The organism is Alcaligenes ammonioxydans (assembly GCF_019343455.1).
GTDB lineage: Bacteria > Pseudomonadota > Gammaproteobacteria > Burkholderiales > Burkholderiaceae_B > Alcaligenes > Alcaligenes ammonioxydans.
On the sequence record NZ_CP049362.1, the window covers coordinates 685259 to 915416 of the forward strand.

Sequence of the window (230158 nt, forward strand, 5' to 3'; positions counted from 1 at the left end):
CAGCATATCGAAGCTGGGGCTGACCGAAGTGACCAAGTCCACGGTGCCCTGGTTGCTGACCGGTTTGGCCTTCCTGCTGATGATTACCTTCATTCCGGAAATTACGCTTTGGCTGCCCCGCATGATGGGATGGCTGTAGGAGTCCTGATTGCTATCCGCGGTCAGGGCGGGGTGAGCCCATAATGGGGCAGCACGGCGTTATGTCGTCTGTGTAAAACGTGAATCACCCTGAAGGCCGGGCGACAAGCCCGGCCTTTTTTGTGGGCGGGCAGATTGTTTTTGTGCAGCGGCTGCTTTGGTGTGTGTTGAAACAGCCTGATGTCAGAATCGATCGTCGGCTGCTGCTGGCGTCTTGCGCTTATTGCATGACTGGGCTCTGTTGAATGGGTTTCCCCCGGCATGTAGGCAAGTGAAACGTACTGATAAGTATTATTTGCCTATTGGCGCGGCCAGTCTATTAGTATCATAGGTTGTTCGGGCCGCCATGCTGGCGGTATTTATTCATACGGAGACCTTATGTCCATTTCAGTCGGTGAGCGCGTTCCAGACGCGACCCTTAGCGAGTACATTGAAACCGCCACGGAAAGCTGCCCTATGGGCCCCAATAACTTTCAGGTGGCTGATCTGGTTAAAGGCAAGAAAATTGCCGTGTTTGCCGTTCCAGGCGCGTTCACTCCCACCTGCTCCGAGCAGCACCTGCCTGGCTTTATCGCCAAGGCAGAGGCGTTCAAGGCGGCTGGCGTTGATGAGATCTGGTGCGTGGCGGTAAACGATCCTTTCGTGATGGGCGCCTGGGGCAAGTCCCTGAACGTCAATGGCAAAGTTCGTTTGCTGGCCGATGGCAGCGCGGTCTGGACCAAGAAACTGGGTCTGGAATTTGACCTGACCGCCAAAGGTCTGGGCGTTCGTTCCAAGCGTTTTTCTGCTTTGCTGGACGACGGCGTTGTCACGCAGCTGAACATTGACAACGACGGTGGCCTGCACACAACGGATGCAGACACCCTGCTCAAACAGGTACAGTCTTAAGTATCTGATCCCGCGCCAGTCCGGCGTGGCGTGGGAGAGAAGGCTTACAAAGCGCTGGCTGCAAGCTGGCGCTTTTTTTTTACCGTGCTTCTGTCGCGATATCGGTGCCGACACCTGAACGATCGCGATGGCCTGGGCGGTTCTGCAGTTTTTTTAGGATGTGTGGATGCTGACATCGGTGGGTGCGTTCTCGTCCCTGTATTTTGCGACCCTGATGCTCTTGCTCAGCTCGGGCCTGTTCAATACCTTCATGGGGGTGCGCCTGACGGCCATCTCGGTGTCAGAGGTGTGGATCGGCGGCCTGATTGCCGTGTATTACCTGGGTCTGGTTTTTGGCGCCCGTATGGGACATCGCCTCATCATGGGGGTAGGCCATATTCGGGCCTATGCGGCCAGCGCGGCTATTGTCACCATTTGTGTGCTGCTTCAGATTCTGATCGACTCCATGTACGTCTGGTTGTTGCTGCGCTTTTTGGCGGGCGCGGCCATGGTGGTGCAGTTTATGGGGATTGAAAGCTGGCTGAATGAGCAAAGTGACAACAGCCAGCGCGGTACGATTTTTGCCATCTACATGGTGTTTTCCAGCCTGGGTACGGTGTTGGGACAGTTGTCCCTGACGCTGTTTCCCCATTTGAATTACGAGCCCTTGGTATTTGTGGCCATTTGTTCGGCCTTCAGTCTGGTGCCCGTGGCCATTACCCGCCGCAGTCACCCGCCTTTGCAGGTACCAGCGCCGATCAATGCACGCTATTACGTTGATCGAGTGCCCCTGTCCATGATGGTGTTGCTGGTTGCCGGTATGCTGACGGGTGCTTTTTATGGTCTGGCACCGGTGTACGCTGTGCGCGTGCATTTAAGTAGTGAGCAGGCTGCCTTGTTTGTGGCGGTGTCGGTGGCCGCGGGCGTTCTGGCGCAATGGCCGGTAGGTTGGCTGGCGGATCGCATGAGCCGCGTCAAGCTGATTCGCATCAATGCCATTTGTTTGCTGGCCCTGGCCATTCCATTATGGGGCTGGTTCGAGGTGCCGTTTTGGTTTTTGCTGATCTTCTCGGCCATGTTCGGGGTGCTGCAATTCACCCTGTATCCCTTGGGGGCGGCGTTTGCCAATGACAACGTCGATCCGGAGCGGCGCGTAGGTCTTAGTGCCATTCTTTATATGGTGTATGGGCTGGGGGCCTGTGTGGGGCCGCTGCTGGCCGGTGGCCTGATGACCTATATCGGCAGCAATCTGTATTACATCTTTGTGGCGGTCTGTGGCTTGTCGCTGGTCTTGCTGGTTCGTCCGCAAAAGGTACTGGGTGATCACTTGAGCCAGGATGCTCCCACCACTTTTGTGCCCATGCCCGACAGTTTGCAAAGCTCGGCAGCCGCCGTGGCGCTGGACCCACGCGTGGATATCAGCTCTGACGTGTCGCACGACCCGGTGTTCGAGGATCTGCCGCCCGTTCAAGAGCGGGTGCCCGCAACGATGGAAAGCACGGCCATGGAGCGCAAGGAGGGGGATGAATCTGCAGGGGCGACACATACAGAGAAAGACAAGGGGGTTGATCCCGTCGTGGGCAGCGCCGCAGACTTGGATGGCTCTGGGAAGCAGATCGATACGGGAAGCCCGGGACACGCCGAAGACGCAGAGAGCAAGCGTACATCGTCAGATCCGGGTTCCTGAGCCCTCGCCAGAATCGGACATGGTGTTGTAGCCTTTTCAAGCATGATTCATTCATGAAAAAACCCAGGCCACGCCTGGGTTTTTGTAGGCCTGCCTGAATCTTAAATCTGGAATTCAGGCCCGTTAAATTCGGCCTCAACCTCAATCTTGCCGCTTAGAATGTCCTGCTGCAGCGCTGAAATACGCTGGCGCACGACATCCGGGGTATCGGGAGCCATGATCAGCCGTACCGCATCAGGCTGTTGCAAGCCCACCTTAAAGATCTTGCCTGACTCGAACTTGTTTTCGCTCAGGTCCTTGCATGCTTGAAAAACGCCAATGCCTACATCCGCCCAGGCCGAACCTATAAACACATCGGGTTCGCGAGCCACCCAGTCAATCACATTGCCGATTTGCTTGATGCCCAGTTCACGGCAGGCCTGCGTTGTGCCGCTACGTCCTTTGTTCAGCATGGTGTAGATGATGTCTGCTCCGGCTTTGGCCTGAGCCTGGGTGACGCGGGCGGCCAGCTCAATATCATCCTGATTGCCGGAGAAATTTGTCAGCAGCTTCACCTCCGGATTGGCGTGCTTGACGCCAGCCGCATAGGACGCACGGGCGCGTAAGCCCGGTGGCACCCGTATCCCGGACTGGTGTGCCACCACGCCGGTTTTCGTCATCAGGGCTGCATAGGCACCGGCCAGCCAGGCGGACTCTTCCTGACGAACGTCGTAACTGCTCAGATTGCTGGCGGTAACCGCTCCTTGGGTGATCACCAGGCGGATATCAGGGAACTCCTTGGCGACAGCCAGTGCGGCGTCGGTATTCTGACCTCCGTGAGCGATCAGCAAGTCAGGTTTGTAGTGAGTGGCCAGTTCACGCAAGGCGGCTATCTGCGCCTGGGTTTCATTGGCAACCTGGTCTTTGTAATGGCCGCTAAGAGCGAGCTGATCCATGGCTTTTTTAAAGCCTTGGTAGCCCGCCTGCATGAAGCCGTTGTCATCGATGTGGCCGCAGAACAGGGCAGCGACCACCGGTTTGCTGGCAGCCAGAACGCGGCGGCTGAGCCAAGGCGTGGCCAATGTGCCCGCTGCAGCGCAGGTGGCCAGTAGTAATTGGCGGCGTGTTAATCCGGTCATGATGATGTCTCCTGGGTAGTCTCCGACGTGAGCGTCGGTAGAATTTGTTTTTTCTAATCTACAGGAGATGAAAAGCAGTCGTGCCCCGTCGCTTTAAATGTCAATCATATGGCTTTTCTTATAGTGCGGTTTGCCGGGCCCCGATGGGCTTGGCCCGGCAGGGGGCTGTTTAACGGGGAATCAGCGCGACGATGGCTCCTATGGCCAAGACAACACCCACGATATTGAGCGCACTAAGCTTTTCTTTGAAGAAACCGGCTCCAATGAGGGCTCCCAGCGCAATCACGCCGATGTTCATGGCAGAAAACACCAGAGTCGGGTTTTCGGGAAAGAGCTGATGGGCCCGAATATAAAAGAAAATATTCCCAAAATTCAGTGAACCCAGTACCAGTCCGGCCAGCAGGCTACCTTTGTGCCATTGGCAGCGCTTGATCAACAGCCAGCACAACATCAGCACACCCGCCAGGGAAAAGGACACAACCAGGCTGCTGGAGAAGGCAGCGCCCGCTTTGGAGAGCTGCTTGAACAGAATGTCGATCACGCCATACCCTAACCATACCGCCAGCAGCATCAGGGCAGGGTGCCCGGATCCCGGCTCCTGACTGCTGGATGAGCGGGGGCGTATCAGCAAACACAGCAGGGCAGTCAGGGCCAGGGCAATACCCAGCAGTTTCTGGCCGCCCATGTGTTCGCCAAACAGAAGAAAAGCAGCCAACAAGGGTAGAAACAGCGACAGTCGCTGGGCGGCGTCACTGAGTACGATGCCAGCCTGTCGGACGGCGGCCGCCATGAACAGAAAGACACTGGGCAGCAGGACGCCCAGCGCAATCAGAATCCACCACGGGGTAGCAGGATTGAGCAGGCTGCTCGGATGGGGTTGCAACAGTACCAGGCTTAAGGTGACTGCTACGCCGTAGTTGACCATGATGGCCTGAGCCACATCGATCTGCCGCTGGCGAGCGATCTTCAGCAAAATGGAAACGGCAACACTACACAGAATACTGGCGAACAGGGTCAGCATGTCAGAGAGCCTCGAGCATGGCGCGTGGTCGGGTCTGTTCCAGGGACAGAGGTGGTTCGGACAAGGTGGTTTTGGCAGCTTCCAGTTGCAGTCGGGCAAACAGGTCCTGATCGGCCACAAACTGCGGATTGCCAGTCGTCAACAATTGCTCGCCGTAGAAAATCGAGTTGGCTCCGGCCATAAAGCACAGTGCCTGGGTGCTGTCGTCCATGGTTTCGCGGCCGGCAGACAGGCGTACGGCGCTGGTGGGCATCAGGATGCGGGCAATGGCGATGGTGCGCACAAACTCGAAAGGGTCCAGGTCCTCGACCTGATCCAGAGGCGTTCCGGGCACTTTAACCAGTTGATTGATCGGCACGGACTCGGGGTAGGGGCGCATATTGGCCAGTTGAGCAAGCAGACCGGCACGCTCGCGCCGGCTCTCGCCCATGCCAATGATTCCGCCGCAACAACTGTTCAATCCGGCTGCGCGGACACGTTCCAAGGTGTCCAGCCGGTCTTGGTAGGTGCGTGTGCTGATGATCTGTCCGTAGAATTCCGGCGAGGTGTCCAGATTGTGGTTGTAGTAGTCCAGTCCGGCCTCTTTAAGGCGTTCGGCCTGGCCTTCTTTGAGCATGCCCAGGGTGACACAGGTTTCCAGTCCCATTGCTTTGACAGCGCTGACCATATCAATGACTTGATCCAGCTGTTTTTCGGTGGGGGAGCGCCAGGCAGCGCCCATGCAAAAGCGTTGCGCTCCTTGTGCCTGGGCCGCACGCGCGGCTTCCAGCACCTTCTCCAGAGGCATCAGGGGTTCGGGTTCCAGCTCGGTCTGGTACTTGGACGACTGTGGACAATAGGAACAGTCCTCGGGACAGGCGCCTGTCTTGATGGACAGAAGGCTGGAGAGCTGGATCTGATTGGCAGGGTGGTGTTGTCTATGGACAGTCTGTGCCTGGAATACAAGGTCCATAAAAGGCAACTCGTACAGCTCCATGATGCGACGGATCGTCCAGAGGGCGGGGGTATTTACAGACATGGCAGGCTACCTTATTCAGTGACGCGGCTATGCTAGGTTCTGCCTCACTGAAAGACGACTTTGCCGCCCTGTCGATAGCACGCCATTGTCGGGCTGACTGGCTTGTTTTCATGTTAATTGAATGAAAATTCGCTTAATTTCTTCTAATTTTCATCATTTATGTTGATGCAAATTGTTTCCATCCAAATATTTGCAAAATGTTTCAATGGCTGATTGACAGGCTGATTGCCCAGGGTTCGAGGTTTTTATCCGCGCTAAACTAAGGGGCAAATTTGTCAAAGGATCAACATGCATGTGTTCGAGCGCCGCATCACCGTGGAGTGGGGTGACTGCGATGAGGCCGGGATTGTTTTTTATCCCAATTATTTTTATTGGTTTGACAGCACGTATCAGGCCTGGCTGCGGCAAGTGGGGTTGAGTCAGCGTATTTTGCAAAGTGAGTACGACGCGGTGACACCACTGGTGGATGTGGGCGCCAATTTCCGTGCGCCGGTGACTTATGACCAGGAAATTCGTATTGGGGTGCGGGTCGTCCAATGGCAGGAGGGACGTTTCAAGATGGAATACCAGGTCTTCAATATGGACGGGGTACAGGTTGCCAGCGGTCATGAGTGGCGCGCGTGGGCGAAGGTTCTGCCCGGGGGAAAACTCAAAGCGGCGGCCATTGCCCCCGGTTTTCGTCAGCGTCTAGAGGGAGGTGGTGCTGTTTAACTGGGCCTGATTCGACGCAGGCAGGCGTTGTTGCACATCATGCAAGGCCGGCTTGCCATCGAGCGGGATGTAGACAAAAGCCAATTGCTTGAACAGGCGCGCTTGCCAGCGTGCTTGTTGCAGGCTGATATCGAGTACCAGCAGGCTGGGTTCATCTGGCCATTTACCATTGGGGTCCAGGTTGACTGCAGGCCACCAGCGCAAGTCCAGTTTCTGCAAACTACGCAGCAAACTTTCCTGGACTGCGTCGTTAAAAGCACGGCTGCAAATTTGTGCGCCTGGATTGCAGGCGGTCAAAATCGCCGCCCCACGGCTGGTTTCCTGTTGCAGTAACTGATTTAAGGTTCTGTTGAACTGGCCGATACGCACATCTATATCGCCCTGCGGGCTATGTACACGGTAGATCGCCTTCTCGAATGCGTGAGACAGGGCGGCGGGCAGGTCTTTCTGTGTAGACATAAGCTATCTTGCGTCGTTCTGTTCTCTGGACCCACAAAACAGGCAGTGGGATGCATGGTTTCTGTGCTAAAGCCCACCCCCGGCAAAAGGCGCCCATTTTTAATGGGAGGCAGCCGGCAGAGAAAAAATCTGCCGGGTGCGGGGAGCTTGTTTCAGACCATGCATCCATTATTTACACAGTTTCAGCCTTCAAGCAAGGGATGCGACCCGTGGGTCCTGGATGCGATTCCAGATGGCATACAGGCTGGGCAAGAATAAAAGGGTCAGGATGGTGCCGATGGCTGTGCCGCCGATCAGCGTCAATGCCATGGATCCCCAGAACACGGAAAACGATAGCGGGATAAACGCCAGCACGGCGGCCAGCGCCGTCAAGATAACCGGGCGGGCGCGCTGGACGGTAGCTTCAATCACCGCATCATAGGGGGAGGCCCCTTCGGCGCGATTGGTCTTGATCTGCTCGATCAGGATGAGCGTGTTACGCATCAGGATGCCGGCCAGACCAATCAGCCCCAAAATGGCGGTGAAGCCAAAGGGCTGCTGAAAGATCAGCAGGGCCGGCACGCTGCCAATCAGTCCCAAGGGGGCAGTCAGAAATACCATGATCATGTTCGAGAGCGAACGCACCTGGATCACGATGACCAGGAGCATCAGCGCAATCATGACCGGAAAGACCGGCAACAGAGCGTCGTTGGATTTCTTGGCCTCGGCGGTAATCCCGCTCATCTCGATCAGATAGCCCGGTGGCAGAGAGGCTTGCAGGGGAGCAAATGCCTCCATGACTCGGTTGGCCACTTCTGCCGGCTGAACGTGTGGAGCAATGTCACCGCGCACGGTCATGGTGGGTAAACGATTGCGGCGAGCCAACTTGGGCTCCTCCTGGATCATCTCCAATTTCCCAATCTGTTCCAGTGGCAGGTTCTTGCCTTGGTCGTTGGTGACGGTCAGGCCAGACAGTCGGGTGGGGTCATGCCGGTTGATCGCCGAGCTGCGGGCGATGACCAGGACATTGCGCAGGTCCTCACGGTATTCCGCCACTGTCGTACCATCGAGTTGCAGCTGAATTTGCTCGGCCAGACGCTGGCGGTTCAAGCCCAGGGCTTGCAGGCGTTGCGGGTCTATATCCAGCTTCAACACGGGCACGCGTGCGCCCCAGTCCACGTTGACCTGACGCATGTCCGGGTCGGCTCGCATGATGGCCATGGCCTGTTCCGAAATGTCGCGCAACCTGTCCAGTTCGGGGCCCCGAACCAGAAACTCGACCGGATACTTGGTGGAGGGGCCAAATACCAGTTGGGTGGCGCGAACCCGTGCCTCGGGAGTCAGACCATCGGCCACCACCTGACGAAAGCGCTGCAGCAAGGCATCGCGGTCGTGATGATCCGCCGTCAGGACGACCAGACGGGCAAACGAAGGGTCCGGCAGTTCCGGGTTGTAGGACAGAAAAAAGCGTGGCGCACCCTGTCCGGCATAGCTGGTGACCAGTCGTGTTTCAGGCTGCTCGCGCAGCCAGCTTTCCACTTTGCGGGTGACGGCCTGAGTGGACTGGATGCTGCTGCCTTCGGGCAACTGCACCTCCACCAGCAGTTCAGGCCGATCGGACGTGGGGAAAAACTGCTGTTTGACGAAACCCATGCCCACCACCGCCAGTATGAAGGCCCCCACCACAATACCGGCCACCAGAAACTTATGGTGTACGGACCAGGCGATCATGCGCCGCAGGCGCATATAGTTGGGCGTGTCGTAAATGGCTTGATGGCCCCCTGGGCGGGCCGCAATGGCGGGCAAGAGCTTCACGCCCATATAAGGCGTGAACGCCACGGCGACCACCCAGGAAGTCAACAGGGCGGCTGCCAGAATCCAGAAGATGTTGCCTGCATACTCTCCGGCAGAGGAGCGGGCAAACCCGACGGGCAGAAAGCCAATAATGGTCACCAGCGTGCCAGAGAGCATCGGGGCTGCCGTATGATTCCAGGCGTAGGCGGCGGCCTTCAGGCGGTCCATGCCTTCTTCCATCTTCACGATCATGATCTCGATGGCAATAATGGCATCGTCCACCAGCAGGCCCAGCGAGATAATCAGCGCGCCCAGTGTGACTCGGTCAAAGACCTTGCCTGTCATCATCATGATGACAAACACCATGGCCAGTGTCAGGGGGACGGCAGCGGCCACGACGATCCCCACCCGCCAGCCCATGCTGATCAGGCACACCAGCAGCACCACACTGAGCGCGGCGAAGAACTTGAACATGAACTCGCCCACCGCCGAGGCAATATTCACCGATTGGTTGGTCACGGTCTCCAGCGAGAATCCCAAAGGCAGGGCGGCAGCAATCTCTTCGCGCGCTTTCTCCAGATCTTTGCCCAGGTACAGGCCGTTATAGCCTTCTTGCATGACCACATCCAGCAGCATGGCAAACTGCGCATTATGATGAATCTCGAAGCTGGGCGGGTCCTCGTAGCCCCGGCTGATGGTGGCAATATCGCCCAGACGCAGCGCGTGACCCTGAACATAAATATAGGTGTCGCTGATCGCCTGAACATTATCCAGTCCCGCACTGAGGCGCAGATGAATCCGTGGCCCGTCGGTACTGATGGCGCCACTGGGGGTCATGGCGCTGCGCTGCGACAGGGCCTGCAGGATCTGTTGGGGATTGAGTTGCAAATTGTGCAGCTTGGTCTCGTCCAGATCGATGAAAATACGTTCGCTTTGCTCCCCCAGGATGTTGACCTTCTTGACGCCGGGCACTTGCAGCAACTGGCTGCGTACCTTCTCCGCTTCCCGGGTCAGCAGGCGGGGCGGCAAACCAGGGGCCTGCAGCGCGAACAGGCTGAACGACACATCCGAATACTCGTCATTGACGAAAGGGCCCTGTACGCCCTGGGGCAGACTGGGCGCCTGATCCTGGAGCTTTTTACGTAACTGGTAGAACTCGCTCTGGACATCGGCCGGGGGCATGGTGTCCTTCAAGGTCACCACCATCAGGGCAGTGCCGGGACGGGTGACAGTCTCCACTTTGTCAAACCAGCGCAGCTCCTGCATGCGTTTTTCCAGGGGCTCGGCCACCAGATCCTGCATTTCCTGGGCCGTGGCACCGGGCCACAGGGTGGTAACGGTAAGAACTTTGACGGTAAACGCCGGGTCTTCTGCCCGACCCAGCTTGACGAAGGAGTAGATGCCGGACGCCGCCAGGGCGATGATCAGAAATAGAGTGATGGCCCGTTCGCGCACGGCCAGCGCGGAAAGATTGAAGCGGCCTGTCATGGCTTGGCCTCGCGTGTTTCAGGACGCACTTCCTGGCCTTCGTGCAAGAGATTGGCGCCCAGCGCCACGATAGGGGTGCCCGCATCGGGCCCATCGGAAAGGTAGGCGTGTTCCTGGGCCAGCTTGGCGATAGTCACTGCCTGCCAATGCACGGTGTTCTGAGCGTCGATGACCCACACGCCCGGGCCTTTGCCTGGATCGTAAAGCGCGGTGAGGGGAACCTGGTTCAAGGCATCCGCCTCCGGGGGTGTCAGGTGCACGATGGCGCTGGAACCCAGGCGGGCGCTGATGTTTTCATCGTCAAAGGAGAAGCGGGCCTGATAGCTGCGCGTGGCCGGGTCCGAGGACTGGGCCAGTTCGCGCAATCGGGCGGGCAGGCTTTGCTGGGAGTCGGTCAGCTCGATCGTGGCGCGGGTGCCCAGCGGAATATCCCATTGTTCAGGCAGGCTGACGATCACCTCTCGCGGGCCGTCCAGAGCCAGACGCAGCACGGCCTGACCGGGACTGACAACCTGGCCAACGTCACCCATCTGCGCAGTGATAATGCCATCCGCATCTGCCTTTAGGGCGCTGTACTGATCGGCATTCCGTGCGATTTCGGCCTGTGCCTGGGCGGACTTGAGATTGGCCTGAGCGCTGCGCAACGCCTGTCTGCTTTGTTCGTGGGCCTGACGAGAGACGCCCCCCTGGTCGACCAGCAAAGACAGGCGCTTGTAATCCGATTCGGCCTGTTCGGCCTGAGCCTGGGCAGCTTGTACGGCGGCCAGACGGGCGCGGTGATCCAACTGCAGGTCCTTGGGGTCCAGCGTCATGAGGAGCTGCCCCTTTTTCACATGTTCACCGTTTTGGACATGGCGTGTGTCAATTTTGCCGCCCACCCGGAAGGCCAGTGGGCTTTCGATTCGTGCGCTGACCAGTCCCAGAAAGCGCCGTTGCTGATCCGCCTTGGCTTGAACCATGCTTTGAATCACCAAGGGCGCCTGGGTGCGCGGGTCAGCCTCCTGGGTCTGCTGGCTGCACCCCATGAGAACCAGGGCGGTGGACAAACTCAATACAGGACTAAGAGAGCGAAAGAGAGCCATGCAGGACTCCGGGTAAGTAAATAGTTGGTTGAACTGTAACTCGGGAGGTAGGTCAGGGCATCAGGCTGCGCAAAATCAGGGGAGTTACCACCAGCAAACCCTGACGCGTTTTTTCGGCCGGATGTATCTCCAGCAGCACGGGATGCAGACAGGCTGTGAGTGCAAACAAAATGCCCTGAACCACTTCGTCCAGCGGGGTACGCCGCTCGAAGTCTCCGCTTTCCCGGCCTGCGCGTACCAGTGCCGTGATTTGTGCCAGCAGATCCTGCCTGTGCTGATCGACAGTGGGCCAGTTGTTTTGCAGGGCCTCGATCACGACTTCCTGCATGCGCCCTTCTTGCAGGAACAGCTCCAGGCTTAGCTGGCAGGCGGTTTCGATAAAGTGGCGCAGCCGCTCGATGGGAGGGAGGTCACTGTCGACAATCTGCTGCAGCTGCTGATGCATGCCATGCAGCACCGAGTGGCAAATGGCCTGGCCGATAGCCTGCTTGGAGTCGAAGAAGCGATACAGGTAAGCGCTGGAGACGCCGATTGATTTGGCCAGACTCGCGACCGAGGTTTTGCGATAACCATAGAGCCGGAAATGCCTGTTGGCCTGCTCGATGATCTGTTCGCGGCGATGGTGTTCGGTCGGGCCACGCTGGCCCAGGGTGCTGACAGGCATGACTCTTGAATATTGAAGTAACGATAATGCAATACATTAACTTCCCCGGAGAGCGGGAGCAAGACAATTGCTGATTTGAATAGGGAGCAATGCAAGAGCACTAGCAAGCCACAGGCCTGCGCAGGCAGCTCGCTTGCAACTGGCGTGAGCCCTGGGCCACGCCTCATTTCCTGGAAAGGGGGCTGGGACTATCAGGGGGGGGGGCATGGTACCGGTAGGAGAGCCCGATGGACGGGGTGGCCTTGGAGGAGCGGAGCGCGACCATGGTTTGACTCGGGGCGCTGGGTTGCGGCGTGCCTGGAAAGGCAGGCCTTTATAAAAGCCTGCCATGGGTTTTGCAGCAGTAAAGAAAAAAGCCTGACAGATCGAAATCTATCAGGCTTTTTGGAATTTTTGGCGGAGCGGACGGGGCTCGAACCCGCGACCCCCGGCGTGACAGGCCGGTATTCTAACCAACTGAACTACCGCTCCGCAGCGGTGCCAAGCAAAAGCTTTGGCGTCCCCTAGGGGATTCGAACCCCTGTACCCACCGTGAAAGGGTGGTGTCCTAGGCCTCTAGACGAAGGGGACAGGACTTACAACTAAACCGTCGTTTTGGTGGAGGTAAGCGGGATCGAACCGCTGACCTCTTGCATGCCATGCAAGCGCTCTCCCAGCTGAGCTATACCCCCAATTTTTCTTTACTTCATTTTTTGACTGTGCCAAAAAACTAAAGTATCGAAATAAGTGTCAGGCTTGACGAGGCTTGCCACTTCAAACTGCTAGAACCAGTCCGGGACTGATTCATAAAATCTTTTGGCGGAGCGGACGGGGCTCGAACCCGCGACCCCCGGCGTGACAGGCCGGTATTCTAACCAACTGAACTACCGCTCCGCAGCGGTGCCAAGCAAAAGCTTTGGCGTCCCCTAGGGGATTCGAACCCCTGTACCCACCGTGAAAGGGTGGTGTCCTAGGCCTCTAGACGAAGGGGACAGGACTTACAGCTAATCTTCGTTTTTTGGTGGAGGTAAGCGGGATCGAACCGCTGACCTCTTGCATGCCATGCAAGCGCTCTCCCAGCTGAGCTATACCCCCATTTCGGTGTTCTTTTTTGTTGACCACCAACGAAGAATTGAGATTATGAAGATGTTTTTGTCTTTGTGCAAGTCTTTTGAGAGAAAAAAGAAAAATAAAGCAAAAAAACTTCAAGACAGGGGGCTAAGGCAAGACGAACGCGGGTAGGAAGGGGCGAGATGGACACAAGAGGCAGGCACGGGAAACCGGGGCGAGTGCGACTTGCTCCCATCCGTATCTTTTTATTTCAAGCGGTGTTTTGTATCTTCTTTGTGTCATAACATTTCATATATGAGTCAATAGACGTAAATCGTTTCTCGACTTCACGTCGTTTTTTTGTCCCTTGCGCGGGGGGGGAATCCCCTCTTAGGCGCATAAATGAAGGCTCTATAAGAAATTTGCGCTGCTCGGTAATCTAATGATGTTATGCTTCGATGAGTAACATTTCACCTGCAATCATTACGTTTTGTAGGCCGATCTCTGAGCCTGCATTTTCTATTTAATGGCGCTATGTCAGCAAAGCAGTGCATATCATCACCTCTGCCTGTTCCAGTGGATGCACAAAGACGAATCAGTTTGCGTGCTTTGCTGATTTGGGTGCTGCTGGTTTGGCTGTTATTGATTTCCGCGACGGTTACGGTCATTTACAAGCAGAATCAGGCAGATATCCGCTTGCAGGCCAGCAGTGGCCTTTTGCGACAACTGTCGGATATCAGTTATTCCGTGGCGCTGGCCGCGCCATCCAGCTCCACCCCGGCCCGTTTGCGTCAGCTCGACCAGCAGTTTCAGTCTGTCGTGCAGTTGCTTCGCGAGGGAGGCATGGTCGATGGTGTGGTTCTCGTGCCGCTGGACAAACCCTTGCTGGGACTGGTCTCGCAGTTGAGCAATGAGTGGCAGCGGCGGCTGATGCGCCTGGATTTTCCGGTCAGCTCGGAGCAGGTGCTTTTACCCGCTGCCAGTCTGAATGCCGAAGATTCCCTGTTCCGGCATAACACGCAGCAATTGCTGGACGCTTTTGACGTTCTGCGTGAACGTACTCGCTCCCAGCACCGCTGGACGGTGTTTTTCATGCTGGCGCTCGATGCGTTGGCGCTGTTTCTCTCTTACTTTATGTTGCGCGCCTGGGTGGCCACGCCCTTGAGGCAACTGCTCGCCCAGGGAAAGGCCTTTACCCAGGGGCATTACCGCACAAAAAGCATCAGTTCCGGTACGGATGAAACGCGCTATTTGTCGCAGATTCTGAATGACTGCGGGTTGCAGATTCAACAGCGGGATGCCCAGCTCTCCATTCAGCAGCGCAATTTATCGCAGCTCAACGCCATATGCCGCAGCGTAAGTCACAACCCTTTATTGGGTATTTACGTGAGCCGCGACGGCCGCTTTGATTTTGTTAATAAAAAGTTGGCGGAAACATTGGGATATAGTCGCGCGCAATTGCGTCAGGAGTTCACGGTGGATCAGATTTTCCTGTCTCCACGATTTCCGTCCCTGACTCATACGGTGCCCGATTCGCGTTCAGGCGGCAGCAGTTTGCGTTATGAAACACGGGCATTGCGCCATGATGGCAAATCCATTGATGTAGAGATCTGTGCCATCCCCATTCGGCTGAATGGCCGTACGGCCATGGTGGCGGTGGTGCAGGACATCACCACGCGGGTGCGTAATGAGGTGACGGGCCGCTTGGCGGCGGTAGTCTATGAGAACACCTGCGAAGCCATTGTGGTTACCGACCGCTTTGGCCACGTGGTCGATGCCAATCCGGCCTTTAGCCGCATCACGGGCTATGAGCTCGATGAAGTTCGCGGACGCAGCTTGTCGCTCCTGAATTCCGGTCGTCAAGATCGCGAGTTCTATCGCAAGATGTGGCGCGAGATTTCAGAAACGGGGCGTTGGCAGGGGGACATCTGGAACCGTCGCAAGAACGGGGAGGATTTTGCCGAGCGTCTGACGATCAGTACTGCGTGGAACCCCGACGGCACGGTGTATCGTCACATCGGCCTGTTTACGGACATCACCAGCCATAAAAAGCGTGAGGCCCAGATGTGGCGGCAGGCGCATTACGATCATTTGACAGGCTTGCCCAACCGGCAGATGTTCCAGGATCGTTTGCAACAGGCTCGCGAGCAATCCCGCCGTACTGGTTTGCCCTTCGCCCTGATCTTTATGGACCTGGACTTCTTCAAGGATGTGAACGATTCCCTGGGGCATGAGAAAGGAGACGTGCTCTTGCAGGAAGTGGCCCAACGCCTGCAACGCTGTGTGCGGGTGACAGATACGGTAGCGCGAATTGGTGGCGACGAGTTCACTGTCATTTTGTCCGATATCAGTGATGCATCGATTGTGGAACGTACCTGTCGCTGTTTGCTGGACACGATTGAGGAGCCTTTCCAGCTGGGCAAGAACTCAGTGTCTGTCTCTGCCAGCGTGGGTATCACCTTGTTCCCCGAGGATGGGGACGATGCCGGTCAGCTTTTGAAAAATGCGGACATGGCCATGTATGCGGCCAAAGCGTGTGGTCGCAACCAATACTGCCGTTTTTTACCTGCCATGAGCGAAGCGGTGGAGGCTCGCCTTCGTTTCTCCCAGGATCTGCAAAAGGCCTTGAGCGAAAAGCAGTTTCAGCTCTATTACCAGCCTATTGTGGATATGCGTACGGGACAGGTCACCCGCGCTGAAGCCTTGATTCGTTGGGAGCATCCTCAGCTCGGTCTGGTGCCGCCTTCGGAGTTCATTCCTTTTTCCGAAGACTCCGGGCTGATTGTCTTGATCGGAGAATGGGTATTCGAGACGGCTGCCCAGGCGGCGGTCAGGCTGCGCCACGAGTTGGACCCCAGTTTCCGGGTCAGCCTGAACGTGTCACCCGCGCAGTTCAAGCTCAATGGTTCTTGTGCGCGGGAATGGGTGGAGTATCTGCAAACCCAGGGCATTCCGGGCGATGCGCTGGTGGTGGAAATTACGGAGCGTCTGTTGCTCGATGATCAGGGGCAGGCCTTGCAGCAGCTGCGCTCCTTGCGTGAATATGGCATGAGTGTGGCGCTGGATGATTTCGGCACAGGCTATTCCTCTCTGTCCCATTTGAAGCGCTTTTCCATCAATGTGCTCAAGATTGATCAGTGTTATATCCGTAATTTGGCGCTGAGCAGCGAGGATCTGGTCCTGACCCAGGCCATGATCGTCATGGCGCAAAAACTGGGTTTGCGCGTCGTGGCAGAAGGAGTGACCAGCCACGAGCAGCTGGACTTGCTCAACCACGCCGGCTGCGATTACATGCAGGGCTATTTGTGCTCGACGCCGATCCCGGCAGACGAGTTTGTGGATTGGTGCAAGACCTGGAATCGGGACCATGCAGGGGGATTTGCCGCGGGTCTGTATCCCGTGGGTCCCCAGGCGTTGCAGTAAGAAGGTCTGTTCAGGCGACGCGGTCGCTGGACATGTCGGCGTGCCGCACCCCCGGTGCTCAGGATGAGCGGCGAGCGCGCCAGGCAAACATAATCAGCAAGAGGCTGGCCCAGATCAGAAAGGGCAGGTTGCCGTATTTTACGTAGGGTGTCAGGCCAGTGGTGCCCTGTACTTCCACATCCAGTACGCCCGGTGTCAAGGGCGGCAGCACGGCGCGAATCCGTCCATACGGATCAATGGCAGCCGTCATGCCGGTGTTGGTCGCGCGCAGCATGGGACGTCCTGTTTCCAAGGCTCGCATGCGCGAGATCTGCAAATGCTGGCTCAAGGCCCAGGAGTTCCCGAACCAGCCCAGATTGCTGATATTTAGCAGCACGCTCGCCCCCTGCTGACCAGGGCGGCCCTGGACGGCCTGGATGATCTCTTCACCAAAAACGTCTTCATAGCAGATATTGGCCGCGACACGACCTTCTGGCAGCTGGAAAGGAGCTTGTGGCAGGGCGCCCCGGTGAAAGTCACCCAAGGGGATATTCATCATGTCCACGAACCACCGAAAGCCGGCGGGGATGAATTCGCCAAAGGGCACGAGATGGTGTTTGTCGTAGTAGGCAGCAGTGCTGTTGATGATGTCCTGAGGCTGGGTTTGGGGGGTGATCAGCAAGGCACTGTTGGTATAGCTGAGTTTGCCATCGACCGTACCGCGATCCATGGGTACGCCCAGCACCAGATTGGCTTGATGACGTTGGGCCAGTTCTGTCCAGCGCAACCAGAAGCTGGTTTCCAGACGGTTCTGCAAAACCGGGATGACGGTCTCGGGCAGGACAATCAGACGCGGCGCGTCCTCGGGGGATTTGGCGTCCAGATTGGCCAAGTCGTAATAGCGTTCTATGCCCTCGCCCATCGCGGGGCCAAACTTGGCGCTCTGGTCGACATTGCCTTGCACCAGCCGGGCGATGAACGGATCACCCTGAGGTTTAACCCAGGCGATATGCGGCAAACTGATGCCGATCAGGCCGAAAACCATGGCGATGCCAATACCAATGGCACTAGAAGGGCTCTGGTTTTTGTCTTTGGAGGCGGCAAACTGGGCGATGACCGCGGCACTGAAGGCGGACAGCCAGGCCAGACCATAGACGCCGACAAGTGGAGCCCAGCCGGTAAACATGCCTTCCGCATGGGCGTAGCCGATGTTCAGCCAGGGGAAGCCGGTCAGTAGCGTGCCCCGCAGCCATTCGCTCAGCGCCCAGCAGCTTGCAAACCCCGCGGACAATAGCAGTCGTGGTAGCCAGGCATCACTATTGTGTTTGGGACGCAGCTTTTGCCACACGGCCGCAGCCAGGGCGGGGAAAAGGGCCAGTGCAGCTGCCAGCAGCAAGACCCCCAGGGCCGCCAGCCAGGATGGCATCCCGCCATACTGGTGCATGCTGATGTAGAGCCAATACACGCCGACGGCAAAGTTGCCCAGACCAAACCAATAGCTGCGTCCGAAAGCTTGTCGTAACGACTGCGCTGCCATGATCTGCGAACAGGCTATGGCTAGCAGGGTGATCTGATAAAACGGCAGAATCCAGGAGGGCAGCGGGCCTATCGAAAAGGACAGGGCATGCAAGCCCCCCAGAGCCAGCATTAACGCGACGCGCAGCGCCTGGGGGACAGGTTTGGAATCAGGATTGTTCAAGATGGGGCTCGGCGGGTGTGGCTCGCTGAACGTGCAGCCAAAGGGCTCGTTTCGCATCGGCACGCACGACGGTGATGCTGATGCCGTCAAGCTGGGCGACATCGCCCCGGCGAGGGATGTGCCCCAGTTCGGATGCCAGCCAGCCACCCACGGTATCAAAGTCGTCGTTGGGCAGATTGGTATGGAACGCTTCGTTGAAATCGGGGATTTCGGTCAGGGCCATGACCCGCCAACTGTCAGGGCCTGCCTGGAAAATGGTCTGTTCGGCGTCTTCATCGTATTCGTCCTCGATGTCGCCGACAATTTGTTCCAGCACGTCTTCCATCGTGACCAGCCCGGCGGTGCCGCCATGTTCGTCAATGACGACGGCCAGGTGATTGCGGCTGCCACGGAACTCATGCAGCAGCACATTCAGGCGTTTGGTTTCAGGAATGAACACGGCAGGGCGGATCAGCGGCCGCAGATCCAGTGTGGGGTTGGCAATGGACAGCAGCAAGTCTTTAGCCAGCAATATACCGATGATGTTGTCGCGTTCCGTCTCATAGATGGGGAAGCGGCTGTGGCCCGTTTCAATAATGATGGGCAGCATCTCGGTCAAGGGCTTGGCGATGTCCAGCATATCGATCTTGGAGCGCGGCACCATGATATCGGCCACCGTCTTGTTGGCCATATCCAGCGTTCCAGCGATCATGGAGAGCGATTCGTCGTCGATGACTTTGCGAGCGTGGGCCGCAACCAGGACAGACTTAAGGTCTTCTCGGTCTTCGGGCTCGTGACGCCGATTGAAAAAAGCACTTAAGCGAGAGATAGGATTGTTTGAGCTGGCCTTGGAAGGGCGGGGCTCAGGGTCGGTAGCAGAGTCTGACATTGTCCGAAGGACGAGTTAAGGAAAAATTAAGCATAACCGAAAAACGATGACAAGGTATGGACCTGTCATCATTCGCAAGGCGTGAAGCACGGCGCGTATTGATGCGGTTTTGTCATCGGCGGCCACACGAAGCCGGCACAGCGCGCGCTAGCGTTCCTGATAGGGATCAGGAATACGAAAGCTGGCCAGCACGGCTGTTTCCAGTGCTTCCATGTCCTGGGCCTCGTCTTCTTCGAGGTGGTCATAACCCAGCGAATGCAGGCAGCCGTGCACAACCAGATGAGCAGCATGATGCAAAAAGGGTTTGTCTTGTTCCTGGGCTTCACGTTCCAGAACGGGCAGACACAACACAATGTCGCCATGGACCACGCCGTCTTCGTCCTGACCATATTCAAAGGTCAGCACATTGGTCGCGTAGTCGCGATCTCGGTAGCTCAGGTTCAGGCTTTGGCCTTCCTGGGCTCCCACAATGCGCAAGGTGGCAGACAGACCCGTAAAGCGATCCTCGGGGTGGATGCGTTCGACCGCCATCTCAAGGGTGCGCTGCATCCAGCGGCGGATACGGGAGCGGCTCAGTTCGGGACATTCAACAGCGTACTGGACGCTCAAGGACAGATCAGGCATCACCGGCTCGTTCGTATGCGTCCACAATTCGCGCAACCAGGGGGTGGCGCACCACATCACGGCTGCTAAAGCGCGAGCAGGAAATACCTTGCACGTTTTCCAGCACCGTGACGGCATGGGTCAAACCACTGCGCTGGCCTTTGGGCAAGTCCACCTGGGTGGGGTCACCAGTAATAACGGCCTTGCTGCCAAAACCGATACGGGTCAGGAACATTTTCATCTGTTCCGGCGTGGTGTTCTGGGCTTCGTCCAGAATCACAAAAGCATGGTTCAGCGTGCGGCCGCGCATGTAGGCCAGCGGTGCGATCTCGATGGTCTGCTTCTCAAACAGGCGCTGCACTTTTTCCACGCCCATCAAGTCGTACAGGGCGTCGTACAGGGGGCGCAGATACGGGTCCACCTTTTGGGCCAGATCGCCGGGCAAAAACCCCAGCCGCTCACCGGCTTCCACTGCCGGCCGGGTCAGAATCAGACGATGGACGGATTCGCGCTCCAGTGCATCAATGGCGCAGGCCACGGCCAGCCAGGTTTTGCCGGTACCGGCCGGGCCGATGCCAAAGTTGATGTCGTGGTTCAGAATGTTGCGCAGGTACTCGCGCTGACCAGGGGTACGTGGCCGCAGGTCGCGTTTGGCCGTGCGCAGGGAAATGTCGTCCTGACCCACAGGAGGCAGCTCGGGCAAAGCCTCTGGCGCAGGTTCCTTTTCGTGGCTGCGGCTGGCGCCCAGCTCGACCAGACCCAGTTGGATATCGTCGATATTGAGCGCCCGATGCACTGCGCGCGAATGAAACCAATCAATGGCCTTGGCGGCCTGTTCCGCACGCGCGCCTTCAATCGAAACATGGCTGCCACGCCGACGCAGCGTGACGTCGTAGGCAATAGCAATCTGCTTGATGTTCTCGTCCAAGGGGCCACACAGATTGGCCAGATGGGTGTTGTCCCCATCCAGACGCACAGCAGTGGGCAGGCGGCGGCGTTGACTAGTCATAGATCAGGCTCCTGCAACCCGGTCATGGGTCACGATTTCTCCGCGCAATGTGTTGGTCAGTACCTGGGTGACATGCACATCCACGATTTGTCCGATCAGGCGAGGATCACCCGGGAAGTTGATGATGCGGTTGTTTTCGGTACGGCCTTTCAGTTCCGAATCGTCTTTGCGTGAGGTGCCTTCGACCAGAATGCGCTGCACGCTGCCGACCATGGCCTGGCTGATGGCCTGGGCCTGTTCGTTCACCAGTGCTTGCAGGCGGTGCAAACGGTCCAGTTTTTCTTCTTTGCTGGTGTTGTCTTCCAGGTCGGCGGCAGGCGTGCCAGGGCGACGGGAGTAGACAAACGAGAAGGACTGGTCGAAATTCACATCGCGAATCAGTTTCAGGGTTTTCTGGAAATCCTCTTCTGTCTCGCCGGGAAAGCCGACGATGAAGTCCGAGGAAAGGACGATATCCGGTCGGGCTTCGCGCAAGCGGCGCACGATGGATTTGAACTCCAGCGCAGTGTAGCCGCGTTTCATGGCAGCCAGAATACGGTCGCTACCTGCTTGCACCGGCAGGTGCAGGAAGGGCACGAGCTTGGGCAGATTGCCATGGGCTGCGATCAGGCGCGAGGTCATTTCCTTGGGGTGAGAGGTGGTGTAGCGAATGCGCTCGATACCGGGAATCTCGTGTACGTATTCCAGCAGCATGGCGAAGTCGGCAATTTCGCCCGCCACGTCGGTAGGGCCACGGTAGGCGTTCACGTTCTGGCCCAGCAGCGTCACTTCACGCACACCCTGGTCGGCCAGGTCAGCCACTTCCATCAGCACGTCGTCAAAGGGACGGGAGACTTCGGGGCCGCGGGTGTAGGGCACCACACAGAAGCTGCAGTACTTGCTGCAGCCTTCCATGATGGACACAAAGGCCGAATAGCCTTCCACGCGTGCGGGGGGCAGGGCGTCGAATTTTTCGATTTCCGGAAAGCTGATGTCCACCTGCGAGCGGCCGCTGTTGCGCCGCTTGACGATCAGCTCGGGCAGGCGGTGGAGTGTCTGGGGGCCAAACACCACATCCACGTAAGGCGCGCGACGAATAATCGTGTCACCTTCCTGGCTGGCCACACAGCCACCCACGCCAATGACCAGATCGGGATTCAGCGCCTTCAAGTGCTGGACCCGGCCCAGGTCCGAGAACACCTTTTCCTGCGCCTTCTCGCGTACCGAACAGGTATTGAACAGGATGATGTCGGCTTCTTCGGGATTGGTGGTCAACTCCACGGGGCGATCCTGATTCAGGATATCAGCCATTTTTTCGGAGTCGTACTCGTTCATCTGGCAGCCAAAGGTGCGAATGAAGAGTTTGCGGGCAGGTTTGGCGGCAGCGTCCGCCGTGTCGGGGCTAGGGTGTGTGGTGTCAGTCATAAGAGAAGCCGTGACGGGTGTATATCCCGCGGGCCATTGAGAATGAAGAATCGAGCATTATAACGCCCCGTCTTACAGGGGGCACAAACAAGGGACTGTTCTTGTTCAACTTGTTGCGGGCAGGCCGCCCCTCAGAGGTGCGTTTATGGGAAGCCGCCACAGGGGTGAACTGGCCGTATCTGACGCGTTCAACTCGGCCCTCTTGCAAAGGGTTTTCTATGAATATATGATTCATATGTGTTTCATATAGAGGTTGGGTGATGGGTATTGTCAATATTGATGATGAGTTACACGATCAGTTGCGCAAGGCGAGCACCGTTTCGTGTCGCTCCATTAACGCGCAGGCTGCCTTCTGGATACGTATGGGTTTGCTGTGCGAATTGAATCCCACTTTGAGCTTTAACGACATCGTTGCCCGAGAGATGAGGGCGGTCGGTTTGGGTGAGCCTGCGGTGCCCCTGGAACAAACGGAGCCCGCATGATCAAGACGGCAGGCGAAATTGCCTTGATGGCCGAGTCGGGTCGTTTGCTGGCGCAAGTGTTCACGCGTCTGGATCAGTTGGATCTGATTGGCATGAACACCATGCAGGTCAATGATCTGGTCGAGAGCTACATCGTCCAGGACCTGCAAGCCCGGCCCGCCAGCAAAGGGCAGTACGGTTATGCCTATGTTCTGAACTCATCGCCCAATCAAGTCGTGTGTCACGGTATGCCGTCCACGGCGGATGTGTTGAAAGAGGGAGATATCGTGAACTTCGATATCACCCTGGAGAAGAATGGCTTTATCGCGGATTCCAGCAAAACCTACACGGTGGGGCAGGTTACGTCTGCTGCGCAAAAACTGGTCGATGCCTGCTATATGGCGATGTGGAAAGGCATACAAGCCGTGCGTCCGGGCGCGACTTTGGGTGATGTGGGATTTGCCATCTCGCAATACGCACGCACGAACGGCTACTCCGTTGTGCGCGATTACTGTGGGCACGGCATCGGGCGAGAAATGCATGAAGCCCCCGAGGTCCTGCACTGGGGTACGCCGCGCACAGGCTTGCGATTGAAGGAGGGCATGGTGTTCACCATTGAACCTATGCTCAATCAAGGCGGTCATGCGGTGCAAACCGGGAAAGATGGCTGGACCGTACGTACCTGTGATGGCTTGCTGTCGGCACAGTTTGAGCACACGGTGGCTGTGACAGAAAGTGGTGTGCGTGTATTGACGCTGCGGCCGGATGAAACCATCCCGCATTAATTAAGTAGACTGCGCTTATTTCGTTCCCTCGACTGTCGGCTTGTAGTGTCTTACCCGATCCTTGCAGCGTGTGCGCTGAGAATGGCGGCGACAAGCTCTATCAGCCTTATGGAAATGAGATTCGCTCTAGACAGCGCTGGAGCCGCTACAGCAGTAAGGTTCTGCCATATTGCCATCGCAGTATTGCTCGCTGTATAGCTGTCGTGCCGAGGTCTCTCTTTAGATCAATATAGGGTGGCAGGCCTTTGTTTTCTTGGGGGACCCGAGCCGGTCAGCTTGGCGGGCCATTCGCCCGTGCGGTGCACGGGTCCCCTTGTCAGTGCTCTGCTGCGGGCGGGTCGTGAACTCGGAGCGCAGTTTGTCCGCCGGACAAACCGCAAACGTGCTCCTCAAACAGCACGACCCTTGCATCCCGCATCAGAGCACTGCCTGTGGCGAACGGCCTGACTCGCCCCGCCGACCGGCTCGGGTCCCCCAAGAAAACAAAAAGAGGCTTGTTGCTGCCACCCTATTGCTTGCAATCTAGCAGCCTTAGAAACAAAAAAGCCCGACATTGTTTTAATGTCGGGCTTTTCTTTAACAGCGACTAAAGAAGCAACTTAGCCTTCTACAACCTCGCCGCCTTCGTCTTTCTTGATCGGCTTGACCAGATCCTCACGTTTCACGCCCAGCCACATGGAAATAGCGGCAGCCACGAACACGGAGGAGTAGATACCAAACCAGATGCCGATGGTTAGCGCCAGCGAGAAGTTGTGCAGTGTGGGGCCACCGAAGAAGAAAATCGACAGCACCATCATCTGGGTAGAACCGTGGGTGATGATGGTACGCGAGATGTTCTGGGTAATGGACAGGTCGATAATCTCGGCTACCGACATCTTGCGCTGCTTGCGGAAGTTTTCACGGATACGGTCCATCACCACAACGGATTCGTTCACGGAGTAACCCAGCACCGCCAGCACACCGGCCAGTACCGACAGCGAGAATTCCCATTGAAAGAAAGCGAAAAAGCCGAGGATGATGACCACGTCGTGCAAGTTGGCAATGGCACATGCCAGTGCCAGCTTCCATTCAAAGCGGAAACCCAGATAGAGCAAAATACCGGCGACCACAAAGGCCAGTGCCATCAAGCCGTTATGCAGCAACTCCTGTCCCACCTGTGGCCCGACGAACTCCACACGACGCAGTTCTACGTCCGGGTGTTGCTGCTTCAGTGCCTGGATGACCTGTTCGCTTTGCTGGGTGGAATCCTGCCCATCCAGGATGGGCAGGCGGATCATGATGTCCTGGGAGGTGCCGAAGTTCTGTACCTGGAAATCGGTGTAGCCCAGAGACTGGACCGAGCGGCGCACATCTTCGACCTGTACGGTTTGTTGATAATGCACTTCCATGACTGTCCCACCGGTAAATTCGATGGACAGGTGAAAGCCGCGCACGATAATAAAAACAACCGCTGCGATAAACGTCAGAAAACTGATCAGGTTCAGCACCAGTGCATGGCGCATGAACGGGATAGTGCGGTGAATACGAAAAAATTCCATGATGCTTTATGCCTGTAGTTGGGCCTGGCCGGCTTGCGCCGGCCCTGGCGCTTTACTTCTTGTCCTGTGGCTTCCAGACCTGGCCGATCGAAATCCCTTGCAGGCGACGACGGTTGCCATACCAGAGATTGACCAGGGCACGAACCCCAACCACCGAAGAGAACATGGAGGTCAGAATACCGATCACGTGTACAACCGCAAAACCGCGGATGGGGCCGGAACCGAAGGCCAGCAAAGCGACACCCACAATCAGGCTGGTCAGGTTGGAGTCGAAGATCGTGGCCCAGGCACGATCAAAACCCAGGTGAATGGCCTGTTGCGGGGAAGCACCATTGCGCAGTTCTTCGCGGATACGCTCGTTGATCAGGACGTTGGCGTCAATGGCCATGCCCAGCGTCAAGGCAATGGCGGCAATACCCGGCAAGGTCAGGGTCGCCTGCAGCATGGACAGCACGGCCAGCAGCAAGAGCACGTTGAAGGTCAGGCCAATGGTCGAGAACAGGCCGATCAGGTGGTAATACAGCATGATGAAGATGGCAATCGCAATAAAGCCGTACAGCGTGGCGTTAAAGCCCTGGCGAATATTGTCGGCACCCAGGCTGGGGCCAATAGTGCGCTCTTCGATGATGCTCATGGGCGCGGCCAGTGAACCGGCACGCAGCAGCAGGGAAATGTCAGCGGCTTCCTGGGCATTCATGCTGCCGCTGATCTGAACCTGACCGTTGGGGATTTCGCTGCGGATAACCGGGGCAGTGACCACTTCACCCACGCCATTCTCAAACAGCACAATGGCCATGCGTTTGTTGATGTTGTTGCGGGTAATATCGCGAAAGATCCGTGAACCCTTGTTGTCCAGCGTCAGGTTGACAGTGGGCTGTTGGGTCTGCGAGTCGCGGCCGGGCTGGGCATCCTGTAGGTTTTCGCCTGTCAGGATTACCTGGCGACGCAGCAGCAAGGGGGCGCCACCGCGCTCGGTATAACGCTCCAGCCCAAAAGGCACGGTGCCCGAGTTCAAGGCAGCAACGGCAGCGGGGGAGTCTTCCACCATGCGCAATTCCAGCGTGGCAGTACGGCCCAGGATTTCCTTGGCCTTGGCCACATCCTGCACGCCGGGCAACTGGACGACGATGCGGTCGGAACCTTGTTGCTGGATAACTGGTTCAGCCACGCCCAGCTCGTTGATCCGGTTGTGCAAGGTGGTGATGTTTTGTGTGAGCGCGTTTGTCTGGACTTGAATGGTGGCGGTCTCGGTCAGCCGCGCCGTCAGCCCGCTGTCGCCCGCAGGGGTAAAGGCCAGGTCGGGGATGGCACGACGAAGCTCAGACTGGGCGCGGTCGCGTTCGTCAGCCGAAGCAAAGCTCAGGCGCAGGGACTGGCCTTCACGCTCAATAGTGCCAACCGGTACCTTGGCTTCACGCAGCACACTGCGGGCGTCCGCGACCATGGAGTCGTAGCGGGCTGTCAGGGCACCTTGCATATCGACCTGCAGCAGAAAGTGTACGCCGCCACGCAGGTCCAGCCCCAGATGCATGGGGTGTGCGCCCAGCGCGGTCAGCCAGGCGGGCGAGGCAGACACCAGGTTCAGGGCGACGGTGTAGTCGGGAGCAGACGCGGCAGAGTCCTTGTTCAGCTCGCGCTCGATCAGGTCCTTGGCCTTGAGCTGGACGTCAGTAGACGCAAAACGGAAACGCGCTGTGGCGCTGGGTCCGTTTTGTTCAAAATACGAGCCCGTCGTAGGGATATTGTTCTGCTTGAGCAGCGCTTCAACATGCGTGATCAGGCTGGTTTCAAGCCGGACCGTGGATTTGGCGCTGGAAACCTGCACAGCAGGAGACTCACCAAACAGATTGGGCAAGGTATAGATCAGGCCGATCGCCAGCGCGACCAATACGATGGCATATTTCCAGAGGGGATAACGATTCATGGGATATCTACGACGGGTGCAGAAATGGCAACCCCGGACCGAGGTCCGGGGTCGGAGGCATTACAGCGACTTGATGGTGCCTTTGGGCAGAACAGTCGTAACGGCCACGCGTTGGACCAGAACTTCGACGGGTTTGTCGGTCAGGTTGGCCACTTCAACGGTCAGGTAGTTGTCGTGAACTTTGCTGACTTTGCCCAGCAGACCGCCGGAGGTGATGACTTCGTCGCCTTTGGCCAGGTTGGACACCAGGTTGCGGTGCTCTTTCTGGCGTTTCATCTGAGGACGAATCATCAGGAAGTACAGCACAACAAACATCAAGATGATGGGCAGCATGCCCATCAGGGCGTTTTCGCCGCCGGCAGCTGCCTGGGCGGGGATGAGAGTCAGAATGTCAACAGCGGACATGTGGGGCTCCTGAGGATTTTTTTGTGTGGGTTGTCAAAAACTAACGGTGTATTGTAGCGGCACTTTATTGCCGGATCACAAACAGCCTGTTATTCGATGCCGCGTGCCCGGTCCTGGTGAAATTGCTCCCGCCAGGCTGCAAAACGCTTTTGCTCGATGGCATCGCGCATCTCTTGCATGATCTGCAAATAGAAATGCAGGTTGTGCAAGGTATTCAAGCGTGAGCCGGTAATCTCATTGGAACGCTGCAGGTGATGCAGGTAGCCACGCGAAAAATGCTGGCAGGTATGGCAGCTGCAACTGGGGTCCAGCGGGCGGGTATCGTCCCGATAGCGGGCGTTGCGGATCTTGATATCGCCGTAACGCGTGAACAGCCAGCCATTGCGCGCATTGCGGGTAGGCATCACGCAGTCGAACATGTCCACGCCCTGGCTGACGCCTTCGACCAGATCCTCAGGCGTGCCCACACCCATCAGATAGCGCGGCGCATGGGCGGGCAGTTTGGGGGTGGTGTGCGCCAGAATGCGCATCATGTCTTCTTTGGGTTCGCCGACCGACAGACCACCAATGGCGTAGCCCTCAAAGCCGATTTCCGTCAGGCCCGCCAATGATTCGTCGCGCAGGTCTTCATACATGCCGCCCTGCACAATCCCAAATAAGGCATTGGGATTGCTCAGACGCTTGAATTCCTCGCGTGAGCGACGGGCCCAGCGCAGGGACATACGCATGGATTTGGCCGCCTCGGTGTGAGTGGCCGGGCGATCGTCAATCAGATAGGGCGTGCATTCGTCAAACACCATGGAAATGTCGGAGTTCAAGGAATACTGGATCTGCATGGACACTTCAGGCGTTAAAAAAAGGCGTTCGCCGGTGATGGGGGAGGCAAATTTCACCCCTTCCTCGGTAATTTTGCGCATGCCTTTCAGACTGAATACCTGAAAACCGCCCGAGTCGGTCAGGATGGGCTTGTCCCACTGCATGAAGTTATGCAGGCCCTTGTATTTGTCCATCACTTCCGTACCGGGACGCAACCACAAATGAAAGGTATTGCCCAAGATGATCTGGGAGCCGATGTCCTTTAATTCGTGCGGCATCATGGCCTTGACGCTGCCATAAGTGCCTACCGGCATGAAAATGGGGGTTTGCACCACACCGTGGTTCAGGGTGATCTGGCCACGGCGAGCGGCGCCGTCGGTGCTTAAAAGGTCAAACTTCAGTCCACTCATGGGGTAGGGGGCTCAATGAACATAGCATCGCCATAACTGAAAAAGCGATACCGGGATTGGACGGCGTGCTGGTAGGCACGTTGTATGGGTTCGATCCCCGCCAGGGCTGACACCAGCATCAGCAGGGTGGACTGGGGCAAATGAAAATTGGTGATCAGTGCATCAACCCATTGATATTGGAAGCCGGGAGTGATGAACAGGCGTGTATCGCCTTCAATACTGCCATCGGCGCAGCGCTGGTTCATGCCGGGCTCTTTGCTGGCGGCCGATTCCAGTGAGCGCACGCTGGTGGTGCCCACGGCGATGATGCGGCCACCCGCAGCCCGGGTTGCCTCAATCTTGGCCAGGGTGGCGGCGGGTACGTGGTAGCGCTCGGCGTGCATGACGTGTTCGCTGATATTGTCGACACGCACCGGCTGGAAGGTGCCGGCCCCTACATGCAAGGTGACAAAGGCCTGGTCCACGCCTTGCGCACGCAAGGTGGCCAGCATGTCGTCGGTAAAGTGCAGGCCTGCCGTAGGAGCGGCCACGGCACCGGGGTGTCGGGCATAAACGGTCTGATAGCGTGATTCGTCCTGCTCATCGGCCGCATGGGTGATGTAGGGGGGCAGGGGCGTGGCCCCGTACTGCTCCAGCATGTCCAGCACGGGCTCATGAAAGCGCAGGGCAAACAGGGCATCCTCGCGGCCTGTGCAGTCGGCCAGCACCTTGCCATCGGCCAGTTCCAGCAAGGTGCCTGGCTTGGGCGACTTGCTGGCGCGGATATGCGCCAGGGCGGTGTCAGGGCCGGTCACGCGCTCGATCAGCACTTCGACTTTGCCGCCGCTGCTTTTCTGACCATGCAGGCGCGCCTTGATGACTCGCGTGTCATTAAAGACCAGCAGATCGCCTTTGCGCAGCAGGCCAGGCAGGTCGGTGAACTGGCGGTCATGCAATTGGCCGGCCCCGTCCAGATGCAGCAGACGGCTGCCTTGGCGCTGGGCCGGAGGGCTTTGAGCGATCAGCTCGGGGGGGAGCTCGTAGTCGAACTGGGCGATGGTTAAAGAGGGATCGATGCTCATGGTTTGTCGTAAAGGGCCACGGACTGCAAGGTCGGGCCTGATGGGGTAACCGACTATTTTAACGCTTTGCCGTCAGATTGCTGAATCGGCCATATCCGCAGTGTTTTTCTTTCGGTATGCTTGGGTTTTTCCTGAATTGATCTGTTGGAGACGAGGGCATGGGTGTTTTGAAGACAAAGCCTGTTTTGAGTCGTTGCAAGCATATGGCTCTGGTAGCCTTGCTGATGGTGCAAGGCGCCTCACTGGCTCTGGCCCAGGCCCTACCTCCCGAGTTGGCGTCGGTCTGGAGTGCCAGCCGCCTTCCCCAATCGTCTTTGTCGATTGTGGTGGACGAGGCAGATGGCCCGCGTCTGATTGGCGTCAATCCCCAGGAGCCCCGCAACCCCGCTTCGGTCATGAAGCTGGTCAGCACCTGGGCTGGCTTGTCCGCCTTGGGGCCGGAATATACCTGGCGCACCACCTTGATGGCCCAGGACGGCCTGCAGGTTGATGAGCAGGGCACCTTGAAAGGACCCTTGTATATCAAGGCGGGAGGCGATCCGTTTCTGACCGTGCCGCAGTTATGGGACATGTTGCGTGAACTCCGTTTGCGTGGGGTGAAGAATCTGACCGAAGTGATTGTGGATCGTTCCATTTTTGGCAATGTGACGATCAATCCGGGGGATTTTGATAACGCGGGTGATCGACCCTATAACGCCAGCCCGGATGCCATGATGGTCGGGCTGGGAGCCTCCCGGCTGGTATTTCAACCTGATGCGCAGGCGCGCAAATGGGTGGCGATTATTGATCCGCCGCTGCCGGGTGTGCGCGTGCAGGGTGAAGTGGAGTGGTCGACCGCAACGTGCCCGGGCTCACCGGTGATCGGCACCCAGATTCAACCCGAAGCCGGGGGCATGGTGGTACGCGTCAGCGGTAAGGCGGCCGCCTCTTGTGGCGAATTCAGCGTGTATCGTCTGGTGCACTCTCAAACTGAGTTTTTCGACAAACTGTTTCGCAGTCTGTGGCGCGATCTGGGCGGCACCCTGGCGCGTGATATCAAGCCTGGCCGGGTGCCGGGTCGTGCCCAGGCCATTACCTGGCATGATTCGCAGTCCCTGTCTGACCTGATCCGTCTGGTGAACAAGCAAAGCAATAATGTGATGGCCCGCACCATCTTGCTGACCGTGGGCGCGGAGATGAGCGGTCCCGGGGCCACCGTGGCCAGCGGCGAGCGGGCAGTCATGAACATATTGGGACGCCAGGGCGTCAACACCAGCGGCTGGGTTGTGGACAATGGCTCGGGCCTGTCGCGCAACGGACGGGTGACCGCCGGCGGCATGGCTGATATGTTGAAAGTTGCCTGGCGCTCGAACTGGATGCCTGAATATATTTCCTCTTTCGCCATCTCCGGTGTGGATGGCACGGTACGTTCACGCTTGCGGGACGACGAGGTGCAGGGGCGCGCCCACCTGAAAACAGGCACCTTGCGCGACAGCCGTGCGCTGGCCGGTTACGTGCTGGGAGCCAGCGGAAAGCGGTATATTGTTGTCATGATGGTCAATGACGAACGTTCTGCCTCTGCCCGGCCCTTTTTTGACGCAGTGGTGAAGTGGTTGGCAGTGCGTTAATGATCACGATAGTGCGGGCTGCTGTGCAGCGGCCCTGTTTGTAGTTTGTTCCTAATTTGATGAAGCAATCATGCCCATACACGAAATACGTCACCCTTTGATCCGCCATAAACTGGGCCTGATGCGCAAGGCAGATCTGAGCACGAAAAATTTCCGCGAAATGTCCCAGGAAATCGCCTCCTTGCTGACCTACGAGGCTTGTAAGGATTTGCCCCTGGAGCCCACCACGATTGAAGGCTGGTGTGGGGATGTGGAAGTGGAAAAGCTGGCAGGCAAGAAAGTGACGGTGGTTCCCATCTTGCGTGCCGGTATTGGCATGCTGGACGGGGTGTTGAACCTGATTCCGGGTGCCAAGGTCAGCGTGATCGGCATCGCCCGAAATGAAGAGACCCTGGAGGCCCAGGCCTATCTGGAACGTCTGGTCGGGGAGCTGGATCAGCGCCTGGCCCTGATTATCGACCCCATGCTGGCAACCGGAGGTTCCATGGTTGCCACCATCGATCTGCTGAAGAAAGCAGGCTGCAAGAACATTCGCGCCCTGGTGCTGGTGGCAGCGCCTGAAGGCATTGCCACTCTTGAAAAACACCACCCTGACGTACATATCTATACCGCGTCCATTGACAAGCACCTGGACGAGCATGGTTATATTGTGCCGGGCCTGGGGGATGCGGGGGACCGTATTTTCGGCACCCGTCAAAAAGTGCAGGACGGCGAGGTGTAGGCCGGGAACTTGTCGCGCTTTTTTACAATCCCTTGCTCGTCCCCTAGAGGGGATAGGCATAATAAAGAGTCAAACCTACGTTTCACTGAATTCAGGATGTGCATGAAACTGAAAGCTTGGATGGCTGCTCCGCTGTTGGTGATATCGGGCCTGGGTTCGGCTCAGGCCGGTCTGTGCGACGTCCCTTTCATGCGTGATGGCGGCCAGGTTCAATTGACGGGTTCGGGTTTTCTGGCCATGGGCGCAGACCTTGCTTTTTCCGACGTGAAAAAGCAGGGGGGCGACCAGTGTCAGGCGCGCGTACAGGGCAAGGCTAGTGTGGCCCTGGCTGGCTTACCGGCCAGCAAGCCCAATATTGACTATGTCATGACAGTGCGTGATGGTCGTACCCGCTTTCAGCGTGACGATGGCCGAGGTGGCTTGGAAGCGGTCCACGGTTCATTTGACTTGCGTTTGCTGGGGCTGTTTTCCTACGAGCACGGCGGCTTGCAGGAAGGCCAGACCTTCCCCCGCCAGGACTTCCAGATCAATCTGGACAAACGAGCCCAGTCCAATGTGCTGCGTGTCCATACTGGTGCCAAAACGGTGGGCGCCCAGCAGACGGTGCAGACGGCCTTGGGCAATTACGAATGCTGGCCGATTCGCTACCAGCGAGAGATCGAGCCTACCCAAGCCAGTTTCAGCGGCATCAGCCTGCCTATTCCGGGTATTAATTCTCAGGTTACCGATTGGTACTGCCCGGAAGTGCAAATGGTGATGAAGCAGGAAAGCATTCAGAATGGTGTACCGTCTACGGTAGACGTGACCCACTTGAAGTAAGCTTGCGACGCGTCCGTTGCAGGTTTACGGAGTATCTTTATCCTGAATAGAGCGGGTTAAAGAATTTTGTGCGGCGCTGTGATGGCGTCATTCACTTGGCGATACGTATTTGTCGCGTGTCCCTTTCAACTGCAAGGAGTTATTTATGGCTACCAAGAAAAGTCTGGAAAACAGCGGAGACAAATTCATCGAGGAAGTGAAAGCGAGCTTGGATGAAGCTGAGCAACTGATGCGTGAAGCAGCCGAAGCGACGGGCGATAAAGCTGGAGAGCTCCGTGAGCGAGCTTTGCGTTCATTGCGTGTGACCCGCGATTCGCTGCATGATGCCCAGGAAGCGGTGGTTGAGCATAGTGTTCGTGCGGCCAAGGCCACCGATAACTATGTGCATGACAAACCCTGGCAAGCCATCGGCGTGGCCGGTATTGTGGGCCTGATGTTCGGCATGCTGATCAGCCGTCGTTAATCTGTCTGTGCTCTGCGCTGCTGACTGGTTTCAGCAGCAGAAAAAGTAGCCCTGCCGATCCGAACCTTCCGGTTCGGATCGGCAGCCTCTTCGCAATCAGGCTCCTGACATTGCGTGCAATGGCAGGATGTCGCAGAGCAGGAATAAAACATGGCGCTAAGGCAAACTATCAGTCAGCTTGGTTCTACCTTGATAGGGGCCGTCAGTACTCGATTGGAGCTGTTCGCTCTGGAAGCTGGCCAGCAAAAGGCGAGCCTGATCACGCTGTTTAGCATGGTGTTCGGCGCGCTGCTCTTCTCAACGCTGGCAGTGCTGGTGTTCAGCTTGCTGCTGGCTTTGTATTTCTGGCCGACAGAATATCGCTACTGGGCTCTGGGCGTGTTGGTCGTGCTGTATGCGGGTTTGGGAGTGGGTCTGTTCATGGCGGTACGCCGTCGTTTGACCTCCGGTCCGATTCCTTTTTCGGCCACTTTGTCCGAGTTGCGTCGCGATGTTGCATTTATTGAGCGCTTGCGGGATACCGAAGGAGACGGTAAATGAGCATCAAACAAGAGAGCATGTCTGCCCAGGAGCGGGCTGTGCGTATTGAATTGTTGCGAGTGCGCGCCTCCCTGGAGCGCCAGACTTTATCGTCCCAGGTCCATTCGCTGGGGCAGGACTTAAGCCCTGGCAATTTGTGGAACAGTGTCAAACCTTCTGGTCTGAGCATGGGCGGCGTGGTTAGTAATGCGTTGTCTTTGTCGCGTCGTTATCCGTTTTTGCTCTCCGGTGCATCGGCATTGCTGAGCAGTTTGGGTGGGCGCTGGATGCGGATTGGCGCTCTGGCCCTGGGAGCGTGGAAGTTGTACGACTCGTCCAAATCCGCGCGTGAAAAAGCCCGCAATGTTCTGGTTCCCGTGCGACGCAGTCCCCGCGTGGACGAGTAAGTGGCGCGTATTTTGAAAAACCGGCTCCGGCCGGTTTTTTTTGCGTCTGATCCTGGCTTTGCATTCTGCCCGACTGGTTTTTGAGGGCAGCAGGGCTTATGCTCCCGATAATCAATAATTCCAATTGAACTAGACCCACCCCAGGAGACATCGCCCGTCATGCAGGTGCCATTACTGAATGCGTTAAGAACTTTTACGGTATCGGCGCAAAGGCTGAACTTTACCAAGGCAGCCGAGGATTTGCTGGTCTCCCCCTCAGCGGTCAGCCATCAGATCAAAGTGCTGGAGGAGTATCTGGGCTGCAAACTGTTTTTGCGCAAAAACCGTTCCCTGGAGCTGACGGATCAAGGGCAGTTTCTGTTTGATCGTTTGCAGCGGCCTTTTTACGAGATCAATCAGGCCTTGCGCGAATTGCGTATGCCACACGGCAAAAGCCGCATCAATCTGTCCTTGCGCCCCTTTGTGTCCAGCATGTGGTTTACCAGGCAGCTGTGTGACTTCTGGTTGAAGCACCCGGATATTGAAATTAATTTACTGCATAGCTTGCAGGCGCCGGATTTCTTCAGAGACAACATCAATTTTGCGATTGTCTGGGGCAAGCAGGGGGACTGGCCGCACTTACAGACTTTGCGCATCATCCCCGGTAATTTGACGCCCGTGTGTGCGCCATCGTATTTGCAGGCGCATGGCCAGATTAGGTCTTCGGCAGATCTCAACCAGCATGTGCTGATTCACGAAGAGAATCAACTCTGTTGGGAGCAGTGGTTACGCAAGGCGGCTGGTCAGGAACTGACGGCTAAAAAGAGCTTTCATATCGATGACACGAATGTACGCCTGAATGCGGTTCTGAACGGTCAAGGGGTGATGCTGGGTTGTCCGGCTCTGTTGCAGCCACTGATCGAGAAAAAGGAACTGGTTCAGCTGTTCGATGTTTGTCTGGATGAATACGCGTATTTCCTGGCTTATCCCAAAGAGGCGAATCATAGTCGGCAGGAGCAGGAGTTTGTGGATTGGGTGGCGTCCATTGCAATCCGCTAGGCGGTAGGGTCGGAGCGTTTCCCCGGCTGGCGTTCAGTGATGGGACTTTCTCAGTTTTACTGGGGTTGCCACTGCCACTGCCACTGCCACTGCCACTGCCACTGCCACTGCCACTGCCACTGCCACTGCCACTATCCCTTTGTCCCTAGTCTCTAAGGTAATGCTTGAGGCTTGGGAGGCCGTTCTTGCAACGCATCGGGCTTGTGAGCCCTTTATTGCGCGCTATTTTGCTCACCTCAGGCATGGAGCGGACTTGTCAGCGGCCGTTCCGCAGACCTTGAATCGGGGTTGAGGCCGGACTGGTCGTTCTCAATCCGCAACGATTGCAGCCTTCCGTTTCTCCTTCCTTCGTTTCAACAACAAAAAAAACTCATCGTTCCGTCAAATTTACTCAATTTTCAAGCGCCACTCCCTGTCGCATCATGGGCCTGACCAAATAAAAGCCATTCATGGTGCTCATGCAAACCAGAGGAGATATCGAGATGAATCATGCTGTGCGCTCGCCGATTGCGATTGAAGAATTTGACCGCAGCTATTTTCAGCAGGAAACCGACGAGGTTTTTGCCTTGCCTCCCGAGTGTTTTACCTCGGAAGCGTTTTTTCAGTTTGAACTGAATGCTGTGTGGAAGAAGCAGTGGTTCTGTGTGGGCCGTGCAACCGACATCCCCAATGCCGGTGACTTCTTCACCTTTGATGTAGGCAATGATGCCTTGTTCGCCATTCGCACGCGTGAAGGCGGTATCAATGTCCTGTCCAACGTCTGTCGCCACCGCAATATGCTGTTGCTGGAAGGGGCGGGGAATGTACGTCGCATCAGTTGCCCCCTGCATGCCTGGGTGTACAACATGGAAGGTGAACTGGTTTCGGCTCCCGGCCTGACGGATACTGACGCCAGTTTCGACCCCAAGAGTGTCTGTCTGCCCAAGATCCGCACCGACGTCTGGGAAGGCTTCATCTTCATCAACTATGACGCCACCGCGCCCGCTTTGCATACCCGTCTGGGTAATCTGGGCAAGCAGTTGGCCAACTACCGCATGGCCGAACTGAAGTCCTCGGAACCCTTGAAGATGGAGAGCTTCGACTGGAACTGGAAGATCTTCAATGACGAGTGCTATCACTGCAGCTTTTTGCACGCCTCGTCCTGGGGGGGCATGTATGAAACCAATCCGGACCGGGTGGATGAAACCGCTGTCTTTAATGATGTGCCCAATGGCATTGTGTCCTACAACCTCATCTCCACACATAGAGATGCTGCACCCACCCATACCGGCTCCATTTTGCAGCCGCCCATGGATGGCTTGACCGACCAGGAACGTACCCAGCTTTCCTACGTGACGGTGGCCCCCAACCTGTTGCTGGTGGCCATGCCCGACAAGGTCAAGTATTTCATGTGGTTGCCCAAAAGTGCCCAGCAGTCCACCTATGGTGTGTCCTGGATGTACCCGCAAGCCACGCTGGAGCGTGAGGACCACAAAGAGAAGTTCGATCAGGAACACGACGATCTGTACCCCGTCATGATCGAGGATCTGTTTGCCTGGCGTCGTTCGCATCAAGGCATGCAGTCCAACTTTGCGTCCCGTGGCCGTTTGACCAACGAAGAGCTGGTCATCAAGCGTTTGCAGAACTGGCTGATCGATCTGTACCGCGCCGAAGAGCGTCGTGCGGACGAACAAAGCCGGGTGTTGCCGATCAGAGCGATCGCCTAAGGGAGCAGGAGCCGCATCATGCAGCAAACTTTGCAAACACGCGTGCTGAAGAAAACCAGGCTCTCGGACCGTGTCGTCGGTCTGACCCTGGGTTTGCAAAACGGGGCCGAGTTTCCCGCCTGGGAGCCGGGGGCCCATATTGAGTTGGAGCTGGCGGTCTCGCAGAGCGAGCCGCTATACCGTCAGTATTCCCTGTGTGGCCAGCAGGCCAACACCCGTGAATGGCAGATTGCCGTTCTGAAAGAGGACGCGGGGCGAGGGGGCTCGGCCTACATCCATGAAGTGTTGCAAGAAGGGGATGCGCTGGCTGTCAGTCTGCCGAAAAACCACTTCCCCTTTGCTGCCAACAAGAAGTGCTTTTTTATTGCCGGTGGCATAGGCATCACGCCTATTGTGCCCATGGTTCAGTCGGCTGCAGCCGCTGGCCTGGACTGGCATCTGTTGTATCTGGCCAGAAACGCAGCAGATTTTATTTTTCTGCAAGAACTGCAGCAGGTGGACGGCCAGCGCATCACCACGCATGCCTCCAATCAGGACGGCCTGTTTGATCTGCAAGGAGCATTGAAAGCGCTGGATGCACAAACCGTCGTCTATTCCTGCGGTCCGCAGCCGTTGCTGACGGCCTTGGAAAACTATCAACAGGAACAGGCCGACAGTGGCTGGCAACTGGTGCTGGAGCGTTTCTCGGTAGAGACCGATCCAGCCATGCTGCAGGGCAAGAGCTTTACCGTGACGTTGCAAAAATCGGGCAAACGCATTGCGGTAGCCGGGGATGAAACGATTCTGGCGGCCTTGAAACGGGAAGGCATACGGGTCAAGTGCTCATGCCAGAACGGAACTTGCGGGACTTGTGAAACTGGGGTGATTTCCGGTCTGCCGGAGCATCGTGATTTTGTGCTGTCTGAGCAGGAACGCCAGCTCAATGAAACCATGATGATTTGTGTTTCGCGTGCCGTGTCGGCTGAATTGGTATTGGATCTATAACAATAAACAGGAGAAACACCATGAAGAAAGTGGTGGTTACAGGCGGTTCGGGCCGTGTGGGCTCGTACGTCGTACAGCAATTGATGCAGACCATGGATGTGGTCGTGGCGGACTTAAAGCCCAGCCAGCATCAGGTGTCCTTTGTGCAAACCGATGTGATGGATCTGGACGCGGTTCGTGCCGCGACCAAGGATGCGGACGCGGTTATTCACTTGGCCGCTATCGATTTTGACTGGAAAGCGCCCGAGGAGCAGTACATCAATGTGAATGTACGAGGCACTTGGCATGTACTACAAGCTTGTCGGGAAAATGGCGTAAAAAAAGTGGTGCTGTGTTCCAGCATTTCCGCCTGCGGCCTGTCGGAAATGCGGGCGGACTGGAAGCCCCAGTATCTGCCCGTGGATGAAGCTCACGACAACAAACCTTATCAGGCTTACAGCGTCAGCAAAATCATGATGGAGCAGATGGCCAAGAGTTTCAGCGAGGCCACGGATATGGAGATTATCTGCCTGCGTCCGCTGGCCGTGGTGTTGCCCGAAACCATTCACGAATATATCCAGTTTGTGGACAGCCCCGACCGTAACTGGCTGTTTTATTACATCTGGGCAGCGGACTTGGCACGCGCCTTTGAGGCGGCCGTGAATCTGCAAGGTCTGCGCTACGGCGTGTTTTTCATCAGCGCAGACGATAGTTCCCACCCCCTGGCAACGACAGACTGGTATCAGCAGATTATTGGTCCTGTGCCTGAAATCAAGAACCCGCGCTGGTATCAGAACAATCCTCGTGCTTCTATTTTCAGCAGCCAGGCCGCCAAGGAAATTCTGGGATGGCAGCCAAGTACGGATTTCCAGCACCTGCGTGAGCAATACGCGGTGGAAAAAGACCTGGCCTGAGGGGCCCAGGTACCCATGATGAATAATTTGAACACGGAGACTTGAGCATGACGGGTATTAAAACCGGTACGCTGGATTGGACAGGCGACAACCCTTTTATTTATTTAAAGACCGACCCTGAGCAGGATTGGTCGTCCTTGTCCCTGTATTTTCGCATTGCCAGCTCGGCTTATGGCAGCGGCCAGGCCATTCTGGTTCTGGACAAGCCCTACGAGGACGGACAGGACAATGACGCGCGTTTGCTGATCACGGACAACCAGCCCTTGGCCCACTATCTGGTGCAGGATTTTGTGCGCCATTTCGGCCTGTTTCGCAAGGCGGTGGCGCTGGACAGGTTGCAGGTGTTTGATGACGGCGTTTTTCAGACGGTGAACCGTTTCCCGGAACTGGTCAGCGAGTCTGTGACCTCCGCCCGTGCTGGTCTGACGGTGGAGTTGCAATGGCATCAAATGACGCAACCAGCTATTTGCGTGGATCTGCCGCAAAGCCAGACCCAAACCCAGAAGCACGAAATGATGTGTGTGTTTCACCCGGCGCAGCAAGCCAAGGTGCTGATCAATGGCACGGCCTTGCCGGGCAACACCATCGAGCGTGACTTTAACGGCTCGCGTGCGCAGTCCGCCAGTCTGGCGAACAGCGAGACCTGGGTGCGTGTGGCATAAGGAGACGAGATGGCTCAGCATGTAGAGACACAGGCTCTGGCCGTGATGCCAGCCTGGACGGGGGTGCGGTCCCTGCAATCCATTTTGCCTTCGCAAGACCGCCTGGTCTTGCATGCCGGGCCACCGTTTCGGGATGCGCAGGAACTGCCTGCTGCGATACGAAACTCGGTCCTGATTGGCATACTGTACGAGGGGTGGGCCACGAGCAAGCAAGAGGCGCAAGCCTTGCTGGAGGCGGGCGGCGTGCAACTGGCCCCCGCTCAGGATTATGGGGTGGTCGTGCCGCTGGCCGGCGTTGCGACACCGTCCATGTGCCTGATCGAGGTCAGCGACAGCAATCGGCCCGAGAACAAAAAATACTCGGTGTTCAATGAGGGCATGCAGTGGTGCACCCGACTGGGTATTTTTGCTGATGAGATGGTGCCGCATCTGCGTTGGCTGCATCAGGATTTGGGTGCACGGCTGGCCGCGCAGTTCCAGGGGCCGGTAGAACTGGCACCCATCGTTCAGGCGTCCTTGCTAAATGGTGATGATGGCCATGCGCGGACCCTGCATGCTTCCCGGCAACTGGCCGACATTATTGTCTCCTGGGGCATCAATGATGAGGCCAGTCAGACTTTCCTGCATGGCGCGATGGCCTGGGCATTGAATTACTGGATGGCGGCCAGCGCGCTGATCCTGGCATATCAGACACCTGCCGATGGCGCTAACGCCATTGTTAAAGTGGGGGGCAATGGTTTGCGTTTTGGTTTGCAGCTGGCCGGCTCCACGAGCTGGTTGGTGACGGATGCTCCTGTCATTGCGGGCAATAAAGAGCCCGGCCATGAGCAGGCGAACGCACTGGGTGCCTTGGGTGACAGTGCCGTGGTGGATTTTGTGGGGCTGGGTGGTCAGTGTCTGGATCTGGCCAGTCTCAGTGCCAGAAATCTGCAGGCATTCCTGCCCTCGGATTATCTGACGCGTCAAAGTTTGTTCTTGAAGACTTGCTTGCCTTTTCTGGCCGGACGCCCCGGCATTACCGATTTTGCGCAAGTGATTGCCAGCAATACCGGACCGTTGGTGCTGCTGGGCATGATTGACGGTGCTGGCGAGCGTGGTCGTGTTGGCGGCGGGGTGGCGACGGTGGATGCCTCTTTATTGCAGGCTCTCAAGGAGTGGCACAATGAAACGACAGTGGTTTAAGCTGCCTTTGCATCAATTGCTGCATGCTCTGCATTCGGGTCAGGCCAGTCTGCCCGAGATCGTGGCCTCGTTCTATGAGCGTATCGCCCTACGTGATGACAAGATCGGCGCCTGGCAGTATTTGATTGATCAAGAAGACTATCTGGCCGAATACGAAAGTCGCAGCGATTTTTATAAGGCCTCGCCCTTGATGGGCCTGCCCTTTGCGGTCAAGGACGTGATTGACACGGCGGGCATTCCCACCAGCATGGGATCGGCCATTCACCAGGATCGGATTCCAGACATGGATGCTTCCTGTGTTACCGCAATCAAAGCGGCAGGCGGCATCTTGATGGGCAAGACGGTCACGACCGAGTTTGCTTACTTTCAGGCAGGCAAGACAAACAACCCGCATGATGCCGAGCGCACACCCGGTGGTTCGTCCAGCGGCTCTGCTGCCGCTGTCGCTGATTTCATGGTGCCGGTCGCCTTTGGCACACAGACGGCGGCCTCGGTCATACGACCCGCCTCTTATTGCGGTTGCACAGGCTATGTAGGCACCCGCAATGAGTTTTCCTTACGCAATATTCAGCCCTTGGCGCAGTCGCTGGATTCGCTGGGGATACTCAGCAATGATGTGCTGGATACGCTTTTGCTGCGTAATCTGCTATTGCACAAACCGTTGAATCTGGCGGCGCCAGGCACCCAGAGCAGCAGTGTGTTCGCGATGTTTACCGGCCAGGCACTGGGCGAGGTTCAAGACAAGATGCTGGAGACCCTCCAGGCCTGCCAGCAGGATCTGATCGGGCAGGGGCATCAGTGTGTGGATTTTCCCTTGCAGGACAGCATTGTTGAGCTGACGTCATTGCACGCCCAGATCATGGCTTATGAGGTGGCGCGCAATCTGGTGTATGAACAACAGCACCATGACAGCTTGAGTGCCCATGTGCAGTCCTTGATTCGTACGGGACTGGCTTTTCCCTACAAGGACTACATCGCGGCCTTGCGGCGGGCGGATACACTCAAACAGCGGCTGCTGGACTGGTTCGAACAGGCAGGGGCGGATTTCATCCTGGCACCTGCGGCAGCAGGGATAGCGCCTTGTAAAACCGATGGCACCGGGGCGCCATTCATGAGCCGGGCCTGGCAACTGTTGGGCTTGCCCGTGGTCTCCCTGCCTTTGGGTTATGCCCAGAAAATGCCGATGGGCTTGCAGTTGATCGGCAAGCCGCATCAGGATGATGATTTGCTGCTGCAGGCGCTGCAGTTTCAGCAACATTTTCTAAGTACGGATTCGGTTCTGGCCGTGTAATTTCCTGTTTTCTTTTTTCTTTTGAACGCTCTGTTTTTACAGAGCGTTTTTTTTGACGCTGCGCTTTTACAGTTTAGGCAGTAAGTATTTTTCCAATAAGCACTTCAAACCGTAGAGTGCTCCGCCGATAATCGCCGCAATGGCCAGAAAGTCGGCGCTGAACACACTTTGTTCCTTATCGGCCAGTTCCATATAGATGTGTTCGTTAGCGGGTCGCGCGTAGGTCATGGGAATGGAAGGCCTGGGCAAGTCCGCCTGCAGGACCAGATAGTTGCCATTCGGGCCTGCCTGCAACAGAAGCGTGTCGACCGGGGTGGGGGCCAAACCATTGCTGTTCCCCAGTTCGCACAGTGTCCGGGCTCCTTGCGCCCAGTTGTCCTGGCTGTCCGGACAGTAGGCCTGAATGCTGTAGCCGTTGCTGAACTGCACCGTCAGCCACCCTTGGACGTGCGAGGCGGGGTCGCTGCTTACAGTTACGTTGGTCAGGCTGACAGTGGTCATGGTGCAAATTCCTTGGCAGTGCAAACGCGCTTTTCAGTCTGCTTAGGGCAAGGACTCAGTCTATATTTGATGCGCGCTTCAACAGGCTATTCTATAGAAGCTGGCATGGGAATATGGCTTTAGGTATAGATAGAATCACCTTGAGAAGACTGGCTTTTAATGTAAATCAAATTGTTTCGTAAAAAAAACAGCCCTGCAAAGCAGGGCTGTTGATAGCGGAAAGCTGGCAGAAAGAGGGAAAGCCTAGCTGGCGCTTGCCTTGCCCATGTTGATAGCCGGTTTGGCATCATGGGCCGGTTCGGTGTGATAGCGACGTAGCGGCTTGTTGGCCGTTTCGGGCATCAGAACCGTAACCCAGAAAAAGCACAATACCGCGACGATCGTGACGTAAAAAGCCGGAGCCAGGTAGCTGCCAGTCTGGGTGGTCAGCCAGATGGCCAGGTAGGGCGCCGTACCGCCAAAAATGGCGAAGGTGATGTTGTAGCACATGCTGGAGGCGGTATAGCGCATGTCGGTGGGGAACATCTCCGAGAGCAAGGTCACGGCCACGACACTGGCGGCCACCTGCCCGATACCAATGATCAGCATGCCGAAAATGGCCGCTTCCAGGGACGCTCCTTTGCTGACGATCATGTAGGCCGGTATGGTGAACAGTGCATGCCAGACAGCGGCAAACTGCATCATGCGACGGCGGCCCACCCGGTCCGAGATCACGCCGGCAATGGGGGTCAGGGCGGTGACAAACAGCAGGGCCACCATGTTCGCGGTCAGGGACTGGACCGAGGACAAGCCAATGACCGTGCGCAAAAAGGTGTTCATGTAGGTGGAGAAGATATAGAAAGACAGGGCGTACAGCACAATGAAGCCGCCCAGCTTCACAATATTGGAACCCTCTGCCTTGAATACCTGGGAGGCGCTGTAGCTGAGCTGCCCTTTCTTCTCTGCACGCATCTGTTGAAACTCGGGCGATTCGGCCAGATGATCGCGGATGAAGAAGGCCACAATACCCATGGGGATGGCCAGCAGGAAGATGATCCTCCAGCCCCAGTCACCCATGGCGTCGGTACCCACAATCGCAGCCAGACCGGCACTGATACCGGCAGCCAGTGCAAATGCAAAGTACGTGGCGCCAGACATGGCCCAGGCGTAGGAATTACGCTTGTTCATGGGGCTGTGCTCAACCGTGTAGATGGTGGCGCCTGTGTATTCGCCACCGGCCGACAGCCCCTGGATACAGCGGATGATAATCAGCAAAACCGGTGCCCAGATACCAATACTGTCATAAGTTGGAATCATGCCAATGGCCGCGGTCGAGCCGGACATCAGCAAGACGGTCAGGGCCAGGATTTTCTTGCGGCCAATCCGGTCGCCCAGTCTGCCGAAATAGATGCCGCCTAGAGGCCGCACAATAAAGGACACCAGGAATACCGCAAAGGTGGCCAGCAAGCCGGCCATCTTGTCTTCCGAAGGGAAGAAGTTCTGTGCAATGTAAACGGCCATATAGCCGAACAAGGCAAAGTCAAACCATTCAACGATCGTGCCGGCCGCTGAACCCATCATTACTTTTTTAATGTGACCGGTCTCGGTATGTTCCGATTCGGCCACCGTGTTTGCCCTTTGCATACTTATGTCTCCTCAAGTATTGGGACTATCTGTTTTTTGAAATCAAACCCTGTGGGGGTAGCTGGTTTTTTATTATTTACTGGCGTGTGTGGCTGTCTTTTATTCGTATTGGTATTGGTTGGATGCTCGATCAGAGCACCGGCTGCAACAGGATGAGTTCCTCCTTTTTGTAGGGCTGGGCATCCGGTCCTGGCCTGCTTGCAAAGCGCCATCCAGTGCGTGCTAGATAAGCTAATCCTCTGCCAATCGCTTGTCCATTCACTATTCACGCACTATTATTGACCGCGATGTTATCAATCTAAAATATGAGCAAAATCATGATTCCCGCACGCCTGGATTTGCATCATCTGCGGGCCTTTAAAACGGTGGCCGAACAGTTGCATTTCAAAAAGGCGGCCGAGCTGCTGCATATCACGCAGCCAGGGCTGACGCGCATCATCAAAAAGCTGGAAGATGATTTGCAGGTGGATCTGTTTGAGCGCAGCACCCGCCAGGTCCGGCTCACGGCGGCTGGTTTTTTGCTGCTGCAGGAAATTGAACAGGTGTTCGTGCATCTGGAGCGCGGCATCGAGTTGGCTCAGAAAGCCAAGTTTGGCGATATTGGGCATCTGATCATTGCCTACAATGACTATGCGGTGCAGGACGTGCTGCCCAGAACGCTGGAACATTTCAAGCAGCAATATTCAAACATCACAACCGATTTGTTATATATGCCCACGCAGCAGCAAATTCAGGGCTTGCAGCAAGGCAGTCTGGACCTGGGTTTTGGCTTTGCCTTCTCGGATGATCCCGAAGAGCTGGGCGTGCAGTGGAAGCCTGTGTGTCATGATGACCCGATTGTGCTGTTGCAAAGCGATCATCCCTTGGCCCGGGAAAAGTCCATCCCCTTGGTCGAGCTGGCCCATGAGCGGTTTGTGGTGGGCAGCAAGACACACTGGCAGGTCTGGCGCCGCTACTTTTATTCATTGTGCCGACATGCCGGTTTTCACCCCAACTCTGTGCAGGAAGCCAGCACTATTACCGGCATCATGAGCATGGTGGCGGCCAATATTGGCATCGCCATTTTGTCGCAATCCTTGCGCAAATATGTACACCGTGATCTGGTGGCGATTGATCTGGATTTGTCCGGGCAGCATCCGCAATCCTTTATCAACATCATGTGGCAGGAAAGCAATGCCAATCCTTGCGTGCCTTTATTCATCCAGACCATTACCTCAGAGCTGATGACGGCGCGAGCCTGAGGCTTGAGTATTTCTCATGGACCCTTGATGAGCGGTCATGATGCAGGGCGGGCTGTTTTGCTACAGTGCAGTTTTTAAACCCGTCCCCTGCTATGAGTACTTCCACAATACAGTTTGGCCTGGATCACGTCATGCTACGTGTGCTGGACCTGGACCGATCGCTGGCTTTTTATCGCGATGTTCTGGGCATGCAGGTAGTGCGTCACACGGATTATGAATCCGGCCGTTTCACCAATGTCTTTCTCAGCTTTGACCCGAGCACGCAGTCCAGCCTGGAACTGACCTGGAACTGGGATCAAGACGAACCTTATGAAAAAGGCGGGGCGTTCGGTCATCTGGCCCTGATGGTCAGGGACGTGCGTCAGGCAGTGGATTATCTGCAGGAGCAGGGGGTCAGAATTAAAACCCCACCCAAGCAGATGAGTCATGGCAAACGTACGATTGCTTTCGTATTTGATCCCGACGACTACCTGATTGAGCTGGTGGAGCCGCTGGCTTAGGCCTGACCGGCGCATTGGGAAGGCCAGGCGGCCGGCCTGCTTGGTGTGCCGGCTTAATGCACCCAATAAAACAAAGACCATGCACCGTTGCGGTGATGGTCTTTGTTGCGTTTGATGTGTACGGGCTAAACGCGCGCTCTGCCTTACAGCCCTAGCGAGCCCCACATGTCATCCACTTTCTTTTTGGTGGACTCATCCATTTTGATCGGCGTGCCCCATTCGCGCTGGGTTTCTCCCGGCCACTTGTTGGTGGCATCCATGCCCATCTTGCCACCCAGTCCCGAGACGGGCGAAGCAAAGTCCAGGTAGTCGATAGGGGTGTTCTCGACCAGCACAGTATCGCGCACCGGGTCCATGCGGGTGGTCATGGCCCAGATCACTTCCTTCCAGTCGCGGGTGTTGACGTCCTCGTCCACGACCACGATGAACTTGGTGTACATGAACTGGCGCAGAATGCTCCAGACCCCGAACATCACGCGTTTGGCGTGGCCCGCGTACTGCTTGCGTATGGACACCACAGCCAGGCGGTAGCTGCAGCCTTCGGGTGGCAGATAGAAGTCCACGATTTCGGGCAGTTGCTTGCGCAGCAACGGTACAAAGACTTCGTTCAGCGCGACACCCAGAACAGCAGGCTCATCAGGTGGTTTGCCGGTATAGGTGCTGTGATAGATCGGGTTGCGACGCATGGTAATGCGCTCGACCGTAAAGACCGGGAACCAGTCCTGCTCATTGTAGTAACCAGTGTGGTCGCCATAAGGGCCTTCCAGCGCCATTTCGTAGTGGCTGTCGGCAGGCGGTTTCATGCCGTCAGGCACGTCGGGTGTCAGGGCCTCCGGGTGATTGCTGGGCAGGATATGGCCTTCCAGCACAATTTCGGCCCAGGCAGGCACGGACAAGTCGCTGCCCAGTGCCTTGGCAACTTCGGTGCGTGAGCCGCGCAACAGCCCGGCAAACTGATATTCGGACAGGCTGTCCGGGACAGGTGTGACCGCCCCCAGAATGGTGGCTGGGTCTGTCCCCAGAGCAACCGCAATCGGGAAGGGTTTGCCGGGATTTGTCAGGGCGTGGTCGCGAAAGTCCAGTGCTCCGCCGCGATGGGACAGCCAGCGCATGATCAGCTTGTTGCGACCAATCAGTTGCTGGCGGTAAATGCCCAGATTCTGGCGCTTGGCATGTGGGCCTTTGGTAATGACCAGACCCCAGGTCAACAAGGGAGCGACGTCACCAGGCCAGCACAGTTGCAAGGGAATCTGGTTCAGGTCCACATCCTTGCCTTCCAGTACGACTTCCTGGCAGGCAGGAGAGCGTACGTGCTTGGGGCTCATGTCCCACAAGGCGGATTTGAGCATGGACACTTTGGACAGTGCATCGCGCATGCCGGTGGGGGCTTGCGGCTCTTTCAGATTGGCCAGTAGTTCGCCTGTGTCGCGTAATGCCGACACCTCTTGCGCGCCCATCCCCCAGGCAACGCGTTGCGGCGTACCGAACAAATTGGCCAGGACCGGCATGGCGGCCTTGACGCCTTGATGCTGGGCATTCTCAAACAAGAGTGCCGGTCCACCGGCACGCAGTACCCGGTCACTGATTTCAGTCATTTCCAGCGAGGTGGAAACGGGCTGCGTAATCCGCTTCAGATCGCCCCTGGCTTCCAGTTGGGCAATAAAGTCTCTCAAGTCACGGTATTTCACAGAAGAACGGGGCTCCGCTTGCAGATATTTTGGTTAAGACCTTGAACAGGTTCTAAGGTTAACATCGGGCAGTTAGCAATACTAAGGATGAACCCATGGGCTTCCAAGATATGGACTATGTACTTAGTCGCTCAGCCCGTACCCTGACGTATCGCATCGGCGAGTTTGTACATGTGTGTGCCATGTATCTGGGCATAGCCGTACTGGTGACGATTGCAGCCTGTGTGGTTGTACCTTCCATGCGTGCTCAGTTTAACCAGCTTTATACCGGTCTCGTGCAAACCCTGCGCCCCGAGGCGGTGAAATACGATGCGTACAGTCTGGCGGTCTGGCCGGCAGACACGAGTCAGCCGGCCCTGTCTGAAGATGACCAGGATTTGACCCAGACGGAACAGCAGCAGGCGGTTTCTGCCTATCAGGGCTTTATGAAAAATCTGCGTGCCTCGGTGACGGGGCAGCCCATCGCAGGCGTGACAGCCGCCCAGCAGCAGGCCTTGCGCAGCTACCTGGCGCGCAAGTACAAGATCGCCTATTCGGTATCCGGGGCCCTGATCCACACGGCTTTTATTGTGGGCAAGGAAAAGAACCTGGACCCGCAACTGATTCTGGCCGTCATCGCCATTGAGTCACGTTACAACCCCTATGCAGAAAGTCATGTGGGGGCCCAAGGGCTAATGCAGGTCATGACTAAAGTCCATAAAGAGAAGTTTGATATCTATATGGAGGGCACGCTGGCGGTATTGAGCCCTGAGGCCAATATCCGGGTGGGCGGTCAGATTTTGTCCGACTGTATCCGTCGCCGTGGTTCCATTGAAGGGGGACTAGCCTGTTATGTGGGGGCCACCGGCCCCAGCGATGGTGGTTACGGGGCCAAAGTGCTGGCAGAGCGTCGCCGTATTGCCCTGGCCTCCGGTATCCCGGTCCGGACACGCTAGGCGGTCCGGATGGGAGGTAACGAGTGTCTGGGCGTCTGAGGGCCGGGCCCAGAGCGGGGCTTAGCGGCCCAGGAACTGGCTCAGACGACTGATTGCCTCTTGCAGACGGTCCATGCCGGTGGCATAGGACAGGCGCAAGGTATAGGGCGCGTGAGCGGTGCCAAAGTCTCGGCCCGGTACCGCTGCCACACCGGCCTCGTGCAGCAATTGCTGCGAGAACGCATCGCTGTCCTGGCTGTATTCACGGATATCCGTATAGATATAGAAAGCGCCATCCGGGCGGACAGGCACGCGCAGACCCAGACGCTCCAGCTCGGGCAGCAGGTAGTCCCGCCGTTGCTTGAAAGCCAGACGGCGTTCTTCGTAGATCGCCATGGTTTCCGGCTCAAAGCAGGCCAGGGCGGCATGCTGGGCCAGTGAGGGGGCGCAGATTGCCAGGCTGGCGGCCATGCGCTCGCAGGCTTCGGTCATCCAGGAGGGCAGGATCAGCCAGCCCAGACGCCAGCCCGTCATGTGGAAGTACTTGGAAAAGCTGTTAATAACAATAATGTCCTGATCCAAGGTCAAGGCGCTGAGGGGCGCCTGTTCGTAAAACAGACCCAGATAAATCTCGTCCATGATGATAAAGCCATCACGGGCGCGCACTTCCTTGATCAGCTCTTGCAGGGCTGGGCGGGAAATTGTGGCACCTGTCGGATTGTTGGGCGAGGCAATCAGCACGCCGCGCGTGTTGGGACCCCAATGATCGCGAATGTGCTGGGCGCTCAGTTGAAAGCGTCCTTCTGCCGAGGCGGGGATCAGACGGGCTGTGCCGCCCGCTGCCATGATGAAGTTCTGGTTGGCCGGGTAGGAGGGGTCGGGCATCAGCACTTCATCGCCGGGATTGATCAGGGCCAGGGTCGCCAGTGACAGGGCGCCCGAAGCCCCTGCCGTGACCACGATGCGAGACGGGTCGACACGGGCCTGGAACTGCTGTTCGTAATACAGGGCGATGCGCTCGCGCAAGGCGCTCAAGCCCGCTGGGGCGGTGTACTGGCCCAGGCCTTGATTGCTGGCCTGATGCAGCGCATCGACCACGGCTTGCGGGGCGGTAAAGTCCGGTTCACCTATGCCCAGGCTGATAATGTCGCGGCCCGTGGCCTTTAAGGCATTGGCCTGTTTGAAGAGTTCAACAGCATGAAAAGGAAGAACGTGTTCGGTACGACTGGCGAGGCGGGACATACGGCAAATCTCGGGTAAAAAGTGTATTGTAGGACCTTGCTCAAAAGGGCGTCAGGTGGCTGTGGCAGGTGCGCATGCTCAAGAAGGGTGCAAGCCGGCGGGCCAGTTGGCCTCAAGTGTAGGTTTGTTGCAGGAAAAGTCTATGGTTTCTTCGTCCAGGCGTGCATTTTTGATGGGTCGTCGTCCTCCCCAGACGGCCTGGCAGTCATTTTGTTCGCGTCTGAAAGCCCGGGTTCAGGGCGAGTGGTCCTTGCTCAGTGCGGAGCCGGATCATGAACAGGCGCGCCTGGAGCCGGCTTCCAGCGCGGACGTGCATATGGTGTTGACGCTGGCCGCCGAGTATGGGGTCACGGTGTGTCTGGAGGGTGTGCCGCAGGCTAGCGAGACGGATGGTCCGGTGATTGTTCTGGCTCCGGGTCGACAAATGGCACGCTGCGACCGTCTGGAACCCAACTCCAATCGCTGGTTTGTTCAGCCGGGTTGTTTGCTCGGAGAGATGGAGGCCAAAGGCTTTCAGGGGCTTGCCACTGCGCCTGCCGGCATGACGGTGGCCGCCTGGCTGGCTGACCGTCGTCAGCATGATTGGCCCAGTGGTCGTACGGCGTTGTCGGGTGTTCTGCATTGCTCGGTCATTCTGGCGGACAACACACAAGCGGCGCTGGGCCCCTTCGGACAGGACAACCGTAACCCTCTGGACAGCCTGCGTATGCAGCAGTTGATCCCCGCTTTGTTTCGCTTGATGGGCGAGCCCGACACGCAGGCCCTGCGTCAGGAGCATTGGCCCTGCCGTTACCGCCTGGATGCGCTCGAACCACGTGACGGCGATGGCATCAATCTGGCGCATCTGATGTTGGGCCACGGTGGTGATCTGGCCTGGGTGGAGTGGCTGGTGCTGGATGAGACCGTGCTTAGTGGCTCGGACCCGCAAGACTGGTCCTGGCCCAATCAGGAGCAGCCGTGGCAGGCCCAGGATGTGGATAGCCGCATCAAGGCCCTGTTTGATCCCACCGACCGCTTTTCTTATCCTGGCCAGATGCTGTGAGTTTGTCCTGGCCCGTGCTTGACCCCTGATGTAACTCAAGGGCTAGAATGGTTCCTGCCTGGGCCGCAAAGGCTCGGCAAGGCGACCGGGATGGAGGCTGTCAGCAGGGCAGATGAGGGCAGACGGTTTGAACAGGCTGCAGGTCTGTTTGAATGGACGCTGTTAGACAATGGCCGCTTTCAGGCGATCCCGGTCCGTTTTAAATGGATTTTTGAGTGGGTAACAGCATGGACGCCAATTTTCGGAAAGCAGCTCTGGAATATCATGAACAGGGCAGGCCCGGAAAGCTTTCGGTCACGCCGACCAAGCAATTATCGAACCAGCGGGATCTGGCGCTGGCGTATTCGCCCGGGGTGGCAGCCGCTTGTGAAGAAATCGTCAAGGACCCACAAAACGCCTTTCGCTATACCGGGCGGGGCAATCTGGTCGGCGTCATCTCCAACGGTACCGCCGTGCTGGGTTTAGGAAATATCGGCGCCCTGGCCTCCAAGCCCGTCATGGAAGGCAAGGCCGTGCTGTTCAAGAGCTTTGCCGGTCTGGATGTGTTTGACATCGAGATCAATGAAACCGATCCCGACAAGCTGGTCGACATCATCGCGGGTCTGGAGCCGACCTTTGGCGGCATCAACCTGGAAGACATCAAGGCGCCCGAGTGCTTTGAAGTCGAGCGCAAGCTGCGCCAGCGCATGAGCATTCCTGTTTTTCATGACGATCAGCATGGCACGGCCATTTGCGTCACCGCTGCCTTTCTGAACGGCTTGAGCGTGGTTGAAAAAGACATCAAGCAAGTCAAGGTGGTGACGTCCGGTGCGGGTGCGGCGGCCCTGGCCTGCCTGGACCTGATGATTGATATGGGGCTGCCACTGGAAAATATCTGGGTTACGGATATTGATGGCGTGCTCTACGAAGGTCGCTCCGGCAATCCTGTGCCCGAACTGGCCCGTTTTGCCAAGCAGACCGATGCCCGTACCCTCAGTGAGGTGATCGAGGGGGCCGATGTATTCCTGGGGCTGTCCGCCGGTGGCGTACTCAAGCCCCAGATGCTGGAGAAGATGGCGGCCCGACCGTTGATTCTGGCTCTGGCCAACCCCAATCCCGAGATCCTGCCGGAAGACGCCCACGCCGTGCGTGATGATGTGGTCATGGCAACCGGCCGGTCGGACTATCCGAATCAGGTCAACAATGTATTGTGCTTCCCCTACATCTTCCGTGGGGCGCTGGACGTGGGGGCCACCACCATTACGCGGGGCATGGAAAAAGCCGCTGTGCAGGCCATTTGCCAGTTGGCACGCGAAGAGCAGGATGAGGGCGTTGCGGCTGCCTATGGGCTGGAAGAGGTCTCTTTCGGTCCGTCCTTCTTCATTCCTCGTCCCTTTGATTCGCGTCTGATTGTGCGTATTGCTCCGGCCGTGGCCAAAGCGGCGATGGAAGAGGGCGTGGCGACCCGTCCCATAGCGGACTTGAACAACTACATTTATCAGCTACGCCAGTTTGTTTATAAATCCGGCTCCTTCATGAAGCCAATTTATTCACTGGCTCGGGGGCTGGTGCAAGATGGTGCCAAATCCCGTGTGGTCTTTAGTGAAGGCGAGGACGAACGCGTCCTGCGCGCCGTACAGATTATTGTGGATGAGGGGTTGGCCAGTCCCATCTTGGTGGGCCGTCCCGCTGTCTTGCAACAGCGCATTGAACGTTATGGTCTGCGTCTGCGTCTGGGCATTGACGTGGAGGTGACCAACCCCGAACAGGACGATCGCTTCCACCGTTACTGGACCAGTTACTGGGAAATCATGTCGCGTCGCGGTATCAGCAAAGAGATGGCTCGCGTGGAAATGCGGCGTCGCCCGACCCTGATCGGGGCCATGATGCTGCATCTGGGCGATGCCGATGGCATGATCTGTGGCACAGTGGGACGTTACGAAAATCACCTGGAACTGGTGGACCAGGTCATTGGCAAAGCACCGGGTGTCAAAACCTATGCTGCCATGAATATTTTATTGCTCAGTGAGCGCAGTGTGGCCCTGACCGATACGCACATTAACCACGATCCCGATTCGGACCAGGTGGCCGAGATCACCCTGGCGGCAGCGCGTAAAATGCGCCAGTTCAATATCGAACCCAAGGTGGCTCTGCTGTCCAGTTCCAATTTCGGGACCAATAATTCGCCCGCAGCGGTCACCATGCGCGGTGCGCTGGAGCGCGTGCGCCAGCTCGACCCCAGCCTGGAAGTGGATGGTGAAATGCACGGCGACTGCGCTCTGGATGAAAAGGCCCGTCATCAGATCCTGCCGACCTCGGCCCTGAGCGGCGAGGCCAATCTGCTGGTCTGCCCGAACGTGGAAGCGGGCAATATTGCCTACAACCTGCTCAAGACGGCTGCGGGTGGTAACGTGGCAATTGGCCCTTTCCTGCTGGGAGCCCGGGCACCGGTTCATATCATGACCTCGACCTCGTCAGTGCGCCGTATCGTCAATATGACGGCCGTCACGGTGGTGGATGCCAACGTCGCTACTGAAGGCTGATACGGATCATGATTCAGCGCTCACCCGCCCCGCTGGCCTTGATCCTGAACGGGGGCGGGGCGCGCGGCGCGTATCAGGCCGGGGTGCTGGCCGGCCTGCTGGAGCTGCTGGACCCGGAGCGCAACCCCCAGTTCAGCAATCCTTTCGATATTATTTGCGGCTCGTCGGCCGGTTCCATCAATGCGGCCGGTCTGGCCTGCCGCGCAGATAAACCGCACGAAGCTGTCGACCATATACAACAGCTGTGGGGGTCCTTGCGCACCAATGACATCTTTCATGCCGACCCCTTGCAGTTGCTGGCCACCAGTGCGCATTGGGTAGCCACGCTAGCCCTGGGCTGGCTGGCCCCCCGTCTACGCGATCATGTGCCGCACTCCATGCTGGACAACTCACCCTTGCGCGAGTTGCTGGAACAGAGCCTGGACTTTGAGCGCCTGCAACGCAATCTGGCCCAGCAGCATGTGGGGGCGCTGGCCATTACCGCTGCCGCCTACACCACTGGCGAGCACCTGACTTTTTACCAGTCGGACGAGCGCATTCGCCCCTGGACACGCAATCTGCGTCGCGCCATTCCCGGCGTCATCGGAGTGGACCATCTGATGGCTTCCAGCGCCATTCCCTTCATGTTTCCGGCGCAGTCCCTGCAAGTGGGCAAGCAAACCCAATGGTGTGGTGATGGCACTATGCGTCAGTTGGCCCCCATCAGTCCGGCCATACATCTGGGCGCCCATAAAGTCTTGATTGTGGGGACGGGATATGCGGACAACACGTACCACGAGCAAGAATGTGCAGACCCGCCATACCCCTCTTTGGCGCAGATCAGTGGCTATGCCTTGTCCAACATATTCCTCGATAGTGTGTCAACGGATATTGAACGTATGGAGCGGATCAATACATTGCTTGCCTATATGCCTGCAAATGTATTACAAAGCCAATCGCTGCGTCCTGTCAGCACGTTTGCCATCACCCCCAGCCGCTCGCTGGATGAAATTGCCACCCGGCATATTCATCAGATGCCAACTGCTGCACGTACCCTATTTCGAGTACTTGGTGTATCTTCAAAGTCCGGTCCGACCACAGGCGGTGCATTAATTTCATATTTGTTATTCGAGTCCGGCTACACCCAAGAGCTGATCGAGTTAGGAAAGACCGATACCATGAGTCGTCGTGAAGAAGTATTAGCGTTTTTTAAGGAAGCGTCCTGATGAGCCAATCCCTGACTTTGCAAGAGGCTTTGCAACAAGGCGGCGTGCTCGACGCAACGGGCCTGACGGCTGCTGATTTTCTGAAGCAGGCACAGGACCAGGGGCTCACTGCCCTGGAAGTAAGTTGCGATCGTGCGCGCAATCGCTCCGCTGTGCTGCGAGCAGTCGCCAAAGCTGTTGATTACCCTGAATTTTTTGGTGGCAATCTGGATGCGCTCTACGATTGCCTGTGCGACACCGTACTGGATCAAAAGGCTGGTTTGGCCTTGTGGCTGGACAACCTGCACAGTGGCGATCCCGCATTGGAAAAAGACGCCCAGGCTATCTTGGGCGTGTGTGAGGATGTGCATGCCTGGGCCTCGAACAACGAGCGCCGTTTTGTCTGTGTTGTTTTACATGCCGGCAAGCATCCTGATCCGGAACCAGGCGAGACCCCTGCCTCCTACTCCAGCCAGGACGAGGAATAAGCCTTATTCCCAGCCTTGCAAGGCGCTGATCGCTGCCGTCAGCGCCAAGGCAGCGGTCTCGGTTCGCAGTACGCGGTGCCCGAAGCGAATGGCCTGCGCCTGGGCAGCCAGCGCCACTTTTTGTTCTTCGGGCGACCAGCCGCCTTCGGGGCCAATCAAAATGGTGACGGCCTGGTCCTGCGGCTTTATGGCTTGTGCCAGTTGCTGAGGCGCATCAGGGTCACAAAACAGATGCAGACCCGTTCGGGCATCCCGAAAGTAGTTGGACAAGCTCAGCGGCGCCGCCAGTTCCATCAGACGATTGCGGCCACACTGCTCGCTGGCTGACTCGATGACCCGCTGCCAGTGGACCATGCGTTTGGCCTGCCGTTCCGCGCTCAGTTGCAGCACGCTGCGTTGCGCGCGAATCGGCACCAGGCAGCTCACTCCCATTTCCACCGCTTTTTCGATAATCCAGTCCATTTTGTCGCTGGAGGCAATGCCTTGCAGGACGGTAATGCGGCCAGCCAGTTCGCGTACGGGTGTTTCGGCCGCCCCCAGGTTGGCAAACCCTTTTTTGCCCTCGATGCGCAAGGTAGCGGGAAATTGGGTGCCCAGTCCGTCAAACAGGACGATGTCCTGCCCATCTTTTAAACGCAGTACCCGGATGGCGTGATGCGCCAGGGCGTCGGGCAGGGCGATCTCGGTGTGGGCCGTCAGGGCAAAGGGATGATAAAAACGGGGAGCTGCCATATCAGGACACCATCAAGGGTAAAAAAACCGCACAAGCATACCGTACCTGGGCTGGGGGAAGAAAGCGCAAGGCCGCAGCGCAAGTGAGGGCGATTTAGCGCCAGCAATGCTAAAATAGCGCGTTTTATAAACTAATCAGGGCCGTGAGCCGTCCGCTAGCCGGAATTGTCGCGCCGCCGCCCCAATGAGCTTCTAATGGATATTGCGTCAGCCTCTGATAAAACCCTAGCCAATGCCATCCGTGCCTTGGCTATGGATGCCGTGCAACAAGCTAATTCGGGCCACCCCGGTGCGCCTATGGGCATGGCCGATATCGCCCAGGTTCTCTGGTCCCGGCACCTGAAACACAACCCCGCCGACCCCGCCTGGTTTGATCGTGATCGTTTTGTGTTGTCAAACGGCCACGGTTCCATGCTGATCTACGCTTTGTTGCACCTCAGCGGTTACGACCTGTCTCTGGACGAGTTGCGCAACTTCCGCCAGATGCATTCGCGTACCCCCGGCCACCCAGAAGTGGGTATTACGGCTGGCGTGGAAACCACGACCGGCCCCTTGGGCCAGGGTCTGGGCAATGCGGTTGGCTTTGCGCTGGCCGAAGCCTTGTTGGCCCGCGAGTTCAACCGTGACGGCCACGAGGTGGTAGATCACCTGACTTGGGTTTTTGCAGGCGACGGCTGTTTGATGGAAGGGATCTCGCACGAGGCCTGCTCCTTGGCCGGCACCTGGAAGCTGTCCAAGCTGGTCGTGCTGTACGACGACAACGGCATCTCTATTGATGGCAAGGTCGAGAACTGGTTCGGTGACGATACGCCCGCCCGCTTTGAAAGCTATGGCTGGAACGTCATCCGTGCTGTTGACGGTCATGACGCCGCCTCGATTCACAACGCGATTGAACAGGCCCGCCGCAACGCCAAAGAAGGCACCGGCCCCACGTTGATTTGCTGCCGCACCGTGATCGGCAAGGGCGCGCCTAACGCGGCCGGCTCCGAGAAGGTCCACGGCGCTCCGCTGGGTGCTGAGGAAATCGCCGCCACCCGTGCTGCGCTTGGCTGGAACCACGGTCCGTTTGAAATCCCTCAGGAAGTCTACCAGGGCTGGGATTGCCGCGAAAAAGGGGGCGTCCAGCAAGCGGAATGGCAAGCGCGTTTTGACGCCTACAGCCAGGCCTATCCTGAACTGGCCGCGGAACTGGCCCGTCGTCTGAAAGGCGAACTGCCTGCCGATTACAGCGCTAAAGTACAGGCCTTTATTGAGGAAACCGCTCAGAAAGCTGAAACCATTGCCTCGCGCAAGGCCTCGCAACTGGCAATTAGCGCGCTGGTCAATGTGCTGCCAGAAATGTTGGGCGGCTCGGCTGATCTGACCGGCTCCAACTTTACCGACTGGAAGGGCGCCGAGGCAGTGCGCGCTCACGCCGACGGTGTACATTTTGGTCGTCACATCAACTACGGTGTGCGGGAATTCGGTATGGCTGCCATCATGAATGGCGTGGCCCTGCATGGGGGCTACCTGCCGTTTGGTGGTACCTTCCTGACTTTCTCGGATTACTCGCGCAACGCCATTCGCATGGCAGCGCTGATGAAGCAGCGCGTGGTGCATGTCTTTACCCACGACTCCATCGGTCTGGGCGAGGATGGTCCGACGCACCAGTCCATTGAACACGCCAATAGTCTGCGACTGATCCCCAACCTGCATGTCTGGCGTCCTTGCGACACCACGGAAACGGCCGTAGCCTGGGCCTGCTCGATCGAGCGTCCCGCCAGCATCGGCATGAATGTGCAGGACGGCGGCCCCAGTGCCTTGCTGTTGTCGCGCCAGAATCTGCCATTCGTGGAGCGCGATGCACAAACCATCCAGAACATCCGCCGTGGTGGCTATGTGCTGCGCGATGCGCCAGATGCGCGCGCCATCATCATGGCAACCGGTTCGGAAGTCGGTCTGGCCTTGCAGGCGCAGGAGCAGTTGGCTCAGCAAGGAATTGCGACCCGCGTGGTATCCATGCCATGTACCAACCTGTTTGATGCCCAGGACAAGCAATGGCGCGATCAGGTTCTGACCCCGGGCATCCCGCGTGTGGCGGTGGAAGCGGGTACGACGGGTCTGTGGTTCAAGTACGTGGGTCTGGAAGGCGCGGTGGTGGGGATTGATACCTACGGCGAATCGGCTCCGGCTGGCGTCCTGTTCAAGCATTTTGGTCTGACAGCAGAGAAAGTCGCTGCGGCCGTTCAAGAAATTTTGTAATTGGAGTCTGACATGACGATTCGCGTCGCAATCAATGGTTATGGTCGTATCGGCCGCATGATCTTGCGTGCCCACTACGAGTACGGCAAAAAACACGATATCGAGATCGTGGCCATCAACGCCTCGGGCGGTGCCGAGATCAATGAACACCTGACTCGCTATGACTCCGTGCATGGCCGCTTTAACGCCGATGTGTCGCTCGACGGCGACTATCTGGTGGTCAATGGTGATCGCATCCGCCTGCTGAGCCAGCGCGATGCCCTGACCTTGCCTTGGGCCGAGCTGGGTGTGGACGTGGTACTGGAATGTACCGGTGCTTTCACCAGCAAAGAAAAGGCCAGCGAGCACATCCAGGCCGGCGCCAAGAAAGTCATTATTTCCGCCCCCGGCGGCAAGGATGTGGACGCCACGATTGTCTATGGCGTGAACCACGACATTTTGAAGAGCACTGACACGGTGATCTCCAACGCCTCGTGTACGACCAACTGTCTGGCTCCTCTGGTTGCCCCCCTGCACAAGGAACTGGGCGTGGTCAGCGGTCTGATGACTACCATCCACGCTTATACCAACGACCAGGTCCTGACGGACGTGCGTCACAAGGACATGCGCCGTGCCCGTTCGGCCACCAGCAGCATGATCCCCACCAAGACCGGCGCAGCCGCTGCCGTAGGTTTGGTGTTGCCAGAACTGAATGGCAAGCTGGACGGTTACGCTGTGCGCGTTCCAACCATCAACGTGTCCATGGTTGACCTGACTTTTGTGGCTAGCCGCAACACGACGGTTGAAGAAGTGAACGGCATTTTGAAGGCCGCTTCCGAAGGCGCCATGAAAGGCATCCTGGACTACTGCACCGAGCCCTTGGTGTCCATCGACTTTAACCACACCACCGCTTCCAGCACGGTTGACTCCCTGCTGACCAAAGTGACCGGTGGCAATATGGTGAAAGTGGCTGCCTGGTACGACAACGAGTGGGCTTTCTCCATTCGCATGCTCGACAGCACCATCGCACTGATGTCGGCCAAATAAGATCTGAATAGCAGGGGCGGGATTTCCCGCCCCTGTCACGTTAATTCCCAGAACAAAAAATCATGTCTACAAGCATCAAGACCTTGTCTGCGCTGGCCGAAACGGACGCGCTGCGAGGCAAGCGGGTATTTATCCGCTCTGATCTGAATGTCCCTTTGCAAGACGGGCGTATTACCGAAGACACGCGAGTCCGTGCTTCGGTGCCTGCCATTCGCATGGCGCTGGATGCCGGCGCTGCGGTGATGGTCACTTCGCACCTGGGGCGGCCCAAAGAAGGCGAGTGCCAGCCCGTGGATTCTCTGGAACCCGTGGTGCAACGTCTGTCCGAATTGCTGGGCATGCCGGTTGAGCTGCGGCGCAATTGGCTGGATGGCGTGCAGGTGTCGCCCGGTCAGCTTGTTTTGTTGGAGAACTGCCGCTGCAACGTCGGTGAAAAGAAGAATGATCCTGAGTTGGCCCGCAAAATGGCCGCTTTGTGTGACGTTTACGTAAACGATGCCTTCGGTACGGCTCACCGTGCCGAGGCCACCACGGAAGGGATCGCCCGTTTTGCGCCGGTGGCTTGCGCTGGCCCCTTGCTGGAAGCCGAGTTGAACGCTCTGGGGCGTGCCTTGAACCAGCCTGCGCGGCCCTTGGTAGCCATTGTGGGGGGGGCCAAGGTCTCCACCAAACTGTCCATCCTGCGCGCTTTGGCTGAAAAAGTTGATCAGCTGGTGGTCGGTGGCGGCATTGCCAACACCTTTATGATGGCTAGCGGCTTGTCCGTGGGCAAGTCACTGGTCGAAGAAAGCCAGTTGGAAGAAGCTCGCGAGGTGATCCGCATCATGAAAGAGCGCGGTGCCGACGTGCCTATCCCCGTTGATGTGGTGTGCGCCAAGTCTTTTGCGGCTGATGCTACCGCTGAAATCAAGGCTGCTGACCAGGTTCAGGATGATGACATGATTCTGGATGTGGGCCCTGAAACGGCGCGCCAGATCGCTGACATCATCGCCAAGGCCGGTACGGTTGTCTGGAATGGCCCTCTGGGCGTGTTCGAGTTCCCGGCCTTTGCACAAGGTACGGCAAGCTTGTCGCGCGCGATTGCCGATTCCAAGGCTTTCTCGATTGCAGGGGGGGGCGACACCCTGGCGGCGATTGCCCAATTCAATATTGGTGAAGAGGTGGATTACATCTCCACCGGCGGCGGTGCATTCCTGGAGTTCCTGGAAGGCAAACGTCTGCCCGCTGTGGCTGCCCTGGAAGACAAGGCTTAAGTTTTGCCGCCTATCGCGTGACCCGTCCTCAGACTGGTTCATGCCTCAGAAAGCCAGCCAACGAAAGTTGGCTGGCTTTTGCTTTTGTGTAAAGACCGGACGCGATGGGGTTACGCCCCCTCTTTAATCAGTTGTCCATAGCCCTGCATGGCATCGGGCCATTCCAGCTTGAAGCCGCTATCGAGCAGGCGCTGGTTGCGCAGGCGTTTGCCGCCTTCTGCAGACGGGCGTCGTTCCGGGTGTGGCACACCCAGCAGATCGGCCAGCCCGTCATATAGCTCGGTAATCCGGTAGGGCCGACTGTCGGTGCCGATATAGCACGGGAAGGGCGCAGGAGCGCGTAGCAGATGCCAGCAGGCCGCTGCGGCATCCTCGATATGCAGGCGGTTGGCCCAATGCTCCGGGTCATCCGGTACGGTGGCCCGTCCTTCGCGCAGCCGATCCAGTAGTTGGGTGCGTCCGGGGCCGTACAGACCGCTGGGGCGGATGACCACAGCCTGGGCGGGGATGCGGTGATGAAGCCTTTGCTCGGCTTCCAGCAAGATTTTTCCATTGAACTGGGTGGGCTCCGTGGGGGAGTTTTCGTCCACCCAGTCTGTCGAGGGGCCATATACCGCCGTCGAGGAGACAAAGACAAAACGTTTCAGGGCTTTCAGGTCCAGCTCGTTGAGTAGATTTTCCAGACCTTGTAGAAAAACGCGCTCATAGGCAGCCTGGTTTCGCTGGTCAGGGGAGACCGCGTAAAGGACGTGAGTGATGGGGCGGTGTTTCAGTCGTAATGACGCAGGTTCGCTCAAATCGGCCTGTACCCACTCTATGCCGCTGTGATCGTCCAGGGGGGGTGACGGCGCAGGCCGATAACCGGCCATTCATGACGACGGGCCAGCATTCCGGTGCGTGTGCCCAGATCGCCAGCGCCCGCCAGGAGCAAAGTACAGTTTTGAGAATCCACAGCAGCAGGTCCTTGAGTAGAATGATCTCGAGCAAAGCTCGATTGGCTGAGACAACAATAGCATTGGAGGCGGTCATGGAGTGTCGCAATTGGATTGACGGACAGCAACTTGGCGCGGAGGGCGGTGGTTTGCTACCGGTGATCGACCCCTCCACAGGCGAAACCTTTGCCCGACTGGCGCAATCATCCGCGGTGGATATTGATTGGGCCGTGCAGGCCGCCAGGCGTGCCAGTAAGGGGACGTGGCGCCGCCTGAGCGCAGCGCAGCGCAGTCAGTTATTGCTGCGTTGTGCCCGAACCCTGTCCGATGCTCGCGAGGAGTTGGCGCGGCTGGAGTCGCGGGATACGGGCAAGCCTTTGCGCCAGGCCCAGTCCGATGCTGACGCCATTGTCCGCTATTTCGAGTTTTATGCGGGTGCGGTGGACAAGCTGCACGGTCAAACCATTCCCCTGGGTTGGGAAATGACGGCCTTTACGTTGCGCGAGCCCTTGGGCGTCACAGCGCATATCATTCCCTGGAATTACCCCCTGCAGATCTTTGGACGCAGTGTGGCGGCCTCCCTGGCCGCAGGTAATACCTGCGTGGTGAAGCCGGCTGAAGATGCCAGTCTTTCTTTGCTGCGCGTGGCGGAGTTGTTGCACGAGGCGGGCTTGCCTGCCGGGGCGCTGAATATTTGTACGGGCCTGGGCAGTGAGGCCGGACAGGCCCTGGCCGCGCATCCTGATATCAACCATATTTCCTTTACGGGCTCTCCTGCCACGGGCCGTCAGGTGGCCTTGCAGGCCGCGCAGAATTTTGTGCCTGTCACGCTGGAGCTGGGCGGCAAATCGCCGCAGATCGTATTTTCAGATGCGGATCTGGACGCGGCCCTGCCGGTTATTGTCAATGCGATTGTGCAGAACGCAGGCCAAACCTGCTCGGCAGGCAGCCGTGTATTGATTCAGCGTGCGATTTATAGTGACTTTACGGAACGTCTGGCTGAAAGCTTCAAGGCCTTGTTGACGGGGGCAGCGAGCGACAATCTGGATTGCGGCCCTCTGATCAGCGCGCAGCAGCAAGCTCGGGTGCGTTCTTATCTGGAGAATCTGGATGAGGATGGCATTGTGGTGCTGGCGAAAGGCAAGCTGGACTCCAAGGCCCCGACGGGTGGTTTCTATCAAGTGCCTGTCTTGCTCGATCACGTGCCTGTCCAACATCGTCTGGCCCAGGAGGAGATTTTCGGACCAGTCCTGATTGCCCAACCTTTCGGTACGGAGCAGGAGGCCATCACCCTGGCCAATGGCACGCCTTACAGCCTGGTGGCGGGGGTCTGGACACGCGATGGTGCGCGTCAGATCCGCATGGCCAGACAACTACGGGCCGGCCAGGTCTTTGTGAACAATTATGGCGCTGCAGGCGGGGTAGAACTGCCGTTTGGCGGTACCGGACAGTCTGGTATTGGCCGAGAGAAGGGGTTTGAAGCGCTGTACGCCCTGACCAGCCTGAAAACGGTTGCGCTACGTCATGCCCCTGCTTGATGCCAGAGAATGTAGGGGTTAGCGCGGCTGTGGTGTTGGGGGTTTTCTGGCAGCATGGCATTTGAACGCTAAAACAGCATTTCTTTAGGGCGGCATCGAGCCGCCCTTTTTATGGAAATAAAAATAACAGAAGGAGACAAACATGCGATTGCAAGACAAGGTGGCCATCGTGACCGGTGGCGCATCGGGCTTTGGCCTGGGTATCGCACAGCGCTTTGCACGTGAAGGTGCGCGCGTGCTGATTGCCGACTTGAATGTGGAGCAGGGGCGGGCGGCAGCGGCCCAGATTCAGGCGACGGGCGGGCAAGCCATTTTTGCCGCTTGCGATGTGTCACAAGGGGACGAGGTTCAGGCCTTGCTCGATATTGCGCTGCGCGAGTGCGGCGGGCTGCATATCGTGGTGAACAATGCGGGCACCACGCATCGCAACAAGCCTTTGCTGGAAGTGAGCGAAAGTGAGTTCGATCTGGTGTATGCCGTCAATGTGAAAAGCATTTACTGGACAGCGAAACATTTTGTGCCCTATCTGCGGGCTCAGGGTTCAGGTTCCTTCATTAATATCGCTTCGACGGCGGCCTTGCGTCCGCGCCCCGGACTGGTCTGGTACAACGGCACCAAAGGCGCGGTGGTTACCATCAGCAAAGGCATGGCGGCCGAGTTGGGGCCAGACAATATCCGCGTGAATTGTGTCAATCCGGTGATTGGGGACACCGCCTTGCTGGAACAGTTCATGGGCATGCCCGATACGCCGGAAAATCGCAGCCGTTTTCTGGCGGGAATTCCACTGGGGCGTTTTTGCACACCCAAGGATGTGGCGGCGGCGGCTCTGTATCTCGCCTCCGACGAGGCTGAGTTCATTACCGGCACCTGCATCGAGGTAGACGGCGGCCGTTGTATTTAAGCCCCACTGTGATTCGTTACAATCGTGCTGTTGGCAGGCCCGTTCAGGGCCTGTAGTTTATTTCGCTTCCAAGGAAAAGCATGACATTCAATCGACAGTCTCCCCGCGAGCATCCGGATCAGTTGCGTATCGGCTTGGTGTCGGTGTCGGACCGCGCCTCCAGCGGACAGTACCAGGATGAAGGCATTCCCGCGCTGCGTCGCTGGCTTGACCGCGCCTTGACGGTAGCGCCGGCCTATCTGGAGCGACTGATTCCCGATGAGCGAGCCCTGATTACCGCTACCTTGGTCGAGCTGGTGGAAGCCGGTTGCGATCTGGTTTTGACTACGGGTGGCACCGGCCCGGCTCGTCGCGACGTGACCCCGGAGGCGACTCTGGATGCAGGAACACGCGAAATGCCCGGATTCGGTGAACAGATGCGCCAAATCAGTTTAAAATTCGTACCAACAGCGATTTTGTCGCGGCAAGTTGCGGTGATCCGAGAAATTCAGGACCACGCTGCTCTGATTATCAATCTGCCTGGGCAGCCCAAAGCCATTCAGGAAACACTGGAAGGATTACGGGATTCAGAAACCGGTCACGTATTGGTTCCCGGTATTTTTGCAGCCGTCCCGTATTGCATCGACCTGATTGGCGGACCTTACGCACAAACGCATGAGCAGGTGGTGCAAGCGTTCCGCCCCAAGTCGGCGCGTCGGAGCGCCCGTTAACAGGCTCAACCAACAATGGGCTGGACACAGACTGTGTCCAGTCAAGTTTTTCACTTATTTTAGTCTTCAGGAGGTCTTCTCATGGCCCTAGTTTCCATGCGCCAGCTGCTCGATCATGCGGCCGAGCACGGTTATGGTATTCCAGCGTTCAACGTCAATAACCTGGAGCAGGTCCAGGCCATTATGGAAGCCGCCTCGGAGACGGATAGCCCCGTCATCATGCAAGCCTCGGCGGGCGCCCGCAAATATGCCGGCGAGGCTTTTTTGCGTCACCTGATCGAAGCGGCTGTCGAGTCCTACCCCCACATCCCCGTGGTGATGCACCAGGACCACGGTCAGTCGCCCGAAATCTGCAAGGGCGCCATTGAACTGGGTTTCTCCAGCGTGATGATGGACGGCTCCTTGCTGCCTGACGGCAAAACCATTGCCGACTTTGAATACAACGTGGAAGTGACCCGCAAAGTGGTCGATATGGCTCACAAGCTGGGCGTGACCGTAGAAGGCGAACTGGGCTGCCTGGGCTCTCTGGAAACCATGCAAGGTGACAAGGAAGACGGTCACGGTGCAGATGGTGTCCTGACCCTGGATCAGTTGCTGACGGACCCCGAGCAGGCGGCTGAGTTTGTGAGCCGCACGCAACTGGACGCGCTGGCGATTGCCATTGGTACCAGCCACGGCGCTTACAAGTTCACCCGCAAGCCTACCGGCGATATTCTGTCCATCGAGCGTGTGAAAGAAATCCACCGTCGTCTGCCCAACACCCACCTGGTGATGCATGGCAGCTCCAGTGTGCCTCAGGAACTGCTGGCTGAAATCCGCCAGTTCGGCGGCAACATGAAAGAGACGTACGGCGTGCCCGTTGAGGAAATTCAGGAAGCCATCAAGTACGGCGTGCGCAAGGTCAATATAGACACCGATATCCGTCTGGCGATGACGGCTGCCATCCGTCGCTTCCTGTTTGAAAACCCAGAAAAATTCGACCCGCGCGAATATCTGAAACCTGCTCGTGAAGCGGCCAAAAAAGTGTGTGTGGCCCGTTACCAGCAGTTCGGCGCCGCGGGTCAGGCATCCAAGATCAAGGCCATTCCTTTGCAGGAAATTGCCCGCCAGTACAGCACCGGCGAGCTGTCTCAGATCGTTCAGTAATTATGTCAGGCGAAGCCGGCGTGGGCAGCACGACTGCCTGCCCCGTTCTTCGCGTCTTTGCCCGGTGCCGCAGGCGCCGGGATTGTCGTCCCGCCTGCATCCATAGTCAGCGGGATGTTTTCGTTTTAAGGATGAAATCGTGCAAGAGCCCTTACATCAATCCAGCCTGAGCTCCCTGCCCTTGCTGGCGCGTGGCAAAGTTCGGGACATGTATGCGGTGGGTGAGGACAAGTTGTTGATTGTGGCCAGTGATCGCATTTCGGCATTCGATGTGATTCTGGACGACCCCATTCCTGGCAAGGGCGCTGTCTTGACGCAGATGACCGAGTTCTGGCTGAACAAGCTGGCACACATCATCCCCAACCATACGACTGGCGTTAACCCGGTCGATGTCGTGGCGCCTGAAGAGCGCGCGCAGGTCGAAGGTCGCTCCATGGTGGTCAAGCGCCTCAAACCCATCATGGTGGAAGCCGTGGCCCGTGGTTATCTGATCGGTTCGGGCTGGAAGGATTACCAGGCAACCGGCGCTGTGTGCGGCATTACCTTGCCTGCTGGCCTGAAGCAGGCCGCCAAGCTGCCTCATGTGCTGTTCACCCCGGCCGCCAAAGCAGAAATGGGCTCGCACGACGAGAACGTGGATTTCGCTCACGTGGTCAAGGAAGTCGGACAGGAGTTGGCCGAGCAAATCCGCGATGTGACCCTGCGTTTGTACACGGAAGCCGCCGATTACGCGGCCAGCCGTGGCATCTTGATTGCCGATACCAAGTTCGAGTTTGGCCTGGACGAGCAGGGCCAGCTGCATTTGATGGACGAAGTGCTGACCCCCGATTCCTCGCGATTCTGGCCTGCTGACAGCTATGCCGAAGGCATCAGCCCCCCATCCTACGACAAGCAATTCGTGCGTGACTGGCTGGAAACCCAGGTTTGGGACAAGACGCCACCCGCTCCTCGTTTGCCTGCTGAAGTAGCCCAGCGTACCGCTGAGAAATACCGCGAAGCACTGGAGCGCCTGACAGCGTGAACGGTGTGCAGCCCGGACAGGTGCTCGCCGTCAGCGAGCCGCCTCATCGTCATCAGCAGGGTGGTGAACGACGACAGCTCGTTGGACGACGCTGCGATGAGGAGCCGGGCTCTGGGGACGGGCCAGGGGCACCGTACAGCCTGCCCCGTCTGAAAACCCATCATTGGATGGGCCCTGCTGTTTTTCCATTTACCAAGGCGCCTGGCAGCATGGCGCCTTCTTCCTTTTAGGGCGTATCTCTGATGAGCGTACAAACTCCTGTAGCCCCTGTGGTGGGCATTGTGATGGGCTCCTCCAGCGACTGGGAGGTCATGAGCCAGGCCGTCGCCATTCTGGACGAATTTGGCGTGTCTCATGAATGCCGCGTGGTCTCGGCCCACCGCATGCCCATCGATATGGTGGATTACGGTGCCCAGGCGCCCGCCCGTGGCCTGAAAGCCATTATTGCGGGTGCTGGTGGCGCGGCCCACTTGCCTGGCATGTTGGCTGCCCTGACACACCTGCCTGTCTTTGGGGTTCCCGTGCCGTCGCGTTACTTGCGCGGCGAGGATTCCCTCTTGTCGATTGTGCAAATGCCCAAAGGCGTGCCGGTTGCCACCTTCGCGATTGGCGAGGCGGGTGCCGCCAATGCCGCCTTGCATGTGATTGCCAATCTGGCCGTCAACGATGCGGTGCTGACTGAAAAACTGATTGCGTACCGTGCCCGCCAGACCGAGGCCGCCCGCGCTATGCGTGTCCCTCCTGTTACTGCCTGATTTTATTTTGTGATGATGACCCCCATGAATGATGCTGCCCTTCTGGTTCCTGGCTCCTGGCTGGGCATGATTGGAGGCGGCCAACTAGGCCGCATGTTCTGCCATAGCGCCCAAAGCCTCGGTTACAAGGTGGCCGTGCTCGACCCGGACACCCATAGCCCGGCCGGTGCGGTCGCGGATCTGCATATTTGCGCAGCCTACGATGATGCGCAAGCATTGGTTCAACTGGGGGAGCTGTGTCAGGCCGTCAGTACCGAATTTGAAAACGTGCCTGCACAGTCCCTGCTGACCCTGGCTCAACATACACGGGTCACGCCTTCGGGTGATGCCGTGGGCATTGTGCAGGATCGCATTCGTGAAAAGGCCTTTATTTCGCAGGCCGGTGTGCCGGTGGCCCCCTATGCCGCCATTGAAAGCCTGGATGATTTGCACGTCGCTGACAGCGCCTTGTTCCCCGGCATTCTGAAGACGGCGCGCTTTGGTTACGACGGCAAGGGGCAGGCACGGGTGGCAGACCGCGATCAGGCCTTGGCCGCCTTCCAGGAATTTGGCTCTCAGGCCTGTGTGCTGGAGGCCCTGCAGCCCCTGAAGTCTGAGATTTCGGTGGTGCTCGCCCGTGGTCTGGACGATCAGGTCAAAACCTTTCCGTGTGCCCGCAATGAGCATCGCGATGGCATTTTGGCCGTGTCCACGATCAGCGCCCAGTTCCAGGACGATGCTCTGTCCGAACAGGCTCGTCAGGCGGCCGCCGCGATTGCCCGCACGCTCAATTACGTGGGCGTGTTGTGCGTGGAGTTCTTTATTCTGGAAGATGGCCGCTTGCTGGCCAATGAAGTGGCCCCTCGTCCGCACAATAGCGGCCACTACACCATGAATGCCTGCGTCACCAGCCAGTTTGAACAGCAGGCCAGGGTGATGGCGGCTCTGCCCCTGGGTGACACGAGCGCCTTGTGTCCGTCCATGATGCTCAATATCCTGGGCGATATCTGGTTTGATGAACACGGTCAGATGCGTGAGCCGGATTGGGCCGCCTTGCTGGCGGTGCCGGGTGTGTCCTTGCACTTGTACGGCAAAGCTGAGGCGCGTGTTGGCCGCAAGATGGGGCACGTCAATATTGTGGGGGCATCGGATGAGCAAGTGCGCGAGCGCACTGCCCGTGCCGCTGCCGCGTTGCGCATTGCATTTGATCATGACTGATACCACCACCCCTGGCCCTTCCGAGCAGCAGATAGAGCAAGCCGCCCATGTACTGGCACAAGGGGGGCTGGTGGCCTTTCCGACCGAGACGGTGTATGGCTTGGGCGCGGACGCGGAGAACCCGGCCGCCGTGCAATTGATCTACAAGGCCAAGGGCCGTCCTGCCAATCATCCTCTGATTGTGCATGTGGCCCCTGGCGCCGATCTGCGTTATTGGGTGAAAGATATCCCCGCGGTTGCGCAACAATTGATCGACGCCTTCTGGCCCGGTCCTTTGACGCTGATCTTGCCGCGTAATCCGGCTATTCCGGATACAGTCAGTGGCGGTCAAAGCAGCATTGGTATTCGTTGTCCTTCCCATCCGGTGGCTCAGGCTCTGCTCAAGCGCATGGCGGAACTCAAGCCCAGCGGTCAGGCCGGTGTGGCGGCGCCTTCGGCCAACAAGTTTGGACAGGTATCGCCCACAGCGGCCAGCCATGTACGCGATGAGTTCGTGGATATGGGGCCAGATCAGTTGCTGATTGTGGAAGCGGGCCCTTCAGAAGTGGGGATTGAATCCACCATCGTGGATGTGTCGCGAACCCACCAAGGCGTAGGTGCCGTGCTGTTGCGTCCAGGTCATATTACCGCCGCCATGATTGCCGAGGTCATTGGCTACGAACCGGCCAGCCCCGATCAACAGGCTCCACAGGTGTCGGGCAGCTTGAAAGCGCATTATGCGCCGCGTACCCCTTTGTCTTTATTTGATGAAGACAGTGTGCCTGCGGTGCAGGCTGCTTTGGCTCAAGGGGGCAAGCAGGCCATTGTGGCTTTTGCCGCTATGCCTCCTTTTTTGGCTGATGTACATGACTGGTATGTCTGCAGTTCGGATGCCCAGGCTTATGCCCAGGACCTCTATGCCATGCTGCGTCGCCTGGACCAAGGCCAGTACCAGCATATCTGGGTGCAGCGTTGCCCGGATACGCCAGACTGGCAGGCAGTCAATGACCGCCTGGGTCGAGCAGCCGCGGCCTTTGAGTAAATCAGCCGCGGATGACTGCAGAGGGTTGTGAGTTCCTCAGGAACTGGGAGAGTCTGCTGTTGAGCGGGCTGTTTGCTGCAAAAACTCCGCAATCGCCTGGTTGACCTGCGTTTCCTTGTCCCGGTAGGGCAGGTGGCCACATTGCTCCAGCTCCAGCAGCTCGGTGTGAGGCACCAACTGCTTGATGCGCCGGATTTGCTCCAGCGTGCCATATTCATCATCGACCCCCTGAATCGCCAGGACCGGACACGGAATCCGGCTGACCTCCTGTTCAATGTTCCAGTCGCGGAACTCGGGCTCCGTCCAGGTTGCGTTCCAGCCCCAGAAGGCAGATTCCACGTCATCGTGATAGCGTGCCAGACGTTCACGCAAAAATCCTTGTTCATAGGCTTCACGGGCCACCAAAATGCCACGCAAGGAAATATCTTCCACAAACAGGTGGGGGGCCATCACGACGATACCTTGCAGTTTCTCGCCAAAACCACTGGCTGCCAACAGGGCAATTGAGCCTCCGTCACTGTGACCCACCAGTACAATCGGCCGTTTCTGGCCGTCCTCGCCCAGGTGCTGGAGCAGTTGAGGCAGGACATCTAGGGCCTGCTCATGCAGGTAGTCGGGGGTTTTGGGGCGGTTGTCGGGGCGCGGAGTGCTGCGGCCATAGCCATAGCGTGAGTACATCAGGCCACTACAGCCAGTATGCTCACACAACTGCGCTGGCCAGTTCTTCCACATGGCAATGGAGCCCAGCCCTTCATGCAGGAATACCAGTAGCGGGGCAGTTTCCCGTTCTGGGTAAATGCGTTGATATTCCAGTTCAATGGCTTGTGTGCCTTGAGTCAGACTCGCAAATTGCAAAGATGAATCCAGTGTTGTCATAGCCGTGTGATCTTCAGATGCCCTGAACCGACCGGGCGCAAAGGTAATCGGAAAACCCTCTTTATGCCATAGATTGAGGTCGGGCGTACAGGCAGGCCAATGCGGGTCCTTGATGTGGACATTTTGCCGCTGTTTATGGCTGCTTCGGCTGCGATGCTGCAAATTCTGGCAGAGATGGTAGAGTGGCGATCTCGATCTTTTTTTTGTTGCGCCACAACATGAAATTTGCTGAATTTGAAGTGGGCATGCTGATTAAGCATCCACTCGTACCGGTAACGCGCGAAGAGATGCTGGATTTTGCCCGCAAGTACGATCCGCAGTCTTTTCACATTGATGAAAATCAGGCTGAACAAGGCCATTGGGGCGGCCTGATTGCCAGCGGCTGGCTGACCTGTGCTAAAGCCATGCGTATGGCAGTGGATACGAGCCTGCATGACTCTGAATCCTTTGGGTCGCCCGGGGTGGAGCGTCTGCGTTGGGTCTTGCCCGTGCGGGCGGGAGACTCCATTCGTCTGGAAGCCACGGTTGCATCCAAACGGGTGTCCAGCAGCCGTTCGGATCTGGGCATCATCCGCTGGAACTGGAATGTATTTAACCAGCGCGATGAACTGGTGCTGGAGCTGGATGCGACCAGCATGTTTGAACTGAAGCCTTCACAAGAATAATAAATAGCGTCACGGCGGTGACGCGACTCTCTCGCGAGACAAATCTTCACACCTTGTTAGGGATGGACAGCCCCTTGTTGGGGATGCTTTTTGCAGCTGGGCCCCTTGTTCGTCCGTGCAGCGGCGGTTTGTAATGGGGTATGAAATCGCCCGCGCCCAACCTCCCAAAGAGGCAGGGGCAAGCCGTCTTGCCCCTGTTGGCTTCGGTTTAAAAGAAAGCCTGAATTCCGGTTTGTGCGCGACCCAGTATCAGGGCGTGCACGTCGTGCGTGCCTTCGTAGGTATTGACGACCTCCAGATTGACCAGATGGCGGGCGATGCCGAACTCGTCGGAGATGCCGTTGCCGCCCAGCATGTCGCGTGCCAGACGAGCGATGTCCAGCGCCTTGCCGCAGGAGTTGCGCTTCATGATGGAGGTGATCTCGACTGCTGCCGTGCCTTCGTCTTTCATTCGACCCAGACGCAGGCAGCCTTGCAGTGCGAGAGTGATCTCGGTTTGCATATCGGCCAGCTTTTTCTGTATCAGTTGATTGGCAGCCAGTGGACGGCCAAACTGCTTGCGGTCCAAGGTGTACTGACGAGCGGTATGCCAGCAGGATTCGGCGGCGCCCAGAGCGCCCCAGGCAATTCCGTAGCGCGCCGAGTTCAGGCAGGTGAAGGGACCGCGCAAGCCTGAAACATGAGGCAGCATCTGGCTGTCGGAGATTTCCACATCGGCCATGACAATCTCGCCGGTCAGTGAAGCGCGTAAACCTACCTTGCCGTGAATGGCGGGCGTGGACAGGCCTTTCATGCCTTTTTCCAGAATGAAGCCGCGGATCTTGCCGTCGTCTTCACCGCCCACGACTTTGGCCCAGACCACCAGCACATCGGCAATCGGGGAGTTGGTAATCCAGGTTTTGCTGCCGCTCAGGCGATAGCCGCCGTCCACTTTGAGGGCGCGACTTTCCATGGCTCCAGGGTCCGAGCCATGATTGGGCTCGGTCAGCCCAAAGCAACCGATCCATTCACCGCTGGCCAGTCTGGGCAGATATTTCTGTTTCTGCTCCTCGCTGCCAAATTCAAAAATCGGCACCATGACCAAGGAGGACTGCACGCTCATCATGGATCGGTAGCCCGAGTCCACCCGCTCTACTTCGCGGGCAATCAGGCCATAGCTGACATAGTTCAGCCCCGCGCCACCATAGGTATCCGGAATGGTGGCGCCCAGCAGGCCCAGCGACCCCATCTCGGCAAAGATGGCCGGGTCAGTCTGCTCGTGGCGGAAGGCCTCCAACACGCGCGGCAGCAGTTTCTCCTGTGCGTAAGCATGGGCCGCATCGCGCACCATACGTTCTTCATCGCTCAACTGCTGGTTCAGCAGCAGGGGGTCGTCCCAATGGAAAGAGGGGTTGGCAGACATAGAGGTACTCCGGGAAAAGCAAATTGGGTCAATCAGGTGGTGCCAGAAAGGCCGCCATCGGTCTGAGAAACAAAAAGAGCGGTTTGAACATCGCTGACCGCAGCCACGAGGAGTCGTGGTGTGCACATTGTTGTGCTCTCAGAAGGCAAGGGGCCGACGATATTCCTGTAAAGTCTCAGCATAGTGTGCATAAAGCGCACAAGGCAATTGATAAAATTGCACAATGTCGTGTGCTGGCGTAACGATGTCGCCGCAGGATAGGTAGCCAGTCAGGAAAAGAGGGGGAGCAAATGAGACAAGGTGTGCCCAGCTTGGGTGCCTTACAGGCCTTTGAGGCCACTGCACGCCTGGGAACCTTTTCCCGTGCCGCGGAAGAACTGTCCTTGACGCATAGCGCTGTGTATCGGCAGGTGAGCGGCCTGGAGCAGCGTCTGGGTGTCACCTTGTTGACGCGGGTGCGGCGGCGTTTGGTCTTGACGGCGGCAGGGCGCGATTATGCGGCGCGCATTCGCCATCATCTGGAGCAGATCGGTAAAGACACATTCAGTCTGATTGCGCGGGCCGGTGTAGGCCGCAACATTCATCTGGCTGTGCTGCCGACCTTGTCCACCGTCTGGCTGATGCCGCGTCTGGCCCGTTTCGCCCAGTGCTACCCCGATATCACGGTCAGCCTGTCGGTTCGTACCACACCGTTTCAGTTCGGGGACCACCCCTTTGATGCTGCTATCTATCATGGGCGGCAGCTCTGGCCGCAAACCGAAGGCATCAAACTGTTTGATGAAGGCGAGCTCGTGCCGGTCTGCTCACCTCATCTTGCAGTCGACGGGAGCTGGCAAAAGTTGGTCCACCTGCATATGTCGACGCGTCCGGGTAGCTGGTTACACTGGTATCGGTCTGCGGGTCTGGAGCCTGATCTGCGTGTCAGTTCGGGACCGCGCTACGAGCTGTTCAGCCTGCTTCTGGCTGCCGTGCAGGCTGGGATGGGGATGGCGCTGATGCCACGCTTTCTGATCCAGACCGCGCTGGAGCAGGGCGAATTGCTCATGCCATTCCCCCATGCCATGCCCGTGAGCGAGGCATATTTTTTTAGTTATCCGACCGCCAATCAACCCAGTGAAGCGGTGCTGTTGCTGGAGCAATGGTTGCTGGATCAGGAAAAGGAGAATCCATGAGCGTGTATTGGAAGCCGGCACTGCTGTCGGCGCTTGTAGCTTTGTCGCTGGCCTTGCCCGCGCAGGCCAGTCAAACCGCGAGTCAGCATGCGAATCCGGAAGCCGCCAGCAATGTCATGCAACGTGACAGGCTAGTCACTCAGAAAAGCATGGTGGTGACGGCGCATCCTTTGGCAAGCCGGGCTGGTTTACGTATGCTGGATCAGGGAGGCAGTGCGGTGGATGCGGCTATTGCCGCTCAACTGGTCTTGGGGTTGGTGGAACCCCAGTCGTCCGGTATTGGTGGAGGTGGCTTTGTTGTGCTATTTCAGCCAGAGTCGGGTTTGACGAGTTACGACGGGCGCGAAACCGTGCCTGCCGCCAGCCCTCCGGACCGTTTTGAGCTGGACGGTCAAACCCTGTCTTTCAAGCAGGCAGTCAATAGCGGACGTTCCGTAGGGGTGCCGGGTTTGTTGCGCGCCCTGGAGCTGATGCACAAGGACGGTGGCGTCCTGCCCTGGGCCTCCCTGTTTGAACCGGCCATTGAGCTGGCCGAAGATGGCTTTGAGGTCAGCCCCCGCTTGCACACCTTGATTGCCGACAACCCCGAGCTGGCCGACAAGGCGGCTGCGCGTGCCTATTTTCTGGACGGACAGGGAAGACCATGGCCGGTTGGCCACCGTCTTCGGAACAAGGAGTATGCACAGGTGCTGCGCTTGTTGGCCAGCCAGGGCGCCCAGGCTTTCTATCAAGGGGAACTTGCCCAGGATATGGTGGCTGCTGTTGCCGCCGACCCGATTGCGGGCGACTTGACGGTGTCCGATTTGACGCAATACCGGGCGCTGCGACGTGAGCCCCTCTGTATGGACTGGCAGCAGGTGGCGCTCTGTGGCATGGCACCGCCCAGTTCAGGGGCGATCAGTGTGATGCAGATGCTGGGTATCTTGCAGCACACGCCTATTGCTGACGTGAAGCCGCAATCTGTGGAAGCGATTCATTATTTCTCTGAAGCAGGGCGTCTGGCCTTTGCAGATCGGGATGCCTGGGTTGCTGATCCGGCATTTGTGTCTGTGCCACAGCAGGCTTTGCTGGCACCGGCGTATTTGAAATCCCGTGCCGCCTTGATTCAGCCAGGTCGATCCATGGGTCATGCCCAGCCGGGCAAGCCTTTGGCTGACGCACAAGCCGCCACTGACAACACGCCCGAGTTGCCCTCCACCACGCATCTGTCGGTGGCGGACGCCAAGGGGCAGGTGGTTTCCATGACCACCTCGGTGGAGTCGGCCTTTGGCAGCAAGATCATGGTTCGTGGCTTCTTGCTGAATAATCAGCTGACAGACTTTGCCTTGAACCCCAAAGACGAGATGGGCCGTTTGTCTGTTAATCGGGTTGAACCGGGCAAGCGCCCGCGCAGTTCGATGGCTCCGATGATGGTGATGCAGGATGGGCGTCCTGTGATCGCGCTGGGTTCTCCCGGCGGCAGCGCCATTATTCCCTATGTAGCCCAGGCCCTGACGGGCATGCTGATGTGGAACTTGGATGCTCAAGAAGCCGTCAGCCTGCCGCACTATGGCAGCCGCAATTGGGCGACAGAGCTGGAGGCCGGCACCGCGGTGACGGAACAGGCGCAGGCATTAAGGGCGATGGGGCACGAGGTACGCGAGCAGCCTTTTCCCAGCGGTACGCATGTCATACGCTGGACCCAGGAAGGGCTGGAAGCGGGGGTAGACCCTCGGCGGGAAGGATTGGCGTTAGGGCAGTAGACCGGCGTGGCGGTGCTTGGTCCGAGGTCAATCTGCGAGGAGCCGGGCGAGGCATGGCTCATGATGCATTTGGGGCTGCCGTCCGTCTTGGCGACAGGCCGGTGGTGTTCTGGCACAGAGACTGGCACAGCGAACGGTCTGTCGTTAGCAACGGTCCACAGGACTCATTGACAGAAAGCGAGCAATGTTCTGGCTTTGCCTTCTGAAGCCAATCAGCTGGTCATTAAAAAAGCCCTCAATGCGGTGGATAGAGATCCACGCATTGAGGGCTTTTTATAAGGTTTCTGGCAGGCTTGATCGTGCGGTTTAGCGGAACACGACGGTGCGCTGATCGTTCAACAAAATCCGGTGCTCCACATGGGCGCGTACGGCACGGGCCAGAACCAGAGACTCCACATCGCTACCGATCTGGGTCAGTTCGGCTGGGCTGACAGCGTGGGTTACATGTTCCACGTCCTGCTCAATGATCGGGCCTTCATCCAGATCTGCAGTCACGTAGTGGGCAGTGGCGCCAATAATTTTCACACCACGGGCATGGGCCTGGTGATAAGGACGTGCGCCCTTGAAGCTGGGCAGGAAGCTGTGGTGAATATTGATCGCGCGGCCTGACAGGGACTGACACAGATTGGTGGACAGAATCTGCATATAGCGGGCCAGTACGACCAGATCAATTTTCAGATCACGAGCCAGATCGATGATCTGCTGCTCTTGTTGTGGGCGGGTTTCCGGTGTCACCGGCAGGTGATGGAAAGGAATGCCGTACGAGGAAGCCAGACCGGCGTGGTCCGTGTGGTTGGAGGCCACAGCCGCGATTTCCACAGGCAACTGGCCGCTGTGGGCGCGAAACAGCAGATCGTTCAGGCAGTGGCCCTGGCGGCTGACCAGAATCAGCAGGCGGGCTTTGCGCTGGGCGTCGTAAATATTGGCGTCCATGCTGAATCTTTCAGCAATGGGGGCAAAGCTGGCTTGCAGGGCGCTGACGTCCTGTGTTTCAGGCAGGGAAAACTGGATGCGCAGGAAAAAGCGGTTGGTGGCGGCATCGCCAAACTGCTGTGCTTCAAGAATGTTGCCGTTTTGCTCAAGCAGCCAGCCCGATACGCTGTGGACAATGCCGGTGCGATCCGGGCAGGATAGGGTCAAGATGTAATCGTTCATCGACAGTATTGTAAAGATTTCAGAAAAGTTTTTAAGCTGCCTGGGCCAGAACGTGCTGGCCGTGTTGTGCAATCGCTAAACACGCGGTCAGGCCGGGTGATTCGATGCCGAACAAATTCAGCAAACCCGGGATGCCGTGGGTGGCAGGTCCCGAAAAAACGAAGTCGGCGGCCGCGTGGCCTGCAGGCACAATTTTAGGCCGAATACCGCTGTAGGCGGGGTTCAGGCTGTTATCGGGCAAAGCGGGCCAGTATTCGCGCACGGCGGCATAAAAGGATTGACCGCGTTGCGGGTCCAGGTCGTAGTTTTCATCCTGCACCCACTCCGTGTCAGGGCCAAAGCGGGCCTGACCAGCCAGATCCAGGGTCAGATGCACACCCAGTCCGGCTTTATTGGGCATGGGGTAGATCAGGTGCTTGAAGGGGGAGCGGCCCGCCAATGAAAAATAGCTGCCCTTGCACAGATAGGCCTGGGGAATATGGCTGGGGTCCAGCCCCTCGATATGTCGTGCTGCCATTACCGCGCCTAGTCCGGCCGCATTGATCAGGTGTGTGGTGGTCAGGCTGAAGGGCTCAGCCCCGCCCACGTGAACCTCAAAACCTTGGCCGGGCAGGACCTGCGCACGGATAAAGGGGGTATTGAACACCAATTGTGCGCCGTGGTTCTCTGCATCGCCTTGCAGTGACAGCATGAGGGCATGGGTGTCTACAATGCCGGTCGAGGGCGATAAGAGGGCGGCGCTGCAGCTCAGGGCAGGCTCCAGCGCCTTGGCCTGGGCGGCATCCAGCCACTGCAAGTCGTTTACGCCACAGGCGCTTGCCTGGGCCTGCAGTTTGCGCAAGTCGGCTTCCTGTTCAGCGCTGCCCGCCACAATCAGCTTGCCACAGCGTTGGTGATCGATATGGTGATCCCGGCAATAGTCATACAGCATGTCTTTGCCTTCGACACACAGCCGGGCCTTCAGGCTGCCCGGGGTGTAGTAAATGCCCGCGTGTATGACTTCCGAATTACGCGAACTGACGCCGTTGCCGATACTGGCGGTTTGCTCGATCAGCAAAACCTCCATGCCTTGCCGGGCCATTTGCCGGGCGCAGGCCAAACCCACGACACCCGCTCCCAGCACTATGCAGTCGACATCGTTTGGCATGATTAATACCTTATTGGCGTAGTAGAGCAAAAGGCGTAGTGTACTCCCGCCCTGAAGCGGCGGGCAGGCGCGTTTTGCAACAGCCCATCACGCCAGGGACGGGGTCAGATCAAAGTCGCCCGCATGGTAGATCAGGGGCTGGTGAGCGCTGCGCTCGCAGTGGGTAACTTCACCGATAAAGATCAGGTGGTCGCCGGCCTCATGGACGGCATAGGGCTTGCATTCGAACCAAGCGCTGCAACGATCGTCGTCCAGCATGGGCAAACCTCGCGGTGAGCGTTTGAGCGGGTGATCCCGAAAGCGCTCAGCGTGCTCTCCCCAGGCAAATCGCTTGGCCAGCGCTAGCTGACTGGCCCCCAAAACGTGAATCACGTAACCGTCACCCTGCACAAAATGCGGCAGGGATTGAGAACGTTTGGCCAATGACCACAAGACCAGAGGCGGGTTCAGAGAGACGGAGTTGAAAGAACTGACGGTCAGGCCAACGGCCTGGCCTGGAACGTCTTTGTTGGCGCCGGTCACGACCGTCACGCCTGTGGCGAAACGGCCGAGTGCCGAACGAAAGAAATCACTATCGAAAGTAGAAGAAAAAACAGTCATTGCATCGAGTCTGACGGGAGGGCACCCCCAAAGGGTACATTACGGAGCCAGTCGGCTCACCTGCCAATCAGATGGGTCCTTGCGGTCGAACACCAGCCTGTCGTGCAGGCGCGAGGCGCGGCCCTGCCAGAATTCGACGTGGTCTGGAGTCAGTCGGAAGCCACCCCAGTGTTCAGGGCGGGCGGGATGTTCACCTAAGCTTTCAGTGTACTGCTTGGCACGTGCATCCAGCTCGGCACGACTGATGGGCTGGCTTTGTGGCGAGGCCCAGGCGCCAATGCGCGAGCCCAGAGGGCGGCTGTGGTAATACTCGTCCGATTCGGCCGCGCTGATACGACTGATACGGCCTTCAAAGCGCACTTGACGCTGCATGGAGGGCCAGAAAAAGGACAGGCTGGCCCATGGGTTGTGGTCCAGCTCCGTACCTTTGCGAGACGTGTAGTTCGTGAAAAACACCAGCCCTTGTTCGTCGTAAGCTTTAAGCAGGACCACACGCGCCGATGGGCGGCCGTCGGCACCTACGGTGGCCAGGGTCATCGCATTGGGTTCAACTTCCTTCAGTTCAATGGCCTGATCCAGCCAGCGTTGGAATTGCTGGCGAGGATCGGCACATAGTTCATCTTCGCTCAGGGAAAAGCGTTCGTACTCGTTACGCAGATCGGCAAGGGACATGGGGCGCTCTTAGGCTTGTTGAGGATTAAGCAGTGCAGTGTGACTCTGTAGCAATTGAACCACCGATTGCAGGCGTTTATCCAGAATTTTAGAGCGTTGCAGCGCCGAGGCGGTTTCCATGACGTATTCAATGCAAGGGCCATTGGTGCCCTGGGCCGAATACACCACTTGTCGCAGTTGCTCGTCGGGCATGCGGGGAACGTAGGCATCGGTCTTGCGATTCATGGTAAAGACCAGTGCACGAATATCGCCCTGGCTGGTGCGGCAGCGCAACCAGCGGGGAATGTATGCCCCGCTGGGCATCTCGCGCAGCCACAGGGCATCGAATACCTTGGGCACGCTTTCAGCAGGAATACGAAACGCCATGCCCCGGCACGATCCGCCCACATCCAGGCCAAACACCAAACCGGGTTGTTCAGGAGTGCCGCGGTTGATCCGTGACCACAGGCACAGCGCCCGGTGATAGCCGCGCAGCAGGGCCTGGCGTTGTTCGGCGAACTCAAAATCGGGACGCCAGATCAGGGAACCGTAGCCATAGACCCATAGGTCCTGCTTTTCACACCACTGCACCTCTTCCAGGGATTGACGCAAAGAGGCGTTGCGCTCTTCGTCGGTCAGGACACGGAAGCTGCACGGTGTGGGTACGGCGGAAGGCGAGGCGGAAATAGAATCGATGTTCACGGCAAAAAAGGGGGAAAGCCAAAATCACAGATGCTTGAAACCTATGACGATTGTAGAACAAGCACAGTCCACTGTAGCGGGCTTTCTCGCTGATAACTAAGGAAAAATACTAATTTGCTTATATGAGTGTTGCTATTTGGCAGGGACCCGTCAAGCCGCCAGGGCATAAGGCCTGTTTCACGGGCTGTGCAGGCGAAATTAGACGTAGAATTATCCATTAGCCTTGGTGCAGACCTTGCTGTTGATGGCCTGGTCGAGCAAGGCAAGAGGGATATGGGGCGCCGCAGGCGCCCCTGCCTTGTGGTGGAGACATGCTGGCCTGCAGGCTGGCGTTCTGCACGGGTTTGGTCGCAACGGCCAGTGATGGACAGAGGGCATGACAGAGCAGCACAACATGGATGCCGAACGCCGTTTCGGCGGTTTGGATCGTTTGTATGGAGCCGGCGCGCGCGAGCGTCTGGCTGCCGCCCATGTGATGGTGGCCGGCATCGGCGGCGTGGGAACATGGGCCGTGGAGGCGTTGGCCCGTTCTGCGGTGGGCCGGATTACCCTGATCGACCTGGACAATATTGCCGAGTCCAATATCAACCGCCAGTTGCCTGCATTGGACAGCACCTTGGGGATGGCCAAGATTGACGCCATGGCCCAGCGCATCAGGCAGATCAACCCGCACTGTGTTGTGCAGTTGATTGAAGATTTCGTGACCGAGGACAATGCGGCCAGCCTGATGGAGCAGCGTCCTGACGTGTTTCTTGATTGTACGGACCAAGCCAGTGCCAAGATCGCGCTGATCTTGCAGGCCCGTCGTCTCAAGGTGCCCTTGCTCAGTTGTGGCGGTGCCGGGGGCAAGACCGATCCCTTGAGCTTGCGCCGGGGAGATTTATCGGTGGCGCGCCATGACGCCCTACTTGGCAAGCTGCGTCAGATTCTGCGCAAACAGCATGGCTTTGCCCGAGGCAGTGATGCACAGGGACGGGCCTTGAAGCGCGTGCCTCGCATGGGAGTGGATTGCCTGTGGTTCGAGCAGGAAACCCGCCTGCCGCAAAACTGGACTCAGGCTGAGGATGGGGCGTTGCAAGGGTTGGCCTGTGCGGGCTATGGCTCCGGGGTGACCATCACGGCCAGCATGGGCATGCTTGCGGCCGATTACGCCTTAAGCCGGATCTTGAACCAGTAAGGCATCCTGCCAGCCGCGCAGGGCGTTCGAGACCCGGATCGCACGGGCATTGAGCAAGGCGTCCAGGGAAATCTCGGTTTCACGTGCCAGACCGCTGTTAAGCAGGGCCTGCCGTTGTACACCGGGCAAGAGCCAGCCGTGGGCTGGAGGGGTCCACCATAGGCCCTGCTCATCCTGAATATAGATGTTGCTGCGGCTGCCCTCGCATACCCGATTTTGCGTGTCCAGAAAAATGACATCAAAAAGCTGGGGGTTTTGTTCCAGCAGGGCACTCGCTTCCTGATACCAGGGCCGATGCGTGGTCTTGTGCGAGAGCAGCGGGTCCAGTGCGGGTAGTGGGGTGGGGGACAGGCACAACTGCAAGGGCCCCTCCAGTGCAGGCAGGGGTTGGGCCTGGGCATGGGCGCTGGCCTGCGCACTCCAGAGTATGCGCAAGCGCAAGGGAGTATGGGCGGGGGCCTGGCCCAGAGCCTGGTGCATGGCTTGCAGCCAGGTTTGCGCATCCCAGTCGTAGCCCAGCTCTGCACAACTTCGCGCGACACGTTCCAGGTGCAGTTCCAGCAAGGGAATCTGGCCGTCAGCGTCTACTCGCAATGTTTCTATCAGCTCAGGTTTGCTTTGGCTCATGATGCTGCCTTTAAGTCAGTGTTACAGGGGCTTGCAGGACCCGTGCTTTCCACAGGCACTCCAGCCACTCCTGGTCCGGGTCTGAGTCCAGTACGATCCCTCCGCCCACCCCAAAGACGCCCTGGCCGTGCATGTCCAGCTCCAGGCTGCGGATGCTGACATTCAGGGACAGGTCGCCTGCGGGGCTGAGGTAGCCCACTGACCCACAGTAAATGCCACGGCGCTGTGGTTCCAGCTTGCGTATGCATTGCATGGCGGCCAGCTTGGGGGCGCCCGTAATAGAGCCGCAAGGGAACAGGGCTCGCAGCAAGGTTTCCAGGCGGCAGTCCGGGTCTACTTCAGCCTGAATGCTGGAGGTCATGGTCCAGACCGAGGCGTATTGCTCAACATCGAACAAGCTGGTGGTTTGTACGCTGCCGGTGCGGGCGACTTGTCCCAGATCGTTGCGCAGCAGATCGACAATCATCAGGTTTTCAGCCCGGTCCTTAATGCTGTGCTGCAGCTCCTGGGCGTTTTGCTGGTCTTGAACCGGGTCCGTATCGCGGGGGCGCGTGCCTTTCATGGGCCGGGTACGCACGATATTGCCTCGTTTTTCCAGAAACAGTTCGGGCGAGAGCGACAAAATATGGCGATCCCCGATCTCCAGGTAGGCGGCATAGGCGACAGGGTGACGAGTGGCCAGAGCTGTATACAGATCGCGTGGGACCATCTCCGACTGGATACGCAGGGGCATGGTGTAGTTGATCTGGTAGAAATCCCCGGCTTGCAGGCCTTGCTGGACCTGGGCGAGCGCATCCCGATAGTTCTGCTGGCTGAGCTGCAACTGGACGCTCAGTTCAGGCACGACCTGGCTGTCCCACAAATCGACTTCCTGGGCGCCTTGGAATACCAGGGCATTGAGCGGCGCATGTTGGGTTTGTTCACGGGCGGGCAGACGCGGCTCGAACAGTTCGGCCAGCTCATAATCCAGGGCCAGAGCCACCCAGTGTCCCGCTTGCCGGGCATGTTCTATTTGTTCAAAAGCACGACCTAGCTCTTCAGGGCTACGGGCCTGGATATGGCCCACATAGCCCTGCATTTCCAGCGCATAGCCTTTTAGTCTGTCTTCAAATCGGCCATACATGCGCCGTGTTCCTTTAAAAATTGAGCCAGAGCCATGCCGGTATGCGAGGCACGGTTGGCCTGGACCTGATCGGGGGTGCCTTGCACCACCAGTCTGCCGCCGCCTGAACCCCCCTCGGGTCCCAGATCCACGATCCAATCGGCTTCGGCAATCAAATCCAGATTATGTTCAATCACCAGCACCGTATGGCCTGCATCGACCAGACGGTGCAAGACCACAATCAGCTTTTCCACATCGGCCATGGACAGGCCCACGCTGGGCTCGTCCAGTACATACAGCGTGTGCGGGGCCTTGTAGGCGCGTCCTGTACGCGTGATGCCTTCGTCCAGGCGGGCCTTGACCAGTTCGCTGACCAGCTTGACGCGCTGCGCCTCGCCGCCCGACAGAGTGGGGGAGGGCTGACCCAGAGTCAGATAGCCCAGCCCCACGCTTTGCATCAGTTGCAGGGGGCGCAATATTTTAGGATGGGCAGCAAAGTATTCAACCGCCTCGTCCACATCCATTTGCAACAGCTGGCCGGCGGAAACGTCGCGCCAGGTCACCGCCAGTGTTTCCGGATTGAAGCGCTGGCCGTGACAGGCGTCACAAGGCACCTTCACGTCCGGCAGGAAGCTCATTTCCAAGGTGCGCATGCCCTGGCCTTCGCACAAGGGGCAGCGACCATCGCCGGTGTTAAAGGAGAAGCGTGAAGCGCTCCAGCCGCGCAGGCGGGCATCGTTGGTATTGGCAAACAGTTTGCGTACTTCATCCCAGAAGCCGATGTATGTGGCCGGGCAGGAGCGGGGTGTTTTGCCAATCGGGGTCTGGTCCACTTCCAGCACGCGGTCCAGGCTTTCCCAGCCGCTGATGCTGGAGCAACCCTGCCACACAGGCTTTTCTTTGCTGCCGACAACGCGCTGCAAATTATCCAGCAGCACATCGCGGGCAAAGGTGGATTTACCGGAACCCGAGACACCGGTGACCAGACTGAGCTTGCCCAGCGGAATACCGGCCTGGACCTTGTTCAGGTTATGCAGGCTGGCATCGTGCACCGTCAGCATGGGCGCATCGGCCTGAACGGGACGGCGCGCCTGCATGGGGTGTTTAAGCGGCTCGCGCAAATAGCGGCCAGTCAGCGAATTGGGGTTGGCCTCGATTTCTGCCAGCGTACCCTGGGCGATGACTTCACCGCCACGTTTACCGGCACCGGGGCCCATATCAATAATGTGCTGGGCACGGCGTATGGTGTCCTCATCGTGCTCGACAACCACCAAAGTATTCCCATTGCCTTCCAGACGCGCCATGGCGTTCAGCAGAATCTGGTTGTCGCGCGGGTGCAGACCAATGGTGGGTTCGTCCAGCACATAGCACACGCCTTGCAGGTTCGAGCCCAACTGGGCGGCCAGACGGATACGTTGGGCCTCGCCACCCGACAAGGTGGGGGCGGCACGATCCAGTGCCAGATAACCCAGGCCCACTTCATGCATGAAGTCCAGACGGCTGCGGATCTCGTTCAGGATATCGCGGGCAATGTCCGCTTCACGACCACTCAGGTTCAGGTTGCCGAAAAAGGTTTGTGCCTCATCCACAGGCAGGCCGGCCAGCTTGGCAATAGACTGGTCGCGCCATTTGAACGCCAAGGAAACGGGGTTCAGACGCTGACCGTGGCAGCTCGGGCATTCCACAGCCTCGCCTTCATAACCGTTGTTCCAGCTGTTTTCCTCGCCGGTTTGATCCTGATCGAAGCCGGTCAGTTTCAGGCCGGTACCGAAACAGTCCTTGCACCAGCCGTGCTTGGAGTTGTAGGAGAACATCCGGGGGTCCGGCTCGGGAAAGCTGGTACCGCAGCAGGGGCAGGCCCGTTTGACGGAGAAGTGCTGCTGACGGGCGTTGGACAGTGGCTTGCCCTGGCGGCGCTCGTCCAGCGACAGGCTGCCCGAAGGCGTCAAAGGGGCCAGCACGCTAAAGGAGCCGTGGCCCAGTTCTAGCGCATCGCGGATAGCCTGACGCAGTTGTAGCTCGTGGCGCGGATCAATAATCAGATCAGCCACCGGCAGTTCCAGCGTGTGCTCGCTGTAGCGATCCAGGCGTGGCCAGGGGGTCACGGGGATGAATTCGCCGTCGACGCGCAAATGAGTATAGCCCTTGCCCTGAGCCCATTTGGCCAGGTCGGTGTAATAGCCTTTGCGGGCGGTCACCAGCGGGGCCAGTAAACCAATATGCTCGCCCTTGTGGTCGCGCAACAGTTGGGCGGCGATCTGCTCGGCCGTTTGTGGTGCGACCGGGACTTGGCAGTCCGGGCAGTATTGGGTGGCCAGTTTCACATACAGCAAGCGCAGAAAGTGGTGGATTTCCGTCATGGTGGCCACCGTGGACTTGCGTCCGCCGCGGCTGGTGCGCTGTTCAATGGCGACCGTAGGCGGAATGCCATAAATCGCATCGACATCAGGCTGGCCAGCTGGCTGAACAATGGCGCGTGCGTAAGCGTTCAGGGATTCCAGATAACGACGCTGACCTTCATTAAACAAAATGTCGAAGGCCAGGGTGGATTTGCCGGAACCGGACACCCCTGTCACCACCGTGAAGGTGTTGTGCGGGATGTGAACCGAGATGTTTTTCAGATTGTGCTCACGGGCATTCAGAATGGCGATCTGGCCATCGTTGCTGCCGCCTGAGCGGGCCTTGTAATCTACCTCGGGTTCCTGAAACAGGGCAGCGCCTGTGCCCAGAATAGCGTGTTCGTACTCTTTGAGGGCCTGGCCAGTGTGCGATTGGGCCAGCGCCATGATGTCGGCCGGTGTTCCTGCTCCCAATAACTGGCCGCCGTGTTCGCCCCCCTCAGGGCCCAGATCAATAATCCAGTCGGCAGCGCGGATCAGGTCCAGATTGTGCTCGATGATCAACAGACTGTGACCGGCGGCCAGCAGTTTGCGGAAGGCGCGCATCAGGCGGGCAATGTCGTCAAAGTGCAGGCCGGTTGTGGGTTCGTCGAACAGGAACAGATTGCCCTTTTTGGCGACCTTTACCTGGCTCAGGCGGGTGCGTGAGGCCTGGGCCAGATAGGCGGCCAGCTTTAGACGCTGTGCTTCACCGCCCGAGAGCGTGGGCACGGGCTGACCCAGTTTCAGGTAGTCCAGACCGACATCGGCCAAGGGAGCCAGGCCCGTTTGCACGTCGCGCAGGCCTTCGAAGAATTCCATGGCCTGATGCACGGTCATGTCCAGTACCTCGTCAATCGAGGCACTGCGTCCGAAGTGTTCAATACGCACTTCCAGCACTTCGGGGCGGAAGCGCTTGCCATCGCAATCCGGGCAGCGCAGGTACACATCGGACAGGAACTGCATTTCGATATGTTCAAAACCGGTGCCACCGCAAGTCGGGCAGCGGCCATCACCACTATTGAAGCTGAAGGTACCCGGCGTGTAGCTGCGTTCTTTGGACAGTGGAGCCTGGGCGAACAGCTTGCGGATCGGGTCAAAAGCGCCCACATAGCTGGCCGGGTTGGAGCGTGCCGTCTTGCCGATAGGTGTCTGGTCCACCATCACCACTTCGGCAATCTGCTCGGCGCCCAGCAGGGCGCCGTAAGAACCAGGGGCTTCTGTCGGTTTGCCTTGTTGTTTCAGGATGGCCGGGTAGAGCACGTCCTGGATCAGTGTGGATTTGCCTGAACCGGAAACGCCGGTCACGCAGACCAGACGGCCCAGCGGAATGGACACGGAGATATGGCGCAGATTGTGCGCACTGACATCTTCCAGCAGCAGGCGCGGGGTATTGTCGGCCACCGGCATGGGGCGGGGCGATTCGATGCTCAGCTCGCCACTCAGGTAGCGGCCTGTCAGCGTTTCCGCGCCGCGCAAGGCTTGGGGCGAACCATCAAACAGAATCTGGCCACCGCGCTCGCCCGGGCCGGGGCCCATATCCAGAATACGGTCGGCAGCCACCATCACTTGTGGGTCGTGCTCGACCACAACCAGCGTGTTGCCATTGCCGCGCAGACGGTGCATCACTTCAATAATGCGGTGCATGTCGCGCGGGTGCAGACCAATCGACGGCTCGTCCAGCACGAACAAGGTGTTCACCAGCGAGGTGCCCAGCGCCGTGGTCAGGTTGATACGCTGTACCTCACCGCCAGACAGGGTGCGGCTTTGGCGGTCCAGGGATAGATAGGACAGGCCCACATCGCACAGATAATCCAGACGGGACAGGGTTTCTTTCAAGAGCAGGTCGATGGCCGCATCGCGTGCGTCGCCAAAGTGCAGGCCACCGAAAAACGTGCGCACGTGCTCGATAGGCAGGCGCATCAGGTCCGGGACGCTCAGGCCGGGCATGGCATCCAGTTGTTCGCGCAGCCAGTTGGAATGCACGGGCATGAAACGTGGGTAGCGGGAATCGGCGGGGGCGGCCTGATCGCCCACACGCCACAAGCTGGCTTCGGGTTTCAGACGAGAGCCGGCGCAGGCCGGACAGGTGGTGTAACTGCGGTATTTGGACAGCAACACACGCACATGCATTTTGTAGGCGCGTGATTCCAGCCAGTCAAAGAAACGTTGGGCGCCGTACCACTGGGTTTTCCAGGCTTGATTGCCACCCTTCCAGTCCGGGGTGCCATTAATCACCCAGTCGCGTTCTTCCTGGCTCAAGTCCTTCCAGGGCACGGACAGGCGCACGCCAGCAGCCGGTGCATAGCGCTCCATTTCCACTTGGCATTCTTTGTAGCTGGCCGTCTGCCACGGGCGGATCGCGCCTTCCAGCAGGCTTTTGCTGGGGTCGGGAACCACTAATCCGTAATCAATACCCATCACCCGCCCAAAACCGCGGCAGGTGTCACACGCGCCCAAGGGCGAATTGAACGAGAAGGTACTGGCAACCGGGGTACTGTATTCAATATCGCATTGGGCACAATGCAGGCCCTGGCTGAAACGCCAGGCGGTCTCGGGACCCTCTGCGCTGGCGGAGGCATAAACAGTCAGTTTGCCCTGACCATGGCGCAAGGCGGCCTCGATCGCTTCCATGAAACGCTCAGGTTCGACTGTGCTGGCACGGAAGCGGTCCTGAATGACATACAGAAGCTTCTGTTCAGTCGATGTGGCTCTGGCACTCTTGCCTTTCTTGGGGCCATCACCGCTGGCGGTGACCGTATGGGTTTCCTCGTGATGCAGGCGGGTGTAACCCTGCTGATGCAGCAAGGTTTCGATTTCTTCTTGCGTGAAGTTGGCGGGAACCTTGACCGCAAAGGTCAAAACCAGACGAGGGTCGTCATGGTCGGCTGCCAGTTTGCGAATTTGCTTGGCGATGCTGTCGGCATTGTCGCGGCGTACCGGCTGAGCACACTGGCGGCAATACAGCTCGCCCAGGCGGGCATACAAGAGCTTGATGTAATCGTTCAGCTCCGTCATGGTGCCCACCGTGCTGCGTGAATTGCGCACCGGGTTCACCTGATCGATGGCAATGGCGGGCAAAATGCCCTCGATGCGATCGACCTGGGGCTTGTCCATGCGATCCAGAAACTGGCGCGCATAGGGGGAAAATGTTTCCACGTAGCGCCGTTGGCCCTCGGCATACAGGGTGTCGAAAGCCAAAGAACTTTTGCCCGACCCCGATACGCCCGTAATAACCAGTAACTCGCCCGTTTTTATACGTACATTCAGATTTTTCAGAGTGTTCTGGCGGGCGCCAAAAATGCGGATTTCTGAGCTCATGGCAGGGTCGGCTTTCTGGAGATGGCAGGGTAAGGAAGCGGCAGGGGAAAGGCCTGGCAAACAGGCCTCATGCGCCAGTTGGAGCGGTACATGTCAGCAGGGTGTTGCCGGGGATGCACACTCTAGCCTTTGTATCTTAACGCGGATTACGGTAGAATTTCTGGTTAGCTATTGCGCTTTTGTCGGGATCATCCGGCAGGGCTTACATTAAGATCGGAGATCACCATGGCGGAAATCAAACGCACTCGCCGCAACACGCTGGAGCGTCGTTGCCTGGGTAAAGCATTCAAACGTCTGTTTGTGCGCGCACCCAAGGGCGTTTTCAAAATGCTGGAAAAAGTCAAGCGCGTCTAAGTGCCTGACGTAGGCAGTGTGCAGACGAAAACCTGGTTTTCCTTCCTGCATTCACCGCCAGCAGCAAAAAAACCACAGGCGTGCCTGTGGTTTTTTTGTGCGTGACCGGTTTTGCTTCCGGCCAGGGCAGGGCGGTGTGAATACTGCACGGCACCGTGTCCCGCTTGGCTTATGATGGTGTCATTGTGATGCAAAAATAAAACCTTGCCTGCAACCCTAATCAATACAGGTAATGGCATCTTTTGGGGACATCCGCTCATGGAATGGCGTCATTTATTCACCGTCCTGACACCGAGTTATAACCGCGCCCATACGCTGGAGCGGGTATATCGTTCCTTATGTGAACAAACTTGCCAGGATTTTGAGTGGGTGGTGGTTGATGACGGCTCCACTGACGGCACCCGGGAGCTGGTGCAAGGCTGGCAGCAGCAGGCCCCTTTTCCGATTCGCTATGCCTGGCAGGAAAACCGTCACAAGAAAGCCGCTTTCAATCACGGGGTGGCCCTGGCACAAGGCGAGCTGGTCGTGGCGCTGGACAGCGATGACACCTTGCTGGTCAATGCGCTCTACGATATGGCTCAGATCTGGGCTGACATTCCCCTGCAGGAGCGGGCAGGTTATGCCGGCATTACCGGCCTGTGCGTGCGTCCTGACGGTAAGGTCGTGGGCGATATGTTTCCCAAAGATGTATTCGATGCCAGCGCCTTGGATATAAGCTTTCGCTACCACGTGCGGGGCGAGAAGTTCGGCTGCTTGAGTACCGCCGTGCTGCGCAGGTTTCCCTTTCCCGATCAAATTGATGGCTTTGTGCCTGAAAGTCTGGTGTGGCGGGCGATTGCCCGTGCGGGCTACAAAAATCGCTTTGTGAATACCGTGTTCCGCGTCTATCACGACAGTCCCGACTCTTTGTCGGTACAAGGCAAGACCAGCCAGCAGCACGCACTGGGTTTGTGGCTGCTGGCGCAGGATACGGTGGTGAAATGCTTGCCCTGGTTTCGCTACGAACCCAAGGCGTTTTTGATGGCCGCTGCGCGTTACACCCGCTTTGGGCTACACCTGCGGGCCAGTGGTCGTACGCCACCAGCAGGCTATGGGCTTGAAGGGCTGGCGTCCTATCTGCTGGTGGCCCTGATGTGGCCGGTGGGGGCCGCGCTCTATCTGCGTGACAAGCGACGGACCTGAGCGCAATTAGTGCAGGGTGTGACCATGCACGCCCGGCTCGGTGCTGTCATCATCGTCGTCCTCGTCATCGGTGTCGTCTTCGGGGGCAAAGGCTTCCTCGCCCAGCGCAAAGGGCAAGAGCTCTTCCAGTGTTTCGGTCCAGGCCACTTCTTCGCCCTCTTCGTCCACTTTGATAAAGCGCACCGGCTCAGCATCGCTCAACTGAATGGCCCACAGATAGCGGCAGGCGTAGACGGCTTTGTCTTGTGGGTCCAGCCCACCGCGGTTGCCCACGATACGGGCCTGTTCGCCGCCTATTTGCACGACCGTGAATTCGTTTTCGTCTTCGTCTTTGTCCAGCGGCATGGCAAAGATGACCCATTCAAAACCGGTTTCTTCTGCGCCCACGATCTCGGCCAGCACAGCCCGGCCCAGATAGGCGCTTAGCGCATCGGCCGTGCGACCCAGGGTTTCGATCTCTTCCGTGGTAAATACAAGTTCGGGGGCGTCAGATGTGGGCATGGCGTTTTTGGATTGTCAGCAAAAGTGAGTATATTACCCGAGACAAGCCTGCACTCAGGCCCGGTGTTTGGTTCTGGGTCCGACAGAAGCCTGCCTTTTGGGCGCCAAACGCCTACAATCCCAGTTTTCCGAACACGACCTGTTTTTCCTTTTTAGGTTTATATGGCTCAATACGTTTATTCGATGAACCGCGTGGGCAAGATTGTGCCGCCCAAGCGGCAGATTCTGCGCAATATCTCCTTGTCTTTCTTTCCAGGTGCCAAGATTGGTGTGCTGGGCCTGAACGGCTCGGGTAAATCCACCTTGCTCAAGATCATGGCCGGCGTAGATACCGAGATCGAGGGCGAAGCCGTCCCCATGGCAGGGATCAAAATCGGTTATCTGCCACAAGAACCTCAGCTGAATCCAGAGCACACGGTTCGTGAGGCTGTGCAGGCCGGTCTGGGCCAGGTTTTCGAGGCACGCCAGCGTCTGGAACAGGTCTACGCCGAATACGCCGAGCCCGATGCGGACTTTGACGCTCTGGCCGCCGAGCAGGCCGAGCTGGAATCCATTATTGCGGCCGCCGCGACCAGCGGTGCGGACGATATCGAAACCCAGATGGAAATTGCGGCCGATGCGCTGCGTCTGCCACCTTGGGATGCCTCCATTGCAAACCTGTCCGGTGGTGAAAAGCGTCGCGTGGCCCTGTGTCAGTTGCTGCTGTCCAAGCCCGACATGTTGCTGCTGGACGAGCCAACCAACCACCTGGACGCGGAAAGCGTGGACTGGCTGGAAGTGTTCCTGCGCCAGTTCCCCGGCACCGTTGTGGCGGTAACCCACGATCGTTACTTCCTGGATAACGCCGCCGAGTGGATTCTGGAGCTGGACCGTGGTCACGGCATCCCCTGGAAGGGCAACTACAGCTCCTGGCTGGAGCAGAAGGACGATCGTCTGAAGCAGGAAGAGGCTTCGGAAAGTGCTCGTCAGCGCACCATCAAGAAAGAGCTGGAGTGGGTACGTCAGAACCCCAAGGGGCGTCAGGCCAAAGCCAAGGCGCGTCTGGCCCGCTTCGAGGAACTGTCCTCGCACGAATACCAGAAGCGCAACGAAACCCAGGAAATCTTTATTCCGGTGGCCGAGCGTCTGGGTAATGAAGTGATTGAATTTGAAAACGTCAGCAAGGGCTATGGAGATCGTCTGCTGATTGACAACCTGAGCTTCAAGGTGCCAGCCGGTGCCATCGTCGGGATTATTGGCCCTAACGGTGCCGGTAAATCCACCTTGTTCCGCATGCTGGCTGGTAAAGAGCAGCCGGATTCGGGTACGGTCAAGCTGGGTCAGACGGTCAAGCTGGCGTATGTCGACCAGTCGCGTGATGCGCTGGAAAATGACAAAACTGTTTTCGATGCGATTGCTGACGGGGCAGATCTGCTGACCGTGGGTCGCTTTGAAATGCCATCGCGTGCGTATCTGGGGCGCTTTAACTTCAAGGGTGCGGATCAGAACAAAATTGTGGGCAATCTGTCGGGCGGGGAGCGTGGTCGTTTGCACCTGGCCAAGACGCTGATTGCGGGTGGCAACGTGTTGCTGCTGGACGAACCCTCCAATGACTTGGATGTGGAGACCTTGCGTGCGCTGGAGGATGCTCTGCTGGAGTTTGCCGGCTCGGTCATGGTGATCAGCCACGATCGCTGGTTCCTGGACCGCATCGCTACCCATATCCTGGCGTTCGAGGGCGATTCGCAGGTTGTATTCTTTGACGGCAACTATCAGGAATACGAGGCAGACAAGAAAAAACGCCTGGGCGAGGACGCTGCCAAGCCCCGTCGTATCCGCTACAAATCCCTGAAATAAGGAAGGTGCCATGCCTGTGCTCAATGCCCATCAGTCCGTCGTCTTGATTGTTGATATGCAAACGGGTCTGTTGCCCGCCATTGCAGACCACCAAGCCTTGGTCGAACGTGCCGGGAAGGTGGCACAGGCGGCTCGCCTTTTAGGGGTGCCGGTTCTGGCAACCGAGCATTGGGCTGAGAAAATCGGCCCGACCGACGCCTCCCTGCTACCGCATATTGATAAAGTGCTGCATAAAACGCACTTTGATGCCACGCGTGAGGCCGATTTCCTGCCTGCCTTGCCGGTAGGCCGCCCACGAGTGTTGTTACTGGGTACAGAGTCTCACGTGTGTGTGTTACAAACTGGCCTGGGTTTGAGTGAGCGCGGGTATGAACCCGTGTTGGTCGGCGATTGTGTGGGCTCGCGTCATCCCGAGTCCCGGCAGGCAGCCTGGGATCGCTGGGCGATGCATGGATTGGAGCGCGTTAGCGCCGAAATGGCCCTGTTTGAATGGCTGGAAACACCGGCCAACCCGGCTTTCAAATCAGTTCTGGCCCTGATCAAAAAAATGGATTCCTAGCGAAATTACATCTGTTGCGTTGCCTAACAATAGGATCTGGACTAATTTGCTCCGCAGGGTGAAGATAGACTTTAATGCCGTGTCGAGCACGGATACTTCACGGAGGTTAACGGATGAATATGACGACTATCACTAAAGTGGGTTTGGCCACGGTTCTGGCCGTCGTGATGGCGGGCTGCTCTTCCTGGGATGGGATGAGCAAACGTCAAAAAGGCGCCGTAACGGGCGCGGGTCTGGGCGGTGTGGCCGGTGCGGTCATTACAAATGGTGGTGTGCTGGGCACCGTGGGTGGGGCTGCGATTGGCGGCGTCATCGGCGATCAGATCGGCAAGAACCGCTAAACTCAAATTTGCCGGACGAGCTGAAACGCTCGCCAGCGTCAAAAGCCTCAAGGTACTGGGAATCCATCCCGACCTTGAGGCTTTTTTTATGGGGTACGCAGCAAAAGCTCGAGGCTTTATCGGTAGCCGTCCTCATCCATCATGGATCTATACCACTGGTGAAAATGTTTCATCCCGTCCTCGAGCGGAGACTGGTAGGGGCCCACTTCGCAGACTCCTCGTTCCATCAGGGCGCGACGTCCGGCATCCATGCGCTCCGCAATCTCGTCATCTTCCACGGCTGTTTCCATGTACGCCGCGCGCTGTGCATGCACAAAGTCCCGTTCAAAAGCCACGATCTCTTCGGGATAGTAAAACTCCACCACGTTCAAGGTCTCCTGTGGGCCCTTTGGGTACAGGGTGGACAGTACCAGTACATGGGGATAGATCTCGATCATGTGGGTGGGGAAATAAGTGACCCAGACAGCACCGAAATCTGGCGCTTCGCCTTGGCGGTAGGCCAGCAGACTGTCGTGCCATTGGCGGTAGGTGGGCGAACCGGGATGGGCCAGGGCCTGGTGTATGCCCACACGCTGCAAGCTGTACCAGTCACTGAACTCCCATTCCAGATCGTCACAGGTGACGAACTGGCCCAGGCCGGGATGGAACGGGGCGACGTGATAGTCCTCCAGATAGACCTCGATAAAGGTCTTCCAGTTGTAGTTGCACTGGTGAATTTCGACATGATCGAGCACGTAGTCCTGAAAGTCGAATTCTGGCCGGCTGAACAAGGCCGCCATATCCCGGGCCGGATCCCGTGACCCTTCAAACAAGAGGCCGTGGCAGTCGCGTAAAGGATAGCGTTCCAGGTTCAGACAAGGTTTGTCCTTGAATCGGGGCGCGGCCAGTAAATCACCCTGGGCACTGTAGGTCCAGTTGTGCAGGGGGCAGACAATATGGCCGCCTGTACTGCTCAGGGAGCCGTGGCTGGCCTGATTGGGCTGGCCGGGCATGCCACCCAGCATCAGGGCCTGGCGATGCCTGCAGACGTTCGAGAGCAGTTCTACGCCGTGTTGGCTGCGTATCAGGGTACGGGCAGCATTTTCCTGAATCAGGGTGCGCCAGTCGCCGGGTTCGGGAACGAGCTTTTCATGGCCGACATACAAGGCGGACTGTTGAAAAATGCGCTCTTGTTCACGTTCAAACAAAGCGTGGTCGAAATAGGCGCTAACAGGAAGCTGGGGGTGAGCGGGCACAAGACGTTTCATCTGACCGAGATCGGTCATGATTCCCTCCGCATAGGTCAATAAGCCAGGCCTGGATGGGCGTTTGATGGCCTTAACCACCATCTCTGGCGCGAAGAAAAATCGGAACTGGCCGATTACCAAGGCGAAATTGTACCTTATCTATTAGCCACCTAGCCGCAAGATGGACGGCGTTTGGCGGGTTTTACGCGCGTTGCCGTGCGAAGCAGACAGCCAAGAAAATGGCCATCCCAGGGGATGGCCATTTCAAGCAGCAAGATGGTGTGTGCCGGGTGCGCTTTATTTGTTTTCCATGGCACTGGCATCGATCTGCGGCATTTCGATTTTGACTTCCAGCACTTCCAGCGAGTCCTGGCGATCAAGGTTCACCTTGATGTCATCGGGATTAATCTTCACGTAACGTGAAATGACTTCCACCAGCTCTTTTTGCAAGCGGGGCAAGTAGTCAGGTGCAACCCCACCTTGACCGCGTTCGTTGATGAGGATTAGTTGCAGACGGTCTTTGGCGACCGTTGCCGACGTTTTCTTGTGACCGAGCAGGAAGGACAGGAAAGACATATTACTTTCCTCCGAACAGGCGCTTGAACAGACCTGGCTTTTCGTAATCCACAAAACGCAACGGTTTCTCTTCACCCAGGTAACGATCTACGATGTCCTGATAGGCTTGGGACACATCACTTTCCTTGATATGGATAACAGGTACTCCTTGGTTGGACGCTTGCAGTACGGTTTCCGATTCCGGGGTCACGCCAATCAGTTTGATACGCAAGATATCTTCGACGTCTTGCAGGGACAGCATTTCACCATCCGAGACACGTTTGGGGCTGTAGCGGGTCAACAGCAAGTATTCTTTGATCGGTTCTTTGCCTTGCTCACCACGTCGCGATTTGGCCGCCAAAATCCCCAGAATGCGATCCGAGTCGCGCACCGAGGATACTTCCGGGTTGGTCACTACCAGGGCATCGTCCGCAAAATAGGAGGCCATCAGTGCGCCGGTTTCGATACCGGCAGGCGAGTCGCAGACAATGTATTCAAAACCCATGCCCTTGAGCTCTTCGAGCACCTTTTCCACGCCTTCGCGGGTCAGTGCATCTTTGTCGCGTGTCTGGGAAGCGGGCAGGATGAACAGATTTTCCAGCTGCTTGTCACGGATCAAGGCCTGGTTCAATGTGGCTTCGCCCTGGATCACATTGACGAAGTCGTACACCACGCGTCGTTCGCAACCCATGATCAGATCCAGGTTGCGCAAGCCGACGTCAAAGTCGATGACCACGGTCTTGTGACCGCGCATCGCAAGACCAGATGCAAAACTGGCACTGGTGGTGGTTTTACCCACGCCGCCCTTGCCGGAGGTCACTACAACTATACGCGCCATGACAATCGGATTCCTTTGTTTTTCAAGTCACATAATCGTAAAGCATAACGGGCCTGATGTTGACATCCGTTGTGCCGCTTAGCCTACTGCTTAGAAACAAAACATATCAATTGCTTTGTTCGGTGTCAGCTTACACGTTTGTTTTCACGCTTGCTTGCCTGCCCGTATCTATTTGTCGGGGTTCAGCTCAGCCAGGCAAAAAGCAGCTTGCCCGGTACGGTCACAACCTGACCGGGTAGGGGCGGGTGGGAACAATTCCACCAGGCAGCGCTGCGTGTGTATTGCTCTTTATAAAAAGCGCCGGCAAAAGCCGGCGCCTGTTACTGCTAGGAGCTCAGGGGATCAAACCTGAGCGTGTCTTCTTCCAGTGTCACCATGACCGGCTTGTTGCGCAGTTGCGCGTCCAGCCGGGTCTCGATGATGCGGTACACACCGGCAATCGCAATCAGCTCCGGGTCCAGTTCGGTCGTGAAGATGCGTGCCTTGCTGTCACCCCGGGCGCCTGCCATGGCTTTACCACGCAGTGGACCATACACATGAATATTGCCATCGGCCACGACTTCGGCCCCCTGGCTAACCGCACCAATGACGATCAGGTCTGTGTGACGGGCGTAAATCCGTTGACCGGAACGTAACTGGCGGTGGATGGTCAGGGCTGCCGGGGCAATAGCCGGCGGTGGCGGGGCGGCCGCTGCAGGAGCTTCCTGCGTCGTTGTTTGCGAGAGCACCGGAACTTCCTTGTCCGGGGCCGCCTGTGTTTGTGGGCGCGCCGGAGGATTGGACAGTTCCACCTGGGGCAGACCGCTGTCGATGGCGTTGTCTGCGTGATCGGCATGCGCAATGACGCCTACCGGGTGCAGCTTGTGCTGGCGCAGCGCCTCGATCAGGGCTGACCAGTCCACAGGCGCATCGATGCCGCTGGCATCAATCACCACCGGTTCGTCCTCGAAAAAGGAGCCGGCATCTTTCATGCGTTGCGCCAAGGCGGCTAGCTGCTCGGCCGTGTCGGCCGAACGCAACACCACCCGTACGGCATACAAGGTGGCACTTTTGAAATCCAGGGCCTGAGGCCCTTTGGCATACGTCTGATCGTTCACGTCAATAGCCTTAGACCCAGGTGTCTTTCAGAGTCGTGGTGCGGTTAAGAACGGGTTTTTCGGCCGTGGAGTCGACACGATCCGCCACAAAATAGCCCAGGCGTTCAAACTGCCAGCGGGCGTCGGGCGTTGCCCGGGTACCTGGCTCCAGCCAGCCCTGAATCACGCGCAGCGAGTTGGGGTTGATGTGCTCCAGAAAGTCCTGGTCGGCCGCATCGGGCTGAGGATGGGCAAAGAGGCGGTCATAGAGACGAATCTCGGCGGCCACCGCATGTTCGGCACTGATCCAGGTGATATTGCCCTTGACCTTGACCGAGTCTGCGCCAGGGGTGCCACTTTTGGTGTCAGGCAGGTATTCCGCCAGCACCTGGGTGACATTGCCTTGCTCGTCCTTGACGCAGCCGGTACAGCGCACGACGTAGCCGTATTTCAGACGCACGGTATTGCCGGGGAACAGGCGGAAGTACTTTTTGGGCGGCTCTTCCTTGAAGTCCTCGCGCTCGATGTACAGGCGACCCGAAAAGGGGAACTCGCGCTGTCCGGCTTGCGGATTGTGCGGATTGCGCGGTGCATGGCACAGCTCGGTTTGCCCTTCCGGGTAGTTCGTAATGATCAGTTCGATCGGGTCCAGGATCGCCACGCTGCGATCGGCCACCGGGTCCAGATCATCGCGCAGTGCTTGCTCGAGCAGACTGTAATCCACATGCTGGGCGGCTTTGGATACGCCCAGGCGGTCCGTAAACAGACGGATGGCTCCGGGACTGTAGCCGCGGCGACGCAAGCCGGCCAAGGTAGGCATGCGGGGGTCGTCCCAGCCTGAAACATGGTTTTCCTGAACCAACTGACGCAGTTTGCGCTTGCTGGTGACCACATAGGACAGGTTCAGCCGCGAGAACTCGTACTGCTTGGGCAGGGGTTCGGACAACTGGCCCAGCTCGACCAGCCGCTCCAGAATCCAGTTGTAGAACGGACGCTGGTCTTCAAATTCCAGAGTGCACAAACTGTGCGTGATTCGCTCGAGCGCATCTTCCACGGGGTGAGCCCAGCTGTACATCGGGTAAATGCACCACTTGTTGCCCGTGCGATGGTGTTCGGCGTGGCGGATGCGGTACATGACCGGGTCACGCATATTGATATTGGGCGAGCCCATGTCAATCTTGGCACGCAAGGCCATGCTGCCATCGGGATGCTTGCCCTCGCGCATCTCGCGCAAGAGCCGGATGGATTCCTCGGCGGGGCGGTCGCGCCAGCGCGAGTTCACTCCCTTTTCGGTCAAGGTGCCCCGGTTGGCACGCATTTCCTCGGCGCTTTGCTCGTCCACGTAGGCATAGCCGGCGTTGACCAGTGCCTCGGCGAATTGGTACATGTAATCAAAGTAGTCGCTGGCAAAGTACAGGTTCTCTTCGTTTTTGAAGGTCCAGTCAAAGCCCAGCCATTTGACCATGTCGATAATGGCGTCCACGTACTCCTGTTCTTCTTTTTCGGGGTTGGTGTCGTCAAAACGCAGGTGGCAGGCCCCCTGGTAGTCGCTGGCCAGTCCGAAGTTCAAACAGATGCTTTTGGCATGCCCAATGTGCAAATAGCCGTTGGGTTCGGGGGGGAAGCGCGTACGAATGCGCGCGGCATCGACAGCGGCCCCTTCCTGGGTGCTGGCCGGGCCCGGCTGGCCGGCCCAGGATTTTTGTGCGTAACGGCCAGCGCTCAGATCCTGGTCGATGATCGTGCGCAGAAAATTGGAGACGGGAGCGGGAGTGGTGTCAGAGGTCATACACGTTTGAAATAAAGAAGCCGACGGACTAATCGGCCATTTTGCCACGTTCTTGTTTTAGAGGGGTATTTGCCCTGAGAATTGCGGCAATAACTTAGGGTAGTATGGTGGCGTTTGCAGGCCAATTCACCCTACACTAGCGCTCATTATGACGCACTCCGCCCTTTCCTTGTCCCACGCCCAGTTCTTCCTCAGCCTGGGATTCATGCTGCTGTTTCTGGCCCTGGAGCTGGGATTGGCCTGGGTGCTGCTGTATTTCAAGCTTAGAACCTTTGGCAGTAAGGCAAGCGCCTGGATGGGAGCCTACCGGTTCTGGGTGCGTCTGTTTGCACTGGCGTTTATTTTAAGCTTTGCCGCCTCCATGCCCGTGCTGATTCAGTTCGGCAGTGTCTGGCCGGGGCTGATGGAACAGGTAGGCGATGTGATTGGCCCGATGCTGGCCGCTTCCATGCTGTCCCTGTTTATCTTCAAATCCTGCTTTCTGGGCGTGATGCTGTTTGCGCAGCGCATGCTCTCCAATCTGGTTCACACGCTGGTTGTGCTGATGGTGGCGTTGGGCGTCACAGTGACGGCGTTCTGGCTGCTGGCGATCGTGGCGTGGATGCAGGTGCCCACGGGGGTGGACGTGATCGACGGTCATTACGTGGTGATGGATTGGCTTGATGTGCTCAGCACGCCTGCCTTGCCCTGGTACGCCGGTCTCTTGCTGGCAGGCAGCTTGCTGACGGTTGCCTTTTTCATGCTGGGTGTGACTTGTGCCCAGACCATGCAAAAGCCGGTCACTGACCAGGAACGTCTGGCATTTCGCAGCGCCCTGTTTTTAGGCGTGGCGGCCTGGCTTGGGCTGTTGTGTTCTGTGGTGGGCAATGGATTCATGACGGCTCAGTATCAGCCTGCCAAAGCGGCGGCGGCGGCCGCATATTGGGAAAGTGGTTCGCAGCCGGACCTGATTTTGATCGCGGCGCCTTCAGCCATGCAGGACAGCGTACTGGGCGTACTGCGCTGGACTCATGCCGGCGGGCGCTGGCTGGGACGCAATGACAGCGGTATTTTGATGGGGCTGGATCAGTTTTCCGAGGCCATGCCGCCGGTCACCTTGACATTCTGGTCCTTTCGTTTGGCTGTGCTGGCAGGAGCCCTGATGCTGGGGGTATTGCTGTGGGTCTTGCTGCGTACTCGGCGCTATGAGCTGGACCCGCACTCGCTGTCTTATCGAGAGCGTCAGGTGATGGTGGTCTCGTCGGTACTGGGCTGGGTCATGTTGCTCGCCGGCGCTGCTTACCTTTTGCTCGGTTTCCTTCCCTATCTGGTGGGCACGGATATTCAGGCGGTGCAGGTGCAGAGCAGTGAAAATGTTCTGACGGTAGCCCTGGGCTTACTGGCGTATGGCGCGGTCTACATCCTGTGCATGATTGGGTTTTTCCAGAAGTTGCGACATGCCGTTCGGTTTGGCGTGGTGCCGATTGCACGTCATCGGGGGCGGGCATGATTGATTCCTTTGCAAATGCGCTGGGGCTAGGGGCGCATGACCCTGCGTTCTGGATGCCGCTGGCGTTTTTAGCCCTGTTCTTTTTGATCATCGTAGCCGGTACGGTTCTGGATGGGTTCGATATCGGGGTGGGGTGCCTGTCCTTGCTGGCACCGGACTCCTTGCGTCCCCGCATGCTGTCTTTGCTCAGCCCTTGGCGCGATGCGAACGAGTTTTGGTTGTTTCTGGGTCTGGGCCTGTTTGTCTGTGCCTTCCCCAAAGCCTGGGGAGCGGTAATGGGCGGATTGTATGGACCGCTGTGTGCTCTGGGCGTGGGCGTATTTGCCCGCTCCGTGTCTTTCGAGTTCCGGCTGCGCGCCCCGGTAGAGCGCCAGTCTCGTTGGCAAATGGGGTTTGCGCTGGGCTCTTGGCTGACAGCTTTTTCCCATGGCGTCCTGCTGGCCCAGGTTGTAGTGGGCTTTCAAAGCGATGCGGGCTACATCTGGTTCTCCGTCTTTATGGGGTTTTGCGCCATTGCCGCCTACTGCCTGTTGGGGGCGAGCTGGCTGATCATGCGCGAGGCCGGTGAGCTACGCGCGCGTGCCGTGAACTGGGGGCGCCGTTCCGTGCGCTGGTTCGCCGCGGGCGCCGTCGGAGTGTCCGTGGTGCTGGCCTTTGTGAATGCCGGCGTGCTGCTCAAATGGAGCGATGGCCCATACTGGGGCCTGGTGCTGTTCTTGTGGGCGCTGATTCTGAGCTGCTTTGTGTCGATTGAAATGAGCTTGCAGCGCATGATTAACAGCAGCTATCGCACCACTGCCTTGCCTTTCTTGCTGACCTTGTTCGTGATGGTCTGCGTCATGGCGGGCCTGGCGTTCAGCTTTTTTCCTTATCTGATCCTGGACGAGATGACCATTTGGGATGCTGCTGCTGGAGTTCCGGCACTGGGTCTGATCCTGTCGGCCATTGTGATTGCCCTGCCCATTGTGTTGATATTCAACGTGTGGGTGTACTGGCGCATGTTTGGTTTGTCCCGCCCGCCTTTGCCGCCCAGCTTTAAAGGCTGACCTTTTTTATGATTGCCCATTCTGTACTGTCGATGCGCAAGCGTTTGCAGGGATTCAAGTGGTTGTCCGACATGCCTGCCATGCTGGCCTGGGCGGTTCTGGCCGGTATTCTGGGAGCCTTGGCCACTTTGGCCTTCCATCAGGGTATGCGCTTCGTTCAGCAAGTGGTTGCCGGACAGCATGGCGGCATCGTGGCCGTGACCGAAAGTTTGAGCTGGTACATGCGCCTGCTCTTTCCCACGGTGGGTGGCCTTTGTGCAGGCGTGTTGCTGTGGCTGGCCGGACGGCTGCCCTCGGGCAGTAATTCGGACTATATGGAAGCAGTAGCCATTGGCGATGGTCGCTTGTCGATCCGGCAGGGTTTGCTGCGCTCCCTGTCCTCCCTGATGACGGTCGCGTCGGGCGGCTCGATTGGTCGGGAAGGGGCTATGGTGCATTTGGCGTCCTTGTCCGCGTCAGCCATTGGTCGTTTCACCCTGTTCAGCGAGGCTCGCCTGCGCTTGCTGGTGGCCTGTGGCGCGGCGGCCGGTGTGGCCGCTGCGTACGGTGCGCCGATTGCCGGGGCGGTATTTGTGGCCGAGATTGTGCTGGGTACCATGACCATGAGCAGTTTTGGTCCGTTACTGATGGCAGCCGTCAGTGCCCACCTGACCATGCGCATGCTCGGTGGTTATCATGCTCCGTATGAAATGGTGAATGTGCAGGCAGTGGCAGGCTGGGACATCCTGCCGTTTCTGCTGCTGGGCGTATTGATCGGTCTGGCAGCCCCGGCCTTCCTGAAGCTGCTGAATCTGTTTCGCACGCTCTTCAAACGGACTGGGCTGGGCTTGCCGCTACGCCTGGCCCTGGGCGGTCTGTTGCTGGGGTTCTTGCTAATAGCCATACCGCGCGTGGCTGGCAACGGTTTCAGCGTTGTCTCCTCCATGCTGCACACCGACTGGGCCTGGTATAGCGTTTTGCTTATCCTGGTGTTCAAGGTGCTGGCGACGGGGCTGACCGTCGGCTCGGGGGCGGTGGGCGGGGTCTTTACACCCGCCATCTTTGTAGGGGCCGCCTTTGGCACTTTGTTCGGGCAGGTGATCTTGCTGGTATTGCCCGGTCTGGACTTGCCTTTGTACCTCTTCACCCTGGTGGGAATGGGTGCATTTCTGGGCGCAGCAACCAGTGCCCCGTTCATGGCCATTCTGATGCTGTTTGAAATGACGCTGAGCTATCAGTTGGTGCTGCCCTTGATTGTGGCTTGTGTCATGGCCTATTTTGTGTCGCGCGGCGTGGCTGAGGTGGCCATGTATGAAGTGACGCTGGTGCGCGAACGAGATGCCCTGCTGCGGCACAAACTGCGTCATACGACCCTGGCTGAGCTGGTGCGTCCGGCCGATACCGTGGTCAGCACCACGACCCAGATGCGTGATGCCTTGCAGATGTTTCTCGATTACCCGGTGCGTTATTTGTACGTGGTCAACGAGGAGCAGGTTTATCAAGGGGTGATTGCACAGCCTGACCTGACCCGGATGTTGCTGGACGACAACGCTGCGCAGGATCGCGTGGTCGGTGATATTTTGCGTATGGATTTCGTCAAGACGCTGTACCCGAATATGAGTCTGGACGAGGCTCAGGAGCACTTTGTGAACTTTGCCGGAGAGCGCTTGCCTGTATTGAATGGTGACGGCTCGGGACGGCTGATTGGTGTAGTCTATAAATCTGCTGTGCTGGAAAAGTACTCTGCCATCAAACGCTCGCTGGATGCGAGCGGCGAAGTGATGTTGGATGCCCGGCGCTAAACTCTTTTTGTGACATTCATCATGCGTATAAAAGCTTGCCAGCGAGGTTTGGCAGGCGGGCTGGTTGTTGGTCTTGCCATGCTGTTCGCTGTTCCATTGGCCACGGCGCAAGCTCGTGTCGGGCTGGAAAATCTGTCCGCAACCCGTGTGTACGGGGTGGACGATGCGCCGGCGATTCAGGCTCGGGAGCTTCCGCCCGTGGAGCCGTTTTTTGATGCCTCCCTATGGCATCGTCAGGGCGACCAGGATCTGCTCAGTCCTGCCTCGTCCATGGATTTTTCTTTTGCCGACTTCAGCCTGAGCGGCTCCCAGACCGCCAGTCTGGCCCGGTCCATTCAATATAGCCAGCAGTCCTCGCCCATCTGGAGCGCACGCTGGCTAAGCAGTGCGCCGGATCAGGTCTGGCAGTTTGGCGAGCGCAATTGGCGTTATGTGAATGGAGAGGGCCTGCAGCTGACGCTGGGCAATGATACGGTGACGGCTCCGGACTGGGCGCGACCCGTGGAGCTGGGTGGTGTCAATATCAGCCAGCAGTTCGAGCAGGGCCCCGCGGGGCCCTGGCGCTACGCGCTGGCGGTCGGTGCGCTGGATATGAGCGGCAAGCAGGATAATGGCGATCTTGTGTACGGGTCTTCGGCCAGCAGTCTCATGGTCAGTACTGATCTGACCAGCCGAACCAGTCTTGACACCCAAATGGAAAGCGCGCGAGATTTCGGCCTGACAGGTTTGGGGGCGACCTATCGCTCGCCGGATTTTGGGGTGTGGCAGGCTAGTGTCGCCAAGGCCTCCCATTCGGTAGGGCAGGGCTGGCGCTATCAAGCGGCCTATGGTTTGGACGTGCTGGGTGATTTGCACCTGCAATGGCAGGGTGAGCGCTACCAGGATAACTTTCTGGATTTGAGTCGTTATCAAGGCATGAAGGTGGCGGCGGCCAGTAGTCGGCAAATGCTGGGCCTGTCCGTGCCCTTGCGCGGCTGGGGCGAGGTCAAGACCCAGTACGAGGTACAGCAGGTCGTAGCCGGTGGGGAGAATCGCTACCTTGGGGTCACGCAGCAGTTCTGGTACAGTCCCCACCTTAGGGTGGGTTTGCAGGCCCGCCGTCATCTGGAAAGTCGTCAGTCGAACATCGCGCTGCGTTTTTCTATTCCGATTTTTTAAGCAGGCGGCATGGCCCAGTCAGCACTTGAGGTTCTTCAGGAAGTTTTTGGTTATGACAGTTTTCGTGGTTCTCAGCACGAGATTATCGAGACCCTGATCCAGGGCGGTGATGCCCTGGTCCTGATGCCTACCGGTGGCGGCAAGTCCTTGTGCTATCAGATCCCCGCCTTGGTGCGCCCCGGCACTGGCGTGGTTGTCTCTCCACTGATTGCGCTGATGCAGGATCAGGTGGATGCGCTCACTGAACTCGGTGTGAATGCCGCCTATCTGAATTCCACCCAGGATTGGCAGACTGCCCGTGAGGTCGAGCGCGAGTTCCTGACCGGGCAGCTGGATCTATTGTATGTGGCGCCAGAGCGCCTGCTCACCGATCGTTGTTTGGACTTGCTGGCTCGGGGCCAGATTTCCCTGTTTGCCATTGATGAGGCCCACTGCGTGTCCCAGTGGGGGCACGACTTTCGCCCCGAGTACCTGGGACTGGATTTGCTGGCCCAGCGTTGGCCTGGCGTGCCGCGCGTTGCCTTGACCGCGACGGCTACCCAGTTGACACGGGTGGAGATTGCCCAGCGCCTGAAGCTGGAACAGGCACGGCATTTTGTCGCCAGTTTTGATCGCCCCAATATCTGTTATCGCATCATTGAAAAAAACGAGGTGCGCAAACAGCTTTTAAGCTTTATCCAGGAAGAGCACGCAGGAGACGCAGGCATTGTGTACTGTCTGTCGCGCTCACGGGTGGAAGATACGGCGGAATTTCTGTGTAAAAACGGTATCCATGCCTTGCCCTATCATGCCGGGCTGGATGCGCAGCAACGGGCTATCAACCAGGCTCGCTTTCTGCGTGAGGAAGGGGTCGTCATGGTGGCGACCATTGCATTCGGGATGGGTGTCAATAAACCCGATGTGCGCTTCGTGGCCCATATTGATCTGCCCAAATCGGTGGAAGGGTATTACCAGGAAACCGGGCGGGCAGGGCGCGATGGGGAAGCGGCAACCGCCTGGCTGGCGTATGGCCTGCAAGACGTGGTGCAACTGCATCGCATGATCAACCAGTCACAGGGCGATGCAGCCCACCGCCGCCAGCAAGGGCAGGCGCTCGATGCCATGCTCGGTCTGTGCGAAACCATTTCCTGCCGCCGCCAGCGCTTACTGGCTTATTTTGATCAGCACATCGAGCCTTGCGGCAATTGCGACACATGCCTGGAAGCGCCGCAGGCCTGGGACGGCACCGTGGCGGCTCAGAAAATGTTGTCCACGATCTACAGGCTGTGGCGCGAGCGAGGTCAGCGTTTCGGCGCAGGGCATTTGATCGATATTTTGCTGGGCAAGCTGACCGATCGGGTCAAGGAGCACGAGCATGACAAGCTGACGGTCTTCGGGGTGGGCAAAGACCTGACCGATCAGGCCTGGCGAGGCGTGTTGCGTCAGCTGCTGGCCCACAGTCTGGTCACGGTTGATCCGGAAGGTTATGGCACTTTGCTGCTGACCGAAGCCAGCCGCGAGGTGCTCAAGGGGGAACGCACCCTGATGCTGCGGCGCGAAACCGTAACACGGGGACCGGCGGCGCATCGAGTCAAGGGCCAGGCACCTGCCGGTCCGGCGCTGGACCCGGATCAACAAAGGCGTTTCGAGGCTTTGCGTACCTGGCGGGCTGCCATCGCGCGCGAGCATGGGGTGCCGGCTTACGTTATTTTCCACGATGCGACCTTGCGAGAGGTGGCGATCCGCTGCCCAGGCTCAGAAGCTGATCTGGAGCCGATTACAGGCATCGGGGTGCGCAAAAGAGAGGCCTATGGCGAGGCCTTGCTGCGCTGCGTCCAAGAGTTCCAAACGCAGTAAAATTTGTTAATCGCGCAAAGTTTGGTTGCATGTTCCTGCCCCAAAATCTGCCGTGCGATGATAAAACCACTATTCGCTCAATCCGCTATATGTAGTAGAATGGCGGCAATATCACACTATATATGGTGTGCATCACATGACGCTGGCGGCTGCAAAAGCCGCGTCTTGCGTCACTCACCATCGATTTCCGAGACTGAAATGCAATCAACCGAACAGTTAATGGTCACCAAGCGAGATGGCCGTACCGAACCTATTAACCTCGACAAGATTCACCGGGTGGTTGATTGGGCCGCTGAAGGTTTGAACAATGTGTCAGTCTCTCAAGTGGAACTGCGTTCCCATATCCAGTTCTACAATGGTATTCGCACCAGCGATATCCACGAAACCATCATCAAGTCGGCTGCGGATCTGATTTCTGAAGAAACACCCGACTATCAGTACCTGGCTGCGCGCCTGGCGATCTTTCACCTGCGCAAGATCGCTTTTGGCCAGTTCGAGCCACCAAGCCTGTTTGATCACGTCACCCTTCAAACCAAGGAAGGTCGCTACGATCCGCATCTGCTGCAAGATTACACGCGTGCCGAATTCGACGAGCTGGACGCTCATCTGGATCACTGGCGTGACATGAATTTCTCGTACGGTGCCGTCAAGCAACTGGAAGGCAAGTACCTGATCCAGAACCGCGTGACCAAGCGCATCTACGAAAGCCCCCAGTTTCTTTACATGCTGGTGGCCATGTGCCTGTTTGCCCGCTATCCCGCTGAAACCCGCCTGAGCTATATCAAGCGTTTTTACGATGCGGTATCGCAGTTCAAAATTTCCCTGCCCACGCCCATTATGGCGGGGGTGCGCACCCCCACCCGTCAGTTCAGCTCCTGCGTGCTGATCGAGTGTGATGACAGTCTGGACAGCATCAATGCCACGACCAGCGCCATTGTGCGCTACGTTTCCCAGCGTGCCGGCATTGGTATCAACGGCGGCCGCATTCGTGCCGTAGGCAGTGAGATTCGGGGGGGCGAAGCCCAGCACACGGGCTGCCTGCCTTTCTTCAAAATGTTCCAGGCTGCCGTGAAGTCCTGCTCGCAGGGCGGCGTGCGTGGTGGCGCGGCAACCTTGTTCTACCCCATGTGGCACCTGGAAGTGGAAACCCTGCTGGTTCTGAAGAACAACCGGGGTGTGGAAGAAAATCGCATCCGCCATCTGGATTACGGCGTGCAGATCAACCGTCTGCTGTATCAGCGCCTGATCAAGGGCAGCCACATTACGCTGTTCTCGCCTCATGATGTTCCCGGGCTGTATGACGCCTTTTTTGCCGATCAGGACGAGTTCGAGCGTCTGTACGAAAAGTACGAGCAGGACCCCGCCATCCGTAAGCGCAGTTTACCGGCCATCGAGTTGTTCTCTCTGCTGATGCAAGAGCGGGCCAGCACCGGCCGCATCTACATTCAGAACGTAGACCACTGCAATACCCACAGCCCGTTCCAGGCAGATCGCGCACCGGTGCGCCAGTCCAACCTGTGCATGGAAATCGCGCTGCCGACCAAGCCCTTGAACGATCTGAACGATCCCGAGGGTGAGATCGCACTGTGTACCCTGTCTGCGTTTAACCTGGGCGCCCTGGAGTCGCTGGACGAGCTCGATGGTCTGTCCGAGCTGATCGTGCGCGCGCTCGATGCGCTGCTGGACTACCAGGATTACCCGGTCAAGGCAGCCCTCAATGCGACCAACAAGCGCCGCTCCCTGGGAGTTGGCGTGATCAACTACGCCTACTACCTGGCCAAGAACGGGACCCGCTATTCTGATCCCGCCGCGCTGGGTCTGACCCATCGCACTTTCGAAGCCATCCAGTACTACCTGTTGAAGGCTTCGGTACAGTTGTCGCGTGAGTATGGTCCTTGCGCGGCCTTTGATGAAACGACGTACGCCGCCGGTTTGCTGCCAACCGATACCTACAAGAAAGATGTGGATGGTATCTGCAACGAGCCGCTGCACTTGGATTGGGAGGCCTTGCGTGCGGACATCGTCAAGCATGGCCTGCGCAACTCGACCCTGACCGCCTTGATGCCGTCGGAAACTTCCAGCCAGATCGCCAATGCCACCAACGGTATTGAGCCTCCACGTGGTCTGGTCTCGGTCAAGCAGTCCAAGGACGGGATCTTGCGCCAGGTCGTGCCCGAGTTTGAAAAATATAAGGATCAGTATGAGTTGCTGTGGCAAATGCCCGGTAACGAGGACTACCTTAAGTTAGTTGGCGTGATGCAGAAGTTTGTCGACCAGTCGATCTCTGCGAACACCAACTATGACCCACAGCGGTTCGAGGGTGGCCGTGTGCCGATGAAGCAACTGCTCAAGGACTTGCTGCTGGCCTACAAATATGGTGTGAAGACCTTGTACTACCACAACACGCGCGACGGTGCCGATGATTCGCATGGCGAAGTCGAGGACGACGGTTGCGCAGGTGGTGCGTGCAAGATCTAAGCAAGGGTAAAGAGCATCATGACTACCTATAGTACTTTTTCGAAAACGGATAACGATCAGCTCAAGGAACCCATGTTCTTTGGACAGCCGGTGAACGTGGCTCGCTACGACCAGCAAAAGTATCCGATTTTTGAAAAGCTGATTGAAAAACAGCTGTCCTTCTTCTGGCGTCCAGAGGAAGTGGACATCACTCAGGACCGGATCGACTACCAGAACCTGCCCGACCACGAAAAGCACATTTTCATCAGCAATCTGAAGTACCAGACCTTGCTGGACTCCATCCAGGGCCGCAGCCCCAACGTGGCGTTTCTGCCGCTGGTCTCGATTCCTGAGCTGGAAACCTGGATTGAAACCTGGGCTTTTTCCGAGACCATCCACTCGCGCTCGTACACGCACATCATTCGCAATATTGCCAATGACCCGTCTGTTATTTTTGATGACATCGTGCGCAACGAGAACATTCAGCTGCGTGCCGCCGATATTTCCTCGTACTACGACGATTTGATCAGCGACACCATGCTGTACGCCCAGTTGGGTGAGGGTGAACACCAGATCAACAGTCAAACCCGCAAGCTGAGCGTTTACGAGCTGAAGAAGAAGCTGTATCTGTGCATGATGAGCGTCAATATTCTTGAGGCCATCCGTTTTTACGTCAGCTTTGCCTGCTCATTTGCTTTTGCCGAGCGCAAGCTGATGGAAGGCAATGCCAAGATCATTCGTCTGATTGCGCGTGATGAAGCGCTGCACCTGACAGGTACACAGCACATCATCAATATCATGCGTTCGGGCAGTGATGATCCTGAGTTTGCGCAGATCGCCCGTGAGCTGGAGCCAGTTTGCTTTGCCATGTTCAAGGATGCGGCCGAGCAAGAGAAGCAGTGGGCGGACTATCTGTTTCGCGACGGCTCCATGATTGGCCTGAACAAGGATATTTTGGGGCAGTACGTGGAGTACATCACCAATATCCGCATGGGTGCAGTGGGCCTGAAGCCTGCGTTTGAGTCCGTCAAGCACAACCCCATTCCATGGATCAACACCTGGCTGTCCTCGGACACCGTGCAGGTGGCACCTCAAGAGGTGGAATTGAGCTCGTACCTGGTCGGCCAGATCGATTCGGCCGTGTCGGCTGGCGATTTCGACGGTATCGAGTTATGAGTCAAGTCCGGACAACTGATCATGACTTTCAGTTGCGGGACGGCGAAACTTTGTTGGAAGGTTTGGAACGAACCGGCCATCAGGTTGAGTACCAATGCAGGAGCGGCTATTGCGGCTCCTGCCGTATTCCTCTTGTGTATGGAAAGGTTGCTTATAAAGAGCAGCCCTTGGCGTATGTCGGCCCAGGCGAGGTTCTGCCGTGTTGTTGCACGGTACTTGAACCGATCATGGTCGACTGTCAGCGCATTGCCCGGGTTGAGGAGGAACCAGAAGATCAGTTCGGTTTTACCGGGCTGAATCCCTGATTCCACTGTCTCCCTTTAGCTGGCCAAGCGCTTTTCTTCCAGCTTTTCCCAACGCTCAAATAACTGCTCCAGGTCAGTGTTGAGCTGATCCAGTTGCTGGTTGATCTCGTCGGCTCGGGCAGAGCCATCTTTATACAGATCCGGTGCGCTCAGTTGCTCCGCTAGTTCGGCTTGCTGGCTTTCTATAGCCGCAATCTTCTCGGGCAAAGCTTCCAGTTCCTTTTCTTCCCATGGGGCCAGACGGCCAGGCTTGTTAGCCTTGTTGTTGCGCTCAGCAGCAGGCTTTTCTGCAGCGGCGGGAGTTGACGCGCTGGCTGCGGGTGTTTCGGCTTTGGCTTGCGGACGTTGTGCCAGCCACTCGTCGTAACCACCCACATACTCGCCCCAATGGCCGTCGCCTTCGGCCGCAATCACCTGGGTGACCACGTTGTCCAGAAAGGTACGGTCGTGGCTGACCAGCAGCACGGTGCCCGTGTAATCCTGAATCAGGTCTTCCAGCAGCTCCAGGGTTTCGATGTCCAGATCGTTGGTCGGTTCGTCCAGTACTAATACATTAGTAGGCTGGGCAAACATGCGGGCCAAAGCCAGGCGGGCGCGCTCGCCACCGGACAGGCTGCGCACGGGGGAGTGCGCGCGGGCAGCCGGGAACAGGAAATCTTCCAGATAGCTCATGATGTGCTTGCGCTGATTGCCGATTTCCACCCATTCACTGCCTGGGCTGATGGTATCGGCTAGCGTGGCATTTTCGTCCAGGTTGCTGCGCATCTGATCGAAATAGCCGATATTGAGCTTGGTGCCGTGGCGCACGGTGCCCGAATTGGGCTCTTGCAGCCCCAGCATGATGCGTAGCAAGGTGGTTTTTCCCGCGCCATTGTGGCCGATCAGGCCTATGCGGTCACCGCGCATCAGTACGGTCGAGAAGTTCTTGATCAGGATGCGGTCATCGTAGCCGTGTGTGACGTCCTGCAACTCGGCAACCAGCTTGCCCGAGCGCTGGCCTTCAGATATGGCGAACTTGACGTCTCCCGAGCGCTCACGTCGCTCGGCCCGGTCGCGACGCAGTTGTTCCAGGCGTCGTACCCGGCCTTCGTCGCGGGTGCGGCGTGCTTGCACACCTTTGCGTATCCAGACTTCTTCCTGAGCCAGAAATTTGTCGAATTTGGCATTTTGTTGCTTTTCTGCTTCCAGGTACTCGGCCTTGCGTTCCTGCCATTGGCTGAAGTTACCGGGAAAGCTAAACAGCTTGCCACGATCCAGTTCGACAATACGTGTCGCCACCACGTCCAGAAAACGACGATCGTGGGTAATGATGACGGCGCTGCCGCGAAAGTCCAGCAGCAGTTGTTCCAGCCAAAGAATGCCGTCAAAGTCCAGATGGTTGGTGGGTTCGTCCAGCAAGAGCAGATCGGGTTCATTGACCAAAGCATTGGCCAGGGCCACGCGTTTGCGCTGCCCGCCCGACAGGCTGCCGGCGAGCGCATCCGGGTTCAAGCCCAGCTTGTCGATCAGGGCGTTGACACGCGCCGGGCGTTGCCAGTCCTCGGTTTCGGTGAAATCTCCGCACAGTAAATCGTAAATGCTGAGAGTGGGGTCCAGCTCGGGCTCTTGCTCGACTGTTGCCACTTTCAAACCGCCCAGGCGTTTGACTTGCCCATCATCGGGAGCCTGACGTTGGTCCAGAATTTTCAACAGCGATGATTTGCCAGCACCATTGCGTCCGATCAGGCCGATACGTTCGTTGCTTTGAATGACCAGATCGGCGTGGTCCAGCAAAGCATGGTGGCCGAATGCCAGCTGGGCATCGGTCAGGGAAATCAGATTGGTGGACATAAGACTCCAGATAAAACAGCGCGTCCTGCGAATTTCTCTATTGTCGCAGGTTACAATGCATCTGTGAGGCAGGCTGGGCAGTCGCGGTGCGCAAGCATCGAGGAAGGTCCGGACTCCATAGAGCAGGGTAGCGGCTAACAGCCGTCCGGCAAGTGTGGCGCCACGCCAGATGAGCCGAGGAACAGGGCCACAGAGACGAGACCACAGCAAGGGCTTGCGCAAGCAGGCACAGATACGGCGACTTCCGTGTTTTCTTGCACTCCGGTGCAAAGTGCTGTGGGGTGAAACGCGGTAACCTCTACCCGGAGCAATACCAAATAGGCATACGCAGGCTTTTAGCCCGAGAGGCGGCTCGTCTCAGTATGCGGGTAGGTAGCTAGAACCGGCCAGCAATGGTCGGTCCAGAGGAATGATTGCCGGCCAGTGGAATCCCGCTGGCATACAGAATCCGGCCTATAGGCCTGTCTCACACTTCTTACGGCCTGCGCTGCCAATTGCTCCGATTTCGCACATTTGAAAGCAATTGTTAAGGACGATGAATCCTTGGCAAGAGTCGCTCGTGCGCGTTTTTATAACAATTCACTTTTAATGCGCCCTGCAATTTCTTGATTTCACTCAGTATTTTTTTTTAGCCACTTCTTGGGTAGTGCGCTAAGTGCTTGTTGTGATTGAAAAAATTGCAACCACTGCCTTGACCGCAAAGGCTTTCCCCCGTAGAGTGGGGAAAAGTAGGAAATAGTGTAAAAAAGTGGGGGAAAAAGTGTTTCAAGGCAGCAGCGCACTCACACTGGATGCAAAGGGGCGGATGTCTATTCCGACCCGGCACCGTGACGCGCTTTTGCAGCAGGTACAAGGCCGCCTGACCCTCACTCGCCATCCCGACGGCTGTTTGCTGGTGTATCCGCGCAGTGTGTGGGAAGAAAAGCGCGAACAGATTGCCCGCTTTCCCATGAGTGCCCGTTTCTTGCAACGCCTGCTGCTGGGCAGTGCTCAGGACGTTGATCTGGACTCCGCTGGTCGGATATTGATCGCTCCCGAACTGCGCGCGGCAGTTGGTCTGGAGCGCGACGCCATGTTGCTGGGTATGGCCACCCATTTTGAGTTGTGGAATGCGCAGGAACTGGAACGCCGACAGGCCCAGGATCTGGCAGAGAACTCCACAGACGTATTCGACACTTTTTCTTTCTGAGTAAGTCATGACGCTGGTACATCGATCCGTGCTGCTGGAGCCTACGGTGGCGGCCCTCGTGGATCCGTCCTTTGAGGCTCGGCGCTGGGCGCAAAACCCCACACTGCACGGGCAGGTCGATGGTGTGTACGTAGATTGCACGTTTGGTCGGGGTGGGCACAGCCGCTTGTTGCTGTCGCACCTAAGTCCTCAGGGGCGCCTGATTGTGATCGACAAGGACCCGCAGGCCATTGCCGTGGCCCAGGAGCTGGCCGCACAAGATAGCCGCGTGACAGTGGTGCATAGTGGTTTTGGTGATCTGGCCCAGGCTCTGGATGAACTGGATGCAGGTCCATTGCAGGGCGTCATGATGGATCTGGGCATTTCATCGCCTCAGATCGATGACGCGCAACGAGGTTTTTCTTTCATGCGTGAAGGTCCTTTGGACATGCGCATGGATACCAGCGGCGGTTTGACCGCTGAACAGTGGCTGGCCGACGTCAGCGTGGAAGATTTAAAGGAGGTCATTGCAGAATATGGCGAAGAACGGTTTGCTTTCCAGATTGCAAAGGCGATTGTTGATCGCCGCCAATCCCGCCCGCTACATACAACGCGTGATCTCGCCGAGCTCGTCGCCGGTGTCGTCCGCACGCGCGAAAAGGGTCAACATCCGGCAACCAGGACCTTCCAGGCTATACGGATTTACCTCAATCGTGAGCTCGAAGAGCTCGCGCACGCGCTTCCGTCAATTCTGAGTCGATTGGCGACGGGTGGCAGGCTTGCGGTGATTGCATTTCATTCGCTGGAGGACCGTATGGTCAAACAGTTCATGAGCGCGGCTGCGCGCCCTGCGCAGGAACAGTCACGTCTACCCATTCTTGAAAAAGACTTGCCCCAACCGTTGGTGCAGTCGCTGGGCAGAATCCTGCCCACGGATGAGGAGTCCAGCGACAATCCCCGAGCCCGCTCGGCGGTACTACGCGTGGTGCAACGCACCGCTACCCCCATTCCCCAGGACTGGATGCGCAGCGCCAGTGATCGTCTGCTGCAACAGGCCGCCTACCGCCGTCAGCCTGCTGGCAAGCGAGGCCGCCGATGATGCGCCTGGTCATCACCCTTTCTTTGGTGTTGATGCTGTCGGCCATCTCCCTGGTGACGGCGCGCTATCAGGCGCGCGAGCTGTTCGTGCAAACCGATCGTTTGGTCACCAAGGCCCGTGAGCTCGATACGGATTGGCGTCGCTTGCAATTGGAGCGTGCCGAACTGGCGCGTAACGCCAGGGTGGATGACATCGGCCGCAACGAGCTGGGTCTGGTGCTTAGCTCCCCGGAGCGTACGCTTTACTTGCAAGGCGGTGAGTTGAGTTCGAATCAGGCGCAGCCCGGGGGGCGCCCATGAGACGATTCGGCTATCACGACAATCCCGTCCTGAGCGTGCAGATTCCGTTCTGGCGCTCACGTTTGGTGCTGGTTCTTTTATTTCTGGGCTTTGGGGCATTGATCGTCAAAGCCCTGTACTTACAGGGCCTGTCCACCGAATTTTTGCAGCAGCAGGGTGAGCGCCGTTATGAGCGCACCCAGGTGCTGCCGCCCATGCGTGGCAAGGTTTTTGACCGTAGCGGGTCTGTTGTGCTGGCCTCCAGTGTGCCGGTCAAGGCTATTTGGGCCATTCCCGATGATGCCCGCAATGCCAAGCCCGAGCAGATCGGTCAACTGGCCAAGCTGTTGGGTATGGGCCAGTCCGATATCGAGCGCCGTTTGTCTGTTGAGGACCGCAATTTCGTCTATATCAAGCGGCAAGTGGACGTGGACGTTGCCGCCCAGATTGCGGAACTGAAAATACCGGGCATCCACCAGCAGGAAGAAATGCGGCGCTTCTATCCCGAAGGGGATGTGATGGCGCACATTGTGGGCTTTACCAATATTGAGGACCAAGGCATTGAAGGTATTGAGCTGGCCTTCAACTCCGCCTTGTCGGGCACACCGGGTTCGCGCCGTGTGATTCGGGATCGTCTGGGTCGTGTCGTCGAAGACGTTCGCGCCATCATTCCGCCTACTCACGGCCAGGACCTGCATTTGTCGATTGATGCCGGCCTGCAGTTTGATGCCTACACCGCACTGAAAAAAGGGATGGAGGACGTCAAGGCCAATGCCGCGGCTGCCGTGGTCATGGACGTCAAAACCGGGGAAATTCTGGCCCTGGTGAATCTGCCTACCTACAACCCCAACGACAGGGATGACCGCAAGGGTCCGGCCCTGCGTAACCGTGCCCTGACTGACACCTTTGAGCCCGGCTCGATCATGAAGCCGTTCACCGTCGCCTTGGCGCTGGACATCAACCGCATCACGACCTCCACCCAGTTCAATACAGGCAATGGCCAGTATCGGTATCAGGGCAGCGTGATCAGCGACGTCAGCCGCAATAACGGCATGCTGGATGCGGCCGGCATTTTGCGTCGTTCCAGCAATATTGGCATGACCATGATTTCCGAGCGGCTGACCTCGCAGGAAATGTGGAACAAGTTTACCGAGCTGGGCTTTGGCCGTTCTCCTCAGGCCGATTTTCCGGGCATTGCCAGTGGGCGGCTGCGTCCCTGGGAGCGCTGGCGTCCGATTGAACGCGCCACCATGTCGTATGGCTATGGCCTGTCTGTTTCCCTGCTGCAGATTGCCCACGCCTACACGGCGTTTGCGCGTAATGGCGACATGGTCTCCATGACTTTGCTCAAGCGTGAAGGCAAACCGGCCAGTGTTCAGGTCTACACTCCCAAAGTCGCTGCGGAAGTGCGTGCCATGCTGGAGGCCGCGGCCGGCCCGGCAGGCGCCCGTCTGGCTCAGGTTCAGGGGTATCGCGTAGCCGGCAAGAGCGGTACAGCGCGCAAGATTGTGGACGGACGCTACAGCAAGTCCTTGTATCGCGGCTCTTTTGTCGGTTTTGCGCCTGTCTCCGATCCTCGTATTGTCGTGGCCGTCACCATTGACGAGCCCCATAGTTCCAACTACTACGGCGGGCGTATTGCCGCGCCTGTTTTTTCAGAAATTGTGGCCCGGAGCTTGCGACGCCTAGGTGTCCAGCCTGATGCGCCCATAGATTCGCTGGTGGCTGTTGGCCCCGGTACGGAGAATGTACGATGAACGCCGCAGCAATATTGGAGTGGCTGGCGCAGCATGTCGCGCCCACGGCCAATCTGTGTTTGGATTCCCGCCAGATCAAGGCGGGTGACGCGTTTTTTGCTTGCCGTGGCTACCATGGGGATGGTCGTGAATATGAAGTTCAGGCTGTGCAGCAGGGGGCCGTCGCCATTGTGCGCGAGCAGGGCGATCAGGCTGTCGATCCTGGCGTGCCTGTGTTGCAGGTCCCCAACCTGAGCGCCTTGCTCGGTGAAGTGGCCCACCAATGGTGGGGACGTCCTTCCGAGGCCATGACTGTGGTGGCTGTGACCGGCACCAATGGCAAAACATCGACCGTGCAGTGGGTGGCTTCCGCCCTGAATCACTCTCAAGTGCCTTGCGGCACCATTGGTACGTTGGGCGTGACCTTGCCCGATGGCTCCAATCTGGGGGGTGTCCTGACTACTCCGGATGTATTGACCGTGCACCGTAGCCTGGCCGCTATTCGTGCCCAAGGCGGCAATGCCGTTGCGCTGGAAGCTTCGTCCATCGGTCTGGAGCAGGGTCGTCTGGATGGTGTCCGTATTGATATTGCCGGGTTTACCAACCTGACCCACGATCATCTGGACTATCACCACAGCATGGAAGCCTACAAGCAGGCCAAATTGCGTCTGTTCAGCTGGCCCGGTTTGCGCAGCGCTGTGGTAAATGCTGATGATGCAATGGGCCGTGAGTTGATGCAGGCCGGTCTGGCTGCGCGTGTGATTTCTTACTCCATGAGCCAGCCCGATGTGGATTTGCTGGCACAGGACGTGCATACCGGTGCTGATGGCCAGGTATTCAATCTGGTCACTGCTCATGGCACCGCCCAGATTCTCACCCATCTGCTCGGTGAGCATAACGTGGCCAACCTCTTGCTGGTGGCCGGTGTGCTGCAGGAAGTGGGCTGGCCTGTGTCCAAGATCGCTCGTATCATGGACAAGCTGGAGTCGGTTCCCGGCCGCTTGCAGATCGTGACACCCAAGAGCACGGCGGGTCGTTCGCCCTTGCCGTTGGTTGTGGTGGACTATGCCCACACGGCCGATGCCTTGGAGCGCGCCCTGCAAGCCCTGCGCGACGTCGCCCGTGTGCGCGGCGGCAAGCTGATTTGTGTCTTTGGTTGTGGCGGTAATCGCGACACCACTAAGCGTCCCATCATGGGCGAGGTGGCGGCCCGTCTGGCCGACAGCGTGCTGGTGACCACAGACAACCCCCGTTTTGAAGACCCCGCCGAGATCATTCGCCAGATTGTGGCCGGCATGCCAGAGGCGCCAGCGGTACAAATGGATCGCGCCCGTGCCATTCTGTCCTCCATCTGGGCGGCCAGCCCGGAAGATATCGTATTGCTGGCCGGCAAAGGCCATGAAACCTATCAGGAAGTACAAGGCGAGCGCTCGGTGTTTGATGACACCGACTGGGCGAAAGCCGCCTTGCTGTGGTTGCGTGGCGTACGCTTGAGCACGGATTCGCGCAGCCTGAGCAAAGGCGAGGTGTTTCTGGCCCTGAGTGGTGAGCAGTTTGATGGTCACCGCTATCTGGAAAAAGCCAAGGAGCAGGGTGCCGTTGCGGCGATTGTGGCGCAGCGTGATCCTGGTGTGGACCTGCCGCAAATTGTGCTGGGCGATACCCGTCGTGCCTTGATGATTCTGGCCACCGAGTGGCGTTCGCGTTTTGACATTCCCATGATCGGCGTGACCGGCAGCAATGGCAAGACAACGACCAAGGAAATGATTGCTGCGATTTTGCGTGCCTGGCTGGGCGAGTCGGAAAGCCTGGCCACCCGCGGCAACCTGAATAATGATCTGGGCGTTCCCCTGTCCATCCTGCGCCTGAGTGCCGAGCATAAAGCCGCGGTACTTGAAATGGGCATGAACCACCCCGGTGAGATCGCCGTGCTGGCCGCGATGGTACGGCCCACGATCGCTCTGATTAATAATGCCCAGCGCGAACACCAGGAGTTCATGCACAGCGTGGAAGCGGTGGCGCGTGAAAATGGCGCTGTCATTGATGCGCTGCCTCAGGATGGTGCCTTGGTCATTCCGGATGACGATGCGTTTAGCGCCATGTGGGCTGAACGGGCAGGGGCGCGCGCTGTATTGCGTTTTGGTCTCAGCGGCCAGGAAACCGTTTTTGCGGCGGACATGTTCGTCGAACCTGCTCAAACCCGCTTTGTGCTGCACGTGGCCGGCCAGTCTACGGCCCTGACCCTGCACAGCCCTGGTATTCATAATCTGCGTAATGCCTTGGCCGCAGCGGCATGTGCACATGCCGCCGGTGCTCCCTTGACTGCGATTATGCAAGGCTTGGAGAGCTTCCGTCCTGTAACGGGCCGCATGCAGCCCAAGCAACTGTCCTCCGGTTATCAACTGATTGACGATACCTACAACGCCAACCCGGATTCGGTACGTGCCGCCATTGATGTGCTGGCCCAACTGAAAGGACGCAAGGTGCTGGTGCTGGGCAATATGGCCGAGATCGGTGACAACAGCTCCGAACTGCATGCCGAAGTGGGTGCCTATGCCAAAGAGCGGGGCATGGATGAGTTGCTGACCCTGGGAGGCGATGCGAGTCATGCCGCCCAAGCCTTTGGCGCGCGTGCGCATCAGTTCGAAACTCTGGAAGACATGGTGTCTTACCTGCTGGCCCTGGAGCCGTCCCATGTGCTGATCAAGGGGTCGCGCAGCGCCCGCATGGAGCGCGTGGTGGCTGCGCTGGAGAGCCACTTCTCCCGTAACGAGGGGGCTACCCATGCTTCTTGAACTGGCACGCTGGCTCTCGGACGATCATATTCGCGCCTTCGCGGTGTTTGAGTACATCACCCTGCGTGCTATTTTGGCCAGCGCAACCGCCCTGGCCATTGGCTTGTTGGCGGGTCCCTGGGTTATTCGCAAGCTGACTGAGCTGAAAATTGGTCAGGCTGTGCGTGCCTATGGCCCCGAGTCGCATTTGCAAAAGAACGGCACCCCCACCATGGGCGGTGTGCTCATTCTCATCTCCATCGGTATCAGCACCCTGTTGTGGGCAGACTGGACCAATCGTTTTGTATGGGTCGTTTTGCTGGTGACCTTTGGTTTTGGCTGGATTGGCTGGGCAGACGACTACAAGAAAGTGGTGAATCGTGACCCCGAGGGCATGTCCTCTCGGCAAAAGTTTTTCTGGCAAGCCTTGATCGGCATGATCGCGGCTGTGTACCTGAGCTTTGCCGTGTCCGTGCCTGCCAACACCGAATTGTGGCCTTTGTTCAAAGAATGGGTCTTGAGCGGTTTCACGATGTCCCTGCCGGCTCAGGCTGACCTGATCGTGCCCTTTTTCAAGTCTGTGAGTTACCCGCTGGGTGTGCTCGGTTTTGTGGTCTTGACCTGGGCGGTGATTGTGGGCTCGAGCAACGCTGTCAATCTGACCGATGGTCTGGATGGGCTGGCCATCATGCCCACCGTGCTGGTGGGTTCCGCCCTGGGTATTTTTGCCTACGTTGTCGGTCGGGTGGACTACTCCAAATATCTGTTGTTTCCCTATATACCCGGCGCGGGCGAACTGCTGGTGATCTGCGCGGCCATCGCTGGTGCGGGTCTGGCTTTTCTGTGGTTCAACGCCTATCCCGCGCAAGTGTTCATGGGTGACGTAGGGGCACTGGCCCTGGGCGGGGCGCTGGGCACGATTGCCGTGATCGTACGCCAGGAAATTGTGCTGTTCATTATGGGTGGCGTGTTTGTGGTCGAAACCTTGTCGGTCATGCTGCAGGTGACCTGGTTCAAATACACCAAGAAGCGCTACGGGCAGGGAAGGCGAATATTCCGGATGGCACCGCTGCATCATCACTTTGAAGTCAGCGGTTGGAAAGAAACCCAGGTGGTGGTCCGCTTCTGGATCATCACCATGATGCTGGTCATGATTGGTCTGTCTACATTGAAATTGCGATGAATGCCCTGAGTTTTCCTTCGATCCGCAAAGACGGTCTCATGCTTATCCTCGGGTTAGGCGAGACCGGCTTTGCTGCGGCTCGCTGGTGCTTGGCCCAGGGAGCCGGTGTCCGTTTGGCGGATACGCGTGAAACGGTGCAGGGTCTGGACATGCTCCAGGCGCTGAGCCGCGAGCCGCTGGATGTGCGTCTGGGCACGCAGGCCTTGCAAACCGAAAGCCTGAAGGATGTACACACGCTGGTGCTCAGTCCCGGTCTGTCGCCGCTGGAGCCCACCCTGGCCGCCTTTTTGGCTCAGGCTCGGGAGCGTGGCATCGAGATCATCGGCGAGATCGAGCTGTTTGCTCGGGCCTTGAAGGACCTGGCCGATCAAGGGCAGGAAAGCCGCGTGCTCGCCGTGACCGGCACCAACGGTAAAACCACCGTTACAGCCATGACACGCCACTTGCTGGAGCAAGCCGGTATCTCTGCGCGGGCCGTGGGCAATATCAGCCCTGCTGCCTTGACTGCCTTGTGCGATGCTCTGGAAAGTCAGGCTTTGCCCCAAGTGTGGGTGCTTGAGTTGTCCAGCTTCCAGCTCGATAGCACGTTCAGTCTGCGGGCCGATGCGGCGGTCGTGTTGAATATTTCCCAGGATCACCTGGATTGGCATGGCGGCATGGACGCCTACGTTCAGTCCAAACAGCGTTTGTATGGCATGTGCGATGTGGCTCTGGTCAACCGTGACGATCCTGTCGTCATGGCGATGATTCCCGATGCCAGTCAGGAATCCGTGCGCAGCTTTGGGCTGGACAAGCCCGTGTTGCTGGGTGATCTGGGCTTGCAGACCGATGGTGGCATGCAATGGCTGGTGGCCAACGAGCCTACCGATTTTGAGCTGCCCGCCACCGGCCTGAAAAAACGTCACGCAGCCGCGGCAGGAACTGTTCGTGGCAAAGGGGGCCTGAAGCGGCTGATGCCGGTTGAGGCCTTGCAGATCAAGGGTCGTCATAACGCCTTGAATGCACAAGCCGCCCTTTTGCTGGCCCGCTGCCTGGGGCTGGGTTGGGCCGAGCTGCTCAATGGCCTGCGCACCTATCAAGGCGAACCTCATCGCGTGGAGCTGGTACGTGTGCTCGATGGCGTTCAGTATCTGGACGACAGCAAAGGCACGAATGTGGGCGCTACTGTTGCTGCCCTGCGTGGCTTTGATCAGCGTGTCTGGCTGATTGCGGGAGGTTTGGGCAAGGGGCAGGACTTTGAACCTTTGGCGATGGCCGCCAAGCATAGCGTGGCAGAGGTGTTCTTGATCGGCCAGGATGCCAGATTGATCGCTGCTGTTTTGCAGGCCCACGATATTCCTCATCGTTTTTGCGAGGGCTTGGAAGCGGCCGTGCAGGCTGCCGCCGGGCAAGCGCGTTCGGGTGATGTGGTGTTGCTGTCGCCTGCCTGCGCCAGCATGGATATGTTCAAGAGCTATCACCATCGTGGTCTGTGCTTTGTGGCGGCAGTCACTGAAATGGCTCTGGATAGAGGAGAGCTGGCATGAGTCTGTTTGCTGAGCTGACCTCGGGTGTCAATGCCGTTCGCCCTGGACGTACGGCATTACCCGTGTTTGATCGCCCCTTGTTGGCGGCCACTCTGATGCTGACCCTGTTCGGGCTGCTGATGGTGTACTCGGCCTCGATCGCTCTGGCAGACGGACCACGTTATGAAAGCTACGGCCGCTACTATTTTGTCATTCGCCACGCTCTGTTCATTGTGGTTGGGGTGGTGCTGGCCATGTTCACGGCCACCGTACCCATGCGGGTCTGGCAGAAGCTGGCCGTCCCCCTGTTTGCATTTTCCATTTTTCTTTTGCTGGTGGTTCTGATTCCCGGCATTGGTCGTGAGGTGAACGGGGCCCGCCGTTGGTTGCCCCTGGGCATCATCAACTTCCAGCCCTCGGAACTGATGAAGGTAGCCATGGTGCTGTACGCCGCCGATTACACGGTGCGCAAGCAGCAGCATTTGCAAACCTTTGTGCGGGGCTTTTTGCCTATGGCTGTGGCCTTGGGCCTGGTGGGGGTTCTGTTGCTGATGGAGCCCGATCTGGGCGCCTTCATGGTGATTGTGGCCATTGCCGTGGGCATTTTGTTTATCGGCGGAATCAATGGCAAGTTGTTCTCGGCGTTGCTGGGCATACTGGTCAGCAGTTTTCTTTTGCTGATCTGGCTCTCTCCCTGGCGTCGGGAGCGGCTTTTCGTTTATCTGGACCCCTGGAATCCTGATAACGCCTATGGCAGTGCTTATCAGCTGTCGCATTCGCTCATTGCGCTGGGTCGTGGCGAATGGTTTGGGGTGGGCCTGGGTTCCAGCGTGGAAAAGCTGCATTACCTGCCTGAAGCGCATACCGACTTTATCGTTGCCGTGATAGGCGAGGAACTGGGTTTTGTGGGTGTTTCCGCCCTGATCCTGACCTTTGGCTTTCTGGTCTGGCGCAGCTTCAATATCGGCCGCCAGGCCAGTGCAATGGATCGTCTTTTTAGCGGCATCGTTGCCCAAGGCGTGGCTTTGTGGTTTGGCGTGCAGGCTTTCATCAACATTGGCGTGGTGCTGGGTCTGTTGCCGACCAAAGGGCTGACCTTGCCTTTGGTCAGTTATGGCGGCTCGGGGATTGTGATGAATCTGATGGCCTTTGCCTTGTTGCTGCGGGTGGATTTTGAGAACCGGCAAATGATGCGAGGTAAGCGCACATGAGCACGCCAACCATTCTGATCATGGCAGGCGGCACGGGCGGGCATATCATGCCTGGTCTGGCCGTGGCACAGGCCATGCAGCAGCGCGGCTGGAACGTGCTGTGGCTGGGGCATCCAGAGCGTATGGAAGGTAGCCTGGTTCCTCAGCATGGGATTAAAATGCTGCCTCTGCGATTTTCCGGATTACGAGGCAAAGGCGTGAAAGCGTTGCTCTCCTTACCCTTTACCTTGCTCAGTGCCTGCTGGCAGGCGCATCGCTGTCTGCAGCAAGCCAAACCGGATGTCGTGCTGGGCATGGGCGGCTATGTCGCCTTTCCGGGGGGGCTGATGTCCTTTGTGTCGCGTCGCCCGCTGGTGGTGCATGAGCAAAATGCGGTGGCGGGAACGGCTAACCGCTATCTGGCCAAAATGGCGACCCGCGTGCTGACCGGTTTTCCCGGCGCCTTGCCCGGTGCGGTGACAGTCGGCAACCCGGTGCGGGACGCCTTCGTGGGTCAAGGCCCTGCCGCTGAACGCTATGCCAAACGTAGCGGTCCCTTGCGCCTGTTGGTGGTGGGTGGCAGCCTGGGGGCCGCCGCGCTGAACCAGGTGGTACCCGAGGCCTTGGCCTTGATCCCGCCCGAGCAGCGCCCGCAGATCACGCATCAGTCCGGCCAGCAGCATCTGGACAGCTTGCAACAACGCTATGCACAGCATCAGGTGCAGGCCGAGTGCACTGCCTTTATTGGTGACATGGCGCAGGCCATGAAAGAGGCTGATGTGCTGATTTGCCGAGCTGGCGCCATGACGGTGGCCGAAGTTGCCGCCATTGGGGTGGCCGCCCTGTTTGTGCCGCTACCTCATGCCATTGACGACCACCAGACAGCCAACGCCCGTTATCTGAGCGACTGTTCGGGCGCGTGGCTCAAGAAACAATCGGAGTTGACGGCCCAGTGGCTTGCACAGTGGTTGCAAGGGCTGGATCGTGAAGAGTTAAGTCGTGTGGCCAGCCACGCGCAAGAACATGCACAGTTGAATGCCACGCAGCAAATTGCCGAAGCATGTCAGCAGGCGGCAAGGAGGGTGAGATGAAGCACCGCATTCAACGTATTCATTTTGTAGGGATTGGCGGTTCGGGCATGAGCGGCATTGCCGAGGTCATGCTGAACCTGGGCTTTGCCATCAGTGGGTCCGATATTCAGGAAACGGCGGTCACTCGTCGCCTGGAGCAGCTTGGCGCCCGTATTGTTATCGGCCACAAGGCGGAAAACGTCGCCGGCATGGGCGCGATCGTCACATCGACCGCGATTGCCGGCGATAACCCCGAAGTGCTGGCTGCTCGTGCTGCGCGCATTCCTGTGGTGCCTCGCGCCCTGATGCTGGCTGAACTGATGCGCCTGAAGCGCGGCATTGCGGTGGCCGGTACTCACGGCAAGACCACCACCACCAGTCTGGTGGCCAGTTTGCTGGGGGCCGCCGATCTGGACCCGACTTTTGTGATTGGCGGGCGCCTGAATTCAGCCGGTGCCAACGCCCGACTCGGGCAGGGCGATTACATCGTGGTGGAAGCCGACGAATCCGACGCTTCGTTCCTGAACCTGTTGCCGGTGATGGCCATCATCACCAATATCGACGTGGACCATATGGATACCTATGGTCATGATGTGGCCCGACTGAAAAGCGCCTTTATCGATTTCACACACCGTCTGCCGTTCTACGGTAGTGCCATCGTCTGTAACGACGATGCCAATGTGCGCGAAATCATTCCTTTTGTATCGCGCCCTGTCACCACGTATGGCATTGATACGGAGGCTCAGGTACGTGCAGTCAACATTGAAAGCCGTGGTACCACCATGTGTTTTGATGTGCAGCGCAAGGGGGCGAGCGGCGACCTTCCCTTGTTGTCCGTGTGCCTGAACCTGCCCGGAAAACACAATGTACTCAATGCCTTGGCGGCTATCGCCGTGGCCACGGAACTGGGCGTGAGCGACGAGGTCATTGCTCGCGGTCTGAAAGAGTTTACCGGTGTGGGCCGTCGTTTCTCCCTGGTGGGCGACTTCCCGGTTCCCCAGTCGCAAGGCGGCGGCACGTTTACCGTTGTTGACGATTATGGTCACCATCCTGTCGAAATGGCTGCTACCTTGGCGGCCGCACGGGGTGCTTGGCCAGATCGCCGGATCGTGTTGGCGTTCCAGCCGCACCGCTATACGCGTACCCGTGATTGCTTTGAAGATTTCGTGCAGGTGCTCAGCCAGGCCGATGCGGTTCTTCTCGGAGAGGTGTATCCCGCTGGCGAGGCCCCCCTTGTGGCCGCCGATGGCCGAGCCTTGAGTCGCGCAGTGCGTGTGCTCGGCAAGGTCGAACCCATTTTCGTGGCCGAAATCAGCGATATGGCACAAGCCGTACTGGACTTTGTCCGTGACGGCGATGTGGTGTTGGTAATGGGTGCAGGGTCCATCAGCCGGATTCCTGCTCAACTGGGAGAAATGGCATGACTGCGGATTTTGGTCGGGTCGGCGTGTTGTACGGCGGCAAGTCCGCCGAACGGGAAGTGTCCTTGATGTCCGGTCAAGGTGTGCATGAAGCCCTGCGTAGCATGGGTGTGGACGCGCATTTGTTCGATATGGGCGAGAAAGGATTGACCGAACTGGCGCAGGCTGGCTTTGATCGTGTGTTTATCGCTTTGCATGGTCGTTACGGCGAAGATGGCACGTTGCAGGGAGCCTTGGAATGGTTGGGCATCCCTTACACCGGCAGCGGTGTGATGGCCTCCAGCCTGGCCATGGACAAGATCATGACCAAGCATGTGTGGCAGCACCTGGGTCTGCCAACCCCCGGCTTTGCGCAGCTGGATCATGTCAGCCAGGTTGCTGGGGCAGTGGAGCGTCTGGGCGTACCGCTGATCATGAAGCCGCCCCACGAAGGTTCTACGGTCGGTGTCGTGCGTGTGGACCGTGCCGATCAGGCGGTCGCCGCCTTTGAAACCGCCATGCATTACGACACGGTTGTGCTGGCTGAGCAATTCATTCGTGGTCGCGAGCTGACGGTGCCCATTATCGGCCAGGGTGAGCAGGCACGCGCCTTGCCCGTCATCGATATTGTGGCGCCCCAGGGTAACTACGACTTCGAGCACAAGTACTACTCGGACGAAACCCAATACTTCTGCCCGGCGGATTTGTCGCCTGAATTGACGGCCCACATCCAGGATTTGTCGGTCCGCGCCTTTAATGCGCTGGGCTGTGAAGGCTGGGGCCGTGCCGACTTTATGCTGGACGAGCAAAATCGTCCCTGGTTGCTGGAGATGAACACCTCTCCTGGCATGACCAGCCACTCGCTGGTGCCGATGGCAGCCAAAGCGGAGGGCATCAGCTATGCCCAGTTGTGCGTGAACATTTTGGCAACAGCCCGCTGCAAAGTGCAGGCTATTGCCCGCAGCCTATAGAACGGGGAGCCTGATTCATGTTTTCCGATGCACGTCTGACCAACCTGATCGCCAATACGCTGGCTCTGCTAGCAGTATCGGCATTGGTGATCGGTGTTGTGATTTGGGCTGTGCGTCGTCCGTACTTCAATATCGAGCGCATTCAGATCGAGTCCACGCAAGGCGAGCCGCTGGCCTACGTCACGGCAGAAGGGGTGAAAGCCACTATCGCCGGTCGCCTGCAAGGCAACTTCTTCACCGTCGATCTGGACCAATCCCGCGCCTTGATTGAAACGGCCCCCTGGGTACGACGCGCGCAGATCCGGCGCGTCTGGCCCAACAGCCTGTCAGTACGGATTGAAGAGCAGCAGCCGCTGGCCTATTGGAACGAAGACGAAATGATCAACACCTGGGGTGAATCGTTTTCTGCCAACAAGGCGGTAGTGCCCGATGAAATGGATTTGCCCCAGTTAAGCGGCCCTCCGAACTCGGAGCGTCTGGTGGTGCAACGGTATGCCGAGCTGGCTCGCTGGTTCGGACCTCTGGACGTGCAGGTCAGTGAAGTGACCCTGAGCCCGCGCTATGCCTGGGATGTGGTGTTGTCCAACGGAATGCAGCTGAGCCTGGGCCGCGACCCGGCAGCGGATATTGCAGACCCCCACGGTCGTAAAGGGGCTTTGCCCTTTGCGGTTCGTGTTGAACGATTTGTGCAGGCATGGCCTGCCTTGATGCAGCGGCTTGGCGACCGTGCTTTGCAAAGTGCCGACTTACGTTACCCGAATGGCTTTGCGATAACGCTGGCTCCGGTTTCATCTACCCCTGTGAAGTAAAGAACATATGACTCGTGACATCAAAGACCTGATCGTTGCATTGGATATCGGCACCAGCAAAGTGGTTGCGGTGGTAGCCGAAGTGCTGCCGGAAGGCCGGTTTGAAGTGCTTGGTCTGGGCCAGCATGAATCCCAGGGCATGCGCAAAGGGGTAGTCGTCAATATCGAGACGACGGTCAATTCCATTCAGCGTGCGCTGGAAGAGGCCGAGCTGATGGCTGACTGCAAGATCCGCGAAGTCTATACCGGAATTGCGGGCAGCCACATCACCAGCTTCAACTCCAGTGGCATGGTGGCGGTAAAGGATAAGGAAGTGACCGCCACGGATGTGGCGCGTGTGATCGAAACGGCCAAGGCCGTGAATATCCCTACCGATCAGCAGGTGCTGCATGTGCTGACGCAGGAATTCATCGTGGACTCGCAAGAGGACATCCGCGAGCCTATCGGCATGAGCGGGCTGCGTCTGGAAGTGCGGGTACACATTGTGACTGGTGCCGTCAGTGCCGCCCAGAACATTGTCAAGTGCGTGCGCCGTTGCGGCCTGGAAGTGCAGGATCTGATCTTGCAGCCTTTGGCCTCCAGCCTGTCCTGCCTGACGGCCGATGAGAAAGAGCTGGGCGTAGTGCTGGTGGATATTGGCGGCGGTACGACCGATATTGCCATTTACACCGGCGGTGCCATCCGTCACACCGATGTGATCCCGATTGCCGGCGACCAGATCACCAGCGATATCGCAGCCATGCTGCGCACGCCGACGCCAGATGCGGAAGAAATCAAGTTGCGCTTTGGGGTTGCCAAGCAATCGCTGGCTCATCCCGAGGAAATGATCGAAGTGCCCGGTTTGGGTGATCGTCCCAACCGTCAGGTCAAGCGCCAGGCTTTAGGTGCCGTGATTGAGCCACGCGTCGAGGAGTTGTTCACGTTTGTGCAACAAAGCCTGCGCGAGTCGGGCTACGAAGATCTGCTGTCGTCGGGCGTGGTGCTGACTGGTGGCACGGCCATGTTGCCGGGCATTGTGGAACTGGCCGAGGACGTATTCCTGAAACCGGTGCGTATTGCGGTGCCCAGCTACGAAGGCAGCCTGGCGGATGTGATGCGCAACCCGCGCTTTTCGACGGTGATGGGCCTGTTGACGGAAGCTCGCCTGCAAAGTGCGCGTGGTCGCAAGGTGGCACAGCAAAAAGGCAGTGTCAAAGGTCTGGTGGCCCGCATGAAAGAATGGTTTATGAATTAAGGGCGTTGCAAGACGCTCAGGTCGGGCCGCCTGAAAGGGCGGTCCGGGAGGCAGTTCAAACCGGGTGCGAACCCCCTGGTTGGCAGATGTTTTGAGCTGATTCCAAATTTTGGTTGTATCGGGGAAGTACGTAGAAACTTGACTAATTAGTGTTTGAGTGGGAGTCAATCATGATGAACTTTGAAATGTTAGATACCAGCAGCAGCGGCACGGTCATCAAGGTCGTGGGCGTGGGCGGCGCAGGCGGCAACGCAGTGACGCATATGATCAAGTCGGGCGTGCAGGGCGTGGATTTCATTTGCGCCAATACCGACTCGCAAGCGCTGGCCAGCAGCGATGCTCCTATCCAGATCCGTCTGGGACGCAGTGGCCTGGGTGCTGGCGCCAAGCCCGATCAGGGCCGTGCGGCTGCTGAAACCGCTCGTGAAGAAATCCGTGCCGCCCTGAACGGTGCCAACATGGTGTTTATTACGGCCGGTATGGGTGGTGGTACCGGTACCGGTGCCAGCCCCGTTGTGGCTGAAGTGGCCAAGGAGCTGGGCATTTTGACCGTGGGCGTGGTCACCAAGCCTTTCTCTTTTGAAGGCAACCGCCGTCTGCGCATGGCCGAAGAAGGAATCGAGGAGCTGAGCAAGCACGTTCACTCCCTGATCGTGGTACTGAATGAAAACCTGTACGACTTGATGGACGAGGATGCGACTCAGGCCGATTGCTTCAAGGCGGCGGACGACGTGCTGCACAATGCCTGCGCCGGTATTGCCGAGATCATCAATGTTGAAGGGAATGTGAACGTTGACTTTGAAGACGTGAAAACCATCATGGGTGAGCAAGGTCAAGCCATGATGGGTACGGCGGTGGCCTCCGGCTCGAACCGTGCCCGCGAAGCGGCTGAACGTGCAATTGCCTGCCCATTGCTGGAAGGGGTGGACCTGCACGGTGCTCGCGGCATGCTGGTGAACATCACTTCCTCGTCCTCGCTGAAGATGCGCGAAACCCGCGAAATCATGGACACCATCCGTGGTTACGCCGCAGAAGATGCAACCGTCATCTTCGGTACGGCTTACGATGAGTCCATGGGTGACAGCCTGCGCGTGACGGTCGTGGCTACGGGTCTGGGTCGCAAGCAAGCACGTCCACAGTTGGTACAAAACAACGAGGAAGTGTTACGTACTGGTACGGACAATATGCCCGTGATTGGTGCTGATTACGCCAATGCGGATGTGCCTGCGGTTATCCGCAATCCACGCAGCCAGGCCTCGGCTCAGGTGCGTGCTCTGGAGACGGCCGGTATGGATCATTTCGATATTCCGGCGTTCTTGCGCAAGCAGGCTGATTAAAAATCAAGTTCGGCGATTACCCGAGTCGTCAATTTGATTTCTCCCACGACTCCCCCTGAGCGTTCGCGTTCAGGGGGCGTAAGTGTTTCGTAGTGTCGCTATGTTTGACGCTTGACAATTGCGTATGTTTTTAGAAAGCGTATAGTGGATAACCCGTATTACGGTTACAATAGTCTTTGCGAACAACACTTTACAAATACAAGAATAGCCATGCTCCGTCAGCGCACCATCAAAAATGTCATCAGTACCAAAGGGGTCGGCCTGCACTCCGGTCGTCGTGTCGAGCTGACATTACGCCCCGCCGCGCCTGACACCGGTATTGTGTTTCACCGTATTGATCTGCCGGAGATTGTGGATCTGCCTGCGCAGGCCGACAAGGTCGGTGGCACGCGCATGGCCTCGGTGCTCATCAAGGACAATGTTCGTGTCTCAACGGTTGAGCACCTGATGTCTGCCATTGCGGGTTTGGGTATTGATAATCTGCATGTGGACCTGACTGCTGAAGAAGTGCCCATCATGGATGGCAGCGCAGGCACGTTCGTGTATTTGTTGCGCTCGGCCGGCTTGCAAGAGCAGGAAGCGCCCAAGAAATTTTTGCGTGTCCTCAAGCCCGTTGAAGTCTCTGAAGGCGAGGGAAAGGACATTAAATGGGCCCGTCTGGAGCCCTATGAAGGCTTTGCCCTTCAGTTTTCGATTGATTTTCATCACCCGGCAATTGATGCAACGGCCAATTTTGCCGAGGTGGATTTTGCGCATGACTCGTATGTGAAGACGATCTCACGTGCGCGCACCTTTGGCTTTGCCAGCGAGGTCGAGGCGTTGCGTGCGGCCGGTCTGGCCCGTGGTGGCAGTCTGGACAATGCCATCGTCATGGACGAATACCGCGTCCTGAATAGCGACGGTCTGCGTTACGAGGATGAGTTCGTCAAGCACAAGATTCTGGATGCGATTGGCGACTTGTACCTGATTGGCCACCCCTTGATTGCCCGTTATGTAGCGTGCAAATCCGGCCACGGCCTGAACAACCAGTTGGCGCGTGCCCTGCTCGCCGCCCAGGACAGTTGGGAATTGGTCACGTTCGAGTCTGCGGCTAGCGCGCCTCATGCGTTTTCCAGCGAGTGGAAATTCGCTTGATACGGGTGTAAGGGCGCTATCCGCGCGCCCGGTTTAACTGCGATGATGACGCAACAGGCGTTCGATGGCTTGGGCCAGAGGACCTTGCGGTAATGAGTCATGCAGCTTTTCAAATGATTCCAGGGCCCGCTCGTCCAGGACTTGTACCTGGCGTGCGGGCTTTTCTGTCACAGCTGCAAACAAATGGGCTTGCACGTGAACCAGCGTCTCGCTAATGTTCCAGCCAGCGGCATTCATCTGTCGGGTGACGGTGGGCAAAAGCTGACGCAGCTTGGCCGCATGCGCTGCGCTGGGAACTGCCAGCGTCAATTGCTGTCTGTCTATACGTGCAACTTTACAGGCCTTGCCCAAAGCAGGGGGCAGGGCTTTGCTTACATGGGTCTGGGCTGCCATCAGCTGCCGGGCCATTTCCAGTACCTGGGAACCTTGCTGGTCCTTGGCCAGCCAACCCAAAGCGTGGCTTTGCCCGCTACTGCGTTTTGGCGCGGATGAGGAAAAAGGGGGCTTCCAGGTCATGTTCGAGGTTATACAAGAGTGGATCAACATAAAGACTATACGTCCTTAGATGTTAAAGCCAAAGGGGTGCGCCGCACGGTGATCGCCGTGGTGGCCTTGGTATCGCTGGGCGTTTCTGCTGCGGCGGGCGCTCTGGTGCAGTCGCACTGGAGTGAGCGCAACGGCGTTTCGCTGGATACGGAGATGGCCCAGAGCCAGGCCGCCGCGATGCAGGACAACGTCACCCGCCTGGCTGAAAAAGTGGGCGGTTTGCAGGCCAAGCTGATCGAAATGGACGGTGTCAGCAAGCGCGTTGCCAAGGCGGCGGGCATCGAGTACACCGATCCGGAGCTGGCCGGTTCCATGCCGGTTCAGGATCTGGCCGTGATGGACAGCATGGATGGCGCCGACCTGGTGTGGAACGCCGATCGTCTGGGCGAGCAACTGGACAATCTGGCCAAACAGATGTCCGAGCAGCAAGACTGGTTTCAGATGCTAGACAGCGTGCTGACCGAGCGCACCGGCAACGAGGCCCGCCTGCCCAATTATCGCCCGGTGGATTACGATGAGGTCGCGTCTTCCTTTGGCTGGCGGCGTCACCCGATTTCGGGTCGCCATGCTTTGCACGAAGGCCTGGATTTTCCTGCTCCCAAGGGTACGCCCATCTATGCCGCCTCCGGCGGCGTGGTGTCCGAGGCGCGTTACATGACAGGGTATGGCAAGCTGGTGGAAATCAACCATGGCAATGGCATGAGCACGCGATATGCCCATGCTTCCTCGATCGTTGTTAAATTAGGCGACGTAGTGGAAAAAGGGCAGTTGATTGCCCGAGTCGGCTCCACCGGGCAGTCCACAGGTTCGCACCTGCATTTTGAAGTGCGCATGGCCGGACACGCCCTGGACCCCAAGCTTTTTCTGCCGGCGCGTGAGTACGTAGAGCAGCAGATCGCGCAATTGGATTCGGACAAGTAGTTCCGTCTTGCAGCATGTGCGTTAAACTGATCGTTTGCTTGCGCATCCCTTTTAACCAGAGATAGGCTCGAGGCACAGATTCAAGCCCTTGCGGCCTCGCCTACATTGACGACACAAGAATGGTTTCATTGCTGAAAAAGCTTATTGGCAGTCGTAACGACCGACTGCTCAAACAGTACCGTAAGCAGGTCGCCCAGATTAATGCTCTTGAGCCTGCCATGCAGGGACTCAGTGACGAGGCCTTGGCAGCCAAGACGCAGGAGCTGCGCCAGCGTGTTCAGGATGGCGCCTCGCTTAACTCGCTCCTGCCCGAGGCCTTTGCCGTGGTGCGCGAAGCGGGTGTCCGTGTGTTTGGCATGCGTCACTTTGACGTGCAGATGCTCGGCGCCATTGCCTTGCACAATGGCAAGATTGCAGAAATGCGTACGGGCGAAGGCAAGACGCTGACCGCTACCTTGGCCGTGTATTTGAATGCGCTCTCGGGTAAGGGCGTGCATGTGGTGACGGTGAACGATTACCTGGCTCGACGGGATGCCGCCTGGATGGGCCGTCTGTACAACTTCCTGGGTATGAGCGTGGGTGTGGTGGTTCCTCAGCAAGACAACGCTGAGAAGATTGCCGCCTATCAGGCTGACATCACCTACGGTACCAATAACGAATTCGGTTTTGACTACCTGCGCGACAATATGGAATACCGCGCCGAGGATCGCCGCCAGCGCGGCCTGTCCTACGCGATTGTCGACGAAGTTGACTCCATCCTGATCGATGAAGCCCGTACACCGCTGATCATCTCCGGCCAGGCCGAAGACAATACCGAGCTGTACGTGCGCATGAACGTGGTTCCGCCCATGCTGACCCGCATGACGCAAGAGCCTCGTCCACACGAGCCCGAGCCTGAAGGCGACTTCTGGGTCGACGAGAAAGGTCAGCAGGTTCATATTTCCGAAGCCGGTCACGAACGTGCCGAGCAGATTCTGACGGAAATCGGTCTGTTGCCCGAAGGCGAGTCGTTGTACGAGCCACGCCATATTTCCCTGATGCACCACCTGATGGTCGCCTTGCGCGCCCACAACCTGTTCTTCCGCGATCAGCAATACGTGGTTCAGGATGGTGAAGTGGTGATTGTGGATGAATTTACCGGTCGTTTGATGGCGGGTCGCCGCTGGTCCGATGGCTTGCATCAGGCGGTGGAAGCAAAAGAAGGCGTACGCATTCAGAACGAGAATCAGACGCTGGCCTCGATTACTTTCCAGAACTACTTCCGCATGTACGACAAGCTGGCCGGCATGACCGGTACGGCCGATACGGAAGCCTACGAGTTCCAGGAAATCTACAGCCTTGAAACCGTCATCATCCCGCCTAACCGTCCTTTGGCGCGTAAAGATCAGAACGATCAGGTTTTCAAAACCGATGACGAGAAGTTCAATGCCATTCTGAAAGATATTCAGGACTGTCACGAACGCGGTCAGCCTGTACTGGTGGGAACCACCAGCATCGAGAACTCCGAGCTGATTTCCACGCGCCTGAACGCTGCCGGCGTCAAGCACGAGGTTCTGAACGCCAAGCAACATGCTCGCGAGGCCGATATCGTGGCTGAGGCTGGCAAGCCGGGTCACGTCACGATCGCCACCAATATGGCCGGTCGTGGTACCGACATTGTGCTGGGTGGCAGCATCGAGCGTGCCATTTCCGCCGTGCGTGAAGATCAGTCGCTGAGTGCCGAGCAGAAAGAGGCTCGCATTCAGGCTATCCGTGCCGAATGGGAGCCGCTGAACCAGCAGGTTAAACAGGCTGGCGGTTTGCGCATTATTGGCACCGAGCGCCACGAGTCCCGACGTATCGACAATCAGTTGCGTGGTCGTGCCGGTCGTCAGGGCGACCCAGGTTCGTCGCGTTTTTACCTGTCGCTGGAAGATTCCTTGATGCGTATCTTCGCTGGCGATCGCGTCCGCGCCATCATGGAGCGCCTGCGTCTGCCAGAAGGCGAGCCTATCGAAGCCCGCATGGTGACGCGCTCCATCGAGTCGGCCCAGCGCAAGGTCGAGGCGCGTAACTTCGATATTCGTAAACAGCTGCTGCAGTACGATGACGTGGCCAACGATCAGCGCAAGGTGATCTACGCCCAGCGTAATGAGGTGCTGGAGTCGGGCGATATTACGGAAACGATCAGCAGTTTGCGTGAAGCGGCCGTCAGCCGCCTGTTCCGTGAGTACGTGCCGCAAGACACGATGGAAGAGCAATGGGATATTCCGGGCCTGACCACCGCCTTGCAAAGCACTTTCCAGATTGATCTGCCTCTGGCCGAAATGCTGGAGAAAGAATCCAACCTGACAGACGACGATTTGCACGATCGTGTTATCGAGGAATCCCAACGTCTGTTGCAGGCCAAGATCGATCAGGTTGGTCAGCCCAACTGGGGTAATTTCGAGCGTGCAGTACTGTTGCAATCGATCGATACACAGTGGCGCGGGCACCTGCAGGCACTGGATCATCTGCGTCAGGGCATTCATCTGCGTGGCTATGCCCAAAAAGATCCTAAACAGGAATACAAGCGCGAAGCCTTCGAGCTGTTTTCCGATATGTTGGACCGGGTGCGTGACGAAGTGGTCAAGGTGCTGATGACGGTACGTATCCAGACGCCGGAGCAGGTTGAGGAAGCCGCTGCTGAAGTTCCCGCCAACTCCAATGTCCGTTTCCATCATTCTGACTACGATGCTGCCCTGAGCGGTGAAGATCCCGGTCTGGATGAAGTGGCCAAAGGCGAAGTGCCACGTGTGGGCCGTAACGATCCTTGCCCATGCGGCAGTGGCAAGAAATACAAGCAGTGTCATGGCCGATTGAACTGATCCCGGTTCAGATCGTCCTGCACGCTGGCAGCAACCCCATGAATCTTCGGTTCATGGGGTTTTTTTTCGGGTAAAGGCAGCGATCCGGGCGGCGACGTTGCGTTTGAATGTCTCTTGGCCCTCAGGGAAGTTTTACCGTTAAGCTACAGCCTGCAGCCGACTAAAGACGGCTGTCACTTCTCGTTTTCTCCGTGTGTTTTCTATGACAACAACTCCCTTATTGCATCGTGTCGCCCTGGTCGGGGCGGGTGAGGTGGCGCATTTTTATGGCGCAGCCCTGACGTCGGCTGGCGTACAGGTTCCGTTTATCTTGGTGCGCCGCGAAAGTGCAGTTGCCCGTGAGCTGGCCGAGCAATTGGGTGCGCAGCTGTGCCGGCAGGCAGATGCGCGCTGGCGGGATTTGGACGGGGTGTTGTCAGCCGTTACAGGGACGCAGGCTGGCGCCGTTGCCCGCGCGGTCATGCCCTGCTTGACGACCGGTGCCTTGTATATGGATTTGTGTACTGCTGAACCTGAGGACATGGAAGGCATGGCTGTCCTGGCGCAGCAGTACGGTGTTGAGTTGGCTGATCTGGCGATTATGGGCTCAGTGCCCGCTACAGGCGCTCAGACGGCGTTGCTGGCCGCCGGGCAGGGGGCTGGCAGGGCTGCGGCTTTCTGGCGGGCTCAGGGCGCTCCTGTGCGTGTTTTGCCGGGACAGGCCGGAGATGCGATGCGCCTTAAGTTACTGCGTAGCCTCATGACCAAGGGCTTGGAAGCCTTGGGGATTGAAAGTCTGATGCTGGCCGAACGCATGGGTTTGCGGGCCGAGCTGTACGAAGTGCTGGAGGATTTGAACCAGCGTGGCTTGCAGGACTTTATGGAGTCTTGCTTGCGCAGCCACCTGGTGCATGGTGTGCGCCGTCGTGATGAGGTTCTGCAAGTACGTCGTCAATTGGAACTGGCTGGCATTGCGCCACGGGTGACCAATGGCGTATTGGATTTCTTTGAGCACACAGCGCAGACAGCGTCTTTGCAAAGAGATCAGGCCGTAGGGACGGAGGAGAGTCTGGAGGTGTTTCTGGAAGAGGCTCGTTGCTCGTCTCCCCGGTCGTCGTTGCTTGGAAAACCTGTTTAGCGCTCCTGTCGGATGCGTCGCCTCTGGGTTTGAGACACTTTATGGGATTGGTCATCAAGGCTTGCACCGGAAGGGTAGAGAGCTTGTATCTAAGGAAATGAAGTCAACATACTGGAAGCTGACACGCCGACGCCCCGATAATCGGGCATACCAGTGTTTGGATGTTCAGATTTCCCTGGACCAAACGATTAAAAGACGTGATTGATTTCCTTTGATGCCGATATAAAGAAACCGGCCAGAAGCCGGTTTCTTTAATCGTGCCTGCTGGCGATTTATAGCAAGAATACCGTTGCCAATCCCAGGAACAGCAGGAAACCCAGCGAGTCCGTTGCGAAGGTTAGCAGTACCGAGGAACCCACGGCGGGATCATTGCCGAAGCGATCACGCAGAATCGGGATCATCACGCCCAGTGCTGCGCCGATCAGCATATTGCCGATCATGGCGGCCATCATCACCGCGGCAATCGCAATCGAGCCGGAGATAAACCAGGCAAAAAAGGCCGTTACCGCACTGCCACAGACGCCGACCAGAAAGGTCACCAGCAACTCACGCTTGATCAGCGGCAGGACGTTGGAACCGGTGACACGGCCCGTCGCAATGGCACGAATAATCATCGTCATGGTCTGGTTGCCGGAGTTGCCGCCAATCCCGGCCACAATCGACATCAGGAAAGCCAGGATCACGATGTGGCTGACGGTGTCCTCAAAGCGCGACGCAATGAAAGAGGCAGTGGCCGCCGTACAGAGATTGATCAGCAGCCAGGGGGCCCGGTTGCGGATGGCGGTACGGATGGGCGAGAAAATGTCATCCTCTTGCAGACCCGCACGCGACAAGGCTTGCTCTTCGGAGTCTTCTTGCAGCACGTCCACCACTTCGTCAATGGTGACTCGGCCTATCAGTCGGCCCATATCGTCGACGACCGGGGCCGAGACCAGGTCATAGCGCTCGAAAGCCCCGGCCGCATCCGAGTCCGAGTCCAGGGGATTGAGAGTCAGATAATCGGTGGACATGACCGAGGACACCAGCGTCTCGGGTTCACTGACCAGCATGCGGGTCAGGGACAGGGTGCCCTGCAATTTATCGGCACGGTCCACCACAAAAATCTGGTCAGTGTGGTCTGGCAGTTCCTGTAGACGGCGCAGGTAGCGCAGGACCACCTCCAGGGTGACATCCTCACGCACACGCACCATGTCAAAGTCCATGATGGCGCCCACCGTGTCCTCGGGGTAGCCCATGGCTTCAATCAGTTGCGCACGCTCTTCATCCGTCAGGCCGCGTTGCACGGCAGCCACCACATCGGGCGGCAGGTCGGGCACCAGATCAGCAATCTCGTCGGCATCCATATTGCCGGCGGCAGCGATCAGGTCTGCGGTATCCATGGAGCGAATCAGCGATTCGCGTGCCCAATCCGCCACTTCCAGCAGCACGTCCGCATCGTGTTCGGCGTCCACCAACTGCCAGATGGCCTGTCGTTCCAGCTCGGGCAAGGACTCCAGGATAAAGGCGATGTCGGCCGGGTGCAGATCATTGAGGATGGCCTTGATCTCGCTTTCATGCTGGCGATGGATCAGACCCTCAAGCAGGTTGGAGCGGTCGTCGTCCTCGAACTGACGCTGGGCCAGTGATTCGACGACCTCCTGGCGCTTCAGGATGTTCTTTAGGCGATAAAGCGCCTGTTGCGCATCCTCGGGCTCCAGGCGGCGCGGTTTGGGGGTGTCGCTGGGCGAAGTGGGGGGTACCAGGTTTTCCTGCATAGGCCTGCCTGTCACGAATACTTAGAGAGGGGGCAGCGGACGGCTGCGGCGCTCGTCATCGGTGGCCACGTAGGTCAGTGTGGCTTCCGTTACTTTGACCGTTTCCAGTTGCAGGCGTTTGCGCTCCGCGTACACTTCCACCGAAACCGTAATGGAAGTGCGGCCGGTTTTGATGATTTCCGTGTAAAAGCTGAGCAAATCACCCACAAACACGGGTTGCTTGAAGGTAAACGCATTCACCGAGATGGTGGCAACCCGGCCTTGAGCGCGTCGTGTTGCAGGAATCGCGCCGGCAATGTCCACTTGGGACATGATCCAGCCACCGAATACGTCACCGTGAATATTGGCGTCCGTAGGCATGGGCATGACGCGCAAGGTGGGGGCTCCGTCCGGAAGCGAAGAAAGGTTGCTTGATGTAGTCACAAAGACTCCCGTAGTGGAAGAAAGGGTGGGGCACTGATGCCCGTCGCGCGGGGTGGCTGCCCTCAGCAATAGAGCCTGCCATTGTAACGGCAAGCTTTAGGCCCGCTATGAAACATTTGTTAAAGCGTCAACGGTGTTGGGCCAGCCAGTCCAGAGCCAGTTTTACCCAGTAACTGGCGCCGACCGGAATCAGGGCATCGTTAAAGTCGTAGCTGCCGTTGTGCAGCATGCACGGGCCCATGCCGTGACCTGGGCTGCGGTGTTCGCCCTCGCCATTGCCCAGCCAGACATAGCAGCCTGGGACTTCCTGCAGCATGAAGGAGAAGTCTTCGGCCCCCATGGAGGGACGAATGTCCTGGCGCAGCTTGTCGGGGCCGACCAGTTCCCGGATGACTTGCGCGCAAAAGGCCGCTTGTTCGGGATCATTGATGGTGGGTGGGTAGCGGCGGTCAAAGTCAAACTCGGCCTTGCAACCCTGAGCGGCGCAGAGTTGTTCACACAGTTCGCGCATGCGGGTCTCGACCAGATCCAGCGCTTCGTTGGAAAAGGTGCGTACGGTGCCGCGCATGACAGCGTCGTTGGGGATGACGTTGTCGGCAGAGCCAGCATGAATCTGGGTAATGCTCAGCACCACGGGCTCGAGTGGGTCCACATTGCGGCTGACGATGGTTTGCAGGCTTTGCGCCAGTTGCACGGCCGCCATGATGGGGTCCACGCCCAGGTGGGGCATCCCACCGTGGGCCCCTTTGCCTTCAATACGAATTTCAAAGGTATTGCTCGAGGCCATCATGCCGCCTGGCAAAACCCCGAAGCTGCCTGCTGGCATGCCGGGCCAGTTATGCAGGCCAAAGACGGCCTGCATGGGGAACAGCTTGAACAAGCCGTCCCTGATCATTTCCCGTGCGCCGCCAAAGCCTTCCTCTGCCGGCTGGAAAATAAGGTAGATGGTGCCCGCGAAATCGCGGTGCTCAGCCAGATAACGAGCTGCGCCCAGCAGCATGGCGGTATGCCCATCGTGCCCACAGGCGTGCATCTTGCCATCGTGGCGGCTTTTGTGTTCAAACTCGTTCAGTTCCTGCATGGGCAAGGCGTCCATATCGGCACGCAGTCCCACGGACGGGCCCTGGCCGCCTGTGCCTTCCAGAATTCCCACTACGCCTGTGACGCCCAGGCCCCGATGCACCGGAATGCCCCATTTCTCCAGCCAGGATGCGACCTGATCGGCCGTCCGGGTTTCCTCGAAAGCCAGCTCGGGATGGGCGTGCAGATCACGCCGTATGGCTGCAATTTCATGGGACCAGGTGGAAATGGGTTCAAACAGCTTCATGATGCGGGCTTGTCCTTGGGCTTGAACAATAAAGTAGAGTAGAGTTAACCATAAATAAACACGTATTAGGTGACAAGCCCTTGGATACTCAGCAAAAACCTTGGCTCGAGCATTATCCGGCCTCCGTGCCCCACGACATTCAGCTGGGGGCCGGGCAGACCCTGATCGATTGTCTGGATGCTGCGATTAAAAAGCATAAGGACAGGACGGCGCTGACCTTTATGGGGCACGATATTTCCTACGACGAACTGGACCGCCGGGCCGATGCCTTTGCCGCCTGGTTGCAGGCACAAGGTCTGGAGCGCGGCAGCCGCATCATGTTGATGCTGCCCAATGGTTTGCCTTTTCTGATTTGTTTGCTGGGAAGCCTGCGGGCAGGCATGGTGGGCGTGAACACCAACCCCCAATACACCGAACGCGAGCTGGAGTTCCAACTGGCCGACAGTCAGGCTCAGATCATCGTGATCCTGGAAACCTTTGCGCATGTGCTCGAACAGGTTCCGGCCAAACTCAGACCGGCCCATGTTGTGCTCAGTACCGTGGGCGATCTGATGGGGTTCAAAGGCAGTGTGGTGAATTTTGCCGTGCGCTATCTGAAACGCATGGTGCCCCCTTATTCCTTGCCGGGGGCGCAGCGCCTGCAGGCCGTGCTTGAGCAGGGCGGGCAAGCGAGCCTGCACCGGCAAGCAGCCAAGCCTGACGATCTGGCGCTGTTGCAATACACGGGGGGCACCACCGGGCGCCCCAAAGGCGCCATGCTCAGTCAACGCAATCTGATGGCTAACGTTTTACAGGTCGAGGCGGTCGGCTTTCCCGCGTTGGGCGATTTTAAAGGTCCTGCTTACACCATGATGGTGGCCCTGCCGCTCTATCATATTTTTGCGCTGACGGTATGCGGGCTGTTTGCCGTGTATGCGGGTATGCACATGGTGCTGGTGATGAATCCGCGTGATCTCAATTCCGTGTTCAAAGCCTGGAAGCGCAATCCACCTGAAGTTGTTCCCGCAGTGAACACCCTGTTTAACGCCCTGGCCAATCATGAGAAGTTTCGCAGCCTTCCTTTTGATCAGCTCAAGCTGTGCCTGGCCGGAGGGGCTGCGCTGCAAAAGACGGTGGCCGAGCGCTGGCTGGCGGTGACAGGCTGCCCTTTGATCGAAGGTTATGGTTTGTCGGAAACCTCGCCGGTGGTGGCGGTGAACTCCACGGATTCGCGTGACTTCAGCGGAACCATCGGTTTCCCGGTGCCTTCTACCGATGTATTACTGCTCGATGAACAGGGCCAGCCTGTGGCGATGGGCGAGCAGGGGGAGGTGGCCGTCAAAGGGCCGCAAGTGATGTCCGCCTACTGGAATCAGCCCGAAGAAACAGCGAATGTCTTTACGCCCAATGGATTTCTGAAAACCGGAGATATTGGCGTGATGGACCAGCAAGGGCGCATTCGCCTGGTGGACCGCAAGAAAGACATGATTCTGGTGTCAGGTTTCAATGTCTACCCCAATGAGATTGAGGAAGTGGTCGCCGCTCATCCGGATGTGCTGGAAGTGGCCGCCGTGGGGGTGCCCAGTGAGCACAGTGGCGAGAGCATCAAGCTTTTCGTGGTAAAGCGCAATCCTTCCCTGACAGAAGCGGATATCAAACAGTGGTGCAAAGAACGGCTGACGGCCTACAAGCGTCCCCGGATTATCGAGTTCCGGAACGAATTGCCCAAGAGCAATGTGGGCAAGATCTTGCGACGGGTTCTGAGAGATGAAGAGATCAAGCCCAACACGCAAGCCTGACAGGGCAGGTTCGTGATGGGTGTCCGCCGTGCAGCGTGGGGACAGCCTACCCCTAGAGGAAAAACAGCGGTCCATTTCAAATGGGGCCGCTGTTTTTTAATGTGATCCGTCCCGCTCACGAGGGGGCACGGTGCCTGCGCAGCTTAAGGGGCAGGTTTGACGGGACGCTGCGTCAGCGAAGGGCTCACCACGGCCAGCAACTCATCGGCTATATGGGCGTTACCCGCGTAGACATGACCACTGACGGGCCAGGGCTCTTCCTGATACAAATCCTGGCATACGCCCTTGGCTTCGCGTACCAGCAGTGTGCCAGCGGCAACATCCCAGGGCGCCAGGCCCATCTCCCAGTAGCCGTCGTACCGGCCGCAGGCAACCCAGGCTAGATCCAGGGCGGCTGCCCCCATGCGGCGTACCCCACGGCTGCCCGTGATGGCGGCGTTCAGGCCGGGCATGTATTGGTCGGAAAAAGAGAAGTCGCGAAAGGGGAAGCCGGTGGCCAGGACCGAGTCGGCCAGCTTTTGCGAGGATGACGTCTGAATGCGGCTGCCGTTCAGCCAGGCACCCACCCCGTACATGGCAGTAAACAGTTCTTCGCGGTTGGGGTCGTAGACCACGGCAATGACCGGAGTGTCCTGCGCCAGAATGCCGTTATCCATGGGCGTGCCGGCAGGTGCAATCAGGGCGACCGATACGGCATAGTGGGGAATACCATGCAGAAAGTTGGTCGTGCCGTCGAGCGGGTCGATATACCAGGTGGGGCGTCCCGTATTCACCCCGCCGCTTTCCTCGGCCACGATATCAATGTCCGGGGTGCGCTCCATCAGTACACTGATGCAGGCCTGTTCCGCTTCGTGATCCGCTTGCGACACCAGGTCGTTGTGCATTTTGCTGCTGATCACCAAAGCGCTACGGTCCGACGCATAGGCTTGTAAAATGGCGGCGGCGGCATGGGCTGCGGTAACGGCAGCGTCCAGGCAGGCGCTGAGCGGTAAACGTGACAATGGCATGGCAATCCGGTTCTAAAAAAGAAAAGTCAGAAGCAAAGACTTTTTATTGTACGTGTTTGTTGGTGTCAGTTTGATTAAGGCCAGTTTAAGGGGTTCGAGCGTGTATGAGTGTTGTGAAGGGCGGGGAAATTAATGGCGGCCTCTGCGTTTGAGCCCTTGGTGCCCGCCGTCCTTGCGTTCAACGAGCAGGGCGTACCCGTCAGCGCGGTCTATCAGGACACGTATCATCCGGCCGATGGCCCGCTGGGGCAGGCGCGGCGGGTGTTTCTGCAAGGTAATGGCCTGCCTGAACGGTGGCGGGGGCGAGCCCAGTTTACGATTTGTGAAACCGGCTTTGGACTGGGGGCCAGCTTTCTGGCCACCTGGCAGGCGTGGCGGCAGGACCCGCAGCGAAGCCACAGACTGCACTTTGTATCGGTAGAGGCGCATCCTTTTCACCGCTCTGATTTGGCTCTTTTATACGAGCGCTTGCCCCAGGAGCTGCAGGCGCTGGCTCAGGAGCTCTTGGCTGCCTGGCCCATTTTGGTGCCGGGGATACACCGTCTGGAGCTGGATCAGGGACAAGTCACCCTGACCTTGGCGTTCGGGCAGGCGCACACCATGATGCGTGAGCTGCAGTGCCATGCGGATGCGTTTTATCTGGATGGCTTCGCGCCTCGCGGCAATCCGTCCATGTGGTCACGTGCGGTTCTCGGACAACTGGTCCGTCTGGCGGCGCCGGGAGCCACGGCGGCCTCCTGGTGCTGTGCCGGGCAGGTACGCCGGGACTTGGCCTCAGTTGGTTTCGAGGTGGAGAAGGTGCCGGGAGCGGGTGGGAAATGGTGCACGATACGCGCCCGTCTGCGTTCACATCTGGGGCGCCGCCGTCCCGTGCCAAGTGCGCAGGGGCGAGTGCTTGTGGTGGGGGCCGGTTTGGCGGGGGCCGCCTGCGCCTGGGAAATGGCCCGCAAAGGGGTGCCCGTTCTGGTGTGTGACCCCGTGTTGAGCAAGGGGCTGGATGCCAGTCACCATGGCCACCGTCTGGCCGCGATCTCGCCGGTCTTTGCGCTGGATGACGCGCCGTTGGCCCGGTTGAGCCGCAATGCCGTGCTGCGTGTCTGGCAGGGCTGGAAAACACTGCCGCAGGCTGCCCGGCCCCGTCGGGTCGGCACGCTGGTATTTGGGCAGGCGGGCAACGGCGATGCCGAGATTCAGCAAGCCTTGGCCCGTTTGGCTTTGGACCCGGACTGGGTGCATTGGCAGGATCGTGAGCAGGCTTCCGCACTGGCTGGCGTGCCCTTGCAGCGTGGCGGCCTGTATTTTCCGCAGGGTATGGTGCTTGACCCCGGGGCACTGGTCGCTCATTTGCTCGATCACCCCTTGATTGAGTGCTTGCCAGAGCGGGTCTTTTTGCGTGCCGGACACGAACCCGGTGTCTGGCAAGTATGCAATCAGCACGGGGACTGCCTGGAAAGCAGCAATCGGGTGGTGGTGGCGGCAGCGGCGCAAAGCCTGAGCGTGTTGCCAGCCGAACTGTTGACCGAGTGCCTCATGCCCAGGCTCATGGCCATGCAGCGTCTGGCCGGACAGGTCAGCTATCTGCCTCCTGGGCAGTCCTTGACCCGTGGGGAGGTGACTTTAAGCGGCCAGGGCTATATCCTGCCGGTTGATTCCTACGGCCAGGTTATCGGCAGCACGTACGAGCGTTCTGGTGACGCTGCTCAGATCAGTCGCCTGGGGCATGCGCAAAATATAGAAAAAGTGTCTGCCATGTTGGCCAATCCCGCGGTTGGGGGGGATTTGCCCGAGCAGGGTTGGGCTGGCTGGCGCTGTGCATTAAGTGATCATTTGCCTGTGATGGGTTTTGTGCCGGGGCAGCCCGGTTTGTTTATGGCTGCGGCTTACGGCTCGCGTGGTTTGAGCTGGAGCCTGCTGGCAGCCAGTTTGTTTGCCGCCTATTGTCTGGAGGAACCCGTTCCTTTGGAGCGGCGTTTGGAGCAAGCCCTCCTACCTCGCTAAGGTCAGTCTTTCGATTTATTTCGACGAATTTTGAAGCAACATTTTCCTTTGTAGCGCAAATACGTCAAAATAGTGACCTTGTTAAGTAATCTTGAGCGTGACCCTGCGATCAGCATCGTGCCGTTCGCTCCACTCTGACGACGTGACACAATTGTTTAATCATCTGAGTTTGTTGACGACGAAACCGGCCCTGGCCGATTTCGCTTTTGTCGAAACCGATTTTGCGCTGCGTATCGAAGCTCATGCGCCGGGTGTTTTTCGTTTCCGCTGTATGCCACTGGCCCGGCTGGATAACGAAAAGCTCAGTGCTCGTGCCAAAGCTTTGGGCGACATGCTGCTGGCCCGCCACGAGGCGGTCAGCGAGTTTCAACTGGAAGCTGCCGATTCGGGGTGGCGGATTGAGCAAGGCGAAGTGGCCTTGCATATTCAGTCCAACCCCTGGCGCTTTGAGGTCCGGCGGGGCGAGCAACTGCTGTTGAGCAGTGCGGCGCAACCGCTGACCTTTGTCCAAGAGCCCAGCCCATGCTGGCAACTGGATCTGGCCCTGGCCGAGGAAGACGCCCTGTATGGTCTGGGCGAAACCCTCGGTGAGCTGGACCGGCGCGAGGAAACGGTTGACTCCGATCGTCCGGAAGATCGCAGCCTGCCTTTGCTCTGGAGCACTCAGGGCTGGGGGCTGTACATCAATACGTTCGAGCGGGTTGAACACGATCTGGGGCAGCACGATTTGGATGCGTATCGTGCTCGTGTCCATGCCGCCGACCTGGATTTTTTCCTGTTTTTGGGCGATCCCAGCGAAATCATCAATCAGTATTCGGCCCTGACGGGACGAGCCGGCCAGCCGGGTGTCACACCGATGGGGTTGTGGCTGGATGGCGCCCAGGCTCGGGACGTGACCTCCTTGCGTGAGCTGGCCAGTCAGTGTCGCGAACAGGGCATTGCCCTGGATGTGGCTGTCCTGCCGCCACCGGAGCCCTACGATTTTCAACAGGACAAGCCTACATTGGAATGGGACGCGGCACGCATGGCCGATCCCCGTGAGTCCTTCTCGGCCTTGCAAAACGACCAGTTGCAACTGGCTGCCTGGACGCGCCCTTGTGTGCTGGCCGGCACCAGCTTGTTTGAAGAGTGGGAAGACCGCGGCTGGTTGCTCATCAATGATGATGACGGTTGCGCCCATGTGTTCCCCGGTGACGAGCTGAGCGGTGGCCGAGACTACGGCTTGCTGGACCTGACTCACAAGGACGTGTTCCGCATGTGGGCCGAGCGTCAGCGTCAGATGGTCGATGATGGCCTGGGGGCGGTGTTGTGCAATGCCCGCTTTGAGATTCCTGATGCCATCACCAGCCGTGGTGGCGAGTCCGGCGCTTTGTTGCGTGCGATTTACCCTGTGCTGGCCCGTCAGGCTTTGTTTGACGCGGTTGCCGGTCACAAGACGCCGCAAGAAGGAGTCGTAGCCAGCCGCGACCTGAGTCCGTCCTCCCAACGCTTTGCCTGGCAGTTGGGGCCTCAGGTCGATAACACCTGGGCCGGGTTGACCCAGTCGTTGAAGTCGGCTCTGGCCACCGGTAATAGTGGCGTGCCCATCCAGATTCATGGCTGGGGCAATGCGGCAGCGCCCACCGATGCCATGACGCCTGAGCTGTACCTGCGGTGGTTGGCGATGTCGGTCTTTTCAGCCAATTTCAGCCTGCAAGGGGTCCCTGCGCTGCGTCCAGATGCATTTGACCAGGAAACGCAGGCGCTGGTTGCGCATTGGCTGGAGTGGCGTTTCCGTCTAGTGCCTTATGTGCTGGGCATTATTGAGGACGCCGTGCGTACCGGTCTGCCGGTGCAACGTTCCATGGCTCAAAGTTTCCCCGCCGATGCTCAGGCCCGCTTGTGGGATACCCAGTATTTGTTGGGGCCGGCCTTGCTGGTGGCACCTGTTTTGCAGCCTGGTCAGGATATTGAGGTCTATTTGCCTGCAGGCGATGCCTGGTGGGATCTGAGCACGGGTTGGCGTTACGAAGGTGGCACGACCCTGAAAATGACGGTGGGTCTGGATCGCTTGCCGGTCTTTGGCCGCGAAGGCCATATGTTGTGTCTGGGGCCGGTGGTCAAGCACACCTCCGAGTTCAACTCGGCGCGTTTGCTCGACGAGGTCTGGATGTTTGGCATGCCCGAGCACAGCCCGGTTGTGATGCGCAACAAGATTCGCGTCATGCAGATGCAGGGGTCCAGCTATATCAAGGGGCTGGAAGGGTTGAAGATCCTGCCGTCTGAGGGCTTGGAAGTCAAACGCCGTGGCGCCGAGGTTCGTATTTCTCGCGCCCGTTAAGCGCTAGACGAATCTGAATCGTCTTGGAATGCCTCCCGGCATTGAGGTCTGACCTCAGTATCGGGAGGCATTTTTTATGGCTGAGTGGTAGCTCATGTTCAGATTTTGTTTCTGCGGCAGGCAAAAGTGGGGTGGGAAAGGGCCTCGCGGCCTTCATTTTCAGGTCGTTTTAAAAAAAATCACCTTTTTGCGCATTATTTTGCATTTAGTGCTTGACGAGAGTTCGGGATCAGGACATAATTTCATCTTTCAGTAGGGGGTCGTTAGCTCAGTCGGTAGAGCAGCGGACTTTTAATCCGTTGGTCGCGCGTTCGAGTCGCGCACGACCCACCACTACACTGAAACGTAGAAACAAGGCCGCGCTTAGCGGCCTTTTTCTTTGGGCGCTTGCCTTGCACAGCCAAGGTCACATCCGCGCGCATTGGCCGGTCGGAAATCTTGCTATACAGTGCAGCCCTCAGTATGGTTTCAATATTTCCATGGGTTATATCTATCTGGTCATCGCCAAATTTGCTTTATGGTAAATTTCGCTTACAGCTCAGGCTTTTATAACTCGACTGACTAACTAGGCTGAGTTCATTTTGATTCGTCTTGAACACATCTCAAAAACCTATTCCCTGGCAGGCAAGACCGTTCACGCCTTGAACGACGTTTCCTTGCAGATTCACCAAGGAGAGGTCTTCGGTATTATTGGTCGCTCGGGTGCCGGGAAAAGTACGCTGATCCGCATGTTGAATCTGCTTGAGCAACCCAGCTCGGGCCAGGTCTGGGTGCAGGACCAGGACATCACGCGTTTTTCGGGCGCACAGTTGCGCGCCTTCCGGCAAGGCGTGGGGATGGTATTCCAGCATTTCAATCTGCTTCATTCCCGTACCGTTCTCGATAATGTTTGTTTTCCCTTGCGTTTGGCCGGGGTGGGGCGTGCCCAACGCCAACAGCGCGCTCTGGAAGTCCTGGAGCTGGTGGGCTTGAAGGACCACGCCAACAAATACCCGCGTCAGTTATCGGGCGGGCAGCAGCAACGTGTCGGTATTGCGCGTGCCCTGGCCAATCGTCCACAGCTTTTGTTGTGTGACGAGGCCACCTCGGCACTGGACCCGGAAACCACCCAGTCCATCCTGCGTTTGCTGCGCCAGATCAACCAAGAGCTGGGACTGACGATCGTTCTTATTACTCATGGCATGGATGTGATTCGTTCGGTTTGCGACCGGGTGGCCGTGATTGATGCTGGCAAGATTGTGGAATGTGGCGAAGTGCTGGATGTGTTCCTGCACCCGCATCATCCCACCACCCAGTCCTTGCTCAGTGAAAGTGGAGTGAATATCGACGACTGGCTTGCCTTGGCAGAAGGTGTACCTGGCAGTGTCATGCGCCTGAGTGTGCGTGGGGTGGCCACTACCGAGCCATTAATCAGCCGTATTACCAGCCAGTTGGGCCTGAATGTCAGTATCTTGCAAGGCGCCATTGGCCGTATCAAAACCGAGCCTTATGGGCAGTTGGTCGTGGCGGTGCAAGGGGATGCTCAGGCCAAAGCAGGGCTGGATGCCTTGCTGGATGAATTGAATGTGCAGTTTGAGGTATTGCGACCATGAACTTTAGCAATTTGGATTGGGCGCTGATTGGTGAAGCCACCATCGATACCTTGTTGATGACGGGTATCTCGCTGGGCTTTACCGCCATTATTGGTTTGCCCCTTGGCGTGCTGTTGTTTCTGACCAGTCGCAAGCAGATGCTGGACAACGCCTGGGTGTACCAGACTTTGTCGCTGATTGTGAACATTTTGCGGTCGGTGCCGTTTCTGATTCTCTTGATCGTCATTATCCCTTTGACCCGCATTCTGGCCGGTACGTCTTTAGGGGTGCAGGGGGCGATCCCGCCGCTGGTCTTAAGTGCTGCGCCGTTTTTTGCCCGTCTGGTGGAAAACGTCCTGCGTGAGCTGGACCCCGGCGTCAATGAAGCCTGTCGCGCCATGGGAGCCAATTCCCGTCAGACGGTTCTGCTGGCCTTGCTGCCGGAGGCGACCACGGGGATTGTGGCGGCCTTGATCGTGACTGCCATTGCCCTGGTGGGCTATTCAGCCATGTCTGGTGTGATTGGGGGCGGCGGTCTGGGTGACCTGGCGCTGCGCTTTGGTTATCAACGTTATCAAACGGATGTCATGGTGGTTACCGTGGCTATCCTGGTGGTGCTGGTGCAACTCCTGCAAGTGTTTGGAGACGCCATGGTGGCTCGTTTGAGCCGAAAATAAGTCCCGGCAGTGGTGGTTATCGTCCTGCCTTTCTGAAACTGGAGTCGCTCATGTCTTTGAAGAAATTTGTTCCCGTTCTGGCCTTGTCCGTGTCGGCTCTGCTGGCCAGCGTGGCCCAAGCTGCCGAGACCCTGTCGGTCGCTGCTACCCCTGTACCGCACGCCGAACTGCTGGAGTTTGTAAAGCCTGCTTTGGCCAAAGAAGGCGTGAACCTGGATATCAAGGTGTTCACCGATTATGTGCAGCCCAACCAGCAAGTGGCTGACGGTCATATCGATGCCAACTTCTTCCAGCACAAACCTTACCTGGATACCTTCAATAAAGAGCACAAAACCGATCTGGTGTCGGTGGCCCTTGTTCACGTTGAACCCTTTGGTGCTTATTCCTCCAAGATCAAGAGTCTGGACGAGTTGAAAGAAGGCGCGCTGGTGGCGATCCCCAATGATCCTTCCAATGGTGCGCGTGCCTTGCTGCTCTTGCAAAAGGCGGGTGTGCTGACGCTGAAAGATCCTAGCAATATCTTGGCGACCTCGCGTGATGTGGATCAGAACCCTAAAAAACTGAAGTTCAAGGAGCTGGAAGCCGCGACGCTGCCTCGCGTGCTGGCTGACGTGGATATTGCCCTGATCAATACCAATTACGCCCTGGAAGCCGGCCTCAATCCCACCAAGGATGCCCTGGTGATTGAAGGCGCTGATTCGCCGTACGCCAACCTGATCGCCGTGGCTGCCAAGTCCAAGGACGATCCACGGGTGGCCAAGCTGATCCAGGCATTGCACAGCGAGGACGTGAAAAAGTTCATCGCCGACAAATATAAAGGTTCGATTGTTCCTGCGTTCTAAGCCGGGTTTGGGCAGGACTGTCTGGACAAAAAACCTCGGGATTTCCCGAGGTTTTTCTTTTTTTAAAACACATAAAGCCAAAGAAGCAGTCCGCTTCGGGTAGCATAGATCAACGCTGGGGCAGGTCATGAGCCTGTGCCAGACTTGGGTAAACATCGAACTGGCTGATTGTGGGTCAGTCCCTACAGAGGAGTAACGGATGTTCAATAAGAAAATGAAAACCCTGATGGCCGGCTTGGCCTTGGCGTTGGCTTTGCCCGCGGGGCAGGCCCTGGCGCAACAAGGCAAAGAGCTGGTGGTCGCAACCGATACGGCGTTTGTGCCTTTTGAGTTCAAGCAAAACGGTAAGTACACCGGCTTTGACATCGACTTGTGGGATGCCATCGCGAAAAAAGCCAATCTGAATTACCGGTTTCAGCCCATGGACTTCAACGGCATTATCCCAGGTTTGCAAACCCGTAATCTGGATGCGGCGCTGGCAGGGATAACCATCCGGGACGATCGCAAGCAAGTCATTGATTTCTCCGATCCTTACTACGAGAGCGGTCTGGCCATTTTGGTGAACACGGATAACTCCGCCATCAAGTCCGCCTCCGATCTGGAAGGCAAGACGGTTGCGGTGAAGATTGGGACTGCCACCGTAGACTTCATGCAGCGTTCGGTGCCAACTGCCAAGCTCAAGCTGTTCCCCAATATCGATAATGCCTTCCTGGAACTGGCCACAGGTCGGGTGGATGCCGTGGTGCATGACACACCAAACGTGCAGTATTACGCTCAGACCGGCGGCAAGGATCGTGTGAAAGTTACCGGCGCGGTGAAAAGTGGCGACTTCTACGGTATTGCGTTTCCCAAAGACAGCGAACTGGTTCCTGTTGTAAACCAGGCATTGAAAGATATTCGGGCCGACGGCACTTACGACAAAATCTACCAGAAATGGTTTGGCAAGCAGCCTGATTAAACAGGCCTAGAGCCAAACGCATGCCAGGCGGTGATCGCGTGTCGTAACGGGATCACCGCTTTATTTTTTGACGCTCTGTTGTGGGCGTTTATTCAAAGACAAAGGTAGCACGGTGACTTTTGAATGGGACGCTATCTGGGGGGCCTTACCCAGCCTTCTGGAAGGAACAAAGATGACGCTGCTCATCACCCTGTCGGGTTTGGTGGGCGGCGCCATATTGGGTTTTTTGACCGGCGTGATTACCACCTATGTGCGGGTGCCGGTCACCTGGCGCCGGGCCGCCTGGTTTGTGCTGGGGCTGCTTGTGCTCGGCTTTTTGCTCAAGGGTCTGTCCTGGCTGATGGATAACGGGTTGAGTTTTGTGCCCGCCTGGGTCTGGACCTCGCTGCAAGTGGTACTTGCCGTGTCGCTATTGGGCTTTTTCAGGCGTTATCTGCTGTTGACGCTCTCTATCCTGTGTCAGCTGTATGTGCTGATTATTCGAGGCACCCCGATTGTCGTACAGGTGATGTTCATCTATTTTGCCCTGCCCATGCTGGCCAATATTCGTATTGATGGCCTGACGGCAGCGATCTTTACCCTGATGATCAATTCGGGAGCTTATATTGCCGAGATTGTGCGTGGGGCCTTGCAGTCCGTGCCCAAGGGGCTGAAAGAGGCCGGTGAGGCAATGGGGCTGCCGTTTCACAAAATTTTGCGCCATATCATCGGGCCGGTGGCATTTCGCCGCATGATTCCGGCCATGGGCAACCAATGCATTATCAGCTTGAAGGACTCCTCGCTGTTTATTGTGATTGGGGTGGCCGAGCTGACTCGTCAAGGCCAGGAGATTATTGCCAACAACTTTCGTTCGGTGGAAATTTGGGGAGCGGTTGCCGTGATCTATCTGATCCTGACTGGCTTGATTGCCCTGACCTTGAAGTTGATTGAACACCGCATGAGGATCGTATGAGTATTGTCGAGTTCAAGGAAGTAACCAAGCGCTTTGGAGACAATATCGTGCTCGACAATATCAGTCTGCAGATTGATAAAGGCGAGGTGGTTGTCGTGGTCGGCCCCTCCGGGTCGGGGAAGTCGACTTTTTTACGCTGCATCAACAAGCTGGAAGATATCCAGGCCGGTGATATTGTCGTCAATGGTTTGAGTGTCAACGGGACGGCGGCCCAGGTGCGCGAACTGCGCCGGGAAGCGGGCATGGTGTTTCAGCAGTTCAATCTGTTCCCGCAGATGAGCGCTCTGGAGAACGTCATGTTCGGCCCGGTTCATACGCGAGGAACGAGTCGAGCCCAGGCACGTCAGGAAGCCCTGGATCTGTTGGCCAAAGTGGGGCTGGCTGAGCGGGTCAATCATTATCCCAACGAGTTGTCCGGTGGCCAGCAGCAGCGGGTGGCCATCGCCCGCGCCCTGGCCATCAAGCCCAAACTCATGCTGTTTGATGAGCCGACGTCCGCGCTGGACCCGGAGTTGCGCCAGGAAGTGCTCAAAGTCATGCAATTGCTGGCTGAGGAAGGCATGACCATGGTGGTGGTGACTCATGAGATGGATTTTGCACGTCGTGTCGGCAGCCGCCTGATCTTTATTGATCAGGGACGGGTGGCCCATGACGGCCCCCCGGCCGAGCTGCTCAGCCATCCTCCCAGCCAGCGTTTGAAGGACTTCCTGCAACACGTGGCCTAAAGCCCCGCGCAGGATGGCCGCAAAAAAGCCCTTCGGCATATTGGCAGTTGAGCCAGATGCCCGAAGGGCTTTTTGGTGACGGTGCAGCCTGCACGCGTCAAGCTGAGCCTATGCTCAGCGAGAAGGCGTCACGTAGATCGTACGCGTGGCAACCACGCGGTTCGCACCGTCGGGTTTGATGCGGATGGTGACCTGGCGGGGCGTAAAGCCCGCGGGCAGCTCTGCAGTACCGTTGATGTAGGCATAGCGGCCCACGCTGACCGTCTGGCTGGGCAGGTCCACATTGCCGGAGCGGCCATTGCTGTACCGGCCGGCGGCGACAAACTCCATGGTGCCCTTGAATTCGGTCTCTTTGCCCTTGTCCTGCATCAGCAGTACAAAATGATTCAACTGGCCGTCCTGGACGGTGAACTCGGCAGCGCGAATGCCGGGTGAGGTGCCCCGTGGGTCGGGCGGCATGGCATCGGCAAACAAGGCAATGTCTTTTTCCAGCTTGGCGACCATAGCCTGCAGCTCGCTGGTCTGTTTATCCAGCCTGTCCTCTTTCTGGCTGACGTCCTCCAGTTCACGACTGGTCTGGTTCAACTGAGCTTGCAGACGCTGCTTTTCAGCATTGGCGCTGTTCAGATCATAGTGCAGCTGTTCCGACTGCTCCACGGTCAGACGTGTGGGGCCATAACTTTGTTGCAAGAACAGCAGGCCGCCGGCGCCCAGGGCGATACCGGTCAGCAGCAGGACAAACCAGCGTGGGATGCGGCGTTTTCGACGGCTGGAGCCGTAGGCGGTGGGCTTGAATACGGTGCGTTTGGAGGAACCAAGCATGAGAACAGACGTTCCTGTCAGACAAGGGACTCAAGACAGCTCAAGTCCTGATTACAAAACCCATTAGCATAGACGTCATTGGGGCGAGGAAGGCGCGGATAGCTGGCTTTGTTGCCCTTTGTTGTGCTTGGAAACGTCTGCCAGCTAGCCGGGAAATCTCAGTTTACTGTGAGGGTGCCCGCGATTCCAAGTATTGGTTTAACTGTGCAAGGCGCTCGGGGGTGCCAATATCCATCCAGAAGCCTGCATGCAGAGTACCCAATACCTGTTTTCGTGCGATGGCCGCATGCAACAGCGGAGCTGCTTTGGCTGGCTGGCCTTTGGGCAACTGCGCAAAGAGCTCGGGCTTGTAGACCCCGATGCCGCTGAGTGTGGCACTCTGGGCGTTTGCGCAGGTTTTGGCGCATAGGTGCGCTTGACCATCCAGCATGCCAAAGTCCCCATCGGGATGGTGGGGCGGGTTCGGGGCCAGAACCAGCCAGGCCAGTTCCGGGCCTGTGTGCAGGCGCTCGGCCATGGCAAAAGCCTGCGCAAGGTTCCAGTCTGACCAGATATCCCCATTCATCAGCAAGAAAGGCTGACCCTGGAAAAAATCAAGCGCCTTGGCAATACCGCCGGCTGTCTCCAGAGCCGATGGCTCCGGGGAGTAGCTCAGGTGCAGTCCCCATTGGCTGCCATCGCCCAGGGTGGATTCAATCTGCTCACCCAGCCAGGCGTGGTTGATGATGACCTCACGAAAACCGGCTTTGGCCAGAGCCCGCAAATGCCAGACGATCAAGGGCTGGCCACCTGCCGGAATCAGGGGTTTGGGGCAGGTATCGGTCAAGGGCCGCATGCGCTCACCGCGACCGGCTGCCAGAATCATGGCACGCATTAGACGGTCATGCCCAAAACAGTCTGGCGTCCTTCCAGACGGTTGAGCAGGCGCAGCAGGCCGTTGAAGCTTTCGTAGCGGCTGGCAACCTGATGAACGTAGCCCAGCAGGCGTGGCATGTGGTCCAGATAGTGATGTTTCCCGTCACGCAGGGACAGGCGGGCGAATACGCCCAAAATACGTAGATTGCGTTGCAGGCTCATCCACTCGTATTGCTGGTGGAACACGGCAAAGTCAGCAGGGACGTCCAGGCCCGCTTCCATGGCCGCCTGCCAGTAGCGAATTGCCCAGTCCAACTGCTGTTCCTCGGTCCAGGTGACGCGTGCGTCCATGACCAACGAAGCAATGTCATAGGTGATGGGGCCAGCCAGCGCATCCTGGTAATCGATGACGCCCGGCTCAGTCTGGCCGGGTAGGGGCATCATCAGATTAGGGCTGTGAAAATCCCGGTGTACGAGTACAGTAGCGCTTTGTACATTGGCCTGAACCAGCTCTGCAAAGGTTTTGCGCAGCATGTTATGGTCTTTTTCGCTCAGTTCGAACTGGCGATGCTTTTGTACGTACCATTCGGGAAAGACTTGCAGCTCCTCGAGCAGGCGCTGTTCGTTGTAGGGCGGCAGGCCGGTGGTGTCGGCTTGTTGCAGTTTCACCAGGGTCAACAGCGTACTGCGGTACAGTTTGTCCAGCTCGCTTTGGGGCATGGGGGTTTTCAGCGCGGTCTGGAAGTTGTCCTGGCCCAGATCACTGAGCAACAAAAAGCCTTGTTCGGTATCGGCGGCCAGGATGTCAGGGACATGGATGCCCGTCGGGGCCAGCAATTGGGTGACCTGTACAAAGGGCTTGCAGTCTTCGGTTGCAGGGGGCGCGTCCATCAGAATCAGGCTGCGGTTCTGGGCTTGCAAACGAAAGTAGCGGCGAAAGCTGGCGTCGCTGGAGGCCGCTTGCAGGCTGTCCAGATCCAGCCCGAATTGGGTTTTCAGGGTGTTGAGCCAGGTGATCGCTTGCTGCAAACGAGGATCGGCAGCGGCAGAAATAGAAGCAGACATAAATAAAAGGAAGCAGAAGAACGTAACGGATTAGTGTTTAGCAGTGCCGCTAAACGGCAGGCTTAACTATAATACCGGGTCGCCAGGGTTTTTCACCTGGTACGAGCAAATGCAGGACACAACTGGAGGCGCGGTCTTAGTGCGAGTTGCGACGTTGTATACCGTCTTGATGATGACAGGCATGGGGCTTGCCCAGGCCGAGTCATCCGTGCGTCCGTCTTTAAAGACGTCCCCCAGCTTGCAGGTGCGCAATCTTCAGGAAGAAGACATGGCCGTCTATCTGATAGGCGACCAGATGAAAACCCTGGAGGACGGCACCTTGCGTCTGGAAGGCGGCGCGCAGGTGCGTCGTATTGATTCTGTCGTCAAAGGCGACCGCATCGACTACCAGGAAAAAACCGGCCAGGTGCAGGTGCGTGGCAATGGCCTGATCATGCGTGACGGTGCCCTGGTGCGCAGTCCTGAGTTTGATTACAACCTGGATGCAGACACCGGGCGCATGTCCTCTCCGGAGTTCTGGCTGGGGGCAAGCGGCGGCAGTGGAACGGCGACCCAGGCGGACATTCTCAACTCCAACCATATGCGTCTGGCCGATGTGAATTACTCCGGCTGCCCGTGTCCCGACCCTGCCTGGTACATCCGCTCCCCCAAGGTGGATCTGTATTCCAAAGAAAACGAAGGGGTGGCGCGCAATGGTGTGCTCTACTTTAAAGGCGTGCCGCTCCTGTATTCGCCCTACCTGACCTTTCCGCTGCGCAAGGAGCGTAAATCGGGTTTTCTGCTGCCCACTTATGGCATGACGACGCGGGGCGGTCTGGACCTGACGGTACCGTATTACCTGAATCTGGCCCCCAATTACGATGCCACCCTGGCCCCTCGTTTGATGAGCAAGCGTGGCGCCATGTTGGGCAGCGAGTTCCGGTATCTGGGTGACAGTTTCTCGGGGGAGCTGACCGGCAATTATTTGCCTGATGACAAGGAGCTGGGCTACAAGCGCTGGCTGTTCATGGGACAGTATCGCCAGAATCTGCCTGCCAGTTTCTACCTGAATGCCGACATCCGCCGCGTCTCGGATGATGATTATTTCCGCGACTTCAGCAGCTTTGGCCTGAACGACTCCACGATCCAGGATCTGGCCAGCACGGTCACCCTGGGTTGGGCAGGTTCCAAATATTTTCGCGCTCACGTTAGTGGGACCCGCTATCAAACCCTGCAGGACGCCACCAGCAACTACCGTCAGCCGCAATACGACAAGTTGCCGGAATGGTATCTGGGCGCCTCTCGCTATAACTGGGGCGGCTTTGATGTGGTCAGCGATAACTACGCGACTCGTTTCCGCTTGCCGTTCTACAGTGGCAATCTGAGCGAATTTGACGATATGCGCAGTACCCGTCTGGCGCCAGATGGTACGCGTTTATCGTCCTATACGACGGTCGCTTACCCTATCATCCGCCCGGGTTGGTACATCACGCCCAAAGCTGGCTTGCACATGAGCCAATACCAGACCGACTGGTATGTGGGTGATCCTAGCCCTTACATGGCCAAGTACGCTGGGCGTTCCCGCACGCAGAGCCGTGTGTTGCCCATCCTGTCCCTGGACTCGGGCATGACCTTCGAGCGCAATACCACCTTGTTTGGCAACGACTCCATTCAGACCCTGGAGCCGCGTGTGTACTACCTGTACGTGCCCTATCGCGATCAGTCCACGCTGCCCGTGTACGACACCAGTCTGGCCAGCTTCAACTTTGCCCAGGCATTTAGCGAAAATATCTTCTCGGGTGGCTGGGACCGGATTTCCAATGCCAATCAGGTGACGGTCGGTTTGACCTCCCGCTGGCTGGATGCCGATACCGGGTATGAGCGTCTGGTCTTGCAAGCGGCACAGCGCCTGTATTTTGACAAGCAAACGGTCACCCTGAGTGACGAAAAGGCGCGTACCAGTACGCGTTCGGACTATCTGGTGGGGGCCAGCGCGGCCTTGACCAACACGTTTTCGGTCAACTTTGATGCCCAGTTCAATCCGGATGAGAGTCGTCGCAACCGCCTGACGTCCGGCATTCGCTGGCGGCCCAAGCGTCTTGCCACGCTGGGGGTGAACTACCGCTACGAACGTGATCCGCGTCAGGTTGTCGATCCGACCTTTACGCCGCTTGAAGAAGATCAGCGTGGCAAAGAATATGTTTCCATGACAGGCCAATGGCCCCTGAGCAACAGACTGTATGCAGTAGGACGTTACGACTATTCCATTCAGGAAAGTCGTGGTACACAAACTGTGTTGGGCCTGGAGTACAAAGGCGACTGCTGCTGGGCGGCGCGCGTGGTTCTGCAACGCTATGCGGTTTCGGCCAGGGAAACCAATAAAGCCATGTTCTTCCAGCTGGAGTTGTCCGGTCTGGGTGGCATTGGCAACGACCCCATCAAATTGCTGCGTGATCGCGTGATCGGCTATGAACCCATCTCGGACCCCGTACAGGAAAAAATGATTCATGAGAGGTATGAATAATATGCGTTTCAGCTTGAAAAACCGCACCCTGTCATTGGCCCTGATGGCCGTCATGGGTCTGGGTACGACCCAAATGGCACAGGCGCAGTCCAAGCCCGCCGCATCCAACAAGACGTCCACGGCCGCGCCCCAGTTTGTGGATGGCATCGCTGCCGTCGTCAATGACGAGGTGATTACCCTGCGTCAAGTGGACCAGGAGGCAGCGCAGGTGCTGGCGCAGTTAAAACAGCAGAAAATTCCTGCCCCGGATCAGGAGATATTGCGCAAACAGGTTCTCCAGCGTCTTATCAATGAACGCCTGGAGCAGCAGGAAGCGCGTGCCATGGGGATTTCTGTCGGCCCCCAGCAGGTGGAAGAGGGCGTGCGTATGATTGCCTCGCGCAACAATATGACGGAAGCCCAGTTGCGTGCCGAAATCGAAAAAAATGGTATTAGCTGGGAGCAGTACCGCGCCAATCTGAAACAGGAAATTTTGCTGGATCAATTGCGCATGCGCGCTGTGGACAGCAGCATCAATATTACGGATGCCGATATTGACATTTATCTGCGCTCTCAAGGCGGCGCCGGTTTAGGCAATCTGGGGCAGTCTGCGGCACAAAGTCAGGATGCGCCGGTGAGCCTGGCACAAATCCTGGTGCGGGTGCCTGAAAGTGCCAATTCCAGCGAAGAAGCCCGTTTGCGTACCAAGGCCGAGGGCTTGTTGGCTCAGGCCCGTTCAGGGGCGGATTTTGCCGGTCTGGCTGCTTCCAGTTCGGATGGGCAGGAGGCGCTGAGTGGCGGCGTCATGGGCACCCGTCCCTTGTCGGACTGGCCGGACCTGTTCGCGCAGGCGGTGCAGGATCTGGCCCCTGGGCAGGTGTCCAATCTGATTCGCAGTGGACAAGGCTTTCATATTCTGAAGGTGCTTGAACGTGGCGGCAGTGCTCCCGCCAATACCTCACCCGTACCGGGTGCGGCGGCGGTTCAATCTGGCCCCATGATGGTGACTCAGACTCATGCTCGTCATATTCTGGTCAAACTCTCCAAGGTCATGACCTCGGAGCAGGCTCGTCAGCGTATTGAGCAACTGCAAGAACGTCTGCGTAATGGCGAATCTTTCCAGGATCTGGCCAAGCGCTACTCGGAAGACAGCAGCGCACCACAAGGTGGCGATCTGGGCTGGCTCTCGCCAGGGGAAACCGTGCCTCCGTTTGAGCAGGCCATGAACAAGCTGCAGCCCGGCAATGATACGGCAGTCGTGGAATCCCAGTTTGGCTGGCACCTGATCCAGGTTATTGAGCGTCGCACGCGCAATATGGAAGATGAGTACAAACGCATGCAAGCCCGTCAGGCACTGTTCCAGCAGCGTGCCGAGCCTGCGTTTGAGGATTGGCTGAACAGCCTGCGCGGCCGTGCCTATATTGATAACCGTCTGGACCCCGAGTCCAGCACCCGCCGTCGCTAAGGACAAGTATGGCCCAGCATCAGGCGCGCAAGCGCTTTGGACAGAATTTTCTGGAAGATGAGGCCGTCATCGACCAGATCATCCGTGCGATTGGCCCTCGGCCCGTCGATAATATGGTGGAAATCGGTCCGGGCCTCTCCGCCCTGACCCGGCCTCTGACGCAAGCGCTGGAGCGCCTGCGGGTGGTCGAGATTGACCGTGATCTGGCCGCGCGGCTGCGCAATCACTACTCGCCCAGCAAGCTGGAGATCATCGAGGCCGACGCGCTCAGTGTGGATTTTGGTGCATTAGGGCCGAATCTGCGCATTGTCGGCAATTTGCCCTATAACATTTCCAGCCCATTGCTGTTTCATTTGCTGGAATACGCGGATGCAGTGGTGGATCAGCATTTCATGCTGCAACGCGAAGTGATCGACCGCATGGTTGCCCAGCCCGGCTCGTCGGATTACAGCCGTCTGTCGGTAATGCTGCAGTCGCGCTACCGCATGGTCAAACTGTTTGAAGTGCCTCCCGAGGCCTTCAATCCACCGCCACGCGTGGTATCTGCCGTGGTGCGTATGGTGCCGTTGCCTGCGGATCGGCTTCAGGCGCGCGATGCGGGTGTATTCAGTCGGGTTGTGGCTAGGGCCTTTGCGCAAAAGCGCAAGATGTTGCGGGGTGGCCTGGGAGACTGGACGCCGCATATCGATTGGGATGGCCTGGGTATCGCACCCACCAGCCGCCCTGCTGATTTGTCTTTGGCGGACTATATAGCCTTGGCAGATCATCTGATGGATAAAGGCGTCGTGCAAGTTGCCTGATAATAAAAAAGCCCCGCGAGGGGCTTTTTTATTTGTCCCCGCCTAGCCGAAGAACCAATAACAAACGGCGATGGCGGCCAGCACGCCAGCCAGATCAGCCAGCAAGGCGCAGGAGACCGCATGGCGAGCGCGTTGGATGCCCACCGCTCCAAAATACACGGCCAATACATAAAAGGTTGTTTCCGTGCTGCCTTGTACCGTAGCCCCCAGGAGTGCGGGGAAGCTGTCTACCCCATGATGCTGCATGGTTTCGATCAGCAGGGCGCGGGCTGCCCCAGCCGAGAAAGGTTTGACCAGAGCCGTCGGCAAGGCATCGATGAAACGAGTGTCCAGACCGGTCAGGTTGACCAGCCAGCGGATCATGTCCAGGACGATATCCAGCGCGCCTGAGCTTCTGAGCACGCCGACGGCACACAGCATCGCAACCAGATAGGGCAGCAAGTCCCTGGCAACGGCAAAGCCTTCTTTGGCGCCCTCCACGAAGGTTTCATACAAGGGGATGTTGCGACGCCACCCTATCAGTAGGAACAGCCAGATAATGGACAGCAAGGTCAGGTTGCCCAGCAGGGAAGACAGCGACTGAATGGCGGCCGCGCTCAGGGTGGCCAGCAAGGCCATGAACGAACCCAGAATAAGCGCAAACACCCCGAACCACAGCATCAGCACCGGATCAAACAGACGCAGGCGCTGTACCAACGCGACGCTGAGCAGTCCTGCCAGCGAGGAGGCGGTGGTGGCCAACAGAATGGGCAGAAACACCATGGTCGGGTCAGGCGCGCCCTGTTGAGCCCGATACATGAAGATGCTGATGGGGATCAGTGTCAGCGACGAGGCATTGAGCACCAGAAAAAGGATCTGGGCATTGGTGGCCGTGTCAGGATGCGGGTTCAGTGTTTGCAGCGACTTCATGGCACGCAGACCGATGGGAGTCGCCGCATTGTCCAGACCCAGACCGTTGGCGGCGAAGTTCAGGGTGATCAGACCCAGGGCCGGGTGACCGGCGGGCACGCCAGGCATGAGGCGGCTAAACAGCGGGCCCAGCCAGCGTGCCAGCGTATCGATCAGCCCGGCTTTCTCGGCGATCTTCAAAAACCCCAGCCACAGGGTCAGCGTGCCAAAAAGCAGCAGCATGAGTTGGACGGACAGGGCAGCCATATCGAACAGGCTACGCACCATCTGCGCAAAAATTTCGCTATTTCCCCCTACCAGCCATTGGTAAAAACCGCTGACAGCGGCAATCAGGAAGAAAAACAGCCAAAGAGTATTGAGCATAGTGTTGGCAGTAAGCAGGGCAGGGAAAAGCCAGACTAGATTGTCGCAGAATCCAGCCCGGTTTTATCGGCTACGGTATGTAAGGGTATTGGCACAAGCAGTCGCAAAACACGCATGGGAGTCAGAGCGCTGCCTGTTGGATGAGGTTTGCCTAAGGCACACAGCCCAAGGGCGCTCTTGATTCACAGGGAAAGAAGCGGTAGGTAACGGCTTATTGGTAAAACGGAGAGTGGACGACAGCAAGACGGCTCGGAAAGAGTGGCAAGCAGCAGGGGGGCGGGAACGTGGCGTGGAAGGCGGGACCGGCAAGGGGCGGTGTGAAAGAGACGTGGAAAGACAGTGCGTCAGAAAGAGAGAGGAGGTACAAAGGATCGGGAGGAAAGGAAGGGGTGCAGCAGCCCGCGGGCAAGGCGTGTCATCACTGAGACGTTTTGACGGCCAGACAATCAAAAACCGGCCTCTCAAGGCCGGTTCCGTTGGCTTTAATCCACGCGCCCTTTGGCCTGGATCAGTTCAATTTTATAGCCGTCCGGATCTTCCACAAAAGCAATCACGGTCGTGCCGTGCTTCATGGGGCCGGCTTCGCGTACCACCTTGCCACCACGGGCCTTGATGTCCTCACAGGCTTTGTAGGCATCGGGCACTTCCAGTGCAATGTGGCCGTAGCCATTGCCCAGATCATAAGAAGGGGTGTCCCAGTTGTGGGTCAGTTCCAGCACAGCGGCTTCGGATTCGTCCTGATAGCCCACAAAAGCCAGTGTAAAGCGGCCGTCCGGGTAGTCGGACTGGCGCAGCAGCTTCATGCCCAAGACCTCGGTGTAAAAGGCCAGAGAACGGTCCAGATTGCCGACACGCAGCATGGTGTGCAGGATACGCATAAGGTAGAGCTCCTAGAGTTCAACCTGCCTTAAAGCAGGGGCAGGGTGCCTGGATCATACTGTCGTAGCTGATTGCGCGCATGGACAAAATCAGGATAGAGCGTTTCGACTAAGGCCCAGAAACGCGGACCGTGATTCATCTCTTGCAGATGCGCGACCTCGTGAGCGACGACGTAATCAATGATGGATGGGTGAAAGTGTATCAGGCGCCAGTTCAGCATAATCGTTCCGTCGCTATTGCAGGACCCCCAGCGTTTGGCGGGGGCGGCCAGACGTAATTTGCTGGCGCGCAGGCCTGACAGGTCCAGGTAGTGTTGCAGCCGCTGCTCAAACCACTGTTTGGCCTGTTTCTGCAGCCAGGCCTGAGTCAGCTCTTGAACGCGCAACGGCTCCGCATCGACTGGCAGGGGAAGCAATAGGCGCTGGCCCTGCCGGATCTGGCCCAGTATGCCCTCGAAATGAATCTGTTGAACCTGCGGGTCCAGGCCAAGACGGATCGGTGTTCCCATAAAAGGCAGGGTATCGCCATCGACCCACTGCAGGCTTTGCAACGCCAATTGTTCGCGACGCTGTTGGTACTCGCGCAGCTTGCGCAGTATCCAGGCGCTTTTGCTATGCAGAATTTGTTCGGCCTGGCTGAGTTTGACCCAGGAGGGCAGAGCGACGGTCAAGCCACTGTCATTGATAGTCAGGCCTAAAGTGCGGCGACGCGAGCGCTTGAGCTGATAACCGATAAGTTGACCCTCAAGCTGCACCTGCTGCCACTGTACGCCTTCGGGCAGGGTCTCGGGCCGAACCGTTAAATCAGCTTGGGGTGACACAGCAGAACCGGCAGGCGGCCGGGCGGGCCGCTGCGCCGGGTGGGGGAAGGCCGTGTCAGGAAACAGGGCCAGTTGTGGGGGGACCGTCATAGCGTTCCGGATTCAAGACGCGCATTTCGGTTTCAATCCAAGTTTGTACGCGTTGGTTGACTTCTTCAGGGGTCAAGCCCGTGGGATCAATGGGCGGCCCAAAGGAGATAGTAACCAAGCCCGGCGTCTTGATAAAGGCATTGCGACGCCAGCATTCGCCCGCGTTGTGCGCCACAGGGATGACCGGTGTGCCCGTACGGCTGGCCAGCAAGGCGCCGCCCATTTTGTAGCGGCCTGTCGTGCCTGGTGCGGTGCGGGTGCCTTCGGGAAACAGCAAGGGCCAGCGGCCTTCGTCAATGCGTTGTTGGCCAATCTTGATGACTTGTTCAAAGGCATCGCGGCCTTTGGCACGGTCAATCGGGATCATGCGCAGCAAAGCCAGCCCCCAGCCAAAGAAGGGCACTTTGTGCAGCTCGCGCTTGTAGACAAAGCACACCTGGCGCGGCATGTACGAGGGAAAGAACAGTGTTTCCCAGGCCGACTGGTGCTTGGACAGGATGATGGCCTTGCCATCAGGCAGGTTTTCCCAGCCTTTGGTCTGCCAGCGTATCCCCAGGATCGTGCGCGCACCCCAGATAGCCAGGCGTGGCCAGCCGGTCGTAAAGCGATAGCGTATATCTAGCGGCAAAGGGGCGATGAGCAGGCAGGCAAATGCGTAGGGAATGACGGTGATCAACAAGAACAGTTGATAAAGTGAAGCGCGGATAATGCCCATATCAGTTTCCGTGGAGCCATTTGTCGACAACAGCGGCCAGGTCGGCCTCGACGCGCGTGCCTTCGGGCAAGCCGCCTTTCTCTAAAGTACGCATGCCTTTGCCAGTCTGGACCAGCCAGGGTGCACAACCGGCCTGGCTGGCCGCTTGCAGATCGCGCAAGGAATCGCCTACCGAGGGTACGGTTTGCAGGTTTATTTCATAGCGCTGTGCAATGTCGCGAAACATGCCGGGGGCAGGCTTGCGGCAGGCGCAGCCATCATCGGGACCGTGCGGACAAATAAAGATGGCGTCGATCAAACCGCCCAGCAAGGCCAGCTCCCGACGCATCTTGGCGTGGATGGCGTTTAGCGTGGTCATGGAAAACAGACCACGCGCCAGACCGGACTGGTTGGTGGCAATCACCACCTTCCAGCCGTTTTCGGTCAGGCGGGCCAAGGCCTCCAGACTGCCTGGAATGGCCTCCCACTCTTGCGGGCTTTTGATAAAGGCATCGCTGTCATGGTTGATGACACCGTCCCGATCAATGATGGCAAGTTTCACTAGTTGGCCAGCCTGGAAAGATCCGCAACCTGGTTCATCAGTGCATGCAGCTTGGCAAGCAGGGCCAGACGGTTGGCGCGGATGGCTGGGTCTTCGGCCATGACCATGACGTCCTGGAAGAAGTTGTCCACGGCACCACGAGCCTGGGCCAGGGTGGCCAGGGAGGCGTCAAATTCACCCGCTTCAAACTGGGCCTGGGCCACAGGCTGCAATTCCTGAATCTTGGCAGCCAGCTCGCGCTCGGCTGGTTCGACCAGCAGCTTGTCGTCCAGCGTTGCCAGTTCGCCTTCGGCTTTCTTGAGCAGATTGCTGACGCGCTTGTTGGCAGCTGCCAGGCTCTCGGCTTCAGGGCGCTGGGCAAAGGAGGCGCAAGCCTGTATACGGGCGTGCACCTGCTCCAGCGGTGGACGCAGCGCCAGCACGGCATCCACCACGCTGCGCTCGTAATCGTTGCTGAGCTGGTTACGGTAGCGTTCATAAATGAAGGCTTGGACCGCATCGACCGTGTCAGCAGCCAGCACGCCATCCTTGAAGAAGGAGGCAGTGGTGTTCAGCAGGGTATCCAGATTCAGGCGGTTGGCCTTCAATTGGGCACCGGCCTGCAATTGCTCGTAGGCGCTGATCAGGCCCAGGGCCGCACGGCGCAGGGCGTAAGGATCGCGCTCGCCGGTTGGAGCCAGACCAATGCCCCAGATACCGACCAGAACTTCGGCACGCTCAGCCAGGAACAGAATGGCTTGAGTCAGGCTGGCTTCTGTGACGGGCTGGTCCAGACGGTGACGGTATTGCTCGCGAATCGCCAGCACGATGTCCTCGGGCTCGCCATCGCCTTGGGCGTAGTAAGCCCCCATCACGCCTTGCAGCTCGGGGAATTCGCCCACCATATTGGAGTTCAGGTCTGCCTTGGCCAGAAGGGCGGCACGACGGGCGTGCTCTTCATTGGCACCCAGTTGCTTGGCGATGTAGCCAGCCACGGATTGCAGACGCTCGATACGGTCCAGCTGCGAACCCAGTTTGTTGTGGTACACGCTGCCAGCCAGTGTAGGAACACGTTCGGCCAGCGTCTGTTTGCGATCGGTTTCAAAGAAGAACTGGGCGTCCGCCAGACGGGGGCGAACCACGCGCTCGTTACCTTCGATGATGTTGCTGGGATCGTCCACCTTCATATTGCTGACGATCAGAAAGCGGTTGGTCAGTTTTTGTGTGGCAGGGTCAAACAGCGGGAAATACTTTTGATTCAGACGCATGGTCAGAATCAGACATTCGGACGGCACTTGCAGGAACTGCTCGTCAAACTGACCCACGTACACCGTAGGGTATTCGACCAGAGCCGTCACTTCGTTCAACAGGGCTTCCACCTCGGGGTCATTGCCCAGTGTGGCGTTCAGGCGCTTGGCTTCGGCTTCCAGTTCTGTGCGAATTTGCTCGCGACGCGTTTCGAAGGAAGGAACCACCCAGCCTTGCTCCTGAACTTGGGCGACCCAGCTATCGGCATCACGGATGTCGAAGGGGGCGTCACACAGGAAGCGGTGGCCGTGTGTCTGGCGACCGGCTTGCAGGCCCAGCGCGCTGACGGGAACAATCTCTGAACCCCACAGGGCGACCAGACCGTGGGCAGGGCGCACAAAGCGGACGCTGCTGACACCATCGGCCAACTGGTAACGCATCACTTTAGGGATGGGCAGGTGGGTGATGGACCATTCCAGGGCTTCCTGCAGGCCATCCTTCAGAACGGCGCCGGTGGCAATGCCGCTGGCGTACAGGTAGTCCTGCTTGCCATCGGACTCGCGCAGCAGATCGCTGGCCTTCAGATGTTCCAGACCTTTGGCGGCCAGACGCTTGGCCAGGGCCGGGGCGATTTCCCCATTGGCATCCAGGCCGATATGGGCGGGCATCAGTTTTTCGGTATAAGGCTGGTCTTCAGCCTGCTGGTAGGCGGCGCTGAACCAGGCAGCCAGACGGCGTGGCGTAGCGTAAGCACGCACTTCGCAGTTTGGGGCCAGCAGGGCCTGTTCGCTCAATACTTTTTGCAGACCGTCACTAAAGGCCTGTCCCAGCTGTTGCAGCGCCTTGGGGGGCAGTTCTTCAGTAAAGAGTTCAATCAGCAAAGGCTGTGTCGTGGAGGCGTTCATTACTTGGCCTCCGGGGATGTGTTGCTCAGCATGGGGAAACCTAGGCGTTCGCGGGAGTCGTAGTAAGCCTGTGCGACAGCGCGGGACAGATTGCGGATACGGCCAATATAGGCAGCGCGCTCAGTCACACTGATGGCGCCGCGGGCATCCAGCATATTGAAGGTGTGGGCAGCTTTCAGCGTTTGTTCGTAGGCAGGCAGGGCCAGCGGCACATCGATGATGCGCTTGGCTTCGGCTTCGTAGTCGTTAAAGTGCGCAAACAGAACGTCGGTGCTGGCGTGCTCGAAGTTGTAGGTGGACTGCTCCACTTCGTTCTGGTGGAACACGTCGCGGTAGTAAATACGCTGGCCGTTGTGACCTTCGGTCCAGACCAGATCGTAGACGCTTTCCACGCCTTGCAAGTACATGGCCAGACGTTCCAGACCGTAGGTGATTTCGCCCGTGGTTGGCGTGCAATCCAGGCCGCCTACTTGCTGGAAGTAGGTGAACTGGGTGACTTCCATGCCGTTGAGCCAGACCTCCCAGCCCAGACCCCAGGCGCCCAGCGTGGGGTTCTCCCAGTCATCTTCCACAAAGCGGATGTCGTGCGCCTTGGGGTTGATGCCCAGGGCCTCCAGCGAGCCGATGTACAAGTCCAGAATGTTTTCAGGCGCAGGCTTGAGCACGACCTGAAACTGGTAATAGTGTTGCAGGCGGTTGGGGTTGTCGCCGTAGCGCCCGTCCTTGGGACGGCGTGAAGGCTGCACATAGGCCGCGCGCCAGGGCTCGGGGCCAATAGCCCGCAAAAAGGTTGCCGTATGGGAGGTTCCTGCACCGACTTCCATGTCGTAGGGCTGAAGCAGAGCGCATCCGTGCTTGTCCCAGTATTGCTGGAGCGTAAGTATGATTTGCTGAAAGGTGAGCATGAGCAATGGCCAGTAAAGCGAGAATCTGCAAAATTTTTCTATTTTAGCGTGAACTGCGCCCTTACAGCAGAAAAGCGCCTGCAATGCCTGGTTTTGGCCGTCCGGACTACGGGCAAGCGCTGTTTGTACCGGGCGGTCAGCTGGCATTTGGACGTATCATATGCGTTTGTCCAAATACTGCTTATTTGCTGGCCTGATTCCCGAGCGGGAGCCCGGGCCGCAATTTACAGGAGGCTAGGTCCATGAGTGAGCTTGTCACGCTAGAGCGTAAAGGCAAGGTATTGTTGATTACCTTGAACCGTCCCGAGGCACGTAATGCCATTAACCTGGAAACGGCCCAGGCGCTGGCCCAGGCGCTTGACGCGTTCGACGCCGACTCCACTATTGCCGTGGGCGTGCTGACGGGCGCAAACAACACATTTTGTGCTGGTATGGATCTGAAGGCCTTTGCCAAAACGGGTCAGCGTCCCTATGTGGGTGACCGTGGCTTTGCGGGTATTTGCGAACGTCCACCCGCCAAGCCCCTGATTGCCGCGGTGGAAGGCTACTGTCTGGCGGGCGGCTTTGAGATTGCCCTGTCCTGTGACCTGATTGTGGCTGCCAACAATGCCAACTTTGGTCTGCCTGAAGTCAAGCGTGGCATTGTGCCCGGTTCCGGCGGCATGGTGCGTTTGCCCAGTCGCATTCCGTACCACATGGCCATGGAGATGGTGCTGACTGGCGGCATGTACCCGGCTGCCCGTATGGCCGAACTGGGCCTGGTCAGCCGTCTGGCCGAGCCCACCCAAGCCACTGAGCAGGCGTTGGAGCTGGCCGCCCAGATTGCTGCCAATGGTCCGTTGGCCGTGCAAACCGCCAAAAGCATTATTTCCCAGTCGCGCGACTGGCGTCAGGCGGATCTGTTTGATCTGCAGCGCCCTCGCATCGCCGGCATCTTCACCTCTGCAGACGCCAAAGAAGGCGCGACGGCTTTTGCCGAGAAGCGCGAGCCTGTCTGGCAGGGCAAGTAGTTTCCCCTTGTTCATCCCGTTTTTGATATTGACGCCACCATGACCACCATTAAAGAAGACGATCTGATTCAGTCCATCGCCGACGCGGTGCAGTTCATCAGTTACTACCATCCCACTGATTATCTGGAGCATCTGGCCCGCGCCTACGAGCGTGAGCAGAACCCGGCGGCCAAAGATGCCATCGCCCAGATCCTGACCAACTCGCGCATGTGCGCCGAGGGCCACCGCCCCATCTGTCAGGACACCGGGGTGGTGAACGTATTCCTGAAAGTGGGGATGGGTGTGCGTTTCGATACCCAGCGCTCCTTGCAGGAGCTCTGTGACGAGGGGGTGCGTCGCGGTTATCTGAATCCGGATAACCCGCTGCGGGCCTCCATCCTGAACGACCCTCTTTTCACGCGCAAGAACACGCGCGACAACACCCCCTGTATCGTGAATGTCGAGCTGGTCGCCGGCGATCAGGTTCATATTCAGGTTGCAGCCAAGGGCGGTGGCTCGGAGAACAAGAGCAAGTTTGTGATGCTCAACCCCAGCGACTCCCTGGTGGATTGGGTTCTCAGGACCGTTCCTACGATGGGTGCGGGCTGGTGTCCTCCCGGCATGCTGGGTATTGGTGTGGGCGGCACGGCCGAAAAAGCCATGCTGATGGCCAAAGAGGCCCTGATGGAAGACATCGATATGTACGAGCTGCTGCAACGCGGCCCGCAAAGCAAGCTGGAAGAGCTGCGTATCGAGCTCTACGAGAAGGTCAATGCCCTGGGCATCGGCGCTCAGGGTCTGGGTGGTTTGACTACTGTGCTGGATGTGAAGATCAACACCTTCCCGACCCATGCCGCTTCCAAGCCTGTAGCCATGATCCCCAACTGTGCCGCGACGCGCCACGTCCATTTTTCGCTGGACGGTAACGGCCCCGCCGAGTTGGTTCCTCCTCCTTTGTCAGCCTGGCCTGACATTCACTGGGCACCGGATTACAACAAGTCCCGCCAGGTGAACCTGGACGAACTGACGCCAGAAGAGGTGGCTTCCTGGAAACCTGGTCAGACCCTGCTGCTGTCGGGCAAGATGTTGACGGGCCGTGATGCGGCTCACAAACGCATCCAGGACATGCTGGAAAAGGGTGAGTCCCTGCCTGTGGACTTCACCAACCGCGTGATTTACTACGTGGGCCCGGTTGACCCCGTGCGTGACGAAGCCGTTGGTCCAGCAGGCCCAACCACCGCTACTCGCATGGACAAGTTCACCGAGATGATGCTGTCTAAAACCGGCCTGATCTCCATGATCGGCAAGGCCGAACGCGGCCCGGCCGCCATTGAGGCCATCCGTGCTCACAAATCGGCCTACCTGATGGCCGTGGGTGGTTCCGCGTACCTGGTTTCCAAGGCCATTCGCAATGCGAAAGTGGTGGCTTTTGAAGATCTGGGCATGGAAGCCATTTACGAGTTCGAGGTTCAGGATATGCCCGTGACCGTCGCGGTGGATTCGCAAGGTGTGTCCGTGCACAACACCGGCCCCGCCGAATGGCGCAAACGTATTGCAGAGATCTCTTTGGTCGCTGTGTAAGACGTAAAGCGGGAAGCTTGGGCTTCCCGGCGTTGTTGATAAAAAACCCGCATGAGTGTTTCTGGCCTGCTTGTAAAAGCAGCGTCAGTACAGCATTCAATGCGGGTTTTCTTTGGCCTGGACACTGGCTCCTTTTAGCATCACCCGTTCAGGACCTGAGCAACAAGCCTCGCAGCCGCAAATCCAAGGCTGCCAGCCCTTTTGCCAAGCGGGCATCGTCATCCTCGTTCTGGGCTACCCAGAATGCGGTTTCGGCCAGACTGCGGTAAATCAGACAAGCCAGGGCATGGGGGGCTGCCCGTTCAATTCGGCCTTGATCCATCAGCGCCTGGTTCCTGGCTCGGCGGGCAACTGGTGCATGCGTATTGTGTGCAGGCCAATCCGGGGCTGAGCAGTGTGGGATCGGGTGTTGTGTTTCTGCTGCTCTGGGCACAGGTATTGCGTCGCCAAAACTGGATTCGGGAAGGTGGCAGGCTGTCTCTTTGGGTTTCACCAAGCGCAAGCGCGGGTTATTGCGGATTGGTATCTGGCATGCGTACTGCGACGATGATTGTCAGAACTCATTGAAATATTCTGTACATCGTTATGGTGTACGGTATAGGGATGCTTTCTGGCTGACCACCGAGGGGGCCCACACAAGCGGCCCATAGAGGTGGTCTTAATCAAGGGCCTTGTATGACGCAACTTCAGCGCTCCACCACTATTCCGCAGCTCAACCCCATGATTTGGAACACGCTTGAGCTTGTGCGTTTACGCCAGACTCCCTGGCACAAGAAACAAGCCGTGTTTGAACAATTACAGTCGCTGGGATTAGTTCAGGCCATTCCACAAACGACGCAGACTCCTTCTCCTTTTCCCGCGCCTTTGATTGCCATGTTGACCGAAGAAGGACGGCAATTGCTGGAGGCTCGCTCTCATCATCAAGAGGCATTGATCAAGCTGCTGGACGCTTGACCGTCGCTATAACGGGCCTGACGGTCAGCTGCCTGGCAGCCTGACCGGTGCAAGGTTTTCTTTTTTTGCCGAGTCGCAGGCTTGGTGACGCCGTCGCTGAAAACGGTATAATACTGTTTTTATATACAGCAATGGTGCCATGGAGCTTGCGCGCAAACTTGAGATTCTGGCTGACGCGGCCAAGTATGATGCCTCGTGCGCCAGCAGTGCGGCCCCCAAACGGGATTCCCGTGGGCGCACGGGTCTGGGCGCCAGTACCGGTGCCGGTATCTGCCACAGCTTTACGCCGGACGGACGCTGCGTTTCGCTGCTCAAGATACTGCTGACCAATTTTTGCCAGTATGACTGCCTGTATTGTGTGAACCGGCGCTCCAGCAACGTGCCACGAGCGCGTTTTCGGCCTGCAGAAGTGGTGGATCTGACGCTGGATTTTTATCGGCGCAACTATATAGATGGGCTTTTCCTGAGCTCGGGCATCATCCGCAGCTCGGACTACACCATGGAGAGTCTGGTCGAAGTGGCGCGTTCCTTGCGCGAGGATCATCATTTTCGTGGCTATATCCACCTTAAAACCATTCCGGATGCCGACCCGCAGTTGATCACGCTGGCAGGCCAGTACGCGGACCGGCTCAGCGTCAATATTGAGCTTCCCACGGATGCCGGCCTGAATCGCCTGGCTCCGGAAAAAAGCGGTCACACGATCAAGCGGGCCATGGGGGTGATTCGTCTGGCCCAGGAGCAGGCCCAGCAAGAGAAACGGCCCAAGGTGCCGGCGGGGCAAAGTACGCAGATGATCGTGGGGGCCGATGCGGCCGATGACCGCAATATTTTGCAAACCGCCCAGACGCTGTACGGGGCTTACAAGCTCAAACGGGTGTATTACTCCGCTTTTAGTCCTATTCCGGATAGTTCCTCGGCGCTGCCGGCGCAGCCGCCCCCGCTCTTGCGCGAGCACCGTCTGTATCAAGCCGATTTTTTGTTGCGCAGCTACGGGTTTCGGGCCGAGGAACTGTTTCAGAATACAGGCGACCTGCCTTTGGATATTGATCCCAAGCTGTCTTGGGCCTTGTCGAACCGGGATATTTTTCCGGTGGATCTGAACCGGGCCCCTGAACGACTGATTGCCCGTGTGCCGGGCATTGGTATTCGCAATGCCAAGCGTCTGGTGGAACTGCGTCAGATGCGGGCTATTCGATACCAGGACCTGATCCGTTTGCGTTGCTCTATCCGTACATTGCAGCCTTTTGTTGTGGTGCAGGATTATCGTCCCGGGCTAGCCGAGGCGGCCTCCGACACCTTACGTCGCATGCTGTCGAGCAATCCGCAGCAACTGAGCCTGCTATGAGGCCCGCTTGCCAGCTCTCCGTATGGCCTACACCCGGCAAGGGCAGGCCCGGATGGTAACCCTGCAGGTAGACGGGGGGTACGCTGGCTGGCGGGAACAGGCTTTACGTGCTCTGGCCGCCAGCTGGGCACCGGAACAACTTTGCTGGGCAGACTCCTTCGCGGAACCGGGGCCCAGGGCGGGGCAAATCGGGCTGGAATATGAGCTCTCCCAGTCGCTGCCCCCCGCAACTGAGGTGTTGCAAGAGCCCCAGGGGCATGAACCCGCCAACCGGCCGTCGGTCCGTATTTCAAAAGGACTGGCTGCTTTGCTGCAAGATGCGGCGTTGTGCCGTACTGCACAGCGATGGGCCTTGCTCTATCGTGTCTTGTGGCGCTGGCACCACGGTGATCGCAGTGTGGAGTCCGTGGCCGACGAGGATGGGGCGCGTTTGTATGAGATGGCCAAGGCCGTTCGCAAGGAAAAGCACGACATGATGGCGTATGTGCGGTTTCGCCATTGTGGAACGGGCCAGTTGCCTGAGTACTGGGCTTGGTTTGAGCCCGAGCACGATGTTCTGGAGTGGATCGCTGATTATTTTTCCAGACGGATGGGGGGAACCTCTTGGTGTATTGCGACGCCTCGGCGTGTGGCGCTGTGGGATGGTCATACGCTGCAGCTACGGGATGCGCCGGACGATCTGAAAGCCCGACAGGCTGGTCCGGGGCAGGACCAGGTAGAAGCCTTGTGGCTTCGTTATTACCAAAGCATTTTTAATCCCGCGCGCTTGAATGAAACGGCTTTGCAGCAGAGCATGCCGGTTCGATTCTGGAAGGGCTTGCCTGAAGCGAGCCTGATTCCGGCCATGGTCAGTGAGGCCCGTCGTGGAGCCCGACGAGTCGGCCAGTTCAGTGCGGTAAGTCAGATGCCAGGCAAGGTGATTGCGGTCCAGGCCGACCATGCACAGCCCGAACGCAGTGCGCCGTCGGTCCTGGAGGCCTGTCGTCGCTGCGGCCTTTGGGAGCACGCGACACACGGGGTGCCGGGGGAGGGCCCGGCAAGGGCCCGCATGATGCTGCTGGGGGAGCAGCCTGGCGACTACGAGGATTTGGCGGGGCGCGTTTTTGTAGGGCCTGCCGGGCAGATTCTGGATCAGGCATTGCAGCGTGCCGGTATTGAGCGCAACGCGCTGTATCTGAGCAATGCCGTCAAGCATTTCAAGTGGAAAGCGAGGGGTAAGCAGCGTTTACATGTCAGCCCCTCCCAGGCCGAAGTGCAGGCATGCGGGTATTGGCTGCAAGAGGAACTGGCGCGCCTTGAACCGGCTGTCATTGTTACGCTGGGAGCCACCGCCTTGTCTGCTTTGCTGGGGCCTGAGCGACGGCTTGCCGAATATCTGGCCAAACCTTTTCTCTGGGGGCAGACTTGGGTCATTGCGACCTGGCACCCCTCCTATGCGCTGCGTGTGGGCAATGCGGCCCGTCGTGAAGAGATTGTCAGCAGCATTGCCCAGGTGCTGCAAATGGGGTGGCAGCGGGCTGCAGAGCCGGCTGCGGACAGGGCTGAAAGCAGCCTTAGCCCAGCCGTGTGATGGCCTGGTCGCGCACCTGGGCAAGCAAGTCCTTCACGCTGCCTTGCGCCAGTTCAAGCTCAGGTGCCAGATCAGCCAGCGGAACCAGCACAAAGGCACGTTCGTGCATGCGCGGGTGTGGCACGGTCAGCCGTTCGGTGTCGATTTGTTCTTGACCGTAAAGCAACACGTCCAGATCCAGAGTGCGGGGCGCATTGCGGTACAGGCGAGTGCGACCGTGCTCTTGCTCGATGGCTTGCAGTCTGTCCAGCAAATCCTCGGGAGCCAGCGTACAGGTGAATCGGGTGACGGTGTTGACGTAGTCCGGGCCACTGGAATCCACCGGTGCGGTGCTGTAGAAGTGCGCCAGTGTCAGATCCTGGATGCCGGGAGTAGCGGCCAGCTCTGCCGCCGCGGTTTCCAGTGTCTGACGTGCCTGACCCAGGTTCGCACCCAAGGCCACATAAACCGTTGTTCCGGCTGTGCTCATGCTGCATTTCCGCTGCTGGTACTGCTGCGCTTGGCATTGGAGCGGCGTCGGCGCGTGCGACGTTGTCCGCTGCGAGAGCCCGTGGCGGTCGCTGTAGCGGGTTTGCGCACGGCAATCATGGTGCTGCGCTCCTCGTCGCCTGCATCGGCCAGATCCATCCACCACTGTGCCTGCACGCTATCGACTTCTTTGGCTTCAGCACGAAGTTGTAAAAAGTCCACAGCGGCGCGAAAACGGGGCTGTTCGGTCATGCGCCAGATTGCACGGTTGGCGATGCGTTCAAAACGCGGCTGCATGAACCAGATTTCCCGCATATCCGATTGGAAGCGCTTTTGGATCGGCATGATGCGGCTTTGCTTTTCCAGAACCAGGTCGGCTGCCTCCAGCAGGGCTTGTTGAGGATGCATGTCCTGGCTGCTGCGTCGGTCCCACTCCTGCTTGACCAGTTTCCAGAGCAGGCAGGCATAAATAAAGCTGGGGCTGACGGATTTGCCGGCGCGCACACGGGTGTCGGTACGGGCCAGGGCCATATCCAGAAATTCCGCGCCGCCGGGCAGGCGCTGAACCGGCTCCACCATAGGCAATAGTTTGCTGTGCAGGCCCAGCGCTTGCAGGCGCTGTATGCAGTCCATGGCGTGACCGCAGTTCAGCAGTTTCAGCGTCTCGTCGGCCAGACGGGACTCGGGCACGTTCTCGATCAGACGTGACAAGGAACGGATCGGCGCGTCGGTGGCTGGTTCGATGGTGGCATCGAGCTTGGAGGCAAAGCGCACGGCGCGCAACATGCGCACCGGATCTTCGCGATAGCGGGTTTGCGCATCACCAATAATGCGCACCTGACGGTTTTTCAGATCGGCTACCCCGTTGTGGTAGTCGATGACGGTCTCGGTCAGCGGGTCGTAATAGAGCGCGTTCAGCGTAAAGTCACGGCGTGCGGCATCGTCTTCGATGGTGCCGTATTCATTGTCGCGCAGGATACGGCCATGCTCGTCCGTTTGTTTGCCGCTGTCATCGGCCCGGAATGTAGAGGTCTCGATGACTTCCTGACCAAAGACCACGTGGACCAGACGGAAGCGGCGCCCAATAATGCGTGCGCGACGAAACAGAGGACGGATCTGTTCGGGCGTGGCATTGGTGGCCACATCAAAGTCCTTGGGCTCCAGGCCCACCAGCAGATCGCGCACGGCGCCACCAACGACATAGGCTTGATAGCCTTCGTGGTTCAGGACCTCGCACACTTTGATGGCATGACGCGAGACCAGACGCCGGTCTATGCCATGTTCTTCACGTGTGTAGCGGCGCGGCCCTTTGGGACGCGCGCTTTTGGCTGGTTTGAGCAGCCGATCGACAAATGTTTTTATTGTTCGCTTTAGCATGCGTCTGATTTTACGATTTGCTGTCCATCATGTCAGCGAACAAATCGATGACTTCCCAATTACGTTCGGTCGCTACGGCGCGCAGTTTGTCGCTGGGGTTGGTGGCAACGGGGTCCGTCACCACTTCCATCAGGGGCAGATCGTTGGGCGAGTCGCTGTAGAACCAGCTGCGCTCGAAGTCGGACAGGGATTTGTCCATGGTCTGCAACCATTGTTGCACGCGGGTAATCTTGCCAGCCTGAAAGCTGGGCACACCACTGATCTTGCCCGTGTAGCGACCTTCCTTCATTTCGGGGGTGGTGGCTATCAGGTGGTCCACGCCCAGCGCGGCGGCAATGGGGCGGGTCACAAATTCGTTGGTGGCAGTCACAATCGCCACCAGATGGCCCTGATCCTGGTGTTTGGCCAGCAACTCGCGGGCAGCCGGGCTGATCGAGGGCAGGATCACGGCTCGCATGAACTCGTCCTGCCAGGTCAGCAGTTCTTCCTGGCTGGCGTTGGTGAGCAGGCCCAACATGAATTCGGCCGATTCTTCGGCCGTCAACAATCCCTGGTTATAGCGTTCCATCAGTTCTTCATTCAGACGGATGGCTTGGACAGGATCGCCGACGCGGCCGGTACGGGCCAGAAAGTCTGCCCACTGGTAATCGCTATCTAAAGGAAGCAGGGTGTGGTCCAGATCAAACAGGGCAATAAAAGAAGAAGCAGTCATGACTCAACTAGAAGATTGGGTCTGGCTGTTGGCCAGAAGTTCTTTGAGCAGGGGTAAAGTGATGGGGCGTTTCTTTACCAGTGAATAGTTGTCCAGCGCATCAATCAATGCGCTCAGGCGGTTCATATCGCGATCGTAGTGAGTCAGTATCCAGCTGAGCACTTCTGCTTGCAGTTGCAGCCCGCGGGCCGCAGCCCGCTGTTGCATGGCTTCGGCCCGGTGGGCGTCCGACAGGTATTCCAGCCTGAACACCAGGTCCCACCCCAAGCGTGTGCGCAAGTCCTCGCGCACGGACATGGTTTTGGGAGCCCGGTCGCCGGAGACCAGCAGTGTGAAGGCGTCTGGCCGGGTGGCCGACTCGCGCCAGCGATTGTACAGTGCAAATACGGCAGCCTGTCCGTGCTCGTCAAAACGTTCGATATCGTCGATGGCTAAAAGGCTGGGAGGGGCTTTGTCATCGGTAGCGATGTCAAAGATGGGCTGGAAATGAGTATCTGCACTAAAATAGCGGCTGTCGTCTCGACTGGCCATCGCCCGCAGCAGATGTGTTCGACCTGCACCGGGCGGTCCCCACAGGTAAACCGCGCGTCCTGGACTACACTGACGCAGAGCCTGCAACGCAGCCTGATTCGCTCCGGCAACAAAGTTGTCCAAAGAGGCAGGCGGTGCTGGAGATATATCCAGAATCAGTTGCTCGGTCATGTGTCGTACAATTTCGTCCAACTCGCAATTTTCACATATCCCACGGCTTTTCCCATGAAAAACACTACTTCTGTTTCCTTGACCTACCGCGATGCAGGCGTGGATATCGACGCGGGCGATGCCCTGGTCGACCGTATTAAACCACTGGCTGCCAAAACCATGCGTGCAGGCGTCATGGCTGGAATCGGAGGCTTTGGCGCTTTGTTTGAAGTGCCTACCCACCTTAAAGAGCCCGTTCTGGTGTCCGGCACCGACGGTGTTGGTACCAAACTACGCCTGGCATTTGACTGGCAGCGCCACGACACTGTGGGTATAGACCTGGTGGCCATGAGTGTCAACGACATTCTAGTCCAGGGCGCAGAACCCTTGTACTTTCTGGATTATTTTGCCTGCGGCAAGTTGTCGGTGGATACGGCAGCCCAGGTGGTCGGTGGTATTGCCAAGGGGTGTGAACTGTCCGCTTGCGCCCTGATCGGTGGCGAAACAGCCGAGATGCCCGGCATGTACCCCGAAGGTGAGTATGACCTGGCTGGTTTTGCAGTGGGTGCGGTGGAAAAATCCCGCATTATTGATGGCAAGTCCATTGTGCCAGGGGATGTGGTCCTGGGTCTGGCCTCCAGCGGCGCCCACTCCAACGGCTACTCGCTGATCCGCAAGATTCTCAAGCATGCCAATGCCAAGCCGACTGACGAGCTTGATGGCCGTCCGTTGGCGGATGTGGTCATGGAGCCCACCCGCATCTATGTGAAATCCGTCCTGGCTGCCCTGGCTGCCCACGGTGCGGACATCAAGGGTCTGGCCCATATCACGGGTGGCGGATTGCTGGAGAACGTGCCCCGTATCCTGCAAAAGAACCTCACCGCCCGTCTGAATCGTGATTCCTGGACCATGCCAGCCTTGTTCCAGTGGCTGCAAGCCAATGGCAACGTAGCGGACGAAGAAATGTACCGCGTGTTCAACTGCGGTATTGGCATGATCATGATTGTTCCTGCCGACAAGGCTGAGGCCATCAGTGCAACCCTGTCCGAGCATGGGGAAACCGTTTACACGCTGGGCGAGATCGTGGAACGTCAGGAAGGGCAGGCGCAGACTGAAGTGGTGTAAACCACGGAGATCGCGTTAACCCATGAAGCGGAAAAAGGCAGCGACAGGCTGCCTTTTTTTTGCCCTGTTCCCGTCCCTGACGCTGCCCCTGATTCAGTTTGCAGTCCCCAGGCTCGGATTTTTCGACCTTGCTTCCCAGCCTCGACGCTCTCCCTTGATCCAAGCTCAGGTGCCAAGCCAACGTCGCCATGCTGCCCCCTCGCGTTGAGGTAGAGCTTTGGGTCTGCAATCTTGGCCCATCGTCTTGCCTCAAGGCCTGGAACCGACGTCTTACGCGAATCGCCGGGGCTTCATCTCTATCTTGTCGCTTGCTCTTGTGTGCCGGACTTATGGCTTCTGCGCACAGCGCTGGCCTGCCAGATCCTCATGCAGGCCAGTAGTGGCGCGCTGCCGCTACGACGTGTTCGGCTGCCTGCGGGTCCTGGCAGTTGAATTGCAAACGGCCAGGCTCGGAGCGCAGCCAGGTTAATTGGCGTTTTGCCAGTTGTCGGGTAGCGGCAATGGCCTGCTCAACAGCCTGTTCCAGGCTCACCTCACCGTCCAGATAAGCCCAGAGTTGCCTATAACCTACACACCGGATGGAGGTCAGACCCGGGTGCAGATCAGAGCGCTGATGCAATTTTTCGACCTCCTGCAGCAGACCCTGCTCGATCATGTCCCGGTAACGGGTGGCGATGCGACGGTGCAGCCAGGCCCGGTCTTGGGGCTCCAGACTCAGGGTGATGTAGTGGTGGCTCTTTTCTTGCGGCTGGGCTTTCTCTTGTAACCAGTCGCTCATGGTTTTGCCGCTGATATGAAAAATTTCCAGAGCACGCTGAATGCGCTGGCTGTCGCGTGGGGCCAGCCGGGCGGCGGTGTCCGGGTCGATACGGCGCAGTTCTTCATGCATCGCGGGCCAGCCGATTTCCTGGGCTCGCTCATCCAGTTGTCGCCGGATGACAGGATCTGCCTGCGGCAGGTCATTCAGCCCTTCACGCAGGGCTTTGTAATACAGCATGGTGCCGCCGCACAGCACGGGGTAACGTCCGCGCGCCTGGATGCCTTGAATCAGGCGGCTTGCGTCGCTGGCAAACTCGGCAGCCGAGTAGCTCTCTGCCGGATCGCGAATATCCAGCAGGTGGTGGGGGATAGCGGCTTGTTCCTGAGCACTGGGCTTGGCCGTGCCAATGTCCATGCCACGATAAATCGTCGCTGAATCCATCACGATCACTTCAATCGGCCAGTATTGGGCCAAGGTGTGCGTGGTGGCGCTTTTGCCGCTGGCGGTGGGCCCTGCCAGGCAAAGAATGGGTAAATCGTTCATTGTCCACGCATAAAAAGTTTGTCCAGCTCACTCAGCGTCCATTGGAACCAGGTGGGGCGGCCATGATTGCACAGGTCGGCCCGGTCGGTTTGCTCCATTTTGCGCAGCAGGGCGTTCATCTCCGGGATGCTCAGGCGGCGGTTGGCGCGCACGGCACCGTGGCAGGCCATGGTGGAGAGCAGCTCGTTACGTTGTTCGTCCAGGTGGCGTGAGGAGCCCACCTGAGCCAGGTCGCGCAGAACAGCCCGGGCCAGGGATTCAATATCGCCTTGTGCCAGCAGTGCAGGAACGGCGCGCACAGCGATTGTGGCAGGGCCAGCCGGATTCATGCTCAAGCCCAGCTCGCTCAGGGTGTCGTGATGCTCGTCCAGCAAAGCAAGGTCCGTTTCCGAACAACTGAACACCACCGGTACCAGCAAATCCTGGCGGGGCAGATCGCGGCCATCGAGCGCCTGCTTCAACTGTTCATACACCACCCGCTCATGGGCGGCATGCATATCCACCAGAATCATGCCCTGACGGGTTTCGGACAGAATGTAGACACCGTGCAACTGGCCTAGTGCCATGCCCAGGGGAAACTCGTCGATAGCCGTGTCGGTATCGCTTTGATAGTGGGTGGCGGGAGGGTTGTCGTGCGTTGGCTCAATGGGGCGGTACAGGGATTTCCAGTCCGCATTGCCGCCCCCCGCGGGTTCGCGCAGACTAAAACTGGATTGCCAGCCTTGACGGGCCGGATGGCTGTAAGGCAGGGACGGTTCGTGGCTACTGTACTCGCCTGATGAGCCCAGGCCCGCAGCGCCCGCCGGTGGGGCAGAAGCCATGTCGGGCAAGGAGGTTGCGCTTTGTGGCAGGGGCATGGCGGCCACCGGTGTATCGCCGGCCATGCTGCCCTGAGCCAGAGCTTGTCCGACCGCCTGCAAGACAAAGCGGTACACGGCGCCACTGTCGCGAAAGCGAACCTCGTGCTTGGCCGGGTGCACGTTCACATCCAGCGTAGAGGGGGCAATGTCCAGAAAGAGCGCATAGGCAGGTTGGCGATCCCCGTGCAGCACATCGGCATACGCGCTGCGTATGGCGTGCGATACCGTGCGATCGCGTACAAAGCGGCCATTGACGAACAGGAACTGCTTGTCTGCGTTGGGGCGAGCATGGGCCGGGTGGATCACCAGCCCGCGCAAGCCAATCAAACCTTGTTCTTGAGCCACGGGCAGGCTTTGTTCGATGAACTCCTTGCCCAGAATATCCAGCAGACGCTGTTCCAGGGTGCCACTGCGCCAGTGACGCTGCGGCTTGTCATTGTGGAACAATCGAAAAGCGATCTGTGGTTGAGCCAGAGCGATGCGCTCCAAGGCGGTCACACAGTGACCGTATTCGGTTCCTTCGGTGCGCAGAAATTTGCGGCGTGCGGGAATATCGTCAAAAAGCTGGCGTACATCCACATGCGTGCCAATCTGCCCCGAGGCTGGTTGCGGTTCACTCAGGCCCAGCGAATACTCCCAGGCGTGCGGATCTTCCTGGGTGCGCGAATTGATGGTCAGGCGGGCCACCGAGGCAATGGATGGCAGGGCCTCGCCCCGAAAGCCCATCGAGGCAACGGATTCCAGCTCGTCCAGCGAGCGGATTTTGCTGGTGGCGTGCTGCAGCAGCGCCAGGGGCAGTTCGTCCTGGGGAATGCCGTGGCCGTCGTCGCTGACACAGATGCGGCGTATGCCTCCGCCGTCCAGGCGAATCTCGATGGCACTGGCTCCGGCGTCAATGGCGTTTTCCAGTAGTTCTTTCAGGACCGATGCCGGGCGCTCAATAACCTCACCGGCTGCAATTTGGCTTACAAGCAGGTCCGGGAGTGGGATAATACGGCGTCGTGATGACATAGGGCGGCTGGCCTTGTGTGTATTCAGGGTTGAACGGTACAGGTTCAACGGGTTTCAACAGGTAGCGGCTTATTTTACCCGCTTGCTCTAGCGGGCCGGTCTGAGCCGTATCGGACCGGCTAAATTATTATTTTGGTGTGGAACTATGCCCGATTTACTCAGCATGATCCTTCATATTGACCAGTACCTGGGTGTGTGGGTCGAGCAGTATGGAGCATGGATTTATCTTGTTCTGTTCTTGATTATATTTGGCGAAACCGGGCTTGTGGTTTTGCCCTTTTTGCCAGGCGACTCCCTGCTGTTTATTGCGGGGGCCTTCGGGGCCTCGGGCATGCTGGACCCGGTGTTGCTCGGTGGGCTACTGATTGTGGCGGCAGTGCTGGGCAATACCGTCAATTACCATGTGGGACGTTATATAGGTCCGAAAGTCTTTACCCAGGAATCGCGCTTTCTGGATCGCCGCGCGCTGGTCAAGACCCATGCATTCTATGAAAAGCACGGGGGCAAGACCATTGTCATTTCTCGCTTCCTGCCCCTGTTTCGCACCTTTGCCCCCTTTGTGGCGGGGGTGGGCCATATGAACGCCTTGCGCTTTCAGGCGTACAACGTGACCGGGGCGGTGCTGTGGATTTGCAGCTTGATCACCCTGGGCTATTTTTTTGGAAATGTGCCCTTCATCAAGGCGCACTTGAACACTATTGTGTTGATCGGCATTGCGGCTGCGGCCGTGCCGGTTGTGCTCGGTGCCGTATGGAAACTGTTCAAACGCAAGAGCAAGGGGGACGCCGCGCTCTAGGCTGGCCGGCCATCGGGCGAGTGTACAAAAAGGACGCTAAGGCGTCCTTTTTTATTTTGCCTGCTTGGGGTCTGTCACCGCTTCGCTGAACCGTCCCAGCCCGACGGTGGTCAAGCGATTGTCGCGTCGCAGCAGCCACAGCGCCTCGATACCCAGGCTTTGTGCCAGTGCCATGCCATCGTTGCCGCTGACCAGCAAGGCAGTGGCCCAGGCGTCAGCCCGCATACAGTCTGGCGCCAGAACGGTGACAGAAGCGATATCGTTGCGAACGGGTGCGCGCCGCCGACCATCCATGGTGTGTGCGACTCGAACTTCACCGAGTTGTAGAAAGTGCCGGTAATCGCCCGAGGTGGCGATGGACAGATTATCCAATTCAACCACGCTGTGCGTGGCGCGTCGTCCGTCCTGGGGGTACTCGACCGCTACCGCCCAAGGTTGGCCTTGAGCCTGGCTGTTCAGAGCGCGAAGTTCGCCGTCCAGGGCCAGCAAGGCGTGATCAAGTCCATATTGACGCAGCACCAGGGCCATACGGTCTACGGCATAGCCTTTGGCGATCCCGCAAAGATCCAGCTGTATCGGCGCGTGCTTGATGGCGCGGCCGGCGGCCACATCCAGCTCCAGTGTCTCATGAGCCGGGGCAGAAGCAGCTTGGGCAGCACGACGGATGGCAGCAGCATCGGGGCTCTGTCGGGCCGGGCCAAAGCCCCAGGCCTGCACCAGATCCCCGACTCCAGGGTCAAAAGCACCCTGGCTGCGACGATTGACCTCCAGGGCGCAGGCCAAAACCTCAAGAATTTCTGGCGGTAAATCCAGCCAGGTGCCAGCAGGAGTGCGATTGAGCCGGTTCAGCGCGCTGTCGGGTAGCCACGGGGACATCTGCCGGTCCACCTGCTGGACAGCGTCTGCCAACGCCTTCTGCAGGCCTGCAGCCTGTGCCGCATCGTCTGTATCCACCAAGGCAGACCATCGCGTGCCCATGGTGGGGCCGTTCAGCGTCAGACGTTGAACGTCAGAAGAGGTCTTCGGCATAGCGCCCGTTCTCCTTGAGCCAGGCCAGGCTTTTGCCCATGTCCATCAGAATCGTGTCCAGCTCCTGTTTGACGGCCTGAGCCATGGGGCGGCTGCCACAAACACGCACAAGCGCGCCTTTTTCCAGAAGGGTACGGATCTGTTGAGCGTCACGCTGCACGGCGTTCTGGACATAACCGCCCCCATCGGGCATTCGGGAAAAAGTGGTGTGTAGTTCGCGCAGATGGCCCTGGGTCTGCCAGTCCTTGAGCTCCTTGCCAAAATAGAAATCCCGCTTGCAGTCCCGGGTACCGTAATACAGGTACATGGGACGATGGCGTGTGTTGTCTCGAATAAAGCCAGCCAGTGGGGCGACGCCGGTCCCTGCGCCGATCAGCACCACCGGGCGTCGGGAGCCGGTAAGCGTGAAGCCGGGGTTGGGTCGGATGAAGGCTTGAGTCGTGTCCCCGATGTGCAGGCTATGCAAATAGGGAGAGCAGACTCCGCCGCTGGTGTGTCGCACACAGATTTCCACGAATCCATCCTGTTTGCCTGAGGCCAGAGAGTAGTAGCGTGGGACTGACTGCTCACCGGGAGGAAGAATGCCCAGCAGGTCTCCGGCCGCGAAGCGTGCCAAGGGCTGGTCGGGCAGCGCAAAGCGCAGGATGACGGCAGGCTGGCCCGCTGCACCGGGAAAGTCCTGGCGTGACAGCAGGGTCAGGCTTGCCATGCGCGGCAGTCGGGGTTGATAGGCCAGCGGCACAGGTTGACCCAGTACGTCGGACAGTGCGCGCCCCCAGCGGGCAAATTCCTGGGGGGACTGCTGATGGATACGCTCCAGCGCCATCAAGGGTTGCCACCCCCGTTCCCGTAAGCTGTGTTCGAGCGCGTTGGCAAATCCGCAGAAATCAGGAAACTGGCGATCCCCAAACCCTAGAACGGCGACTTGAGCGTCGGTGGGTGGCTGGCTGGCGATCCGCTTGAGTGCTTTTTGTGCGTGGGCAGGAGGCTGGCCTTCACCGTACGTGGCGGCGAGGATATACACATGGCGTGCCGCGGGCGGCACCCGCCAGTTCTCCAGCGATGTGGTATGAACCTGACGGCCCATGGCTTTGAGGGCATCGTGCAACGCTTGCGCAAAGCCCCAGGTACTGCCGCCTTCACTCGCGACAAAAATCAGGCTGTCGGCCTGGGTCAGAGGGCTATTGCCTTTAAGTCTGGGGCGGCTGCGGCGCGCTTGCCACCACATCAGAAGGCCTGTGTACCAGAACAGGGGGATGCTCGCTGCCGACAGGCACAGAAAAACAGCCCACAGCCAGGCTCCCTCTCCGGTATGCAAAAGCAGGGCCCAGTCGTAGAGGCGCTGTGCCTGGGTGGATGCTTCCCACGCCAAGGTCTGGCCCCTGTACTGGTCCGCCCAGCCCTGCCCTTGAGCGGTGACCACACGCCAGGTGTCCTGTGGATCATCGGGCGTGGGCAGATTGAGCCGTTCCAGATCCTGCGCGCGCAAGCTCCGAAGCAGTTCGATCTGGTCCGGGGGAAGGGGTGGCTGTCCGGTGGCTTGTGAGCTCACCTCGGGCTCCGTGTCCGGACTCAGGGTAATGAGCTCGAACGTGCTGGCGCTCATGTAAAGAGCGGTGGCTGAGGACAGGGCCAGGATCAGCACAATGACCCTGCCGCTCAGGACATGCAGGCGTTGGGGCAGGGTTCCGCGAACGGGGCCGGCAAGACCCCGCCATCCTCCCATGCGACGCAGCAGCAGTAGGAGTCCGGACACGGACAAGACCAACATGGCCAGCGCCACCATGGCGGCGGTAATGCGCCCCGGATCGTCCATCAAGAAAGTACGATGCAGGTTCTTGACCCAGCGTGGCAGCAGGGAAGCCTGGTAGTCCCCCAGAATCTTGCCATCTGCCGGGTCCACACGTACGGCCTGGGCTTGTCCGTCCTCAAACGCATAGACAACGAAGATCCCCGAGGGCAGATGACGGATTTCTTCTGCGCCAGGGACGGTGCCCTTGATGCGCTCAACCAGTGTGGCAAGCGGCAGGTCGGACTCGGTTGGAGCCGCCTGTACGGCGTTACGCAAGGGGTCAAGTGCCAACATCGTGCCCGTGATACCCAGAACCAGCGCGAGGGTGCCCGCTACCAGCCCCAGCCATCGATGGACGAATCGCCAGATCATGTGGATTCCTTACTGCAACTGATAGGTCAGGGATTGAATATATTGTTTACCTGCCTGGGGCGAACCGGCATTGGCGGCAGTCAGGGGAACACGGATTTCCGAAGGGCTGTCCCGCATGTCTTCGGCGGCAGCATCGACACGCAGCTCGTACCCGGCATCAATCAGGGCATCCTCCAGTTCTGCGGTCACCTCCAGCGTGCGCCCGGCACCGACGCTGGCGCCTGTTACGCCTTGCAGACGTTGCCCATCGCCGGCTGACAGGCGATTCCAGTCCGACAGATGTTTGTAGTATTTGGCTTTGCCGCCGGCGACCCACAGCGTGCGCACGTAGGCGCCTTGGGCATCGGTCAGGTAGACCGCCAGGTAGGCCCCGTCACCGCCATAGTTTTTCAGAGTGGTGGAAAGTGCCACAGTACGGCCCTGCGCTAAAGTGGGCAGGGCCACGCTACAGGCTGCAGCCAGGGTGGTGAGAAGAAAGCGTTTGGACATATTGGTCCTCCAGGGTGAGCAAAGTGAAACGACTTCAGGATGGGAGTAAGAGCGGCGGCACTCAGGCACACGCGTTAGTGGCTTCTTTCGCGGTCACGTTCGCGCTCCGGTTTGTCATGGCCATCGCGCACTTTCATTTTCACGACGCGCAGCGTTTGCGGATCAAGCTTGGCTTTAAATGAGCGACCCTGGGCATCCCGCCCGCGGATTTCATAGCAGCCGTCGTCTATTTTCAGGCGTTGCACCTCCCAGCCCAGACTGGCGGCATGTTCCAGCGCAGCATCCCGGCTCTGCCATTGCTGTACGGGGACATCACAGTCGTCGTCAGCATGGGCTGGAGCGACCATCAGGGACAGACAGAGGTACACAATAAGCAGGCAGGGGCGGTGTTTCATGATCTTTTCCTTGTCGTTTGGAGCAAAGGCAGGAACGCTTGGCGGACGGGGCAGGGCAGGCGGGTCAGCGTGCTGAGCCAGGCTGCCACTTGTGGCAGAGGCGGCCGTTCAGGCAGGCGGCTCGGACGGGGCGGGCCCCGCCGCTGGATTTGTGGCTCCGGTCTGAGATGAGGCGCACGGGCAGGGAAGGCGATAAAGCGCCAGACCGGGCAGGCTGAACATAGCCTGGTTGGGACGGCGCCAAAAAGTAGAAGGAGACTGGATTTGCCTCATCGACTATCTCTTGGAAAGGTGTGTCGCTTAAGGTGTGCTCACGTAAAAGCGCTGTAAACAGGAATAAGGATAGTGTAGCGGGTAAGGGGGGCGGTGAAACGGCGTTAAGCCGGCAGCCATTGCCAAAGATCAAAAAAAGCGCAGCAGAAAACTGGTGCGCTTTTTTGGGCAGGGGCTGTCGGGTTTAGCTCCGGCTGGCCAGTGCGGGGAATTCGGCAAAATACCCCCGGATGCCGGTCAGAATGGCCTGGGCAATTTTGTCCTGATGGGAAGCGCTTCGTAACAGGCGTTCTTCTTCAGGATTACTGATAAACGCAGTCTCGATCAGGATGGATGGGATGTCCGGTGCCTTGAGCACCGCAAAACCCGCCCGCTCAACATTGCGTTTATGCAGACGATTGATCTTGCCGATCTCACTTAGCAATCGTGAACCCACTTTGACGGAGTCGTTAATCTGGGCTGCCGTGGACAAGTCCAGCAGAATCTGGGCGACCTGACGGTTGTGGGAGCCCAGATTCAGTCCACCGATCAAGTCGGCATCGTTTTCTTTCTTGGCCAGCCAGCGGGCGGCCGAACTGGTCGCGCCGTTCTGGGACAGGGCGTAAATGGACGAGCCACGGGCACTGGGTTTGATCCAGGCGTCAGCATGAATACTGATGAACAGGTCTGCCTTGACCCGCCGCGCTTTCTGTACTCGCACCTGCAGCGGCACGAAGAAATCCGAGTCGCGGGTCAGGTACGTGCGCATATTTGGCTGGGCATCGATCAAGCGTTTCAGCCGTCGAGCGATGTTCAGCACGACATCTTTTTCCCGTGTTCCACCGGGGCCGATCGCACCTGGGTCCTCGCCGCCATGGCCAGGGTCCAGCGCAATCAGCAAGGGGCGATTGGGCGTGCCGGGCGTGGCCGCGGGAGCGGGAGAGCGGGGAGGCGTGCTGACCGGTGGCGGCGTCGGGCGGGCCACCGGAGGCAGTGTTTGCCCCTGTACCGTTGGCACGGGTGCGTCGGGCGAGTTTTGTGCCAGGCTTTCCAGGACGGAGGCCAGCGGATCGTTGTCGTCCTGGATTTGCAGGGCCAGCAGGGGGTCTTGCGCGACGCGCGGATATAAGTCCAGAACCAGACGGTACTTGTATTCGCCAACGGGCTTGAGCGTGAAAATCTGCGGAGCGACGGCTTGTTTCAGATCCAGCACCAGACGCACCACGTCGGGGCGGTTCTGGCCCACGCGCACTGAGCGGATGTAGGGATCATTGGGGCGGACCTTGGACACCAGCTCTTCAATGGTGCGGTTCATGGTCAAGCCCTGGATATCGACCACCATGCGGTGGGGATTTTCCAGTGTGAAGTGCTCGGCCTTGAGCTCGCTATCCATTTCCAGGGTAACGCGAGTGTATTCGTCGGCCGGCCAGGTGCGGACCGCCACAATGGTGCTGGCATTGGCCAGTCGCGGGATGACAGGAAGCAGGAACAGGGTCGTGGCCGTGGCGACGAATCGGCGACGGGCCTTGCCGGCTGGGGCTACTTCTGCAGGCTGGGGGCGAGTGTCGTAATCCATAGCGTTCCTTTGGCGCTGTGTGCATCCAGGGTGGCCAAACGACCGTCACCACAATAATCCAGGTGTAAATCCAGATCGGGCTCGGGCAATAAATCCCCTGCTTTTTCGGGCCATTCGATCAGCACAACAGCATTGTCTTGCAAAATATCGCGAAAACCTGCATCGACCCATTCTCGTGGATCGCTAAATCTATAAAAATCAAGATGATAGAAGTATAAGCTAGAAACTTTATAACTTTCAAGCAAAGCATAGCTGGGACTTTTGATACGGCCGGTAACGCCGCAGGCACGCAACAAGGCGCGCACAAAGTGGGTTTTACCGGCGCCCAGGTCGCCATGTAGATGGATTCGGCCGCCTGGCGGCACACCGGCTACCTGACCGCTGAGCAGCGGCGCAAGGCCCTGGGCCAGGGCGGTCGTGGCGTCCTCGTCAGGCAGGGATACAGTCAAGGAGTGCGGATTCATAGGCACAGATCAGGGAGCAAGGGATAACCACAGTGGAATGGTCAAGCCCGCTAGTATAGTGCCGATCGACATGCTCAGCGCGACCAGGCGGCTGTCGGCGCCCATGCGGGCAGCCAGCACATGAGCCGAGGAAGCGGTGGGCAGGGCGGCAAACACCAGTAGCATTTGACGCTCCAGGGCGCTCATGTCCAGGGCCCAGGCAATCAGCAGTGCGGCGGCCGGCAAGGCAAGCAGTTTGACGGTGCTGATCCAGCCGATCAGGGCACTGGCCTGACGTGAACCCTGCAGCGACAAGGTCGCACCCACGCACAGCAAACCGATACCCAGGGCGCACGCTCCCAGCCGGCCCAATGCGAGCTGCACAGGCGCGGGCACGGACAGGCCGGCCAGGTTCCAGGCCAGGGCTGCCAGGGTGGACAAAATAAGCGGGTTTTTAAGCAGCTCAATGGCGATGCGTCCTTGTTGACCGCGAGCCAGCACCGTGACTGCCACCATATTGGCCATCGGAACAGAAAAACCGACCAGCAAGGCCATGACAGCCACCCCTGGCGGGCCGGCAATTGCGCTGGCCAGGGACATGCCCAAATAGGTATTAAAACGAAAAGCGCACTGGGTCAGCGCGGCGTGTTGCAGGGGATCCGGTTTGAGAACCGGCAGTGCCAGCCAGGCCAGTGCCGTGCCTACGGCAATCAGGGTCGCGGCTGCCAGCAACAGGGGCCAGGTATCGCTCAGGTTCAGGGGGATGCGGGTAATGGAATCAAACAGCAAGGCAGGAAACAGGACGTAATAGACCAGTTTTTCCGCACCGAGAAAGAATTCCCGACTGAAATGAAAGCGATGCAGCAGCAGCGCCCCCAAGGCGATCAATAAAAAGTCGGGCAGGATCAGCGGGAATATTGTGACCATGATGACGGTAAATGCCAGCAGATATAGGTATATCCCCGGTGGGTATCTGCAACGATAATTAAGTATTGAGGGGACCGAGCTGCGCTATGATTAGTTAGGTCCCCTTACCCAGGGGAAGGATCGACAAAAAGATGAAAGAGGAGATGTTCCCATGATAGAGAAGTTTCCCAAGAAATTTGCGCTGCTATCCCTTTGTGCAAGTTTGTCCATGATCGGCACGGCAACAGTGGCGCACGCTCAGGCCGATTACCCCAGTCAGCCGATTCGCGTCATTGTGCCGTTTGCTCCCGGCGGTTCCACCGACATTGTGACGCGCATTGTGACCAAAGGCATGAGCGAAGTATTGGGCCAGTCCATGGTGGTTGAAAACAAGGGCGGCGCCGGTGGTGCTATCGGTGCGGCCGAGGCAGCGCGTGCCAAACCGGACGGCTATACCTTGTCCATTGCCACTATCTCGACCCTGGCGGTGAACCCTGCCTGCCGCCCCAATGATTTGCCCTACGATCCCTTGAAAGATTTTGTGCCGGTCAGCAATTTTGCAAACCTGCCCAACGTGATCGAAGTCAATCCCAAGTTTCCGGCACAGAACTTCAAAGAGTTCGTGCAGCAGTTGAAAGACAATCCTGGCAAGTACTCCTACGGCAGCTCGGGCACCTGCTCGGTACTGCATTTGTTTGGTGAGGCCTTCAAGCTGGCAACCGGCACCGATATTGTGCACGTCCCCTATCGTGGCGCAGGTCCGGCGGTAACCGATGCGGTGGGTGGCCAGATCAATGCGATGTTCGATAATCTGCCCTCGTCCATGGCCCAGATTCAGGCAGGCAATCTGCGTGCTTTGGCCATTGCCTGGCCCGAGCGTCTGCCCGCCTTGAAAGATGTGCCAACCCTGGCCGAAGAAGGCTATCCGCAGCTGAACAGCCCTGCCTGGTATGGTCTGCTGGCCCCCAAGGGCACCCCGCCGGAGATCGTCGCCAAGCTGCATCAAGCGGCTGTTGAGGCGTTGAAGAAGCCTGAAATCATTGCGGCCTTGGAAAAGCAGGGTGCAACGCCATCGGGTAATTCGCCTGAAGAGTTCGCCAAGGAAATTCAGGAGCAATACGACTGGGCACATGATGTTGTCAAGAAAGGCAATATCAAGCTGGAATAAGCGCTTTTTGTCGTTCCATCAATACAAAAAACCGGCTTTTTCAGGCCGGTTTTTTGTTTCTGCCTAGAGGCTTTAGCCGCGATTGGCCTGCAGCACAGTCAGTGCGGTCATATTGATGATGCGACGTACCGTTGAGCTGTAAGTCAGGATATGCACTGGGGCATTGGCGCCCATCAGGAAGGGCCCGATGGCCACGTTGCTGCCGGCAGCCGTTTTGAGCAGGTTGTAGCTGATATTGCCGGCGTCCACGTTCGGGCAGACCAGCAAGTTGGCCGAGCCTTTCAGTGGGGAGTTGGGCAGGGTGCGGCTACGCAGGGCCTCGTCCAGCGCGCAGTCGGCATGCATCTCGCCATCAACCTGCAGGTCAGGGGCCTGTTCCTGAATCAACTTCAGGGCTTCGCGCATTTTGGGGCCCGACGCGGCCGAGTCCGAACCGAAGTTCGAGCGCGACAGCAGGGCCACTTTGGGCTCCAGGCTCAAGGTGCTGAGCATGCGGGCTGCTTCAATTGTGTATTCCGCTATTTCCTGCGCATTGGGGTCGTCATTGACATGGGTGTCGGTCAAGGCCACCGTGCGCTCGCCCAGCAACAGGATGTTCATCGCGGCATAAACGCTGGAACCGGGCTTGCGTCCGATCATCTCGTCGATGTAGCGCAAGTGGTTGTGATAAGAGCCGATCGTGCCGCAGATCATGCCATCGGCATCACCCAGGTGCACCATGGTGGCGCCGATCAGCGTCAGGCGGCGGCGCATTTCCACCCGTGCCATCTCTTTGCTGATGCCGCGACGGCACATTTTTTCCCAGTAGGTCGTCCAGTACTGGTGGAAACGGTCGTCAGACTCTGGATTGGTCACTTCAACGTCCACACCCAGGCGCAGGCGCAGGCCGAATTTTTTGATGCGGGACAGCAGGACAGCGGGGCGGCCCACCAGAATCGGATGAGCCAGTTTTTCGTCCACGATCACCTGCACCGCACGCAGCACACGCTCTTCCTCGCCCTCGGTAAAGACGATGCGGGCTTTGCCGCCTTCACGTACCAACTGCTTGGCAATGGCGAACACGGGCTTCATGAAGGCGCCCGAGTGATAGACAAATTGCTGCAGCTTGGCAATGTAGCCTTCCAGGTCTGCGATGGGGCGTGTCGCAACCCCTTCTTCCATGGCAGCCTGGGCCACGGCAGGGGCGATACGCACGATCAGACGGGGGTCAAAGGGCTTGGGAATCAGGTAGTCGGGGCCAAAGCTCAGGCCATAACCGCCATAGGCGGCCGCCACGGCTTCGTCCTGCTCTTCTTCCGCCAGCGCGGCAATAGCCCGCGCTGCAGCTTTTTCCATGCCGCGGGTAATGGTGGTGGCCCCCACATCCAGCGCACCGCGGAAGATGTAAGGAAAGCACAGTACGTTATTGACTTGGTTGGGGAAGTCGGAGCGACCCGTTGCCATGATAATGTCGTCACGAGCGGCCTTGGCCACTTCCGGCAGGATTTCAGGTGTGGGATTGGCCAGCGCCATCACAAAAGGACGGTCTGCCATTTTCTGCACCATTTCGGCTTTGAGTACGCCACCGGCGGACAGGCCCAGGAACACATCGGCATCTACAATCACATCAGCCAGCTTGCGGGCTTCGGTTTCCTTGGCAAAACGGGCCAGTTCGGGCACTTGATGACCGGGGCGGCCTTTGTAGACCACGCCATCAATGTCAGTCACCCAGACGTTCTCTTCCGGCAGCCCCATATCCACCATCAGATCCAGGCAGGCCAGCGCGGCCGCACCGGCACCCGATGTGACGACTTTGATCTTCTTGATGTCTTTGCCGACGACTTTCAGGCCATTCAGAAAGGCGGCTGTCACACAAATGGCGGTGCCGTGCTGATCGTCGTGAAAGACGGGGATGTTCATGCGCTCGCGCAGTTTGCGCTCGACCTCAAAGCATTCGGGTGCCTTGATGTCTTCCAGGTTGATGCCGCCGAAGGTCGGCTCCAGACCCGCGATGATGTCAACCAGTTTGTCCGGATCGGTTTCATTGATCTCAATATCAAACACGTCCAGGCCTGCAAACTTCTTGAACAGCACGGCCTTGCCTTCCATCACGGGCTTGGAGGCCAGGGCGCCAATATTTCCCAGACCCAGCACGGCGGTACCGTTGGAGATGACGCCGACCAGATTGCCACGGCCGGTATAACGGAAGGCATTTTGCGGGTCAGCCACAATTTCTTCGCAGGCGGCAGCCACACCAGGGGAATAGGCCAGGCCCAGATCACGTTGGCTGACCAGGGGTTTGGTCGCGGCAATAGTCACTTTGCCGGGAATGGGAAACTCGTGGTAGTCCAGGGCGGCTTGTCGATCTACAGGTGAACTCATCGTGTCCTCTTGCTCAGGCGCCAAACAGATGTTTGGTGAAATCCAGGGAAGGTCTGGCCACTCGTACGCCAGTACCGGTTTTCAACAAGTGTAGATAATTAATCTGGCGCGGCTATTAGGGCTTATTATTACCCTATTAGTAAATGCTTATAGTGGAAGGTAAAGGCTTGGAAACAAACGATATCGCGCATCGCTTGGTGCAACGGCTCAAGTTGCGCCATCTGGCCTTGCTGATCGAGATTGAACGTCTGGGTTCACTGACCAAAGTGGCGGATTTGATGGCCATGAGTCAGCCTGCAGTGACCCAGGCACTGGCCGAGGTCGAGCAGGTGTTTGGTACGTCGCTGTTTCTGCGTTCCTCCCGGGGTATGGAGGCCACTGCACAGGGGCAGATTGTGATTTCACGCGCCCGGGCGCTGGTCCAGGACATGGAATTGTTGAGCCTGGATTTGCAGGCCCACAGCCGGGGGCGTCAGGCTCATTTGCGTTTGGGCGTGATTCCGCTGGTGTCCGGCAAGCTGGTGTCCACTGCTTTGCGGGCGACGCGTCCGCAGGGGCAGGTGGTGTCGGTCAGCATTACTGAGGGGCTGACAGAAACTTTGCTGGAGCAACTGCGCGATCATGCCTTGGATGCGGTGGTTGCACGCAGTTCCCCCGATCTGAATATGAAAGGGCTGCGCCATGAGGCCCTATATAGTCAGCAGCCGCGGCTGATTGCCAGCCGGGAGCTGGCGGGACGTCTGGGTCGCCGCAAACTGGACTGGGCGCAACTGCAGGACCTGGACTGGATTCTGGGACCACGTCATACCCCGATGCGACAGCAGGTAGCGAACCTGTTTTTGCGGGCTGGCCTGCCCGAGCCGGTGCCCAGCGTAGAAACATCCTCGCCCAAGTTGATCGGTGAGCTGATCGTAAACCATGCGCGTGCCGTGTCGGTGGTGCCTACTGAAATTGCCGAGGAACTGGTGCGGGTGTCGGGGGTGGCGATTGTGCCCTATTCCTTCGAGTGGGGCTTGGCACCCATTGCCCTGTTCACACGGATGGCGGGGCCCCAGCGTGCGGTGGACAAACTGTTTGCTCAGGAACTCAAGCGTGTGTGTACCGACAAGACGGTACCGCTGGAGCGAGGGGCCTTCTTTTACTGAAGCCGTGGATGTTGGGGAGCGGAGGGCGGCCCTGGAAAGGACGCCGCCCCCGCAGCCCCTGGTCAAACTGGCGTACCAAGGGGCGGGGGCGTTGAAAGGCCGATCAGCTGTGGCGCCGCTTGCCGGCTCCAACCCACTTATTGGTTGACGTACCAGATCACCTTGGTTTGCTGGTACTGGTCCAAGGCTTCCATCCCCTTGTCCTTGCCGCCAAAGCCAGACTGCTTGAAGCCTCCAAAGGGCGCCGTGATATCGCCTTCGGAAAACCCATTAATGGAGACCGTTCCAGCCTTGATCTTGCGAGAGACGCGCTGGGCTCGACGTACGTCATGGGTATAGATGGAGGCGGCCAGGCCATATTGGGTGTCATTGGCCAGTGCAATGGCTTCTTCCTCTGTGTCAAAAGTGCTCACGGCAAGGACCGGGCCGAACACTTCTTCCTGAAACAGGCGGTCTTGCGGCGTGATTCCGTCGAAAATAGTGGGTTCGATGTACCAACCGCTGCCCAGTTCGCTGTGAATCCGCCCACCATGAACCAATTTGGCATTTTTGCCCGGGTTCTTCAGAAAGCTGGCGACTTTTTCAAAGTGTGCCTGCTCGACCATCGGACCAATCGCGACCTCTGGGTCTGTAGGCAGACCCACTTTCCAGGATTCCAGGCCCTGCTTGAGTTTTTGCAGCAGCGCGTCTTTCAGGCTGCTGTGAACAATCAAGCGTGAGCCGCAGCTGCAGTTCTCGCTCATGTTCCAGAAGGCTGCCGCCAAAATGGAAGGCACGGCCTCGTCCAGCACAGCATCGTCAAAAACGACTTGCGGGCTTTTGCCGCCGCACTCGAGCACGACTTCTTTCAGATTGCTTTCCGCCGAGTATTTCAGGAACAGTCGGCCCACGTCGGTCGAGCCCGTAAAAGAGACGATGTCCACGTCTTCGTGGCGGCCGAGCGGTTCACCGACCTGTTCGCCCGTGCCCGTGACCAGAATCAGCGCCCCTTCAGGAATGCCAGCCTGGTGCGCCAGTTGCGTCATCCGATAGGCGCTCAGGCTGGTCAGCTCGGAGGGCTTCACAATTACAGAGTTACCGCATATCAGGGCAGGTGCCACTTTCCAGGCGTACATCTGGGCGGGAAAGTTCCAGGGCAGCACGGCTGCCACGACACCAATCGGCTCTTTGGTAATCAGGCCCAGTGCCTCGGAGCCGGTTGGAGAAATGCGACCAAAGCATTTGTCGGCGGTTTCTGCATACCAGCGGAAGGTGTCGATGGTGGCTGGCATATCGGTATTCAGGCATTCTGTGATGGGTTTGCCGGCGTCCACACAGTCGAGCGCTGCCAGCTCCTGGGCATGTTGCTCCAGCAAGGCAACCCACTTGAGCATGATTCTTTTGCGCTCAGCCGGAGATTGTGCCGACCACTCGCCAGACTCGAAGCTGGCCCGGGCCGCGTTGACCGCCGCCTGCACGTCAGCCGCCTCTCCCGAGGCGATTTTGCCAATGACCGCTAGATCAATGGGGCTGATGTTATCGAGCTGGGCCTGGCCGGCCGCCTGATGGGCGGGGATCAGGTGCGAGGCATGCAGCTTGCCGGCGCGGGCCAGTGCAAAGACGGATTCTATCTGCGTGGACATTCAGGCCTCCTGTGCCAGTTGGAAGGTGTTGAGTTGTGCCAGAAACTGATCGCGCTCCTCGGCCTCGACGGGCAGCAGCGGCAAGCGAACCTGGCCCACATCAATGCCATGGCGGATGCAGCCCAGCTTGGCTTTCTGGTTGTAGTTACCGGATTCCATGGCCGCGATCGCGGGCAGCATGGCGCTCATCATCTGGCGCACGCTGGCCCAGTCTTCACGTTCGGCCGCTTTCAACATTTGTACCTGTTCCGCAGGAAAGACGTTGGCTCCGCCGCTGATCCAGCTGCGAACGCCCCAGAACAAGAAGTCGGCTGCCTGATCGTCGCAGCCGCACACCACCTGAAAGTCAGGAAGATTGGCGTTCACCATGGCCACGACCCGGCTGAAGTTGCCGCTGCTCTCTTTGATACCCACAATGTTCTTGACCTGGGCCAGCTCGTAGACGGACTCCAGCTCAATCTGGATGCCAATGCGGGCTGGAAAGTTGTACATCACGATCGGCAGGTCGGTTGCAGCGGCCACTTCCTTGAAGTAGGCGATGACCTCATTTTGTCCGGGCAGGCTGTAGGGCGTGGGAGAGAGCATCAGCGCCTCGTAGCCCAGCTCTTCTGCCTCGCGGATGCGGCTGATGGCTTCGGCCGGTGACAGGGAGTTCACGCCGGCAATCAGGGTGGTGCGGCCCCGGCCGGTCTGCGCCACGATTTCCAGCACGCGGCGGCGCTCTTGTGCGCTCAAGGCGTAGTATTCTCCCGTCGTTCCGCAGGCCACGATGCCTCCCACGCCTGCTTCAATGAAACAGTTCACCAGACGTACCAGCGCGTCTTCATTTAACTGGTTGTTGGCGTCAAAGGGGGTAACGATAGGAACGAGAATTCCGTTCAGCTTCATGATGTCTCCAGATTATTAGGTGTTGGTCTATAGCGTTATTCAATGACTTTGCGGGTGAAGGCACTGAGGTAGGCCATCAGTGTCTCCGAGCCCTGCAAGGCCTTGTCGGGATCGCCGTCCTGAATGCCTTGAGCCAGGGTCAGATGGGCCTGCGCTCCGGCTTCCAGATCGCCTTCATATTGGTAGGCATACCAGAATCGTCGGCATTGAACGATCATGGGGGTGACGGCTTGTACAGCGAAGGTGTTGCGGCAGGCCTGATGGATCACCTCATCCAGATGCTGGTCTGCCAGCATGTAGGCGTCGATGTCTTTGGCGTCGGCGGCGTCTACCATGGTCTGTGCGTGAGCCAGCAAGGTGCTGCGCTGGGCCGGGGTGGCCCAGCGGGCTGCGCCTTGCACAATCAGACGTTCCAGGACCCGACGCGTTTCGATCAGGGTTAAATGCTCTGCTACGCGGATTTCGCTGACGCGCAGCCCGCGGCGTGGTTGCTGCTCGATCAGCCCCAAGGCCACCATGCGCATCAGGGCTTCGCGCAAGGGGGTGCGCCCCAGGCCCGTCATTTCCACCAGATCACTTTCCACAATGGCCTGGCCAGGCTCCAGTTTGAGTGTGGCAATTAACTGCTCAATCGCTTGGTAGGCGACTTCAGCGGCACGAGAAGAGGGGGCGGGGGCGCTACTCACAGGGACTCCAATATAAAAAATGGCATTAGAAGCCGGATACTTGCTGGGGCAGCCAAGTGGCAATTGCCGGGAACAGGGCGACGATCAGCAGGGTCAGCAGTTGGGCAAGAATGAAGGGCAGAACACCCCGGCAAACCTGCCCGTAGCTCATGTCTTTCGGGGCAATCGACAAGAGATAGAAGATCGACGAGGCCAAGGGAGGCGTCAGGTAACTGGTCTGAATCACAACGATGACCATCACGCCAAACCATAAGGGGTCCAGGCCACTTGCCACAATAAAGGGCAGGAACAAGGGCACGCAAATGAGCACGTTGGCGGTCCAGTCCAGCACAAAACCCAGCAGGAACACAATAGCCAGAAACAGGATGATCGTACCGGTACTGCCCAGTCCCAGATCGCTGGTCAGCATTTGCACCAGTCTGGCGCCGCCATTGGCAGCAAACGCCCCGGTAAACATGGTGCCCCCGGCCACAATCAACATGATCATGGCGGTAATGCGCACGGTAATGCGCAAGGCGCCGCTAAAGACCGTCCAGTTGAACTGACGATAGAACATGCACAGAACAGCCGCAGCCGCAGCGCCCAGGGCGGCTGCCTCGGTGGGGGAGGCGATGCCTTTCATCAAGGAGCCCAATACGGCGATGATCAGCAGCATCATGGGAACCAGACCACGCATGGTGATACTGATTTTTTCTCCGATAGGCCGGCGCATGTCCTCGTCATCGGCTCGTGGGCCCAGCTCCGGCTTGAGCGTGGTGGCAATGAGGATATAGGCCACAAACATGCCAGTCATCAGCAGACCGGGAAAAAGCATGGCCGCAAACAATTCCCCTACCGGTACCTGGGCCAGGGAGGCATAGACCACCGCCACCACCGAGGGTGGAATCATGGTGCCTAACGATCCGCCAGCGCAGATCGTGCCTGCAATCAGGGAGTTGTTGTAGCGAAAGCGCTTCATGGTTGGAATGGCCATCAGCCCGACCATGATTTCCACCGCCCCGACCACGCCTGCGGCAGCGGCAAAGGTGGCCGCCATGGCGATGGTGGCAATGGCCAGCCCGCCAGGCAGTCCGCCCAGCCAAAGCTGCATGGTGCGAAACAGGCGTGCAGCAATGCCTGAACGCTCCAGCAAGGCGCCCATCAGCACAAACATGGGAATGGCCGACAGGATATGGTTGGTGGCCGCTCCGTACAAGGCGCCATACATCTGGTCAAAAATCATGGGGCCAAAGGCGTACCACCCTGCCAGAAAGGCGGGCAGAATCAAGGCAAATGCTACCGGCATGCCCTGAAAAATCAGCAGAAACAAGGCTGGGAACATCAGTGCGGCGACCCATAAATTCATGGCGTCACCTCCGTGTGCTCAGGGCCCGCTTGCTTGGCGGCACAGCGCACGCCATGCGCCAGCAGTTGCAGGGTAAAGGCGATCAGGCCCAGGGCGATGCAGGCGTAAAACGGCCACATGAGCGGAGCCCAGGGGCTGACCATCTCGACCTCATTCAGCTTCCAGGCCATCCAGGCTTTGTGAATGCTGACTTTGCTCAACACGGCAAACAAAGGAAACAGCACCAGCAGATACAGGACCAGGTCTGAAATGCGAGCAAAGGACTTGGGCAAGTGCTTGCGAACCACATCAATGCTGATGTGTTCGTTCTGGCGCATGACCCAGGCCGTGCCCAACAGGAAAATGGCACCGTTCATCATGTAGGCCACATCGAACGCCCAGACCGTGGGGGCATGCAGAACGTAGCGTGCAAAGACTTCCCACACCATGGCCGTAACCAGAATGGCTGCGGCCAGTTCTGCCAGCCTGGCGCTGGCAAGGGCGATCAAGTCGATCAGTTTTGAAATAGGCTGCAGCATGGCAGCTCTCCTTCAGAAAGTAGGACTTAGTCGCGGATCAGGTAGTTGCTTTCGCTGCGCCAGCGGTTCAGAAACCCATCGTAGTCGGCGAGCAGGTTTTTCATGTAGTCGTTGCCCGACTGTGCCTGGGCGTCGGCTTTCTTGTGAACCCAGTCATTACCGGCATCGGCCAACTGTTTGATGAAGGCAGGGTCCAGCGTAATGACCTCGTTGCGCCCCTGACGATACTTTTCCATGGCCTTGATGTCGGCGTTATAGAAGTAGTCCAGCGATTGGTGGGTGGTCAGCTCTGCGGCAGCCTCGATAAGCTGTTGCAGATCGGCGGGAACTTTGTCCCAGGTGTCTTGCTTGAGCACGACTTCCCACATGAAGGTGGGCTGGTGTACACCGGGCACGACGATATACTTGGCCGCCTGATGAAAACCTTCGGGCGTGTTCGAGGAGGGGGTGGCCCATTCCACCGCGTCTACCCCTTTGCGCTGCAACAGCGTGTAGGTGTCGCCAGGGGGCACAACCGTGGGAACGGCGCCGAAATAGTCTTTCATCACATCCGCCCAGGCGCCAGACGTGCGGTACTTCAGACCCTTCAGGTCCTCTGCGGTACGGATGGGGGTGTTGGAGTGGGCCATGACTTCCGTGGACCCCAAACCCACAATCATGGTTTTCAGCCCACTTTTGGCGCGCAGCTCCTGCAACTTTTCCTTGCCGCCGCCTTCATACAGCCAGACGCGGTACGCATCGGGCCCCATACCACCGGGATAGCCCGCAAAAATGGCATTGGCCGGGTCCTGATTGACCAGGTAGCTGGAGGTGGAGTGACCCGCTTCCACCACACCCGTCTCTACCGCTTCAAATACCTTGAGGGCGGGCACGATGACTCCGGCCCCAAAGGGTTGGATCTCAACGCGGTCACCCGTCATCAACTTCACATTCTTTGCAAAGCGCTCCAGAAAGTTCTGGTAGAACGGAGAACCCTCAGGTACGGAAGTGGGCACGCGCCAGCTGATTTCGGCCGCCTGTGCCAGGCTCATGCCGCCCAGTAAAAATAAGCCGGCAAGCGTGGATGCACCAAGTTTGGTTTTCATGTTTGTCTCCAGTGGTTTTTTTATCGTCCCGCTCTGTCAGGGGCCTGAGGCCATGGCGAGAGCATGGAAAGCATCTTAATATTTTATAAATATATTAACAACATATTTAGATTGGGGTTTGTCCTAAACCGTTGTGCAGGGCTAGCCGGTGGCTCAGGCAGACGGAGAGGCTTGGAGAGGGAGACCTGCGCCACTTGTTAAATAGCAGGTCGATGTGTACCGAGGAGCCTAGGGCGCGACGCACGCGGTGCGCCGGGGGAGGGATACGGATGAGGGGGCTTTTCGATGGCCCGCGAACGGACTGGATCGTGGGTTTGCGTGTTTCGGGTCTTTCGTCGCTGCGGTCTAGCTGATACACTTTGCGGCTGCTTTTCTGCATGAAGCGCCGTGGGTGGTTGATAATCCGTCAGACGCGGTAAGGCCTAACCAGAAAGTGTGTTTGCGGTCATTTTGCAGTCGATGGGGCAGAACGGGGGCTTAACCCTCCCCTCTCGTTTGTGCTTATGTGTACGTGTCGACTCTGCATTGCTGGCTGGCAGAAACGCCCGCCGGGCCCATAGTTAAATGGATATAACTTTCCCCTCCTAAGGGAAGATTGCAGGTTCGATTCCTGCTGGGCCCGCCATTGCTGGGTAGGAAGCCGATCTGGCTGTATCGTCCGCCACGCTTCTTTTTGACACCCCAGACGTTCCCTCCTGATGTGATCCCTGACATTCTGCGCAGAATCGAGGGCTTGGCGTGTGTCCACCTCTTTTCAGGGAGCCAGCCTTGTCACGTGAAAAACAAGGCTGGCGGCAGACCCGCGCCCGGCGGGTCCGGCCAACAAGGCGGAAGATCGCAGTGGTGGCGAAAGCGCATCGCACTAATGGAGAGGTCGCTTGCCTAGTTCCTTGAGCGAGTGACGGTGCGCGTTGGCTGCACTCCATGTGCTGACCGAGTTTCGTGTGGAAGACAGGTAGTCATTTAAATCCCCGCTCCAAAGTTTGAATCCCAGGCAACTTTCCCATTTGTCTTGCTGATAAAGCCAGTAAGTTTGGCAGACGGTGCAGCAAAACAGACTTTGTATTCCTTGAGCCCCGCAGTTTTCTGCCTGGGTGACGCGTTTCATATAGGTATGTTTTGGGGTGTGCGCCTTGGAAAGAGGCAGGTTTTGGCACAAAATGCACATGCCTTTATGGTCGATTTTGCCCACTTCTTGCTCCTTTTTAAATAAAGGCGATGAATAGGGTGTTTGAAAAAAGACTGCAAGCTACTTTCTACAAAAACTATCAAACTGAAAGCAAGCTAGTCAGACCGCATCTTACAAATCTTGATGTGTCTTGGGTAGTGTCACCTGTAAAAAAATATTTCGTTCGCAAACAGCCGTAAATCGAGGGGGCCAGCAAGCCTTGGAAACGTGTGCTTATGCTCAGACATTGCCCGCTTGCCGCAGGCCTGAGCCGCGCTGCAACAAGTCTGCGCAGCCGCAAGGCATGTGAGCTTTCGCGCCTTGTGCTCAGTTGCTGGCTTTGGGGGCCGTCAGGGCGAAAGGGGCAGCGTACGTGTGGTTTACCGAGCCATCGGGCGGAAAACGTGTCATGGTTTGAAACCTGTTTTAATTTTGCCCAGTTTCGTTTTTATTTGAAATATATGCGGCTAAGCCCGGACTACACTGCCTTTATTTAGGAGGGATTAGCCATGAAAAACGACAAGGATTTTCTGGGCAAGGACGAGATGTTTTCCTCGGATTGTCGGGATCAGTCGCCACCGTTTGTGAAACCTTGCAAACCTGATTCCATAGACGGTTTTTTCGACCGTTTCGCCAAGGCAGTGACACGCTTTGCCGGCTCTCCTATCATGTTTTCCGTTGCGGTGCTGGCTGTGCTGGTATGGGCCTTGTCCGGCCCTTATTTTAATTATTCGGAAACCTGGCAGCTAATTATCAATACCGGCACCACCATTATTACGTTTTTAATGGTGTTCTTGATTCAGCAAAATCAAAACAAGGACAGCAAGGCCATACACATCAAGCTCGATGAACTTATTATTTCCTTGACGGATGCCAATGAGCGTCTGATTGATGTGGAAGAGCTGGATGAGAAACAGCTCAAGAAGCTGGAGGCCTACTATTCTGCGATTGCCTTGAAGGCACGCCGCCGTCTGGATGGGGACGCATAAAGAAAAAGGGCCGTAAGGCCCTTTTTATTAAAGCATTTTGCTGCGTTGCTGCTCGGCCCGTGAGGCTCCGATTGGTGTTTCGACCTGTTTTTGCTCTTCCGGTGGGGGCAGCACGGCGGGAAAGCCCAAGGACTGAATCCAAAGTTCGCGTGACCAGCCTTGCGTATGGTAGAGGTGGTGACCTTCATCGGGCGCGACTGCATCATGGGCCTGTTTAAGCAAGGAGGCCAGTGTCTTGTCCTTGCTTTGTTCGCCAACCAGTCCAATCAACTGCCAGTTCAGGTGATCTTTGGTTTCGGCCAGAATGACACATTCAGAGGCCACCAGCTCAGCAGCGTTGGGGTCGCCCGCTTGCTTGGCCAGTTCCATGGCCTTGACCAGCGCCGTGGCGATATGCTTTAAGACTTGTCGGCCAGGAGTTTGCTTAGCAGGGTCCAGGTTCAGCTGCTCGAAAATACGCATTAACACTTGTTGATGTGTCATGGTTTCGTCCAAATAGCCTTCCCATTCTTTTTTCAGGTCCGGGTTCTGTGCGCAGGAGATGGCCGACTTATAGACTAGTTCCCCGCCTAATTCGGTTTCCAGGGCTTGATACAGAAGTTCATGCAGCTGTTCGGTGTTGGCTTTATGGCTTGTCATCGTTCGCTCCAGTCCAAAAGTTAAGGTAGGAAGCTTCACCTTAAAGGCTCTGGCGCTAACAGATTATGCGATTTGATGGGGAGTGATACGGGCTGTGAATGACGTAAGCCCCAGGTAACAAACGGCGTGTGTTCAGGTTGAAAAGGCTTATTGCCGATGACTGGCTAAAGCCCTTGCCGGCTTGTGGTAGGATTGTGCGCTTTATCGCAGTGACGGTGCCGGCTCAAAGGGCTGCCGCAGCGGGCTGCGACTCATTGTTGAACGCATCGTCTCGTCCGGCTGGGTGTTCTCCAGTGCCAGGCTGATGCACTGCAGCAGGGTAGTCATGACACTCCAAGGTTGGAAACGCCGCGTTTTTTACGTGGGTTTGTTTGAGTTTTTTGCTATTGTTTTTTCATCCTTCTTGCTGGCGTATTTTGCCGGGGGCAAGGCATCCGAGTCCGCCCCTATCGCTGTGGCGATCTCAGTCATTGCGATAGTCTGGAATTATGTGTTCAACACGGCGTTTGAACACTGGGAGGCCCGACAAACCGTCAAGGGCCGCAGCCTGTTACGCCGCAGTGTGCATGCCATTAGTTTTGAGGCCGGCCTGGTGGTGTTTATCGTGCCTTTGTACATGTGGTGGTATCAGGTTGGCCTGTTGGAGGCTCTGCGTATGGAAGTGGCCATTCTAGTGTTCTTCCTGATTTACTCCTTCATCTTCAGTTGGACGTTTGACCGTGTGTTTGGCTTGCCGGCCAGCGCCGCCTGAGCCTGGGGGTCGATGAAAAAGCCGCGTAAAGCGGCTTTTTTCTTATCCGGCCAGGGCTGGGCTTCCCGGTCTGTTCAGCCCAGTTCAGCTTGCCGGCGTGCCTGGCAGATGCGGGCGTGATGGATATCGGCCCATTTCACCAGTTCTCTCATGGGCGTCAGAAAGGACTGCCCCAGGTCAGTGAGTGTGTACTCCACGCGCGGCGGGACTTCCGCATAGAGCGTTCGCTGAACAAACCCGTCTGTTTCCAGGCGTTTGAGAGTCCGTGAGAGCATTTGGCGCGATATATCACCAATTTCCCGGCCTAGCTCATTAAAGCGCAGGGTGCCTGGCGCCAGGGCTTCCAGAATCAGCAGGCTCCACTGGTCGCTAATGCGATCCAGCACATCTCGAATGGGGCAGGGCTGCGCAAATTCTTCTTGCAAAGGACGGGGAGCGGGTGGAGCAGTGCTCGATGAGGGCATGGCTGAGGATCTTCCTGGGTTCAATAGTCACCTTCGTGTGACCTGGTCTGGCCGATGTGACTTCTTGTGGTCGCTCAAAAAACTGTCTAGCATCACACTTAATGGTCTATTTTATAGACCAGGTCTTTATTTGAGCACACAAGGAGCGTTTATGTCTCGTATTGCATTGATAGGGGCTTCTGGCGAAGTCGGCTCACGCCTGTTAAAAGAGCTGTCGGATCGTGGTCATACGGTGACAGCGATTGCCCGCCATCCCGAAAAAATAGTCAGCCTGCCCAATGTCTGGGCTGTTCAGGGTGATGTGAATGATCTGGATGGATTGATCGCACTGTTGAAAGGACACGATATTGCGGTCAGCGCAGTTCGTTTTGTGTCCTCAGATCCTTCCAAGCTGATTACGGCGGTTCGGGCGGCCGGTGTGCCGCGTTATCTGGTGGTGGGTGGCGCAGCCAGTCTGGACGTGGCCCCCGGTCAGCGATTGATTGATCAACCTGCCTTCCCGGATGCTTATCGAGCCGAGGCGCTGGGTGGCATCGCCTTTCTGGATCAACTGCGTCAAGAAAAAGAGTTGGACTGGACGTTCTTGTCGCCCTCCGCCGAGTTTGGCCCCGGCCAGCGCACGGGCACGTTCCGTATTGGTACAGACAGTCTTTTGGTGTCCGACCAAGGCAGCAGGATTTCTTACGAGGATTACGCCGTCGCGTTGGTCGACGAAATTGAGCGACCGGCTCATTCGCGACAGCGCTTTACCGTCGGTTATTGAGCCAGGAGCGGGATAGTGGGAGGATGTGATCTGATGGGTATCTCCAATTTTGTGGGCGGGCTTTTTCTGGTTGGGCACAAATGCAGCGTTGGCTGTCAATTCGCAAACTCGTGATGGGGGCAGGAAGAACGCCATCGTAAGTGAGTGATCGATTTTTACGATAGCGTCTTTAAACCGTACCGTATCGGGTTCAGGAAGCCGTGTTTGTCGCGCCGAGAACTATATCCAGCCCCATCCGCAAGCGCCAGACGGCAAGATCATGGAGCATTGGGTGGTGATTCAGGCTGTGCCGCAGGCCACCATTACTATCAACACCCTGTTTCAAGCCCAGTTGCGTGGGCTTGATGCTCTGCGCCGGTGTAAAGAGGGCGTATGGGTACCAGAAATAAAAGACCCGCCATCACTGACGGGTCTTTTTGTTGTAGGGGTAGTTAAAAGGACTGTTTTACGGACCAGCGTTTTTGCTGTTGTTTGGCAGGGTTTCACGTCCGGCCGCCTAAGCCGTCTGCATCCTGATCTTGGCTTCGCGGATCGGCAGATTGACGATGGCGGCCAAGGTGGCCAACGCAATATCGGCCCACCACATCCAGCTATAGTCCCCGAATCGGGTTAAGGCAATACCGCCTAGCCAGGCCCCTAGAAAACCGCCAATCTGGTGTGAGAACAAGGCCAGACCAAACAAGGTAGCCAGATAGCGTGTGCCAAATAGCTTGGCGACAATATTGGCCGTCGGCGGCACGGTAGCCAGCCAGGTCAAGCCCAGGCCCACCGCAAAAATATAGAACACCAGATCGGTTTTGGGCATCATCAAGTACCACAGAATCAGTACGGCCCGCGACGCATACATCAATGCCAATACGTATTTGCTGCGCCAGCGGGCAATGCAGGAACCGGCGGCAATGCTGCCAAAAATGTTTGCCAGACCAATCAGTGCCAGCGACCAGCTGGCTACCGAAGGGGGCAGGCCGCACAGATCAATTTCGCCCGGCAGATGCGTGACCAGAAAGGCAATATGAAAGCCACAGGTGAAAAACCCCAGGCTCAGCAGCAGGTAGCTGCGGTCTTTCATAGCATTTTTGAGGGTCTGGGCCAGGCCTGGCCCGCTGGCAGGCGGTGCCGGCGTGAAGGCCACTGCTTTCTGGGCCTTGTTGCCCACGCTGAGTTTGCGAATCAGTGGCAAGGTCAGCAATGCCGTTAGCGCCAGGACCCAAAACGTGGACATCCAGCCGACCCAGCCGATCAGTTTTTGAACCACAGGTGCAAAGACAAACTGGCCGAAAGAGCCGCCTGCATTGATCAGACCCGACGCCTGTCCACGCGCATGATCGGGAATGCGCTGGGCGGCGGCACCAATCAGCGTCGAGAAGCTGGCGGCGCCCGAGCCGATATTGGCCAGCAGCCCCAGCGTCAGTGTCAGGCCCAGGCCGGTGCCAATAAAAGGGCTTACCGCGCAACCCAGAGCCAGAATCAGCAGGCCCGCGATCAGTACCCGATCGGGGCCCCAACGGTCAGAGCACGCACCGGCAATCGGCTGGATTGCGCCCCAGGCCAGTTGCCCCACGGCCATGGCAAAGCTGATGGACAGGATGCCCATGCCGGTTGCTTTATCGATGGGGCCAACGAACAGGCCAAAGGATTGACGGATCCCCATAGTGACCATCAGGATGCCAGCAGCAGCCAGGGTCACCGTCATGACGGCAGGCTGGCGCAAAGATTGAAACATGGGGTCCCCTCTGATTATGCAGGCCTGAATTATCTGGCGAAAAGCCAGGCCGGTGCAATCACCTGGCCGGATGTGACGCGACTGGGCGGACAGTGTGGCTACATCTTGCCGCCCGATGCGCTCAGCCTTTTTCCAGACCGGCCTGTACCGGGCGCGCTCCCAGCACGTCGATCAGTACCTGGGGATGAATACCCAGCAAATAACCGCGTCGTCCGCCATTAATGTAAATGGTGTCGAACGCCAGCAATTCTTCTTCTAACCAAACGGGCATGGCTTTACGGGTAGCAAAGGGTGAGGTGCCGCCGACCAGATAGCCGGAATGCCGCTGGGCGACTTCGGGTTTGCAGGGGGCAATTTTTTTTGCCCCGGTTTGCCGAGCCAGGTTTTTGGTGGAGACTTCGCGGTCGCCGTGCATGACGATAATCAAGGGTTTGGCGTTTTCATCTTCCATGATCAGGGTCTTGGCGACCCGGTGCAGGTCCAGGCCCAACTGGGCTGCCGCTTCCATGGCTCCGCCGTGGTCGACATAGTTGTAGCTGTGCTCGCTAAAGGAAATGCCTTTTTTACGCAGCCACTGTGTGGCCGGTGTTTCGCTGACGTGTTTTTCTTTTGCCATATCGTGCTTGGGCGCTCAGGCGCGTGGGTGATGGGCCGCGTGCAGTGCTTTCAAGCGTTCACGCGCCACATGAGTATAAATCTGGGTGGTGGAAATGTCGGCATGTCCCAGAAGCATCTGCACCACGCGCAAGTCCGCCCCATGATTGAGCAGATGAGTGGCAAAGGCATGGCGAAGAACATGCGGGGACAAGGGGGCCAGGATACCGGCCTGGAGTGCATATTTTTTGACGATCAGCCAAAAAGACTGTCGGCTCATGCAGGTGCCGCGACCGGTAATAAACACAAAGTCGCTGCGCCGCTGTCCCAGTAAAGCGGGTCGGGCTTCGCGTAGATACCGGTCGACCCAGTGCATGGCTTCCTGCCCCAGGGGAACCAGCCTGTCTTTGCCTCCCTTGCCTTGGTCAATACGCAGTACGCCATCACTCAGGCTCAGGTTCTGCAAGGGTAATTCAGTCAGTTCGGTGACACGCAAACCGCAGGCATACAAGGTCTCCAGCATGCAGCGGTCGCGCAAGCCCAGGGGATGGTGGATATCTGGTGCGGCCAGCAGACGCTCGACCTGTTCTTCAGACAAGGTATGCGGGACGCGCGGCGCCTGACGGGCACTGCTCAGTTCCAGGCAGGGGTCGTCCTGGCGCATGCCTTCCTGTACCGTCCAGTTGTAAAAGCGACGCAAGGTGGCCAGCCGCCGGTTGGCGGTGCTGGCCTTGCTCTGATCGGCTTGACTGGCCATCCATTCGCGCAAATCGCTGGCTTGCAGCTGTTCCAGGGCTTTGCCGTCGCGTTCGCGCTGCGCCCATTCCTGCAGGCGTTCCAGATCCTGCCGATACGCCTGCTGCGTGTTGGCGGCTAGGCCGTCTTGCAACCAGAGCATGGTGATGAAATCGGATATCAGACTGGCTGGCGTCATGAAAGAAAAGTGCTCAAGCGTGGCTGTCAGCGTGCCGTGGGCAACGCGGATCACAGGGGAAAGCCGCCATGCTATCACTCTCGGATGATGAACTTCATTCGGCAAGGGGCGCTGACTTGCGCTATATACCTATATATATTTCCTGATTATACTCATGCCCTACACCCGTTCCGGAGGAGAAAATCATGTTCAAACGTGTCGTATCGGTAGCCGCCTTATCCCTGTTTCTGCAAGGCACAGCCCAAGCCGATGAGTTGGTGGTGGCCGCTGCTGCCAGCCTGACCAATGCCTTCAAGGAACTGGCAGGCCAGTTTGAGGCTGAAAACCCGGGCACCAAAGTGCTGACCAGCTTTGCCGCCTCGGACGTGTTGCTGCAGCAGATCATCAACGGTGCCCCCGTGGATGTGTTCGCCTCGGCAGATCAGAAGGCCATGAACAAGGCCGAGCAGGCCAAGGTGCTTGACCCTGCTACACGCAAGAATTTTGTACAAAATCAGGTTGTGCTGATTGTGCCTGCTGACAATCCTGCCAAAGTGACCAATGCCGGCGATCTGGGCAAGCCCGAAGTCAAGCGCGTGGCTTTGGGCAACCCTGCTGTCGTCCCCGTTGGCCGCTACACCCAGGCGGCTTTGGAAAAAGCCGGGCAGTGGGAAGCCGTGAAGCAACGCGAGATTCTGGGGCAGAATGTGCGCCAGGTGCTCGATTATGTGGCTCGGGGGGAGGTGGAAGCCGGGTTTGTTTTCGCAACGGATGCTGCCATCATGAGCGACAAGGTTCAGGTGCTGGAAGTACTCAAGACGACCGAGCCGGTCACTTACCCCATCGCGCTGGTCCAGCGTGATGGTCGTCACGACAAGGCGCAGGCCTTCCAGGATTTCGTCATGTCCGAGTCTGGCCAGGCAGTGCTGGCAAAATACGGTTTTGCCCAACCTTGACAGGATATTGATTGCAGGATGACTTCACTTTGGATTCCCTTGAGCCTATCGCTCAAGGTCGCCGGTTGGGCGACCCTGCTGGCCTGTGTGCTGGGTATAGGGCTGGCCTATGCCCTGTCGCGCTGGCAGTCGCGCTGGTGCGATCTGCTCGACTCCGTCCTGACCTTGCCCATGGTTTTACCCCCTACGGTGATCGGCTATTACTTGCTGGTTCTGCTGGGCCGGCGCAGCAGTGTGGGTCAGTGGCTCTCCAGCATGGGGATTGAACTGGTTTTTACCTGGCAGGGGGCGGTAATAGCTGCGACGGTGGTCGCTTTCCCGATGATACTGAAAGCGGCCCGCGCCGCGTTTGAGGATGTGGACCCGCGTTTGGAAAATGCTGCCAGTGTGCTGGGCCTCAAACCCTTGGCGATCTTCTTTCGTGTCAGCCTGCCTCTGGCGGCGCGTGGCATTATGGCCGGCGTCTTGCTGGCCTTTGCCCGTGCCCTGGGCGAGTTTGGGGCGACCTTGATGATTGCCGGCAGCATACCGGGTCGTACCCAGACCATGTCGATTGCCATTTACGAGGCCGTCCAGGCGGGCGAGGATCAGCAGGCCCTGGTGCTGGTGGCGATTATTTCAGTGACGTGCGTACTGGTCTTGTGGAGTACCAGTGCGCTGTCACCACGTCATGTGCGTCGTAAAAGAGGGATGCAATGAGCCTGACGGTACAGATTCAACGCAGCGTGTTCAGCGAGGCGCGCCGCTTCGAGCTGAATATACAGATTCAGACCGAAGCCCGTCATATCGCCCTTTATGGGCCTTCGGGTTCGGGCAAGTCTTTGACGGTGCAAAGTGTGGCCGGTTTGTTGCGCCCTGAGCGTGGCCGCATCCAGATTGACGGGCAGCTTTATTTCGATTCCGAGGCAGGCATCAATCTGAAGCCGCGCGAGCGCCGGGTCGCTTATCTGTTTCAGGATTATGGTCTGTTTCCGCACCTGACTGCTGCACAAAATATCTGCTTTGGCCTGAACAAGGGTTTGTTCAATCGCTCTGTACGGACCCTGCCCGCCGCCGCCCAGCGATGGGTCGAAGCGTTTGAGCTGGAGTCGGTGCTTGGCAGCTACCCGGCCCAGTTATCAGGCGGGCAAAAGCAACGCTGTGCCTTGGCACGGGCCCTGGCGCTTGAACCGCGGTTACTGTTGCTGGATGAGCCTTTGGCTGCGCTGGATCAGGACTTGCGCAGCCGTTTGCGCGCCGAGCTGGCCCAGTTGCAAAAGCAGATTGATATTCCTACCATCCTGATTACCCATGACCCCGAGGATGCCCGGGTGCTGGTCGAGGAGGTCTATCGCATTCGGGATGGGCGCGTCCTGGAGTGCTGTGCCAGCGCGGACTTGAGCGCGCTTACAGCGTAGCAATCATCACACTGGACGCTTTGAACAGGGCATAGGCTGCCTGGCCTGCTTTCAGTTGTAGATGCTCGGTGCTGTCCAGCGTGATGCTGGCAGTGACTGTCAGGCCCTGTGGCAGCTCCAGGCGGACTTCGGCATTGACCGCACCGTTAATGACATCCGTAATCGTGCCAGGCAACTGATTGCGTGCGGAGAGCGTGCTGCGTGTGTCACTGGTCCCAATCATGATCGAAGACGATTTCAGAAAGGCCAGCACTTTCTGTCCTTCGCGCAAGCCCAGGTTCTCAGTGCTTTCATGGGTGATGGAGGCCACAACCGTTTGGCCCTGGCCAATGTCCACATGAATTTCATCGTTGACGGCACCGGCCTTGATCGTGGTGACGATGCCGGGAAGCTGGTTGCGAGCCGAGGTTTGCATAATCATGGTTTGGAGTAACTCCATCTGAGTGGCTACGGTAGGCATCAAACGGCCAATACGGTTCATGAAGCGCTGGTGCAGCCGGTCATAGGTCTGATAGAGCTCCAGCAGTTCTTCGGCTTTTGGGGTCAGGGTGGCACCGCCGCCGCGATGGCCTCCGGTGCTGCGCAGCACCAGGGGTTCGCCCGCCATATTGTTCATGATGTCGATGGCGTCCCAGGCCGCCTTGTAGCTGATGCCAATATGGCGAGCCGCGGCAGAGATCGAGCCTTGCTCAGCAATGGCAGCCAGCAAAGCCATGCGGCGTGCGCTGCCCCAGGTATGGTCGCCAGTACGCAGCGACAAGCTGCCGGTTAATTCAGTGTTGGGGGTGTTTGAGCTAGACATGGTGCTAAGTGTAAGTGCGGGAACCAACAAGTGATAGAGCGTCGGTACAATGGCCCGGTCAGCGCTGCTTGCTGTTCTGTTTTCTTGCAACCTTAACTGGTTTTTTCTATGTACGACACCCCTGCCGTTTCCCTGGCTCATTTGCAGACGCTTAACAGTGCACAGACGATTGTTTTGACGGTGAACAAGCGTTATGCGCGTCGCCTGCTCGGGCACCTGTCGGCTCGTCTGGCCGGTGCCGGGGGAACAGTGGCGGTACCGGAAATTGTGCCCCTGGGCGCCTGGCTGGCACAGGCCAGTGATCAGCTGTGTTTTTCCGAACAGTGGCAGCCTGCGGCGCACCAGATGGATCGCTTCGCTGCCTTGCAGCGATGGGAGCACAGCATCGAGCAGTGCGAGGAAGAGGGCTATTTTCTGGATGTGGGCCAGGCAGCGCGGCTGGCGTGCGAGGCCGACACCTTGCTGGATGAATGGAATATCGAGCTCAAGCCCGGCGAAGCCAGTGTGGACTTCGAACGCTTCATGCAGTGGCGCGCTCACTATCGGCAAAGCCTGGCGCAGGCGGATCTGGATGACGCCAATCTGGCTGCGCAACGCGTCTTGGCCGCCGTGCAGGCCGGCGCCTTGCATATTCGTCATCGCCATATGGTGCTGCACGGTTTTCACGAGTACTCGCCGCGTCTGCAAAGTCTGTTGAGCGGTTTGCAGCAATTGGGGGTCGAGATTTTGCGCCTGGAGCATGAAGAGCCTGTGGCCACGGAGGTCCATCGGGTGCAGGCGCAGGATGCGGATACCGAATGGCGTCTGGCGGTCCAGTGGGCGCGGCGCCAATTGGACGAGGACCCCAGTCGCACCGTGGCGATTGTGGCAGCGCAGCTGGAAACACAATTGCCACTGGTGCACAGGCTCTTGCGGCAGGCCATGCACACGGATCAGGGGGCCTTGCCCTATAACGTGGCCGCGGCCCGCTCCCTGGCCGATTGGCCGGTGGTGGCCGCGGCCCTGGCCTGGCTGCAAGCCTTGTTTACCCTGGCGACCCGGGGACAGGCGGAACCGGCGCTGCTCGGACAGGCGTTGCGTCTGGGCGCCTGTCAGGCGGAACAGTCCGAAGCGGGTGGCCGCGCCCGTATTGACAAGGCGTGGCGTGACAATCGCGTCACCCAGGTCAGTCGCACAGAGTTCGCTGACATGCTCAGCTTTCATACGCCCGAGCTGGCCCTGGCCTGGAACCGGGCCATGGATCGCTTTGCAGCGGTGTCCAGCGGCGCTCAAGGAGTGGATACCTGGGCCTCAATCATGCGTCAGTGTTTGGAAGCCCTGGGCTTTCCAGGAACCTCGATGCTGGATAGTGCTCAGTTCCAGACCTTGGAGGCTCTGGAGGCCTTGCTGCTGCAACTGGCGCAACAGGCACCTGTCCTGGGGTGTGTCAGTCCTCTGAAGGCGCAAAGCACGCTGGCCCGTATGGCCCGGGAAAATTTGTTTCAGCCGCAGCGCGACCCGCGCTCCCGACTGGACGTACTGGGTTTTCTGGAAGCAGAGGGCGGGCGTTGGGACGCTGTGTGGGTGCTGGGCCTGACCGACGATATTTTGCCTGCCGCCGTCAAACCGAATCCCTTGATTCCGGCTCAGGTTCTGCGTCGTGTACAAGCCCCCCGCAGTACGCCCGAGCGTGAGCTGGAGTGGGCTCGCTGGATATTGAGTGCATTGCTGCGCTGCGGAAAACAGGTGTTGTTAAGTGCCCCTTTGCATCAAGGTGAGCAGGCGCTGCGGCCCAGCCCCTTGATTATGCAGTGGCCCGTGCTGGACATGCCCTGGGCGGTGCAGGCAGGGTCCGCAGCCGCTCAAGAAGCGCTGCTCGACGAACAGGGGCCAGGCCTGCAACAGGAAGAACGCATACGGGGCGGGATCAGTGTGTTGGATACGCAGGCCCGCAATCCCTTATGGGCGTTTGTGAAGTTCCGTCTGCATGGACAGGCACTGCCGGATTACGCCCGTGTGGGCGATATGAATACACGCGGCATGTTTCTGCACCGTGCCGTTGAATTGTTTTGGCTGCGCGTGAAAGATCAGGACTGTTTGCATGAACTGATGGGCGGGGGGTCACTGCAGGACGTGGTGCAATCGTGCATCGATCAGGCCGCCCAGGAAGAACTGGCAGATTACGGTCCGGTACTGCGCAGTCTGGAGATGGAGCGCGGCCGTGCAGTCTTGTGCGAGTACGCGCATCAGGAAGCTCAGCGCCCCCCATTTGCGTTGGGCGCGACGGAGCACGAGTTGCGGTGGAGTCGGGGTCTGCTGAGCCTGAACCTGCGTCTGGACCGTCTGGATGATCTGGTCGGGGGTGAGCAGTTGCTGCTGGATTACAAAACCGGCATAGGCGAGCTGAGGCCGGACAAGGACTGGCTGCGGCCCAGACCAGTGAATCTGCAATTGCCGTTTTATGCCGCGGCTCTGCAAGACGAGGGGCGCACGGTCAGTGGGCTGGCTTTTGTGCGTCTGCACGCTCGTCAGGTAGGCTTGAGCGGCTTGGCTGCGCCCGGCATGGATATTGACGGCCTGACCGAACTGGAAAGCGCGCAGCAATGGACGGCGCAGATTGCACAGTGGAAGCAGGCGGTCGAAGGACTGGCTGATGAGTTCCTGCAAGGGCAGGCTGCCAATCGAATCTGGAACCGCAACGATTTGCTGTATTGCGATGTTCTGCCTTTTTTACGCTTGTTTCAGGAAGACCTCCAGGATAATGGAGGCGAGGTGTGATGCTGACAGTCCCTAGCGATAGTGCCGCCCGAGCCCGGGCCCTGGACCCCGACTCCTCTTTTCTGGTGCAGGCCCCGGCCGGTTCGGGCAAGACGGAGTTGCTGACCGACCGGATTCTGGCTTTGCTGGCGCGTGTGCAGCGGCCAGAAGAAATCGTGGCGATTACCTTTACCCGCAAAGCCGCTGCTGAAATGCATGCGCGCGTGCTGGAGAAGCTGGCCGCAGCCCATCAGGAACGACCGTCCGAGCCCTACCGGGTACGCAGTTGGGAACTGGCGCGTGCCGCCATGCAGCGCAATCAGGAGCAGCAATGGGATTTGCTCGCGTATCCGGCGCGTTTAAGCATTCGCACCATCGACTCACTGTGTGCTCATCTGGTGCGCGCCATGCCCTGGATTACGGGGCTGGGCGGCGTGCCGGCCATCACGGACAAGGCCCAAGAGCATTACGAAGCAGCCGCCTGGGCCACGCTTGAAATGGCTGAGAGCGTGCCCAGCGTGGCCCGTTTCCTGGAACATATGGATGTGAATCTGCTGCAGGCGCAAGCCTTGTTGGCGAGCATGTTGGCCAGCCGGGATCAGTGGCTGCCGGCCGTAGGGCAGGGTGGCGATGTGGCCTTTTTGCAGGACAGCTTGCGCGAAGTGGTGGAGCAGCAGTTGCAGCAGTTAAGCGACGCTTTGCCGCCGGGCTGGGCGCAGACACTGGCACCTGTGGCCTGCTTTGCAGCCTCGAATCTGGAGGCGGGCGATGTGTTGGCCCTGGCCGATTGGCAAGGCGATCCGCTGGCCCCGGTCATGGAGGACGTGCCGCGCTGGCGGGGATTGGCTGCCTTGTTGCTGACCGAGACGGGGAGCTTGCGCAAAAGCCTGACAGTGCGCAACGGCTTCCCACCCAAAACCGCACAAAAAGAAATCCTGACGGAATGGTTGGGCAATTGTCTGGGCACCGAACCCTGGATAGCCCGTTTGGCCAGTGCGCGGCTTTTGCCCGAACAGTATTCTGCTCAACAGCAAGAGGTTCTTGCCAATCTGATACAGGTCCTGTGGTTGGCTGCGGCGCAGTTGAAACTGCGTTTTGCGGAAAAAGCTGAGGTCGATTTCACCGAAATTGCGCAACGTGCCTTGCAAGCCCTGGGCGACGCCGACGAGCCGGGCGAGCTGCTGTTGCGGATGGACCGATCCATACGTCATTTGCTGGTGGACGAGTTTCAGGACACCAGCCAGTCCCAGGTACAGTTGCTGGAGCGTCTGACCAGTGGCTGGGAGCCGGGCGACGGACGCAGCCTGTTTCTGGTGGGCGATCCCATGCAGTCCATTTACCGTTTCCGCAAAGCGGAAGTCGGTTTGTTCCTGCAAGTCTGGCAAGCTCGACGACTGGGCGAGGTTGAGCTGGAACCACTGAATCTGAGCAACAACTTCCGTTCGCATCCGCGCTTGGTGGAATGGGTGAACCAGGTGGGGGCGCAACTGTTTCCGGCTCGCCCCGACCCGGATTTGGGGATGGTCACTTACGAACACTCGACGGCTTTCAAACCTGATATACCCGAGTGGGCTGTGCATTTTCACCCCTGCTGGCACTTTCGCGTTGCGCGGGGTGAGGATGCCATGCCGTCTCAGCAGGCGGCTCAAGAGCGTGCGGTACAAGAGGCCGTTCAGTGTGCCGCGCAGGCCCTGGAACGCTACCAGGATAGCGAGCATCCGGTGGCCATTTTGGTGCGGGCACGCTCACATTTGCACGGCCTGGTGCGCAAGCTGGGGGAGCAGGGCATTCCCTGTCGTGCCGTGGAGCTGGAGCCTTTGCAACAGCGCCCCGTGGTGGCGGACCTGGTGCAATTGGTGCGTGCCTTGGCACATCCGGCCGATCGCCTGGCCTGGCTATCCGTCTTGCGCTCGCCGCTGATCGGCTTGCGTCTGGAGAGTTTGCATCGCCTGTGTGCGCTGTATCCCACGCAGACCTTGGCAGAGCTGAGTTCTGGCCTCAGTGCCAGCCCCGTCATGCACGGTGAGCTCCAGCAGGCCCAGGCGCAAACGGGTCGACAGGAGCTCCCATCTGACGGCGGTAACGCTGTTACTGCCCGCCCGGAGCGTTTTTCTCATCCTTCACGTTTTCAGGACTGGGACGCGGACGAGCGTGCGCGTCTTTTATTTGCCTGCCAGATCTTGCTGGACAGGGGCAATCGCAGTGGCTTGATGCCCTTTGCGGCTTGGGTGCAGGAATGCTGGACGCGTCTGGGCGGGCCGCAAGTCTATCCAAGTCTGGCCGATCAGGCCGACGCTGAGCAAGTGTTGCGTTTGCTGGAAGAGCTGTGCCCTTATGGCCCGCCCGATCAGCAGCAGTTTCAGGCCCGTGTCGAGTCGTTGTACGCCACCCCACAAGGCACGGGTAAGGCAGTGGAGGTGATGACGATTCACAAATCCAAGGGTCTGGAGTTTGAAACAGTGATCTTGTTTGGGCTGCACAAGCAGTCGGCCAACGATTCCGAACCCTTGATTCGCCTCGAACACAGTGCCGACCGTCTGATCTTGGGGCCTATCAGCCACAAGGGCAGCGAGCAGCGCGATCCCGTGTCTCAATTTCTGGCCGCGCGAGAGCGTATACGGGCCGAGCAGGAAAGTCATCGCCTCCTGTATGTGGCGCTGACACGCGCCCGTCAAGAGCTGCATTTATTTGGTGAGCTGAGCATTACCCAGGACAAGGGGCTGCGTGAACCGGATGGCCGCTCTTTGCTCAGTCGCCTCTGGCCTGTGCTGCAGCAGCCGCAGGCTCCTGTGTGGCAAGCCGAGCAGGGCAGCCAGCACGAGGAGCCCGGGCAAGGCCCTGCTGCACTCTTGCAGCGTGTGGTGAGCCTGCCCGCCGCGCCGCCCGAGCAGTTGCAGACTGCCAGTTCGTCATATCAAAGCTGGCAGTGGTCTCTGGATACGACTCATGAAAAAGCCATTGGTACGGTTGCCCACGACTGGCTGGAAAAGCTGGGCCGTGAAGGTCTGGACCCGTGGCCGGTAGAACGTTTGCAGCAAAGCCGCACAGTGATGCGTCGGCAGTTGTTGCGGGCCGGGGTGCCTTCGACCTATCTGGATGAGGCTGCCCAATCTCTGTTTGAAGCGATTATCGCAACGGTACAAACCGAGCGTGGCCGCTGGTTGCTGGGTGTCAGCCGGGCTTACCGGGAATGGTCCTTGCTGGACGTCAGTGGCCGGGTGTCGATTATCGACTTGGCCATCTCGCAGGAGGATCACTGGCTGGTGGTGGATTACAAGACCGGGCGACCTGCCGAGCATGAAAGCCTGGACGATTTCAAGGCCCGGATGCTGGATCGCTATGCACCACAATTGCAGCGTTATTGCGAACAGGTGCAGGCCCTGGACGGGCGTCCCGCGCAGGCTGCGCTTTATTTCCCGCGGGCTGATCTGTGGCTGCCATATTAATGCTACACTACTTGTCGGCGGGCCCCTCCGCATGGTTCGGCGGTGAATCTGGTCAGGTCGGGAACGAAGCAGCCACAGCCGTGCAGAATCAGTGCCGGAGTCAGGCTCGCCACTTCATTTGCTTGTCGGGTTACACGCGCCCGGTCTATCTGCTTCCCTTCAGCACCGAATCCGGTACACTTTTCCTTTCGCTTATTTGTATTGATGGTTCACGCCGTCCGGAATTCGCATGACCTATCTCGTTCTGGCCCGCAAGTGGCGCCCTCGTTCCTTTGACACCCTGGTGGGTCAGGACCACGTGGTGCGCGCCTTGACCCATGCCCTGGATACCCAGCGCCTGCACCACGCCTGGCTGTTTACGGGCACACGCGGTGTGGGCAAGACCACCTTGTCGCGCATTCTGGCCAAGTCGCTCAATTGCGAAACCGGCATTACCTCCAAGCCTTGCGGCGTGTGCCGCGCTTGTACCGAGATTGATGCTGGCCGCTTTATTGATTACGTGGAGCTGGATGCGGCGTCCAACCGGGGCGTGGAAGAGATGACCCAGTTGCTGGAGCAGGCGGTCTACGCCCCCAGCTCGGGTCGTTACAAGGTCTACATGATTGACGAAGTTCACATGCTGACCGGGCACGCCTTTAACGCCATGCTCAAGACGCTGGAAGAACCACCTGCGCACGTCAAGTTCATTCTGGCCACGACGGACCCACAAAAAATTCCGGTCACGGTCTTGTCGCGCTGTTTGCAATTTAATCTGAAGCAGATGACCGTGCCTGCGATTGTGGGGCATTTGCAGGACATTCTGACTCAAGAGGGCATGCAGTTCGAGCTGCCTGCCTTGCGTTTGCTGGCTCAGGCTGCCGATGGGTCCATGCGCGATGCCTTGTCGCTCAGTGATCAGGCCATTGCCTACAGTGCGGGCGACCTTAGCGCTCAGGCTGTACAAGCCATGTTGGGCACGATTGATCAACGCCATCTGGCGCAATTGTTGCAAGCGCTGATTGCTTACGATGCGCAGGCCATCCTGGCTGTGGCCGATGATCTGGCATTGCGTGGTTTGTCGTATGCCGGGGCTCTGGCTGATCTGGCTACCTTGTTGTCCCGTATCGCCATCGAGCAGCGCATCCCCGGTACCATTTCTGATGATGACCCCTTGGCAGAAGCCGTGCGGCAATTGGCGCCCATGCTCTCGCCCGATCATGTGCAGCTGTTTTATTCGGTCGCCGTGCACAGCCGTCAGGAATTGTCCCTCGCTCCGGATGAGTACGCCGGTTTTGTGATGGCGTGTCTGCGCATGCTGGCCCTGTTGCCCGAGCCTGTGTCGGCGCATGTGCCTCCCCCGGCAGGGCCGTCCGGTGAGGGGGCTGTTGCGAGCCAGGCTACTTCTGTTTCTGAAACGGGGCCGTCCGCTTCAGGGATGGAGACAGCTTCGGCTGTCTCTGGCGCGGTGGCCGTTTCTGCTGCGTCGGTACAGCAAGCCACGCAAGGCCTTCAGACAGAAACGCAAACGGCACGAACGACCCATACGTCCGCCGATTCCCAGGCGCGGTCTCATCAACCACAGGTGTCGGCTTCTGCCGGAACTCCTGCTGCTGATCCCGTCAGTGCTCACGCGGCTCAGTCTGCTCCCGTCGCAGAATCGGTTTCTGCAGACGACGATTTCGTACCGGCTTGGGAGGAGATGCCCGGGTCTGCAGCAGCAATGGCCTCTCAGGATTCGGGACTGTCCGCCGCGCAGGATGCTGGTGCTGACGAACAAGGGGTGACCAATCAGCCGTCATCCGTTGCGAGCGTCGCGGTAGGTGGTAGTGCAGAGGAGTCCGCCTCCGCCGTGTCAGCTTCCACCGCCCCTGAACCGGGTATATCAGTTCAAACAGAGTCCGACGCCGGGCCCTCCAAGGTCCCCGGCAAGAGCGGCGCTCAAGCTTTGATGTCATCGCAGGCGGCCGCCCATGTGCAAGCTGTGGCACAGCCCCCCGCGCCGGCGTCCTCCCTGCAGGACGGTCTGCAAGAGCCCGCCTGGTTGTCCGAGGGCATGGACGAAGAATTCGAGAATTATCAGCCGTTGGATATGGACGCGGCTCTTGCCGAAGAAGAGGGCGATGTGCCTTCGGTGTCCATGTCTGATCGCTTCATGCCGGATACCGAGCTGGGCCTGCCGGTGCCGCACAGTGGCTCGGACAGCCCGCGCGCGGTCCGTTTGGGCGGCATGAAACCGGAAACCTGGCCCGACGTGGCAACCAGCTTGCCCTTGAGTGGCTGGGCTGCCGAGCTTGCCCGTCAAAGCGAATGGCTGGGGGTGAAAGGGCAGGAAATCCACTTGCGTGCCAAAATCAAGGCCACTGAAGGCAGCCAGGGCAAGGCGCGTTTGCGCACAGTATTGTCGGAATACTTTTCCCAGTCCATTCAGTTGGTGATCGAATACGGGGATACGGGCGATGCGACCGCGCATGCCGTTGAGCAGGCCAAGCTGGCCGAGCGCCAGCGACAGGCCGAAGAGCAGGTTGCCCGGGACCCCTTTGTCTTGAGCCTGATCCAGGACTTTGATGCCAGTGTCAAAGCCGGATCGATCAAGGCCACTCCTTTGGTTCGGGCCGCCTGAAAGGCCCCTTGTCAATTTCTATCAATCAGGAAAACCAAACCATGATGAAAGGTCAGATTGCCGGCTTGATGCGCCAGGCGCAGCAAATGCAGGAAAACATGAAAAAGGCCCAGGAAGCCTTGGCCGATATCGAGGTCGAGGGCGTTTCCGGGGGTGGTCTGGTCAAGGTCACCATGAACTGCCGCCATGATGTGCGCCGTGTCTCCATTGATCCCAGCCTGCTGGAAGACGATAAAGAGATGCTGGAGGATTTGATTGCTGCTGCCTTTAACGATGCACAGCGCAAAGCCGAGGCCACCTCGCAGGAAAAAATGGCGGGCGTGACCGCTGGCCTGCCACTGCCTCCCGGTATGAAGTTTCCGTTCTGATGAACGAACCGCAGATCGCAGAGCCCGAACCTCTTCGGGCTCTGATCCAGGCTCTGCGTCGGCTACCCGGTGTGGGCGAGCGTAGCGCTCGCCGCATGGCCTACCATTTGTTGCAACACGATCTGGTAGGTGCCGACCAATTGAGCCGTGCGCTTGAACATGCCACGACAGCACTGCAGCACTGCCAGCGCTGCAATGGTTTCACCGTCCAGCCCATTTGTGAGACCTGTGCCAATCCCCGCCGTGATCCGGCGTTGTTGTGTGTGGTGGAGACCCCTGCCGATCAAAACATGATCGAGGCTACGCATGGCTATCGAGGCCTTTACTATGTCCTGATGGGGCGCTTGACGCCGCTGGAAGGCATAGGCCCGGACGCCTTGCAATTTGACCGCTTGCTAGAGCGAGCCGGTGATGGCCAGGTGCAGGAAGTGATACTAGCGACCAATTTCACCGCAGAGGGCGAAACCACTGCCCACCATCTGGCGGAGATGCTGACCAGCCAAGGTTTGAAAGTGACTCGTCTGGCCCGCGGTGTGCCAGCCGGAAGCGAGCTGGAATATGTGGACCCCAGCACCATTGCCTGGGCCTTGATGGAGCGTCGTGCCACTTGAACAGGTTTGACCGCGTAGCGGACAAGGGGGGTATCCCCCTTTTGTTTTTAGTATAAGTATCAAGCCTAAATAGTTAATGACCAACAACAAGAAGGGGATTGCCATGAAACTGACACGTCGTCATGCACTCAAACTGGTTGGAGCATCGGGGCTGGCCCTGTCGTTGCCGACGCTGGCCCGTGCACAGGAAGTGGAAAAAAAGAACATCACGATTGCCGTCGGTGGCAAGGCGCTGATTTATTACCTGCCTTTGTCCATTGCCGAGATCAATGGCTACTTCGAGGACGAAGGCCTTAAAGTCAAAGTGGCAGACTTTGCGGGTGGCTCCAAGGCTCTGCAGGCCGTAGTGGGTGGCAGTGCAGATGTGGTGTCCGGTGCGTTTGAACACACCATCAATCTGCAGTCCAAAGGCCAGTTCTACCGTGCCTTTGTGCAGCAGGGGCGCGCTCCCGCCATTGTTCTGGCTGTATCCAACAAAACGATGCCAGACTATAAGTCGCCGGCTGATTTGAAGGGCAAGAAAATCGGTGTCACCGCGCCGGGCTCCTCGACCAATATGATGGTCAATTTTTATCTGGAGCAAAACGGACTCAAGCCCTCGGATGTGTCCTTTATCGGTGTGGGCGCTGGCGCCGGTGCCGTTACCGCCATGCGTACGGGTCAGATCGATGCCATGGCCAATCTGGACCCCGTCATCGGCACCTTGCTCAAGGAAAACGAAGTGCGTGTCATCGCTGACACCCGTACCGTTGCCGATACCAAGGCCATTTTTGGCGGCAATATGCCCTCGGCCTGCTTGTACGCGTCGGAAGACTTCATCACTCAGAACCCGAAAACGGCCCAGGCTCTGGCCAATGCCATCGTGCGCGCCGACAAGTGGATCCAGGCCAATGATGCCGAAACCATTGCCAAGACGGTGCCCGCCTCCTATCTGTTGGGTGATGTGGAGCTGTACAAGCAGTGTCTGGATGCCAATAAGGAATCCCTCTCGCCCGATGGCCTGGTCGATGAAGACGGTCCTTCCACCGCCTTGAAGGCCCTGGCTGCGTTCGTGCCGAATCTGGACCCCGCCAAGATCGATATCAGCAAGATCTACACCAACGAATTTGCTGACAATGCCAACAAGAAGTACCCCAATGTCTGAAGCAGCACTTTCTTTAGAGAACATCAGCTGTGTGTTTGCATCCCGTGATGGCAAAGGTACATACACGGCTGTTCGTGACGCCAGCCTGAGCATTGCTCCAGGCGAGTTTGTCTCGGTGGTAGGCCCAACGGGCTGCGGCAAGTCCACGCTCCTAAACGTAGGGGCGGGCTTGCTGAGCCCTTCGTCGGGCGAAGTGCGCGTGTTCGGTAAACCTTTGCAAGGGGTGAATGAGCGTGCGGGCTATATGTTTCAGGGCGAAGCGCTGATGCCCTGGCGCAGTGCCGAGTCCAATGTAATGGCCGGACTGGAATTTGCCGGTGTTCCGCAAGATGAGGCCCGCGACCGTGCTCAGGTCTGGCTCAAGCGAGTGGGGCTGGGTGGCTTTGGTGATCGCTACCCGCATCAGATGTCCGGTGGTATGCGCAAACGCGTCATGCTGGCCCAGACCCTGATTCGGGACCCCGATATCATTTTGATGGACGAGCCGTTTTCGGCGCTCGACATCCAAACCCGCCAACTGATGGAAAACGAAGTGCTGGAGATCTGGATGGCGCAGCGTAAAGCGGTGCTGTTCATCACTCACGATCTGGACGAAGCCATTGCCATGAGTGATCGTGTGGTGGTGTTGTCGGCCGGGCCGGGCACGCATCCCATTGGCGAATTCCATGTCGATCTCCCACGTCCGCGTGACGTGGCCGAAGTGCGCAATGACCCCCGCTTTGTCGAATTGCATGCGGCGATCTGGGCCGTCTTGCGCGATGAGGTTCTCAAGGGTTATGCCCAGCAAAAGCGTGCCTGATATGTCTAAGTCCTTTACTCGATCCAAGCTGGCCCTGCGCGCTTGGCAAATCTCACTGCTCATCGTTATTTTGTTGGCCTGGCATTTTCTGACGCTGGACCCCAAAGTTGCGTTTTTCTTTGGTCAGCCACTGGAAGTGGTCAAGGTGATCTGGGCCTGGTTTGTCACCAACGGTGATATTTACCTGCACCTGGGCGTGACCTTGAGCGAAACCCTGCTGGCTTTTGCCATTGGCACGATTGCCGGCCTGGCATGCGGCTTGTGGCTGGGTCTGTCACCCCGTGCAGCAGCCTTGCTGGACCCCTACCTGACGGCTGCCAACTCCATGCCGCGCGTCATTCTGGCGCCGATTTTCGGCATGTGGTTCGGTCTGGGGATCTGGTCCAAAGTGGCTCTGGCGGTGACGCTGGTGTTCTTCATCGTGTTCTTCAACGTGTACCAGGGTGTGCGTGAAGTCAGCTCCACGCTGCTGGACAATGCCCGCATGCTGGGTGCCAGCCGTCGTCAGTTGCTGCGCCACGTCTATATTCCTTCGGCTACCAGCTGGGTGTTTTCCAGCTTGCACACCTCGGTCGGTCTGGCTTTTGTGGGGGCTGTGGTGGGTGAGTACCTGGGTTCAGCCAGTGGGGTCGGCTATCTGATCCTGCAGGCAGAGGGCACACTGGATGTGAATACGGTGTTTGCCGGTATTGTGGTGCTGACCGTTTTCGCGCTGATTCTGGATGGGCTGGTCAGCGTGTTTGAGGATCGCCTGCTGGCCTGGCGGCCTCAGGGTGGTGGCACAGAAAAGCTCTGAGCGTTATGTTGCCAGTCCCTTGATGGATGTGGCGCTCCGCAAAAAACGGCTCCTGAATCAGGAGCCGTTTTTTTATCAAGGATTCAGGCCGGCAAGTTGGCCAGGTCGATCAGACCGCCTGTGTCCGGATGTCAGACTGAGCAGTCAGGTCCGCTGGCGCGCCTGCTGAATCAGGCTGTCGAGTTTGATGCCATCGGCAGTGAACTGGCGGATCCCTTCCGCCAGCTTTTCAGTGGCCATGGCATCCTGGTTCAATTCCGTGCGGAAGGCAATTTCGTTGCTGGCACGCCATTCGGGGGCCACCGCCTTGGCACGCGCCACATCCAGTACGGCAGGAACCTCGCCTTGAGCCGCAGCGAGCTGACCCAGCAGCTCGGGGCTGATGGTCAGCAGGTCGCAGCCGGCCAATGCCTTGATCTGGCCGACGTTGCGAAAGCTGGCTCCCATGATTTCCGTGGGGATATCGTAGGTTTTATAGTATTCGTAGATGCCGCGCACTGAGCGTACGCCAGGGTCGTTTTCGCCTTGGTTGGCGCTTTCGTCCCAGTCCGGGCCGGCGGCTTTCTTGAACCAGTCGTAGATACGGCCCACAAAAGGCGAGATCAGGGTGACTTTGGCCTGGGCGCAGGCAATGGCTTGCGGCAGGCAGAACAAAAGAGTCAGGTTGCAGTGGATGCCTTCGGCCTGAAGCGCGCGGGCGGCCTGAATGCCTTCCCAGGTACTGGCCAGCTTGATCAGCACCCGTTCGCGCGGCACACCGGCTTTTTCGTACAGCTGGATGATGTGACGGGCGCGCTCGACACTGGCCAGGGCATCGAAAGACAGACGGGCATCGACTTCGGTGGAAACACGACCGGGCACAATGTCCAGAATCTGACGGCCAAAGGCAACCAGCAGCAGATCGCTGGTTTCAGCCAGACTGGCGTGGGGGTGGTCGGCGATGACGCGCTCGAGCAAAGGGCGGTAGGTCGCCTGCTGGACCGCCTTCAGAATCAGGGAAGGGTTGGTGGTCGCATCGGTGGGGCGATAGGCACGCATCGCCTCAAAATCGCCGGTATCGGCCACTACGGTTGTGCACTGGCGCAGAGAGTCAAGCTGAGTAGTCATGTCTGTTACTAGTCCATCGCAAAGCCATCAAACCAATCAACTACTGTAGTCGATTTTCCATGTTTTCGTGCCTGGTTTCAGCGTTATTACCGATAAACTACCGGAAAAACTTGGTTTGAGCGTATAATTAGAAGGTTTAATATTAATTTCAGAATCCGGGGTTTTTAACGTGCTGCCGTCTTTATTTCCTGAGGAGTCCCGCACTATCACTAGTGCCGTCCTAGCCCTGGCGGATGGAACCCTATTCAAAGGGGTGTCAATCGGTGCCGAGGGGCACTGTGTTGCTGAGATCGTTTTCAATACAGCCATGACGGGCTATCAGGAAATCCTGACAGACCCAAGCTACAGCGGTCAAATTGTTACGCTTACCTATCCGCACATCGGTAATACCGGTGTCAATCCCGAGGACTCCGAATCCACCAAAGCCCATGCTGCTGGGCTTGTTATTCGCGATTGTCCCGCCCGCCTGTCCAACTTCCGCTCCACCCAGTCCTTGCCCGACTACCTGAAAGCTCAGGGCGTTGTGGCCATCTCCGGTATCGATACCCGCAAGCTGACCCGCATCCTGCGCGAGAAAGGCTCCATGGGTGCCTGCATCCTGGTCGGTGACGATACCGAGCGCGCTTTGGAACTGGCTCGTTCTTTCCCTGGCCTGAAAGGTCAGGATCTGGCCAAGGTTGTGTCCACGGACAAGCCCTACAACTGGACTGAAGGTTCCTGGGAACTGGGCCAGGGTTTCTCCAAGCCTGAAGGCAGCCGCTTTCACGTCGTGGCGTACGACTTCGGCGTCAAGGCCAACATCCTGCGCCTGATGGCCGACCGTGGCTGCAAAGTGACGGTAGTGCCTGCCCAGACTCCCCTGGCCGACGTATTGGCGTACGAACCCGATGGCGTGTTCCTGTCCAACGGCCCGGGCGACCCAGAGCCTTGTGATTACGCAATCGAAGCGTGCAAGGGCTTGCTGGAGCGCAAGTTGCCTGTGTTTGGTATTTGCCTGGGTCATCAGATCCTGGGTCTGGCCGTCGGTGCCCAGACCTTGAAGATGAAAAACGGCCACCACGGTGCCAACCATCCTGTGCAGGAGCTGGCCAGCGGCCGCGTGTTCATCACCAGCCAGAACCACGGTTTTGCGGTGGATGCCACTACGCTGCCTGCCAATGCCAAGGTCACGCACATCTCTTTGTTCGACCAGAGCCTGCAAGGTTTCGAGTTGACGGATCGCCCCGCGTTTTGCTTCCAGGGTCACCCTGAAGCCACTCCCGGCCCGCGCGATATTGCCTCGCTGTTCGACAAATTCATCAGCCTGATGGCTGCTCACCAGGCCAATAAATAAATCGCACTATGCCAAAGCGTTCAGACTTAAAAAGCATTCTTATCATTGGCGCCGGCCCGATCATCATTGGTCAGGCCTGCGAATTCGACTACTCGGGCGCCCAGGCGTGTAAGGCCCTGAAGGCCGAGGGTTACCGGACCGTGCTGGTCAACAGCAACCCGGCCACCATCATGACGGACCCGGATACGGCCGACGTCACCTACATCGAGCCCATCACCTGGCAAGCGGTAGAGAAGATCATTGAAAAAGAGCGTCCCGATGCGCTCTTGCCCACCATGGGCGGTCAGACTGCGCTGAACTGCGCCCTGGACCTGGCCAAACATGGTGTGTTGGAAAAATTCGGTGTCGAGCTGATCGGCGCCAATGCCGCTGCAATCGAAAAAGCCGAAGACCGCCTGAAATTCAAGGACGCCATGACCTCCATCGGTCTGGAGTCCGCCAAGTCCGGTGTGGCTCACAGCATGGACGAGGCCTGGGCGGTGCAAAAGCGCATTGCCGAGGAAATCGGTACCGCCGGCTTCCCCGTGGTCATTCGCCCCAGCTTCACGTTGGGCGGCACCGGCGGGGGCATTGCCTATAACCCTGAAGAATTTGAAACGATCTGCCGTCGTGGTCTGGAAGCATCGCCTACCAAGGAACTGCTGATTGAAGAATCCCTGCTGGGCTGGAAAGAGTTTGAAATGGAAGTGGTGCGTGACCGCGCCGACAACTGCATCATTGTGTGCTCCATTGAAAACCTGGACCCCATGGGTGTTCACACCGGCGACTCCATCACGGTGGCGCCTGCCCAAACCCTGACCGACCGCGAATACCAGATCATGCGGAATGCATCGATCGCTGTGTTGCGTGAAATCGGTGTGGATACCGGTGGCTCGAACGTGCAGTTTGCGGTGAACCCCGATAACGGCCGCATGATCGTGATCGAGATGAATCCGCGCGTGTCCCGCTCTTCGGCGCTGGCTTCCAAGGCAACCGGTTTCCCGATTGCCAAGATAGCTGCGCGTCTGGCGGTGGGTTACACCCTGGACGAGTTGCTGAACGAAATCACCGGCGGTGCTACCCCTGCGTCGTTCGAGCCAACCATCGACTACGTGGTTACCAAAGTGCCACGTTTCGCCTTCGAGAAATTCCCTCAGGCCGACTCGCGTCTGACCACTCAAATGAAGTCCGTGGGTGAAGTGATGGCCATTGGCCGCACGTTCCAGGAGTCCTTCCAGAAAGCCCTGCGTGGCCTGGAAGTGGGTGTGGATGGCCTGAACCAGAAAACCACCGACCGCGAAAAACTGCAGGTCGAATTGGGCGAGCCTGGTCCAGAGCGTATCTGGTATGTGGGCGATGCTTTCGCTCAAGGTCTGAGCCTGGACGAGGTTCACAACCTCACCAAGATCGACCCCTGGTTCCTGGCCCAGATCAAAGAGATCGTGGACATCGAACTGGCGCTGGAACAAAAGACGCTGGCCGATCTGGACCGCGAGACGCTGTTCGGTCTGAAGCGCCGTGGTTTCTCCGACCGTCGTCTGGCCTTCCTGCTCGATACGGTGGAATCGGAAGTGCGCAAGTTGCGTCACCAGTTGAATGTGCGTCCTGTCTATAAGCGTGTGGACACCTGCGCGGCTGAATTTGCCACCGACACGGCCTATATGTACTCCACCTACGAGGAAGAGTGCGAGTCCAATCCGTCGGACAAGAAGAAGATCATTGTTCTGGGTGGCGGACCCAACCGTATTGGTCAGGGTATTGAGTTTGATTACTGCTGCGTGCATGCCGCCCTGGCTTTGCGCGAAGATGGTTACGAAACCATCATGGTCAACTGCAACCCCGAAACCGTTTCCACCGACTACGACACGTCCGACCGTCTGTACTTCGAGCCTCTGACGCTGGAGGACGTGCTGGAAATCGTTCACATCGAAAAACCGGTCGGCACCATTGTTCAGTACGGTGGTCAGACTCCCCTGAAGCTGGCGCGTGCGCTGGAGGCCAACGGCGTGCCCATTATCGGCACCAGCCCTGAATCCATTGACGTGGCCGAAGACCGTGAGCGCTTCCAAAAGCTCTTGAACAAGCTGGGCCTGCGTCAACCGCCAAACCGTACCGCCCGCACTGAAGGCGAAGCGATCGCTCTGGCGGCCGAGATCGGTTATCCGTTGGTGGTGCGCCCAAGCTACGTTCTGGGTGGCCGTGCCATGGAAATCGTGCACGAGCAGCAAGACCTGGAGCGCTACATGCGCGAAGCGGTCAAGGTCAGCAATGACTCGCCCGTGCTGCTGGATCACTTCCTGAACAATGCCACTGAAGTGGACGTGGACTGTCTGGCTGACGGCGAGCGCGTCTTTGTGGGCGGGGTGATGCAACACATTGAGCAGGCAGGTGTCCACTCCGGCGACTCTGCTTGCAGCTTGCCCCCATATTCGCTCAGCGATGAAACCGTTGCAGAAATCAAGCGCCAGACTGCCTTGATGGCCAAGGCTCTGAATGTGAAGGGCTTGATGAACGTGCAGTTCGCCATTCAGGACGGCGACGTCTACGTGCTGGAAGTGAACCCGCGTGCCTCGCGTACCGTGCCGTTCGTGTCCAAGGCTACCGGCTTGCAACTGGCCAAGATCGCAGCTCGTGCCATGGCCGGTCAGACGCTGGCCGAGCAGGGTATTACCGAAGAAATCACGCCTCCTTACTACAGTGTGAAAGAAGCGGTATTCCCCTTCGTGAAGTTCCCTGGCGTGGACACTATTCTGGGACCTGAAATGAAGTCCACCGGCGAAGTCATGGGGGTTGGTACCTCCTTTGCCGAGGCCTTTGTGAAGTCGCAGATGGCAGCCAGCGTGAATCTGCCTGACGGCGGTCTGGCGTTCATCAGTGTGCGCGCTCAGGACAAACCGCAAGCGGTTGAAGTGGCTCGCGGCTTGATCTCACTGGGCTTCAAGGTGGTGGCGACCCGTGGTACGGCCAGCGCCATCGAACAGGCTGGTCTGGCGGTTCAGGTGGTGAACAAGGTCACCGAGGGTCGTCCGCACATTGTGGATATGATCAAGAACGGGGAAGTTTCCCTGGTCATCAATACGGTTGAAGAGCGACGCAACGCCATTGTTGATTCGCGTACAATCCGTACACATGCCTTGGCTGCCAACTTGGCTTACTACACCACCATCGCGGGGGCTGTAGCGGCTGTGCAAGGCCTGCAGTATCTGCGTCATGGCGATGGCTTGAAGGTTTACGCGGTTCAAGAGCTGCACGCTCTGCTCGCGAAGCACTAAGTCGCTCCATGCTGGAAAGGCGCACCCTGGCGGTGCGCCTTTTTTGTTCTTGCCTCAGACAAGACCCGACCGTCGTCGTGTGACTGCACGCAGACTGCTTTAAGCCGGGCGTGGAAGTTTTCTTCTTTGGAGATCGTGTCGTGAAATGGTTCATTCTTGCCTTATTCATTGTGTGTACGATTGTCGTGCACTTCAGGGGTCGAGTCAGGCACCGCTTTTCCCGGCAGTTGCTGGACCATTCCACTTTCACGGCGCCGTTGAATGTGTTTATGTATGGCTTTTCGGCGGTACCGAATCAGCCCTATCTGGACTTGAAACATTTCCCGGAACTTAACAAACTGCTGGAACACTGCGATGAGATTCGCGCCGAGGCCCAGCACTTGTTTGGCGAAGGCCACATCAAGGCTTCGGACAAGTACAACGATGCAGGCTTTAACTCTTTTTTCAAAACCGGCTGGACGCGCTTTTACCTGAAGTGGTATGACGCCGATCATCCCTCGGCGCGCGAGCTGTGCCCGGTAACCACCAGCTTGCTCAAGGATATTCCCTCGATCAAGGCGGCCATGTTTACTTCTTTGCCGCCGGGCGCGCGCTTGCCGCGACACCGGGACCCCTACGCCGGTTCCTTGCGTTTTCACATGGGCTTGATGACACCCAATAGTCCTGACTGCTACATCGATGTGGATGGCCAGACCTATTATTGGCGTGATGGTGAAGCCGTCGTTTTTGATGAAACCTTTATTCATTACGCAGAGAACAAGACGGATCAGAACCGCATTATCCTGTTTGCCGATATTGAACGCCCCATGCGTTATCGTTGGGCACAGGCGGTCAATCACGCGGTAGGCGGGTTTTTGCTGCGTGCGGCGGCTGCCCCGAATCAGGAAGGCGACCGCACCGGCGGGATCAACCGCATCTTTGGCACGGTCTATGCGGTTCGTCGCTTTGGCAAGGCCATCAAGAAGAAAAACGAAACTCTGTACTACGTGCTCAAGTGGTTGCTGGTACTGGGCATTGCTGCCTTGATCTTCCTGTAAAGCGCGGGTACAGCCTTATGCAGACGGTCTTTATCACGGGTGCCAGCAGCGGTTTGGGTAAAGCGCTGGCGCAGGAGTACGCGGCTCAAGGCGCTTGCCTGGGGTTGCTTGGGCGGCGGCAGGAAGCACTCCAGGCGCTGGCTGACAGCCTGCCGGGCGAGCATCGTATTTATGTTGCCGATGTCCGCGACAGGGAGGCTTTGCATCAGGCTGCCCAGGACTTTTTGCAGTTC

197 protein-coding genes, 8 tRNA genes and 2 other RNA genes (2 of these 207 cut by a window edge) are annotated in these 230158 nt (G+C 58.1%); 116 read left to right on the top strand and 91 right to left on the bottom strand.

The window, feature by feature from the left end:
* From FE795_RS03135 to FE795_RS03145, 3 genes are all read left to right on the top strand, one after another.
* A protein-coding gene (locus FE795_RS03135; RefSeq protein WP_003803726.1) for a TRAP transporter large permease crosses the window boundary here: on the top strand, positions 1-139 show its end. Its footprint begins 1187 nt before the window's first position; the window shows 139 of its 1326 coding nt (coding positions 1188-1326); the start codon falls outside the window, past its left edge; it ends in the stop codon at positions 137-139.
* 377 nt (positions 140-516) lie between these two features.
* Complete coding sequence (locus tag FE795_RS03140) at positions 517-1026, top strand: peroxiredoxin (RefSeq protein WP_003803725.1); 510 nt, start codon at positions 517-519, stop codon at positions 1024-1026.
* Positions 1027-1192: 166 nt separating this feature from the next.
* Complete coding sequence (locus FE795_RS03145) at positions 1193-2692, top strand: MFS transporter (protein WP_219235663.1); 1500 nt, start codon at positions 1193-1195, stop codon at positions 2690-2692.
* Positions 2693-2793: 101 nt separating this feature from the next.
* Here FE795_RS03145 and FE795_RS03150 read toward each other — a convergent pair whose 3' ends face one another.
* The 3 genes from FE795_RS03150 to bioB all read right to left on the bottom strand — a co-directional run bounded on the left by FE795_RS03150 (position 2794) and on the right by bioB (position 5849).
* Positions 2794-3810, bottom strand: coding sequence for a BMP family protein (locus FE795_RS03150; RefSeq protein WP_219235666.1), 1017 nt, complete (start codon positions 3808-3810; stop codon positions 2794-2796).
* 169 nt (positions 3811-3979) lie between these two features.
* Positions 3980-4831 carry an EamA family transporter gene (locus FE795_RS03155; RefSeq protein ID WP_059318661.1) on the bottom strand — a complete coding sequence of 284 codons (852 nt, stop codon included), beginning with the start codon at positions 4829-4831 and terminating at the stop codon, positions 3980-3982.
* Position 4832: 1 nt separating this feature from the next.
* Positions 4833-5849, bottom strand: a complete 1017-nt coding sequence (gene bioB / locus FE795_RS03160; RefSeq protein WP_219235668.1) for a biotin synthase BioB — start codon at positions 5847-5849, stop codon at positions 4833-4835.
* Positions 5850-6137: 288 nt separating this feature from the next.
* Between bioB and FE795_RS03165 the strand changes: the two genes are divergently transcribed.
* Positions 6138-6560 (top strand): acyl-CoA thioesterase, encoded by a 423-nt coding sequence (locus FE795_RS03165; protein ID WP_003803716.1) that lies wholly within the window; start codon positions 6138-6140, stop codon positions 6558-6560.
* On the opposite strand, the gene FE795_RS03170 is transcribed toward FE795_RS03165, so the two are convergent.
* The 10 genes from FE795_RS03170 to FE795_RS03215 all read right to left on the bottom strand — a co-directional run bounded on the left by FE795_RS03170 (position 6537) and on the right by FE795_RS03215 (position 13100).
* Entirely contained in the window at positions 6537-7019 is a 483-nt protein-coding gene (locus tag FE795_RS03170; protein ID WP_003803714.1) for a DUF3293 domain-containing protein, read from the bottom strand. The genes FE795_RS03165 and FE795_RS03170 overlap by 24 nt on opposite strands.
* 189 nt (positions 7020-7208) lie before the next feature.
* Positions 7209-10280 (bottom strand): efflux RND transporter permease subunit, encoded by a 3072-nt coding sequence (locus FE795_RS03175; protein ID WP_219235670.1) that lies wholly within the window; start codon positions 10278-10280, stop codon positions 7209-7211.
* Entirely contained in the window at positions 10277-11362 is a 1086-nt protein-coding gene (locus tag FE795_RS03180; protein WP_003803710.1) for an efflux RND transporter periplasmic adaptor subunit, read from the bottom strand. The genes FE795_RS03175 and FE795_RS03180 overlap by 4 nt, the downstream gene beginning before the upstream one ends.
* Before the next feature lie 52 nt (positions 11363-11414).
* Positions 11415-12026 carry a TetR/AcrR family transcriptional regulator gene (locus FE795_RS03185; protein WP_059318664.1) on the bottom strand — a complete coding sequence of 204 codons (612 nt, stop codon included), beginning with the start codon at positions 12024-12026 and terminating at the stop codon, positions 11415-11417.
* 394 nt (positions 12027-12420) lie between these two features.
* A tRNA-Asp gene (locus tag FE795_RS03190) sits at positions 12421-12497 on the bottom strand.
* Positions 12498-12520: 23 nt separating this feature from the next.
* Positions 12521-12596 (bottom strand) — tRNA-Glu (locus tag FE795_RS03195).
* Between the two features lie 25 nt (positions 12597-12621).
* Positions 12622-12697 (bottom strand) — tRNA-Ala (locus FE795_RS03200).
* 125 nt (positions 12698-12822) lie between these two features.
* A tRNA-Asp gene (locus FE795_RS03205) sits at positions 12823-12899 on the bottom strand.
* Between the two features lie 23 nt (positions 12900-12922).
* Positions 12923-12998, bottom strand: a tRNA-Glu gene (locus FE795_RS03210).
* A gap of 26 nt (positions 12999-13024) precedes the next feature.
* Positions 13025-13100 (bottom strand) — tRNA-Ala (locus tag FE795_RS03215).
* Positions 13101-13655: 555 nt separating this feature from the next.
* Here FE795_RS03215 and FE795_RS03220 point away from each other — a divergent pair.
* Complete coding sequence (locus FE795_RS03220) at positions 13656-16478, top strand: bifunctional diguanylate cyclase/phosphodiesterase (protein WP_059318665.1); 2823 nt, start codon at positions 13656-13658, stop codon at positions 16476-16478.
* A 58-nt stretch (positions 16479-16536) separates the two neighbouring features.
* Here the strand turns inward: FE795_RS03220 and lnt are convergent, their stop codons facing one another.
* From lnt to miaB, 5 genes are all read right to left on the bottom strand, one after another.
* Positions 16537-18105: an apolipoprotein N-acyltransferase gene (lnt, locus tag FE795_RS03225; RefSeq protein WP_219236096.1), complete on the bottom strand. Its 1569-nt coding sequence runs from the start codon at positions 18103-18105 to the stop codon at positions 16537-16539.
* Between the two features lie 37 nt (positions 18106-18142).
* Complete coding sequence (locus FE795_RS03230; RefSeq protein WP_039943754.1) at positions 18143-19024, bottom strand: HlyC/CorC family transporter; 882 nt, start codon at positions 19022-19024, stop codon at positions 18143-18145.
* Positions 19025-19171: 147 nt separating this feature from the next.
* Positions 19172-19648, bottom strand: coding sequence for an rRNA maturation RNase YbeY (gene ybeY, locus FE795_RS03235; RefSeq protein WP_003803700.1), 477 nt, complete (start codon positions 19646-19648; stop codon positions 19172-19174).
* Complete coding sequence (locus FE795_RS03240; protein ID WP_003803699.1) at positions 19641-20636, bottom strand: PhoH family protein; 996 nt, start codon at positions 20634-20636, stop codon at positions 19641-19643. The genes ybeY and FE795_RS03240 overlap by 8 nt, the downstream gene beginning before the upstream one ends.
* Positions 20637-20639: 3 nt before the next feature.
* Complete coding sequence (gene miaB / locus FE795_RS03245; protein ID WP_003803697.1) at positions 20640-22040, bottom strand: tRNA (N6-isopentenyl adenosine(37)-C2)-methylthiotransferase MiaB; 1401 nt, start codon at positions 22038-22040, stop codon at positions 20640-20642.
* A 260-nt stretch (positions 22041-22300) separates the two neighbouring features.
* Here miaB and FE795_RS03250 point away from each other — a divergent pair, with 260 nt between their 5' ends.
* Together FE795_RS03250 and map are read left to right on the top strand one after the other, a co-directional pair.
* Positions 22301-22522: a ParD-like family protein gene (locus FE795_RS03250; protein ID WP_003803695.1), complete on the top strand. Its 222-nt coding sequence runs from the start codon at positions 22301-22303 to the stop codon at positions 22520-22522.
* On the top strand, positions 22519-23286 hold the full coding sequence (gene map, locus FE795_RS03255; RefSeq protein WP_003803693.1) for a type I methionyl aminopeptidase: 768 nt from the start codon (positions 22519-22521) through the stop codon (positions 23284-23286). The genes FE795_RS03250 and map overlap by 4 nt, the downstream gene beginning before the upstream one ends.
* Before the next feature lie 599 nt (positions 23287-23885).
* Here map and secF read toward each other — a convergent pair.
* The 5 genes from secF to queA form a co-directional block, all read right to left on the bottom strand.
* Positions 23886-24824 (bottom strand): protein translocase subunit SecF, encoded by a 939-nt coding sequence (gene secF / locus FE795_RS03260; protein ID WP_003803691.1) that lies wholly within the window; start codon positions 24822-24824, stop codon positions 23886-23888.
* Between the two features lie 52 nt (positions 24825-24876).
* The gene (secD, locus tag FE795_RS03265; protein ID WP_003803690.1) at positions 24877-26748 is read right to left on the bottom strand and encodes a protein translocase subunit SecD; all 1872 of its coding nucleotides are present in this window, start codon (positions 26746-26748) and stop codon (positions 24877-24879) included.
* A 60-nt stretch (positions 26749-26808) separates the two neighbouring features.
* Complete coding sequence (gene yajC / locus FE795_RS03270; protein ID WP_003803689.1) at positions 26809-27153, bottom strand: preprotein translocase subunit YajC; 345 nt, start codon at positions 27151-27153, stop codon at positions 26809-26811.
* 89 nt (positions 27154-27242) lie between these two features.
* Positions 27243-28379, bottom strand: coding sequence for a tRNA guanosine(34) transglycosylase Tgt (gene tgt / locus FE795_RS03275; RefSeq protein WP_003803688.1), 1137 nt, complete (start codon positions 28377-28379; stop codon positions 27243-27245).
* Positions 28376-29440 carry a tRNA preQ1(34) S-adenosylmethionine ribosyltransferase-isomerase QueA gene (queA, locus tag FE795_RS03280; RefSeq protein ID WP_003803687.1) on the bottom strand — a complete coding sequence of 355 codons (1065 nt, stop codon included), beginning with the start codon at positions 29438-29440 and terminating at the stop codon, positions 28376-28378. Before queA ends, tgt begins: the two co-directional genes overlap by 4 nt.
* 158 nt (positions 29441-29598) lie before the next feature.
* On the opposite strand from queA, the gene dacB reads away from it, so the two are divergent.
* The 13 genes from dacB to FE795_RS03345 all read left to right on the top strand — a co-directional run bounded on the left by dacB (position 29599) and on the right by FE795_RS03345 (position 41732).
* A complete protein-coding gene (gene dacB / locus FE795_RS03285) occupies positions 29599-31047 on the top strand; it encodes a D-alanyl-D-alanine carboxypeptidase/D-alanyl-D-alanine endopeptidase (RefSeq protein ID WP_003803686.1) in 1449 nt (482 codons plus the stop codon).
* Positions 31048-31117: 70 nt separating this feature from the next.
* Positions 31118-31768: a uracil phosphoribosyltransferase gene (gene upp, locus FE795_RS03290; RefSeq protein WP_003803685.1), complete on the top strand. Its 651-nt coding sequence runs from the start codon at positions 31118-31120 to the stop codon at positions 31766-31768.
* 102 nt (positions 31769-31870) lie between these two features.
* Positions 31871-32587, top strand: coding sequence for a hypothetical protein (locus FE795_RS03295; protein ID WP_003803684.1), 717 nt, complete (start codon positions 31871-31873; stop codon positions 32585-32587).
* A gap of 145 nt (positions 32588-32732) precedes the next feature.
* Positions 32733-33050, top strand: a complete 318-nt coding sequence (locus tag FE795_RS03300; protein ID WP_003803683.1) for a DUF883 family protein — start codon at positions 32733-32735, stop codon at positions 33048-33050.
* Between the two features lie 150 nt (positions 33051-33200).
* Entirely contained in the window at positions 33201-33590 is a 390-nt protein-coding gene (locus tag FE795_RS03305) for a phage holin family protein (RefSeq protein ID WP_039943748.1), read from the top strand.
* Complete coding sequence (locus FE795_RS03310; RefSeq protein WP_003803681.1) at positions 33587-33976, top strand: hypothetical protein; 390 nt, start codon at positions 33587-33589, stop codon at positions 33974-33976. Before FE795_RS03305 ends, FE795_RS03310 begins: the two co-directional genes overlap by 4 nt.
* Positions 33977-34135: 159 nt before the next feature.
* Positions 34136-35014 carry a LysR substrate-binding domain-containing protein gene (locus FE795_RS03315; RefSeq protein WP_003803680.1) on the top strand — a complete coding sequence of 293 codons (879 nt, stop codon included), beginning with the start codon at positions 34136-34138 and terminating at the stop codon, positions 35012-35014.
* A 482-nt stretch (positions 35015-35496) separates the two neighbouring features.
* Complete coding sequence (locus FE795_RS03320; RefSeq protein ID WP_219235672.1) at positions 35497-36720, top strand: aromatic ring-hydroxylating oxygenase subunit alpha; 1224 nt, start codon at positions 35497-35499, stop codon at positions 36718-36720.
* Positions 36721-36738: 18 nt separating this feature from the next.
* The gene (locus tag FE795_RS03325; RefSeq protein WP_219235674.1) at positions 36739-37704 is read left to right on the top strand and encodes a PDR/VanB family oxidoreductase; all 966 of its coding nucleotides are present in this window, start codon (positions 36739-36741) and stop codon (positions 37702-37704) included.
* A gap of 20 nt (positions 37705-37724) precedes the next feature.
* Positions 37725-38597 (top strand): NAD-dependent epimerase/dehydratase family protein, encoded by an 873-nt coding sequence (locus FE795_RS03330; protein WP_003803672.1) that lies wholly within the window; start codon positions 37725-37727, stop codon positions 38595-38597.
* A 47-nt stretch (positions 38598-38644) separates the two neighbouring features.
* Positions 38645-39259: a hypothetical protein gene (locus tag FE795_RS03335; RefSeq protein WP_003803670.1), complete on the top strand. Its 615-nt coding sequence runs from the start codon at positions 38645-38647 to the stop codon at positions 39257-39259.
* Between the two features lie 9 nt (positions 39260-39268).
* A complete protein-coding gene (locus FE795_RS03340) occupies positions 39269-40441 on the top strand; it encodes an oxamate carbamoyltransferase subunit AllG family protein (RefSeq protein ID WP_219235676.1) in 1173 nt (390 codons plus the stop codon).
* Positions 40422-41732 (top strand): amidase, encoded by a 1311-nt coding sequence (locus FE795_RS03345; protein WP_219235678.1) that lies wholly within the window; start codon positions 40422-40424, stop codon positions 41730-41732. Before FE795_RS03340 ends, FE795_RS03345 begins: the two co-directional genes overlap by 20 nt.
* Before the next feature lie 66 nt (positions 41733-41798).
* On the opposite strand, the gene FE795_RS03350 is transcribed toward FE795_RS03345, so the two are convergent.
* Together FE795_RS03350 and FE795_RS03355 are read right to left on the bottom strand one after the other, a co-directional pair.
* Positions 41799-42233 carry a hypothetical protein gene (locus tag FE795_RS03350; protein ID WP_003803663.1) on the bottom strand — a complete coding sequence of 145 codons (435 nt, stop codon included), beginning with the start codon at positions 42231-42233 and terminating at the stop codon, positions 41799-41801.
* Between the two features lie 243 nt (positions 42234-42476).
* Positions 42477-43856, bottom strand: coding sequence for an MFS transporter (locus FE795_RS03355; protein ID WP_003803661.1), 1380 nt, complete (start codon positions 43854-43856; stop codon positions 42477-42479).
* 317 nt (positions 43857-44173) lie between these two features.
* On the opposite strand from FE795_RS03355, the gene FE795_RS03360 reads away from it, so the two are divergent.
* A complete protein-coding gene (locus FE795_RS03360) occupies positions 44174-45097 on the top strand; it encodes a LysR family transcriptional regulator (protein WP_230406254.1) in 924 nt (307 codons plus the stop codon).
* A gap of 92 nt (positions 45098-45189) precedes the next feature.
* On the top strand, positions 45190-45597 hold the full coding sequence (gene gloA, locus FE795_RS03365) for a lactoylglutathione lyase (RefSeq protein ID WP_219235680.1): 408 nt from the start codon (positions 45190-45192) through the stop codon (positions 45595-45597).
* A gap of 143 nt (positions 45598-45740) precedes the next feature.
* Here gloA (FE795_RS03365) and FE795_RS03370 read toward each other — a convergent pair whose 3' ends face one another.
* Positions 45741-47285, bottom strand: a complete 1545-nt coding sequence (locus FE795_RS03370; protein WP_219235681.1) for a UbiD family decarboxylase — start codon at positions 47283-47285, stop codon at positions 45741-45743.
* Positions 47286-47380: 95 nt separating this feature from the next.
* Between FE795_RS03370 and FE795_RS03375 the strand changes: the two genes are divergently transcribed.
* Positions 47381-48220 carry a lytic transglycosylase domain-containing protein gene (locus FE795_RS03375; protein ID WP_219235683.1) on the top strand — a complete coding sequence of 280 codons (840 nt, stop codon included), beginning with the start codon at positions 47381-47383 and terminating at the stop codon, positions 48218-48220.
* Positions 48221-48280: 60 nt separating this feature from the next.
* On the opposite strand, the gene FE795_RS03380 is transcribed toward FE795_RS03375, so the two are convergent.
* Positions 48281-49441 (bottom strand): pyridoxal phosphate-dependent aminotransferase, encoded by a 1161-nt coding sequence (locus tag FE795_RS03380; protein WP_219235685.1) that lies wholly within the window; start codon positions 49439-49441, stop codon positions 48281-48283.
* A gap of 142 nt (positions 49442-49583) precedes the next feature.
* Here FE795_RS03380 and FE795_RS03385 point away from each other — a divergent pair, with 142 nt between their 5' ends.
* The 4 genes from FE795_RS03385 to FE795_RS03400 all read left to right on the top strand — a co-directional run bounded on the left by FE795_RS03385 (position 49584) and on the right by FE795_RS03400 (position 54677).
* Positions 49584-50483 carry a hypothetical protein gene (locus FE795_RS03385; protein ID WP_003803651.1) on the top strand — a complete coding sequence of 300 codons (900 nt, stop codon included), beginning with the start codon at positions 49584-49586 and terminating at the stop codon, positions 50481-50483.
* A gap of 227 nt (positions 50484-50710) precedes the next feature.
* Entirely contained in the window at positions 50711-53005 is a 2295-nt protein-coding gene (locus tag FE795_RS03390) for an NADP-dependent malic enzyme (RefSeq protein WP_003803650.1), read from the top strand.
* Positions 53006-53013: 8 nt separating this feature from the next.
* A complete protein-coding gene (locus FE795_RS03395; protein WP_003803648.1) occupies positions 53014-54210 on the top strand; it encodes a patatin-like phospholipase family protein in 1197 nt (398 codons plus the stop codon).
* A complete protein-coding gene (locus FE795_RS03400) occupies positions 54210-54677 on the top strand; it encodes a barstar family protein (RefSeq protein WP_003803646.1) in 468 nt (155 codons plus the stop codon). The genes FE795_RS03395 and FE795_RS03400 overlap by 1 nt, the downstream gene beginning before the upstream one ends.
* A gap of 3 nt (positions 54678-54680) precedes the next feature.
* Here the strand turns inward: FE795_RS03400 and FE795_RS03405 are convergent, their stop codons facing one another.
* Positions 54681-55409: a 16S rRNA (uracil(1498)-N(3))-methyltransferase gene (locus FE795_RS03405; RefSeq protein WP_219235687.1), complete on the bottom strand. Its 729-nt coding sequence runs from the start codon at positions 55407-55409 to the stop codon at positions 54681-54683.
* A 195-nt stretch (positions 55410-55604) separates the two neighbouring features.
* Between FE795_RS03405 and tkt the strand changes: the two genes are divergently transcribed.
* The 3 genes from tkt (at position 55605) to FE795_RS03420 (ending at position 59929) form a co-directional block, all read left to right on the top strand.
* Positions 55605-57650: a transketolase gene (gene tkt / locus FE795_RS03410; RefSeq protein WP_003803642.1), complete on the top strand. Its 2046-nt coding sequence runs from the start codon at positions 55605-55607 to the stop codon at positions 57648-57650.
* Positions 57651-57662: 12 nt separating this feature from the next.
* A complete protein-coding gene (gene gap, locus FE795_RS03415; protein WP_003803641.1) occupies positions 57663-58676 on the top strand; it encodes a type I glyceraldehyde-3-phosphate dehydrogenase in 1014 nt (337 codons plus the stop codon).
* A gap of 62 nt (positions 58677-58738) precedes the next feature.
* A complete protein-coding gene (locus tag FE795_RS03420; RefSeq protein WP_329956481.1) occupies positions 58739-59929 on the top strand; it encodes a phosphoglycerate kinase in 1191 nt (396 codons plus the stop codon).
* A gap of 110 nt (positions 59930-60039) precedes the next feature.
* Here the strand turns inward: FE795_RS03420 and FE795_RS03425 are convergent, their stop codons facing one another.
* Together FE795_RS03425 and FE795_RS17220 are read right to left on the bottom strand one after the other, a co-directional pair.
* On the bottom strand, positions 60040-60726 hold the full coding sequence (locus FE795_RS03425; RefSeq protein ID WP_230406255.1) for an NAD-dependent epimerase/dehydratase family protein: 687 nt from the start codon (positions 60724-60726) through the stop codon (positions 60040-60042).
* 17 nt (positions 60727-60743) lie between these two features.
* Positions 60744-60881, bottom strand: a complete 138-nt coding sequence (locus FE795_RS17220) for a hypothetical protein (protein WP_230406256.1) — start codon at positions 60879-60881, stop codon at positions 60744-60746.
* 75 nt (positions 60882-60956) lie between these two features.
* Here FE795_RS17220 and FE795_RS03430 point away from each other — a divergent pair, with 75 nt between their 5' ends.
* The 5 genes from FE795_RS03430 to FE795_RS03450 all read left to right on the top strand — a co-directional run bounded on the left by FE795_RS03430 (position 60957) and on the right by FE795_RS03450 (position 66177).
* Positions 60957-62399 carry an aldehyde dehydrogenase family protein gene (locus FE795_RS03430; protein ID WP_219235690.1) on the top strand — a complete coding sequence of 481 codons (1443 nt, stop codon included), beginning with the start codon at positions 60957-60959 and terminating at the stop codon, positions 62397-62399.
* A 142-nt stretch (positions 62400-62541) separates the two neighbouring features.
* The gene (locus FE795_RS03435; RefSeq protein WP_003803634.1) at positions 62542-63300 is read left to right on the top strand and encodes an SDR family oxidoreductase; all 759 of its coding nucleotides are present in this window, start codon (positions 62542-62544) and stop codon (positions 63298-63300) included.
* An 80-nt stretch (positions 63301-63380) separates the two neighbouring features.
* Positions 63381-64010 (top strand): molybdopterin adenylyltransferase, encoded by a 630-nt coding sequence (gene mog / locus FE795_RS03440; RefSeq protein ID WP_131071310.1) that lies wholly within the window; start codon positions 63381-63383, stop codon positions 64008-64010.
* A gap of 81 nt (positions 64011-64091) precedes the next feature.
* A complete protein-coding gene (fba, locus tag FE795_RS03445) occupies positions 64092-65156 on the top strand; it encodes a class II fructose-bisphosphate aldolase (RefSeq protein ID WP_003803631.1) in 1065 nt (354 codons plus the stop codon).
* Positions 65157-65295: 139 nt separating this feature from the next.
* The gene (locus FE795_RS03450) at positions 65296-66177 is read left to right on the top strand and encodes a phosphoribosylaminoimidazolesuccinocarboxamide synthase (RefSeq protein ID WP_003803629.1); all 882 of its coding nucleotides are present in this window, start codon (positions 65296-65298) and stop codon (positions 66175-66177) included.
* Positions 66178-66207: 30 nt separating this feature from the next.
* On the opposite strand, the gene FE795_RS03455 is transcribed toward FE795_RS03450, so the two are convergent.
* A complete protein-coding gene (locus FE795_RS03455) occupies positions 66208-66366 on the bottom strand; it encodes a hypothetical protein (RefSeq protein WP_157784356.1) in 159 nt (52 codons plus the stop codon).
* 53 nt (positions 66367-66419) lie between these two features.
* Here FE795_RS03455 and purE point away from each other — a divergent pair, with 53 nt between their 5' ends.
* From purE to FE795_RS03470, 3 genes are read left to right on the top strand one after another with little or no spacing between them, the layout of a single operon-like run.
* Entirely contained in the window at positions 66420-66932 is a 513-nt protein-coding gene (gene purE / locus FE795_RS03460; RefSeq protein WP_003803624.1) for a 5-(carboxyamino)imidazole ribonucleotide mutase, read from the top strand.
* Positions 66933-66947: 15 nt separating this feature from the next.
* Positions 66948-68129 (top strand): 5-(carboxyamino)imidazole ribonucleotide synthase, encoded by a 1182-nt coding sequence (locus FE795_RS03465; RefSeq protein WP_039943851.1) that lies wholly within the window; start codon positions 66948-66950, stop codon positions 68127-68129.
* On the top strand, positions 68122-69150 hold the full coding sequence (locus FE795_RS03470; RefSeq protein WP_131071311.1) for an L-threonylcarbamoyladenylate synthase: 1029 nt from the start codon (positions 68122-68124) through the stop codon (positions 69148-69150). The genes FE795_RS03465 and FE795_RS03470 overlap by 8 nt, the downstream gene beginning before the upstream one ends.
* Positions 69151-69186: 36 nt before the next feature.
* Here FE795_RS03470 and FE795_RS03475 read toward each other — a convergent pair whose 3' ends face one another.
* Entirely contained in the window at positions 69187-70026 is an 840-nt protein-coding gene (locus tag FE795_RS03475) for an alpha/beta fold hydrolase (protein WP_003803616.1), read from the bottom strand.
* 218 nt (positions 70027-70244) lie between these two features.
* On the opposite strand from FE795_RS03475, the gene FE795_RS03480 reads away from it, so the two are divergent.
* Positions 70245-70691, top strand: coding sequence for a MaoC family dehydratase (locus FE795_RS03480; protein WP_039943847.1), 447 nt, complete (start codon positions 70245-70247; stop codon positions 70689-70691).
* Between the two features lie 208 nt (positions 70692-70899).
* Here the strand turns inward: FE795_RS03480 and FE795_RS03485 are convergent, their stop codons facing one another.
* A complete protein-coding gene (locus FE795_RS03485) occupies positions 70900-72093 on the bottom strand; it encodes an acyl-CoA dehydrogenase (protein ID WP_003803610.1) in 1194 nt (397 codons plus the stop codon).
* Positions 72094-72383: 290 nt separating this feature from the next.
* Here FE795_RS03485 and FE795_RS03490 point away from each other — a divergent pair, with 290 nt between their 5' ends.
* Together FE795_RS03490 and ggt are read left to right on the top strand one after the other, a co-directional pair.
* Positions 72384-73265 (top strand): LysR substrate-binding domain-containing protein, encoded by an 882-nt coding sequence (locus tag FE795_RS03490; RefSeq protein ID WP_219235691.1) that lies wholly within the window; start codon positions 72384-72386, stop codon positions 73263-73265.
* Positions 73262-75007, top strand: a complete 1746-nt coding sequence (ggt, locus tag FE795_RS03495; protein WP_219235694.1) for a gamma-glutamyltransferase — start codon at positions 73262-73264, stop codon at positions 75005-75007. Before FE795_RS03490 ends, ggt begins: the two co-directional genes overlap by 4 nt.
* Before the next feature lie 306 nt (positions 75008-75313).
* On the opposite strand, the gene purU is transcribed toward ggt, so the two are convergent.
* From purU to FE795_RS03520, 5 genes are all read right to left on the bottom strand, one after another.
* On the bottom strand, positions 75314-76168 hold the full coding sequence (gene purU / locus FE795_RS03500; RefSeq protein WP_201024875.1) for a formyltetrahydrofolate deformylase: 855 nt from the start codon (positions 76166-76168) through the stop codon (positions 75314-75316).
* A gap of 25 nt (positions 76169-76193) precedes the next feature.
* Positions 76194-77309, bottom strand: a complete 1116-nt coding sequence (locus tag FE795_RS03505) for an NAD(P)/FAD-dependent oxidoreductase (protein WP_003803603.1) — start codon at positions 77307-77309, stop codon at positions 76194-76196.
* 87 nt (positions 77310-77396) lie between these two features.
* Complete coding sequence (locus FE795_RS03510; protein WP_003803602.1) at positions 77397-77909, bottom strand: flavin reductase family protein; 513 nt, start codon at positions 77907-77909, stop codon at positions 77397-77399.
* A gap of 39 nt (positions 77910-77948) precedes the next feature.
* Positions 77949-78581, bottom strand: a complete 633-nt coding sequence (pdxH, locus tag FE795_RS03515) for a pyridoxamine 5'-phosphate oxidase (protein ID WP_003803601.1) — start codon at positions 78579-78581, stop codon at positions 77949-77951.
* A 9-nt stretch (positions 78582-78590) separates the two neighbouring features.
* Entirely contained in the window at positions 78591-79262 is a 672-nt protein-coding gene (locus FE795_RS03520) for a gamma-glutamylcyclotransferase (RefSeq protein ID WP_003803600.1), read from the bottom strand.
* 376 nt (positions 79263-79638) lie between these two features.
* Here FE795_RS03520 and FE795_RS03525 point away from each other — a divergent pair, with 376 nt between their 5' ends.
* The gene (locus FE795_RS03525) at positions 79639-80439 is read left to right on the top strand and encodes a tRNA threonylcarbamoyladenosine dehydratase (protein WP_003803599.1); all 801 of its coding nucleotides are present in this window, start codon (positions 79639-79641) and stop codon (positions 80437-80439) included.
* Here FE795_RS03525 and FE795_RS03530 read toward each other — a convergent pair.
* The 3 genes from FE795_RS03530 to uvrA are packed head-to-tail and all read right to left on the bottom strand — an operon-like array spanning position 80416 to position 87867.
* Positions 80416-81066 carry an aminotransferase class IV gene (locus FE795_RS03530; RefSeq protein WP_003803598.1) on the bottom strand — a complete coding sequence of 217 codons (651 nt, stop codon included), beginning with the start codon at positions 81064-81066 and terminating at the stop codon, positions 80416-80418. The genes FE795_RS03525 and FE795_RS03530 overlap by 24 nt on opposite strands.
* Before the next feature lie 10 nt (positions 81067-81076).
* Positions 81077-82189 (bottom strand): aminodeoxychorismate synthase component I, encoded by a 1113-nt coding sequence (gene pabB, locus FE795_RS03535; RefSeq protein WP_003803597.1) that lies wholly within the window; start codon positions 82187-82189, stop codon positions 81077-81079.
* The gene (gene uvrA, locus FE795_RS03540; RefSeq protein WP_003803596.1) at positions 82162-87867 is read right to left on the bottom strand and encodes an excinuclease ABC subunit UvrA; all 5706 of its coding nucleotides are present in this window, start codon (positions 87865-87867) and stop codon (positions 82162-82164) included. Before uvrA ends, pabB begins: the two co-directional genes overlap by 28 nt.
* A gap of 225 nt (positions 87868-88092) precedes the next feature.
* On the opposite strand from uvrA, the gene FE795_RS17355 reads away from it, so the two are divergent.
* Both FE795_RS17355 and FE795_RS03545 read left to right on the top strand, forming a co-directional pair.
* Positions 88093-88221 carry a hypothetical protein gene (locus tag FE795_RS17355; protein WP_003803595.1) on the top strand — a complete coding sequence of 43 codons (129 nt, stop codon included), beginning with the start codon at positions 88093-88095 and terminating at the stop codon, positions 88219-88221.
* Positions 88222-88479: 258 nt separating this feature from the next.
* Entirely contained in the window at positions 88480-89403 is a 924-nt protein-coding gene (locus FE795_RS03545) for a glycosyltransferase family 2 protein (protein WP_003803593.1), read from the top strand.
* Positions 89404-89409: 6 nt separating this feature from the next.
* Here FE795_RS03545 and FE795_RS03550 read toward each other — a convergent pair whose 3' ends face one another.
* A complete protein-coding gene (locus FE795_RS03550; RefSeq protein WP_219235696.1) occupies positions 89410-89904 on the bottom strand; it encodes a hypothetical protein in 495 nt (164 codons plus the stop codon).
* A 162-nt stretch (positions 89905-90066) separates the two neighbouring features.
* On the opposite strand from FE795_RS03550, the gene ettA reads away from it, so the two are divergent.
* The 3 genes from ettA (at position 90067) to FE795_RS03565 (ending at position 92640) form a co-directional block, all read left to right on the top strand.
* A complete protein-coding gene (ettA, locus tag FE795_RS03555) occupies positions 90067-91740 on the top strand; it encodes an energy-dependent translational throttle protein EttA (RefSeq protein ID WP_003803590.1) in 1674 nt (557 codons plus the stop codon).
* Between the two features lie 10 nt (positions 91741-91750).
* Positions 91751-92299: an isochorismatase family protein gene (locus tag FE795_RS03560; RefSeq protein WP_003803589.1), complete on the top strand. Its 549-nt coding sequence runs from the start codon at positions 91751-91753 to the stop codon at positions 92297-92299.
* A gap of 113 nt (positions 92300-92412) precedes the next feature.
* Positions 92413-92640, top strand: a complete 228-nt coding sequence (locus FE795_RS03565) for a glycine zipper 2TM domain-containing protein (RefSeq protein ID WP_003803588.1) — start codon at positions 92413-92415, stop codon at positions 92638-92640.
* 116 nt (positions 92641-92756) lie between these two features.
* Here FE795_RS03565 and FE795_RS03570 read toward each other — a convergent pair whose 3' ends face one another.
* The 5 genes from FE795_RS03570 to FE795_RS03590 form a co-directional block, all read right to left on the bottom strand.
* On the bottom strand, positions 92757-93905 hold the full coding sequence (locus FE795_RS03570) for an aromatic ring-hydroxylating oxygenase subunit alpha (RefSeq protein ID WP_003803587.1): 1149 nt from the start codon (positions 93903-93905) through the stop codon (positions 92757-92759).
* A gap of 258 nt (positions 93906-94163) precedes the next feature.
* A complete protein-coding gene (gene minE / locus FE795_RS03575; RefSeq protein ID WP_003803586.1) occupies positions 94164-94442 on the bottom strand; it encodes a cell division topological specificity factor MinE in 279 nt (92 codons plus the stop codon).
* A gap of 1 nt (position 94443) precedes the next feature.
* Positions 94444-95259 (bottom strand): septum site-determining protein MinD, encoded by an 816-nt coding sequence (gene minD, locus FE795_RS03580; protein WP_003803585.1) that lies wholly within the window; start codon positions 95257-95259, stop codon positions 94444-94446.
* Positions 95260-95585: 326 nt separating this feature from the next.
* The gene (minC, locus tag FE795_RS03585; RefSeq protein WP_003803584.1) at positions 95586-96356 is read right to left on the bottom strand and encodes a septum site-determining protein MinC; all 771 of its coding nucleotides are present in this window, start codon (positions 96354-96356) and stop codon (positions 95586-95588) included.
* A 10-nt stretch (positions 96357-96366) separates the two neighbouring features.
* Positions 96367-98124: a glutamine--tRNA ligase/YqeY domain fusion protein gene (locus FE795_RS03590; protein WP_219235698.1), complete on the bottom strand. Its 1758-nt coding sequence runs from the start codon at positions 98122-98124 to the stop codon at positions 96367-96369.
* 148 nt (positions 98125-98272) lie between these two features.
* Here FE795_RS03590 and FE795_RS03595 point away from each other — a divergent pair, with 148 nt between their 5' ends.
* The 8 genes from FE795_RS03595 (at position 98273) to yfaE (ending at position 109372) form a co-directional block, all read left to right on the top strand.
* A complete protein-coding gene (locus FE795_RS03595) occupies positions 98273-99613 on the top strand; it encodes a cytochrome ubiquinol oxidase subunit I (RefSeq protein ID WP_131071315.1) in 1341 nt (446 codons plus the stop codon).
* Positions 99610-100659, top strand: a complete 1050-nt coding sequence (locus tag FE795_RS03600; protein WP_003803579.1) for a cytochrome d ubiquinol oxidase subunit II — start codon at positions 99610-99612, stop codon at positions 100657-100659. The genes FE795_RS03595 and FE795_RS03600 overlap by 4 nt, the downstream gene beginning before the upstream one ends.
* Before the next feature lie 8 nt (positions 100660-100667).
* Entirely contained in the window at positions 100668-102440 is a 1773-nt protein-coding gene (locus FE795_RS03605) for a ClcB-like voltage-gated chloride channel protein (protein ID WP_003803577.1), read from the top strand.
* 21 nt (positions 102441-102461) lie between these two features.
* Complete coding sequence (locus FE795_RS03610; protein ID WP_219235701.1) at positions 102462-103598, top strand: fimbria/pilus outer membrane usher protein; 1137 nt, start codon at positions 102462-102464, stop codon at positions 103596-103598.
* 9 nt (positions 103599-103607) lie between these two features.
* Positions 103608-105434, top strand: coding sequence for a DNA helicase RecQ (recQ, locus tag FE795_RS03615; RefSeq protein ID WP_003803573.1), 1827 nt, complete (start codon positions 103608-103610; stop codon positions 105432-105434).
* A 198-nt stretch (positions 105435-105632) separates the two neighbouring features.
* Positions 105633-107912, top strand: coding sequence for a class 1a ribonucleoside-diphosphate reductase subunit alpha (gene nrdA, locus FE795_RS03620; RefSeq protein ID WP_003803571.1), 2280 nt, complete (start codon positions 105633-105635; stop codon positions 107910-107912).
* A gap of 18 nt (positions 107913-107930) precedes the next feature.
* A complete protein-coding gene (gene nrdB, locus FE795_RS03625; RefSeq protein ID WP_219235703.1) occupies positions 107931-109067 on the top strand; it encodes a class Ia ribonucleoside-diphosphate reductase subunit beta in 1137 nt (378 codons plus the stop codon).
* Positions 109064-109372 carry a class I ribonucleotide reductase maintenance protein YfaE gene (gene yfaE, locus FE795_RS03630; protein ID WP_003803568.1) on the top strand — a complete coding sequence of 103 codons (309 nt, stop codon included), beginning with the start codon at positions 109064-109066 and terminating at the stop codon, positions 109370-109372. Before nrdB ends, yfaE begins: the two co-directional genes overlap by 4 nt.
* Before the next feature lie 15 nt (positions 109373-109387).
* Here yfaE and FE795_RS03635 read toward each other — a convergent pair whose 3' ends face one another.
* Positions 109388-111202, bottom strand: a complete 1815-nt coding sequence (locus tag FE795_RS03635; protein WP_131071318.1) for an ATP-binding cassette domain-containing protein — start codon at positions 111200-111202, stop codon at positions 109388-109390.
* A 65-nt stretch (positions 111203-111267) separates the two neighbouring features.
* Between FE795_RS03635 and rnpB the strand changes: the two genes are divergently transcribed.
* The 16 genes from rnpB to lpxC all read left to right on the top strand — a co-directional run bounded on the left by rnpB (position 111268) and on the right by lpxC (position 130090).
* Positions 111268-111674: RNase P RNA component class A (gene rnpB, locus FE795_RS03640), an RNA gene on the top strand.
* A gap of 288 nt (positions 111675-111962) precedes the next feature.
* A complete protein-coding gene (mraZ, locus tag FE795_RS03645; RefSeq protein ID WP_219235705.1) occupies positions 111963-112391 on the top strand; it encodes a division/cell wall cluster transcriptional repressor MraZ in 429 nt (142 codons plus the stop codon).
* Between the two features lie 7 nt (positions 112392-112398).
* On the top strand, positions 112399-113469 hold the full coding sequence (gene rsmH / locus FE795_RS03650) for a 16S rRNA (cytosine(1402)-N(4))-methyltransferase RsmH (RefSeq protein ID WP_131071319.1): 1071 nt from the start codon (positions 112399-112401) through the stop codon (positions 113467-113469).
* Entirely contained in the window at positions 113466-113768 is a 303-nt protein-coding gene (ftsL, locus tag FE795_RS03655) for a cell division protein FtsL (RefSeq protein ID WP_003803561.1), read from the top strand. Before rsmH ends, ftsL begins: the two co-directional genes overlap by 4 nt.
* The gene (locus tag FE795_RS03660) at positions 113765-115504 is read left to right on the top strand and encodes a peptidoglycan D,D-transpeptidase FtsI family protein (RefSeq protein ID WP_003803558.1); all 1740 of its coding nucleotides are present in this window, start codon (positions 113765-113767) and stop codon (positions 115502-115504) included. The genes ftsL and FE795_RS03660 overlap by 4 nt, the downstream gene beginning before the upstream one ends.
* Positions 115501-118278: a bifunctional UDP-N-acetylmuramoyl-L-alanyl-D-glutamate--2,6-diaminopimelate ligase MurE/UDP-N-acetylmuramoyl-tripeptide--D-alanyl-D-alanine ligase MurF gene (murF, locus tag FE795_RS03665; protein WP_131071321.1), complete on the top strand. Its 2778-nt coding sequence runs from the start codon at positions 115501-115503 to the stop codon at positions 118276-118278. Before FE795_RS03660 ends, murF begins: the two co-directional genes overlap by 4 nt.
* Positions 118268-119440, top strand: a complete 1173-nt coding sequence (mraY, locus tag FE795_RS03670; protein ID WP_003803555.1) for a phospho-N-acetylmuramoyl-pentapeptide-transferase — start codon at positions 118268-118270, stop codon at positions 119438-119440. The genes murF and mraY overlap by 11 nt, the downstream gene beginning before the upstream one ends.
* The gene (gene murD, locus FE795_RS03675; RefSeq protein ID WP_131071322.1) at positions 119437-120966 is read left to right on the top strand and encodes a UDP-N-acetylmuramoyl-L-alanine--D-glutamate ligase; all 1530 of its coding nucleotides are present in this window, start codon (positions 119437-119439) and stop codon (positions 120964-120966) included. Before mraY ends, murD begins: the two co-directional genes overlap by 4 nt.
* Positions 120963-122156 (top strand): putative lipid II flippase FtsW, encoded by a 1194-nt coding sequence (gene ftsW, locus FE795_RS03680; protein ID WP_003803551.1) that lies wholly within the window; start codon positions 120963-120965, stop codon positions 122154-122156. Before murD ends, ftsW begins: the two co-directional genes overlap by 4 nt.
* The gene (murG, locus tag FE795_RS03685) at positions 122153-123226 is read left to right on the top strand and encodes an undecaprenyldiphospho-muramoylpentapeptide beta-N-acetylglucosaminyltransferase (protein WP_003803549.1); all 1074 of its coding nucleotides are present in this window, start codon (positions 122153-122155) and stop codon (positions 123224-123226) included. Before ftsW ends, murG begins: the two co-directional genes overlap by 4 nt.
* On the top strand, positions 123223-124629 hold the full coding sequence (gene murC, locus FE795_RS03690; RefSeq protein WP_003803547.1) for a UDP-N-acetylmuramate--L-alanine ligase: 1407 nt from the start codon (positions 123223-123225) through the stop codon (positions 124627-124629). Before murG ends, murC begins: the two co-directional genes overlap by 4 nt.
* A complete protein-coding gene (locus tag FE795_RS03695; protein ID WP_003803545.1) occupies positions 124626-125576 on the top strand; it encodes a D-alanine--D-alanine ligase in 951 nt (316 codons plus the stop codon). Before murC ends, FE795_RS03695 begins: the two co-directional genes overlap by 4 nt.
* A gap of 17 nt (positions 125577-125593) precedes the next feature.
* Complete coding sequence (locus FE795_RS03700) at positions 125594-126385, top strand: cell division protein FtsQ/DivIB (protein ID WP_003803543.1); 792 nt, start codon at positions 125594-125596, stop codon at positions 126383-126385.
* 7 nt (positions 126386-126392) lie between these two features.
* The gene (gene ftsA, locus FE795_RS03705; protein WP_003803541.1) at positions 126393-127619 is read left to right on the top strand and encodes a cell division protein FtsA; all 1227 of its coding nucleotides are present in this window, start codon (positions 126393-126395) and stop codon (positions 127617-127619) included.
* A gap of 170 nt (positions 127620-127789) precedes the next feature.
* Positions 127790-128956 (top strand): cell division protein FtsZ, encoded by a 1167-nt coding sequence (gene ftsZ / locus FE795_RS03710; RefSeq protein WP_039943740.1) that lies wholly within the window; start codon positions 127790-127792, stop codon positions 128954-128956.
* Between the two features lie 210 nt (positions 128957-129166).
* On the top strand, positions 129167-130090 hold the full coding sequence (gene lpxC / locus FE795_RS03715; protein ID WP_003803538.1) for a UDP-3-O-acyl-N-acetylglucosamine deacetylase: 924 nt from the start codon (positions 129167-129169) through the stop codon (positions 130088-130090).
* Positions 130091-130123: 33 nt separating this feature from the next.
* Here lpxC and FE795_RS03720 read toward each other — a convergent pair whose 3' ends face one another.
* Complete coding sequence (locus FE795_RS03720) at positions 130124-130606, bottom strand: DciA family protein (protein WP_003803536.1); 483 nt, start codon at positions 130604-130606, stop codon at positions 130124-130126.
* Between the two features lie 18 nt (positions 130607-130624).
* Here FE795_RS03720 and FE795_RS03725 point away from each other — a divergent pair, with 18 nt between their 5' ends.
* The 3 genes from FE795_RS03725 (at position 130625) to FE795_RS03735 (ending at position 135520) form a co-directional block, all read left to right on the top strand.
* Positions 130625-131557, top strand: coding sequence for a M23 family metallopeptidase (locus tag FE795_RS03725; protein WP_003803534.1), 933 nt, complete (start codon positions 130625-130627; stop codon positions 131555-131557).
* 119 nt (positions 131558-131676) lie between these two features.
* The gene (gene secA / locus FE795_RS03730; RefSeq protein WP_003803532.1) at positions 131677-134403 is read left to right on the top strand and encodes a preprotein translocase subunit SecA; all 2727 of its coding nucleotides are present in this window, start codon (positions 131677-131679) and stop codon (positions 134401-134403) included.
* Between the two features lie 202 nt (positions 134404-134605).
* Positions 134606-135520, top strand: a complete 915-nt coding sequence (locus FE795_RS03735; protein WP_219235707.1) for a DUF1932 domain-containing protein — start codon at positions 134606-134608, stop codon at positions 135518-135520.
* A gap of 272 nt (positions 135521-135792) precedes the next feature.
* On the opposite strand, the gene mgtE is transcribed toward FE795_RS03735, so the two are convergent.
* The 3 genes from mgtE to FE795_RS03750 all read right to left on the bottom strand — a co-directional run bounded on the left by mgtE (position 135793) and on the right by FE795_RS03750 (position 139024).
* Entirely contained in the window at positions 135793-137274 is a 1482-nt protein-coding gene (gene mgtE, locus FE795_RS03740; protein ID WP_003803528.1) for a magnesium transporter, read from the bottom strand.
* A 21-nt stretch (positions 137275-137295) separates the two neighbouring features.
* Positions 137296-137640, bottom strand: coding sequence for an acyl-CoA thioesterase (locus tag FE795_RS03745; protein WP_003803527.1), 345 nt, complete (start codon positions 137638-137640; stop codon positions 137296-137298).
* A 184-nt stretch (positions 137641-137824) separates the two neighbouring features.
* The gene (locus tag FE795_RS03750) at positions 137825-139024 is read right to left on the bottom strand and encodes a M20 aminoacylase family protein (protein WP_219235709.1); all 1200 of its coding nucleotides are present in this window, start codon (positions 139022-139024) and stop codon (positions 137825-137827) included.
* Between the two features lie 80 nt (positions 139025-139104).
* On the opposite strand from FE795_RS03750, the gene FE795_RS03755 reads away from it, so the two are divergent.
* Positions 139105-140802 carry an AMP-binding protein gene (locus FE795_RS03755; protein WP_219235710.1) on the top strand — a complete coding sequence of 566 codons (1698 nt, stop codon included), beginning with the start codon at positions 139105-139107 and terminating at the stop codon, positions 140800-140802.
* 143 nt (positions 140803-140945) lie between these two features.
* Here the strand turns inward: FE795_RS03755 and FE795_RS03760 are convergent, their stop codons facing one another.
* Positions 140946-141809, bottom strand: a complete 864-nt coding sequence (locus FE795_RS03760) for an inositol monophosphatase family protein (protein WP_003803521.1) — start codon at positions 141807-141809, stop codon at positions 140946-140948.
* 132 nt (positions 141810-141941) lie between these two features.
* Here FE795_RS03760 and mnmD point away from each other — a divergent pair, with 132 nt between their 5' ends.
* The 9 genes from mnmD (at position 141942) to glnQ (ending at position 151852) form a co-directional block, all read left to right on the top strand.
* Entirely contained in the window at positions 141942-143807 is a 1866-nt protein-coding gene (gene mnmD / locus FE795_RS03765) for a tRNA (5-methylaminomethyl-2-thiouridine)(34)-methyltransferase MnmD (RefSeq protein ID WP_003803520.1), read from the top strand.
* Between the two features lie 151 nt (positions 143808-143958).
* Positions 143959-146127 (top strand): glycoside hydrolase family 31 protein, encoded by a 2169-nt coding sequence (locus tag FE795_RS03770; RefSeq protein WP_059318806.1) that lies wholly within the window; start codon positions 143959-143961, stop codon positions 146125-146127.
* A 257-nt stretch (positions 146128-146384) separates the two neighbouring features.
* Positions 146385-146460 (top strand) — tRNA-Lys (locus FE795_RS03775).
* Between the two features lie 248 nt (positions 146461-146708).
* Entirely contained in the window at positions 146709-147719 is a 1011-nt protein-coding gene (locus tag FE795_RS03780; RefSeq protein ID WP_003803516.1) for a methionine ABC transporter ATP-binding protein, read from the top strand.
* Entirely contained in the window at positions 147716-148375 is a 660-nt protein-coding gene (locus FE795_RS03785) for a methionine ABC transporter permease (protein WP_003803514.1), read from the top strand. The genes FE795_RS03780 and FE795_RS03785 overlap by 4 nt, the downstream gene beginning before the upstream one ends.
* Before the next feature lie 50 nt (positions 148376-148425).
* Positions 148426-149217, top strand: a complete 792-nt coding sequence (locus FE795_RS03790) for a MetQ/NlpA family ABC transporter substrate-binding protein (protein WP_131071330.1) — start codon at positions 148426-148428, stop codon at positions 149215-149217.
* Positions 149218-149443: 226 nt separating this feature from the next.
* Positions 149444-150175, top strand: coding sequence for a glutamine ABC transporter substrate-binding protein GlnH (glnH, locus tag FE795_RS03795; RefSeq protein ID WP_407927744.1), 732 nt, complete (start codon positions 149444-149446; stop codon positions 150173-150175).
* Between the two features lie 172 nt (positions 150176-150347).
* Entirely contained in the window at positions 150348-151127 is a 780-nt protein-coding gene (locus tag FE795_RS03800) for an ABC transporter permease subunit (RefSeq protein WP_003803509.1), read from the top strand.
* Positions 151124-151852, top strand: a complete 729-nt coding sequence (gene glnQ, locus FE795_RS03805) for a glutamine ABC transporter ATP-binding protein GlnQ (protein WP_003803507.1) — start codon at positions 151124-151126, stop codon at positions 151850-151852. Before FE795_RS03800 ends, glnQ begins: the two co-directional genes overlap by 4 nt.
* 114 nt (positions 151853-151966) lie before the next feature.
* Here glnQ and FE795_RS03810 read toward each other — a convergent pair whose 3' ends face one another.
* From FE795_RS03810 to FE795_RS03820, 3 genes are all read right to left on the bottom strand, one after another.
* Positions 151967-152674, bottom strand: a complete 708-nt coding sequence (locus FE795_RS03810; RefSeq protein WP_003803505.1) for a DUF6776 family protein — start codon at positions 152672-152674, stop codon at positions 151967-151969.
* Between the two features lie 163 nt (positions 152675-152837).
* On the bottom strand, positions 152838-153548 hold the full coding sequence (murU, locus tag FE795_RS03815) for an N-acetylmuramate alpha-1-phosphate uridylyltransferase MurU (protein ID WP_059318694.1): 711 nt from the start codon (positions 153546-153548) through the stop codon (positions 152838-152840).
* Positions 153548-154594, bottom strand: coding sequence for an aminoglycoside phosphotransferase family protein (locus tag FE795_RS03820; RefSeq protein WP_003803501.1), 1047 nt, complete (start codon positions 154592-154594; stop codon positions 153548-153550). The genes murU and FE795_RS03820 overlap by 1 nt, the downstream gene beginning before the upstream one ends.
* A gap of 139 nt (positions 154595-154733) precedes the next feature.
* On the opposite strand from FE795_RS03820, the gene FE795_RS03825 reads away from it, so the two are divergent.
* The 3 genes from FE795_RS03825 to rsmA are packed head-to-tail and all read left to right on the top strand — an operon-like array spanning position 154734 to position 159341.
* Entirely contained in the window at positions 154734-157097 is a 2364-nt protein-coding gene (locus FE795_RS03825; RefSeq protein ID WP_329956482.1) for an LPS-assembly protein LptD, read from the top strand.
* Positions 157090-158541 carry a peptidylprolyl isomerase gene (locus FE795_RS03830; RefSeq protein ID WP_131071880.1) on the top strand — a complete coding sequence of 484 codons (1452 nt, stop codon included), beginning with the start codon at positions 157090-157092 and terminating at the stop codon, positions 158539-158541. Before FE795_RS03825 ends, FE795_RS03830 begins: the two co-directional genes overlap by 8 nt.
* An 8-nt stretch (positions 158542-158549) precedes the next feature.
* Complete coding sequence (gene rsmA, locus FE795_RS03835; protein WP_131071331.1) at positions 158550-159341, top strand: 16S rRNA (adenine(1518)-N(6)/adenine(1519)-N(6))-dimethyltransferase RsmA; 792 nt, start codon at positions 158550-158552, stop codon at positions 159339-159341.
* 42 nt (positions 159342-159383) lie between these two features.
* On the opposite strand, the gene FE795_RS03840 is transcribed toward rsmA, so the two are convergent.
* From FE795_RS03840 to glyQ, 7 genes are all read right to left on the bottom strand, one after another.
* Positions 159384-160613, bottom strand: a complete 1230-nt coding sequence (locus FE795_RS03840) for a nucleoside recognition domain-containing protein (RefSeq protein WP_003803489.1) — start codon at positions 160611-160613, stop codon at positions 159384-159386.
* A 482-nt stretch (positions 160614-161095) separates the two neighbouring features.
* Complete coding sequence (gene gloA / locus FE795_RS03845) at positions 161096-161491, bottom strand: lactoylglutathione lyase (protein WP_003803488.1); 396 nt, start codon at positions 161489-161491, stop codon at positions 161096-161098.
* Between the two features lie 29 nt (positions 161492-161520).
* Positions 161521-162402, bottom strand: coding sequence for a M48 family metallopeptidase (locus FE795_RS03850; protein ID WP_003803486.1), 882 nt, complete (start codon positions 162400-162402; stop codon positions 161521-161523).
* Entirely contained in the window at positions 162368-163117 is a 750-nt protein-coding gene (locus tag FE795_RS03855) for a lysophospholipid acyltransferase family protein (RefSeq protein WP_003803484.1), read from the bottom strand. Before FE795_RS03855 ends, FE795_RS03850 begins: the two co-directional genes overlap by 35 nt.
* Position 163118: 1 nt before the next feature.
* On the bottom strand, positions 163119-163658 hold the full coding sequence (gene gmhB, locus FE795_RS03860) for a D-glycero-beta-D-manno-heptose 1,7-bisphosphate 7-phosphatase (protein WP_219235713.1): 540 nt from the start codon (positions 163656-163658) through the stop codon (positions 163119-163121).
* A complete protein-coding gene (glyS, locus tag FE795_RS03865) occupies positions 163658-165790 on the bottom strand; it encodes a glycine--tRNA ligase subunit beta (protein WP_131071332.1) in 2133 nt (710 codons plus the stop codon). The genes gmhB and glyS overlap by 1 nt, the downstream gene beginning before the upstream one ends.
* Positions 165790-166695: a glycine--tRNA ligase subunit alpha gene (gene glyQ, locus FE795_RS03870; RefSeq protein ID WP_003803477.1), complete on the bottom strand. Its 906-nt coding sequence runs from the start codon at positions 166693-166695 to the stop codon at positions 165790-165792. Before glyQ ends, glyS begins: the two co-directional genes overlap by 1 nt.
* 242 nt (positions 166696-166937) lie before the next feature.
* Between glyQ and FE795_RS03875 the strand changes: the two genes are divergently transcribed.
* Both FE795_RS03875 and FE795_RS03880 read left to right on the top strand, forming a co-directional pair.
* Entirely contained in the window at positions 166938-167705 is a 768-nt protein-coding gene (locus FE795_RS03875) for a crotonase/enoyl-CoA hydratase family protein (protein ID WP_003803475.1), read from the top strand.
* A 39-nt stretch (positions 167706-167744) separates the two neighbouring features.
* Positions 167745-169265: a fumarate hydratase gene (locus FE795_RS03880; protein ID WP_219235715.1), complete on the top strand. Its 1521-nt coding sequence runs from the start codon at positions 167745-167747 to the stop codon at positions 169263-169265.
* A gap of 148 nt (positions 169266-169413) precedes the next feature.
* Here FE795_RS03880 and FE795_RS17400 read toward each other — a convergent pair whose 3' ends face one another.
* Positions 169414-169758, bottom strand: a complete 345-nt coding sequence (locus tag FE795_RS17400) for a hypothetical protein (RefSeq protein ID WP_329956488.1) — start codon at positions 169756-169758, stop codon at positions 169414-169416.
* A gap of 182 nt (positions 169759-169940) precedes the next feature.
* Here FE795_RS17400 and FE795_RS03890 point away from each other — a divergent pair, with 182 nt between their 5' ends.
* From FE795_RS03890 to FE795_RS03900, 3 genes are all read left to right on the top strand, one after another.
* The gene (locus FE795_RS03890) at positions 169941-170219 is read left to right on the top strand and encodes a hypothetical protein (protein ID WP_003803472.1); all 279 of its coding nucleotides are present in this window, start codon (positions 169941-169943) and stop codon (positions 170217-170219) included.
* A 139-nt stretch (positions 170220-170358) separates the two neighbouring features.
* Entirely contained in the window at positions 170359-171564 is a 1206-nt protein-coding gene (locus FE795_RS03895; protein ID WP_003803469.1) for a putative DNA modification/repair radical SAM protein, read from the top strand.
* A gap of 52 nt (positions 171565-171616) precedes the next feature.
* Positions 171617-173134 carry a UdgX family uracil-DNA binding protein gene (locus FE795_RS03900; protein ID WP_407927745.1) on the top strand — a complete coding sequence of 506 codons (1518 nt, stop codon included), beginning with the start codon at positions 171617-171619 and terminating at the stop codon, positions 173132-173134.
* On the opposite strand, the gene folK is transcribed toward FE795_RS03900, so the two are convergent.
* Genes folK through hda form a run of 4 tightly spaced genes read right to left on the bottom strand, consistent with a single transcriptional unit; the run spans position 173118 to position 176393 of the window.
* Positions 173118-173603 carry a 2-amino-4-hydroxy-6-hydroxymethyldihydropteridine diphosphokinase gene (folK, locus tag FE795_RS03905; protein ID WP_131071333.1) on the bottom strand — a complete coding sequence of 162 codons (486 nt, stop codon included), beginning with the start codon at positions 173601-173603 and terminating at the stop codon, positions 173118-173120. The genes FE795_RS03900 and folK overlap by 17 nt on opposite strands.
* Positions 173600-174979 (bottom strand): polynucleotide adenylyltransferase PcnB, encoded by a 1380-nt coding sequence (pcnB, locus tag FE795_RS03910; RefSeq protein ID WP_219235717.1) that lies wholly within the window; start codon positions 174977-174979, stop codon positions 173600-173602. Before pcnB ends, folK begins: the two co-directional genes overlap by 4 nt.
* Positions 174980-174989: 10 nt before the next feature.
* Positions 174990-175691 (bottom strand): HAD family hydrolase, encoded by a 702-nt coding sequence (locus tag FE795_RS03915; protein ID WP_219235719.1) that lies wholly within the window; start codon positions 175689-175691, stop codon positions 174990-174992.
* A 3-nt stretch (positions 175692-175694) separates the two neighbouring features.
* Complete coding sequence (hda, locus tag FE795_RS03920) at positions 175695-176393, bottom strand: DnaA regulatory inactivator Hda (RefSeq protein ID WP_219235721.1); 699 nt, start codon at positions 176391-176393, stop codon at positions 175695-175697.
* Between the two features lie 54 nt (positions 176394-176447).
* Here hda and purM point away from each other — a divergent pair, with 54 nt between their 5' ends.
* Positions 176448-177497: a phosphoribosylformylglycinamidine cyclo-ligase gene (purM, locus tag FE795_RS03925; RefSeq protein WP_219235724.1), complete on the top strand. Its 1050-nt coding sequence runs from the start codon at positions 176448-176450 to the stop codon at positions 177495-177497.
* A 364-nt stretch (positions 177498-177861) separates the two neighbouring features.
* On the opposite strand, the gene miaA is transcribed toward purM, so the two are convergent.
* Positions 177862-178800, bottom strand: coding sequence for a tRNA (adenosine(37)-N6)-dimethylallyltransferase MiaA (gene miaA / locus FE795_RS03930; protein WP_219235725.1), 939 nt, complete (start codon positions 178798-178800; stop codon positions 177862-177864).
* Positions 178797-180671, bottom strand: coding sequence for a DNA mismatch repair endonuclease MutL (gene mutL / locus FE795_RS03935; protein WP_219235727.1), 1875 nt, complete (start codon positions 180669-180671; stop codon positions 178797-178799). The genes miaA and mutL overlap by 4 nt, the downstream gene beginning before the upstream one ends.
* A 145-nt stretch (positions 180672-180816) precedes the next feature.
* Between mutL and FE795_RS03940 the strand changes: the two genes are divergently transcribed.
* The gene (locus tag FE795_RS03940; protein WP_219235729.1) at positions 180817-181467 is read left to right on the top strand and encodes a VTT domain-containing protein; all 651 of its coding nucleotides are present in this window, start codon (positions 180817-180819) and stop codon (positions 181465-181467) included.
* Between the two features lie 51 nt (positions 181468-181518).
* Here FE795_RS03940 and FE795_RS03945 read toward each other — a convergent pair whose 3' ends face one another.
* From FE795_RS03945 to FE795_RS03975, 7 genes are all read right to left on the bottom strand, one after another.
* On the bottom strand, positions 181519-182496 hold the full coding sequence (locus tag FE795_RS03945) for an FAD:protein FMN transferase (protein WP_219235731.1): 978 nt from the start codon (positions 182494-182496) through the stop codon (positions 181519-181521).
* Positions 182477-184660: a PepSY domain-containing protein gene (locus tag FE795_RS03950; RefSeq protein WP_219235733.1), complete on the bottom strand. Its 2184-nt coding sequence runs from the start codon at positions 184658-184660 to the stop codon at positions 182477-182479. Before FE795_RS03950 ends, FE795_RS03945 begins: the two co-directional genes overlap by 20 nt.
* 9 nt (positions 184661-184669) lie before the next feature.
* The gene (locus FE795_RS03955; protein WP_003803447.1) at positions 184670-185149 is read right to left on the bottom strand and encodes a DUF2271 domain-containing protein; all 480 of its coding nucleotides are present in this window, start codon (positions 185147-185149) and stop codon (positions 184670-184672) included.
* A 74-nt stretch (positions 185150-185223) separates the two neighbouring features.
* Positions 185224-185544, bottom strand: a complete 321-nt coding sequence (locus tag FE795_RS03960) for a PepSY domain-containing protein (protein ID WP_059318705.1) — start codon at positions 185542-185544, stop codon at positions 185224-185226.
* Positions 185545-186001: 457 nt separating this feature from the next.
* Positions 186002-187372, bottom strand: coding sequence for an N-acetylmuramoyl-L-alanine amidase (locus FE795_RS03965; protein WP_003803445.1), 1371 nt, complete (start codon positions 187370-187372; stop codon positions 186002-186004).
* The gene (locus FE795_RS03970) at positions 187336-187836 is read right to left on the bottom strand and encodes a bifunctional alanine racemase/tRNA (adenosine(37)-N6)-threonylcarbamoyltransferase complex ATPase subunit type 1 TsaE (protein ID WP_003803444.1); all 501 of its coding nucleotides are present in this window, start codon (positions 187834-187836) and stop codon (positions 187336-187338) included. The genes FE795_RS03965 and FE795_RS03970 overlap by 37 nt, the downstream gene beginning before the upstream one ends.
* A 9-nt stretch (positions 187837-187845) precedes the next feature.
* A complete protein-coding gene (locus tag FE795_RS03975) occupies positions 187846-188742 on the bottom strand; it encodes an AEC family transporter (RefSeq protein ID WP_003803443.1) in 897 nt (298 codons plus the stop codon).
* Between the two features lie 208 nt (positions 188743-188950).
* On the opposite strand from FE795_RS03975, the gene FE795_RS03980 reads away from it, so the two are divergent.
* A complete protein-coding gene (locus tag FE795_RS03980; protein ID WP_230406312.1) occupies positions 188951-189889 on the top strand; it encodes a tripartite tricarboxylate transporter substrate binding protein BugE in 939 nt (312 codons plus the stop codon).
* 72 nt (positions 189890-189961) lie between these two features.
* Here the strand turns inward: FE795_RS03980 and FE795_RS03985 are convergent, their stop codons facing one another.
* On the bottom strand, positions 189962-192250 hold the full coding sequence (locus FE795_RS03985; RefSeq protein WP_003803441.1) for an NADP-dependent malic enzyme: 2289 nt from the start codon (positions 192248-192250) through the stop codon (positions 189962-189964).
* Between the two features lie 143 nt (positions 192251-192393).
* On the opposite strand from FE795_RS03985, the gene FE795_RS03990 reads away from it, so the two are divergent.
* Complete coding sequence (locus FE795_RS03990; RefSeq protein WP_219235735.1) at positions 192394-193395, top strand: LysR substrate-binding domain-containing protein; 1002 nt, start codon at positions 192394-192396, stop codon at positions 193393-193395.
* 137 nt (positions 193396-193532) lie between these two features.
* Here the strand turns inward: FE795_RS03990 and FE795_RS03995 are convergent, their stop codons facing one another.
* From FE795_RS03995 to dctP, 6 genes are read right to left on the bottom strand one after another with little or no spacing between them, the layout of a single operon-like run.
* Positions 193533-195017, bottom strand: a complete 1485-nt coding sequence (locus FE795_RS03995; RefSeq protein WP_131071339.1) for an aldehyde dehydrogenase — start codon at positions 195015-195017, stop codon at positions 193533-193535.
* Entirely contained in the window at positions 195018-195905 is an 888-nt protein-coding gene (locus FE795_RS04000; protein ID WP_003803436.1) for a dihydrodipicolinate synthase family protein, read from the bottom strand.
* A 35-nt stretch (positions 195906-195940) separates the two neighbouring features.
* A complete protein-coding gene (locus FE795_RS04005) occupies positions 195941-196591 on the bottom strand; it encodes a GntR family transcriptional regulator (protein WP_059318708.1) in 651 nt (216 codons plus the stop codon).
* A gap of 25 nt (positions 196592-196616) precedes the next feature.
* Positions 196617-197936, bottom strand: a complete 1320-nt coding sequence (locus tag FE795_RS04010) for a TRAP transporter large permease (RefSeq protein WP_219235737.1) — start codon at positions 197934-197936, stop codon at positions 196617-196619.
* Positions 197933-198454 (bottom strand): TRAP transporter small permease subunit, encoded by a 522-nt coding sequence (locus FE795_RS04015; protein ID WP_003803430.1) that lies wholly within the window; start codon positions 198452-198454, stop codon positions 197933-197935. Before FE795_RS04015 ends, FE795_RS04010 begins: the two co-directional genes overlap by 4 nt.
* Before the next feature lie 26 nt (positions 198455-198480).
* On the bottom strand, positions 198481-199539 hold the full coding sequence (dctP, locus tag FE795_RS04020) for a TRAP transporter substrate-binding protein DctP (protein WP_003803428.1): 1059 nt from the start codon (positions 199537-199539) through the stop codon (positions 198481-198483).
* 550 nt (positions 199540-200089) lie between these two features.
* On the opposite strand from dctP, the gene FE795_RS04025 reads away from it, so the two are divergent.
* Both FE795_RS04025 and FE795_RS04030 read left to right on the top strand, forming a co-directional pair.
* Positions 200090-200164, top strand: a tRNA-Arg gene (locus tag FE795_RS04025).
* 1052 nt (positions 200165-201216) lie between these two features.
* Entirely contained in the window at positions 201217-201696 is a 480-nt protein-coding gene (locus FE795_RS04030) for a low affinity iron permease family protein (protein WP_003803425.1), read from the top strand.
* A 27-nt stretch (positions 201697-201723) separates the two neighbouring features.
* Here FE795_RS04030 and FE795_RS04035 read toward each other — a convergent pair whose 3' ends face one another.
* The gene (locus FE795_RS04035) at positions 201724-202335 is read right to left on the bottom strand and encodes a ferritin-like domain-containing protein (protein ID WP_003803424.1); all 612 of its coding nucleotides are present in this window, start codon (positions 202333-202335) and stop codon (positions 201724-201726) included.
* Positions 202336-202660: 325 nt separating this feature from the next.
* Between FE795_RS04035 and FE795_RS04040 the strand changes: the two genes are divergently transcribed.
* On the top strand, positions 202661-203086 hold the full coding sequence (locus tag FE795_RS04040; RefSeq protein ID WP_003803423.1) for a PACE efflux transporter: 426 nt from the start codon (positions 202661-202663) through the stop codon (positions 203084-203086).
* Positions 203087-203160: 74 nt separating this feature from the next.
* Here FE795_RS04040 and FE795_RS04045 read toward each other — a convergent pair whose 3' ends face one another.
* Positions 203161-203550, bottom strand: a complete 390-nt coding sequence (locus FE795_RS04045; RefSeq protein ID WP_131071343.1) for a winged helix-turn-helix transcriptional regulator — start codon at positions 203548-203550, stop codon at positions 203161-203163.
* Positions 203551-203701: 151 nt separating this feature from the next.
* Between FE795_RS04045 and FE795_RS04050 the strand changes: the two genes are divergently transcribed.
* The gene (locus FE795_RS04050) at positions 203702-204313 is read left to right on the top strand and encodes an NAD(P)-dependent oxidoreductase (protein WP_131071344.1); all 612 of its coding nucleotides are present in this window, start codon (positions 203702-203704) and stop codon (positions 204311-204313) included.
* Positions 204314-204809: 496 nt separating this feature from the next.
* Here the strand turns inward: FE795_RS04050 and FE795_RS04055 are convergent, their stop codons facing one another.
* The 3 genes from FE795_RS04055 to xerD form a co-directional block, all read right to left on the bottom strand.
* Positions 204810-206036, bottom strand: coding sequence for an MFS transporter (locus FE795_RS04055; protein ID WP_003803419.1), 1227 nt, complete (start codon positions 206034-206036; stop codon positions 204810-204812).
* A 121-nt stretch (positions 206037-206157) separates the two neighbouring features.
* On the bottom strand, positions 206158-206652 hold the full coding sequence (gene ybaK, locus FE795_RS04060; RefSeq protein WP_131071345.1) for a Cys-tRNA(Pro) deacylase: 495 nt from the start codon (positions 206650-206652) through the stop codon (positions 206158-206160).
* A gap of 15 nt (positions 206653-206667) precedes the next feature.
* Positions 206668-207564 (bottom strand): site-specific tyrosine recombinase XerD, encoded by an 897-nt coding sequence (xerD, locus tag FE795_RS04065; RefSeq protein ID WP_039943829.1) that lies wholly within the window; start codon positions 207562-207564, stop codon positions 206668-206670.
* 185 nt (positions 207565-207749) lie between these two features.
* Here xerD and modA point away from each other — a divergent pair, with 185 nt between their 5' ends.
* From modA to FE795_RS04080, 3 genes are read left to right on the top strand one after another with little or no spacing between them, the layout of a single operon-like run.
* Positions 207750-208499 carry a molybdate ABC transporter substrate-binding protein gene (modA, locus tag FE795_RS04070; RefSeq protein WP_003803413.1) on the top strand — a complete coding sequence of 250 codons (750 nt, stop codon included), beginning with the start codon at positions 207750-207752 and terminating at the stop codon, positions 208497-208499.
* 18 nt (positions 208500-208517) lie between these two features.
* Entirely contained in the window at positions 208518-209198 is a 681-nt protein-coding gene (gene modB / locus FE795_RS04075; RefSeq protein WP_003803411.1) for a molybdate ABC transporter permease subunit, read from the top strand.
* Positions 209195-209896, top strand: coding sequence for an ATP-binding cassette domain-containing protein (locus FE795_RS04080; RefSeq protein ID WP_003803409.1), 702 nt, complete (start codon positions 209195-209197; stop codon positions 209894-209896). Before modB ends, FE795_RS04080 begins: the two co-directional genes overlap by 4 nt.
* Here the strand turns inward: FE795_RS04080 and FE795_RS04085 are convergent.
* Positions 209886-210698, bottom strand: coding sequence for a TOBE domain-containing protein (locus FE795_RS04085; protein WP_039943730.1), 813 nt, complete (start codon positions 210696-210698; stop codon positions 209886-209888). The two genes, FE795_RS04080 and FE795_RS04085, sit on opposite strands and share 11 nt — an antisense overlap.
* 108 nt (positions 210699-210806) lie before the next feature.
* Here FE795_RS04085 and FE795_RS04090 point away from each other — a divergent pair, with 108 nt between their 5' ends.
* The 9 genes from FE795_RS04090 to FE795_RS04130 all read left to right on the top strand — a co-directional run bounded on the left by FE795_RS04090 (position 210807) and on the right by FE795_RS04130 (position 223197).
* Positions 210807-213455 carry a hypothetical protein gene (locus FE795_RS04090; protein WP_219235739.1) on the top strand — a complete coding sequence of 883 codons (2649 nt, stop codon included), beginning with the start codon at positions 210807-210809 and terminating at the stop codon, positions 213453-213455.
* The gene (locus FE795_RS04095) at positions 213455-216880 is read left to right on the top strand and encodes a UvrD-helicase domain-containing protein (protein ID WP_131071348.1); all 3426 of its coding nucleotides are present in this window, start codon (positions 213455-213457) and stop codon (positions 216878-216880) included. The genes FE795_RS04090 and FE795_RS04095 overlap by 1 nt, the downstream gene beginning before the upstream one ends.
* A 16-nt stretch (positions 216881-216896) precedes the next feature.
* Positions 216897-216994: signal recognition particle sRNA small type (gene ffs, locus FE795_RS04100), an RNA gene on the top strand.
* A 115-nt stretch (positions 216995-217109) separates the two neighbouring features.
* Positions 217110-219479 carry a DNA polymerase III subunit gamma/tau gene (gene dnaX / locus FE795_RS04105; RefSeq protein ID WP_131071349.1) on the top strand — a complete coding sequence of 790 codons (2370 nt, stop codon included), beginning with the start codon at positions 217110-217112 and terminating at the stop codon, positions 219477-219479.
* A 41-nt stretch (positions 219480-219520) separates the two neighbouring features.
* Complete coding sequence (locus tag FE795_RS04110) at positions 219521-219847, top strand: YbaB/EbfC family nucleoid-associated protein (protein ID WP_003803398.1); 327 nt, start codon at positions 219521-219523, stop codon at positions 219845-219847.
* A complete protein-coding gene (gene recR, locus FE795_RS04115) occupies positions 219847-220458 on the top strand; it encodes a recombination mediator RecR (RefSeq protein ID WP_003803396.1) in 612 nt (203 codons plus the stop codon). Before FE795_RS04110 ends, recR begins: the two co-directional genes overlap by 1 nt.
* 103 nt (positions 220459-220561) lie before the next feature.
* Entirely contained in the window at positions 220562-221602 is a 1041-nt protein-coding gene (locus FE795_RS04120; protein WP_131071350.1) for an ABC transporter substrate-binding protein, read from the top strand.
* A complete protein-coding gene (locus tag FE795_RS04125; protein ID WP_059318716.1) occupies positions 221595-222401 on the top strand; it encodes an ABC transporter ATP-binding protein in 807 nt (268 codons plus the stop codon). Before FE795_RS04120 ends, FE795_RS04125 begins: the two co-directional genes overlap by 8 nt.
* 1 nt (position 222402) lies before the next feature.
* The gene (locus FE795_RS04130; RefSeq protein WP_003803390.1) at positions 222403-223197 is read left to right on the top strand and encodes an ABC transporter permease; all 795 of its coding nucleotides are present in this window, start codon (positions 222403-222405) and stop codon (positions 223195-223197) included.
* A gap of 144 nt (positions 223198-223341) precedes the next feature.
* Here FE795_RS04130 and tal read toward each other — a convergent pair whose 3' ends face one another.
* Complete coding sequence (tal, locus tag FE795_RS04135; RefSeq protein ID WP_059318717.1) at positions 223342-224304, bottom strand: transaldolase; 963 nt, start codon at positions 224302-224304, stop codon at positions 223342-223344.
* Between the two features lie 169 nt (positions 224305-224473).
* Between tal and carA the strand changes: the two genes are divergently transcribed.
* The 4 genes from carA to FE795_RS04155 form a co-directional block, all read left to right on the top strand.
* Positions 224474-225637 (top strand): glutamine-hydrolyzing carbamoyl-phosphate synthase small subunit, encoded by a 1164-nt coding sequence (gene carA, locus FE795_RS04140; protein WP_039943727.1) that lies wholly within the window; start codon positions 224474-224476, stop codon positions 225635-225637.
* 8 nt (positions 225638-225645) lie between these two features.
* Positions 225646-228888, top strand: coding sequence for a carbamoyl-phosphate synthase large subunit (carB, locus tag FE795_RS04145; RefSeq protein ID WP_003803383.1), 3243 nt, complete (start codon positions 225646-225648; stop codon positions 228886-228888).
* 140 nt (positions 228889-229028) lie between these two features.
* On the top strand, positions 229029-229925 hold the full coding sequence (gene lpxO / locus FE795_RS04150; RefSeq protein WP_059318718.1) for a lipid A hydroxylase LpxO: 897 nt from the start codon (positions 229029-229031) through the stop codon (positions 229923-229925).
* Between the two features lie 17 nt (positions 229926-229942).
* Positions 229943-230158, top strand: partial view of an SDR family oxidoreductase gene (locus tag FE795_RS04155; RefSeq protein ID WP_003803379.1) — the 5' portion only. It continues 555 nt past the right edge of the window; only the first 216 of its 771 coding nucleotides appear in the window; the start codon lies at positions 229943-229945; its stop codon lies off the right edge, out of view.

Coding starts and splice junctions, on each gene's coding strand:
- FE795_RS03140 (WP_003803725.1), top strand. CDS start 517: ATGTCCATTTCAGTCGGTGAGCGCGTTCCAGACGCGACCCTTAGCGAG.
- FE795_RS03145 (WP_219235663.1), top strand. CDS start 1,193: ATGCTGACATCGGTGGGTGCGTTCTCGTCCCTGTATTTTGCGACCCTG.
- FE795_RS03150 (WP_219235666.1), bottom strand. CDS start 3,810: ATGACCGGATTAACACGCCGCCAATTACTACTGGCCACCTGCGCTGCA.
- FE795_RS03155 (WP_059318661.1), bottom strand. CDS start 4,831: ATGCTGACCCTGTTCGCCAGTATTCTGTGTAGTGTTGCCGTTTCCATT.
- bioB (WP_219235668.1), bottom strand. CDS start 5,849: ATGTCTGTAAATACCCCCGCCCTCTGGACGATCCGTCGCATCATGGAG.
- FE795_RS03165 (WP_003803716.1), top strand. CDS start 6,138: ATGCATGTGTTCGAGCGCCGCATCACCGTGGAGTGGGGTGACTGCGAT.
- FE795_RS03170 (WP_003803714.1), bottom strand. CDS start 7,019: ATGTCTACACAGAAAGACCTGCCCGCCGCCCTGTCTCACGCATTCGAG.
- FE795_RS03175 (WP_219235670.1), bottom strand. CDS start 10,280: ATGACAGGCCGCTTCAATCTTTCCGCGCTGGCCGTGCGCGAACGGGCC.
- FE795_RS03180 (WP_003803710.1), bottom strand. CDS start 11,362: ATGGCTCTCTTTCGCTCTCTTAGTCCTGTATTGAGTTTGTCCACCGCC.
- FE795_RS03185 (WP_059318664.1), bottom strand. CDS start 12,026: ATGCCTGTCAGCACCCTGGGCCAGCGTGGCCCGACCGAACACCATCGC.
- lnt (WP_219236096.1), bottom strand. CDS start 18,105: ATGCTGGCTCTGGGGGGCTTGCATGCCCTGTCCTTTTCGATAGGCCCG.
- FE795_RS03230 (WP_039943754.1), bottom strand. CDS start 19,024: ATGTCAGACTCTGCTACCGACCCTGAGCCCCGCCCTTCCAAGGCCAGC.
- ybeY (WP_003803700.1), bottom strand. CDS start 19,648: ATGCCTGATCTGTCCTTGAGCGTCCAGTACGCTGTTGAATGTCCCGAA.
- FE795_RS03240 (WP_003803699.1), bottom strand. CDS start 20,636: ATGACTAGTCAACGCCGCCGCCTGCCCACTGCTGTGCGTCTGGATGGG.
- miaB (WP_003803697.1), bottom strand. CDS start 22,040: ATGACTGACACCACACACCCTAGCCCCGACACGGCGGACGCTGCCGCC.
- FE795_RS03250 (WP_003803695.1), top strand. CDS start 22,301: ATGGGTATTGTCAATATTGATGATGAGTTACACGATCAGTTGCGCAAG.
- map (WP_003803693.1), top strand. CDS start 22,519: ATGATCAAGACGGCAGGCGAAATTGCCTTGATGGCCGAGTCGGGTCGT.
- secF (WP_003803691.1), bottom strand. CDS start 24,824: ATGGAATTTTTTCGTATTCACCGCACTATCCCGTTCATGCGCCATGCA.
- secD (WP_003803690.1), bottom strand. CDS start 26,748: ATGAATCGTTATCCCCTCTGGAAATATGCCATCGTATTGGTCGCGCTG.
- yajC (WP_003803689.1), bottom strand. CDS start 27,153: ATGTCCGCTGTTGACATTCTGACTCTCATCCCCGCCCAGGCAGCTGCC.
- tgt (WP_003803688.1), bottom strand. CDS start 28,379: ATGAGTGGACTGAAGTTTGACCTTTTAAGCACCGACGGCGCCGCTCGC.
- queA (WP_003803687.1), bottom strand. CDS start 29,440: ATGAGCATCGATCCCTCTTTAACCATCGCCCAGTTCGACTACGAGCTC.
- dacB (WP_003803686.1), top strand. CDS start 29,599: ATGGGTGTTTTGAAGACAAAGCCTGTTTTGAGTCGTTGCAAGCATATG.
- upp (WP_003803685.1), top strand. CDS start 31,118: ATGCCCATACACGAAATACGTCACCCTTTGATCCGCCATAAACTGGGC.
- FE795_RS03295 (WP_003803684.1), top strand. CDS start 31,871: ATGAAACTGAAAGCTTGGATGGCTGCTCCGCTGTTGGTGATATCGGGC.
- FE795_RS03300 (WP_003803683.1), top strand. CDS start 32,733: ATGGCTACCAAGAAAAGTCTGGAAAACAGCGGAGACAAATTCATCGAG.
- FE795_RS03305 (WP_039943748.1), top strand. CDS start 33,201: ATGGCGCTAAGGCAAACTATCAGTCAGCTTGGTTCTACCTTGATAGGG.
- FE795_RS03310 (WP_003803681.1), top strand. CDS start 33,587: ATGAGCATCAAACAAGAGAGCATGTCTGCCCAGGAGCGGGCTGTGCGT.
- FE795_RS03315 (WP_003803680.1), top strand. CDS start 34,136: ATGCAGGTGCCATTACTGAATGCGTTAAGAACTTTTACGGTATCGGCG.
- FE795_RS03320 (WP_219235672.1), top strand. CDS start 35,497: ATGAATCATGCTGTGCGCTCGCCGATTGCGATTGAAGAATTTGACCGC.
- FE795_RS03325 (WP_219235674.1), top strand. CDS start 36,739: ATGCAGCAAACTTTGCAAACACGCGTGCTGAAGAAAACCAGGCTCTCG.
- FE795_RS03330 (WP_003803672.1), top strand. CDS start 37,725: ATGAAGAAAGTGGTGGTTACAGGCGGTTCGGGCCGTGTGGGCTCGTAC.
- FE795_RS03335 (WP_003803670.1), top strand. CDS start 38,645: ATGACGGGTATTAAAACCGGTACGCTGGATTGGACAGGCGACAACCCT.
- FE795_RS03340 (WP_219235676.1), top strand. CDS start 39,269: ATGGCTCAGCATGTAGAGACACAGGCTCTGGCCGTGATGCCAGCCTGG.
- FE795_RS03345 (WP_219235678.1), top strand. CDS start 40,422: ATGAAACGACAGTGGTTTAAGCTGCCTTTGCATCAATTGCTGCATGCT.
- FE795_RS03350 (WP_003803663.1), bottom strand. CDS start 42,233: ATGACCACTGTCAGCCTGACCAACGTAACTGTAAGCAGCGACCCCGCC.
- FE795_RS03355 (WP_003803661.1), bottom strand. CDS start 43,856: ATGCAAAGGGCAAACACGGTGGCCGAATCGGAACATACCGAGACCGGT.
- FE795_RS03360 (WP_230406254.1), top strand. CDS start 44,174: ATGATTCCCGCACGCCTGGATTTGCATCATCTGCGGGCCTTTAAAACG.
- gloA (WP_219235680.1), top strand. CDS start 45,190: ATGAGTACTTCCACAATACAGTTTGGCCTGGATCACGTCATGCTACGT.
- FE795_RS03375 (WP_219235683.1), top strand. CDS start 47,381: ATGGGCTTCCAAGATATGGACTATGTACTTAGTCGCTCAGCCCGTACC.
- FE795_RS03380 (WP_219235685.1), bottom strand. CDS start 49,441: ATGTCCCGCCTCGCCAGTCGTACCGAACACGTTCTTCCTTTTCATGCT.
- FE795_RS03385 (WP_003803651.1), top strand. CDS start 49,584: ATGGTTTCTTCGTCCAGGCGTGCATTTTTGATGGGTCGTCGTCCTCCC.
- FE795_RS03390 (WP_003803650.1), top strand. CDS start 50,711: ATGGACGCCAATTTTCGGAAAGCAGCTCTGGAATATCATGAACAGGGC.
- FE795_RS03395 (WP_003803648.1), top strand. CDS start 53,014: ATGATTCAGCGCTCACCCGCCCCGCTGGCCTTGATCCTGAACGGGGGC.
- FE795_RS03400 (WP_003803646.1), top strand. CDS start 54,210: ATGAGCCAATCCCTGACTTTGCAAGAGGCTTTGCAACAAGGCGGCGTG.
- FE795_RS03405 (WP_219235687.1), bottom strand. CDS start 55,409: ATGGCAGCTCCCCGTTTTTATCATCCCTTTGCCCTGACGGCCCACACC.
- tkt (WP_003803642.1), top strand. CDS start 55,605: ATGGATATTGCGTCAGCCTCTGATAAAACCCTAGCCAATGCCATCCGT.
- gap (WP_003803641.1), top strand. CDS start 57,663: ATGACGATTCGCGTCGCAATCAATGGTTATGGTCGTATCGGCCGCATG.
- FE795_RS03420 (WP_329956481.1), top strand. CDS start 58,739: ATGTCTACAAGCATCAAGACCTTGTCTGCGCTGGCCGAAACGGACGCG.
- FE795_RS03430 (WP_219235690.1), top strand. CDS start 60,957: ATGGAGTGTCGCAATTGGATTGACGGACAGCAACTTGGCGCGGAGGGC.
- FE795_RS03435 (WP_003803634.1), top strand. CDS start 62,542: ATGCGATTGCAAGACAAGGTGGCCATCGTGACCGGTGGCGCATCGGGC.
- mog (WP_131071310.1), top strand. CDS start 63,381: ATGACATTCAATCGACAGTCTCCCCGCGAGCATCCGGATCAGTTGCGT.
- fba (WP_003803631.1), top strand. CDS start 64,092: ATGGCCCTAGTTTCCATGCGCCAGCTGCTCGATCATGCGGCCGAGCAC.
- FE795_RS03455 (WP_157784356.1), bottom strand. CDS start 66,366: ATGGAAAAACAGCAGGGCCCATCCAATGATGGGTTTTCAGACGGGGCA.
- purE (WP_003803624.1), top strand. CDS start 66,420: ATGAGCGTACAAACTCCTGTAGCCCCTGTGGTGGGCATTGTGATGGGC.
- FE795_RS03465 (WP_039943851.1), top strand. CDS start 66,948: ATGACCCCCATGAATGATGCTGCCCTTCTGGTTCCTGGCTCCTGGCTG.
- FE795_RS03470 (WP_131071311.1), top strand. CDS start 68,122: ATGACTGATACCACCACCCCTGGCCCTTCCGAGCAGCAGATAGAGCAA.
- FE795_RS03475 (WP_003803616.1), bottom strand. CDS start 70,026: ATGACAACACTGGATTCATCTTTGCAATTTGCGAGTCTGACTCAAGGC.
- FE795_RS03480 (WP_039943847.1), top strand. CDS start 70,245: ATGAAATTTGCTGAATTTGAAGTGGGCATGCTGATTAAGCATCCACTC.
- FE795_RS03485 (WP_003803610.1), bottom strand. CDS start 72,093: ATGTCTGCCAACCCCTCTTTCCATTGGGACGACCCCCTGCTGCTGAAC.
- FE795_RS03490 (WP_219235691.1), top strand. CDS start 72,384: ATGAGACAAGGTGTGCCCAGCTTGGGTGCCTTACAGGCCTTTGAGGCC.
- ggt (WP_219235694.1), top strand. CDS start 73,262: ATGAGCGTGTATTGGAAGCCGGCACTGCTGTCGGCGCTTGTAGCTTTG.
- FE795_RS03505 (WP_003803603.1), bottom strand. CDS start 77,309: ATGCCAAACGATGTCGACTGCATAGTGCTGGGAGCGGGTGTCGTGGGT.
- FE795_RS03510 (WP_003803602.1), bottom strand. CDS start 77,909: ATGACTGTTTTTTCTTCTACTTTCGATAGTGATTTCTTTCGTTCGGCA.
- pdxH (WP_003803601.1), bottom strand. CDS start 78,581: ATGTCCCTTGCCGATCTGCGTAACGAGTACGAACGCTTTTCCCTGAGC.
- FE795_RS03525 (WP_003803599.1), top strand. CDS start 79,639: ATGACAGAGCAGCACAACATGGATGCCGAACGCCGTTTCGGCGGTTTG.
- FE795_RS03530 (WP_003803598.1), bottom strand. CDS start 81,066: ATGAGCCAAAGCAAACCTGAGCTGATAGAAACATTGCGAGTAGACGCT.
- pabB (WP_003803597.1), bottom strand. CDS start 82,189: ATGTATGGCCGATTTGAAGACAGACTAAAAGGCTATGCGCTGGAAATG.
- uvrA (WP_003803596.1), bottom strand. CDS start 87,867: ATGAGCTCAGAAATCCGCATTTTTGGCGCCCGCCAGAACACTCTGAAA.
- FE795_RS17355 (WP_003803595.1), top strand. CDS start 88,093: ATGGCGGAAATCAAACGCACTCGCCGCAACACGCTGGAGCGTCGTTGC.
- FE795_RS03545 (WP_003803593.1), top strand. CDS start 88,480: ATGGAATGGCGTCATTTATTCACCGTCCTGACACCGAGTTATAACCGC.
- FE795_RS03550 (WP_219235696.1), bottom strand. CDS start 89,904: ATGCCCACATCTGACGCCCCCGAACTTGTATTTACCACGGAAGAGATC.
- ettA (WP_003803590.1), top strand. CDS start 90,067: ATGGCTCAATACGTTTATTCGATGAACCGCGTGGGCAAGATTGTGCCG.
- FE795_RS03560 (WP_003803589.1), top strand. CDS start 91,751: ATGCCTGTGCTCAATGCCCATCAGTCCGTCGTCTTGATTGTTGATATG.
- FE795_RS03565 (WP_003803588.1), top strand. CDS start 92,413: ATGAATATGACGACTATCACTAAAGTGGGTTTGGCCACGGTTCTGGCC.
- FE795_RS03570 (WP_003803587.1), bottom strand. CDS start 93,905: ATGACCGATCTCGGTCAGATGAAACGTCTTGTGCCCGCTCACCCCCAG.
- minE (WP_003803586.1), bottom strand. CDS start 94,442: ATGTCTTTCCTGTCCTTCCTGCTCGGTCACAAGAAAACGTCGGCAACG.
- minD (WP_003803585.1), bottom strand. CDS start 95,259: ATGGCGCGTATAGTTGTAGTGACCTCCGGCAAGGGCGGCGTGGGTAAA.
- FE795_RS03590 (WP_219235698.1), bottom strand. CDS start 98,124: ATGACCTCTGACACCACTCCCGCTCCCGTCTCCAATTTTCTGCGCACG.
- FE795_RS03595 (WP_131071315.1), top strand. CDS start 98,273: ATGACGCACTCCGCCCTTTCCTTGTCCCACGCCCAGTTCTTCCTCAGC.
- FE795_RS03600 (WP_003803579.1), top strand. CDS start 99,610: ATGATTGATTCCTTTGCAAATGCGCTGGGGCTAGGGGCGCATGACCCT.
- FE795_RS03605 (WP_003803577.1), top strand. CDS start 100,668: ATGATTGCCCATTCTGTACTGTCGATGCGCAAGCGTTTGCAGGGATTC.
- FE795_RS03610 (WP_219235701.1), top strand. CDS start 102,462: ATGCGTATAAAAGCTTGCCAGCGAGGTTTGGCAGGCGGGCTGGTTGTT.
- recQ (WP_003803573.1), top strand. CDS start 103,608: ATGGCCCAGTCAGCACTTGAGGTTCTTCAGGAAGTTTTTGGTTATGAC.
- nrdA (WP_003803571.1), top strand. CDS start 105,633: ATGCAATCAACCGAACAGTTAATGGTCACCAAGCGAGATGGCCGTACC.
- nrdB (WP_219235703.1), top strand. CDS start 107,931: ATGACTACCTATAGTACTTTTTCGAAAACGGATAACGATCAGCTCAAG.
- yfaE (WP_003803568.1), top strand. CDS start 109,064: ATGAGTCAAGTCCGGACAACTGATCATGACTTTCAGTTGCGGGACGGC.
- FE795_RS03635 (WP_131071318.1), bottom strand. CDS start 111,202: ATGTCCACCAATCTGATTTCCCTGACCGATGCCCAGCTGGCATTCGGC.
- rsmH (WP_131071319.1), top strand. CDS start 112,399: ATGACGCTGGTACATCGATCCGTGCTGCTGGAGCCTACGGTGGCGGCC.
- ftsL (WP_003803561.1), top strand. CDS start 113,466: ATGATGCGCCTGGTCATCACCCTTTCTTTGGTGTTGATGCTGTCGGCC.
- FE795_RS03660 (WP_003803558.1), top strand. CDS start 113,765: ATGAGACGATTCGGCTATCACGACAATCCCGTCCTGAGCGTGCAGATT.
- murF (WP_131071321.1), top strand. CDS start 115,501: ATGAACGCCGCAGCAATATTGGAGTGGCTGGCGCAGCATGTCGCGCCC.
- mraY (WP_003803555.1), top strand. CDS start 118,268: ATGCTTCTTGAACTGGCACGCTGGCTCTCGGACGATCATATTCGCGCC.
- murD (WP_131071322.1), top strand. CDS start 119,437: ATGAATGCCCTGAGTTTTCCTTCGATCCGCAAAGACGGTCTCATGCTT.
- ftsW (WP_003803551.1), top strand. CDS start 120,963: ATGAGTCTGTTTGCTGAGCTGACCTCGGGTGTCAATGCCGTTCGCCCT.
- murG (WP_003803549.1), top strand. CDS start 122,153: ATGAGCACGCCAACCATTCTGATCATGGCAGGCGGCACGGGCGGGCAT.
- murC (WP_003803547.1), top strand. CDS start 123,223: ATGAAGCACCGCATTCAACGTATTCATTTTGTAGGGATTGGCGGTTCG.
- FE795_RS03695 (WP_003803545.1), top strand. CDS start 124,626: ATGACTGCGGATTTTGGTCGGGTCGGCGTGTTGTACGGCGGCAAGTCC.
- FE795_RS03700 (WP_003803543.1), top strand. CDS start 125,594: ATGTTTTCCGATGCACGTCTGACCAACCTGATCGCCAATACGCTGGCT.
- ftsA (WP_003803541.1), top strand. CDS start 126,393: ATGACTCGTGACATCAAAGACCTGATCGTTGCATTGGATATCGGCACC.
- ftsZ (WP_039943740.1), top strand. CDS start 127,790: ATGATGAACTTTGAAATGTTAGATACCAGCAGCAGCGGCACGGTCATC.
- lpxC (WP_003803538.1), top strand. CDS start 129,167: ATGCTCCGTCAGCGCACCATCAAAAATGTCATCAGTACCAAAGGGGTC.
- FE795_RS03720 (WP_003803536.1), bottom strand. CDS start 130,606: ATGACCTGGAAGCCCCCTTTTTCCTCATCCGCGCCAAAACGCAGTAGC.
- secA (WP_003803532.1), top strand. CDS start 131,677: ATGGTTTCATTGCTGAAAAAGCTTATTGGCAGTCGTAACGACCGACTG.
- FE795_RS03735 (WP_219235707.1), top strand. CDS start 134,606: ATGACAACAACTCCCTTATTGCATCGTGTCGCCCTGGTCGGGGCGGGT.
- mgtE (WP_003803528.1), bottom strand. CDS start 137,274: ATGCAGGAAAACCTGGTACCCCCCACTTCGCCCAGCGACACCCCCAAA.
- FE795_RS03745 (WP_003803527.1), bottom strand. CDS start 137,640: ATGCCCATGCCTACGGACGCCAATATTCACGGTGACGTATTCGGTGGC.
- FE795_RS03750 (WP_219235709.1), bottom strand. CDS start 139,024: ATGAAGCTGTTTGAACCCATTTCCACCTGGTCCCATGAAATTGCAGCC.
- FE795_RS03760 (WP_003803521.1), bottom strand. CDS start 141,809: ATGCCATTGTCACGTTTACCGCTCAGCGCCTGCCTGGACGCTGCCGTT.
- mnmD (WP_003803520.1), top strand. CDS start 141,942: ATGGCGGCCTCTGCGTTTGAGCCCTTGGTGCCCGCCGTCCTTGCGTTC.
- FE795_RS03785 (WP_003803514.1), top strand. CDS start 147,716: ATGAACTTTAGCAATTTGGATTGGGCGCTGATTGGTGAAGCCACCATC.
- FE795_RS03790 (WP_131071330.1), top strand. CDS start 148,426: ATGTCTTTGAAGAAATTTGTTCCCGTTCTGGCCTTGTCCGTGTCGGCT.
- glnH (WP_407927744.1), top strand. CDS start 149,444: ATGGCCGGCTTGGCCTTGGCGTTGGCTTTGCCCGCGGGGCAGGCCCTG.
- FE795_RS03800 (WP_003803509.1), top strand. CDS start 150,348: ATGACGCTGCTCATCACCCTGTCGGGTTTGGTGGGCGGCGCCATATTG.
- glnQ (WP_003803507.1), top strand. CDS start 151,124: ATGAGTATTGTCGAGTTCAAGGAAGTAACCAAGCGCTTTGGAGACAAT.
- FE795_RS03810 (WP_003803505.1), bottom strand. CDS start 152,674: ATGCTTGGTTCCTCCAAACGCACCGTATTCAAGCCCACCGCCTACGGC.
- murU (WP_059318694.1), bottom strand. CDS start 153,548: ATGCGTGCCATGATTCTGGCAGCCGGTCGCGGTGAGCGCATGCGGCCC.
- FE795_RS03820 (WP_003803501.1), bottom strand. CDS start 154,594: ATGTCTGCTTCTATTTCTGCCGCTGCCGATCCTCGTTTGCAGCAAGCG.
- FE795_RS03830 (WP_131071880.1), top strand. CDS start 157,090: ATGAATAATATGCGTTTCAGCTTGAAAAACCGCACCCTGTCATTGGCC.
- rsmA (WP_131071331.1), top strand. CDS start 158,550: ATGGCCCAGCATCAGGCGCGCAAGCGCTTTGGACAGAATTTTCTGGAA.
- FE795_RS03840 (WP_003803489.1), bottom strand. CDS start 160,613: ATGCTCAATACTCTTTGGCTGTTTTTCTTCCTGATTGCCGCTGTCAGC.
- gloA (WP_003803488.1), bottom strand. CDS start 161,491: ATGCGTATCCTGCACACCATGCTGCGTGTCGGCAATCTGGACCGTTCT.
- FE795_RS03850 (WP_003803486.1), bottom strand. CDS start 162,402: ATGACGGTCCCCCCACAACTGGCCCTGTTTCCTGACACGGCCTTCCCC.
- FE795_RS03855 (WP_003803484.1), bottom strand. CDS start 163,117: ATGGGCATTATCCGCGCTTCACTTTATCAACTGTTCTTGTTGATCACC.
- glyS (WP_131071332.1), bottom strand. CDS start 165,790: ATGAACGCCTCCACGACACAGCCTTTGCTGATTGAACTCTTTACTGAA.
- glyQ (WP_003803477.1), bottom strand. CDS start 166,695: ATGCTCACCTTTCAGCAAATCATACTTACGCTCCAGCAATACTGGGAC.
- FE795_RS03875 (WP_003803475.1), top strand. CDS start 166,938: ATGAGTGAGCTTGTCACGCTAGAGCGTAAAGGCAAGGTATTGTTGATT.
- FE795_RS03880 (WP_219235715.1), top strand. CDS start 167,745: ATGACCACCATTAAAGAAGACGATCTGATTCAGTCCATCGCCGACGCG.
- FE795_RS03890 (WP_003803472.1), top strand. CDS start 169,941: ATGACGCAACTTCAGCGCTCCACCACTATTCCGCAGCTCAACCCCATG.
- FE795_RS03895 (WP_003803469.1), top strand. CDS start 170,359: ATGGAGCTTGCGCGCAAACTTGAGATTCTGGCTGACGCGGCCAAGTAT.
- FE795_RS03900 (WP_407927745.1), top strand. CDS start 171,617: ATGGTAACCCTGCAGGTAGACGGGGGGTACGCTGGCTGGCGGGAACAG.
- folK (WP_131071333.1), bottom strand. CDS start 173,603: ATGAGCACAGCCGGAACAACGGTTTATGTGGCCTTGGGTGCGAACCTG.
- pcnB (WP_219235717.1), bottom strand. CDS start 174,979: ATGCTAAAGCGAACAATAAAAACATTTGTCGATCGGCTGCTCAAACCA.
- FE795_RS03915 (WP_219235719.1), bottom strand. CDS start 175,691: ATGACTGCTTCTTCTTTTATTGCCCTGTTTGATCTGGACCACACCCTG.
- hda (WP_219235721.1), bottom strand. CDS start 176,393: ATGACCGAGCAACTGATTCTGGATATATCTCCAGCACCGCCTGCCTCT.
- purM (WP_219235724.1), top strand. CDS start 176,448: ATGAAAAACACTACTTCTGTTTCCTTGACCTACCGCGATGCAGGCGTG.
- miaA (WP_219235725.1), bottom strand. CDS start 178,800: ATGAACGATTTACCCATTCTTTGCCTGGCAGGGCCCACCGCCAGCGGC.
- mutL (WP_219235727.1), bottom strand. CDS start 180,671: ATGTCATCACGACGCCGTATTATCCCACTCCCGGACCTGCTTGTAAGC.
- FE795_RS03940 (WP_219235729.1), top strand. CDS start 180,817: ATGCCCGATTTACTCAGCATGATCCTTCATATTGACCAGTACCTGGGT.
- FE795_RS03945 (WP_219235731.1), bottom strand. CDS start 182,496: ATGCCGAAGACCTCTTCTGACGTTCAACGTCTGACGCTGAACGGCCCC.
- FE795_RS03950 (WP_219235733.1), bottom strand. CDS start 184,660: ATGATCTGGCGATTCGTCCATCGATGGCTGGGGCTGGTAGCGGGCACC.
- FE795_RS03955 (WP_003803447.1), bottom strand. CDS start 185,149: ATGTCCAAACGCTTTCTTCTCACCACCCTGGCTGCAGCCTGTAGCGTG.
- FE795_RS03960 (WP_059318705.1), bottom strand. CDS start 185,544: ATGAAACACCGCCCCTGCCTGCTTATTGTGTACCTCTGTCTGTCCCTG.
- FE795_RS03965 (WP_003803445.1), bottom strand. CDS start 187,372: ATGGATTACGACACTCGCCCCCAGCCTGCAGAAGTAGCCCCAGCCGGC.
- FE795_RS03970 (WP_003803444.1), bottom strand. CDS start 187,836: ATGAATCCGCACTCCTTGACTGTATCCCTGCCTGACGAGGACGCCACG.
- FE795_RS03975 (WP_003803443.1), bottom strand. CDS start 188,742: ATGGTCACAATATTCCCGCTGATCCTGCCCGACTTTTTATTGATCGCC.
- FE795_RS03980 (WP_230406312.1), top strand. CDS start 188,951: ATGATCGGCACGGCAACAGTGGCGCACGCTCAGGCCGATTACCCCAGT.
- FE795_RS03985 (WP_003803441.1), bottom strand. CDS start 192,250: ATGAGTTCACCTGTAGATCGACAAGCCGCCCTGGACTACCACGAGTTT.
- FE795_RS03990 (WP_219235735.1), top strand. CDS start 192,394: ATGCTTATAGTGGAAGGTAAAGGCTTGGAAACAAACGATATCGCGCAT.
- FE795_RS03995 (WP_131071339.1), bottom strand. CDS start 195,017: ATGTCCACGCAGATAGAATCCGTCTTTGCACTGGCCCGCGCCGGCAAG.
- FE795_RS04000 (WP_003803436.1), bottom strand. CDS start 195,905: ATGAAGCTGAACGGAATTCTCGTTCCTATCGTTACCCCCTTTGACGCC.
- FE795_RS04010 (WP_219235737.1), bottom strand. CDS start 197,936: ATGAATTTATGGGTCGCCGCACTGATGTTCCCAGCCTTGTTTCTGCTG.
- FE795_RS04015 (WP_003803430.1), bottom strand. CDS start 198,454: ATGCTGCAGCCTATTTCAAAACTGATCGACTTGATCGCCCTTGCCAGC.
- dctP (WP_003803428.1), bottom strand. CDS start 199,539: ATGAAAACCAAACTTGGTGCATCCACGCTTGCCGGCTTATTTTTACTG.
- FE795_RS04030 (WP_003803425.1), top strand. CDS start 201,217: ATGAAAAACGACAAGGATTTTCTGGGCAAGGACGAGATGTTTTCCTCG.
- FE795_RS04035 (WP_003803424.1), bottom strand. CDS start 202,335: ATGACAAGCCATAAAGCCAACACCGAACAGCTGCATGAACTTCTGTAT.
- FE795_RS04040 (WP_003803423.1), top strand. CDS start 202,661: ATGACACTCCAAGGTTGGAAACGCCGCGTTTTTTACGTGGGTTTGTTT.
- FE795_RS04045 (WP_131071343.1), bottom strand. CDS start 203,550: ATGCCCTCATCGAGCACTGCTCCACCCGCTCCCCGTCCTTTGCAAGAA.
- FE795_RS04050 (WP_131071344.1), top strand. CDS start 203,702: ATGTCTCGTATTGCATTGATAGGGGCTTCTGGCGAAGTCGGCTCACGC.
- FE795_RS04055 (WP_003803419.1), bottom strand. CDS start 206,036: ATGTTTCAATCTTTGCGCCAGCCTGCCGTCATGACGGTGACCCTGGCT.
- ybaK (WP_131071345.1), bottom strand. CDS start 206,652: ATGGCAAAAGAAAAACACGTCAGCGAAACACCGGCCACACAGTGGCTG.
- xerD (WP_039943829.1), bottom strand. CDS start 207,564: ATGACGCCAGCCAGTCTGATATCCGATTTCATCACCATGCTCTGGTTG.
- modA (WP_003803413.1), top strand. CDS start 207,750: ATGTTCAAACGTGTCGTATCGGTAGCCGCCTTATCCCTGTTTCTGCAA.
- modB (WP_003803411.1), top strand. CDS start 208,518: ATGACTTCACTTTGGATTCCCTTGAGCCTATCGCTCAAGGTCGCCGGT.
- FE795_RS04080 (WP_003803409.1), top strand. CDS start 209,195: ATGAGCCTGACGGTACAGATTCAACGCAGCGTGTTCAGCGAGGCGCGC.
- FE795_RS04085 (WP_039943730.1), bottom strand. CDS start 210,698: ATGTCTAGCTCAAACACCCCCAACACTGAATTAACCGGCAGCTTGTCG.
- FE795_RS04090 (WP_219235739.1), top strand. CDS start 210,807: ATGTACGACACCCCTGCCGTTTCCCTGGCTCATTTGCAGACGCTTAAC.
- FE795_RS04095 (WP_131071348.1), top strand. CDS start 213,455: ATGCTGACAGTCCCTAGCGATAGTGCCGCCCGAGCCCGGGCCCTGGAC.
- dnaX (WP_131071349.1), top strand. CDS start 217,110: ATGACCTATCTCGTTCTGGCCCGCAAGTGGCGCCCTCGTTCCTTTGAC.
- FE795_RS04110 (WP_003803398.1), top strand. CDS start 219,521: ATGATGAAAGGTCAGATTGCCGGCTTGATGCGCCAGGCGCAGCAAATG.
- recR (WP_003803396.1), top strand. CDS start 219,847: ATGAACGAACCGCAGATCGCAGAGCCCGAACCTCTTCGGGCTCTGATC.
- FE795_RS04120 (WP_131071350.1), top strand. CDS start 220,562: ATGAAACTGACACGTCGTCATGCACTCAAACTGGTTGGAGCATCGGGG.
- FE795_RS04125 (WP_059318716.1), top strand. CDS start 221,595: ATGTCTGAAGCAGCACTTTCTTTAGAGAACATCAGCTGTGTGTTTGCA.
- FE795_RS04130 (WP_003803390.1), top strand. CDS start 222,403: ATGTCTAAGTCCTTTACTCGATCCAAGCTGGCCCTGCGCGCTTGGCAA.
- tal (WP_059318717.1), bottom strand. CDS start 224,304: ATGACTACTCAGCTTGACTCTCTGCGCCAGTGCACAACCGTAGTGGCC.
- carB (WP_003803383.1), top strand. CDS start 225,646: ATGCCAAAGCGTTCAGACTTAAAAAGCATTCTTATCATTGGCGCCGGC.